237 protein-coding genes, 2 pseudogenes and 2 riboswitches (2 of these 241 only partly in view) are annotated in these 230686 nt (G+C 38.7%); of the genes and pseudogenes, 175 read left to right on the top strand and 64 right to left on the bottom strand.

What is annotated here, in order from left to right; translation table 11 throughout:
* A protein-coding gene (locus AC3CH7_RS02205; RefSeq protein ID WP_036161260.1) for a hypothetical protein crosses the window boundary here: on the bottom strand, nucleotides 1-496 show its 5' portion. Its footprint begins 65 nt before the window's first position; the window shows 496 of its 561 coding nt (coding positions 1-496); the start codon lies at nucleotides 494-496; its stop codon lies off the left edge, out of view.
* Between the two features lie 13 nt (nucleotides 497-509).
* Entirely contained in the window at nucleotides 510-1358 is an 849-nt protein-coding gene (locus AC3CH7_RS02200) for a S8 family peptidase (RefSeq protein ID WP_488381538.1), read from the bottom strand.
* A 71-nt stretch (nucleotides 1359-1429) separates the two neighbouring features.
* On the opposite strand from AC3CH7_RS02200, the gene AC3CH7_RS02195 reads away from it, so the two are divergent.
* Complete coding sequence (locus tag AC3CH7_RS02195; protein WP_036161262.1) at nucleotides 1430-1660, top strand: hypothetical protein; 231 nt, start codon at nucleotides 1430-1432, stop codon at nucleotides 1658-1660.
* A gap of 380 nt (nucleotides 1661-2040) precedes the next feature.
* On the opposite strand, the pseudogene AC3CH7_RS02190 reads toward AC3CH7_RS02195, so the two are convergent.
* From AC3CH7_RS02190 to AC3CH7_RS02170, 5 genes and pseudogenes are all read right to left on the bottom strand, one after another.
* Nucleotides 2041-3164 (bottom strand): annotated as a pseudogene (locus AC3CH7_RS02190) (tyrosine-type recombinase/integrase).
* Between the two features lie 240 nt (nucleotides 3165-3404).
* Complete coding sequence (locus AC3CH7_RS02185) at nucleotides 3405-4151, bottom strand: amino acid ABC transporter ATP-binding protein (RefSeq protein ID WP_012293839.1); 747 nt, start codon at nucleotides 4149-4151, stop codon at nucleotides 3405-3407.
* Nucleotides 4152-4162: 11 nt separating this feature from the next.
* A complete protein-coding gene (locus AC3CH7_RS02180) occupies nucleotides 4163-4819 on the bottom strand; it encodes an amino acid ABC transporter permease (RefSeq protein WP_031419525.1) in 657 nt (218 codons plus the stop codon).
* Between the two features lie 65 nt (nucleotides 4820-4884).
* Nucleotides 4885-5682 (bottom strand): amino acid ABC transporter substrate-binding protein, encoded by a 798-nt coding sequence (locus AC3CH7_RS02175; protein ID WP_036167840.1) that lies wholly within the window; start codon nucleotides 5680-5682, stop codon nucleotides 4885-4887.
* A gap of 251 nt (nucleotides 5683-5933) precedes the next feature.
* A complete protein-coding gene (locus AC3CH7_RS02170; RefSeq protein ID WP_031419527.1) occupies nucleotides 5934-6326 on the bottom strand; it encodes a ribonuclease HI family protein in 393 nt (130 codons plus the stop codon).
* Nucleotides 6327-6516: 190 nt separating this feature from the next.
* Between AC3CH7_RS02170 and AC3CH7_RS02165 the strand changes: the two genes are divergently transcribed.
* Entirely contained in the window at nucleotides 6517-6708 is a 192-nt protein-coding gene (locus AC3CH7_RS02165; protein WP_012293843.1) for a zinc-finger domain-containing protein, read from the top strand.
* 65 nt (nucleotides 6709-6773) lie between these two features.
* Here AC3CH7_RS02165 and AC3CH7_RS02160 read toward each other — a convergent pair whose 3' ends face one another.
* Together AC3CH7_RS02160 and pepF are read right to left on the bottom strand one after the other, a co-directional pair.
* The gene (locus AC3CH7_RS02160) at nucleotides 6774-7757 is read right to left on the bottom strand and encodes an SEC-C domain-containing protein (protein WP_036167843.1); all 984 of its coding nucleotides are present in this window, start codon (nucleotides 7755-7757) and stop codon (nucleotides 6774-6776) included.
* 227 nt (nucleotides 7758-7984) lie between these two features.
* Nucleotides 7985-9802: an oligoendopeptidase F gene (gene pepF / locus AC3CH7_RS02155; RefSeq protein ID WP_036167845.1), complete on the bottom strand. Its 1818-nt coding sequence runs from the start codon at nucleotides 9800-9802 to the stop codon at nucleotides 7985-7987.
* A 234-nt stretch (nucleotides 9803-10036) separates the two neighbouring features.
* Here pepF and AC3CH7_RS02150 point away from each other — a divergent pair, with 234 nt between their 5' ends.
* Both AC3CH7_RS02150 and AC3CH7_RS02145 read left to right on the top strand, forming a co-directional pair.
* A complete protein-coding gene (locus tag AC3CH7_RS02150) occupies nucleotides 10037-10477 on the top strand; it encodes a Dps family protein (RefSeq protein ID WP_012293846.1) in 441 nt (146 codons plus the stop codon).
* Between the two features lie 194 nt (nucleotides 10478-10671).
* Entirely contained in the window at nucleotides 10672-11121 is a 450-nt protein-coding gene (locus AC3CH7_RS02145; protein ID WP_012293847.1) for a general stress protein, read from the top strand.
* Nucleotides 11122-11683: 562 nt separating this feature from the next.
* Here the strand turns inward: AC3CH7_RS02145 and AC3CH7_RS02140 are convergent.
* Nucleotides 11684-12592: a DMT family transporter gene (locus tag AC3CH7_RS02140; protein WP_373561633.1), complete on the bottom strand. Its 909-nt coding sequence runs from the start codon at nucleotides 12590-12592 to the stop codon at nucleotides 11684-11686.
* A 125-nt stretch (nucleotides 12593-12717) separates the two neighbouring features.
* On the opposite strand from AC3CH7_RS02140, the gene AC3CH7_RS02135 reads away from it, so the two are divergent.
* The 5 genes from AC3CH7_RS02135 to AC3CH7_RS02115 all read left to right on the top strand — a co-directional run bounded on the left by AC3CH7_RS02135 (nucleotide 12718) and on the right by AC3CH7_RS02115 (nucleotide 16616).
* The gene (locus AC3CH7_RS02135; RefSeq protein ID WP_031419531.1) at nucleotides 12718-13596 is read left to right on the top strand and encodes a LysR family transcriptional regulator; all 879 of its coding nucleotides are present in this window, start codon (nucleotides 12718-12720) and stop codon (nucleotides 13594-13596) included.
* A gap of 74 nt (nucleotides 13597-13670) precedes the next feature.
* Nucleotides 13671-14345: a phosphopantothenoylcysteine decarboxylase domain-containing protein gene (locus AC3CH7_RS02130; RefSeq protein WP_031419532.1), complete on the top strand. Its 675-nt coding sequence runs from the start codon at nucleotides 13671-13673 to the stop codon at nucleotides 14343-14345.
* A gap of 102 nt (nucleotides 14346-14447) precedes the next feature.
* A complete protein-coding gene (locus tag AC3CH7_RS02125; protein WP_031419533.1) occupies nucleotides 14448-15044 on the top strand; it encodes a TetR/AcrR family transcriptional regulator in 597 nt (198 codons plus the stop codon).
* Nucleotides 15034-16128, top strand: a complete 1095-nt coding sequence (locus tag AC3CH7_RS02120) for a DUF418 domain-containing protein (RefSeq protein ID WP_036170277.1) — start codon at nucleotides 15034-15036, stop codon at nucleotides 16126-16128. The genes AC3CH7_RS02125 and AC3CH7_RS02120 overlap by 11 nt, the downstream gene beginning before the upstream one ends.
* A 167-nt stretch (nucleotides 16129-16295) precedes the next feature.
* A riboswitch (SAM riboswitch) is annotated at nucleotides 16296-16391 on the top strand.
* A gap of 69 nt (nucleotides 16392-16460) precedes the next feature.
* Entirely contained in the window at nucleotides 16461-16616 is a 156-nt protein-coding gene (locus AC3CH7_RS02115) for a YezD family protein (protein WP_012293853.1), read from the top strand.
* 83 nt (nucleotides 16617-16699) lie between these two features.
* On the opposite strand, the gene AC3CH7_RS02110 is transcribed toward AC3CH7_RS02115, so the two are convergent.
* A complete protein-coding gene (locus AC3CH7_RS02110) occupies nucleotides 16700-17185 on the bottom strand; it encodes a flavin reductase family protein (protein ID WP_012293854.1) in 486 nt (161 codons plus the stop codon).
* Nucleotides 17186-17343: 158 nt separating this feature from the next.
* Here AC3CH7_RS02110 and AC3CH7_RS02105 point away from each other — a divergent pair, with 158 nt between their 5' ends.
* Nucleotides 17344-18129, top strand: a complete 786-nt coding sequence (locus AC3CH7_RS02105; RefSeq protein ID WP_031419536.1) for a VOC family protein — start codon at nucleotides 17344-17346, stop codon at nucleotides 18127-18129.
* 104 nt (nucleotides 18130-18233) lie between these two features.
* Here the strand turns inward: AC3CH7_RS02105 and AC3CH7_RS02100 are convergent, their stop codons facing one another.
* Entirely contained in the window at nucleotides 18234-18434 is a 201-nt protein-coding gene (locus tag AC3CH7_RS02100; protein ID WP_004269397.1) for a cold-shock protein, read from the bottom strand.
* A 213-nt stretch (nucleotides 18435-18647) separates the two neighbouring features.
* Here AC3CH7_RS02100 and AC3CH7_RS02095 point away from each other — a divergent pair, with 213 nt between their 5' ends.
* The 19 genes from AC3CH7_RS02095 to AC3CH7_RS02005 all read left to right on the top strand — a co-directional run bounded on the left by AC3CH7_RS02095 (nucleotide 18648) and on the right by AC3CH7_RS02005 (nucleotide 44147).
* On the top strand, nucleotides 18648-20327 hold the full coding sequence (locus tag AC3CH7_RS02095) for a formate--tetrahydrofolate ligase (protein ID WP_031419539.1): 1680 nt from the start codon (nucleotides 18648-18650) through the stop codon (nucleotides 20325-20327).
* Nucleotides 20328-20763: 436 nt separating this feature from the next.
* Nucleotides 20764-22800 (top strand): hydantoinase/oxoprolinase family protein, encoded by a 2037-nt coding sequence (locus AC3CH7_RS02090; RefSeq protein ID WP_036167864.1) that lies wholly within the window; start codon nucleotides 20764-20766, stop codon nucleotides 22798-22800.
* Nucleotides 22801-22803: 3 nt separating this feature from the next.
* Nucleotides 22804-24483, top strand: coding sequence for a hydantoinase B/oxoprolinase family protein (locus tag AC3CH7_RS02085; protein WP_012293860.1), 1680 nt, complete (start codon nucleotides 22804-22806; stop codon nucleotides 24481-24483).
* Between the two features lie 12 nt (nucleotides 24484-24495).
* On the top strand, nucleotides 24496-25248 hold the full coding sequence (locus AC3CH7_RS02080) for an IclR family transcriptional regulator (RefSeq protein ID WP_036167870.1): 753 nt from the start codon (nucleotides 24496-24498) through the stop codon (nucleotides 25246-25248).
* A 22-nt stretch (nucleotides 25249-25270) separates the two neighbouring features.
* The gene (locus AC3CH7_RS02075; RefSeq protein ID WP_036167873.1) at nucleotides 25271-26845 is read left to right on the top strand and encodes an OPT/YSL family transporter; all 1575 of its coding nucleotides are present in this window, start codon (nucleotides 25271-25273) and stop codon (nucleotides 26843-26845) included.
* A 15-nt stretch (nucleotides 26846-26860) separates the two neighbouring features.
* Nucleotides 26861-27904, top strand: a complete 1044-nt coding sequence (locus tag AC3CH7_RS02070; protein WP_031419545.1) for an S-methyl thiohydantoin desulfurase domain-containing protein — start codon at nucleotides 26861-26863, stop codon at nucleotides 27902-27904.
* Nucleotides 27905-28592: 688 nt separating this feature from the next.
* Nucleotides 28593-29207, top strand: coding sequence for an HD domain-containing protein (locus AC3CH7_RS02065; RefSeq protein ID WP_031419547.1), 615 nt, complete (start codon nucleotides 28593-28595; stop codon nucleotides 29205-29207).
* Nucleotides 29208-29926: 719 nt separating this feature from the next.
* Nucleotides 29927-31813, top strand: coding sequence for an ABC-F family ATP-binding cassette domain-containing protein (locus AC3CH7_RS02060; protein WP_488381537.1), 1887 nt, complete (start codon nucleotides 29927-29929; stop codon nucleotides 31811-31813).
* A gap of 12 nt (nucleotides 31814-31825) precedes the next feature.
* Nucleotides 31826-32953 carry a conserved virulence factor C family protein gene (locus AC3CH7_RS02055; protein ID WP_012293866.1) on the top strand — a complete coding sequence of 376 codons (1128 nt, stop codon included), beginning with the start codon at nucleotides 31826-31828 and terminating at the stop codon, nucleotides 32951-32953.
* A gap of 286 nt (nucleotides 32954-33239) precedes the next feature.
* Nucleotides 33240-34472, top strand: a complete 1233-nt coding sequence (locus tag AC3CH7_RS02050; protein WP_332292667.1) for a M20 family metallopeptidase — start codon at nucleotides 33240-33242, stop codon at nucleotides 34470-34472.
* Nucleotides 34469-35557 carry a tartrate dehydrogenase gene (locus AC3CH7_RS02045; protein WP_036215517.1) on the top strand — a complete coding sequence of 363 codons (1089 nt, stop codon included), beginning with the start codon at nucleotides 34469-34471 and terminating at the stop codon, nucleotides 35555-35557. Before AC3CH7_RS02050 ends, AC3CH7_RS02045 begins: the two co-directional genes overlap by 4 nt.
* Nucleotide 35558: 1 nt before the next feature.
* Nucleotides 35559-36305, top strand: coding sequence for an SDR family NAD(P)-dependent oxidoreductase (locus AC3CH7_RS02040; protein ID WP_332292666.1), 747 nt, complete (start codon nucleotides 35559-35561; stop codon nucleotides 36303-36305).
* Between the two features lie 10 nt (nucleotides 36306-36315).
* A complete protein-coding gene (locus AC3CH7_RS02035; RefSeq protein WP_036215521.1) occupies nucleotides 36316-37770 on the top strand; it encodes an aldehyde dehydrogenase family protein in 1455 nt (484 codons plus the stop codon).
* Between the two features lie 15 nt (nucleotides 37771-37785).
* On the top strand, nucleotides 37786-38820 hold the full coding sequence (locus tag AC3CH7_RS02030; protein WP_012293871.1) for an ABC transporter ATP-binding protein: 1035 nt from the start codon (nucleotides 37786-37788) through the stop codon (nucleotides 38818-38820).
* The gene (locus AC3CH7_RS02025; protein ID WP_099805978.1) at nucleotides 38789-39766 is read left to right on the top strand and encodes an ABC transporter ATP-binding protein; all 978 of its coding nucleotides are present in this window, start codon (nucleotides 38789-38791) and stop codon (nucleotides 39764-39766) included. Before AC3CH7_RS02030 ends, AC3CH7_RS02025 begins: the two co-directional genes overlap by 32 nt.
* Before the next feature lie 37 nt (nucleotides 39767-39803).
* On the top strand, nucleotides 39804-40775 hold the full coding sequence (locus tag AC3CH7_RS02020; protein ID WP_012293873.1) for a P1 family peptidase: 972 nt from the start codon (nucleotides 39804-39806) through the stop codon (nucleotides 40773-40775).
* Nucleotides 40776-40792: 17 nt separating this feature from the next.
* Entirely contained in the window at nucleotides 40793-42349 is a 1557-nt protein-coding gene (locus AC3CH7_RS02015; protein ID WP_036161273.1) for an ABC transporter substrate-binding protein, read from the top strand.
* A gap of 16 nt (nucleotides 42350-42365) precedes the next feature.
* Complete coding sequence (locus tag AC3CH7_RS02010; RefSeq protein WP_012293875.1) at nucleotides 42366-43307, top strand: ABC transporter permease; 942 nt, start codon at nucleotides 42366-42368, stop codon at nucleotides 43305-43307.
* A gap of 12 nt (nucleotides 43308-43319) precedes the next feature.
* Nucleotides 43320-44147 (top strand): ABC transporter permease, encoded by an 828-nt coding sequence (locus tag AC3CH7_RS02005; RefSeq protein ID WP_036167890.1) that lies wholly within the window; start codon nucleotides 43320-43322, stop codon nucleotides 44145-44147.
* Here the strand turns inward: AC3CH7_RS02005 and AC3CH7_RS02000 are convergent.
* Nucleotides 44136-45773, bottom strand: a complete 1638-nt coding sequence (locus tag AC3CH7_RS02000) for a PucR family transcriptional regulator (protein WP_099805976.1) — start codon at nucleotides 45771-45773, stop codon at nucleotides 44136-44138. The two genes, AC3CH7_RS02005 and AC3CH7_RS02000, sit on opposite strands and share 12 nt — an antisense overlap.
* Nucleotides 45774-45918: 145 nt before the next feature.
* Between AC3CH7_RS02000 and AC3CH7_RS01995 the strand changes: the two genes are divergently transcribed.
* Nucleotides 45919-47280, top strand: a complete 1362-nt coding sequence (locus tag AC3CH7_RS01995) for an aspartate aminotransferase family protein (protein ID WP_200991113.1) — start codon at nucleotides 45919-45921, stop codon at nucleotides 47278-47280.
* 40 nt (nucleotides 47281-47320) lie between these two features.
* On the opposite strand, the gene AC3CH7_RS01990 is transcribed toward AC3CH7_RS01995, so the two are convergent.
* Nucleotides 47321-47773 (bottom strand): MarR family winged helix-turn-helix transcriptional regulator, encoded by a 453-nt coding sequence (locus tag AC3CH7_RS01990; RefSeq protein WP_012293879.1) that lies wholly within the window; start codon nucleotides 47771-47773, stop codon nucleotides 47321-47323.
* 125 nt (nucleotides 47774-47898) lie between these two features.
* Here AC3CH7_RS01990 and AC3CH7_RS01985 point away from each other — a divergent pair, with 125 nt between their 5' ends.
* Nucleotides 47899-48330, top strand: a complete 432-nt coding sequence (locus AC3CH7_RS01985) for a GNAT family N-acetyltransferase (protein ID WP_031419559.1) — start codon at nucleotides 47899-47901, stop codon at nucleotides 48328-48330.
* Between the two features lie 244 nt (nucleotides 48331-48574).
* On the opposite strand, the gene AC3CH7_RS01980 is transcribed toward AC3CH7_RS01985, so the two are convergent.
* The 6 genes from AC3CH7_RS01980 to AC3CH7_RS01955 all read right to left on the bottom strand — a co-directional run bounded on the left by AC3CH7_RS01980 (nucleotide 48575) and on the right by AC3CH7_RS01955 (nucleotide 54087).
* Entirely contained in the window at nucleotides 48575-48964 is a 390-nt protein-coding gene (locus tag AC3CH7_RS01980; protein ID WP_012293881.1) for an RDD family protein, read from the bottom strand.
* Between the two features lie 75 nt (nucleotides 48965-49039).
* Complete coding sequence (locus AC3CH7_RS01975; RefSeq protein WP_289449207.1) at nucleotides 49040-49990, bottom strand: carbohydrate kinase family protein; 951 nt, start codon at nucleotides 49988-49990, stop codon at nucleotides 49040-49042.
* The gene (locus tag AC3CH7_RS01970) at nucleotides 49990-50874 is read right to left on the bottom strand and encodes a DMT family transporter (protein ID WP_012293883.1); all 885 of its coding nucleotides are present in this window, start codon (nucleotides 50872-50874) and stop codon (nucleotides 49990-49992) included. The genes AC3CH7_RS01975 and AC3CH7_RS01970 overlap by 1 nt, the downstream gene beginning before the upstream one ends.
* Before the next feature lie 84 nt (nucleotides 50875-50958).
* Nucleotides 50959-52209: a glutamate-5-semialdehyde dehydrogenase gene (locus AC3CH7_RS01965; RefSeq protein WP_031419562.1), complete on the bottom strand. Its 1251-nt coding sequence runs from the start codon at nucleotides 52207-52209 to the stop codon at nucleotides 50959-50961.
* Between the two features lie 12 nt (nucleotides 52210-52221).
* A complete protein-coding gene (proB, locus tag AC3CH7_RS01960; protein ID WP_031419564.1) occupies nucleotides 52222-53316 on the bottom strand; it encodes a glutamate 5-kinase in 1095 nt (364 codons plus the stop codon).
* 387 nt (nucleotides 53317-53703) lie between these two features.
* Nucleotides 53704-54087 (bottom strand): hypothetical protein, encoded by a 384-nt coding sequence (locus AC3CH7_RS01955; RefSeq protein WP_012293886.1) that lies wholly within the window; start codon nucleotides 54085-54087, stop codon nucleotides 53704-53706.
* A 558-nt stretch (nucleotides 54088-54645) separates the two neighbouring features.
* Here AC3CH7_RS01955 and AC3CH7_RS01950 point away from each other — a divergent pair.
* Nucleotides 54646-55443, top strand: a complete 798-nt coding sequence (locus AC3CH7_RS01950) for a DUF1835 domain-containing protein (protein WP_197224951.1) — start codon at nucleotides 54646-54648, stop codon at nucleotides 55441-55443.
* A gap of 36 nt (nucleotides 55444-55479) precedes the next feature.
* Here AC3CH7_RS01950 and AC3CH7_RS01945 read toward each other — a convergent pair whose 3' ends face one another.
* Entirely contained in the window at nucleotides 55480-56385 is a 906-nt protein-coding gene (locus AC3CH7_RS01945) for a LysR family transcriptional regulator (RefSeq protein ID WP_031419566.1), read from the bottom strand.
* A 284-nt stretch (nucleotides 56386-56669) separates the two neighbouring features.
* On the opposite strand from AC3CH7_RS01945, the gene AC3CH7_RS01940 reads away from it, so the two are divergent.
* Nucleotides 56670-57422: an alpha/beta hydrolase gene (locus AC3CH7_RS01940; RefSeq protein ID WP_031419567.1), complete on the top strand. Its 753-nt coding sequence runs from the start codon at nucleotides 56670-56672 to the stop codon at nucleotides 57420-57422.
* 166 nt (nucleotides 57423-57588) lie between these two features.
* Nucleotides 57589-58929, top strand: a complete 1341-nt coding sequence (gene brnQ, locus AC3CH7_RS01935; protein WP_488381536.1) for a branched-chain amino acid transport system II carrier protein — start codon at nucleotides 57589-57591, stop codon at nucleotides 58927-58929.
* 52 nt (nucleotides 58930-58981) lie between these two features.
* Here brnQ and AC3CH7_RS01930 read toward each other — a convergent pair whose 3' ends face one another.
* Nucleotides 58982-59740, bottom strand: coding sequence for an SDR family oxidoreductase (locus tag AC3CH7_RS01930; protein WP_031419571.1), 759 nt, complete (start codon nucleotides 59738-59740; stop codon nucleotides 58982-58984).
* A gap of 154 nt (nucleotides 59741-59894) precedes the next feature.
* Between AC3CH7_RS01930 and AC3CH7_RS01925 the strand changes: the two genes are divergently transcribed.
* Nucleotides 59895-60476, top strand: coding sequence for a TetR/AcrR family transcriptional regulator (locus AC3CH7_RS01925; protein ID WP_012293893.1), 582 nt, complete (start codon nucleotides 59895-59897; stop codon nucleotides 60474-60476).
* A gap of 132 nt (nucleotides 60477-60608) precedes the next feature.
* Here the strand turns inward: AC3CH7_RS01925 and AC3CH7_RS01920 are convergent, their stop codons facing one another.
* Nucleotides 60609-61790, bottom strand: a complete 1182-nt coding sequence (locus AC3CH7_RS01920; RefSeq protein WP_099805969.1) for a YhgE/Pip domain-containing protein — start codon at nucleotides 61788-61790, stop codon at nucleotides 60609-60611.
* A gap of 58 nt (nucleotides 61791-61848) precedes the next feature.
* Complete coding sequence (locus AC3CH7_RS01915; RefSeq protein WP_012293895.1) at nucleotides 61849-62448, bottom strand: TetR/AcrR family transcriptional regulator; 600 nt, start codon at nucleotides 62446-62448, stop codon at nucleotides 61849-61851.
* Nucleotides 62449-62614: 166 nt separating this feature from the next.
* Between AC3CH7_RS01915 and AC3CH7_RS01910 the strand changes: the two genes are divergently transcribed.
* The 9 genes from AC3CH7_RS01910 (at nucleotide 62615) to AC3CH7_RS01870 (ending at nucleotide 71319) form a co-directional block, all read left to right on the top strand.
* Nucleotides 62615-62929, top strand: a complete 315-nt coding sequence (locus tag AC3CH7_RS01910) for a PadR family transcriptional regulator (RefSeq protein WP_031419577.1) — start codon at nucleotides 62615-62617, stop codon at nucleotides 62927-62929.
* 1 nt (nucleotide 62930) lies between these two features.
* Complete coding sequence (locus AC3CH7_RS01905; RefSeq protein WP_012293897.1) at nucleotides 62931-63053, top strand: hypothetical protein; 123 nt, start codon at nucleotides 62931-62933, stop codon at nucleotides 63051-63053.
* Nucleotides 63054-63118: 65 nt separating this feature from the next.
* On the top strand, nucleotides 63119-63649 hold the full coding sequence (locus AC3CH7_RS01900; protein ID WP_099805968.1) for a DUF2812 domain-containing protein: 531 nt from the start codon (nucleotides 63119-63121) through the stop codon (nucleotides 63647-63649).
* A gap of 13 nt (nucleotides 63650-63662) precedes the next feature.
* Nucleotides 63663-64568, top strand: coding sequence for an ABC transporter ATP-binding protein (locus tag AC3CH7_RS01895; RefSeq protein WP_036161280.1), 906 nt, complete (start codon nucleotides 63663-63665; stop codon nucleotides 64566-64568).
* Nucleotides 64552-65796 (top strand): ABC transporter permease, encoded by a 1245-nt coding sequence (locus AC3CH7_RS01890; RefSeq protein ID WP_031419581.1) that lies wholly within the window; start codon nucleotides 64552-64554, stop codon nucleotides 65794-65796. Before AC3CH7_RS01895 ends, AC3CH7_RS01890 begins: the two co-directional genes overlap by 17 nt.
* A gap of 220 nt (nucleotides 65797-66016) precedes the next feature.
* Nucleotides 66017-67186: a toxic anion resistance protein gene (locus tag AC3CH7_RS01885; protein ID WP_036161284.1), complete on the top strand. Its 1170-nt coding sequence runs from the start codon at nucleotides 66017-66019 to the stop codon at nucleotides 67184-67186.
* Between the two features lie 188 nt (nucleotides 67187-67374).
* Nucleotides 67375-67920: a hypothetical protein gene (locus tag AC3CH7_RS01880; RefSeq protein WP_012293903.1), complete on the top strand. Its 546-nt coding sequence runs from the start codon at nucleotides 67375-67377 to the stop codon at nucleotides 67918-67920.
* A 128-nt stretch (nucleotides 67921-68048) separates the two neighbouring features.
* On the top strand, nucleotides 68049-68960 hold the full coding sequence (rarD, locus tag AC3CH7_RS01875) for an EamA family transporter RarD (RefSeq protein ID WP_036161285.1): 912 nt from the start codon (nucleotides 68049-68051) through the stop codon (nucleotides 68958-68960).
* A 454-nt stretch (nucleotides 68961-69414) separates the two neighbouring features.
* Nucleotides 69415-71319, top strand: a complete 1905-nt coding sequence (locus tag AC3CH7_RS01870) for an endonuclease MutS2 (protein WP_036167905.1) — start codon at nucleotides 69415-69417, stop codon at nucleotides 71317-71319.
* Nucleotides 71320-71355: 36 nt separating this feature from the next.
* On the opposite strand, the gene AC3CH7_RS01865 is transcribed toward AC3CH7_RS01870, so the two are convergent.
* Complete coding sequence (locus AC3CH7_RS01865; RefSeq protein ID WP_488381535.1) at nucleotides 71356-72609, bottom strand: helix-turn-helix domain-containing protein; 1254 nt, start codon at nucleotides 72607-72609, stop codon at nucleotides 71356-71358.
* Nucleotides 72610-72733: 124 nt separating this feature from the next.
* Here AC3CH7_RS01865 and AC3CH7_RS01860 point away from each other — a divergent pair, with 124 nt between their 5' ends.
* Nucleotides 72734-74029: an MFS transporter gene (locus AC3CH7_RS01860; RefSeq protein WP_197224957.1), complete on the top strand. Its 1296-nt coding sequence runs from the start codon at nucleotides 72734-72736 to the stop codon at nucleotides 74027-74029.
* A gap of 129 nt (nucleotides 74030-74158) precedes the next feature.
* On the opposite strand, the gene AC3CH7_RS01855 is transcribed toward AC3CH7_RS01860, so the two are convergent.
* From AC3CH7_RS01855 to AC3CH7_RS01840, 4 genes are all read right to left on the bottom strand, one after another.
* The gene (locus AC3CH7_RS01855; protein ID WP_488381534.1) at nucleotides 74159-74875 is read right to left on the bottom strand and encodes a LutC/YkgG family protein; all 717 of its coding nucleotides are present in this window, start codon (nucleotides 74873-74875) and stop codon (nucleotides 74159-74161) included.
* Nucleotides 74872-76302, bottom strand: coding sequence for a LutB/LldF family L-lactate oxidation iron-sulfur protein (locus AC3CH7_RS01850; RefSeq protein ID WP_488381533.1), 1431 nt, complete (start codon nucleotides 76300-76302; stop codon nucleotides 74872-74874). The genes AC3CH7_RS01855 and AC3CH7_RS01850 overlap by 4 nt, the downstream gene beginning before the upstream one ends.
* A gap of 14 nt (nucleotides 76303-76316) precedes the next feature.
* A complete protein-coding gene (locus AC3CH7_RS01845) occupies nucleotides 76317-77033 on the bottom strand; it encodes a (Fe-S)-binding protein (protein ID WP_031419591.1) in 717 nt (238 codons plus the stop codon).
* A gap of 142 nt (nucleotides 77034-77175) precedes the next feature.
* On the bottom strand, nucleotides 77176-77907 hold the full coding sequence (locus AC3CH7_RS01840; RefSeq protein WP_269816523.1) for a FadR/GntR family transcriptional regulator: 732 nt from the start codon (nucleotides 77905-77907) through the stop codon (nucleotides 77176-77178).
* A 340-nt stretch (nucleotides 77908-78247) separates the two neighbouring features.
* On the opposite strand from AC3CH7_RS01840, the gene AC3CH7_RS01835 reads away from it, so the two are divergent.
* The 4 genes from AC3CH7_RS01835 (at nucleotide 78248) to AC3CH7_RS01820 (ending at nucleotide 80300) form a co-directional block, all read left to right on the top strand.
* Nucleotides 78248-78958 (top strand): cytochrome c biogenesis CcdA family protein, encoded by a 711-nt coding sequence (locus tag AC3CH7_RS01835; protein WP_031419593.1) that lies wholly within the window; start codon nucleotides 78248-78250, stop codon nucleotides 78956-78958.
* 52 nt (nucleotides 78959-79010) lie between these two features.
* Nucleotides 79011-79379 carry a response regulator gene (locus AC3CH7_RS01830; RefSeq protein WP_257216252.1) on the top strand — a complete coding sequence of 123 codons (369 nt, stop codon included), beginning with the start codon at nucleotides 79011-79013 and terminating at the stop codon, nucleotides 79377-79379.
* A 24-nt stretch (nucleotides 79380-79403) separates the two neighbouring features.
* On the top strand, nucleotides 79404-79898 hold the full coding sequence (locus tag AC3CH7_RS01825) for a CcdC family protein (protein ID WP_031419595.1): 495 nt from the start codon (nucleotides 79404-79406) through the stop codon (nucleotides 79896-79898).
* Between the two features lie 189 nt (nucleotides 79899-80087).
* Nucleotides 80088-80300 carry a hypothetical protein gene (locus tag AC3CH7_RS01820; RefSeq protein WP_488381532.1) on the top strand — a complete coding sequence of 71 codons (213 nt, stop codon included), beginning with the start codon at nucleotides 80088-80090 and terminating at the stop codon, nucleotides 80298-80300.
* 86 nt (nucleotides 80301-80386) lie between these two features.
* Here AC3CH7_RS01820 and AC3CH7_RS01815 read toward each other — a convergent pair whose 3' ends face one another.
* Nucleotides 80387-80815, bottom strand: coding sequence for a DUF2621 domain-containing protein (locus tag AC3CH7_RS01815; RefSeq protein WP_008175629.1), 429 nt, complete (start codon nucleotides 80813-80815; stop codon nucleotides 80387-80389).
* Nucleotides 80816-80936: 121 nt separating this feature from the next.
* Here AC3CH7_RS01815 and AC3CH7_RS01810 point away from each other — a divergent pair, with 121 nt between their 5' ends.
* The 7 genes from AC3CH7_RS01810 (at nucleotide 80937) to AC3CH7_RS01780 (ending at nucleotide 84396) form a co-directional block, all read left to right on the top strand.
* On the top strand, nucleotides 80937-81152 hold the full coding sequence (locus tag AC3CH7_RS01810) for a DUF1659 domain-containing protein (protein WP_031419598.1): 216 nt from the start codon (nucleotides 80937-80939) through the stop codon (nucleotides 81150-81152).
* 14 nt (nucleotides 81153-81166) lie between these two features.
* Complete coding sequence (locus AC3CH7_RS01805; protein WP_012293919.1) at nucleotides 81167-81391, top strand: DUF2922 domain-containing protein; 225 nt, start codon at nucleotides 81167-81169, stop codon at nucleotides 81389-81391.
* A 66-nt stretch (nucleotides 81392-81457) separates the two neighbouring features.
* The gene (locus AC3CH7_RS01800; protein WP_012293920.1) at nucleotides 81458-81580 is read left to right on the top strand and encodes a YvrJ family protein; all 123 of its coding nucleotides are present in this window, start codon (nucleotides 81458-81460) and stop codon (nucleotides 81578-81580) included.
* 104 nt (nucleotides 81581-81684) lie between these two features.
* A complete protein-coding gene (locus AC3CH7_RS01795) occupies nucleotides 81685-82293 on the top strand; it encodes an SCO family protein (protein WP_012293921.1) in 609 nt (202 codons plus the stop codon).
* A 111-nt stretch (nucleotides 82294-82404) separates the two neighbouring features.
* Complete coding sequence (locus AC3CH7_RS01790; protein WP_198694821.1) at nucleotides 82405-82917, top strand: RNA polymerase sigma factor; 513 nt, start codon at nucleotides 82405-82407, stop codon at nucleotides 82915-82917.
* Complete coding sequence (locus AC3CH7_RS01785; RefSeq protein WP_031419603.1) at nucleotides 82910-83797, top strand: hypothetical protein; 888 nt, start codon at nucleotides 82910-82912, stop codon at nucleotides 83795-83797. The genes AC3CH7_RS01790 and AC3CH7_RS01785 overlap by 8 nt, the downstream gene beginning before the upstream one ends.
* 59 nt (nucleotides 83798-83856) lie before the next feature.
* On the top strand, nucleotides 83857-84396 hold the full coding sequence (locus tag AC3CH7_RS01780; protein ID WP_012293922.1) for a DUF1572 family protein: 540 nt from the start codon (nucleotides 83857-83859) through the stop codon (nucleotides 84394-84396).
* Between the two features lie 39 nt (nucleotides 84397-84435).
* On the opposite strand, the gene AC3CH7_RS01775 is transcribed toward AC3CH7_RS01780, so the two are convergent.
* The gene (locus tag AC3CH7_RS01775; protein WP_031419605.1) at nucleotides 84436-84990 is read right to left on the bottom strand and encodes a hypothetical protein; all 555 of its coding nucleotides are present in this window, start codon (nucleotides 84988-84990) and stop codon (nucleotides 84436-84438) included.
* 104 nt (nucleotides 84991-85094) lie between these two features.
* Between AC3CH7_RS01775 and AC3CH7_RS01770 the strand changes: the two genes are divergently transcribed.
* From AC3CH7_RS01770 to AC3CH7_RS01760, 3 genes are all read left to right on the top strand, one after another.
* On the top strand, nucleotides 85095-85916 hold the full coding sequence (locus AC3CH7_RS01770) for a hypothetical protein (protein ID WP_207889821.1): 822 nt from the start codon (nucleotides 85095-85097) through the stop codon (nucleotides 85914-85916).
* A gap of 156 nt (nucleotides 85917-86072) precedes the next feature.
* A complete protein-coding gene (locus AC3CH7_RS01765; protein ID WP_332290642.1) occupies nucleotides 86073-87752 on the top strand; it encodes a methyl-accepting chemotaxis protein in 1680 nt (559 codons plus the stop codon).
* A 363-nt stretch (nucleotides 87753-88115) separates the two neighbouring features.
* Entirely contained in the window at nucleotides 88116-90077 is a 1962-nt protein-coding gene (locus AC3CH7_RS01760; RefSeq protein WP_012293927.1) for a methyl-accepting chemotaxis protein, read from the top strand.
* 43 nt (nucleotides 90078-90120) lie between these two features.
* On the opposite strand, the gene AC3CH7_RS01755 is transcribed toward AC3CH7_RS01760, so the two are convergent.
* Nucleotides 90121-91515, bottom strand: a complete 1395-nt coding sequence (locus AC3CH7_RS01755; RefSeq protein ID WP_012293928.1) for an alanine/glycine:cation symporter family protein — start codon at nucleotides 91513-91515, stop codon at nucleotides 90121-90123.
* 187 nt (nucleotides 91516-91702) lie between these two features.
* Between AC3CH7_RS01755 and AC3CH7_RS01750 the strand changes: the two genes are divergently transcribed.
* The 12 genes from AC3CH7_RS01750 to AC3CH7_RS01695 all read left to right on the top strand — a co-directional run bounded on the left by AC3CH7_RS01750 (nucleotide 91703) and on the right by AC3CH7_RS01695 (nucleotide 103853).
* Nucleotides 91703-92401: an aspartate/glutamate racemase family protein gene (locus tag AC3CH7_RS01750; protein ID WP_036162679.1), complete on the top strand. Its 699-nt coding sequence runs from the start codon at nucleotides 91703-91705 to the stop codon at nucleotides 92399-92401.
* A 1-nt stretch (nucleotide 92402) separates the two neighbouring features.
* Nucleotides 92403-93461, top strand: a complete 1059-nt coding sequence (locus AC3CH7_RS01745; protein WP_488381531.1) for a DmpA family aminopeptidase — start codon at nucleotides 92403-92405, stop codon at nucleotides 93459-93461.
* 468 nt (nucleotides 93462-93929) lie between these two features.
* Nucleotides 93930-94490, top strand: a complete 561-nt coding sequence (locus AC3CH7_RS01740) for a M15 family metallopeptidase (protein ID WP_207889824.1) — start codon at nucleotides 93930-93932, stop codon at nucleotides 94488-94490.
* Nucleotides 94474-95268, top strand: coding sequence for a M55 family metallopeptidase (locus tag AC3CH7_RS01735; RefSeq protein WP_012293932.1), 795 nt, complete (start codon nucleotides 94474-94476; stop codon nucleotides 95266-95268). The genes AC3CH7_RS01740 and AC3CH7_RS01735 overlap by 17 nt, the downstream gene beginning before the upstream one ends.
* A 204-nt stretch (nucleotides 95269-95472) precedes the next feature.
* A complete protein-coding gene (locus AC3CH7_RS01730) occupies nucleotides 95473-97296 on the top strand; it encodes a peptide ABC transporter substrate-binding protein (protein WP_031419616.1) in 1824 nt (607 codons plus the stop codon).
* A gap of 83 nt (nucleotides 97297-97379) precedes the next feature.
* Nucleotides 97380-98324: an ABC transporter permease gene (locus tag AC3CH7_RS01725; protein WP_036161306.1), complete on the top strand. Its 945-nt coding sequence runs from the start codon at nucleotides 97380-97382 to the stop codon at nucleotides 98322-98324.
* The gene (locus tag AC3CH7_RS01720) at nucleotides 98324-99298 is read left to right on the top strand and encodes an ABC transporter permease (RefSeq protein ID WP_012293935.1); all 975 of its coding nucleotides are present in this window, start codon (nucleotides 98324-98326) and stop codon (nucleotides 99296-99298) included. Before AC3CH7_RS01725 ends, AC3CH7_RS01720 begins: the two co-directional genes overlap by 1 nt.
* Nucleotides 99291-100364, top strand: coding sequence for an ABC transporter ATP-binding protein (locus AC3CH7_RS01715; RefSeq protein WP_031419618.1), 1074 nt, complete (start codon nucleotides 99291-99293; stop codon nucleotides 100362-100364). The genes AC3CH7_RS01720 and AC3CH7_RS01715 overlap by 8 nt, the downstream gene beginning before the upstream one ends.
* Nucleotides 100351-101304 carry an ATP-binding cassette domain-containing protein gene (locus AC3CH7_RS01710; protein WP_012293937.1) on the top strand — a complete coding sequence of 318 codons (954 nt, stop codon included), beginning with the start codon at nucleotides 100351-100353 and terminating at the stop codon, nucleotides 101302-101304. The genes AC3CH7_RS01715 and AC3CH7_RS01710 overlap by 14 nt, the downstream gene beginning before the upstream one ends.
* Nucleotides 101301-102233: a S66 peptidase family protein gene (locus AC3CH7_RS01705; protein WP_031419619.1), complete on the top strand. Its 933-nt coding sequence runs from the start codon at nucleotides 101301-101303 to the stop codon at nucleotides 102231-102233. The genes AC3CH7_RS01710 and AC3CH7_RS01705 overlap by 4 nt, the downstream gene beginning before the upstream one ends.
* A 7-nt stretch (nucleotides 102234-102240) precedes the next feature.
* Nucleotides 102241-103026, top strand: a complete 786-nt coding sequence (locus AC3CH7_RS01700; protein ID WP_031419620.1) for a serine hydrolase — start codon at nucleotides 102241-102243, stop codon at nucleotides 103024-103026.
* Nucleotides 103023-103853 carry a C40 family peptidase gene (locus tag AC3CH7_RS01695; RefSeq protein WP_207889825.1) on the top strand — a complete coding sequence of 277 codons (831 nt, stop codon included), beginning with the start codon at nucleotides 103023-103025 and terminating at the stop codon, nucleotides 103851-103853. The genes AC3CH7_RS01700 and AC3CH7_RS01695 overlap by 4 nt, the downstream gene beginning before the upstream one ends.
* Nucleotides 103854-104246: 393 nt before the next feature.
* Here AC3CH7_RS01695 and AC3CH7_RS01690 read toward each other — a convergent pair whose 3' ends face one another.
* The 3 genes from AC3CH7_RS01690 to AC3CH7_RS01680 form a co-directional block, all read right to left on the bottom strand.
* Complete coding sequence (locus AC3CH7_RS01690; protein WP_230591380.1) at nucleotides 104247-104690, bottom strand: hypothetical protein; 444 nt, start codon at nucleotides 104688-104690, stop codon at nucleotides 104247-104249.
* Between the two features lie 107 nt (nucleotides 104691-104797).
* Nucleotides 104798-105583: a glucosaminidase domain-containing protein gene (locus AC3CH7_RS01685; RefSeq protein WP_230584372.1), complete on the bottom strand. Its 786-nt coding sequence runs from the start codon at nucleotides 105581-105583 to the stop codon at nucleotides 104798-104800.
* A gap of 129 nt (nucleotides 105584-105712) precedes the next feature.
* Complete coding sequence (locus tag AC3CH7_RS01680; protein ID WP_207889827.1) at nucleotides 105713-107107, bottom strand: hypothetical protein; 1395 nt, start codon at nucleotides 107105-107107, stop codon at nucleotides 105713-105715.
* A gap of 254 nt (nucleotides 107108-107361) precedes the next feature.
* Here AC3CH7_RS01680 and AC3CH7_RS01675 point away from each other — a divergent pair, with 254 nt between their 5' ends.
* The 9 genes from AC3CH7_RS01675 to AC3CH7_RS01635 all read left to right on the top strand — a co-directional run bounded on the left by AC3CH7_RS01675 (nucleotide 107362) and on the right by AC3CH7_RS01635 (nucleotide 115256).
* Complete coding sequence (locus AC3CH7_RS01675; protein WP_036167953.1) at nucleotides 107362-108315, top strand: ABC transporter ATP-binding protein; 954 nt, start codon at nucleotides 107362-107364, stop codon at nucleotides 108313-108315.
* Nucleotides 108308-109825 carry an ABC transporter permease/substrate-binding protein gene (locus AC3CH7_RS01670; RefSeq protein WP_036167957.1) on the top strand — a complete coding sequence of 506 codons (1518 nt, stop codon included), beginning with the start codon at nucleotides 108308-108310 and terminating at the stop codon, nucleotides 109823-109825. Before AC3CH7_RS01675 ends, AC3CH7_RS01670 begins: the two co-directional genes overlap by 8 nt.
* 136 nt (nucleotides 109826-109961) lie before the next feature.
* Nucleotides 109962-110600 (top strand): DUF2975 domain-containing protein, encoded by a 639-nt coding sequence (locus AC3CH7_RS01665; protein ID WP_036167960.1) that lies wholly within the window; start codon nucleotides 109962-109964, stop codon nucleotides 110598-110600.
* Nucleotides 110601-110611: 11 nt separating this feature from the next.
* Nucleotides 110612-110824, top strand: a complete 213-nt coding sequence (locus AC3CH7_RS01660) for a helix-turn-helix domain-containing protein (protein WP_031419630.1) — start codon at nucleotides 110612-110614, stop codon at nucleotides 110822-110824.
* A 46-nt stretch (nucleotides 110825-110870) separates the two neighbouring features.
* A complete protein-coding gene (locus tag AC3CH7_RS01655) occupies nucleotides 110871-111194 on the top strand; it encodes a DMT family transporter (protein ID WP_012293949.1) in 324 nt (107 codons plus the stop codon).
* A 12-nt stretch (nucleotides 111195-111206) separates the two neighbouring features.
* Nucleotides 111207-111578, top strand: coding sequence for a DMT family transporter (locus AC3CH7_RS01650; RefSeq protein ID WP_012293950.1), 372 nt, complete (start codon nucleotides 111207-111209; stop codon nucleotides 111576-111578).
* Between the two features lie 60 nt (nucleotides 111579-111638).
* Entirely contained in the window at nucleotides 111639-112352 is a 714-nt protein-coding gene (locus AC3CH7_RS01645; protein ID WP_012293951.1) for an HAD family hydrolase, read from the top strand.
* A gap of 158 nt (nucleotides 112353-112510) precedes the next feature.
* Nucleotides 112511-112942 carry a hypothetical protein gene (locus AC3CH7_RS01640; protein ID WP_031419634.1) on the top strand — a complete coding sequence of 144 codons (432 nt, stop codon included), beginning with the start codon at nucleotides 112511-112513 and terminating at the stop codon, nucleotides 112940-112942.
* A 97-nt stretch (nucleotides 112943-113039) separates the two neighbouring features.
* Nucleotides 113040-115256, top strand: a complete 2217-nt coding sequence (locus tag AC3CH7_RS01635; protein WP_488381530.1) for a YheC/YheD family protein — start codon at nucleotides 113040-113042, stop codon at nucleotides 115254-115256.
* 81 nt (nucleotides 115257-115337) lie between these two features.
* Here the strand turns inward: AC3CH7_RS01635 and AC3CH7_RS01630 are convergent, their stop codons facing one another.
* Nucleotides 115338-116549 carry an ATP-grasp domain-containing protein gene (locus AC3CH7_RS01630; RefSeq protein WP_031419637.1) on the bottom strand — a complete coding sequence of 404 codons (1212 nt, stop codon included), beginning with the start codon at nucleotides 116547-116549 and terminating at the stop codon, nucleotides 115338-115340.
* A 140-nt stretch (nucleotides 116550-116689) separates the two neighbouring features.
* On the opposite strand from AC3CH7_RS01630, the gene AC3CH7_RS01625 reads away from it, so the two are divergent.
* Nucleotides 116690-118084 carry a Mur ligase family protein gene (locus AC3CH7_RS01625; protein WP_012293956.1) on the top strand — a complete coding sequence of 465 codons (1395 nt, stop codon included), beginning with the start codon at nucleotides 116690-116692 and terminating at the stop codon, nucleotides 118082-118084.
* Nucleotides 118085-118230: 146 nt separating this feature from the next.
* Nucleotides 118231-119619, top strand: coding sequence for a UDP-N-acetylmuramoyl-tripeptide--D-alanyl-D-alanine ligase (locus AC3CH7_RS01620; protein WP_031419640.1), 1389 nt, complete (start codon nucleotides 118231-118233; stop codon nucleotides 119617-119619).
* Nucleotides 119620-119669: 50 nt separating this feature from the next.
* On the opposite strand, the gene AC3CH7_RS01615 is transcribed toward AC3CH7_RS01620, so the two are convergent.
* Nucleotides 119670-121016: a C40 family peptidase gene (locus tag AC3CH7_RS01615; protein WP_036167966.1), complete on the bottom strand. Its 1347-nt coding sequence runs from the start codon at nucleotides 121014-121016 to the stop codon at nucleotides 119670-119672.
* A gap of 243 nt (nucleotides 121017-121259) precedes the next feature.
* On the bottom strand, nucleotides 121260-121625 hold the full coding sequence (locus tag AC3CH7_RS01610) for a VOC family protein (protein ID WP_289449177.1): 366 nt from the start codon (nucleotides 121623-121625) through the stop codon (nucleotides 121260-121262).
* Between the two features lie 415 nt (nucleotides 121626-122040).
* Nucleotides 122041-122229, top strand: a riboswitch (cobalamin riboswitch).
* Nucleotides 122230-122259: 30 nt separating this feature from the next.
* Here AC3CH7_RS01610 and AC3CH7_RS01605 point away from each other — a divergent pair.
* The 6 genes from AC3CH7_RS01605 (at nucleotide 122260) to AC3CH7_RS01580 (ending at nucleotide 127866) form a co-directional block, all read left to right on the top strand.
* Nucleotides 122260-122382 (top strand): hypothetical protein, encoded by a 123-nt coding sequence (locus tag AC3CH7_RS01605; protein ID WP_258858684.1) that lies wholly within the window; start codon nucleotides 122260-122262, stop codon nucleotides 122380-122382.
* Nucleotides 122383-122445: 63 nt separating this feature from the next.
* Nucleotides 122446-122613: a hypothetical protein gene (locus AC3CH7_RS01600; protein ID WP_012293960.1), complete on the top strand. Its 168-nt coding sequence runs from the start codon at nucleotides 122446-122448 to the stop codon at nucleotides 122611-122613.
* A 713-nt stretch (nucleotides 122614-123326) separates the two neighbouring features.
* On the top strand, nucleotides 123327-124688 hold the full coding sequence (locus tag AC3CH7_RS01595) for a PepSY-associated TM helix domain-containing protein (RefSeq protein WP_488381529.1): 1362 nt from the start codon (nucleotides 123327-123329) through the stop codon (nucleotides 124686-124688).
* A gap of 182 nt (nucleotides 124689-124870) precedes the next feature.
* On the top strand, nucleotides 124871-126349 hold the full coding sequence (locus AC3CH7_RS01590; protein WP_036161316.1) for a sensor histidine kinase: 1479 nt from the start codon (nucleotides 124871-124873) through the stop codon (nucleotides 126347-126349).
* Nucleotides 126327-127013: a response regulator transcription factor gene (locus AC3CH7_RS01585; protein ID WP_012293963.1), complete on the top strand. Its 687-nt coding sequence runs from the start codon at nucleotides 126327-126329 to the stop codon at nucleotides 127011-127013. Before AC3CH7_RS01590 ends, AC3CH7_RS01585 begins: the two co-directional genes overlap by 23 nt.
* 142 nt (nucleotides 127014-127155) lie before the next feature.
* On the top strand, nucleotides 127156-127866 hold the full coding sequence (locus tag AC3CH7_RS01580; protein ID WP_080720007.1) for an ankyrin repeat domain-containing protein: 711 nt from the start codon (nucleotides 127156-127158) through the stop codon (nucleotides 127864-127866).
* Between the two features lie 595 nt (nucleotides 127867-128461).
* Here the strand turns inward: AC3CH7_RS01580 and AC3CH7_RS01575 are convergent.
* The 4 genes from AC3CH7_RS01575 to AC3CH7_RS01560 all read right to left on the bottom strand — a co-directional run bounded on the left by AC3CH7_RS01575 (nucleotide 128462) and on the right by AC3CH7_RS01560 (nucleotide 132168).
* Complete coding sequence (locus AC3CH7_RS01575; protein WP_031419650.1) at nucleotides 128462-129067, bottom strand: response regulator transcription factor; 606 nt, start codon at nucleotides 129065-129067, stop codon at nucleotides 128462-128464.
* On the bottom strand, nucleotides 129064-129690 hold the full coding sequence (locus tag AC3CH7_RS01570; protein WP_418936739.1) for a sensor histidine kinase: 627 nt from the start codon (nucleotides 129688-129690) through the stop codon (nucleotides 129064-129066). The genes AC3CH7_RS01575 and AC3CH7_RS01570 overlap by 4 nt, the downstream gene beginning before the upstream one ends.
* Nucleotides 129691-130170: 480 nt before the next feature.
* Nucleotides 130171-131319: a DUF418 domain-containing protein gene (locus tag AC3CH7_RS01565; RefSeq protein ID WP_031419651.1), complete on the bottom strand. Its 1149-nt coding sequence runs from the start codon at nucleotides 131317-131319 to the stop codon at nucleotides 130171-130173.
* A gap of 141 nt (nucleotides 131320-131460) precedes the next feature.
* Complete coding sequence (locus tag AC3CH7_RS01560) at nucleotides 131461-132168, bottom strand: class I SAM-dependent methyltransferase (RefSeq protein WP_281486590.1); 708 nt, start codon at nucleotides 132166-132168, stop codon at nucleotides 131461-131463.
* A 171-nt stretch (nucleotides 132169-132339) separates the two neighbouring features.
* Here AC3CH7_RS01560 and AC3CH7_RS01555 point away from each other — a divergent pair, with 171 nt between their 5' ends.
* Nucleotides 132340-132582 carry a hypothetical protein gene (locus AC3CH7_RS01555; protein WP_031419654.1) on the top strand — a complete coding sequence of 81 codons (243 nt, stop codon included), beginning with the start codon at nucleotides 132340-132342 and terminating at the stop codon, nucleotides 132580-132582.
* A 52-nt stretch (nucleotides 132583-132634) separates the two neighbouring features.
* Here AC3CH7_RS01555 and AC3CH7_RS01550 read toward each other — a convergent pair whose 3' ends face one another.
* Entirely contained in the window at nucleotides 132635-133684 is a 1050-nt protein-coding gene (locus AC3CH7_RS01550; protein ID WP_012293971.1) for an NAD(P)/FAD-dependent oxidoreductase, read from the bottom strand.
* A 147-nt stretch (nucleotides 133685-133831) separates the two neighbouring features.
* Here AC3CH7_RS01550 and AC3CH7_RS01545 point away from each other — a divergent pair, with 147 nt between their 5' ends.
* The 13 genes from AC3CH7_RS01545 to AC3CH7_RS01485 all read left to right on the top strand — a co-directional run bounded on the left by AC3CH7_RS01545 (nucleotide 133832) and on the right by AC3CH7_RS01485 (nucleotide 145464).
* Nucleotides 133832-134620, top strand: a complete 789-nt coding sequence (locus tag AC3CH7_RS01545; protein ID WP_012293972.1) for an ABC transporter ATP-binding protein — start codon at nucleotides 133832-133834, stop codon at nucleotides 134618-134620.
* A gap of 16 nt (nucleotides 134621-134636) precedes the next feature.
* A complete protein-coding gene (locus AC3CH7_RS01540; RefSeq protein WP_031419655.1) occupies nucleotides 134637-135563 on the top strand; it encodes an iron-hydroxamate ABC transporter substrate-binding protein in 927 nt (308 codons plus the stop codon).
* 23 nt (nucleotides 135564-135586) lie between these two features.
* Nucleotides 135587-136588: a FecCD family ABC transporter permease gene (locus AC3CH7_RS01535; RefSeq protein WP_036166447.1), complete on the top strand. Its 1002-nt coding sequence runs from the start codon at nucleotides 135587-135589 to the stop codon at nucleotides 136586-136588.
* Nucleotides 136581-137588, top strand: a complete 1008-nt coding sequence (locus AC3CH7_RS01530) for a FecCD family ABC transporter permease (RefSeq protein ID WP_031419657.1) — start codon at nucleotides 136581-136583, stop codon at nucleotides 137586-137588. The genes AC3CH7_RS01535 and AC3CH7_RS01530 overlap by 8 nt, the downstream gene beginning before the upstream one ends.
* A 157-nt stretch (nucleotides 137589-137745) precedes the next feature.
* Entirely contained in the window at nucleotides 137746-138687 is a 942-nt protein-coding gene (locus AC3CH7_RS01525; RefSeq protein WP_012293976.1) for a nuclease-related domain-containing protein, read from the top strand.
* 62 nt (nucleotides 138688-138749) lie between these two features.
* Nucleotides 138750-138878, top strand: coding sequence for a hypothetical protein (locus AC3CH7_RS01520; protein WP_258858685.1), 129 nt, complete (start codon nucleotides 138750-138752; stop codon nucleotides 138876-138878).
* 129 nt (nucleotides 138879-139007) lie between these two features.
* Nucleotides 139008-139247 carry a hypothetical protein gene (locus tag AC3CH7_RS01515; RefSeq protein WP_488381528.1) on the top strand — a complete coding sequence of 80 codons (240 nt, stop codon included), beginning with the start codon at nucleotides 139008-139010 and terminating at the stop codon, nucleotides 139245-139247.
* Nucleotides 139248-139499: 252 nt separating this feature from the next.
* Entirely contained in the window at nucleotides 139500-139637 is a 138-nt protein-coding gene (locus AC3CH7_RS01510; RefSeq protein WP_206701629.1) for a hypothetical protein, read from the top strand.
* A gap of 203 nt (nucleotides 139638-139840) precedes the next feature.
* Complete coding sequence (locus AC3CH7_RS01505; RefSeq protein ID WP_036166436.1) at nucleotides 139841-140260, top strand: MarR family winged helix-turn-helix transcriptional regulator; 420 nt, start codon at nucleotides 139841-139843, stop codon at nucleotides 140258-140260.
* Nucleotides 140261-140273: 13 nt separating this feature from the next.
* Nucleotides 140274-141476, top strand: coding sequence for an MFS transporter (locus AC3CH7_RS01500; RefSeq protein ID WP_012293978.1), 1203 nt, complete (start codon nucleotides 140274-140276; stop codon nucleotides 141474-141476).
* A 162-nt stretch (nucleotides 141477-141638) separates the two neighbouring features.
* Nucleotides 141639-142508, top strand: coding sequence for an iron uptake system protein EfeO (gene efeO, locus AC3CH7_RS01495; RefSeq protein WP_012293979.1), 870 nt, complete (start codon nucleotides 141639-141641; stop codon nucleotides 142506-142508).
* A 6-nt stretch (nucleotides 142509-142514) separates the two neighbouring features.
* Entirely contained in the window at nucleotides 142515-143774 is a 1260-nt protein-coding gene (gene efeB / locus AC3CH7_RS01490) for an iron uptake transporter deferrochelatase/peroxidase subunit (protein ID WP_031419662.1), read from the top strand.
* Entirely contained in the window at nucleotides 143749-145464 is a 1716-nt protein-coding gene (locus AC3CH7_RS01485; protein WP_012293981.1) for an FTR1 family iron permease, read from the top strand. The genes efeB and AC3CH7_RS01485 overlap by 26 nt, the downstream gene beginning before the upstream one ends.
* 56 nt (nucleotides 145465-145520) lie before the next feature.
* On the opposite strand, the gene AC3CH7_RS01480 is transcribed toward AC3CH7_RS01485, so the two are convergent.
* A complete protein-coding gene (locus tag AC3CH7_RS01480) occupies nucleotides 145521-146375 on the bottom strand; it encodes a pentapeptide repeat-containing protein (protein ID WP_031419663.1) in 855 nt (284 codons plus the stop codon).
* 176 nt (nucleotides 146376-146551) lie between these two features.
* On the opposite strand from AC3CH7_RS01480, the gene AC3CH7_RS01475 reads away from it, so the two are divergent.
* The 4 genes from AC3CH7_RS01475 to AC3CH7_RS01460 all read left to right on the top strand — a co-directional run bounded on the left by AC3CH7_RS01475 (nucleotide 146552) and on the right by AC3CH7_RS01460 (nucleotide 152175).
* Nucleotides 146552-148132 (top strand): PucR family transcriptional regulator, encoded by a 1581-nt coding sequence (locus AC3CH7_RS01475; protein WP_230584374.1) that lies wholly within the window; start codon nucleotides 146552-146554, stop codon nucleotides 148130-148132.
* A gap of 131 nt (nucleotides 148133-148263) precedes the next feature.
* Nucleotides 148264-149532: a cytosine permease gene (locus tag AC3CH7_RS01470; protein WP_036215616.1), complete on the top strand. Its 1269-nt coding sequence runs from the start codon at nucleotides 148264-148266 to the stop codon at nucleotides 149530-149532.
* Entirely contained in the window at nucleotides 149529-150632 is a 1104-nt protein-coding gene (locus tag AC3CH7_RS01465; RefSeq protein ID WP_012293985.1) for an S-methyl thiohydantoin desulfurase family protein, read from the top strand. The genes AC3CH7_RS01470 and AC3CH7_RS01465 overlap by 4 nt, the downstream gene beginning before the upstream one ends.
* Nucleotides 150625-152175: a hydantoinase/oxoprolinase N-terminal domain-containing protein gene (locus AC3CH7_RS01460; protein WP_488381527.1), complete on the top strand. Its 1551-nt coding sequence runs from the start codon at nucleotides 150625-150627 to the stop codon at nucleotides 152173-152175. Before AC3CH7_RS01465 ends, AC3CH7_RS01460 begins: the two co-directional genes overlap by 8 nt.
* A 198-nt stretch (nucleotides 152176-152373) precedes the next feature.
* Here the strand turns inward: AC3CH7_RS01460 and AC3CH7_RS01455 are convergent.
* Nucleotides 152374-152632 (bottom strand): annotated as a pseudogene (locus AC3CH7_RS01455) (transposase); the annotation flags it as partial.
* Between the two features lie 767 nt (nucleotides 152633-153399).
* Between AC3CH7_RS01455 and AC3CH7_RS01450 the strand changes: the two are divergent.
* From AC3CH7_RS01450 to ptsP, 11 genes are all read left to right on the top strand, one after another.
* Entirely contained in the window at nucleotides 153400-154179 is a 780-nt protein-coding gene (locus AC3CH7_RS01450) for a hypothetical protein (protein ID WP_012293989.1), read from the top strand.
* On the top strand, nucleotides 154176-154532 hold the full coding sequence (locus tag AC3CH7_RS01445; protein WP_012293990.1) for a GntR family transcriptional regulator: 357 nt from the start codon (nucleotides 154176-154178) through the stop codon (nucleotides 154530-154532). Before AC3CH7_RS01450 ends, AC3CH7_RS01445 begins: the two co-directional genes overlap by 4 nt.
* A 9-nt stretch (nucleotides 154533-154541) precedes the next feature.
* Nucleotides 154542-155264, top strand: a complete 723-nt coding sequence (locus tag AC3CH7_RS01440; protein WP_012293991.1) for an ABC transporter ATP-binding protein — start codon at nucleotides 154542-154544, stop codon at nucleotides 155262-155264.
* Between the two features lie 43 nt (nucleotides 155265-155307).
* Nucleotides 155308-156228: an ABC transporter ATP-binding protein gene (locus AC3CH7_RS01435; RefSeq protein ID WP_099805257.1), complete on the top strand. Its 921-nt coding sequence runs from the start codon at nucleotides 155308-155310 to the stop codon at nucleotides 156226-156228.
* Entirely contained in the window at nucleotides 156206-157144 is a 939-nt protein-coding gene (locus tag AC3CH7_RS01430; RefSeq protein ID WP_207889837.1) for an ABC transporter permease, read from the top strand. Before AC3CH7_RS01435 ends, AC3CH7_RS01430 begins: the two co-directional genes overlap by 23 nt.
* Nucleotides 157145-157317: 173 nt before the next feature.
* Nucleotides 157318-159267, top strand: coding sequence for an N-acetylglucosamine-specific PTS transporter subunit IIBC (gene nagE, locus AC3CH7_RS01425; RefSeq protein WP_012293994.1), 1950 nt, complete (start codon nucleotides 157318-157320; stop codon nucleotides 159265-159267).
* A gap of 96 nt (nucleotides 159268-159363) precedes the next feature.
* Complete coding sequence (gene nagA, locus AC3CH7_RS01420; RefSeq protein ID WP_036161330.1) at nucleotides 159364-160515, top strand: N-acetylglucosamine-6-phosphate deacetylase; 1152 nt, start codon at nucleotides 159364-159366, stop codon at nucleotides 160513-160515.
* A 33-nt stretch (nucleotides 160516-160548) separates the two neighbouring features.
* Nucleotides 160549-161259: a sugar isomerase domain-containing protein gene (locus tag AC3CH7_RS01415; protein WP_031419726.1), complete on the top strand. Its 711-nt coding sequence runs from the start codon at nucleotides 160549-160551 to the stop codon at nucleotides 161257-161259.
* Nucleotides 161237-161989 (top strand): glucosamine-6-phosphate deaminase, encoded by a 753-nt coding sequence (locus AC3CH7_RS01410; protein ID WP_180276562.1) that lies wholly within the window; start codon nucleotides 161237-161239, stop codon nucleotides 161987-161989. The genes AC3CH7_RS01415 and AC3CH7_RS01410 overlap by 23 nt, the downstream gene beginning before the upstream one ends.
* Entirely contained in the window at nucleotides 161986-162252 is a 267-nt protein-coding gene (locus AC3CH7_RS01405) for an HPr family phosphocarrier protein (protein ID WP_012293998.1), read from the top strand. The genes AC3CH7_RS01410 and AC3CH7_RS01405 overlap by 4 nt, the downstream gene beginning before the upstream one ends.
* Nucleotides 162249-163961, top strand: a complete 1713-nt coding sequence (ptsP, locus tag AC3CH7_RS01400) for a phosphoenolpyruvate--protein phosphotransferase (RefSeq protein ID WP_281486579.1) — start codon at nucleotides 162249-162251, stop codon at nucleotides 163959-163961. The genes AC3CH7_RS01405 and ptsP overlap by 4 nt, the downstream gene beginning before the upstream one ends.
* 194 nt (nucleotides 163962-164155) lie before the next feature.
* Here the strand turns inward: ptsP and AC3CH7_RS01395 are convergent, their stop codons facing one another.
* Entirely contained in the window at nucleotides 164156-164923 is a 768-nt protein-coding gene (locus AC3CH7_RS01395; RefSeq protein ID WP_012294001.1) for a sporulation protein, read from the bottom strand.
* Between the two features lie 324 nt (nucleotides 164924-165247).
* Here AC3CH7_RS01395 and AC3CH7_RS01390 point away from each other — a divergent pair, with 324 nt between their 5' ends.
* From AC3CH7_RS01390 to AC3CH7_RS01380, 3 genes are all read left to right on the top strand, one after another.
* On the top strand, nucleotides 165248-165979 hold the full coding sequence (locus AC3CH7_RS01390; RefSeq protein WP_488381526.1) for a cytochrome c biogenesis CcdA family protein: 732 nt from the start codon (nucleotides 165248-165250) through the stop codon (nucleotides 165977-165979).
* A 31-nt stretch (nucleotides 165980-166010) separates the two neighbouring features.
* Nucleotides 166011-166721, top strand: a complete 711-nt coding sequence (locus AC3CH7_RS01385; protein WP_488381525.1) for a cytochrome c biogenesis CcdA family protein — start codon at nucleotides 166011-166013, stop codon at nucleotides 166719-166721.
* Nucleotides 166722-166788: 67 nt separating this feature from the next.
* Nucleotides 166789-168270: a multicopper oxidase family protein gene (locus AC3CH7_RS01380; RefSeq protein ID WP_488381524.1), complete on the top strand. Its 1482-nt coding sequence runs from the start codon at nucleotides 166789-166791 to the stop codon at nucleotides 168268-168270.
* A 50-nt stretch (nucleotides 168271-168320) separates the two neighbouring features.
* Here AC3CH7_RS01380 and nhaC read toward each other — a convergent pair whose 3' ends face one another.
* Entirely contained in the window at nucleotides 168321-169703 is a 1383-nt protein-coding gene (gene nhaC, locus AC3CH7_RS01375) for a Na+/H+ antiporter NhaC (protein WP_031419733.1), read from the bottom strand.
* A 539-nt stretch (nucleotides 169704-170242) separates the two neighbouring features.
* Here nhaC and AC3CH7_RS01370 point away from each other — a divergent pair.
* The 6 genes from AC3CH7_RS01370 (at nucleotide 170243) to AC3CH7_RS01345 (ending at nucleotide 175534) form a co-directional block, all read left to right on the top strand.
* The gene (locus tag AC3CH7_RS01370; protein WP_031419734.1) at nucleotides 170243-170863 is read left to right on the top strand and encodes a DUF47 domain-containing protein; all 621 of its coding nucleotides are present in this window, start codon (nucleotides 170243-170245) and stop codon (nucleotides 170861-170863) included.
* A 15-nt stretch (nucleotides 170864-170878) separates the two neighbouring features.
* The gene (locus tag AC3CH7_RS01365; RefSeq protein WP_012294007.1) at nucleotides 170879-171895 is read left to right on the top strand and encodes an inorganic phosphate transporter; all 1017 of its coding nucleotides are present in this window, start codon (nucleotides 170879-170881) and stop codon (nucleotides 171893-171895) included.
* A 194-nt stretch (nucleotides 171896-172089) separates the two neighbouring features.
* Nucleotides 172090-172788 (top strand): response regulator transcription factor, encoded by a 699-nt coding sequence (locus AC3CH7_RS01360; protein WP_031419736.1) that lies wholly within the window; start codon nucleotides 172090-172092, stop codon nucleotides 172786-172788.
* Complete coding sequence (locus tag AC3CH7_RS01355; RefSeq protein WP_207889842.1) at nucleotides 172785-174236, top strand: HAMP domain-containing sensor histidine kinase; 1452 nt, start codon at nucleotides 172785-172787, stop codon at nucleotides 174234-174236. Before AC3CH7_RS01360 ends, AC3CH7_RS01355 begins: the two co-directional genes overlap by 4 nt.
* Nucleotides 174233-175303 carry a LolA family protein gene (locus AC3CH7_RS01350; RefSeq protein ID WP_036166357.1) on the top strand — a complete coding sequence of 357 codons (1071 nt, stop codon included), beginning with the start codon at nucleotides 174233-174235 and terminating at the stop codon, nucleotides 175301-175303. Before AC3CH7_RS01355 ends, AC3CH7_RS01350 begins: the two co-directional genes overlap by 4 nt.
* A 9-nt stretch (nucleotides 175304-175312) precedes the next feature.
* Nucleotides 175313-175534 carry a hypothetical protein gene (locus AC3CH7_RS01345; protein ID WP_012294012.1) on the top strand — a complete coding sequence of 74 codons (222 nt, stop codon included), beginning with the start codon at nucleotides 175313-175315 and terminating at the stop codon, nucleotides 175532-175534.
* A gap of 134 nt (nucleotides 175535-175668) precedes the next feature.
* Here AC3CH7_RS01345 and AC3CH7_RS01340 read toward each other — a convergent pair whose 3' ends face one another.
* Nucleotides 175669-176022, bottom strand: coding sequence for a DUF4260 domain-containing protein (locus AC3CH7_RS01340; RefSeq protein WP_488381523.1), 354 nt, complete (start codon nucleotides 176020-176022; stop codon nucleotides 175669-175671).
* Nucleotides 176009-176449: a MerR family transcriptional regulator gene (locus tag AC3CH7_RS01335; protein ID WP_488381522.1), complete on the bottom strand. Its 441-nt coding sequence runs from the start codon at nucleotides 176447-176449 to the stop codon at nucleotides 176009-176011. The genes AC3CH7_RS01340 and AC3CH7_RS01335 overlap by 14 nt, the downstream gene beginning before the upstream one ends.
* Nucleotides 176450-176901: 452 nt before the next feature.
* Here AC3CH7_RS01335 and AC3CH7_RS01330 point away from each other — a divergent pair, with 452 nt between their 5' ends.
* Nucleotides 176902-178350 (top strand): tetratricopeptide repeat-containing diguanylate cyclase, encoded by a 1449-nt coding sequence (locus AC3CH7_RS01330; protein ID WP_488381521.1) that lies wholly within the window; start codon nucleotides 176902-176904, stop codon nucleotides 178348-178350.
* A 46-nt stretch (nucleotides 178351-178396) separates the two neighbouring features.
* Here AC3CH7_RS01330 and AC3CH7_RS01325 read toward each other — a convergent pair whose 3' ends face one another.
* Complete coding sequence (locus AC3CH7_RS01325) at nucleotides 178397-178951, bottom strand: GNAT family N-acetyltransferase (RefSeq protein WP_012294016.1); 555 nt, start codon at nucleotides 178949-178951, stop codon at nucleotides 178397-178399.
* Between the two features lie 168 nt (nucleotides 178952-179119).
* On the opposite strand from AC3CH7_RS01325, the gene AC3CH7_RS01320 reads away from it, so the two are divergent.
* The 9 genes from AC3CH7_RS01320 to AC3CH7_RS01280 all read left to right on the top strand — a co-directional run bounded on the left by AC3CH7_RS01320 (nucleotide 179120) and on the right by AC3CH7_RS01280 (nucleotide 187352).
* Nucleotides 179120-179590, top strand: coding sequence for a DUF2975 domain-containing protein (locus AC3CH7_RS01320; RefSeq protein ID WP_031419745.1), 471 nt, complete (start codon nucleotides 179120-179122; stop codon nucleotides 179588-179590).
* A gap of 10 nt (nucleotides 179591-179600) precedes the next feature.
* Nucleotides 179601-179813 carry a helix-turn-helix domain-containing protein gene (locus AC3CH7_RS01315; protein ID WP_031419746.1) on the top strand — a complete coding sequence of 71 codons (213 nt, stop codon included), beginning with the start codon at nucleotides 179601-179603 and terminating at the stop codon, nucleotides 179811-179813.
* A gap of 182 nt (nucleotides 179814-179995) precedes the next feature.
* Nucleotides 179996-180649, top strand: coding sequence for a TetR/AcrR family transcriptional regulator (locus tag AC3CH7_RS01310; RefSeq protein ID WP_036166348.1), 654 nt, complete (start codon nucleotides 179996-179998; stop codon nucleotides 180647-180649).
* 37 nt (nucleotides 180650-180686) lie between these two features.
* Nucleotides 180687-183005 carry an ABC transporter permease gene (locus tag AC3CH7_RS01305; protein WP_036166345.1) on the top strand — a complete coding sequence of 773 codons (2319 nt, stop codon included), beginning with the start codon at nucleotides 180687-180689 and terminating at the stop codon, nucleotides 183003-183005.
* Nucleotides 183006-183008: 3 nt separating this feature from the next.
* Nucleotides 183009-183767: an ABC transporter ATP-binding protein gene (locus AC3CH7_RS01300; protein ID WP_031419750.1), complete on the top strand. Its 759-nt coding sequence runs from the start codon at nucleotides 183009-183011 to the stop codon at nucleotides 183765-183767.
* 124 nt (nucleotides 183768-183891) lie between these two features.
* A complete protein-coding gene (locus AC3CH7_RS01295; RefSeq protein WP_012294021.1) occupies nucleotides 183892-184410 on the top strand; it encodes a sigma-70 family RNA polymerase sigma factor in 519 nt (172 codons plus the stop codon).
* Complete coding sequence (locus AC3CH7_RS01290; protein WP_036166342.1) at nucleotides 184397-185059, top strand: TIGR04104 family putative zinc finger protein; 663 nt, start codon at nucleotides 184397-184399, stop codon at nucleotides 185057-185059. Before AC3CH7_RS01295 ends, AC3CH7_RS01290 begins: the two co-directional genes overlap by 14 nt.
* A gap of 148 nt (nucleotides 185060-185207) precedes the next feature.
* Nucleotides 185208-185759, top strand: a complete 552-nt coding sequence (locus AC3CH7_RS01285) for a biotin transporter BioY (RefSeq protein WP_031419755.1) — start codon at nucleotides 185208-185210, stop codon at nucleotides 185757-185759.
* A gap of 18 nt (nucleotides 185760-185777) precedes the next feature.
* Nucleotides 185778-187352 carry an amidohydrolase gene (locus tag AC3CH7_RS01280; RefSeq protein WP_036166336.1) on the top strand — a complete coding sequence of 525 codons (1575 nt, stop codon included), beginning with the start codon at nucleotides 185778-185780 and terminating at the stop codon, nucleotides 187350-187352.
* Nucleotides 187353-187374: 22 nt separating this feature from the next.
* Here the strand turns inward: AC3CH7_RS01280 and AC3CH7_RS01275 are convergent, their stop codons facing one another.
* The gene (locus tag AC3CH7_RS01275) at nucleotides 187375-187584 is read right to left on the bottom strand and encodes a hypothetical protein (RefSeq protein ID WP_012294026.1); all 210 of its coding nucleotides are present in this window, start codon (nucleotides 187582-187584) and stop codon (nucleotides 187375-187377) included.
* A 221-nt stretch (nucleotides 187585-187805) separates the two neighbouring features.
* Between AC3CH7_RS01275 and AC3CH7_RS01270 the strand changes: the two genes are divergently transcribed.
* From AC3CH7_RS01270 to AC3CH7_RS01235, 8 genes are all read left to right on the top strand, one after another.
* Entirely contained in the window at nucleotides 187806-189578 is a 1773-nt protein-coding gene (locus AC3CH7_RS01270) for a glycerophosphoryl diester phosphodiesterase membrane domain-containing protein (protein WP_031419757.1), read from the top strand.
* 116 nt (nucleotides 189579-189694) lie between these two features.
* Nucleotides 189695-190645: a stalk domain-containing protein gene (locus AC3CH7_RS01265; RefSeq protein WP_031419759.1), complete on the top strand. Its 951-nt coding sequence runs from the start codon at nucleotides 189695-189697 to the stop codon at nucleotides 190643-190645.
* 109 nt (nucleotides 190646-190754) lie between these two features.
* Nucleotides 190755-191288 (top strand): cysteine hydrolase family protein, encoded by a 534-nt coding sequence (locus AC3CH7_RS01260; protein ID WP_012294029.1) that lies wholly within the window; start codon nucleotides 190755-190757, stop codon nucleotides 191286-191288.
* A complete protein-coding gene (locus AC3CH7_RS01255) occupies nucleotides 191278-191823 on the top strand; it encodes a GNAT family N-acetyltransferase (protein WP_207889848.1) in 546 nt (181 codons plus the stop codon). The genes AC3CH7_RS01260 and AC3CH7_RS01255 overlap by 11 nt, the downstream gene beginning before the upstream one ends.
* A 22-nt stretch (nucleotides 191824-191845) precedes the next feature.
* A complete protein-coding gene (locus AC3CH7_RS01250; protein ID WP_332290567.1) occupies nucleotides 191846-192727 on the top strand; it encodes a DMT family transporter in 882 nt (293 codons plus the stop codon).
* A gap of 308 nt (nucleotides 192728-193035) precedes the next feature.
* The gene (locus tag AC3CH7_RS01245) at nucleotides 193036-193290 is read left to right on the top strand and encodes a hypothetical protein (RefSeq protein ID WP_488381520.1); all 255 of its coding nucleotides are present in this window, start codon (nucleotides 193036-193038) and stop codon (nucleotides 193288-193290) included.
* A 74-nt stretch (nucleotides 193291-193364) separates the two neighbouring features.
* Nucleotides 193365-193574 (top strand): hypothetical protein, encoded by a 210-nt coding sequence (locus AC3CH7_RS01240; protein WP_031419762.1) that lies wholly within the window; start codon nucleotides 193365-193367, stop codon nucleotides 193572-193574.
* A gap of 90 nt (nucleotides 193575-193664) precedes the next feature.
* Nucleotides 193665-194213 (top strand): GNAT family N-acetyltransferase, encoded by a 549-nt coding sequence (locus AC3CH7_RS01235; protein WP_332290564.1) that lies wholly within the window; start codon nucleotides 193665-193667, stop codon nucleotides 194211-194213.
* A 57-nt stretch (nucleotides 194214-194270) separates the two neighbouring features.
* On the opposite strand, the gene fumC is transcribed toward AC3CH7_RS01235, so the two are convergent.
* Complete coding sequence (gene fumC / locus AC3CH7_RS01230; RefSeq protein ID WP_488381519.1) at nucleotides 194271-195662, bottom strand: class II fumarate hydratase; 1392 nt, start codon at nucleotides 195660-195662, stop codon at nucleotides 194271-194273.
* A gap of 275 nt (nucleotides 195663-195937) precedes the next feature.
* Nucleotides 195938-196153, bottom strand: coding sequence for a hypothetical protein (locus AC3CH7_RS01225; protein ID WP_012294039.1), 216 nt, complete (start codon nucleotides 196151-196153; stop codon nucleotides 195938-195940).
* A gap of 526 nt (nucleotides 196154-196679) precedes the next feature.
* Between AC3CH7_RS01225 and AC3CH7_RS01220 the strand changes: the two genes are divergently transcribed.
* The 5 genes from AC3CH7_RS01220 (at nucleotide 196680) to AC3CH7_RS01200 (ending at nucleotide 201231) form a co-directional block, all read left to right on the top strand.
* A complete protein-coding gene (locus tag AC3CH7_RS01220) occupies nucleotides 196680-197408 on the top strand; it encodes an AAA family ATPase (RefSeq protein WP_012294040.1) in 729 nt (242 codons plus the stop codon).
* Nucleotides 197405-198628 carry a GNAT family N-acetyltransferase gene (locus tag AC3CH7_RS01215; RefSeq protein WP_031419764.1) on the top strand — a complete coding sequence of 408 codons (1224 nt, stop codon included), beginning with the start codon at nucleotides 197405-197407 and terminating at the stop codon, nucleotides 198626-198628. Before AC3CH7_RS01220 ends, AC3CH7_RS01215 begins: the two co-directional genes overlap by 4 nt.
* Before the next feature lie 137 nt (nucleotides 198629-198765).
* On the top strand, nucleotides 198766-198903 hold the full coding sequence (locus tag AC3CH7_RS01210) for a hypothetical protein (protein ID WP_447402839.1): 138 nt from the start codon (nucleotides 198766-198768) through the stop codon (nucleotides 198901-198903).
* Between the two features lie 71 nt (nucleotides 198904-198974).
* Entirely contained in the window at nucleotides 198975-199493 is a 519-nt protein-coding gene (locus tag AC3CH7_RS01205; RefSeq protein ID WP_031419766.1) for a GNAT family N-acetyltransferase, read from the top strand.
* Between the two features lie 526 nt (nucleotides 199494-200019).
* Complete coding sequence (locus AC3CH7_RS01200) at nucleotides 200020-201231, top strand: MFS transporter (RefSeq protein ID WP_447402840.1); 1212 nt, start codon at nucleotides 200020-200022, stop codon at nucleotides 201229-201231.
* A gap of 52 nt (nucleotides 201232-201283) precedes the next feature.
* Here the strand turns inward: AC3CH7_RS01200 and pdxR are convergent, their stop codons facing one another.
* A complete protein-coding gene (gene pdxR / locus AC3CH7_RS01195; RefSeq protein WP_447402841.1) occupies nucleotides 201284-202693 on the bottom strand; it encodes a MocR-like pyridoxine biosynthesis transcription factor PdxR in 1410 nt (469 codons plus the stop codon).
* A gap of 110 nt (nucleotides 202694-202803) precedes the next feature.
* Here pdxR and AC3CH7_RS01190 point away from each other — a divergent pair, with 110 nt between their 5' ends.
* A complete protein-coding gene (locus AC3CH7_RS01190; RefSeq protein WP_036166314.1) occupies nucleotides 202804-203244 on the top strand; it encodes a GNAT family N-acetyltransferase in 441 nt (146 codons plus the stop codon).
* Nucleotides 203245-203344: 100 nt separating this feature from the next.
* Here AC3CH7_RS01190 and AC3CH7_RS01185 read toward each other — a convergent pair whose 3' ends face one another.
* Complete coding sequence (locus AC3CH7_RS01185) at nucleotides 203345-204028, bottom strand: class I SAM-dependent methyltransferase (protein WP_012294047.1); 684 nt, start codon at nucleotides 204026-204028, stop codon at nucleotides 203345-203347.
* A 229-nt stretch (nucleotides 204029-204257) separates the two neighbouring features.
* Between AC3CH7_RS01185 and AC3CH7_RS01180 the strand changes: the two genes are divergently transcribed.
* The 5 genes from AC3CH7_RS01180 to AC3CH7_RS01160 all read left to right on the top strand — a co-directional run bounded on the left by AC3CH7_RS01180 (nucleotide 204258) and on the right by AC3CH7_RS01160 (nucleotide 206587).
* Entirely contained in the window at nucleotides 204258-204857 is a 600-nt protein-coding gene (locus AC3CH7_RS01180; protein ID WP_012294048.1) for a CPBP family intramembrane glutamic endopeptidase, read from the top strand.
* A 71-nt stretch (nucleotides 204858-204928) separates the two neighbouring features.
* The gene (locus AC3CH7_RS01175) at nucleotides 204929-205114 is read left to right on the top strand and encodes a hypothetical protein (protein WP_031419772.1); all 186 of its coding nucleotides are present in this window, start codon (nucleotides 204929-204931) and stop codon (nucleotides 205112-205114) included.
* On the top strand, nucleotides 205107-205274 hold the full coding sequence (locus AC3CH7_RS01170; protein ID WP_008175876.1) for a hypothetical protein: 168 nt from the start codon (nucleotides 205107-205109) through the stop codon (nucleotides 205272-205274). The genes AC3CH7_RS01175 and AC3CH7_RS01170 overlap by 8 nt, the downstream gene beginning before the upstream one ends.
* An 8-nt stretch (nucleotides 205275-205282) precedes the next feature.
* Nucleotides 205283-205915 (top strand): hypothetical protein, encoded by a 633-nt coding sequence (locus AC3CH7_RS01165; RefSeq protein ID WP_012294050.1) that lies wholly within the window; start codon nucleotides 205283-205285, stop codon nucleotides 205913-205915.
* 360 nt (nucleotides 205916-206275) lie between these two features.
* Nucleotides 206276-206587 (top strand): RNHCP domain-containing protein, encoded by a 312-nt coding sequence (locus tag AC3CH7_RS01160; RefSeq protein WP_031419777.1) that lies wholly within the window; start codon nucleotides 206276-206278, stop codon nucleotides 206585-206587.
* A 49-nt stretch (nucleotides 206588-206636) separates the two neighbouring features.
* Here AC3CH7_RS01160 and AC3CH7_RS01155 read toward each other — a convergent pair whose 3' ends face one another.
* The gene (locus AC3CH7_RS01155) at nucleotides 206637-207134 is read right to left on the bottom strand and encodes a DUF1648 domain-containing protein (protein ID WP_447402842.1); all 498 of its coding nucleotides are present in this window, start codon (nucleotides 207132-207134) and stop codon (nucleotides 206637-206639) included.
* A 91-nt stretch (nucleotides 207135-207225) separates the two neighbouring features.
* On the opposite strand from AC3CH7_RS01155, the gene AC3CH7_RS01150 reads away from it, so the two are divergent.
* The 7 genes from AC3CH7_RS01150 (at nucleotide 207226) to AC3CH7_RS01120 (ending at nucleotide 212733) form a co-directional block, all read left to right on the top strand.
* Nucleotides 207226-207966, top strand: coding sequence for a sulfite exporter TauE/SafE family protein (locus tag AC3CH7_RS01150; protein WP_036215674.1), 741 nt, complete (start codon nucleotides 207226-207228; stop codon nucleotides 207964-207966).
* Nucleotides 207967-207969: 3 nt separating this feature from the next.
* Nucleotides 207970-208914, top strand: a complete 945-nt coding sequence (locus AC3CH7_RS01145) for a PD-(D/E)XK nuclease family protein (RefSeq protein ID WP_488381518.1) — start codon at nucleotides 207970-207972, stop codon at nucleotides 208912-208914.
* 45 nt (nucleotides 208915-208959) lie between these two features.
* Entirely contained in the window at nucleotides 208960-209616 is a 657-nt protein-coding gene (locus tag AC3CH7_RS01140) for a hypothetical protein (protein WP_488381517.1), read from the top strand.
* A 583-nt stretch (nucleotides 209617-210199) separates the two neighbouring features.
* Entirely contained in the window at nucleotides 210200-210331 is a 132-nt protein-coding gene (locus AC3CH7_RS01135) for a hypothetical protein (RefSeq protein ID WP_257216143.1), read from the top strand.
* A 119-nt stretch (nucleotides 210332-210450) separates the two neighbouring features.
* Nucleotides 210451-210603 (top strand): hypothetical protein, encoded by a 153-nt coding sequence (locus tag AC3CH7_RS01130; RefSeq protein ID WP_012294057.1) that lies wholly within the window; start codon nucleotides 210451-210453, stop codon nucleotides 210601-210603.
* Nucleotides 210604-210797: 194 nt separating this feature from the next.
* Nucleotides 210798-211976, top strand: a complete 1179-nt coding sequence (locus AC3CH7_RS01125; protein ID WP_488381516.1) for an MFS transporter — start codon at nucleotides 210798-210800, stop codon at nucleotides 211974-211976.
* A gap of 97 nt (nucleotides 211977-212073) precedes the next feature.
* Nucleotides 212074-212733 carry an MBL fold metallo-hydrolase gene (locus AC3CH7_RS01120; RefSeq protein WP_036162693.1) on the top strand — a complete coding sequence of 220 codons (660 nt, stop codon included), beginning with the start codon at nucleotides 212074-212076 and terminating at the stop codon, nucleotides 212731-212733.
* Between the two features lie 38 nt (nucleotides 212734-212771).
* Here the strand turns inward: AC3CH7_RS01120 and AC3CH7_RS01115 are convergent, their stop codons facing one another.
* Both AC3CH7_RS01115 and AC3CH7_RS01110 read right to left on the bottom strand, forming a co-directional pair.
* Nucleotides 212772-213938 carry a Ger(x)C family spore germination protein gene (locus AC3CH7_RS01115; RefSeq protein WP_198696011.1) on the bottom strand — a complete coding sequence of 389 codons (1167 nt, stop codon included), beginning with the start codon at nucleotides 213936-213938 and terminating at the stop codon, nucleotides 212772-212774.
* A 140-nt stretch (nucleotides 213939-214078) separates the two neighbouring features.
* Nucleotides 214079-214324 carry a YkuS family protein gene (locus AC3CH7_RS01110; RefSeq protein WP_012294061.1) on the bottom strand — a complete coding sequence of 82 codons (246 nt, stop codon included), beginning with the start codon at nucleotides 214322-214324 and terminating at the stop codon, nucleotides 214079-214081.
* 326 nt (nucleotides 214325-214650) lie between these two features.
* Here AC3CH7_RS01110 and AC3CH7_RS01105 point away from each other — a divergent pair, with 326 nt between their 5' ends.
* Nucleotides 214651-214842, top strand: coding sequence for a hypothetical protein (locus AC3CH7_RS01105; protein ID WP_012294062.1), 192 nt, complete (start codon nucleotides 214651-214653; stop codon nucleotides 214840-214842).
* Between the two features lie 53 nt (nucleotides 214843-214895).
* Here AC3CH7_RS01105 and AC3CH7_RS01100 read toward each other — a convergent pair whose 3' ends face one another.
* Nucleotides 214896-215471 carry an LOG family protein gene (locus AC3CH7_RS01100; RefSeq protein ID WP_031419819.1) on the bottom strand — a complete coding sequence of 192 codons (576 nt, stop codon included), beginning with the start codon at nucleotides 215469-215471 and terminating at the stop codon, nucleotides 214896-214898.
* A gap of 80 nt (nucleotides 215472-215551) precedes the next feature.
* Between AC3CH7_RS01100 and AC3CH7_RS01095 the strand changes: the two genes are divergently transcribed.
* Nucleotides 215552-215869 carry a MazG nucleotide pyrophosphohydrolase domain-containing protein gene (locus tag AC3CH7_RS01095; RefSeq protein ID WP_012294064.1) on the top strand — a complete coding sequence of 106 codons (318 nt, stop codon included), beginning with the start codon at nucleotides 215552-215554 and terminating at the stop codon, nucleotides 215867-215869.
* Nucleotides 215870-215893: 24 nt separating this feature from the next.
* Nucleotides 215894-216343 carry a GNAT family N-acetyltransferase gene (locus AC3CH7_RS01090; RefSeq protein WP_197149480.1) on the top strand — a complete coding sequence of 150 codons (450 nt, stop codon included), beginning with the start codon at nucleotides 215894-215896 and terminating at the stop codon, nucleotides 216341-216343.
* Between the two features lie 16 nt (nucleotides 216344-216359).
* Here AC3CH7_RS01090 and AC3CH7_RS01085 read toward each other — a convergent pair whose 3' ends face one another.
* Nucleotides 216360-216812 (bottom strand): NUDIX domain-containing protein, encoded by a 453-nt coding sequence (locus AC3CH7_RS01085; protein ID WP_197149470.1) that lies wholly within the window; start codon nucleotides 216810-216812, stop codon nucleotides 216360-216362.
* A 96-nt stretch (nucleotides 216813-216908) separates the two neighbouring features.
* On the opposite strand from AC3CH7_RS01085, the gene AC3CH7_RS01080 reads away from it, so the two are divergent.
* A complete protein-coding gene (locus AC3CH7_RS01080) occupies nucleotides 216909-217406 on the top strand; it encodes a hypothetical protein (protein ID WP_012294067.1) in 498 nt (165 codons plus the stop codon).
* A 68-nt stretch (nucleotides 217407-217474) separates the two neighbouring features.
* Here AC3CH7_RS01080 and AC3CH7_RS01075 read toward each other — a convergent pair whose 3' ends face one another.
* Entirely contained in the window at nucleotides 217475-218647 is a 1173-nt protein-coding gene (locus tag AC3CH7_RS01075) for a multidrug effflux MFS transporter (RefSeq protein WP_481276628.1), read from the bottom strand.
* Between the two features lie 363 nt (nucleotides 218648-219010).
* Here AC3CH7_RS01075 and AC3CH7_RS01070 point away from each other — a divergent pair, with 363 nt between their 5' ends.
* Both AC3CH7_RS01070 and AC3CH7_RS01065 read left to right on the top strand, forming a co-directional pair.
* The gene (locus AC3CH7_RS01070) at nucleotides 219011-219553 is read left to right on the top strand and encodes a GNAT family N-acetyltransferase (protein ID WP_012294069.1); all 543 of its coding nucleotides are present in this window, start codon (nucleotides 219011-219013) and stop codon (nucleotides 219551-219553) included.
* A gap of 220 nt (nucleotides 219554-219773) precedes the next feature.
* Nucleotides 219774-220304, top strand: a complete 531-nt coding sequence (locus AC3CH7_RS01065) for a helicase (RefSeq protein ID WP_481276345.1) — start codon at nucleotides 219774-219776, stop codon at nucleotides 220302-220304.
* 81 nt (nucleotides 220305-220385) lie between these two features.
* Here AC3CH7_RS01065 and AC3CH7_RS01060 read toward each other — a convergent pair whose 3' ends face one another.
* The gene (locus AC3CH7_RS01060) at nucleotides 220386-220781 is read right to left on the bottom strand and encodes a hypothetical protein (RefSeq protein ID WP_012294071.1); all 396 of its coding nucleotides are present in this window, start codon (nucleotides 220779-220781) and stop codon (nucleotides 220386-220388) included.
* A gap of 189 nt (nucleotides 220782-220970) precedes the next feature.
* On the opposite strand from AC3CH7_RS01060, the gene nagZ reads away from it, so the two are divergent.
* Both nagZ and AC3CH7_RS01050 read left to right on the top strand, forming a co-directional pair.
* Complete coding sequence (gene nagZ, locus AC3CH7_RS01055) at nucleotides 220971-222671, top strand: beta-N-acetylhexosaminidase (protein ID WP_481276346.1); 1701 nt, start codon at nucleotides 220971-220973, stop codon at nucleotides 222669-222671.
* A gap of 274 nt (nucleotides 222672-222945) precedes the next feature.
* A complete protein-coding gene (locus tag AC3CH7_RS01050; RefSeq protein ID WP_036166283.1) occupies nucleotides 222946-223131 on the top strand; it encodes a hypothetical protein in 186 nt (61 codons plus the stop codon).
* Nucleotides 223132-223199: 68 nt separating this feature from the next.
* Here the strand turns inward: AC3CH7_RS01050 and AC3CH7_RS01045 are convergent, their stop codons facing one another.
* Nucleotides 223200-225377, bottom strand: a complete 2178-nt coding sequence (locus AC3CH7_RS01045) for a DNA topoisomerase III (RefSeq protein ID WP_036161385.1) — start codon at nucleotides 225375-225377, stop codon at nucleotides 223200-223202.
* A gap of 297 nt (nucleotides 225378-225674) precedes the next feature.
* Between AC3CH7_RS01045 and AC3CH7_RS01040 the strand changes: the two genes are divergently transcribed.
* Both AC3CH7_RS01040 and AC3CH7_RS01035 read left to right on the top strand, forming a co-directional pair.
* Entirely contained in the window at nucleotides 225675-226154 is a 480-nt protein-coding gene (locus tag AC3CH7_RS01040; RefSeq protein ID WP_488381515.1) for an RNA polymerase sigma factor, read from the top strand.
* Nucleotides 226154-226672 (top strand): hypothetical protein, encoded by a 519-nt coding sequence (locus AC3CH7_RS01035; protein WP_012294076.1) that lies wholly within the window; start codon nucleotides 226154-226156, stop codon nucleotides 226670-226672. The genes AC3CH7_RS01040 and AC3CH7_RS01035 overlap by 1 nt, the downstream gene beginning before the upstream one ends.
* Before the next feature lie 277 nt (nucleotides 226673-226949).
* On the opposite strand, the gene AC3CH7_RS01030 is transcribed toward AC3CH7_RS01035, so the two are convergent.
* Entirely contained in the window at nucleotides 226950-227564 is a 615-nt protein-coding gene (locus tag AC3CH7_RS01030) for a TetR/AcrR family transcriptional regulator (protein WP_012294077.1), read from the bottom strand.
* A gap of 357 nt (nucleotides 227565-227921) precedes the next feature.
* On the opposite strand from AC3CH7_RS01030, the gene AC3CH7_RS01025 reads away from it, so the two are divergent.
* The 3 genes from AC3CH7_RS01025 to AC3CH7_RS01015 form a co-directional block, all read left to right on the top strand.
* Entirely contained in the window at nucleotides 227922-228674 is a 753-nt protein-coding gene (locus AC3CH7_RS01025; protein WP_036215700.1) for an SDR family NAD(P)-dependent oxidoreductase, read from the top strand.
* A gap of 531 nt (nucleotides 228675-229205) precedes the next feature.
* Nucleotides 229206-230564 (top strand): aspartate kinase, encoded by a 1359-nt coding sequence (locus tag AC3CH7_RS01020; protein WP_012294079.1) that lies wholly within the window; start codon nucleotides 229206-229208, stop codon nucleotides 230562-230564.
* A 103-nt stretch (nucleotides 230565-230667) separates the two neighbouring features.
* Nucleotides 230668-230686, top strand: the 5' end (the start) of a protein-coding gene (locus AC3CH7_RS01015) for a hypothetical protein (RefSeq protein ID WP_031419837.1). 164 nt of this gene lie beyond the right edge of the window; 19 of the gene's 183 nt are visible here — the first part of the coding sequence; its start codon is at nucleotides 230668-230670; its stop codon lies off the right edge, out of view.

Raw genomic sequence — 230686 nt, 5'->3', positions numbered from 1 at the left:
TTCCTTTAGCTCCTGCTTTGTCCTTTGAATCAATTTCTGGATAACCACCGTTAGCGTAACACTTATCAATTAGGGTCATTTTTTCTTTATGAGAAAAGTAAAGGGCAGAAAAGATAATACCACCAGCAACAATAATTGCACCAACTACTATTGGAACAAACCAAACAATATTTGCGTGACCTAATTCTGTGTCGATTTTTATATCGTCCAAATTGTACCCGTTCTGTATCAAGATTTCATCAATTTCTTCATCGCTTAAATTTTTCAGATAATTTTTAACGTAATTTAATTCTTGATTCTCTAAATATGGATTTAAACTTAAAGCCTCTTCTTCAAATAAAACTATTTCGTGAGTTTTCACTGAATAGTAAGTAGAATTATTTATTGCATCATCTTTTGCTGCTACTTCATTTGCTTTTGAGATAGGAGAAGCGATTGCGCTAAATAATAGTGTCAATATTAGCAATGGTACTAGTTTAAACATTTTTTTGATCATAATAACATTCCTCTCATTTGTTTGTATTTTTGTTAAATATTAGTATATTTATTACTCTACCATTAAAATTAAAAAATTCAACATTATCTTGTAAATAGATTTCTTTTTTGTCTATATTTTTATTTAAATAGATTGATAAAACACCCGTGAAGTTTGCCGAAGCTATTGATGAACCTTCGGTTCTTATATAATTTCCTTTGTTATTTTTAGCTATAACATCGACTCCTGGAGCAAAGAAATCTATTTTCCCTGTAGAAGAAAATCCAAATAACTCCTTATTTTTATCTATAGCAGCTACTGATATTACATTTTTATATTCGGCTGGATAATCGGATATATCACTCATAGTATCTCCACTAGAGGCTACTAGAATAATATTATTTTTGTGGGCTTTATCTATACATTCTTTTAGCTGTTTGTTGTTTGTATTAAAACCTAGGCTCATATTGATCACGTCAGCTTCATATTCTATTGCTTTAGATATTCCGTCACAAACGTTATTTATTGTGGTTTGTCCTTTATTATTAATTACCTGGATATCAAATATCTCTACATTAGTATTAATACCTATTTTTTCATCAATAATAATACTAGCAATTTTTGTTCCATGATCGAATTCGTCATTAGTTTTATTTTCGTTTGTAATAACGTTATAGCTTTTTGTGATAAGATTCTTTGCGAAATGTCTCTTATTTATACCACTATCAAGTATTGCTATTTTTATTTTTTTATCACCGTCTTCTTTAGAGTAATTTCCAACATTCTGAATCTTTAAATTCCAGCTATCCTTGTTTTCATTGTTAGTACAAGCGTTTAAGAAAAATAAACTAATAAAACACATGAGAATTAACCTCGATTTCATAGAAATCCCTTCCTTTATTACAATATTTTGGGTAAAATCTAATTAATTATAGCTTAAAGGGGGAGATTTATGTGAAGAATGTTAATGGGGATTATAATTATATTCAAATTGCCATAATAATTGTTTTTACTTTGTTATTGGTATTTGCAATATTAATTGCTGTAAAAAGTTATTTTAATAACAAAGAAATAGGCTTGCTTTCTTCAGGATGTTTGAAAAATGATGGAGAGTACGAATTAGTAATTACTAATAAGTTAACTCAGAGTTATGAGTTTTCTTGTAATGAGAAAGAGGAACAGTAAAGATTCAATGAGTAGCGCTAACCATTCTTGTTCGTTTTTTGTCGGAGTTGTGTGAGGGGGGAAATACAGGGGAAGTGACAACTATAAATGGCAAATAATTTATTGATGAAGCAGATCATAAGAACCTTTCATAAAGGGTGAGAGCAAGATTTGTTAAATTATACATGTTGCATTAATTTACGTGAATGATGTGCCTGTGATGTACTATGAGAAATCCCTATGTCCTAACCGTCCGTAGAAAAAGGGCAAAATCTACTCAATTGAAGATTAGCCCTTTGTTTTATTTAAATTTTTAGCGACCAAATAAGAAAATAGGTCATCTTTGTTTATACCTTGTTTAATTGAATATTCGGAGGATTTGCTTCATCCAGTTACTCCTTTCAGTCTTTTTTCTTTAGGTTAAATTCGGATTGTGCTTTATTCCAATCTTCCCGAATATCTTCATCCGAGGGATGTAGGTATAGGTTCATTGTCATTTGAATTTGAGAGTGACCTGATCGTTCTTGCACTTGTTTAATGTCCTTTGTTTTCTGATAATAGATGGTAGCGTGTGTATGGCGAAATAGGTGAGGGTGTAGGTTTATCCCTGTCTTCTTTTTTAAACGCTTAAATAAGGATTCTACGTTCCAATATTCCATCGGTTTCCCCACGTCTTTTCCTCTCAATTTTACAAAAACAAAGTTTGTGTCCAAATCTAATTCATCCAGCACTTCATACAAATAATCGTCATATAAATCCATTAAGCACTGGGATACATAAATTTCTCGCTCACCAGTCTTTAACATCGCACCGTTTTCTAATTCTCCACGATCCACTAAACGAATTCGATGTCCCTTGCCATGATCAAAAATGAAATCCTCTATGAAAAGAGCGAGAGCTCCCCCCAATACGCAATCCTGTTTCAAATAACAATTGAATTAAGAATCTATCTCGAATATTAGTAGTTGCTTCTAATACTTGCTGCACTTGTTCTTTTGTGAGTGTATCTACTTTTTTTCGTGGTTCTTTTAATTTCAGTATGTTTCTGATAGAGGGCTTGTCCTTATTTATATGGTGTAAAAAACTCTTGTAATGTGAGTGTCCCCCTGTAAACACTTGCTTCATCAGCTTTTCCATTATGTCATTTTGCACTTCTTCATTACGGTAAAGGTAATCATAAAAGTTTACTATTACTGTAATTGTAAGGTTAATTGTCTTTTCCGTTCGTTTTGCTTTCTCTTGTTGAAGGGGAATAACGTTTAAACTCTGATAAGGGCTTCTTAACCATCCCACAAAATCAACTAAATCTTCTAATCTAATGAACTTATAATCCTTATCTTTTTCCACTAAGTAGTCATAAAAAATGCTTTAAGGAGTAACAATATGTCTTTTGAGTATTAGGGCTTTTTCCTGTCTTATCTAAATACTTTATATATTTCATCACTGGCATTACAGGAAACCCCTCTTGATCCAATAATATGTATCTCCTCTTGTTATTTTCAATGAGAACTTCTTGTACCCTCATAGCACATCTCTCCGAAAAGATATTAACGCTCGGTCTAAAGACCTCACTACGCCTCCCGCTGTGGGCTATATCCTCCACCAAAAAGAACGTATGTTCCTTAATGTTTTATACATACTATACGATATTTTCAATATCTAATTAACAAATCTAATATATAAAAGAAAAGAGGATATATGCTCATATATTGAACATAATATCCTCTTATTAGTTTAGTCTATTTAACTATGTCCGCCCTACTTTTTATTTTAGGTTCTTTTGTAAAAATGCCTTAGTTCGGTCGTTTTGTGGGTTTGTAAAGAAGTTATCGGGGTGGTCAGATTCGATAATTTGTCCATCATCCATAAAGACAACCTTATTGGCTACTTCACGCGCAAAGCCCATTTCATGTGTAACGACAATCATAGTCATTTGGTCTTCAGCTAAGCTTTTCATGACCTTTAATACTTCTCCTGTCAGCTCAGGATCTAAGGCAGATGTTGGCTCGTCAAATAATAAAATTTGAGGGTTCATCATTAAAGCACGGGCAATTGCCACTCGTTGCTTTTGACCACCGGATAAATTAGCTGGATAGGCATTTGCCTTCTCGGAAAGCCCAATTTTTTTCAATAAATCTAGACAACGGCTCGAAATGGCTTCAGCTGATTCTTGTTTTAATAAGCGAGGGGCCATTTCAAGGTTTTGCTGCACTGTTAAGTGGGGGAATAGGTTAAAATGTTGAAAGACCATCCCCATTTTAGCTGTCAGGTTTTTGATTTCCTGTGGCTTGGCATACACGCCGTCCTGCACAAGATAATCACCATCTACTAAAATGCTACCACCATCAATTTCCTCTAAATGAATTAAGCTTCGGAGCATGGTACTTTTACCAGACCCAGAGGGACCGATTACCGCAATGACATCGTTCTTCTCTACAGAAAATGAAATTTGTTTAAGAACCTCGACTTGATTAAAAGATTTTTTTAAGTTGGTTACTGCCATCAATGCCATATAGATCACCTCTATTCAAATTTAAAACGTTTTTCTAGCCATTTAAAGAATACGGTCAAGATCAGCGTCATGATTAAATAAATAGCACCAGCAATAAAGAAAGGTACAATCGTAAAGTCACGATTGACGGCTGTTTGCGCAAAATGTAGTAATTCTGGAACTGCTACAGCATAGAGTAGGGCTGTGTCCTTAATTAGCGTAACAGATTCATTCGATAAAGCTGGTAAGGCTACGCGGAACATTTGTGGCAAAATGACACGTGTTGTGGTTTGCCATTTTGATAAACCGAGTACTTGTGCTGCCTCATATTGTCCTTTATCGATGGCGAGTAGTCCACCACGAAAAATTTCAGCAAAGTAGGCAGCATAATTTAAAATAAAGCCAAGGCACGCGGCTACAAAACGATCCAATACTAAATATTCACCGATTACTGGCAGCATAGGTAGACCAAAGCAAATTAATAATAATTGTAGCAATAGTGGTGTACCACGCATGATATAAATATACGTATGTGCAAGCCAAGAAAGTGGTTTAATGCGACTTTTCACTGCAAGTGTCAATAAAAAGCCAAATGGAATCGATATAAGAATGGCGATGAAAAACAGGATAACGGTCATTTTCGCGCCCTCTAGCATCGGCCATATCATAGTTTGCCAGTAATCTGTCATAGTGATGTCCCTCCAAAGAGAGTAAGAGTTTCGCAGAGGAAACTCTTACAAAAAATATCCTGTCTTTATTTTAATACTTTATCCTCACCGAACCATTTTGTAGAAATATCAGCTGCTGTACCGTCTTCATTCATTTTGTCTAATGCAGCTTGCAATTTTTCCAATAATGCTTCATTCCCTGGTTTTACACCAATACCGTACTGTTCTGGAGCAAGTGTTTCCTCTAATAATTTAAATGTATCAGGCTCTTGTGTCATGTAATATTCTGCTACAACAGCATCAATTACTACGGCATCAACACGTCCTGTCTTTAAGTCTGATAAAGCTAAAACGTTATCCGAGAATTCTGTAATTGTTTTTATCTCTTTGTGGATTGGGTTACCATTTAATGCGTCTGCAGCAGAAGAAAGAGATTGAATGCCTACTTCTGTGCCTGCTAAATCAGTTAATTTTACAATCTTAGAATCTGCTTTAGTCATAACCACTTGAGAGTTTTCGAGATAAGGCTTTGTAAATAATACTTTTTCCTTGCGCTCATCTGTAATGGTATAACCGTTCCAAATTAAATCAATACGTCCGCTGAGTAATTCAGCCTCTTTCGTTTTCCAGTCGATTGGTTGGAATTCAGCTTCTACGCCCATATGCTCAGCTGCCGCGCGTGCTAAATCAATATCAAATCCCACGATTTCATTTTTATCATCGCGAAAGCCCATCGGTGCAAATTTATCGTCAATGCCAATAATGATTTTTTCCTGATCAGCTGAAGATGGGTCTTTCTCTGTTGATTTTTCTTTTGATGTGCCACATGCTGCTAAAACAATGACAGCTGTTAGCATCATCACTAAAGTTATTATACGTTTCATCCTTATTTCCCCCTATATAAAACTATCACTTTCGTTTGCTAAACTACTAATGTGTTAAAGGATATCACCGCGTCTAATGTATGTCAATATCGTTTTGGATTAATCAGAAAATTTTATGCGTATTAGAGCTAATTTTGTATGATCTTTGTAAGAAAATTGACTTCATAAAAACAATGGATTAGGGGATATTAAGTATCTGAATAGAAGGGGAGAAAAGGGACTGTCCATAACAGTCCCTTGGCATGCATTGTTTAATGATTATTGTTTTGGATAGCTTTTCGTGCCAAGGCATCAGCAGCTTTGTTTTGAGAATCAGGCACCCATTTAATAAAAAATAAATCGAAGGTGTTGGAGAGCGATAATGCTTTTTCCAGAAAAGGTTTAAATTCCTCGTTTTTCACATATTCTTTTTCCATAGAGGCGACAACGATTTTAGAATCAGAGCGAACGGAAACAAGCGTAGAGCTAAGCTTTTGTGCTTCCTCAAGGCCACGGACTAAAGCAGTAAATTCAGCAATATGATTATTTGTTTCCCCGATATACTCACTAATTTGTATATGTTGGCCTTCACCTTTAATAAATATACCGATACCGCTTGGGCCAGGGTTACCTGCACTAGCAGCATCTATATAAACCTCTAACATAACATCCCTACTTTACTATTTGACTTCCATATAATTGTACAACAAGGATACGCTGTAAAACATCTATGTGCTAGTAGTGATGGACTTGAAAAAATTGCTGAAGTGGATAAACAAAATAGTTGCTTGTTCAAAATGAACGCTTCATAATAGTAGGAAGTGAATTTTGGACGTGAAAGGAGCGAGAGTTCACATGGATAAAGTGACGGTTATGAAGGATATAGACGAACTGCATGATACGTATTGCGCAGATTGCTTAGTCATTCAGCAATTACGTAAAGAACGTGGTAAACCAGGAGCTCATCGCTTCTGTATTGAAGCCTGTTCAATTGGAGAAAAGCTACAGTTTTTAGGTGAAGAGCTTTTAAAAGTTTACAGTAAATAAGGAATCGTTTGGAAAAAAGCTACATTTATTAGCAATTGCTGATAAATGTAGCTTCTTTTATAGGATTATTTTGTTTCGACATAGCTATTTAAATCTTGGTAATACTTTGTAAGTGAAGAAGCAGAAATATCAAAAGTTGCGGCAATTTCTTTTACCGTCATAGAAAGAGATTCAAAGAGCTCTTTTTCCTGCCCGTAACGGATTGCACCAGCAACAATGGCCGCTTCTTTGCGTGCAGTAGGTTGTCCTTCTATTAAATAGTCCTCTAATAGCTCAAGCATTGGAGCTGTTTCACGATCATTTTGCTCCAAGAATTCTTTTACTTGTGATAGGACTGTGCTTTCAAAATTAGTGAATTCTTCCCCTTTGTAGCCGTTGGAGACCAGTAGCTCCCAGAATGCAAGATGTTCTTCTTTTAAGAATGCTCCAACTTTTTTCTCAGATGCTTCAAAGTTTTTCTTAAACTCTTCAAATACTTTTAGATGATCCTCAGGGAAGAAAATCAATGTAGACACAGCTAAATAATGTGACAATTTCTTCGTTCCATCCGGTAAAATAAAGGCAAAGACATGCATGCCTTCCGGAATTGGTTTATCATTTTCACGACGAATATAAAGCTCTTCATTTGTAAGTAAATGACTTGCTTTAAAATAATTTTCCTCAACAACAGATACCGTACCAATAAATAATGCAGGGTGAGACCAGTCATCAAGTACTTTTACTGTAGAAGGTCTTACTGCTTTTTTCTTCGTTTTCTTTAAATAACTTTTCCAAATCGATGGCTCTTGATGGAAGAAAAAGTCGTCTAAAGCGATGGCTTCAATCAGCTCACGCTGTAGCACGCTCTCTAATTTAGGTTGCCATGTGCCCACATGCTCGATATAAGCACGAACATCTTTACGCTCAGGGTATTCTAAATAAAATGTTTGTAGCACACGCTCTAATTCTTCGATTTGTACTGTTTCCACTGTTACTTGCTGTTTACCTTCACAACATTTTTTATATTTTTTGCCGCTACCGCATGGGCATGGATCATTACGTTTTACCATAATTAGAACACTTCCTTTGACAATTGTTAATCGTATATTGCTAAATAATTTGCGTACTCTTAATAATAACGGTACTTTTGTATGAAGAAAAATGATTGTCTATTTTGAAATATCTAAAAAGTGTGGAGGGACGCCCTAATTCAAGTATATGTATGCACGTTTTCACTTAGAACTAAAAAAAGAAAACGATCTGTACGTTGCAAGAACAGAACCGTTTTCTAGAGCATTTATGATTGTTGGACAGCCTCAATCTCGAGTGTGAGACGTTCTAGCTCGTCTACTAAATGACCGATGTAGGCAATCGTATCTCGAAGTGGTTGATCCGTTGTAATATCTACACCTGCCATTTGTGCCAATTCCACTGGGGATTTTGTTCCACCAGCCTGCAGGACTGCTAACCATTCTTCAACGGCTGCATCACCTTCTTTTAAAATGCGCTGAGATACTTGTGTTGAAATCGTTAAGCCCGCACTATAGGTGTATGGGTAAAGGCCCATATAGTAATGAGGCTGACGCATCCACGTCAGTTCAGCACCTTCCGTAATATCCACTGCATCGCCCCAAAAATCTTCTAGTACAGAACGTTTTAACTGGTTTAAAATATTCGCGTTGACAGATTCACCAGCGTCCACCAATTCATATACTTTACGTTGGTATGCGGCTTCAAGTAAGTGCGTGACGAAGTTATGATAATACGTTTTAGAGACAATATTTGAAATGACCCATCGTTTAAAGCGCACATCTTCATTATGCGTTAATAAATAATTTGCTAGCAGCATTTCATTCATCGTAGATGGTGCTTCAATAAAGTATAGGGAAGGACGACTATTAAAATAGGATTGATGAGCATGCGTATTCGCAAAATGACCTGCATGACCAAGCTCATGAATGAGGGTGAAGACTTCATTCATACGTTCATTCCATGACATTAAAATATAAGGGTGACTACCGTAAGGACTTGAACAGAATGCCCCTGTCGATTTACCTTTATTAGGTGCATAGTCAATCCAGCGTTCCTTGAAGGCTCTGTCCATTAGGTGATTGTAGTCTTCACCCATAATCGCCAATGCTTTATCGACATATTCCTTCGCCTCGTCCATCGATAATTTTGGATCATAGGCAGCATCTAAAGCAATTTTTAAATCTGCAAATGTCATGTGCTCAATACCATTCGCTTTTTGAATTAATTTTGCATATCGACGCATATGGGGGGCAAGTTCTTTAGAAATCAAATCGATTTGGCGATTATAAAGGGAGCGATCGACATCTTGATCGAATAGTAAATAATCAAAGATGGAATCAAATCCTCGAAGATCAGCCATGGTTTTTTCTTGTTGAATATGAGTGTTGTAAACTTGTGCAGTTGTATGTTGATAATCGCTCAACTTGCTGGAAAAAGCTTTAAAGGCAGCACGGCGAACTTCTGTATTGGCTTCAAACTCCCAATCATTTTCATAAAGGACAAAGCTTAATGGATGCTTTTCACCATTTGCTTCAAATTCGCCAAAATTCATATCCACTAATTTTGTCGTATTATACGTTTCGTAAGGTGCATCAAAAGTAGAACTAAAGGCAGCAAGCGCTTTTTCAACTTCTGGATGTAACTGGTGAGGTTTTCGTTTTAATAATTCCTCTAAATAATGTTTGTAAAGAGGGCTTAATGTTGCCGCTTCTTGTAATACTGCTTCATCCAAAGCAAGTAATTCACTTCTTACGAATGATAGGGCGCTACTTATTTTACCGATAGCTGTACTAAATTTTGCAGCACGCATTTGGGCTACATCATCCGTGCGATCTGCTTGTAGGTTTAAGCTCGCATACGTACCAATTGGAACGATACTTTTTTGCAAGTTTTCGAAAGCTGTTAATACATCAATCACCTTTTGCGCATCTGTAATGGTACCTTTATACGTTTGTTCGAAGCTAATTGCTTCTTCAACAAGCTGTGCTAAAGTAGGTTCAAAATCTGCATCATTTTTTAATAAATCAGTTAAATCCCATGTTTCTTCTACTGCAACATCTTTTCTTAATGGTAAAACTTCCATTTATAAACACCCCTTTACATGTAAGTGATTTCATTATAACGAAACTATTTCGGAAAGTGAAATAATTTAATAGAATAGTAGAAATATTCTTAAAGAAAAGTATTTGGTTTTTTCATTCAATTGTATGGGGTATGTTTGAAATACTGTTAGTCGGGAACAATGTGTGTATAGCCAACATTATTTGCAACACATATTAAAGGCTAGAACAATTGATACATTGGAGGAGAACTTATTATGACACAAAACTTAAACAAACAATTAAATAAGCTAGTAGCAACATGGTCTGTGCTTTATACAAAGCTGCACAATTATCATTGGTATGTCACAGGGCATGCATTCTTTACACTACATGCAAAATTTGAAGAATTGTATAATGAAACAACGTTAAATTTAGATGAAATTGCAGAACGTATTCTTTCAAAGGATGGCAAGCCTGTGGCGACATTAAAAGAGCATCTAGAGCTTTCCTATGTAGAGGAAGCAACAGGAAATGAGACGACGGAGGAAATGGTAGCAACGACAATTTCGGATTTCCAAAAGCTCATGAAAGCTCTAAATTCTACTATGGCACTGGCAGCAGAGGAAGGGGACGATCGTACAGAGGATTTACTGAATGCGATGTACCAATCTCTTGAAAAGCATACATGGATGTTAAAAGCCTTCTTAGACAAATAAACGGATTAATAGCATTCCCATACTAGGTGGGGATGCTTTTTTTGTAGGGTTTCTTTCCCTATATGACAAAAAGAGAACTTGTATAAAAGCAGAGTAACAATTATTACAGTTTGGTAACGAAGCGACAAAAGGAGTTTGTTTCCTAATCATCAGGGTAATTATTTAGTAAGCCATACAAATAGGAGGAATTGAACATGAACATGAATATGATGAATGAACAAAATCCAAAAATTGAGGTGGCCCATACAAGGGATGAAATGCTTCATATTTTAGAAACTATGCGAACGGAAGGTTTCCATAAAGAGGATATCCATATTATTGCGAAAGATTCCCAGCAGTTGGAGGATGTGAAATGGGATGATGATGTCCACACACATGAGGCTGGTAACTGGGTGGACCAATTTAAATCTTGGTTTACAGGTGATTCAGCTGTAACAGAAGGCTTAAAACGCTTTAATCTTTCCGAAGGGCAAATAGCTTACTATGCTCATCTTGTAGAGCAGGGGAGTATCGTATTATTTGCAGAACGTGATGATGATTATGATACGCTACAATCACAACACCCGGAAACAGCTGCTGAGCAGGAAGAACGTTTAAGACAAGAGCGCATGAATGAGGCTGAGCAACTTAGAAGATTTTTATAAAGGGAAAACAGAGTGATCTACTCTGTAAGATTAAGTACATGTAATTGTACATTAATTCTTATTTAATAGTATTTTATTTATAATGTTACACATTAAATAAAAAAGCACATTACTAAAAACAAATTTTAGTGATGTGCTTTTTATTTTTATTAACTCTTATTTACAATTACTAAGAAAAATATTAAAGAAGAAAAAAGAACGTACGTTCTCGATGAAGGAGAATAATTTTATTGGTTTGAGTATTGTCCAAGCATGTTAGAAGTAAATATCAGTTACAAAAATTTACTTTTCAACACCCTATGTAGATGGAGTACTTTATGTAGAAGTTGATGGGAACGAAGGGGGGCGACTCCTGCGGGAAAAGCGGGAAAGTCGAGAATCCTGGACTGAGCGAAGCGAGGGAAGCAGCTCGACCCCGCCCGCGGAAAGCGTCCGCCCGTAGTGAAAATCAACGGCTTTACTTTATTTCATTGTAAAAGAAAAAAGACTGTAGGCAAACTCTCAAATTTTTTGAGTTTGTCTACAGTCTGAGAAGAGTGATCATTGTGGATCACTCTGCTTTTTAATGAATGACTTTTTCTGGAGCATCCTTTTTAATAAAGCGTAATACATGGAAATGCTCTAATTGGGCAAATAAATTACCAATTAAAATAAAGCTACCACCAATAACTAGTTTCATTGTCAATCCTTCACCGATGAACATCATCGCAAACATTGCTGCAAATATAGGTTCTAAGGAAAAAATAAGACCTGTATGTGTAGCAGAAGTATACTGTTGTGCAACAGTTTGGCCAACGAAACAAAACGCACTACAAATGATGCCAAGTCCTAAAATAGCCATCCAGGATGTCGTATTATTCGGTAAAGCTGGTGTTTCAAATAATAAGGTTAAGATCAGGGCATAAATACCCGCAAAGCCTAATTGGTAAATGCCGTACGAAATGGACTCCACATTCCGTGTAAATGAACTGTTTAAAAGTAAATAAATAGAATAACATAGCGCAGCGATTGCGACTAACAAATCTCCTTTATGGAAGGAGAAAGAGCCTTGCGCCGTTAACACTGTAATACCTATCATGGTACAAATAATCGCAAAGCTCACGGCTCTGGAAGGTAATTTTTTATCAATGAAGCTACTGAAAATCGGCACTAGTACAACAGTTAGGCTTAAAATAAAGCCTGCATTTGAAACGGAAGTGGATTGTAATCCAAATAAGCTTAATGCGAACACAATGAATAATAAAAATCCTTGGATAGCTGCATATTTTAAAGTCTTACCATCTACTTTTATCATCCGTTTATAAAAAATAAGCCCAGCTACTATAAATGCGATGATACAACGTAAAGCCACCACATTATAAACAGCCAATGTTTCAAGCCCCATGACCATAAAGGTATAAGATAGTCCCCAAAACATTGTGACAATAACCATCAATACATTTGCTTTTCCTTGGATACTCAATATGTTCACCTACCATCTGTGTACTAAAACAGTTTGTATACTAAAAATTACTATATATGTTGTATTGAGATTAGTAAAACGAATGTTTATAATGATTAGGATTAAAAAAATTCATGTATGTAGAGGGAATGCCGATGAGCTTAGTAAAATATGAGATTTTAACAAAGGTAGCAGAAGTCGCAAGCTTTACAAAAGCAGCAGATGCACTAGGATTAACTCAGTCTGCTGTCAGTCATGCCGTATCAAGTTTAGAAAAAGAATTTGGGTTTGCCTTAATACATCGAAGTAGAGCCGGTGTCACCCTAACGAGTGAGGGGCAAACAATGCTAAGGGCAATGCGTCAGGTTTTAGACGCACAGGAATTATTGCAACAAGAGGCAGCTCATATTCATGGAGTGACAAGAGGAAACGTCCGTATTGGCGTTATTTCAAGTATATCTTCTAATTGGATGCCAGAAATTATTAGGATTATGGACAATCAGTTTCCTGGAATACAGGTGGAATTACGCGAGGGAGATTATTACGAAATTGAACAATGGTTACTTAGTGGGGAAATTGAGGCAGGATTTTTAAATGGTCAAAAATCTGAGCAATATCAATATACAGAATTACAGCAGGATCCCTTATTATGTATCGTTTCAGATAAAAGCCCACTATTTAATAAGTCAGAGATAGATATTGTTGATTTGGAAGATATGCCTTTTATTATGACTTCCTATAAAGGGACCAATGATGTCAAAGTGTTGTTGGAACAATATCATGTGAAGCCAAATATTCGCTTTGAACTTTCAGAGGAGGTAGGTATTGTTTCTATGATTTCTCATCAACTAGGAATCAGTATTTTACCACAATTGGTCATTCAAAATTTGCCGCCTACATTAAAAGCAATTCCACTAAAGCAAGGTGCCTACCGTACAATCGGAATTGCCATGAAGCATAATGCATCACCTGTAACAAAGAAATTTGCGGAGATTTTAAGTGCATGGCTGATGGAACAAAAAAGTGCAGTCTGATGGAATCTATTGAAGCCTATCCGTGCATTACGGTAAAATAGTAGGTGTATATATTTTAGAAAATAGGTGAGTGGATGGGGACATTACAAGGTAAAACCGTACTCATTACAAGTGGGGGAACACTTGAAAAATGGGATCGTGTACGAGGGCACACGAATTTATCAAAAGGGACAATGGGCTGTTATTTAGCGGAGGCGGCACTCGCTGCTGGTGCTAATGTAGTATATATGCATGGCTATTTTGCACAGCTTCCAGTGAATCACGATCAAATGAAATTGATTAAATTTGAGGGCATTGACGATTTAGGAGAAAAAGTTCGTCATGCTGTCCAACAAGAACATGTTGATATTGTGATTATGGCTGCTGCTGGCTCCGATTGGGTCATTGATAAAGTGTATGATCAATCGGGCAACTTGATGGAGGAAGCAGGGAAAATGCCTTCCGATGAGCCACCTATTATTCATTTTAAAAAGGCGCCGAAAGTCTTAGGACAAATCAAGGGCTGGCAACCAAATGTGACGTTAGTAGGGTTTAAGCTAGAAGCAACCAATGACGAGGAGTTTTTGTTAGCACGTGCACGACTGCGAATGGAAACAGCCCATGCTCAATTAATGGTAGCCAATAGCTCTCAGTCTTTATATGGCGGGGACGAGCCCCATTGGATTGTACCTGCTGATGGACAGCCAACTAAAGTAATGGGCAAGCAAAAAACAGCCGAAGCTTTAATGCTGTATTTGCAAAATCAATAAATATGAACTGTGTAGAGAAATATTTCTACACAGTTTTTTCTTGTTTAAAAGCGGAGTATCATTTATTATTTACTTAACGGTCGGTAAAAAAGGAGGATTATAATGGGGAATAAAGAACAAACTTTTCAAAAAATCATAGATGTGGCTTATGTGATGTTTGCAACTAAAGGGTTTGAAAAAACAAGTTTAGCAATGATTGCTGCAGAGGTCGGTATATCAAAACCAGCCATTTACTATTATTTTCAATCAAAGGATCAATTAATTTCTTACTTATTTGATGCACTGTATAAAGAAATTCAACAGGATATCGCTGTGAATTATAAGGAGCTTTCTCATACGAATTTCAAGGAGAAATTACTCGAGCTAGGCTATAAGTCTATTGAAGCGCAGGGGAAGGATCCTTATTTTAATAAAATATTTAATCAATATGTACTATTAGCAGCTCGCGATGAAAACTATAAGAAACAATTAGTGGAGCTAGAAACTAGCTTTTTAACAAGCTTTGTTGAAGTCCTACGATATGGCGTGAAGCTAGGGGTGCTAGAGGATACTCCCCATATAGAAGCAAAGGCACAGATGCTAGCCCTGGTTTATGATAATATCGGTAATTTCATGTTAACAGGCAACCAATTGAACTATAGAGCTATTTGGAAGGAGGCAGTACATAGCGTTATCCAAGGGGACAAAAATGATCAATAACAATCGGCGCATTGAAGGTCTTGATTTTGCAAGAGCTCTCGCCATGCTAGGGATGTTCATTGTAAATTTTGGAGTCATAACAGGTTCTACAACGAATGGTTCAGCATGGATGATTACCTTACAAAATCTTTTCGAGGGGCGTGCTTCCGCTGTATTTGTCATGTTAGCAGGAATAGGGATAGCTTTAATGACTCGTCAGGCTAGAGAGACTAAGGACCCACTGCTTCTTCGTCAGAATCGACTTACTTTATGGAAAAGGTCGTTTTTGTTATTTACGATTGGGCTAATATTATATGTGATCGGCTGGACAGGAGATATATTACATTATTATGGCGTGTATATGTTTGTGGCCGCATGTCTGATTGCGCAATCCAAGAAAATGATGATCTTCATCATAGGTGCTATCCTCATCCTTTCACAATGGCTTCAAATTCAATTTAATTACCTTGCTGGTTGGCATCCAACATATGTCTTACTAGAGTATCTTGATTTTTGGACACCAGCAGGATTTATAAGAAATTTGATGTTTAATGGCTATCACCCACTATTCCCCTGGATTTGCTTCTTTCTGATGGGGATGTTAATCGGCACATTAGATTTAACAAATCGTACTATAAGAAAAATCTTACTAGTGACAGGTTTATTGCTAGTCATAATGACTGAGACTTTTTCAACATTATTTATTAAGATAACAACAACCATCCATTTATTAGATGTAGAGAGTGCATTGTATTTATTTGATACGGGACCGATTCCACCAAATATGATGTATGTCCTATCTAATTCGGCTTCGGCTATAGTCCTCATTGTAGGCTCCATCTATCTTGTAGAGACATGTAAAAATAAAGTCATTGAAGCTTTCATCTTAACCGGGCAAATGTCTTTAACCCATTATGTTGGCCATGTTTTTATAGGGATTGGGATACTAATTGTTTGCCAAAAGCTGGAGAATCAAACGCTTGCTTTTTCCATGCTGTATGCCTGCTGTTACTTTTTAGGATGTGTGTTTACTTCTGTTTGGTGGAGAGCTAAACATCATCGCGGTCCACTTGAATCCTTGATGAGGAAATGGAGTTCGAAATAAATTAGTAGATAGCCATCTATTTCTTACTGATTAGGCATAAAATACTTTAGGTATAGGCAGTTTTCTAATCTAAAATACACATTACAAAGTATTCAGCTAGGTTTTCTAATATTTTATATTGACAATCGTATAACAGAATTATAGAATTATTTTCAAGAAACGCAGTACTCTTATCGAGAGAGGTGGAGGGACCTGGCCCAATGAAGCCTCGGCAACCGAAAAAATAGGTGCCAAATCCAACAGATGTATCTGAGAGATAGGAGGGGCTATCAATTAGCTTGATGCATTGGCCTCTTTTGTACAACAAGAATCAGAAAGAAGGGGTGTATCGTATGGCTCAGTCGACAAAGGTAGAAGATAAGAAATTAGAGGCTATTGCAAAGGCCATTCAAAATCTTGAATTTGGTGAAGTGCATATTACGATTCAGGATGGTGTAATTGTTCAAATTAATAGGCTTGAAAAGCAGAGATTTCCACAAAAGAAATAAAGATCATTTCAGATGAACGATGTGAAAAGGCCACCAATAAGCATGGTTTCCGTTGCTTACAAGTGGCCCTTTTTTTATGAGAATTAGCTATAAAAGCTTTTTGGAATCTGACCGATATGACGGCGATGGTAGAGAAGCGGTTCCTTTTGAGAATTTGTAATATCTAGTACTTGCCCAATAAAAATAGTATGATCGCCAGCATCTATCTGTTGAAATGATTTACATTGTAAAATAGCTGCTGTATCATGTAAAATCGGTAGCCCAAATGATGAAGTAGACCATTTTGCCTGAGCAAAGCGATCTGGGACTTTACTTGCAAATAATGTACATAAATGCTCTTGATCACTCGCTAAAATATTAACAGCGAATTTTCCAGCACCCATAAAATAAGGATGGAGCTGAGATTTTTTATCCAGTGACCATAAAATAAGTAGTGGGTCAATGGAAACAGATGCAAAAGAATTGACGGTTAAGCCAATTGGATTCGTTTCATGACATGCTGTAACAACCGTTACACCTGTAGGATAGTTACCTAATGCCAATTTAAAAGCAGCTACATGATCTGTCATTCAAATCACCTCTTTATAGTGAGTAATAAATTAGTTAACGGAGTTAGTAGGGAAATTGCACTTTTTTTCATACCAGCTAGTAACTCCTTTTCTTAAGTAAATATTAAATCAATTACACATCTAGGTAAAGCTAATGGGGGAAAGAAAGGGGAATTGCCATGACTTTATATTTTGATCATCTGGTACATCAAGTAGAATCTCCGGAAAATATAAAGGTTTTCTTCAATAAACGAAATGTCCATACAGTGAACGGTGGTCAACACACGATGTGGGGGACTTACAATACGCTAAGCTACTTTGGCTTAAGCTATATTGAACAAATCGCTATTTATGATCGTGATTTATTTGAGCAAGCGGCCCAGTACCCATATTCCCTACATTATACGTTTAAACGTAATCATGAGCGCCAAGGATTTTCACGAATTGCCTTGCGCACCCAAAATATTGAAGAAGAGGGTCAACGATTGCGTGCATTGGGCTTTGATGTATATGGTCCCGATGCTTGTAGTCGAACAAGACCAGATGGCACGATAATCGAATGGAAGCTATTGCATTTTGGCAGGGCTGACCTTGCATTGGATTTCCCATTCTTAATTGAATGGGCAGATGAAGATGAGAAACGTCTTGCTCAATTAAAAGCTAGTGGCGCGATTGATGAAACGCAAGCTATTACCATGGAATCGATTCAGTTTTATGTCAGGGATGTGGAGAAGACGGTGCAGCTTTGGCAGAAGGTATTACAGCTACCCAAGTTTGTGCAGCATGAGCAGTTTGTGTCTCTACAGCTACCGAATATGCGCTTGGATTTTTATGAGGAAGCGGCAGCATCTAGCATGACGCTCGGGCATTTAAAAGAAGGGCCTATCGGTGTAACATTGAACGATCCACACAGAACCAAGGAAACATTAGTTTGTCCAGGTGCTTTTTATTGGATTAATAGATAAATTAAAAATCCACTTCAATCGTTGAAGTGGATTTTTATGTGTAAACATGTCAAAAAGCGGATTGAACTATTTTTAAATATTTCATCCACCTTCAGTTTCCTAGCTTATAATTTTACAACATTTGATGCTTGCGGGCCGCGATTGCCTTCCACAACATCAAATGAAACCTTTTGACCTTCTTCAAGTGTACGGAAGCCTTCCTCCTGGATGCCCGTAAAATGTACAAATACATCTTCTCCATCATCACATTCAATAAAGCCATAGCCCTTTTCATTATTGAACCACTTTACGATCCCCTGTTGCATAAGCATTCGCCTCCAATGCGCTTGAAAGTAAAATAAAGTTAAAGAAATCGTGCTATCAATGAGAAAATGTGAAAAAATAGCATTTTCTCTTAGAACATACATGAATTGAACAAAAATGTCAATTGATTGTCGGAATGCGAGCATATCTGGCTTTCTTTTTTTTCACAATTAAGACTATAATGGAAATGAACAACATAGAAAGTAGGATGCCAAATGACAACGAAAAATCAACCATTAACAGATTTAGAAATCGCGAGTCAAGCAGTAATCAAACCTATTACGGAAATTGCCCATGCTGCAGGTATTCCAGAGGATGCACTTGAGCAGTATGGCCGCTACAAAGCAAAGATTGACCCATTAAAAATTACAGCTCAAGGTGAGGACGCAAAGGTTGTGTTAGTGTCAGCTATTAGTCCAACCCCAGCAGGTGAAGGAAAGTCAACTGTGACTGTAGGACTAGCTGATGCCCTTCATCAATTAAATAAGAAAGTGATGGTAGCGTTACGTGAACCTTCGCTTGGTCCAGTAATGGGCGTAAAAGGTGGCGCAACTGGTGGGGGCTACGCACAGGTTGTACCAATGGAGGATATTAACTTACACTTCACTGGTGATCTTCATGCGATAACAACAGCCAACAATGCTTTATCTGCATTTATTGATAATCATATCCACCAAGGGAATGTCTTAAACATTGATCCACGACGTATTATTTGGAAACGTGTGATGGATTTGAATGATCGCTCATTACGTAAAGTGATTGTGGGATTAGGTGGACCTGTTCAGGGCATGCCGCGTGAAGATGGCTTTGATATTACGGTTGCCTCGGAAATTATGGCAGTGTTCTGTTTAGCAACAAGTATTGAGGATTTGCGCGAACGCATCGCTAGCATCGTGATTGGCTATACCTTTGAGCGTGAGCCTGTCTTTGTGCGTGATTTACAGGTAGAGGGTGCCTTAACATTATTATTAAAGGATGCCTTTAAGCCAAACTTAGTACAAACATTGGAAGGGACACCAGCAATTATACACGGTGGTCCATTTGCAAATATTGCCCACGGCTGTAACTCCATTATGGCGACACAAACTGCTCGTAAACTAGCGGATATTGTGGTGACGGAAGCGGGCTTCGGCTCTGATTTAGGTGCTGAAAAGTTCATGAATATTAAAGCACGTAAAGCAGGCTTTAAGCCAAGTGCCGTTGTGATTGTAGCAACGATTCGTGCATTAAAAATGCACGGTGGTGTTCCAAAAACATCACTTGTCGGTGAAAATGTGGAAGCACTGCTCCAAGGGATTGAAAATTTAGCTAAACACGTCGACACGGTACGTACATTTGGTGTTGAACCGATTATTGCATTAAATCGTTTCATTACAGACACAGAGGCAGAGCTGGAAGCAGTTCTAAACTGGTGCCAAGAAAACCATGTACGTATTGCCCGAACAAATGTCTGGGAAGAGGGCGGTAAAGGTGGAGTAGCCTTAGCTGAACAAGTACTAGCTGTGTTGGAAGAAGAAAACAACTTCTCACCATTATATGATGTAACAGAATCCATTGAAGAAAAAGTACGCACTATTGTACAAAAGGTATATGGTGGGAAAGATGTCCAATTCACTGACCAAGCTAAAAAACAAATGGCTCAAATCGAAAAATTTGGCTGGGATTCTTTGCCGATTTGCATGGCGAAAACGCAATACTCTTTATCCGATCAACCAAGTTTACTTGGACGTCCTGAAGGCTTTACAGTGACAATTCGTGAGGTGATACCGAAGCTAGGTGCAGGTTTCCTAGTTTGCCTGACAGGCGATATTATGACAATGCCGGGCTTACCAAAAGCTCCTGCTGCGTTACGCATGAATGTCGACAATGACGGACATGCGGTAGGATTGTTCTAATAAAATGTTGAAAGGCTGCCCTTTAAAATAGGGGCAGCTTTTTTTATTGGTTGGCTGATAGGAGCCTAAACATTTTTTATTTCACTACTATTTCTCCCACCAGTGCCACTAAAATAGGCATCTCCCCTTATAGTTGAAAATTGTCTAAACATTCATCATCACTTTTTTAGAAAATTTAAGTTTCTAGTTTAAAAACTAGGATTTCTTTTCATGCCATTACAAACTCGAGAAGCTTCCTTATATAAATGTGTTTGGTAATTTTTATTTATAATTATCTAATATTGGAAAGGAAAAGCGGAATTTTACAACGCTGTGCAATTGTCAAATGAATTTTTATTTAAAAAATACATTGAATTTTCTTTTTATTTTAAATATAATTTACTTAATTCTAATTCGGAACACTGTACCGATTATAGGAACGCGGAGGGATGGAGTCTTGAAAATCGCAACAGATATTGGCGGTACTTTTACCGACCTAGTTTATACAGATGAGAAAGGAAATCTTCATTTTGACAAGGGGCATACGACGCCAGGGCATTTTGAGGATGGTATATTAAACGTATTAGGACGACATGTAACAGAGGATTCTCTCATTGAATCATTTATTCATGGTTCTACTGTTATTATCAATACATTAACAGAGAGAAAAGGGGGCGTAGTTGGATTAATTACAACAAAAGGCTTCCGTGATGTATTAGAAATTGCACGTGGTAACCGACCAGACTTATATAATTTTAAATATACAAAGCCAGCACCTTTTGTAGAGCGTTATTTACGACAAGAAATTGATGAACGCATTGATTTTAAAGGAAATATTATGAAAGCGCTTAATAGGGATGAAGTTGGTAAGATTGTCCGTCAATTTAAGGAGTTAGGTGTAGAGGCAATTGCCATTTCCTTAATTCATGGCTATAAAAATCCCATTCACGAGCAGCAATTAAAAGAAGAAATATTGAACATTTGGCCTGAGGTGTATATTACGCTTTCAAGCGAAACCATTAAAGAATATCGTGAATATGAAAGAACCAATACAACTGTTTTAAATTCATATGTAAAGCCAATTGCTCATGCTTATTTAAAAAGCTTAAAAGAAAAATTAAGTACAATTGGTATTACCGACCATTTGAAAATTATGCAATCAAATGGTGGTACAACAAGCTTTGATAAAGCGATGGAGCTGCCAATCAATCTAGTAGAATCTGGCCCTGTAGCCGGAATGTTTGGAGCTGCAAAATTAGGTGAGCTTCTAAATGAATCCAATATTATCGCCTTTGATGTGGGGGGGACGACAGCGAAATGCTCACTTATTACAGATGGCAAAGTAAATGTTACGACAGATTACTATATTGAAAGAAATGAAAAATTTGCTGGCTATCCCATTAAAACACCAGTTGTAGATATAGTGGAAATCGGCAATGGTGGGGGCTCTATCGCTCGTGTGGACCAGTTCGGTTCCTTAAAGGTTGGTCCAGATTCTGCTGGGGCAAACCCAGGTCCAGTAGCCTATGGGTTAGGTAATACACAGCCAACAATTACAGATGCTAATGTTTATTTGGGAAGATTATCATTAGCAAACTTCGATAATCCAGTTTCTATTGACAAAGTGGAGGAGGCACTTATTGAAGCGATTGCGAAACCGTTTCATGTCTCAGCCGAGGAAGCAGCGCAAGGTATTTTAGATATTGCGAATTCTAATATGTTAAATGCGTTGAAGCTCATTTCCATTCGTAAAGGCTATGACCCAGAAGATTTTACAATGGTTGCCTTTGGTGGTGGTGGTCCACTACATGCTATTAATTTAGCAGAGGAATTAGGCATGAAAAAGGTCATTATCCCTTATGGCTCTTCTGTCTTTTCTGCATTAGGAATGATGATGACAGAATATCGCCAAGACTATATTCAAACAAGTTTAATGGACTTTGATCACGTGCATCTTGCTGACATTCAAGCGAATATTAATCAAGCTATTGAAAGTGCCTATGCAGACGCACCTTTATCGAAAGAGCATTATTATTTCGAAATTAATTATGACTTACGTTATAAAGGCCAAGAGCATGCAGTTAAATTGAACGCATCGAATATCACAATTGATGATAAAGGGCTTCTCCAATTGGCTGAAGCGTTCCATGTAAAACATAAACAAGAATTTTCATTCGATTTACCAACTACTCCAATAGAATTAGTGAATCTACATCTTACCATCTATGGAAAAGATGAGGCTGTTCAATTTAAAGAATTAGATTTCTCTCATATTGATGTGTCAACTTGTATTAAAACAAAACGCAACTTATATGTAAAAGAAAAGGGGTGGGTTGAGGTCAATGTTTATGATCAACAAAAGCTTGCTCCGGGTTATGTCATTACAGGCCCTGCTATCGTTGAAAATCCAACATCTACAGTCGTGATCAATGAAAAGCAATCCATAGAAATTGATAAATATGGAAATTTGATTGTAGAGATGGAGGGAAAATAAATCATGAAAAAAGACGTTTTTGCTGTAGAGATTATTCAGGATTCATTGCTAGCCATAGGGGATGAAATGTTTGTCGCTCTAGCGCGCTCTTCTATGAGTCCCGTAATCTATGAAGTATTAGACTATGCTTGTGGTTTAACAGATGCACAGGGGAACTTAATTAGCCAAGGAAATGGTGTTACAAGCTTTATTGGTATGCTAAGTCCAATGGTGCAGAGAGTAATTGAAAAATTCGATAATGGTCAAAGGTTGCATGAGGGCGATGTCATTATTATTAATGACCCGTATGTAGGGGGAGGCTCGCATTTATCAGATGTTGGCTTAGTGCTTCCCATCTTTTATCAAGGTGAAATTATTGCTTACTCTGCCAATAAAGCACACTGGACAGAGGTAGGGGGCATGGACCCTGGTTCATTTACAAGTAATTCTAATGAAATTTATCAGGAAGGTCTACAACTGCCTGGTGTCAAACTTTATCATAAAGGCGAATTGAACGAAGCCATTTATGAGATTATTTCTACAAATGTTCGTTTACCAGAGCTATCTATCGGCGATATGTTTGCACAAGTGGCCGCCTTAAAAACAGGCGAAAAGCGAATCACAGAGCTTTGTCAAAAGTTTGGTGCTGAATCGGTGAAATTGTCGATTCAAAAATTATTGGACAAAGGAGAAAAAATTGTAGAGCTAGAGCTGCAGCATTTGCCTAAAGGTAAGTTTTATGCAGAGGACTTTATTGAGGGAGATCCATTAAAGGGTGGACCATACCCGATTAAAGTGAAAGTAACGATTAGTGATGAAGAATTTATTTGTGATTTTAGAGGCTCCCACCCAGCGGTAAATGTGCCAGTAAACTGCTCCAAATTTGGTTTAATGGCAAGTGTGCGTGTGATGTTCCTAGCATTACTAGGTGATATAGATGTCATTAATGAGGGAGTCTTTAAACGCTTAACTATTTTAACGGATGAAAATTCCATTGTCTCGGCTAAGCGCCCACATCCTGTATCCATGAACTTTGAGGCACGTATTGGGGCAGCTGATTTAATTTGGAAAGCACTTGCGCCACATTTACCAGAAAGATTATCTGCTGGACATTTACAATCCGTTTGTACATTTATTCTAACAGGTAAAAATCCTGAAAATGATGAGTCCTTCCTTATCGTTGAACCATCTGTTGGTGGTTGGGGAGCATCAAATGATGAAGATGGTCAAAGCGGGCAATATTGTATGGGAGACGGTGAAACCTATAATTTACCTGTTGAAATTGCAGAAACGAAATATGGCATTCAAATTGATGAATATAGCTTAAACTGTGACGGTGCAGGTACAGGCCAATTTAGAGGTGGCTTAGGTGTACGCCGTGTCTATACAATTAATAATGATGGTCAAAAGGTTTCAGTCAACTTAGGGAGACACCAATTCGCTCCATTCGGTTTAAGTGGAGGAGGCGAAGGCTCTCATAACTATTTAATCGTTCATAAAAAGGATGGCTCTACGATTGGACCAGTTGGCGTACTAGCCAATTATGAATTGCAAAAAGGCGATCGTATTGAGCTTGTTACAGCAACAGGTGGTGGCTATGGAAATCCACTTGAAAGAAGTAAAGAGGCTATTGAGCGTGATGTGTTAAATGAATATATTTCGGTAGAAGTAGCGAAAAAGCATTACGGTTATCAAAACGCTTAAAGGGAGAAATATATGACTGTCAAGACATTAAAAAACTCATTAGATATACTAGAGTGTTTTGCGACGACAGAAAATGCATTAGGTGTTCGTGAAATTTCGCGCATGATGAAAATGCCGACAAGTGTCGTACAAAGAGCCATTAATACATTTACAGAAACGGGTTATTTATTACAGGATGAAGGTACAAAAAAGTATAAATTAGGCTACAAAATGTTCCTTTTTTATGATGTGCTCTCACATACAATGGACCCACACTCGACTATTTATGAATTAATGCAAAATCTTGCAAATGAAATAAACGAATCGGTATTTCTCACTTACATGGACAATGAATATGGTGTCACAACAAAAATTGCCGAAAGTAATAAAAATGTAAAGTATGCGGTGTCTTTAGGAACTAAGACACCCCTTTACATCGGTGCTTCCTGTAAAGTCATGTTCGCCTTTTTAGAAGAGGATAGACAGCTTGAATTAATAGCTTTTTTTCAAAACAAGCAATCGAAAGAGGAGCATATGGAATTTTTTGAGACATTAAGGGAAGATCTACAAAGTATACGCCAACAAAAATGGTGTATAACCGTTGGTGAATACAATGAACATGCTTTTGGCATCAGTGTACCGTTATTCAACTATAAAAAAGAAATTATCGCATCTCTTACAATTTCTGGATTAGTATATGATATAGATGATCAAAGGGAGAAATATATGCTTGACCAGTTAGTAAAAGTAGTTCAACAGATACAATCGCATATTTCAAAACTATAACAGCAATAGGGGAGCTGACAGTATGAATAATAAAGTATTACACCCACGGGCTTTGGAGCCTATGACTCTACTCATGATTGTCTTTACATCTGTAGTTGGGGCTATTATCGGGATACAACTGATTACAACTTTAGGGATTTCTGCTAATACGTCTATCGTAGGGGCAATATTTGCGATGATTCTAGGAAGAATCCCAATTGGCAAGCTCATTGCATTTAAATCTGTGCATAGACAAAATATAATCCAAACGGCCATTTCAGCCGCAACATTTAGTGCAGCGAGTAGCTTAATGCTGCCAATTGGTATTCCCTATGTTTTGGGCTATGAAAATTTAGTATTACCTTTGTTTATCGGTGTTATTTTAGCGATGTTTGTGGATGCTTTATTATTATATAAATTTTTTGATACAAAGATTTTCCCAGCAACAGGTACTTGGCCACCAGGGATTGCAACTGCTGAAGCTATTAAAGCGGGCGATAAAGGTGGTAAAAATGCCAAAGTATTAATCGGTGGTGTGTTAATTGGTATTGTGGGGTCTGTTCTTAAAATTCCAATGTCAGCTTTTGGGGTAGCGTTTATTGGCAATATTTGGGCACTAACAATGTTTGGGGTTGGGCTTCTACTAAGAGGCTATTCTGTTCAATTATTTAATGTCGACTTAAATGCTTATTATATTCCGCATGGGGTTATGATTGGTGCTGGGATTGTGGCACTTTTCCAAGTAGCCTTTGCTTTACTAAATAAAAAATCGATTAAAAAGTCAGAAGAGTTAATCTATTCAAAGGATGCAAAAGAAATTCGCCAAGCCTTTGGTATTGGGTTTATTGCTTATTTAGCCATTGCCTTATTAATCGCTGTTTTAGGCGGTATTATCACACATATGTCATTTGGGATGCTAATAGGATTCATCCTCTTTGCCACAATCGCAGCATTTGTCCATGAGCTTATCGTTGGTATTGCGGCCATGCATGCGGGGTGGTTCCCAGCGTTTGCAGTGGCATTTATTACATTGATTGTTGGTATTTTAATAGGCTTCCCTGCACCAGCTCTTGCTTTGTTAGCAGGTTATAGTGCAGCTACAGGGGTTGCATTTGCGGATATGGGCTATGATTTAAAAACTGGTTTTATTCTGCGTGGAAATGGTAGTGATCCGGCACTAGAAAAAGAAGGGCGCAAACAGCAAATGATCGCTGGTATGTTGGCGTTCTCCATTTCTGCTATTGTTGTTTTACTATCCTACAAATCATATTTTGCACAAGATTTAGTAGCTCCTGTTAACCATGTTTATGCGGCAACTATTCAATCTGGGGTTACAGGGGATGTGGCGAAACAACTAATGATTTGGGCAATTCCAGGGGCATTGATCCAATTGATTGGTGGCTCGAAACGACAAATGGGTATTCTTTTTGCTACAGGTTTATTACTGATCAATCCGATTGCTGGATGGGCAGTATTAGCAGGTATCTTACTTCGTGTAATTTTCACGTATGTAACGAAAGGTAAGAGAGAATCTGAAATGACTGTCTTTGCAGCAGGTGTTATTGCTGGGGATGCTTTATATAGCTTCTTCTCTTCTATTCTAAAAATAGGGAAATAGAAAGGGTCATGCTCGATGACAAAAGTATTAACGTATGAGGATGGGATTGCTGCTGTGTATGGAGGAGCAATCCTTGGCGGAGGCGGAGGTGGCCTCTTAGAGGAAGGACTTAAACTGGTGAAGGAAATCTTTGCAGCCGGAGAACCTCAAATAATCGATATAACAGAATTAGATGATGAGGATTTAGTAGCGTGTGTGGCAATGGTAGGCGCACCTTCAGCAGCCGAACAATATATTTCGAACGAACAGCTTTGCTGGAGTTATCGCCAGATGAATGCACATACCAATCATCGTCTAAAAGGCATCATCACAAATGAAAATGGTGCCATCACAACGATTAATGGTTGGTTGCAGTCTGTGTTATTACATGTGCCCGTCGTGGATGCTCCATGTAATGGGCGGGCACATCCAACAGGTATTATGGGATCTCTAAATCTCCATGAACAACAAGACTATCAATCTGTACAATTTTACGCAGGTGGCAAAGATGATTTTGCGGTTCAAGGGTTTGTGGAGGGGCATCTACAAAATACGGCTAAAACAGCCCGACAAGCGTCTATTTTAGCTGGAGGATTAGTAGGCGTAACGAGGAATCCCGTGACCATAGAGTATTTACAGAAACATGGTGCACCGAATGCTATTACAATGGCTATTGAGCTTGGCTATCATTTCCTCAGGGGACAAACCTTTGATGAAAAAATGTCCAATATTTTACAACTGTTGAATGGGGAGCATATTGTTTCGGGCGAGGTAAAAAATTATGTATTAACGAAGGAAAATGGCTTTGATGTAGGGAAATTATCCGTTGGGGATTACCATTTGACTTTCTGGAATGAATATATGACGTTATCGAAAGAAGGGCAGTTACAATCAAAATTTCCAGATCTTATGATGACATTCGATACGGAAAAGATGTTGCCAGTTCCAAGTGCGAGTATAAAAGAAGGAATGCAAGTAGCGGTCATCCATGTGGATCAATCTCATTTAAAATTAAGTTCAACGATGGAAAATCAAGAGTTGTTAAAAGAAATTGATGAGGTCATCAAGGGTGTGATGTAAGAGTTACTTTTAAATAGTAAAATAAATAATAAAAGCTGCCATCATCTACATGACTGTAAGATGGGCAGCTTTTATTTGTCCTTCAGCGGGAAGGTATTACATGTTATCACAATCGTTCCTACTTCCTTTATAGCTTCTTACAATTTTGGTTTACAGAATCTTCATTGTGTTTGTACGACTCATGTATGTGGTTTCATAAACTGGCAGTCATCATCGTGTACGATTTTCATTAAAGGGAGGAGCTACGTTCATACAACTTGAAGAAGGTAACAACCAATAACGAAAAACAATTACACATGGCGTCCATTTAATGATAACCTTTTGGTCGTAAAAACAACTAACTTGTTGTTCACAATTTTCGGCTGTACATAGTGCTATGCGGGTTAAACAAAGAATTTCTAAGGGAAAGTGTTCACTTTTATTTGTTTGATGATTGGTTTTCTTTACTTATGTCATCTTGCAAACATACTATTCAATTGTAAGCCCGCTGAAGTTGATATTCATACTGTCAAACACATAGCTGTTTGTACAAAGCTGAAAAATATGAGGTACAGAACAAATTGTTTGTTCTGCACGTTTATCTTATAATATTCTGAAAAATTAGTCAATTAAAAAGCTATTGATTTTTTATTTTTCGTGAGTGCTATAAATACAGTATAATCGTGTAGGAAGGGAATGAGTTTGAACTATGGATCATTTAATGAGTAAAGTACGAGAAATTTATGAACAGTTTGACGCCAGCCATGATTTTCAGCATATTGAGCGTGTCTATCAAAATGCGCTAGCGATCTTACATACAGAACCAGCAGCCGATGCCGAGGTTGTTAAAATTGCGGTGCTGTTACATGATGTGAGCGACAAAAAGTATACCGATAGTAAGGAACAGGAGGAACAGCTCATTGCAGAGCTCCCTGTTAGCGAAGAAAAAAAGCAACATATTCGAGATTGTATTGCACAAGTATCGTTTAATGGTGGAAATGAGCTAGTGGCTACATCTTTGGAAGCAAAAATCGTTCGTGATGCAGACCGTTTAGATGCGATTGGAGCAATTGGCATCGCACGAACATTTGCCTATGGTGGTGCGAAAGACCGCAAGCTTTATGATAAGGATGAAGAAGCACGCACACATATGTCAGAATCCGAATATCGTCAAAAAAATACGTCATCTGTCACTCACTTTTACGAAAAGCTATTGCTGCTAAAGGATTTAATGGTAACGGAAAAGGGCAAGCAAATGGCACTTGAACGTCATCAATTTATGGAAAGCTTTTTACAGCAATTGCAACACGAAATAGGTCAATAGCATAAAGCACCGCCCTCAATGGAAGGGAGGTGCTTTTATGTGATGTTCGGGTATTTCTTTCGTAGTATTAAAAATAGGAAGAGAATGTTCAGCCCTATAAAAATTAAAAAATAGTTTCCCCTTCAATCCACTGCGTTTGTTCATATTTTTTTCTTTAATGAATACAAATTTTCGATATATAGAAATAAATTAATTACGACAGCAAATTCCATTTAGTTGCTGATAGTGGGGTGGTTGACATAACCATTTTATTGTGATGGAAAGTTTTTTCGATGAAATCTGCAATACTTGCATATTGGGCGATTTCATAGTCAGTAAATCGTAATGAATCGTCCGAACTCTCTTCTATAATTAGGAATCATAACAATAAACTTGGAAATTTTCATCATGTTACTCCTTTATATTAACTTGGAATAGTATGTTACACTACTGTTTTAGACTTCTCAAATGGTAATTTATACTAATATACTACCGCTTTTGTACAACAAATTCATCAAAAGGGGAAAGCTGCTGAACGAGCAGGTCTAGAACAAAAGATCATCAAATTTCCGTGTGTTTACAGGAGAATGGGAACATCATTAGGACAAATTGTTGATAGTTTGTTGTTCTTTGTTTACCTGTCAATTGATGTTATGATGAATAATGGATATCAATAATCGTCTACATAAAAGTAGTGTGGGCATGAACAATACCTAACATGAAAGAGATGGAATAGTGGAATGAGTCATTTAATCGTACAAAATTTAACAAAAACTGTGGGCGATAAAACGCTTTTTGAAAATATTGAATTTACCATTTATGAGGGTGAGCGAGCTGGCTTAATCGGTATTAATGGTACAGGTAAATCGACCCTGCTGTCGATTTTAGCAGAGGATATCGAAGCGGATACTCTCACTATGGATCGCCCCAACAAATACCGTATCGCCTATTTACCACAGGAACCGTCATTTCAATCAGGAGAAACAGTTTTGCAAGCAGTCTTTGCTGGCGATTCACCGGTTTTACAACTGAATCGTCAATATGAGGAAACGGTGGCTGCACTGGCAGTAAATCCAACATCTGAAAGTTTACAAAAGACTTTATTTGGTTTGCAACAGCGTATGGATGAAGAGCAGGCATGGGATGTCAATGCGCTTGCGAAAACAGCCTTAACAAAGCTAGGCATTGAAACATTTGATAAAGAAGTGCTAACGCTTTCTGGCGGACAGCAAAAACGAGTGGCATTGTCTAAAGTATTAATTGAACCAGCAGATCTCTACTTATTAGATGAGCCGACCAACCATTTAGATGTGGAGGCAACGGAGTGGCTTCAAGAGATGGTGCTACGCTTAAAGGGTGCAGTTATTTTTATTACCCATGATCGTTATTTCTTAGATGAATTATCAACACATATTTACGAGCTAGCCGATCAAACTCTGTATAGACACACCGGAAATTATGGTGATTTTTTAGAGGCCCGTGCCATCCGTGAGGAAATGAAGGCGGCATCTGCTCAGAAGGATCGCAACCGTTATCGTTCAGAGTTGAAATGGATTCGTCGCGGTGCAAAGGCGCGCTCTACTAAACAAAAAGCGCGTATCCAACGCTTTGAAAAGTTGGAGGAGAATTTAGAGCGTAAATCAGAGGATGTTTCATTGGAAATGGGACTCGCTACAACCCGTCTTGGGCGCAAAGTACTCGAGGCTGAAAATATTTCGAAAGCATTTGGACAGCAAAAGATTCTGGATAACTTTTCATTTTTACTCCAGCAAGGTGACCGTATTGGCATAATTGGTGCGAATGGCGTAGGGAAATCTACCTTATTAAAGATGCTAGCAGGAGAGCTTACACCAGACCAAGGTGAAATTCTTGTTGGATCAACAGTGAAGCTCGCCCATTTCAAGCAAACTTTACCGAAAATGAATGAAAATGAGCGTATGATTGAATATATACGTGAGGCTTCGAATGATATTACAGATGCAGAGGGTGTACGCTATTCCGCGGCTCAAATGCTAGAGCGATTTTTATTCCCACTACATGCACACGGTACACCAATTGGTAAATTATCAGGTGGTGAGCGCAAGCGCCTTCATTTATTACGTTTATTAATGGAGCAGCCTAATGTTTTATTATTGGACGAGCCAACCAATGATTTAGATATTGAAACATTAGGTGTGCTTGAGGATTTCATTGAGCATTTCCCTGGCGTAGTCATCACGATTTCCCATGACCGTTTTTTCCTAGACCGTATTGCGAAAAAGCTATGGATCTTAGATGGAAAAGGGCAGGTTGAGGAAACACTGGATCTTTATAGTGAGTATTTGGAGAAGCGTGAGCATACTGCAACTGCTAAAGTTGATGCACCGAAAGCTGAAAAGCCGAAGTCTGAAAAACCAAAATCAGACAAGAAAAAGCTATCATTTAAAGAGCAAAAAGAATGGGAAACGATTGCAGACGATATTGAGAAAGCAGAAGCAGCTATTATGGAGACCGAAGAGGGAATCGCTAATGCTGGTTCAGATTTTACAAAACTACAGGAATTAACAGCTAAGCTTGATGAGCTAAATGCACAGTATGAGCATCTGATTGAAAGATGGTCATATTTAGATGAAATTGCTAACGGATAAGGAGCGATAGACATGAAGATTATTACAATTGAACCGACACCAAGTCCAAATTCTATGAAGATTGTTGTTGATACAGAGCTACCGTTCGGGAAAAGCTATAATTTTACAAAGGATAATAAAGATGAAGCGACTGGCGAAGCAGCAGCTATTTTAGCTATTGAGGGGATAAAGGGCGTTTATCATGTAGCTGATTTCTTTGCGGTGGAGCGTAATGCAAAATATGCTTGGGAGGGTATTTTAGCAAGTATCCGTCAAGTATTAGGTGAAGACGTTGAAACGCAAGATGAACCAATGGTAGCTAACGAGTTTTACGGGGAAGTTTATGTCCATGTACAGTTCTATAAGCAAGTACCCCTACAAGTAAAAGTGTTTGATAACCAACGTGAACATCGTATGAGCTGTGGTGATCGTTTTGTCGAGGCTTTTAACCAAATTATTGAATCAGCAGTAGATGAAAACTATATTTTCCAGCGTAAATGGATTGATTATGGTGTGCGGTATGGTGAACTAGAAGAAATCGCAGAAGCGGTCAAAAGGGAAATTGATGTCACATATTCTGCAGAACGATTAGCAGAAATTGTAGCTGCGATTAATAATGATGATGAAAAAGCAATCGTTCCATCCAATAAGCTGAAAATAACAGTGGAACAGTTCCAACAACCAGAATGGGAGAAACGCTTCCAGTTGTTAGACCAAATGGCTGATCCGGAGCTGGATGATTTACCATTGTTAGATTTAGCTTTACAGGATGAGCAAATGTCTATTCGTCGTCTAGCAACTGTATATTTAGGGATGGTCGAAGATGTTACGGTAGTTCCATATTTAGAGAGAGCCCTTCAAGATAAAAGTGCCGCCGTGCGACGTACAGCAGGTGACTGTATGAGCGACCTTGGCTTTGTAGAATTTGAAGGAGCTATGCAGCAAGCCCTACAAGATAAGAACAAATTGGTACGTTGGCGTGCAGCGATGTATTTATATGAGGTGGGTACAGAACAATCATTACCCGTATTAAAAGCGGCTGAAGATGATAAAGAATTCGAAGTAAAGCTACAAGTGAAAATGGCCATTGCCCGTATCGAGCAAGGTGAAGAAGCAAAAGGCTCGGTTTGGAAGCAAATGACCGAATCCCGCCAACAATAATTATGGAAGAAAAAAACCAGCAATTGCTGGTTTTTTTATTTTGGTGTGAGAGCTTTATGCCAAAGAAATGAAGTTGCTCAATATCCTTGATTTTCAAAGGTGTTTACTTTTTAAATTATAAAAAATAACATTAAGTAGAAAAAATGTTGTTTTTTAGCGATTTATGGCTAAACAAAAAGTTAAGGTCATGCTATGAATTATTAACATATTGTCTAGTTTCATAGAGAAGGGTCAATGTTAAAATAATATAAATTCAGAATATTCTATAAAATAGGAGGTCCTTTGCATGACAGTAACTAGTTTAAAAACAACCAAATCGTATGTGCGAGATCGGCAGGCGGTCATCGCGTTAACACAAAAGCTAGTACGAATTGAAAGCGTTTACCGCGAGAATGATCCAAAGGGTAATGAAGAGGAGGTGGCACACGTAGTTGCGGCATATTTACGGGATATTGGCATTGAGACGCATGTAGAGGAGGTTGTGCCTGGCCGGCCGAATGTTATTGGTATTATTGATTCGGGCAAGCCTGGGAAAACATTACTTTTCGAGGGTCATACAGATGTTGTAACGGAAGGAAATCGAGATGCATGGGCATATGATCCGTTTGGAGCAGAGATTGTTGAGGGGCGTATGTATGGCAGGGGAACAAATGATACGAAGGGGAATCTCGCATGTATGATTACTGCCTGTCAATCACTACTACTAGATCAGGAAGAGTTTACAGGCAAGATTATTTTATGTATTCCTTGTGATGAAGAGGGGCTCATGCTGGGCATTAAACATTTTATTAAAAACGGCTGGGCAGACGGAGTAGATGGGGCTATTATTTGTGAGCCACAGGAAAACAATGTATGCATTGCACAGCGTGGGGCAATTCGTTTACAGGTTGATATTTTCGGTAAGATGGCACATGGAGCAATCTCGTGGAGTGGCATTAATCCGAACTGGCGTATGGCACGATTGATTGTAGAGCTGGAGAAACTAGAAAAAGAGGAGCAGGCTCGGTTAGGACGTGACCCAATGCTGAATTGGCCATCTATAACACCAACGATTTTACGTGCGCCTGTTAAAGGAGATGCACAAATCAATGTCATTCCTGATCACTGCATGACGACACTTGATATTCGTACGGTTCCTGCCCAAGACCATGATGAACTACTAGGAAGAATCGAATCCATTATTGAACGATTACAAGCAGATGATCCGGATTTTAACGTGGAACTAACGATTCTTGATAATCGACCTGCTACAGCAACTGCTAAGGAAGATGCTGTTGTACAGGCCATTTACGAGGCAGTAGCAGAGGTGACAGAGAAGGAGCCAAAATATAATGGTGTTCCTGGTGCTACAGATGGTACGTTTCTTCATGTCCATGGGATTCCAATAGTGACTGTTGGTGCAGGAGATCGTGAAATTCCTCATCAAATCAATGAATATGTAGATATTGAAGAATTGGCAGAAACAACTGCCATTTATCGTTTAGCGGCATTAAAATTTTTGGCTGGTGATGTCCAATGACAACGATAAAAATGGCAGTTATACCAGGCGATGGCATTGGAAAGGAAGTCATGCAGGAAGCATTAAAGGTTATAAAATGTGTGCAAGAACGGGATTCATCCTTACAAATGACAACGACGGTTTTTCCGTGGAGCTCTGAATACTATTTAGCGCACGGCTGTATGATGCCAGAGGATGCACTTGATACACTACAAAAATATGATGCGATATTATTTGGAGCAATTGGTGATGCTCGCGTACCAGATGATGTCACGGTATGGGAGCTCATTATGCCGATTCGTAAAAATTTCCAACAGTATGTGAATTTCCGTCCCATTAAATCTTTGCCTGGGATATCCTCACCTCTAGCTGGCGAGAACGAGATTGACTTTGTCATTTTCCGCGAAAATGCTGAGGGCGAATATTCGGATAGTGGTGGTCGACTGTATCTACAGCAGCCACAAGAAATGACGATTCAAAATACAATTATGACGCGTATTGGAATTGAAAAAATTGTTCGTGCAGCCTGTGAATATGCTCAGCAGCAAGGGAAAACCAAGCTGACAAGTGCGACAAAATCTAATGCAATCATACATTCCATGAAATTTTGGGATGAGCATACAAGAAAAACAGTGACACAAATTGCACCAGAATTACAGCTTGAATCCATTTATATCGATGCATTAGTCGCTTATTTTGTCGAACGACCACAGGAATTTGAAGTTGTTGTGGCTTCCAATTTATTTGGCGATATTTTATCTGATTTAGGCTCTGCCATTGTTGGGGGGCTTGGGCTGTCGCCGTCTGCAAACTTAAATCCAGAGAAGAAATTTCCGTCTATGTTTGAGCCTGTGCATGGTTCCGCGCCAGATATAGCCGGCAAGGGTATTGCCAATCCAATAGCTCAAATATGGTCGCTTGCCTTACTTCTTGGACATCAGGGAAGAAAGGATTTAGAACATTTGATTGTCCAAGCTATTAGTAAAGTACTGGAAGAAGGCGTCGTAAAAACGGCTGATATTGGTGGACAAGCAACGACGGCACAAATGGGCGATGCGATTTGTCAGGAAATCAGTCATATGTCTGTAACAGCGGGAGGTGTATAGTATGGCAACTGAGCCAAAGGTGATTGTTGTGACAGGAGCAGGTGGCGGAATGGGACAAGCCATTATTGAAGAGCAGCTTAAGCAGGGTAATCTGGTCATAGGACTTGATTTATCCATAACGGCGCTGTCAAATTTAACCCATGACTCCCTGCAATGCTTTGAAGTTAATGTATTGCAGGAGGAGCGAGTGAATGCCATCTTCCAGGAAATTTTTAATAAGTATGGGAGAATGGATGGACTTGTCAATGCACTAGGGATTGCACAAGCTGCTACGCCCATTGAGCAAGTAACAATGGATGATTGGAATCGCTTAATGGATGTCAATGTAAAAAGCTTATTTATAACAACAAAAGCAGTTGTCCCCTTTATGAAAAAACAGCAAAAGGGTTCTATTGTGACGATTGCTTCAATTTCAGCAGTACGTCCAAGACCTGGCTTACAGGCCTATATTGCGTCAAAAGGTGCAGCGGAAAGCTTTACGAGAGGGCTAGCGGTTGAGCTAGCACCAGACCAAATTCGTGTTAATACGATTCATCCTGGACCTGCTGATACACAAATGCTTGGGCAATTTGCTGCACAAGGGACAGATGTCGAGCAAACCAAGCAAAGTGTGTTTGTGCAATCTGTCCCACTAGGGCGATTGGTGAAGCCTTCTGATATAGCAGGAGCTGTCAGTTATTTATTGTCTGATGCAGCTAGCATGGTCACTGGGACGACCTTACATGTAGATGGTGGTCGTGGATTATAGGAGGGGTACGATGAAAAATATTCCTATGTTGATTAATGGGGAATGGATTTATGGGGATGCAGAAGTATTGCTAGATGTTGAGAATCCTTCAACCGGAGAAATCATTGCGCAAATTAGTAATGCAAGTCAAGCGCATGTAGAAGAAGCGGTGCGATCAGCACGTAGAGCCTTTGAAAGTGATGAATGGCGACAATGGAAGGCTTTTGAACGAGGTCAGTTATTAATTGACTTCGCTCATTATATTCGTCAGCATGCCGAAGAATGGAGTTTACTAGAATGCCGGGACGTAGGAAAACCTTTAACACAAGCAAGGGCAGATATTGAAGCGGCGGCTCGTTATTTTGAATTTTACGGTGGAGCGGCTGATAAAGTGATGGGGGATACGATTCCAATTGAGGATGGACTATTGAATGCAGTAGTACTGGAACCCGTTGGTATTACGGTACATATCGTGCCATGGAACTATCCGGTTCAAATTACAGCACGAAGTGTCGCTGCGGCGATTGCTACAGGCAATGCAGTTATCGTGAAAAGTGCAGAAGATACACCACTTACTACACATGCCATTACGGAATGGCTTGCAGAGAAACTGCCTACAGGAATCTTTCAACATATTACGGGCCTGGGACGTGATGTGGGTCCATATTTAACCTCACATCCTGATATTAATCATATAACCTTTACGGGCTCTGTTCCTACTGGAATTGCAGTGATGAGAGCGGCAGCAGAAAATGTGGTCCCTGTAACATTAGAGCTTGGCGGAAAATCACCCAATATTGTGTTTGCGGATGCCAATATGGAGCAAGCATTAGAGGGCGTTGTAAGGGCTATTATTCAAAATGCAGGGCAAACATGCTCTGCTGGGGCTCGACTACTCATTGAAGAAAGTATAAAAGATACATTTCTCCCACAATTAGTGCAAAAATTTCAAGCGATACAGGTGGGGCCTGGTGAGGCGGACATGGATATGGGGCCATTATTAAATGAACGTCAGTATACAAAAATCACTACATTATTACAGCAAGCTAAAAAAGACGGCTATGTCATCACTGGCGGGGAGCCATTGACGATTAAAGGGTATGAAAATGGCTTCTATGTGCAGCCAACTATACTAGATGGAGTACAGCCGAATGATCCTTTAGCACAGGAAGAAATTTTTGGGCCTGTGTTGACGGTTTTAACATTTGCTTGCGTGGAGGAAGCCATTACTCTAGCCAATAGCACAGAATATGGCTTAGTTGCGGGTGTGTGGTCACAGAATATTGATACAGCTCATTATGTGGCAAGTCGTGTGCAGGCAGGACAAGTATTTATCAATAATTATGGGGCAGCTGGTGGTATACAAATGCCGTTCGGAGGCTATAAAAAAAGTGGCATTGGTCGAGAGAAGGGCTTTGTTGCTCTGCGGAACTATACGCAAATGAAAAATATTGCCATACGCTATGCACCACCTATTCAACGCTAACAGGGAGGGACGCCTATGGAACATGCAAAAGTTAAAGAAGTGCTCTTAGAGGTCAATCAATTATCCATTCGATTCCATTTGAAGAATGGCAAAGAGGCCAAGGTGGTAGATGATGTGAACTTTACCATTCATAAAGGAGAAACGGTTGCATTGGTGGGAGAATCAGGCAGTGGCAAAAGTATTACATCGTTAGCCATTATGCGTTTACTGCCAATCCCTCCTGGGGAAATTACAGCAGGAAGCATCCACTTAAACAGCAAAAATTTATTAGCCTATAAAAATAAAGAGATGAGCCATATTCGTGGCAATGAAATTAGTATGATTTTTCAAGAGCCCATGACCTCCCTAGACCCAGTATTTACTATCGGTAATCAAATGGTAGAGGGCATTCGAAGACATCAAAAGGTTTCAAAAAAAGATGCTTGGCAAAAAGCACTACAATTATTACAGGAAGTGGGGATTGCTAATGCGGAGAAGGTAATCGCTGAATATCCACACCAATTATCGGGGGGGATGCGGCAACGCGTCATGATTGCCATTGCGATGTCTAATAATCCTCAGCTATTAATTGCGGATGAACCGACTACAGCATTGGATGTAACCGTACAGGCACAAATTTTAAAGCTGATGATGAAAATGAAGGAGGAGCATCAATCAGCCATTTTATTTATTACTCATGATATGAGTGTTGTTGCAGAAACAGCGGACCGTGTCATGGTCATGTATGCAGGGCAAATAGTGGAGGAAGCTCCCGTAAGAGAGCTTTTTTTAAATCCCCAGCACCCTTATACGATAGCACTGTTAAAAACAATGCCGAGTCTTGAAACGGAGGTCACAAGGCTGCCATCGATCCCGGGCACTGTGCCCCCAGCATATGCCTTACCAGAAGGTTGTCGGTTTGCACCGCGCTGCTCGCATGCCATGGCGCAATGCCATCAGGATAGTCCGACCATACACCATATTCAAGAGACACATAAAGTGCGCTGTCATTTATTCACAGAGAAGGAGGAGCTGGCACATGACGGAGAAAGAAGTTTTACTGGAAATTAATCATTTAAAAGCTTACTTTCCTGTGAAGCGCAAGTCTATGAAAGAAGAGAAAAAAATGGTCAAAGCGGTCGATGATATTTCCATTGAAATCTACCGAGGAGAGACGCTAGGTATTGTAGGCGAATCTGGATCAGGAAAATCTACATTTGGACGAACGATTTTAAAGCTCGTTGAACCAACAGCTGGGGAAGTATTGTATAAGGGACAACCAATCCAGCATTTAAAAGGGAATAAGCTTCAATCTTATCGCAATCAAATGCAAATGATTTTTCAAGATCCCTTTGCCTCTCTAAATCCTAGAATGCGCATTGGAGCAATTATTGAGGAACCAATGAAATTACAATTAACATTGACGAAGGAACAGCGCAAAGAGCGCGTGAAAGAATTGTTACAAAAGGTTGGACTTCCTGAAGATGCGATGCATAAATTTCCACATGAATTTTCAGGAGGTCAGCGGCAGAGGATTGGGATTGCAAGGGCTCTTGCGATTCGCCCTGAATTCATTATTGCGGATGAGCCAGTATCGGCATTAGATGTGTCTGTGCAATCACAAGTCCTAAACTTAATGATGGATTTACAGGATGAATTTCAGTTAACTTATTTATTTATTTCCCACGATTTAAGTGTTGTGAAGCATATAAGTGACCGTGTGGCGGTGTTGTACTTAGGGCGGGTTGTAGAAATTGGGACGAAGAAGGAGCTATACGCTCATCCATTGCATCCTTATACACAAGCATTGCTATCTGCCATTCCAGTCGTCCATTTTGATGAGCCAAAACAAGAAATACTTTTACAAGGTGAACTACCTAGTCCAATCAATCCACCTGTTGGCTGTGTGTTTCATACACGTTGTCCATATGTTATGGAAAGATGCCAGCACGAGAGGCCTAAGCTTCAGGAGAACAATGCAAATCAGCGCGTCGCTTGCTTTTTATATGATGAATAATCTGAATATTTAATTTATTTTGAATTGAGGTGTTGGTATGTTTGGTAATATTACCGATGTTCCAGGGATCAAGGTAGGGCATCGTGAAAACGAAGAGGGGATTACAGGCTGTACGGCACTATTAATGGAAGGCGGGGCAGTGTGTGGGGTAGATGTTAGAGGGTCTGCACCAGGTACTCGTGAAACGGATGCTTTAGATCCTATTAATGAAATTGATCGTGTGCATGGTATTTGTCTGTCAGGGGGCAGTGCCTTTGGGTTAGATGCTGCCACAGGAGTCATGCGATTTTTAGAGGAGCAAGGAATTGGGGTTGATGCAGGTGTTGCCAAAATTCCAATTGTACCAAGTGCCGTCCTCTTTGATTTATTTATCGGTGATCCTCAAGCTCGACCTACAGCACAAATGGGCTATGAAGCGGCTCAAGCTGCGCAAGTAGGTTCATTTCAAAATGGCAATATTGGCGCGGGCTATGGGGCAACGGTAGGTAAATTAGCAGGACCAGACTTTGCCATGAAGGGTGGACTTGGCAGTGCATCATTTGCGGGTAAGGATGGGCTTATTGCTGGGGCTATTGTGGCTGTTAATGCAGTGGGAGATGTCAAACATCCTCATACACGGCAAATTTTAGCGGGAGCGAGAAATCCTCAAACAGGACAGTGGCTGGATTGCTGTGCCTATCTCGAACAGCATGCACAATCAGAGGCACTTGCTGGCACAAATACAACCATTGGCGTAATAGCGTTGAATGCAAAATTAACAAAGGCAGAAGCAAAAAAGATTGCCCAGCTTACACAAAATGCACTCGCCCGAACGATTTATCCTGTCCATACGATGCTTGATGGCGACACTATTTTTGTGCTAGGTACAGGAGAGCAGACATTTGCGCTAGATTATTTGGGACATTTAGCAACTAAGGTGATGGAGGAAGCTATTCTTGCTGGTATTCAAGCGGCAGATAAATTGGCAGGGGTGGAAAGCTATACAAGCATTCAAAAGATAAGCACTTAGGAGAAGGGGGAACGGCAATGAATTTGAAAAATAGTGGGGTAATACTCTTCATGTTCGTGATGGCATTCATTATAAGTGCATGTTCAAGTGATGGAGCGAAAGTATCGACGAGCTCTAATAGTTCTGATGGCCAAACTACAGCAGATGTACCGCAGGAAATTGTAGTACGTGTAAATGATGATCCGGATTTTTTAGATCCACATAAGGCAACCGCATCCATTTCGTATCAAATGATTATGAATTTATTTGAAGGATTAATGGCACCAGAAACAAATGGTTCTTTAAAAGAAGGACTTGCAGAGAGCTATGAGGTTTCAGAGGACGGTTTAACATATACATTTAAGATTCGCCAAGGAGTGAAATTCCATAATGGTGATGACTTAACGATAGAAGATATTCAATATTCATTTGACCGTTTAATGGGGAAAAACGGTGGTGAAAAAATGTCCAATAACTTTGATAACGTGGCATCAACTGAGGCACCAGATGCCAGCACATTTGTGATTAAGTTAAAGAATCCTAATTCTAACTTCCTGTATTCATTAACGGCAAGACAATCAGCAATTATTCCTAAAAGTAATGATGGGAAGCATAATGAGAATCCAATCGGAACAGGTCCTTTTGCCTTTGTGAAATACGCGCCAGGGACAAATTTAGAACTTAAGAAAAATGAGAACTACTGGCAGGAAGGCTTACCTTATTTGAATAAAGTTACGTTTACCTTCCAATCGGATGATCAAGCAGCGATTATGAGCTTGATGGCAAATGAGGTTGATTTAACAAGTGTGCCATGGCATCGTGTGAGTGAGGTTGAAGGGAGCTACCATTTAACGCATCAAAATAATAACTCATCCTTAATCATTACATTTAATGAAACAAAGGCTCCATTCGATAACGTAAAAGTGAGACAGGCTATGAACTACGCGATTAGTAAATCCGATATTATTGATTCGGTATTTGCGGGCTATGCTGTCCCACTTGGTTCAAATATGAGTCCAGCGATGGGCGATTTCCAAAAAAAGGGCTTAGAAAGCATGTATGAACGCGATATAGAAAAAGCAAAGGCGTTATTGGCAGAGGCTGGTTATCCGGATGGCTTCAAAACAAAAATTACGGTATCTTCACACAATGATATGTATTCGAATATAGCTCAAATTGCAGTTGCGAATTTACAAGAAATTGGTGTTGATGTGGAAATTGAGGTGGTGGAGTGGGGAATTTGGCTAGACCGTGTTTATTTTGGTCGTGACTATCAAATGACAACGATTGATTTAACAGGTCGTGCATCAGCCTACGAGGTTTTAAATGATTATATTTCTACAAATGATAGTGAAAACTTCTTCCTATTTAAAAATGACGAGTATGACAAAATTATGACTGATGTGCTAAAGGAAACAGATCAAACCAAACAAATTGAGTACTACCATCGAGCACAGGAAATTTTAGCTGAGCAGGCTACTGCGGTTTATATTGCTGATTACCAAATTGTTTGGGGTTCTGACAAACAAGTGACGGGGCTGAAGAGCTATCCATTCTGGTTCCATGATATGTCAGAGGTTCAATTTTCAAACTAGGAGAGGATGAGTGCCCATGATGTATATTCTACGTCGAATCATCCTGTTAATAACAACCATCCTGCTTGTATCCATTATTACATTTGGTGTTTTTCAAATATTACCTGGAGATCCGGTTCGAACAATGCTGGGGACAGAAGCGGATCCCACACAAATTGAAAATTTACGATCTGAACTCGGCTTAGATCGTCCTCTTTATGAACAATATGTGGATTGGATGAAGGGCTTATTGACAGGTCAGCTAGGTGATTCCATTCGTTTTTCAATGCCTGTAAAAGATTTATTATTTGATCGACTTCCTGTCACTATGTCGTTGGCAGGGATTACCCTACTCATTGTTTTAGTCATTTCCTTACCTTTAGGGATGTTTGCGGCAAGAAGACAAAATAAAATAAGTGATGTGTCGTTATCTACTGTGACACAAATTGGGATGGCTGTACCATCCTTTTGGCTAGGAATGATGCTTATTCTTTACGTTGGCTTACAGTTTAGCTTCTTTAAAATTAGTGGTTATATACCATGGACACAAAGTGTTGCTGGGGCGCTTAGTACGCTCCTTCTCCCAGCCTTAACCATTGCGATACCACAAATTGCTGTGAACTTCCGCTATGTGCGTACCGCTATTTTAGAGCAGGTTCAGCTCGACTATGTACGGACAATTCGTAGTAAGGGAATGTCTGAACAAAATGTCATGTATAAGCATGTATTGAAAAATTCAATGATTCCGATTTTAACCGTATTTGGCCTAATTATGGCGGAAGTTGTAGCGGGGACGATTATTGTGGAGCAAGTATTTTCTTTGCCTGGTATTGGACAGCTTCTCATAACGGCTATTAGTAACCGTGATTTTCCACTTGTACAGGGGATCGTTATGTATATTACGGTCGCTGTGGTCATGATAAATTTTATTGTCGATATTTTATATTCTGTATTAGATCCTAGAATCCGATTACATTAAGAGGTGGATACAATGAAACAGCTACAACGTTATACTAAAAAACTGAATTTATCCATTGGTCTCCTCGTCATTGTCGGCTTTTTGCTCGTCATGCTGGTCAGCTTTTTTTATACACCACATGATGTCAACGCCATGAACATACCTGAGAAATTGCGTGGACCAGATGGTGCTTATCTTTTTGGGACAGATGAATTCGGGCGTGATATTTTTAGCCGGATTATGAAGGGGACACAAACAGCTTTCGCCGTTGGGCTACTAACTGTAGGAATTGGGACATTGTTTGGTATTACCATAGGAGGAATTGCAGGCTATGTTGGTGGCTGGGTTGATGAACTATTTATGCGAACAATGGACGCTTTAATGGCGTTTCCTGGCATTATATTAGCATTGATGCTAGTAGCGGTATTTGGCCCTGGGATTGTCAATACGGCCGTAGCCTTAGGCATTATCGCCATCCCTGCTATTGCTAGAATTGCACGGAGCGGATTTGTCCAACAACGTGATTCAGAGTATGTATTGGCAGCCAAATTAATTGGTGTCAAGCCTCATAGCATTATGTTTCGTCATATTTTACCTAATATATCGTCGCAAATTATTGTCGCTGCGACTGTCACATTTGCTACTGCAATGTTAGCAGAGGCAGCACTAAGCTATTTAGGGCTTGGTGTTCAGCCACCAAACCCTAGCTGGGGCAGAATGTTAAAAGATTCACAGGCTTATTTAATCGGTGCCCCTTGGTATACGTATGCGCCTGGAGGAGCCATCACGATTCTTGTTCTTGGCTTATATATGCTTAGTAACGCTTTACGTGATTTTATGGACCCACGTTCAAAATCGTAATAAATCAGGTGCTGTTTTCTGCAAAAGTTCATAGGCCTTGACGGCAATTTCAATGTTTAGTCGATGTGGCGCTTGTAAAAAATCAGCACCGAATATACTTTCTAGTCGTTCAATGCGTTTATAGAGCGTTTGACGGACGATAAATAATTGCTCTGCCGTATCATTTTTAGCTCCATTGCAAGCTAAATAAACAGCTAATGTTTGGAACAAATCATGGCCGTTTTTTTGATCCAGTAATAATAATTCTAGCAAGTAATCTTTCACAAATTGTAATAGGGTGGTTTGCTCTTGCTGTAATAATAACCGGAAAACGCCTAAATCCTTATAATAAATGGAGCTAGTCAATTGATGATGCTGCATTTGGATAGACGATTTAGCCTCCTTATAGCCAAGATGGACACTTTCTATTGTTTGATAAACATTGCTTATCCCACAGGTAAGGGTAAGCTGTTCAAAAAATTGAGATGCCTTTCTAGCAACAATTTGTGATATGGCTTGATTGAAGGAATCTCGATTATCCTTCATATAATCTGCAGCTATATAGAAGGCTAAAATAATAATCTCATGCTGTCGTACTGAAACGGTAGGGAAGAATCCTAGCTTCTTTAAGATGGAGCGAACATACATGGCATTTTGTAATTGTATTTCCTGCCACTCTTCCTCTGGCACTGCTTTGGTTTCGTCATGTAGATTGAACACGACGACACGGTAAAATAAATTCCGACTTTCAATCGGTAAATAGCTTTGGTAGTATGGGACATCCACAGGCTGGCCTTGAATTAATGCAAGAATGAACTCATCCTCACGGCTTTGCTGACGTTCCTGAAGCATGCGATTTCTCATTAAAATTTGGGCAATGGACATCGTAGCACGTTCTAAGTTTAATAAGGTGTAATCACTCGGTTTCGGCAGTTCAGAATGCATACATAGATAGCCCCAAACTTGTCCAAGACCATTTACTGGGATAATGACAAAATGGTCCTTGTCAATTGATAAAAGATGTAAGGGCTCTTGTAGTTCTAACTGCTGACAATGTTCTTCCATCATACGTAAGTGTTTTTTAGCTTCGACTGGATAATAAAAGCTTTTTGTATCTTCGGAGACAAATAAAAATAATGCCTCGGTATCTTGATGAAGGACTTGTAAGATTTTTAAAATCCCATTGGGCATTAACGATAATTCCATAAATGTTTTAGAAAGGGTATCGAGCTGTGTAAGTGCCTGTTGGTGTTGGTTAATTATGTACGTATGTAAATCTTGTGTAATATCGATAAAGCGAACTATTTCTTCAAAGACAATGATTGGAAAATGATGCGCATTCGCCATGGCAATCAGCTCCACAGGGACATGATCAAAATAGTCTCCAATTTCAATACAAAGCCCTGCAGCTTCGTTCCGAATAAGGTTTTGTAAGTAAGCAATTTGCGTTTCACGCTCTAACTGTAAACCGACCCCAGTAGTTAAAATGAGTTCACCACCATTAATTAACGTATCAAAATCTTTAATTTCTAAAATATGTGTCCACAGAACTTGTCGTTCAAGGCCATGGTGTCCTGCTATAAGCTTCGCTGATTCAAAATGTTTGCGCTTAAGGACATCACGTACGAGTAGAGGATGTTTGGACATAATTTAGCACCTGCCCTTCGAATGTACAATGTCTAATTTTTATTATGTTTGAGAAGTCAGAAAATTTCAACACGAATGAGTGTATATAGTAAAAATTGACGAAAGGCAAAAAATACATCTAGGATACACGATTGGAGGTCATGAGATGGAAAAGGAACGAAGTGATCAGTTCACCCATACCTTACAGCACAAAGATCGTGAAAACATTTGGCACCATATGTCCATTTATAACGAGCATACTCCAGTCATTATTGAACAAGGGGAAGGAGCATGGATAAAAGACAGTTTAGGCAATCGATTTTTAGATGGCATGTCAGGCTTATGGGCAGTCAATGTGGGTTATGGACGTGAGCGACTTGCTAAGGTCGCTTACGAGCAATTAAAAAAACTATGCTATGCCCCTTTAACACAGAGCCATGAGCCTGCTATTAGATTAGCTGAAAAAATCAACAGCTTACTAGAGGACGACTATATGATGTTTTATTCGAATAGTGGTTGTGATGCAAATGAAATAGCGTTCAAGTTAATACGACAATTCCATCAACAAAACGGGGAAGGGACACGCTATAAAATGATTGCTAGTTATCGAGCCTATCATGCTAGCTCGCTTGGAGCATTAGCCGCTACAGGCCAGGCATTACGTAAATATAAATATGAACCATTAACACCAGGCTTCCTGCACGTTGCCCCACCCGATCCTTATCGTCGTCCTAAAGGTCAATCAATGGAAGTATATAATTTAGCAAGAGCGCGTGACATCGAAGAAAAAATTATTGGGGAGCAAAATGAAACGATTGCCGCTGTTATTATGGAGCCATTCATAACAGGTGGGGGTGTCTTCATTCCACAACAAACATATGTTCAAGAAGTAGAGCGCATTTGTAGAAAGTACGGGGTGTTACTTATTATCGATGAAGTTATTTGTGGTTTCGGGCGAACGGGTAAGCTGTTTGGCCATCAACATTTCGGTATTCGTCCAGATGTTATTACAATGGCTAAAGGACTTACTAGCGCCTATTTACCACTATCAATTACAGCAGTAAGAAAAGATATTTATGATAAATTTAAAGAGATCGACGGCTATAGTCATTGTCGACATATGAATATGTTCGGTGGTAACCCGGCAGCCTGTGCTGTGGCATTAGAAAATATTAAGATCATTGAAGAAGAGGGACTTGTACAGCGTTCAAAAGATTTAGGAATTCAACTACTCCATGACCTACAAGACTTATTAGAGTTACCCTTTGTTGGAGATATTCAAGGGCTAGGGTTGCTCGTTGGTATAGAGCTTGTTGAAGATAAAGCCTCACAAAGACCTGCAAAGGAAGAAAGGGTGGCAAGCATCATTGCTGAGTGTAAAGGGAATGGCTTAATTGTTGGGAAAAATGGCGGTACAGTGGAGGGCTCCAATACTATCATTACGTTAAGTCCACCGCTTTGCTGTACCGATGAAGATCTTGAATTTATGGTAGCTGTTTTAAAAAGAGTATTTGCCGCCCATGTCTAATACGAGGCGATTCCAGAGCAGGGGAATTCAGGAATCGCCTTTAATAGTGTCGCTTCTGCCCTTTTTTTACAGATTCCCAATCAATTTCAATGTTTTGTAGAACTCGCTTGAGTAAATGGTGGATGCTGTCGACTTCATCGCTAGAAAAACCATCAAGTGCTCGTTTATTAGAATACTCGCCTTCCCGTTTTAAAAATGGATAGATGTCTAAGCTTCTATTGGTTGGAAAAAGTAATTTGTTTTTTTTATTTCCTTGATCACTACGTTTTTCAATAAAGCCTTTTGTTTCTAATTTTTGGATGGCCCTAGAAGCAGTTGTGCGATCCACCTTCAATAGCTCTGCCACCTTTTCTTGAATAATGCCAGGATTTTCGCAAATTCGGATAACATATAAATATTGACCCTTCGTTAAATCCAATTCCTTAAATTCTATATTACTAATCGAGTCTAAAGCCCGTGCGATAGCACCTATTTCACGTAAGATTTCTTTCATTTTCGATCCTCCTGAGATTTTTATTGTATTTGCAATAAAAATCGTTCTATACTAATAGTATCATCTTTGGGTGAAAATTGCACCTGGAGAAGAGGATGATGGTAGTGAAACGAGGAGGAGTATTCATGAGCATAAAAAAAGTAACAACTGATGCAGACTTACAATTAGCATTTGATTTTAGACGAAAAGTTTTTATTGAAGAGCAACAAGTACCAGAGGTAGAAGAGTTTGATGAATTTGATTCACTGCAAGCACCATGTGATCATATTCTTGTGTACTATAAGGAGCAGCCAGTGGGAACGGGTAGACTGCGTGTAGTCGAGGGCTATGGTAAACTGGAGCGCATTTGTATAGTAGAAGAGTTCCGTAAATTTGGACTTGGCAAAGAAATTATTATTGGCTTAGAGCAAATTGCCCGAGACAATGGCCTCACAAAAGCTAAATTAAATGCACAATCATATGCAGAGGGTTTTTATGAAAAATTAGGCTATAAGCGTGAAGGGGAAGAGTTTATGGATTGTGGCATTCCCCATATTTTAATGAAGAAATACTGGTAGATGTGCTAGGGATTGAAAAACAGATAGAATTTCCACCTACACTTTATTGAAGTGAGTATGATGTTCAATCAAATAACGATAACGGATTCAGATGCATCAATACTTTGTCATACAATAATACCTCCTCCTGTTGACCTTGGGAGGAGGTATATTAGTGTTATGAATTTTGGATATGTGTTTCAATGATCCATAAAGCTCCGTACGTCATGGGGTTGCAAATCTACAACTAATTTTAGCAATTCGTTTATTTCTCTTTCACAACCGTACCGGCAAAGCTATCATGAGGAAGGCATTGTCCATGCTGTTGCTCAAATGCCTGGCGATTTTTTAAATAGTCAAATGAACTGATTGTATCCCGATAAGCCATACGTTTTAAAATTTGACAGTCTGATAATTCATGACCATCTGCATTTTCCAGTACTAGTCCCGTAGCTTTATAGCCAATGGTTTGTCCACCTTTACGAAGCTGTGCGTACTCTAATGCCCATAACATGACTGTCGGTGTAACGAGTGCATGAACCACCTCATTTTTCACTTTCTTCCGTAGAAAATACTCCACGCCCAATGTGACAGCCGTTGAAATAGCAGTATCCATTAAAAAAGCAGCAGCTCGTTTTTTTGTAATCGATTCCATGCAGGTCCTCCTCCCATTGATTTCTCACCAGTACATACGGAAAATAAGAATAAAAGGTTTCAAATTATTTTAGATTCATTCTAACGGTAGTTCAGGATAGGAGGGAATCGCCCCGTGCTTCATTGTCGTGATTCCTGCATAGCGATTGGCAAAAGAAAGCAGGGATATCGCATACTGTTCACAATAGGCTACCAAATGATCGGCAGATAATTGATGTTGAAGGAATTGACTTAATATCGCCCCAATAAAAGCGTCCCCAGCACCAGTCGTATCAACTGCTTGTACATTCTCAGCATGGACCTTACGTTGACATTTCTTTGTATATAATGTTGCGCCTTCTGCTCCATGAGTAATGATAATGGTCTCCAGATGCCCCTGAAATAATGTGTGCACAGCCGAAAATTCTTCCTCGATGGCTGTTAAAAATAACAGTTCTTCATTCGAAAGCTTTACAATATGGGCTTTTGGTAAAAAAGCTAGAATCGTTTCTCGACAAGCCGTCTCATCCTGCCATAAAGGCAATCGAACATTCGGATCAAAGGAAACGATGCTGCCTGCTTGATGTGCCTGCTCGATAAAAGCTAAATGGGCTGATTTCATTGGACTGTCAACAAGATTAACTGAACAAAAATGAATGATATCTTTGTTAGTTAATAGTTGTGATGGGAGATACTCTTGTTTGTACAATAAATCTGCAGCATGGCGTCGATAAAATTGAAAATCTCGCTCGCCCGTTTTAGAGAGTGCTACAAAAGCAAGGCTAGTTTCTCCCTCAGTAGTTTGTCGAATATATTGTGTGTCCACACCTGCCTGCTGCAAAGTCTTCTTCAGAAAATCACCAAACGCATCCTGACCTATTTGTGTTAGGAGGGCTGCCTGTTGACCAAGCTTGGCACATACTGCTGCGACATTTGCAGGGGCTCCACCAGCATGTTTCGTGAAATGCTCGACTTGTACTAGGTCACCATGCTGCTGTGTTGGCGTAAAATCTATTAGCAATTCACCAATTGTAAAGAGTTTGCCCATTAGGATACCTCCTGTGGTAGCCGTTTTTTCTTCGGGGTATAGATCGTGTAGAAAATCCCGCCGAAGATGAATAAAATGCCCAATGTTTGCATAAAGTTCGGCATAAAATCAAGCAGCAGCATATCGAGTAAAATGGCCACTACAGGGTCGACGAATACTAAAACGGAAACTAGAATAGTAGTAAGACTGCGAATACTATCGAAAAATAAATAATATACAAATCCAGTATGAATAAATCCTGTGCCTAGTATATAGAACCAATTGGTTGTAGTTAAACCTTCAAAGAGTGAGAAATCGATGAAGGGCAGTAGAATCAAAATGCCAACTGTTGTTTGAATATACGTTAAGGCATAGGAGCTAAGCTTTGTAATGGTCTTGCTTGTCAGCATGGTAAGAGCATAAAACACCGCTGACAATAAAGCCCAAACAAATCCTGATTGCATAAATTCAGAGAAAGATACAAAGTTTTGAAGACCCATGATAAAAATACTACCGATAAAACAAGTAATAGTTGCCACAAGTGCTTGGATGGTCATTTTTTCTTTTAAAAAGATAGCGCCTAAAATTAAGACAAAGATAGGGGCTAAATTATAAATAGAAATGGCAATCGAAATAGACATTTCCTCAAAGGCTTTAAATAAAAATACCCAATTTAGTACTAAGAAAACGCCACAAATAATAGTTTGAATTACTTCTTTCTTCTCCCATTTTTCTGTTTTATGTCCACCAGTGACGAGCCACAATCCTCCTAGAAAGAGGGTTGCACAAATACATCTAACAAAGACGAGCTCTGTTGCAGGAACTCCAGTATGAACAGTAAAAAAGCCGATGGAGCCAAAAAGTGCCATTGATACGGTTAGTTTAATGATGGCTGAAATGTTCATACAAAACCTTCTTTCTGTTTTTTAGTAAATGCGAAAAGGAAAGGGGATAATCCCTATCAGCATACTTTTTGCTATAGCATGACATTATTCGCGAATTTGCCCATTGCCATATATAAAATATTTTGTAGAGGTGAGAGCAGGTAATCCCATGGGGCCCCGCGCATGTAGCTTTTGTGTACTAATACCAATTTCTGCGCCATAGCCAAATTCAAAACCATCCGTGAAGCGGGTCGAGGCGTTATGATAAACTGCAGCCGCATCAACATTAGTTAAAAACGTTTCCGCTACCAATAGATCTTCCGTTATAATGGCTTCAGAATGATTTGTCCCATAATGATGAATATGCTCAATGGCCTCGTAAACATTTTCAACTAATTTAACGCTTATTTTTAAATCAAGGAACTCAGTCGCATAGTCTTCCTCAGTAGCTGGGAGCGCTCCAGAAAATGCCTCGCATACTCGCTCATCACCAATAATAGTAACACCTGCTTTATGGAGCGATGATAAAAGTTGCGTGCCATATGTTTTAAACCATACAGGGTGAATTAGTAAGCTTTCCGCAGCATTACAAACAGAAGGACGCTGTGTTTTGGCATTTAAACAAATTTTTTCTGCTTTTATGTAATCTGCCATTTGGTCCACATATATATGACAATTGCCTGCACCTGTTTCTAATACAGGGACAGAAGCCTCTCGGACGACCAAGTCAATAAGAGCCTTGCCGCCTCGAGGTATTAATACATCCAAGTACTCGTTTAGATGAAATAATTCTTTAGCGGTCTCACGGCTCGTATCCTCGATTAATTGGACAGCTTCTGTTGGTAGAGACGTCTTCGCCAATGCACGATGAATACTTGCTACGAGAGCATTATTTGAAAACTTAGCAGATGAGCTCCCTCGTAAAATGACGGCATTTCCTGTTTTTAGGGCAAGTGTCGCGGCATCAACCGTAACATTTGGTCTTGCCTCATAGATCATTCCAATGACACCAAGTGGGACCATGCGCTTTTCGATGTGTAGGCCATTACCTTTATCTATACGTTCGATAACTGTGCCAACTGGGTCCTTGAGAGAGACAAGTAAATGAATGGCATCAGCCATCGCTACTATGCGTTCTTCATTGAGCATGATGCGATCTAATGTAGAAGAGGGCATCCCCTGTTGCTCTCCATTGATAAGGTCTTTTGCATTTTCTTCTAAGATGTCTTGTTGGTCCATCAATAGCTGTTCAGCAATTTTAGTCAGCGCTTCATTTTTCTCACATGTAGTTTTAATATTTAACATATAGCTAGCGGCTTTGGCACATTTTCCCTTTTCTTGAATTTCACTTACCATGTTCAGACCTCCTTATTTAGTTTGAATTTTCAGCCATTTATCCCTGTGAATGACCTCAATCGGGCATTTCGATAATGTATTTGTCCGTTTGCCCATAGCGGACAAAAGTTCTTGTGATGAATACAGCACCTCACCACGTCCTAGTAAACCTTGTTCACAATACACTTCAACTACATCACCATTGTTAAAATCACCTTCAACCTGAAAAACACCAGCAGGTAACAAGCTTTTGCCATTGACCATTAGTGCTTGTTCAGCACCTCTATCTATAAAAATTTTACCAGATATTTCCGCGAGTGCAATCCACTGTTTATGATTCTTTAACACGGCTAGGTCATCATGTCCGACATAAGTTCCATCACCACGCCCTGCTAAAATATCAACAAGCTTTTGAGCGCCATAACCTGTTCCGATAAAAACTTTAACTCCAGCCTGTAAAGCTGTACGGGCAGCCAGTAGCTTCGATGCCATGCCGCCTGTTCCAACCTTTGACCCTGTGCTGTCTGCAAAGTCTAACAAGTCGTCCGTGATGGACGTTAAATAATCAATTCGCTCTGCCTGAGGGTTTTTGCTAGGGTTGGCGTTATATAAGCCATTAATATCTGTTAATATGATGAGTTGATCTGCATGAACAAGTCCACTAACAAGGGCAGACAGCATATCATTGTCGCCAAAGGTTAGCTCACTTATAGAAACGGTATCATTTTCATTAATGATGGGTAGCATCGAGCGCTCAAGCAATTCCTCGAAAGTAGCATAGGCATTTTTATAGCATTCTTTTTTAGAAAAATCAGTGCGCGTCAGTAAAATCTGAGCAGGCAATATATCATAAATACTAAATAATGCACTATACGATTGAATAAGTAAGCTTTGCCCTACAGCTGCTGCTGCCTGTTTGCCCTTTACCGTAACAGGACGAGCCGGGTAGCCAAGCTGTTTAAAGCCTGCTGCTACTGCACCTGATGACACAAGTAATACATCATGTCCTTGTTTTTTCAACTCCGCGATTGCCTGAACATGATCCATTAAACGAACTTTATCGATTTCGCCTTTTGCATTTGTTAAAGAGCTACTCCCAATCTTGACGACAATTCTCTTTTTTTCCACCACACTACCTCCAATTGTCAAAAATAAAAAACCCTTTTCATCCTAAAAAATTAGGACGAAAAGGGTTGCTTTCCGCGGTACCACCTACATTGAATATCGTGCGACATTCCACTTTCCTCATAACGCTAGAGACTGCGCCTAGTTTAGCTAGGACGATAGACGAAGTAGGTTCATTAGTCTTTTCTTGCACAATGTCTTGCAGCCGATGGACATCGTTCTCTGTTCAAGCAGATACTAATTACTGATCTTCGTTCGTTTTCTCATCATAAAGTTTTTCAACTATTGAGTAAAGAATGCACTACTTCCAAAAGCCTGTCAAGATGATGAGGGAAATTACTTGAAAGTTTTGATAAATTGAGAAAAAAAGATAGAAAGGGCATGAATTTTTTATTTAAACCACCAAATGGCGATGAAAAGAGGGAGCATTGCTAGCAACATTACAAAGAAACTCCATAGTACTTGTTTTCCCGAGGACATGTTTTTTGGCTTTATGCTCATTTGTTCATAAAGCTTGTTAATGGCACGTTGTTCTTTCGCATAAAGCATTGCTTGAAATTCCTCGTAATCTTGAATATAGCTAGATGGAGGACGTGGACTAAAGCGTAAATCTCTAATAGAGTCCGTAATATCTATGTCATTCATCCAATAAGTGATTACAGGAGCTAAGCCTGTATTCTGTGTAGCTTTCACCTCAATGTCATGGGACTTCATTTTATAGTACACCTCACCGTGCTCGTCTTCATACAGTGAAACAATATCACTAACTGCCACTAATAATCACCTCTTATTGAATTCATCTATTGTATCATGAGTTTCTTCTATTATAATGGAATAAAGAAGAAAAGTGTTGTTTAAGCGAGCATTAATGGTGAAACGTATGTTCACGAAAAAAATTTAATAAAGTCATAAACTTACAGCTAAAGGCAAGTACGGCATGTAGTATAATGAAAATAGTTTGCTGAAAGTAGTGAAGGAAGGGCATTATTGGAGATTTCCATGATGCAATGAGTCATTTCGATAAAGGAGACCCATTTACCTCGTAATCTTATTTTATATGATATAGAAAAGGGATAGTTTTTTCTTTGCATTGTTACCACAGTCTTCAATTCATCATTTGAACATATTGGGTTTTAAACGCTGATTTTGGGTATAGTATTTTTAGGTACAAGCATTATTAATATTTTTATTGTTTAGTATGATTGCAGGGAAAGTTAGATCCGTCATGATTGGAACGCCTGTGATGGCTAAGCAATTAATATGGTTCAAGGTATCCTCTTTACATTTATCGGGATACAGATTGCCATTAGCATAACAGTAGGAGGAATTCACATGGCTATTTTACATATAACTTTTAGCTTAGCAACCCAGGGTTCCATGAAGCTTGCTATACGCCAACATCTTTTGCAACGTAATGAATCAGTTTTAAGTGTTCATGATGATTTCTCTTTTGGACCTCTTCACAGCTTAGAAGAGCGCATAGTATGGTTAAACACTCATATTTTGAAGGATAATGAAGAACAGCAATTATACGTAGATATGTATGAAAGCTGGAAGAAAAAAATGGCCGAACTGCCATGTGATGTGGATGTTTGGGTTTGGTATAGTCAAAATACACATGAACAGATTGGTCTACGCTATGTTATGAGTGAGTTTATTCATAAATGTAGCATGGTTTATGGGATTGACGTAACAGATGGACTGAAGCAAATTCAACCTCATCTCGATATTCGTCATACAGGAGAGCTTTCCTCAGAAATGCTGATGAAGCTTCGTCCTTACGCAAAACGATTTTCAGTTCAGGAATGTCAACAGCTTGCCAAGGAATGGGAAGACCTTAAAGAGCATTCAAGTCCACTCCGATTGTGGAAAGAGGGTATTGTACATGTCGAGGAAGATGCACTGGATACGCTCATCATTGCCAGTGTGAAGGATTTGCATGTACAATATAATGAAGAATGGCTTTTACTTATGCCTATAATCAGTACTATTAGTGTTGCCTTGGATGATTATATTAGTGATGAATTCATGATGAAACGAATAATGACTATGATTGAGCAAGGCTTCTTGCAGATAGAAGGAGATTTAACGGATTTTCATTCCTGTAGGGTGAAGTATATAGACGTATAATAAAAAGCGGTAGGCTGCATTGGGCAACCTACCGCTTTAGCTTTCCTGAGAGGGAGGAGCCATTTTCTTTTCATAAAAATCAAAGACAAATTGTTGGAATTGGCGTGCAGATGGGGACAAATAACGATTGTCAATCCAGGCCATGCCAATAATACGTTCACAAACCATATCCTCTACATGGATTTTGACGATTTTTTTCGGATTCAAATCCTCATCATCAGGAAGCAATGATACCCCGAGTCCTGCACCCACAAAACCTGCAATGGTAGAAACCTCATCACCTTCATAAGAGATTTTTGGCTTAATGCCCGCAGCATGTAACAAGCGATCAGCTGAGCGGCGGAGGGCATACCCTTTTTTCATAAGCACAAAGTTCTCATGTTCCAATTCTTTCATTTTTATGCTTTTGCGATGGGCAAGAGGATGGTCAATCGGAACCATAATAAATAACTCATCTCGCCATAGCTCCTTCCAGCTAACGGGAGGCTCTGTATCAATCGCTGCTAGTAAGCATAGGTCTAATTCGCCAGCAAGCAATTGCTTTAACTGAGAATGTGAGTAATTTTGTGTGAAATGAAAACGGATATGGGGGTGCTTCTGACGAAAAGCACGAATTAAGTCTGGTACAATACTAGTCCCAAGAGTGTGTAAAAAACCGAGTGACACATCCCCAAGCTCCGGATTATTAAGCTCTTGTAATTCTAATACTGCTTTCTCGTATTCTTTACGCATTCGTTGTACACGATATAAGAAAAGTTCACCATAGCGATTGAGCATTATGGAACGCCCCTGCCTATCAAAAAGCGGGACACCTAGTTCTTCCTCCAGCTTTGAAATTGAACGGCTTAACGCTGGCTGTGAAATTGCCAATGCCTCGGCAGCACGTGTCATATGTTCTAACTTTGCAACGGTTACAAAATATTCTAATTGTTGCCACTCCATTTTTTCACCTCTATTCTCGTAATTTTTAAGTTAACTGCATTATAACGGGAAACAAAGAGGAAGTATAGGTGGCAAAAACTTTTTAAACAGACGTTGCTTTTAATTAGAAGAATGGAAAAGTTAAGTAGCAGAAAGTGTGATAGTACAGGTGTTAAGTTGACATCATTCATGCATGGTAGACATTGATTTGATAAAAACTATAAATTGTACATTATGAATAAAGGGTGTTAAGATAGACACATAAAATACACAATTAATAATTTCCGTGAAGGGGATATCCTAAAATGAAGTTAACAAAGCCACAACCTCTAACAATTGAGGGAGGCAAAAAAGCCGTACTATTATTGCATGGATTCACAGGTAGCACAAAAGATGTGAAAAAGCTAGGAGAATTTTTATCTCAACGAGGTTATACCGTTCATGCACCGATTTATAGTGGGCACGGAGTAGAACCAGAAGCACTATTAGAAACGAAACCAGAAGACTGGTGGAACGATGTTGTAGAAGGATATAACTTCCTTCAAAGTAAAGGCTATGAAGAGATCGCAGTTGTTGGCATTTCACTTGGTGGTGTTTTCTCACTGAAGGTTGCAGAGACATTTCCAGTAAAAGCATGTGTAGCGATGTGTGCACCGATTACACGAGATAACTCAAAAGGCTTATTTACACGTTTGTACCACTATGCTCGTTTATATAAACATTTCGAAAATAAATCAAAAGATCAAATTATTTCAGAATTACATGAATTACGTATTTCTCCAAAAGATTCATTAGATGGTGTAACACGTTTAACGACTGAAACACGAGATGATTTATCAACGATTAAAGCTCCAACATTAGTACTACAAGGGTCATTGGATGATGAGCTTTATCAGGAAAGTGCACCTTTCATTTTAAATACTGTAGAAACTGATGACAAAGAAATCATTTGGTATGAAAATTCAGGTCATATAATTACGTTGGATAAAGAACGTGATAAAGTATATGAAGATGTTTATAAATTTTTAGATCATATTGAGTGGTCAGTTGCAAATTAAGGAGGGGCTGTCAGAGGACAGCTCTTTTTTTTATACTAAGTTTACTATATTCAAAAAAACTATTGTAATTATAATAAATGCTTGATAACATAATTGAATTGTAATGAAAAATCATTCGATTAAAATAATTTGCTATAGTTAAAAACTTCTAAGGAGCACATCAATTATGCAACAAAAAATACCTTTCTCAACCTATGCAGTCATCGGCACTATGTTATTCGGTCTGTATTTTGGAGCAGGGAACCTTATCTTTCCAATCCAATTAGGTCAACTAGCAGGGACCAATTTTTGGCTTGGGTTAATCGGATTTTTAGTCACGGCTATCGGTCTACCATTTTTAGGAATTTTAGCGATTGGCTTATCAGGTAGTAACGGTTTGCGCGATCTAGCGAGCCGTGTTCACCCCATCTTCGGTATTGTCTTTTCACTAGCCCTTTACTTAACAATTGGCCCGTTTTTTGCCATTCCACGTACTGCGACCGTACCATTTGTAGTGGGCTTTGAGCCTTATATTCAAGCACAGCATGTTACATTATTGCTGGCCGTGTTTAGCTTCATTTTTTTCGCCATCGTTTATTATTTTTCGTTAAATCCAGCGAAAATTATGGATTACATTGGTAAATATTTAACACCAGCCTTTTTAATTGTATTATTCATTTTAATTATTACGAGTATCGTAAAGCCAATGGGGGATTTCCAACAACCAATGGGCGATTATATAGATGCTGCCTTTATGACAGGCTTTAAAGAGGGCTATAATACGATGGATGCTTTAGCTTCCCTTGCTTTCGGGATTGTGGTCATTAATGCAATTAAAAGTGCAGGCATTTCCGATCGAAAGGAAATAGCGAAGGCGACATGGACGTCAGGTATATTTGCAATGGCCCTAATGATGCTTATTTATGGCCTGATTACGTATATGGGCGCTTCCAGTATTTCTGCGGTAGGTACCTTTGAGAATGGGGGATTAATTTTTTCCGCAGTGGCAGATCATTATTTCGGTTCGTTCGGTGCTATTTTATTAGCCGTTATCATTGTGCTCGCTTGTTTAAAGACAAGTATCGGCTTAATCACTTCATGTAGTGAATTCTTCCATGAAGTGTTTCCGAAAGTAAGCTATAAATGGTTTGTCTTTTTATTGTGTCTCGTATCCTTTGTCATTGCCAACTTCGGATTAAACAATATTATACAATTCGCCATCCCAGTGCTGATGTTCCTATATCCACTTGCGATTGTTTTAATTTTACTGGCTCTTAGCTCATCGTACTTTCACAATAAGCAAGCGGTGTATGCCATCGCAATGATTTTCACATTTTTCATTAGCGTAATTGACGGCTATAAAGCTTTAGTGGCAAGTATACCTGAAGCACAATTACGTGTATTGGATGCTGTAGAGAAGGCTTATTCATCAATCTTACCATTTTATGATATTGGGTTAGGGTGGATATTGCCAGCAATCATTGGAGCAATACTTGGAGCTCTAATTCCTTCTAAAAAAGTACTATAATAATAAAGAAGCACGCACAGAAAATGATAGCTGTGCGTGCTGTTTTACTATATTAGTAAGCTGTCCAGCCACCATCTACCGCAATAACTTGCCCGTTCACAAAGCTTGCTTCATCAGAGCCAAGGAAAATAGCTAATTGGGCAATTTCCTCAGGTTGACCAGCACGAGGATTAATCGATAAACCAAGTGATTGGCGTGCTGCACCTGTTTGACTCATATTTGTCATGGAAGAGGCGATATTCGTCATAACTGCCCCTGGTGCAATACCATTACAGCGAATATTTTTATCCGCATACATAAAGGCTGTATTTTTAGTTAATCCAACAACGGCATGTTTAGACGCAGTGTAAGCAGCTCCTGCTCGTGCACCATATAAGCCACCAGCGGAAATATTATTGACAAAGACACCATGTCCTTGGGCGAGGAAAATGTCTGTTGCCATACGCATGGAGCGCATCACGGCTGTTGTATTAACCGCAAATACTTTATCCCAACGTTCATCAGAAATTTCCCCGACTGGCTCCATACCATCCATGATACCGGCGTTATTGACTAAAATATCTAATTGACCAAAGTACCTTTTTGTTTCATCAAATAAACGTTGTAAGTCTTCTGTTGATGCGACATTTGTTTGAATGGCAAAAGCTGTACCCCCAGCCGCTTGAATGCCTTCCACCACAGCTTGGGCACCTTCTATATTTAAATCTGAAACGACAACCTTAGCACCCTCTTTTGCATAACCCTCTGCTATAGCTTTCCCCATACCTGAAGCTGCACCTGTGACTATGGCTACTTTACCTTCTAATCTCATCTCAAAGACCTCCTCATACTATTTTTTATAGATATTGAACATCTGTTCATTAAAATCATATAATAAATATGAAAGCGATTTCAATATGCAAAATATCTGGATGTGTTGAGTAATCAACACTTTTGGAAAAACTGTTTACTTAGGAGCTGAAAAAATGTCTACAACAGATTTACGAGTTATTAAAACAAAGCAAGCCTTACACTCAGCTTTATTGACACTGCTTAGTCAAAAGCCATTGGAGCAGATTTCTATTGCGGAAATATGTAGAGAGGCCAAGGTGAATAGGGGGACATTCTATTTGCATTACGAGCAAAAAGAAGGACTCTTTGAAGAATACTTTCAAGAGATTATGGAGGATTTATACCAGTCCTACGAAGAACCTTACCGTGCCGTGACAACATTGGATACACACCAACTAGATCCAGACACAATTCGTATTTTTCACCATATTGAACGCTTTAAAATGTTTTATCGAATTGTGTTTTCCAAAAACGTTCCATTAACGTATTATTACATGCTGTTTGATGGAATTTACTCATTGCTAAAGAGAGATATCACCCTGCATCACGAACATCAAATGACAGCATCGATTTCAATTGATTATTATAGCGCCTACCAAGCAAACGCGATTATCGGACTCATTATCCAATGGTACCGTGGCGACTTTAGCGACAGCGTGACCGTCTTAAATCAGCAGCTAGCTGCCATACTGAAAAATGTTCGAAATGGTGGGTAGAGCAGAAAGAGGTGAATAAAACGCAGAAAGTGATGGATCGAGCATGAAAAGAGGTGGATAAAATGCTCAAAAGGGATAGCCCCCACTCTGTCCATCACCGAAGGAACAGAGCCTAGGGGCTATAAAATACAACTAACTAGAACTCTTAGCAAGTGCGGGTTTTATTGCTACGGTCACTGTAGCGATTGTCAGAGTGACAAGTATGATGATACCTAAGGAGCTACTATTTTGTAGCAAATTATCGGCACTTCCTCCGAAAATAATAGTGTAATAGCCATCGGCACCGTAAGAAGCGGGTAGCATAGCAGCTATTTGCTTGTAACCTTCAGATAGCATGGTTTTTGGAACGAGCACTCCAGAGGTTACTAGTTGGAGGGATAGGGCACAAATATTGAAGACCATGCCGATATTTCCAAAAAGAATGACGAAAACCTGGGCTAGGCAAAGGAAAGCTAGGAACATCACAGATTGGAAGAGATAGATGGATAGAAAGCTTTCATTGCTCGAAATAGTAAATAGATGCATTAAACCGATTGTAAGGAATGGTAAAGTAAGAGCTACTCCAACATTGAGCAGCTGTCGTGCAAAGAACAATTGCCATTTTGAGAGAATACTTTGTACCTTTTGTGCGGCTTGCTGATGTTGCATAATCATCACCATTGCCCCTACAAAGGAGGATATAATGACCATAAGTGGGATAAAGTTTGCTGCAAACCCCTTCACATCATTCGTTTTAAGAATAGTAGCATCGACGGCGTGATCTTTAATTGACATCATGGTTGTATGGACAGATGCGTTTATTTGCTGGGAGGTATTTTGCTCAAAAGGAAGCTGTGCAAATTGTTGGGAAAAAACCTCGATTGCCTGATTTTGTTGTAATGGGTAGAGCATTCGGTTCATTTCTTCTGTTAATTGCTTAGCGACACTATCCATCATGTTTTTGGCCATACTAGCATTGGCCTGATTAATCGAATAGATGATTTCTGCTTTTTCTCCAGTCTGAAGTTGATTCGTAAAATTTGCGGGAATTTGCATAATCATATTAATTTGGCGTTCATTTAGGGCATGCTCTGCTTGCTTCAACGAGGAATATTTTTTTACCGTAAATGGAATGTTGTCCTCCATATCCTTTACAATTTGTTGTCCCATCCCCGTATCTTCCACAACGAAGCCTATCGATAATTCATCAGCTCGCTCATTGACACCGTCATAGGCTGTCATCCAAATTGTAAAGAAAATTAATTGGAAGGCAATCGCAGCAACAATGCCAATATATGTTTCACGAACGCTCAATAAAGTTTGTAAACCTTTCATTGTTAAACTACCCCTTTATAAAGTAAGTACTTACTTGCATTGGAAGGAAAAATTTTTTCTAGGAAACGAGTCCCCTAGAAAAAATAGCAACACTTGTCTGTAATAGTTCTTCGGTTGGTATGTCAGACACCATAGTACCAAGACGTGCACGTGACATAAAATGGCCAAAGTTAAGCGCAATAAGCGATAATGCGGCAGCTTCAAAATCAACCTCTCTTATCTTCCCTCGCTGTTGCATTTCTTGAAAGTACTGGCAGAGTTCCTTTTTGATCAAAAGAGGGATATTTGCAATTTCCTCACTGATTTCAGGAAACTGAATGGACTCCTTAAAGCCAATCATTACCAAATCTTTAATCGACATTAAGAATTCAAAATGCTTTAAAGAAAAGTTTAATAAATCCTTTTCTAATTCCCACGTAACATTTTGATGGATCTCCTGTTGTAAAAGAGGATAATACGAAAATTGTTCAACTATGGCTTTCAAGAGGCCACGCTTATTGCCAAAATGGCGGAAAAGTGTAACTTCATTGACGCCTGCTAATTCAGCAATCGTTTTCGTTGTTGCGGCAGTATAGCCCTTTTCGCTAATCAATTGTAGAGCAGCTTCGATGATTCGTTCTGCGGTTCCCTTTGTTGTCAAACATAAACTTCCTTTCATGCAAGTAATCACTTACATGCTAACACAGTGCATGCTTCTCTGCAACATAATAATCCATTTCAATGAAATAATCGTCAACAAGAATATTGACAACTATATCGACGACTGATATATTTTATTTGTATCGGCTGACGATATATTGGTGGACGATATAAAGGGGGATTGTATGACACAGGAGCATCCGCCGTTAACTGAAGGCGTATATTATATTTTATTAGCTTTATATGAGCCTAGACATGGTTATGGCATTATGCAATTAGTAGAGGAAATGAGCAGTGGGCGAGTACGCTTAGGCGCTGGTACCATTTATGGGGCCATTAAAACTTTGCTAGAACGAGGCTGGATTGAGGCGCTCGACGATGACGGTCGAAAGAAAGAATATGTAATAACAGAAACTGGAGAAAAGGTAGTTGAATACGAAATTTTAAGATTAAGGGAACTTTTTGACAATGGTATCCGTATAACGAGAGGAGCTGAATAATATGCATACATATCGATTAATGATTAATCCATATGCATTTGTCCTATTATTCTCATTCCCATTATATAGGCTTATACGTGTACGCAATCGATTGAAGAAAGAGCTAAATATATTTTCAGATTAGTGGACGTCCATTATTTTCTGGGAAATCAGAAAATAGTGAAAGAACTTCCTATAAGGGGTGAGAGGATGGAAAAAAGAATTTACCGTTTTTTTGTAGATTATGAAAAGGAAGAACGGTGGGTCAATGAAATGGCAGATCGGGGGTGGAATCTTAAAAAAGCAATTGTAGGTTTTTTTGTTTTTGAAAAAGGAACACCACAACAATATATTTATCGAAATGAATTTGTGAATAGGAAATCGAAGGATTATTTTGAGTTTCTAGAGATGATGAATATAGAATGTGTGTACAAATTCGGTGGTTGGGCATATTACCGAAAACCAAAGGCAGAGGGGCCATTTGAATTATTCTCAGATACTACCTCTAAAATTAGCTATATAAAATCGATGAATCGTATTTTTATCGTACTGTTGCTAGTCAATATAGTGGCTGGTCTTTATAATCTTTCGTTAGGAACGTGGGGGCCATCTTTAAAAGTAGTCAACACCAGTGTAGGGTGTTTAAATTTTATCGTATCCATAATGGTGTGTATCTCTATTTTAAAAAATGCAAACCGTAAAAAAAGATTGAAGGAAAATTTACATATATTCGAAGGGTAAGGAGGATGACAACATGACTTTACAGTTACAGCATGTCACGAAGAAGTATAAGGATTTTACGGCTGTAGATGGATTGGATTTTACAATTGAAAAAGGTGAAATCTTTGGTCTAATTGGCCAAAATGGTGCGGGGAAAACAACCACTTTCCGTATGATCTTAGATTTACAGGAGACAACAGCAGGTACAATTACATGGAATGGTCAGCCAGTTAATGCGATTAACCGAGATGTCCTAGGATATTTACCAGAGGAAAGAGGTATTTTCCCAACGATGAAAGTCGAGGAGCAGTTATACTTTTTTGGTGAGTTACGTGGGATGAAAAAGGCGGAGCTGAAAAAGGAAATTGATTTTTGGATTCAACGTTTTGAGCTGGAGGAAAAACGTAAAGATAAGGCTGAAACGCTATCAAAGGGAAACCAGCAAAAAGTACAGCTTATTGCCAGCTTTATCCATAAACCTGAATTTTTAATTTTAGATGAACCGTTTAGTGGATTGGACCCGGTTAATAAAGACTTATTAAAGGATGCCATTCTCCTTTTAAAGGAACAGGGTACAACCATTTTGTTCTCTAGTCACCAAATGGATAATGTTGAGGAACTTTGTGATCACTTATGCCTATTAAAAAGAGGTGTTTCGTTATTCTCTGGTAGTCTACTAGATTTAAAGAAGCAATATGGCAAAACAAAACTGGCCGTAAGAACAGATTGGTCAACCACACAGCTATTGGCGTTAGAAGGCGTCAAGGAAGTACGTGTAGAGAAGGAACAAACCGTTCTTACATTAGTGGATGAAAGCTATGCCCAAAGTATTTTTGAGCAGCTTTCCAATGGGAAGTATATCGAAAAATTCAGCTTGGATTATTTATCATTAGATGAAATCTTTAAAGATAAGGTAGGTGGCAATGTTGTCGAAGTTTAATTTATTAATGAAACAATTATATAAATCAAAAATAAAATCAAAATCCTTTATTTTAATGACATGTTTATATGTACTTGTAATGTCTGTAGCTGTTTTCTGGTCTGAAATTAAAGAGCTTTTTACAGGTGATGATGAAGCACAGCAAATTGCCATTATCAATGATACGTCCGCTGATTTAAGTGGTATCTTTGTTTCCAATGGGGACATGGCTTTTATCCAAGATGAAAAGGATATACCAGCACTTGAAAAAAAGGTAAAGGATGGCAAGCTAGATGCCATTGTGACAATTAAGGATCAAGGCGGTCAGCTACAAGCAGAAATTGCTACGTTTACACCATTGAAATTAAACGATCAATCGACATTGTCATCCTTATTGCAATATGCTGGTCAGCACTATGCGGTTCAGCAATTATCACTATCACCTGAACAGGCAGCACAAATTATGGCCGCACAAACGACGATTTCCACTAAAAACTTAAATGAGGAATCAACGGGTGGGAAAAGTGAAGAAGAAAAGCAATCAGGCTTAGTTGTTTCCTATGCAGTTGGGATTTTAATTTATTTCTTTATTTCTACATTCCTATCTATGATTACGACTGAAATTGCCTCTGAAAAAGGCTCGCGAGCAATGGAAATGCTTTTAGTAAGTGTCAAGCCAACTACTCATTTTAAAGCAAAAATTGCAGGTGTATTATTACTCGCTTTAACACAGATGGGTATTCTTGCAGCAGTATTCCTCATCTATGCTAAACTCGTAAAAGGCGGAATAGTTTGGGATATGGCGGCTGACATTGTCAAAGAGCTGTCAGTTGGTTACGTTATCTATGCCATTGTATTCTTATTGCTAACGGTTATCCTATATCTTATCATTGGCGCATTATTCGGCTCATTAGTATCGAAAGTTGAAGAAGCAGGTCAAGTATTAATGCCGGCCATGATTATTACGATAATCGGCTTCTATGTCATGCTAACAGGGATGGGTAATCCAGATACAATCATCATTAAAATATTCTCTTATATCCCGTTAACATCAGGAATGATTATGCCAATGAGGATAGGTGCTACTGATATCGGGGGTATAGTGCCATTGCTATCTCTAGGTATTTTAATCGCAACGATTATAGTCGTGTACCTATTTAGTTTATCGTTCTATAAACGCAGTGTACTGACATATAGCTCAGGCGGTGTCATTCAAAAAATAAAAACAGTATTAAAGGTAACAACTTAAGTGTTAAGCAGCTACACGATGATGTAGCTGCTTTTGGTCGTTCCATACCAATGATAGAAAACAATGTAAAGGAATTTGCGTAATCAGTCGAATTTTGTTTAGAAAGAAGCTATAATTTAAAAAAGAGCATGAAATTGGTTTTGTCTTTCTATCGTAATGAAACCTTTTTCCAAGGTAATCGTAAGTAAATTGTAGAGATAAATTGCAGGGGGTAAAACGTATGTCTGAATTCAACAATGATCTTTTAAAATCCAAGGACCCATTCGCTTCTGAAAATCCTTTATTACAGCCTAATCCACTTATGCAACAAGAGCCTGAACAAAAGCCGGTACTTGTTTCTGAGCAAGAGCTATCACAAATTGCGCAAAACCAGCTTATGCTAAAGAAAGATCCAGAGGTTCATGCACTTGCTCAACGCATTGATGTTAAAGATCAAATCGCCATGCTAGAGCTTGGTAAGGAAACAGCAAGTGGCATTTCTACTTTTTCAGATAAAATGCTGGCTACTATGAAGTCCAGCAAACTAGAAGAATCGAGTGTCCTATTAAATAATTTGAATAAAATTATGGATAAATTTGATCCTCAAGATTTTTCAGAGGAGAAAAAGGGTGGCTTCATCTCCAAGCTCTTTAATAAAGGAAAAGAGCAATTGGAAAGATTCCTATCTAAATATGACAGCATGAATAAGGAAGTAGATGTGATTTACCGTGAAATTCAAAAATATGAAGGTGAAATGAAGCGTAATACAATTGATCTTGAAAATCTATATGATCAAAATTTAAATTACTTCCAATCTTTAAGTAAATTTGTTGCTGCAATTGAAGTAAAGATAGAAGATGTTCGTTCAACATTACCAGCCCTTGAGCAAAAGGCTCAAACTGGCGATCAATTAGCAGCAATGGAATATGAAACAATGCTACGTGCAGTGGAATTATTAGAGCAACGTCGCTATGATTTAGAAATGGCGCAGCAAGTATCATTCCAATCCGCACCTCAAATACGTTTAATGCAACAAGGTAATAACCATTTAATTGCGAAAATTAACTCAGCCTTTGTGACGACAATCCCTATTTTCAAACAAGGTTTAATTCATGCAGTTACTTTAAAGCGTCAAAAGCTTATTTCCGATTCTATGAGTGAGCTAGATCGTCGTACGAATGAAATGCTCGTGCGTAATGCTGAAAACATTAGTAAAAACAGCGTGAATATTGCACGTGCTGCAGGCAGCCCAAGCATAAAAATTGAAACAATTGAAACAACATGGCAAACGATTATGACTGGTATTCAAGAAACAAAGCAAATTCAAGCTGAAACAGCCAGAAGTCGTGAAGAGGGTCGTAAACGTATTGAACGTTTGCAATTAGAATATGAAAAATTGAAAAAAATGTAATAATGGAAGCTTCTTGTAGAAAACGTTGCAAGAAGCTTTTTTATTTGTATGTGTTATATGTTCTTTGACAAAAAGTAAAATACTGATTATGATAAAATTAAATGAGAATGATTATCAAATAAAAAAGGAAGCGAACAGATGTTATACAAAGCTTTACGATTACATGAAATAATTCGTGGAGGAGTGAAATGATGACCAATAAAATAAGTTCCTCTACATTGTCGTATGAGCCTTTTGAAGATGGAACGCTTGCTCTTAGCGCAGCTGAAACTTTAATGCTTATTCCACAAAGCCGTTATTTAGAGTTATTGCAAAAAGAAAAAGTGTACAGTGCTAGACATACCGATTTAGATAAAAAGCAAAATGGAATAGAACAAGAATGCAAAATATTAAAAAAACAAAATGCAGCACTTACAGAGGACTTGCAAAAATCAAAGCAGCAAAACATAGTCCTTCAAAAAAAAGTAACGGAATATAATTGCGTGGTAGAGGAAATGCAGGTGCTACGACAACAAAATACGGAGCTACTAATTGAATTAAGTAAATATACGTCTTTGTCGAGGGAGTCACTAACAGGACCACTTAAGTCAATGATAAAAAATATGCGAGAGCAGGGGGTTGGCATAAAGGAAATTCATATACGCATCAAACGCCAAATCAATCCAGATATTAGCTATAGTACAGTGCGCAAATATATCTCCGAGCTAGAATCAGAGCAGAAGGATGGACGGTGATAGAAGTAGTTAAGAAATTTGGCATTTACAGTTGCCACTCAAAGCCCTATAATGAGTCTATTCTTTAACTAGTTTAACATTATGTGAGGTCGCTATTGATTTCACTAAGAGTAGGAGCGTTAGTGGCAATGTCAAATGAGAAAAAAGGGGTTTTGGCGGCATTTTTTGCCTATGCCTTTTGGGGTGCCTTTCCTCTCTATTGGAAACTACTTGAACATGTACCAAGTATGGAGATTTTATTATCCCGAGTGATTTGGTCGTTTGTCTTTACTGTACTGGCTGTCATCGTATTTCGAATGCGTAAAGACCTTATAGCGGACTTAAAATATTTATGGTCACATCAAAAGCATTTCTGGCAGCTTGCGGGTGCTTCCTTCGTCATTTCAATGAACTGGTACTTGTATATTTGGGCAGTTACCCATAACCATTTAATTGAAACAAGCTTAGGCTATTATATAAATCCGCTCTTGTCTGTTATTTTTGGAGTGATTTTCTTTAAAGAATCGCTAAGTCGCGCACAATGGGTAGCGACAGGAATTGCCTTTCTGGCCGTTATTATTTTAACGATTAATTATGGCTCTGTGCCATGGGTAGCACTGTTAATTGCGCTATCTTTTGCTATATACGGCGTATTGAAGAAGAAAATTACACTGGATGCTACAAGAGGATTAGCTATTGAAACATTATTGATCCTACCATTTGCCTTAGGCTATTATGTTTATCTATTTTCAACCCATCAAGCTTCGTTTTTACATGTTGACGTAAAAACAGATATTTTGATGATTTTCAGTGGTTTAGTAACAGCTGTACCACTCATCCTATTTGCAAAAGGTGCACAAAATATTCCATTATATTTATTGGGCTTTATCCAATACGTTTCACCAACCATTGTTTTGATTTTGGGTATTGTACTGTACAAAGAGCCATTTAGTCAGACAGAGCTTTTAGCATTTAGCATCATTTGGGCAGCATTATTACTATTCTCAGGTTCCAAGATTATAGAAACGAGAAAAGCCCATCATAAATCAGTAGACTTGTAGAATTTTCTACAAGTCTTTTTTCTTATTTGCACAATATTGAGCCGCACCTTTACAATTTAGTCAGCATATAGTAAGATGATGTCAATAATTAGATAACAATGATATAAAATGAGAGGTGCTTTTTGTGAGTGCGGTAGGTTCTAACTAGGTAAAAAATAAATGAAATAAATGATATGGCGACAGGGGATATATGTCATGAACAGACCCCTTATTTGGTCATGGATTTATTTCAAAACCTATGTAGATACCTACAATACTTTATCAAGCGGTGCATATATGGATGAAACTTCAGAAAATGAGGTTTTATTTGTAGTGCTATGAACACTCGCCTTTTGAAGATAGAGCTGTGGGGATTCCTCACAGCTTTTTTTATTTTGTTTAACACTTCATTGCTATCTAATATTGGGTAGGTATCTTCATGAATGATAAAAATCAGAATGAGGAGCATAAATAAATGAATTTTACTACTCTTGAGAAGTTACAATACCAAGAATTAAAAGATATCGTTAAATCCTATTGTGTAAGTGGGTTGGGGAAACAGTTATTAGATAAATTAATGCCCAGCTCAAACTTAGCAATTGTAAAAACTCGCTTGAATGAAACAACTGAGGCCCGTGTAATCGTAGATGCGGAGGGTCATGTACCATTTTTAGGTGTATCCAATATTGAGCATATCATGACCAAACTGGCAAAAGGGATGATCTTGGACCCCAGTGAGCTCATCAGCATGTCGGACTTTTTAAGAGGCTGTCGTAACATTAAAAAATTCATGTTAGATAAAGAATTTTTTGCGCCAGTTCTTTCATCTTACGCGAATTCAATGGCCGAATTTAAAAATGTGGAGGAAGAAATAAACTTTGCTATAAAAGCTAATCGTGTCGATTCAGCTGCTAGTCGAGAATTAAAGCGGATTCGTCATCATATCGAAACGACAGAGGAAAAAATAAAAGAACGCTTAACAAAATTCCTCAACAACAGTGCCAACAAAACGTATATACAGGAGTTCTTTATTAGTCAAAAGGATGATCGCTATACGATTCCAATTAAGGCTTCCTATAAAAATCATGTACAGGGGACGATAGTGGAAATCTCCTCAAAAGGGGCAACCGTTTTTATGGAGCCAAGTATTGTGGCTAAATTAAATGGAGAATTAGCTACTTTAAAGGCTGAAGAAGCGGTGGAGGAGTATCAGATATTAGCATCTTTATCAGGGCTTTTAATGGATCATCTTCACGCCCTCCATATAAATATGGAGTTGATTAGCCAATATGATATGGTCTTTGCTAAAGCAAAATTTAGTAAACAAATTGGTGGCATGGAGCCACGCTTAAATGATTATGGCTACATTCAAGTAATCAATGGCAGACATCCTTTATTACCAGGAAACGCTGTACCACTTCAATTTACGATAGGGAAAGATTACAGGAGCTTAATTATTACTGGACCAAATGCTGGTGGCAAGACGGTCGTGTTGAAAACAATTGGCTTATTAACATTGGCGACAATGTCAGGCTTTCATATTGTGGCAGATGAGGGTACTGAATTGGCTATATTCGATCATATCTTTGTTGATATAGGTGACAATCAAAGTATGGAAAATGCGTTAAGTACGTTTTCATCCCATATGAAAAATCTCTCCGACATTATGAGAGCATCCAACAATCATACACTATTAATATTGGATGAGATCGGCAGTGGTACTGAGCCGAATGAGGGTGCAGCACTGGCTATTGCGATTTTAGAAGAGTTCTATCAAATGGGCTGTATCACAGTAGCGACAACACATTACGGAGAAATTAAACGATTTTCAGAGATGCACCCAGACTTTATGAATGCGGCTATGCGATTTAATAGTGAAACATTAGAGCCTTTGTATCAGTTAATGATTGGCACGTCTGGAGAGAGTAATGCACTTTGGATTTCTAAAAAAATGAATGTCCGTGCAGAGGTTTTACAACGAGCGCAAGATTATATGAATCATAAGGATTATCAGCTGACTCGTGTGCAGGATAGTAAAATTCGAAAGCCGAAAGTAGAGAAAGCTGGCAGGGCAGCCATCATTGAATTTGCCAAGGGGGACCGAGTGAAATTATTGGATCATGATGATGTCGGGCTTGTTTATCAAGAAATGAATCAGTTCTATAATGTCACTGTGTACTATAAGGGTGAGATGCTAGAAGTTCATGTGAAACGACTTGCATTAGAGCTACCGGCAACCGAACTATACCCTGAAGGATATGATCTTGAGACTTTATTTGTCGACTATCAAGAACGTAAGCTTCAGCATGATATAGAGCGTGGTTCCAAAAAAGCATTGCGCAAAATTCATAAGCAAATAAAAGAAGATCATCAGCAGTAAGAACAAGGGATTGCACGAAGTAGTGCAATCCCTTTACTAGTAGGAATTAGAATCAATTTGTGCCCTAATTGTCATATAGACTTCTTCAATTTTGCGTTTATAAGGTAAATCAACTAAATCCAGTGAATCAGTGTAAGCCATTTTCGCAATGTCGTAGGCGGTTGTAAGTTCCCCGAAATGTGCATAGCAAAGGGCCTTATAGGAAAAGCATTCATTTAAGCCTAAAATATCATATGGATGGCTGACAAAATTAGGTGCTTTTTGAAAATGCTCAAATACAGCTCTAGCCTCCTCATAACGACCGAGTAAATATAGGGACTTTCCTTTTTCCGCATAATAATAGTTTGAATCCAAAATATCTAAATCCACATGCTTCAACTTATTAAAGCTCTCAATTTCGATTAATGCCTGCTCATAATTAAACATGTAATTATTATTATAATGTGCTCGTAAAATAAAGATGAAAGCATCTACTAGTGCGCGCTCAGCAAAAGCCCGATATTGCTCCAGCTTCATAAACATATGCTCTGCTTGTTCAAAGTCATGGTCAATCATCGCGCAATACGCTCCTATACGATACATATCATCAATTTTATAAAACAGCTGATTTTTATGAGCATTCGTAATCGTCTCGTTTATTAATTTTTTCCCTTCTTCATGTTCTCCGATGGCAAGCTGTAAAATGCTTGTATAATACGCCATTAATAAAGCGTCACGAGAATCAAGCTGATAATCCTCTTGTTTGATAATTTCTTGTGCCTGTAAAATACAGGCATAGGCGAGGTCATATTGACGTTTTCCCGCTAATATGGACATTTGCAGGATGAATGTTTTGAACCAATGGCTAAGTAAATTAATTTCTTTAAAGATAGTGCGCGCTTGTAGGAGGGATGTTTCCCATGAAGTTAATCCTGCTTCATACTGTGTGACAGCGTATATATACAATAAACGGCCTGCTTCATAACTATGAGGAAGTCCCTCGACTGATGGCTTGATTAAATCAACAATTTCTTGATAGCGAACTATGTCTCCCCATTTTACCTCTGCAAATAAAATTTCCACCTGCTCTAAAAGTGAACGAATGGATGAGGGTGCTACTTCTTCGAGTAATTCACTAGCCTTGACACCTAACCGTTCAGCAATATAGTCCAGGCTTTCCATAGAGGGCTTGGCCTTTTCATTTTCTATTTGACTTAGCATTCCTTTTGTTAGACGATCACCGGCAAGCGCCTCTAATGTTAATTTTTTTTCTTTCCTTAATTTGCGAATTCGTGCGCCTAGAGAGTTCACTGCCTCGCCTCCTTTTGTTTAATTATATTAAACTTTTTCTTGCGTGAAAAGAGGAAGCTATGGTATATTTTGTTTAATAAAATTAAACTTTTTAATTCAACTAAAAAATGGAGGGGTTTTTAAGATGAATGAAACGGAGAAATTAAGAAAGGCGACCTATCATTTATGGACTTTTACAGCGAGTAAAATGATTGCCATGTTAGGGGCAAATGTCATGGCGTTTGGTTTTAGCCTGTATATATTAGCCATGACAGGGTCAGCCATGAGCTTTGCGACCAATATGATTTGTTCAGTGTTACCTCGTGCTCTCGTAGCACCCTTGGCAGGTTATGTAGCGGATAATTTTTCAAAAAAACGAACGATTTTATTAGCACAGGCAGGAACCATTTTGACCGTAGGGGGATTACTGATTTATACAGAAACGGTAGGGATGTCGGTTTATGCTATTTACATAGCTACAGTCTTTAATACAATATGTTCCGCATTTTCTGGGGTCACGTTTTCATCTGCAATTGCTACACTTGTAAATCCAGAACGTTTACAGCGCGCGATGTCATTTAATCAATTATCAATGTCGGTGGCTGCCATTGGGGGACCAGTCATTGGCGGCATGATGTATGGATTTTTCAATATTGATATATTTTTAATGGTAAATATCGTAGCGTATATCATGGCGTTTTGCTTAGAGGCAACAATGGATTTTAAACTCTATAGTACTAGAGGGGAAGATGTGAAGAAGGAGAAGGTGTGGGAAGGGCTTAAAGGTGGCTTCCATTATATTAAACAACGAAAAGTTATAAAAACAATCATGTGGGTGGCATTATGGATTAATCTATTTTTTTCTGCGATTGCCGTTGGAGGAACATATATTATTATTGAATTGCTGAAAGTAAAATCAACACATTTTGGTTTTATAGAGGCATCAGGAGCAGCAGGTATGCTGATAGCCTCTCTTTATTTTGCAACAAGACCAGAAGTCAAAGCGCCATTACGTTTCTCAAAAATAAGCTTATTACTGTTAGCAGGTAGTCTCGCCTTAGCAATCATTCCGTTAGTCACGAATTTTTCCTATATCGCGATTGTAAGTTTCTACCTAATCATTTACTTTATTTTTGCCATTTTTGAAATGGGGATAAATATGCCAATAGGGGTGTATATGCAAAAAATCATCTCAGAAGAATTCCGCGGACGCGTTTTCGGTCTAATGGAAACAATGGCAATGTCTATGATGCCAATAGGTATGGTTGTTTATGGCGTATTATATGATGCAATACCGGCCACAATCATTTTACCTGTTACGAGTGTCATTATCATTACCATTTCACTTGTGATGCTACGCACTTCCATTTTAAAAGAAGCACATCCAGAGTATTATGAAAAAGAAGGCATAACAAAAAGTGTCCCTCATTCAACAACATAAATGCATGTCTGACTATAGACAAAAGGTATCGTGACGTAAATGCTCGATACCTTTTGTCATTTTTTACTATAGGAGAATTATTAAGTACCTGCCATAGTTGAGATCAAAGGCTTTACTTTATTAATGGGCTTAACGATCCTCAATGACGATATAGGTAGCTTGAATCGGGCCATGTACACCAACGATTAAAATCATTTCGATATCTGCTGAGTTACTAGGACCTGTAATGAAATTAATACAGGAAGGAATTTTCTCTCCGTTGTTGATTTTTTCACGAATCCACCGTGCTGCTTGTGTCATACGAGGCACCATTGTACTTTTTGGGATTAAAATGATCGATTTTTCTGGTAAGAAGCTAATACTTCTTCCTTGATCTCTACTGCTAAAAAGTACAGCCGTCCCAGATTCAGCAAGTGTCATCTCGCTAATAGTAATGCCTATATTGGCTTTTTCAGCATGTAGGATATTTTCCTGTGGTTGCTGTGAATTCCATTCATAGTACTGAATATTAGACTGCGGCCATTTTTCTGTCATTAATTCAGATAGTCCGAATTCTTGAAATCGCTCGTCCCTAGAACTAATGATGGATTGTCCGCCATATTGGTCCACAACAGATTGCAAATCTTGAGAAAGCTTGGCACAATTGGAAATCACAATATTCGTATGAATATTGGCGCATTGTTTCATGAAAATCTCTAGTAATTCGTCTCTCGTGGCATCTTTTAATGTACGATTTTGTGGTTGATACTGCCACGTGGGGCGTGGAAGCGTTGTAATAGGGGAACGCCCTAACTGCTGTGCAATGTTTGCTAAAAAATTCTCTCGATGCTGCATGGTACCAGTCATGATTCCTCATCTCCTTTTGTGCGGTGCTTCATCCAATTTCGGAAACTGTTTTTATTCGGTGCAGGGAAATCCCGTGCTTCAGTCCATGCTTTTAAAGGACCTGGACCTTTAGTAATCGTATGGTCATTCGTGAAGGGAGCCATTGCAGGAGCGGCCATTTTTGTAGCCATCTTATACAAGGTAGGGGAGGATGCTCCTAAGCCAAATGCCTTCATTAGTAGCTTTTCGGAAACGGGTGCTTTGCCTTCATTTTCAACAATGACCTGACGATGTCTATGAATAAGCTGATGTAAAGGTATTTTTACAGGGCAAGCATCCGTACAGGCACCACATAGCGTTGAGGCATAGGGGAGCTCTTTAAAATCATCATAGCCTCCTAATAACGGAGAGAGTACTACACCAACCGGACCCGAGTAGATAGAGCCATACGTATGCCCACCGACATGACGATAAACAGGGCAAGCATTGACACAGGCGGCACAGCGAATGCATTGTAAGATAGGCTGAAATTCGCCACCAAGAATGGCTGAGCGACCATTATCCACTATGACTAAATGGAATTCCTCAGGCCCATCTGTCTCACCCTCTTCTTTAATTCCTGTAAGCGTGGTAATATAGCTTGTCAGCTTTTGCCCTACAGCACTACGTGTTAATAAGCTAACAAGAACCTCCATTTCTTCAAAGGTAGGAACAATTCTTTCCATTCCCATTACAGTGACTTGAGTTTTTGGCAGAGCCGTAACTAAATCAGCATTGCCTTCATTGGTGACTAGCGTAATCGATCCACTTTCAGCAATGGCAAAATTACAGCCTGTTATACCGATATCGGCAGTTAAATATTCATCGCGTAGTTTTTCACGCACATAAAGAGCAAGCTCCTCGGGCTTTTCCGATTGAGTGTAGCTCTGTTTTGCTTTAAACACATCTCGAATTTGCTCTTTGTTTTTATGCAGAGCAGGAGCCACAATATGAGATGGGGGCTCGTGATCGGCAACTTGCAAAATGTATTCACCTAAGTCCGTTTCGATCACTTCACAGCCTAGTTCCTCTAATGCAGCATTAAGGTTTATTTCCTCGGTTACCATCGATTTTGACTTCACAATTTTAGCAGCATTTTTCTGTTTCGCAATATCTTGAATATAGGCTGTTGCTTCTTGTGCAGTTTGAGCAAAGAAAACATGTCCACCTCTTTTGGCAACATTGTCACTTAATTGGTATAGATAATAATCAAGATTTTCTAAAACATGTTTCCGTATTTCCTCTCCATGTGAACGCCATTCCTCCCAATCTCCAAGTTCCTGAGTTTGTTGTAGACGACGTGTTTGAAAGCGGTCCTGAGCTCTGGAAACAGCGCTACGCATAAATTGATTTTCAAGCTCTTTTGTGACACGGTCCTGAAAGCGATTATTACTAGTTTTCATGGCCATGAATGTTCCTCCTTTTATCGGCAATTTAAAACCTCTGCAATGTGCATTACTTTAATTGGCTTTCCTTGGCGATGAATACGACCACCCATATTGATTAAACAGCCAGCATCTGCTCCGATTAAATAATCCGCCCCTGTCTCCTCTACATGGTGGACCTTTTCTTGAACCATTTCGCCAGATATATTGCCCATTTTGACAGAGAATGTGCCACCAAACCCACAGCACCTATCTTTTCCTGGGAGCTCCACATACTGTAAACCATCGACGTTTTGTAATAACTTTATAGGAGCCTCATTCACTCCAAGGAGGCGAGTCATATGGCAGGAAGTATGGTAAGTAGCTTTGCCCTCTAAATGGGCTCCAACATCCTCTATCTTTAATACATGGACAATAAATTCAGTAAACTCATACGTTTTGGCTGCCAATGCCTTTGCTTTTGATGCCCATAGAGGGTCTCCCTTAAAAATCTCTGGATATTCCTTAAACATATAAACACAAGAACCAGAGGGGGAGACGACGTAATCAGCATGCTCGAAGGCAGAAATCATTCTTTTCATCGCATTTTTGGATTCTTTCACATAGCCACTATTATAGGCGGGCTGTCCACAGCAAATTTGTTGCTCAGGAAAATCAATTTCACAGCCAAGTCTTTCTAACACTTCCACAACAGATTTCCCTATATCTCCCTGAAACATATCCACTAGGCAAGTAGCAAAGAGAGTTACTTTCATATGCATCGCTCCTTTTTATAAACAACAGGTCATCAGATGACTTTTGGTTATATGTATCATACTACAAACTTTTCAAAGAAAGAAGATGTTTTGATGGAATTTTCAGAAAAAATAAAACAACCTAGTCGAGAGCTAGGCTGTTTTAAAGCAGGTTGGATTCCGTTGTTTCAAAATATTGTAATAGAACCTTTTCAACATTGCTTAAATGAGAGGTCATCGCCTGTTTGGCCAATTCTTCATTTTGCTGTTGAATAGCAAGGAAGATTTTCATATGTTCCTCATATAGTTGCTCGCTTGTTGTTTTTTTAGAGTACAACCAAATGCGGCGTGTTTCTTTCATTGTATCAATCATCAGCCCAGAAATTTGATCTAGAATGGTAGCAAGTAGGGGGTTTTGGGAGGCAGTTGCAATTGCCACATGAAATTGATAATCCACTTTTTCACCAAGTTCACCATCCCCATGGGCTTGCTTCATATTATCTAAGATTTGAACCATTACTTGAATATCCTGTTCTGTACGGTTGTTTGCGGCACTCGCAGCTGCGCCTACCTCAATGATTTTGCGAACTTCTAATAAACGGGCAATATCAAGTTTATTCGATAACATGGCTGTAGATAATGGAAAATCGAGTCTGTTTGGAGGCACACTCTTTACAAAAGTCCCTGAGCCTTGTTTGATTTCAATCAATCCCATTGCCTTTAAGGCAGAAAGCGCCTCTCGCACAGCGGAACGGCTAACTTGCAATTGTTCAGCAAGCTGTTCAACCGAGTCCAGTCGATCACCCGGCTTTAAAACACCACCTCTTATTTTTTCATGCAAAATTTCGGACACTTCTTCATAGATTTTTTTAGGTTTTATTTTTTTTAATTCCAAGGAGCTACACCTCTTTTTTCAATCAAATGCGCGTTTGTTATGAATATTATACATGAAGATCAGATAATTACTCCTGAATAGTGTATAAAAAACGGTGCATTGGCTAAAAAAATGAGATAGGTAAGCTTATTTAAAAATGTAGAATAATGGCGAATTTTGTTGACAGAAAATCAACAGCGGCGCATAATGCAGAAGTAGCTTATTAAGCTTTTTATATGTTTGGGAGGACTTTTCAGAAATCTCATCATTTTGCCATGAAACGTTCACAATCAGGAAGGGCGCAATTTATCAGTTTTTTTGGTACGATGGTTGCAGTAACTGTAAGGAGCGATCGAAAAATATGGGAACAGATATTAACGTATTTTTAGCTTTTGGTGCAGGGTTTCTAAGTTTTATTTCACCATGTACCCTCCCATTGTATCCAGCATTTTTATCGTACATAACTGGTATGACATTAGATGAGCTAAAATCAGAAAAAGGGATGCTACAAAAGCGTGCCATTTTCCACACACTATTCTTTTTACTAGGATTTTCAATTATTTTTATTATTATCGGACTAAGTGCCTCCTATGCGGCAGAGTTTTTCCTGAATTATCAAACTTTACTACGTCAGGTTGGTGCCATTTTAATCGTAGTATTTGGTTTAATGATTGTTGGATTGCTACAAATTGATTTCCTTATGAAGGATCGGAAGTTTCAATTTAAAAATCGACCATCTGGCTATTTGGGATCTGTTTTAATTGGTATTGCCTTTGCGGCAGGATGGACACCATGTACAGGACCAATTTTAGCTTCTATTATAATGTTGGCTAGTACAAACCCAGGCGCGGGCTTTAGCTATATGTTCGCCTATTATTTAGGGTTCGCAATCCCATTCTTTGTGTTATCGTTCTTTATTTCACGAATGACTTGGATTCGCACACATAGCCAAAAAATCGTGAAAATCGGTGGTTATATCATGATTGCCGTGGGTATCTTGTTATTCTTTGATGGATTAACGTATATTACTCGTATATTACAGCCTATTTTCGGTGGATTTACAGGCTTTTAATTTGTTAAACTAAAGAGGCATACCGTACTTTAACGTGGAGGGAGATGAACATGTGCCTACAGTTTTAGTAGTGGATGATACGCTATTTATGCGTGTTGCAATCAGTAATATGTTTTCAGAATGGGGTTATGACGTAGTAGGTAAGGCAGCAAATGGTAAAGAAGCTGTGGCTATGTATCGAGAGTTACAACCAGATTTAGTAACAATGGATGTAACGATGCCCGTTATGACTGGTATTGCGGCGGTAAAAAAAATTATCCCAGAATTTCCAAATGCAAAAATAATTATGGTAACAGCATTAGGCCAACAAAAGTTAATTGTAGAAGCGATTGAAAGTGGGGCGAAAGATTTTATTACCAAGCCCTTTGAGCCAGAAAGATTAAGAGCCGTCGCTGACCAATTACTTGGTCAAAATTGCTAATTTGACATTAGAGGAGGATCTTTTATGTTGAGCAATATCCCTTCTCACTATTATGTTATTGGGTCGACCATTATGGCCATTCTAATGGGTAGCTTTGTCATGGTTATACGTATGAGAGCTTCCAAAATGCCAACAAATGAGAAGAAAATTATTATTCCGCCCATCGCGATGTCTTCTGGTGCACTCATGTTTTTATTTGAACAATTCCGAGTACCACCGATGCAAATATTAGAAGCAGCCGCTGTAGGAATGGTGTTCTCGACAATTTTAATTGCCACTTCCAAATTTGAAGTGAAAGGTCGAGATATTTATTTAAAACGTTCAAAAGCATTCGTTTTTATATTATTTGGTTTATTAATATTCCGAGTAGTGGCTAAAATGGTTCTAAGCAGCTCCATCGATGTTGGTGAATTAGCAGGCATGTTCTGGATCCTAGCCTTCGCCATGTTAGTACCTTGGCGAATTGCCATGTTAATCCAGTTTAAAAAAATCAAAAAAACGATTCCCCAGCTACACTAGTGCTCAAACTAGTGTAGTTTTTTTATGCTTTAGATTCGGGAGGTGGGGCGAATTTGTTATGCATCGTGGAGGGTGAAACGCTCGAATTGACGGATAGGATTGCAGAAGTGGCGGATAGAACGCTCGAATTGACGGATAGGTTGCAAAAGTGGTGGATAGAACGCTCGAATTGACGGATAGGTTGCAAAAGTGGCGGATAGAACGCCCAAAGTGACGGATAGAACTGCAAAAGAGGTGGATAGAACGCCCAAAGTGACGGATAGAACTGCAAAAGTGGTGGATAGAACGCCCAAAGTGACGGATAGAACTGCAAAAGAGGTGGATAGAACGCTCAAAGTGACGGATAGAACTGCAAAAGTGGTGGATAGAACGCCCAAAGTGACGGATAGAACGCTCGAATAGACGGATAGAACGCCAAATGAGGATGGTCCGCTCAAAGCAGTACCCCTAAAAAACGCAGCACAAGCTTGTGTGCTGCGTAGTTTTCTTTATTCAAATAAATGTTCGTAGGGGGCGATGTCAATTTGCATTTGCTCTAATTTTTTGCGTAAAAATTTGTGATCGCGTTTAGGTGTTGCTTGGATGTAGCCACGAATAATGAGGTCATTGTTAATGGCAGGTGCTTTTTCCTCTAAAGCAAGCTCGCCAATTTTCCCTGCAATCTTCTCCTTTGCTACTTGTCTAAAGAGCTCAGGGACAGGGCTTACAAGCTCATAGAGTAACTCTTTTTCAGCTTGTCCCCATAAATGGATTGTTTTATCTAAATAAAATTCCTGCCAATCTAAATCAGACTTTCCATCCTGCTTTGGGAGTGCTTTTAAAAACTTGCGGAACATGAAAAAGCCGCCAATCGCCATCAATGAAATGAGGACAACCACCCAAAATAAAATAAACCATAAAAACCAACCTTGTAACAAATCGTTCACCTCTTTGCCTTCTCTGACTCTATTATAAAAGCTTCTGAAAAAAAATTCATCCTATAATGTCCCTTTTTTAGCAATTCGTCTTTATATAGTGTATGAAGGGAGGTGACGATGGATGGCGAACGTGAATTTTTTACAAGCTACACTGCGTCTGAAATATGTGGAAGGCTACAATGAGCAAAACGAGCCAACATACACTACTAAATCGTATCGTAATATCGCTAAGACACATAGCGTAGAAGATTTAGTAGCTGTCGCCCAAGCGATGGCCAGTCTCTCATCACAAGCATTAGCCGGTATTGAAAAGCAAGAGACAAGCGAATTATCTTAAGGGGGGATGACAAAATGACACAAGTTTTAGAGTTACAATTTGTTACAGCGGATGGTAAAACATCCATGCTTACGATTGATGCTCCAAAGCCAACAGTAACAGCAGCTGACATTCAACAAGTCATGAAAACTATTATGGCTAAAAATGTATTTTCTGGACAAGCTGGAGCATTGACAGCTATCAAAGGTGCACGCATTGTAGAACGAAAGGTAATAGAATTCGATGTAGCAACAGAATAATGAAAAAATGGTCTTTGCTAAGAGAACTGCAAAGGCCATTTTTACCTAGTGAGAGGGGGCATAGCAATGGAACAGTGGTTAAACATGATATCGGATATTGGTTTTCCGATTTTAGTGTCCTTTTATTTATTACACCGTGTCGAGGTAAAGCTAGATGCGATTCATGAGGCACTTGTTTCCTTAAAATGAAATTAATTTCACAAATATGTACGAAAGCTGTCACCTAGAGGTTCTTGTCAACGCTTACAGCCTAAGTTAGGATGAGGATAGTGTAGGTTAGGGAGAGTGTTAACATGAAACATAAACGAATGGGGCTAGTATTGCTTTTAGCCTGTGTGACTGTGCTAGGTGCCTGCGGGAATTCTAAATTTAAAGCAGATTATAGTTTAGAGATACCTGATTTTGAACATGTCAATCAGCGTGGAGAGACGGTTTCACTTGAAAGTTTAAAAGGCAAGCCATGGATCGGTATGTATATTTTCACGAATTGTGTATCGATTTGCCCACCAATGTCCTTGAATATGGCACAAGTCCAAGAAAAGCTTCAGAAAAAAGGGGTAGAGGATTATAATATCGTCGCCTTTTCTGTAGATCCAGATGTTGATACGCCAGAAGTATTAGCCAACTATATTAGTAAATATAATGTGCCAGATGATTCTAAGTGGAATCTTCTTACAGGGTATTCACAAAAGTATATTGAACAGTTTGCGGTTAAAAATACGAAAATTTTAGTGAAAAATGATCCTAATAGTGATCAAGTTATCCATGGTAATCAATTTTTCCTAGTTGATAAAGAGGGAACAATCGTTAAAATGTATAATGGCTTCGCTGAAAATATTGAAGATGTACCAATTGATACAATAGCTTCTGATATTGAAACATATATTGATGAAAATTTATAAATAGAAAACCGTCTCAAATTTTTGAGACGGTTTTTTTATGTCCTTTAAAATCTGGAAAAATAATCTTTTTCTGGTTGGGAATCGTTTATAGTGTAGAAGGAGGGAATGTATATGTCTAATATAGAAAAATTGGAGCAGCTGATGGCTATACATACGGAGAGTTTGTTTCGTATTGCTTATTACTATACGAAGGATTTACAAATAGCAGAGGATATTGTGCAGGATGTTTTTATTAAATTTTATCATCAAAAACATTATGAGGAACGAGGAGAACTGAAGGCATACCTTGCTCGCATGACGATCAATAAATGCAAGGATTATTTAAAAAGCTGGGCCTATCGAAAAATTAAATTTCAACATAAATTTTTAAAGCAAAAATCCAATTTTGAGGATGCACTTATTCTTCAAGATGAACATGCTTTATTAGATGAAGCTATTTTACGCTTACCCATCAAACCGCGAGAAGCGATAGTTTATTACTACTTAGAAGAAATGACGATTAAAGAAATTGCTGAACTACTGACAATTCCTGAGGGTACGGTAAAGTCTCGTTTGAAGAAGGGGAAGGAGCTACTAAGAGTAGATTTACAACATATTGAATGGGAGGTACTTTACCATGGATAAACATACCATGCAGGTGTTACAGGATGTCACAGCACATAAAGAGGTGATTATTCAAAAGGTTCGACAACATGTTCAGCAAGAGTCGTATCCATCCAAGTCAAAATGGACATATCGTGCATTCACCGTTATGATCACATGTTCTATTTTATTTTTCATTGCTTGGCAAGCAACACAGCCAATGGATCAGGTGACGACAGAGGTAAAAGATGAAGGAAAAAAACTTCTATTCACAGATTTATTTCATACAGAAGTAGAAGGAAAAGATACAACGTACAGTCAGTTTTTTCCGATATCACTTTATTTAAGTCAGGCAAAAAATATTAAATATTATGCACCACTTCAAGGCTTCGAGGCTATGCAATCAGTAGGTACTTTGTTGGGAAATGCAGTCCATCTCACTAAATCCGAAAATCTACCATTTAAACCGAATATTCAGGAAGTATATGCGGTAACATCAAAAATGGATGATGGTAGTCAGCAAACGCAATTCCAATTTAGTTTTAAAGAAAAATCTTACACTGGCGTGGATTTACAATATATTAATTTTACAGTGACAAATGTCGATCGAAATCCCTTAGCAGACTATGTAAAATCTCAAAATATTGAAGATACTGCAGATATTAAGATTTCAAATGTAGCATTAAATTTCATGAATCCTGTGTTATTTCGGGAGATGACACCAAATCAAGGTTTTCCTTATATTTACTATAATTACGACGCAGCTGATAAGAGAATCTATCAAATGACTACAAGAGCCAACGAATACTATTCGTACTACAACGGCTATGTCTATCACATTGGTTACCAACTAAATGGAGATCCACAAGAAATGCAGGAAGAAATGGCAACTATCGTCAAGGAATTTATTCTTGGTAAATAGCTGGTAAAAAGTAAGATTTTCTACTTATAATAATAAAAAAGAGGGGATGGGGATCGACTATGACGATTGCGGAAACGTATTTACAGGTTGTTCAAAAGAGATTTAAAAGTGTGAAAGAGTTAGGCGATAAGGCACTGGATCAATTGGAGGGGGCAGAACTGCACTGGGCGTATAATGAAGAATCCAATAGTATCGCGGTCATTGTTAAACATGTTAGTGGTAATATGATTTCGCGCTGGACTGATTTTTTAACGACAGATGGTGAGAAAACTACACGAAATCGGGATGATGAGTTTATCAATAGTCTTTATACAAAAGAAGCAATTCTCGCGGTCTGGGAAGAGGGCTGGCAAGTATTTTTAGATGCTTTGGCAAGTATTACAGAATCCGATTTGCAGGGACATGTCACAATCAGAGGGGAAAAGCTAGCGGTAATCGATGCGATAGAAAGACAAATGGCTCATTATTCACAGCATATTGGTCAAATTATATATATCGCGAAGCAAGTAAAGGGATCTGACTGGCAAACGTTAAGTATAGCGAGAGGACAGTCGCAAACGTTTAACAAGGCTATGCTTGAAAACATCCACGAAAAATAAGAGAGATCGTAGCAATCTTTTAGTTGCTACGATCTTTTTTTATGATACATAAAGCTTGTACATTGCCGTCTCCGAATCAATGGCTTGAGCTAGTTCATATGCTTCCTGCTGATTTTTATGATGAGAGATGATCTCATAGAAAAAGCGAATAAGAAACATAAGATTTGCGTTACCATCGATATAATCATCTGGTGCTAAATAGGAGTGACAGCCACTTTCTAAAAATGCTGTTGCGAGCTGTTTCCACCCTAATGTACAGCCTGCGGCAATAACCTTTACACCCTGTAGGCGGCTATAAGTTTGTATATCCAATGGACCAAAGTACAAACTCTTTGGTTCATCGTCTTCATACACATCCTCCCCTAACTCAGGCAGACAAAAGCGTCCTTCATCTCCGTGAAAATTCAAAATGAGATAATCCATTTTGCCATGAAGATCAATGCCCGATAAGACATCAATCAAATCATTTGGTCTACCAATCAAATGAAGCGTTACCCTTGCACCAAAGGATTCAAGTGCGGCTCGGATGGCCATTGATTCGAAATCACAATCAGGTCCTACTACTAAATTAACATATAATTCTGGCTTGCTCATTTCCCGTTCCACCTCCATCCTTTAGTATAGATGAAACTTATTGGATGGGTAAACCGTATATTACAATAATTACTATATATGTAAAGAGTAAAGGAGTATAAGCAATGAATCGGGTTGGACATTTACTTACACTAATTCTTGGCATTACGCTTAGCCTCATCACCCTCCTGCTGTTTTTGAACAATGAAAGGCAAAGAGACGAACTAGTAACCCTTCCGCATAGTCATTTTCAAACGATTGAGCAGGCATGGTATATGTCTGGAAATGATGGCAAGGAGCAATATTTATATCCATTAAAGCAAGTGTTCTACCTTAATCGTTATGAGGTGAAAGATACAGAACACCTGCAACAAGCTTTACAGACCAAAAAAGTCCCGACCAGTCGACCAACCGAACCTACCCCAACGAGTGATTTATATATTCGTTTCGATAATGGAAAGGAAATGGCTGTTAAGGTGATGGTGGACGACGAACAATTATTCTTCATGGATCAGAAAACGATGCAGTATTATAAACTACAAACTAAAGAAGTGGTAGATTATTTTCTTTTATTGAATGAAGAAAGCCGAACGCCATGGTTATTATTTATTATGTATACAATTTTATTTTTTAGTCTAGCATATATGCTGGCAAAGCAATTAATAGGAGGTACATCGAAAACTGATCAGAAAAACTTGATGAAAGAAAAGGAGAAGAGACTCGCTTCTGATTTTATTCTTCCTGTCCTCCTACCATTAACGATCACATTTACGATGCAAATATATGGGGCTCAGCATAGCTTATTATTACTAAGTGTCCTGATGCTTACTTCAGGTATTCGTGAATATGTGGAAAAAAGGGGGCTTTTCATGAAAATGGTATTACTTCTCCCACTTTTTTGGTTATATCTACATGGCTTTCAATGGATTAATTCCTATTTAAACTAGCGTAATAGTGGATATTATTGTCAATAGTTTTCAGGTGGAGTTTTCATTATTGTTAAATTTTAGCGATATTTTGTGAGAAAAGGTACATATTTTATAGGATAATAGATTTAGGTAGGATATACTCAATGGTGATTACAGTAGAATTGAGGGAATCATATGAGATTAACTGTGGAACGTAAACTACAAATTGCTTTTGGTATCGTGCTAGCCTTCTTATTAATGATTACAGCCATTGCGATGTATTTCTTAACTAATAATAATAGGACACTAGCTGAAATCGAAGACAATACGGAATTAATCCATCTATATCAAGATATCTCGTTCCAAACTGTGCGTGCAAACGCAGCTATTCGAGGATATATATTATATGGTAAGGAAGAAATGTTAAACAATCATCATGAAATTCGGAATACCTTACATACATCCATTAATCGCCTTCAAGAAATAGGCGCTCGCAATCAAGATTTTGAACAATTTTTACAACAGCTTGATGATTGGGAAAAGGCGATAGATGGACAGATTATTCCGCTTTATAAACGTGGCGAAATAGAACAGGCTCAGCAAGTAGCCTTGCCGATTTTAGGGGAGGGCTCTTTGAAACTTGTAGTCTTTGGAAAGACAATGGCCACTGCACAGCAGGAAGACATGCTAGCACATATAGAGGCGACCAAGCAAAAAGGGGAAAGAAGTGGTATTGAAATATTGATATTGGCGGCAATTTCTCTCCTCATTAGCATCATTATTGCCACTGTATTTGGTAGAAGGATTGCTAAAAATATCCAACAAACGGTCAGTGAAATGGATACATTCTCAGAGGGGAATTTAAACACCCATCTTCAATTCAAAACAAATGATGAATTTGCTCACCTAGCCCAGTCATTCAATACAATGTCAGAAAAGCTTCGTCAGATGATGAAGCAAGTAGGAAATTCCTCTGAACAAGTGGCAGCGACCTCTGAGCAGCTAACGGCAAGTAGTATGGAGGTCACACAGGCAACGGAGGTTGTCACAGAGTCGATTCAAGATATTGCACATGGAATTGAAGAGCAGGATACTTTAACAGGTGATGTACGGAATTTATCGGCCCATATTTTGAAGAAAATGAATGATATTTCCACTAGCATTCAAAATGTTAATGATGCAACCGTCGAAACGAAAAATATGGCGAGTTTAGGTCGTTCTTCTGTCCACGATGCAACGGTACAAATGGATGAAATTTCAGCCAATACGAGTGAATTAAATACGCGTGTCCAGGATTTAGATGATAATTCAGCAGCTATTGTAGCAGCTGTAAATGTCATTAAAAGTATTGCGACGCAGACCAATTTACTTGCTATCAATGCCTCTATTGAAGCGGCACGAAGCGGTGAACATGGGAAAGGGTTTGCCGTTGTCGCTGAGGAAGTACGCAAGCTGGCAGATGAGTCTAATTTTGCAGCAGTGGAAATTGAAAAAGTAGTAGCTCAAATTACTGACAGTACAAGAATAATTGAAGAAGATATGGTCAATAGCAATGATTCGGTGCATGTAGGTCGGGATAAGGTTAATGTGGCAAGAGATAATTTTATACAAATTGATGATGCTATTAATGATGTTCAAGCACAGACGGAGTTAGTTACCGCAGCTATTCGTACCATCCATCAAGATATTGAACAGCTTGTCCAAGAAATTGACTACATAGGTGAGGTATCTATGAAATCAAGCCGTCATGTGCAAAGCGTTGCCGCTTCTTCCCAAGAGCAAAATGCGGCAATGGAGGAAGTAGCGGCGGCTTCCACACATTTAGCGAAAATGGCGATAGATTTACAGGAATCGATACAAACATTTAAATATTAAGCTCAGGATAAAAGAGGGGTCTACTGGTTAAATAAATCATTGGACAACCTCTTTTTATTACCTTTTTATCAGTTCAGCAGTTCCAATTTCTATAAAGTCTAGACCAATAGAAGCCATTTCAGCGTGTAGCTATTGATTAGTAAGTTGTGGGCTAATAGGAAGTTATTCCTGACAATTACAGGGATTTAGAGTATCTGTAAAGACTGAATAATAAAAAAATCATAATTATGTTTGAAAAATAATATTTCATCCGATAAAAGCTATGGGAGAGATGTAAAACAGATACAGAGTGGGAACGGTTGTAGCAAATATCAGGCTGACAAGTGATATTTTTCACTTCAAGAAACAAAAGGAGAATAATATATGAAGAAAATATTTAGCAGTTTTAAGGGCAAGCTTTATACGCTATTTGCGCTAGTATTACTAATTCCTGTTATATCTGTAGGTAGTTTATCTTATTTATCAGCTAAGGATTCCATTGAAGAGGAAATCTTATTTAGCGCCAATGAAAGTGTAGGAATTCTAAATAAGCTAATTGATCAAACGATTACTGATAAGATGAATGACATTCAAGTGTTTAGTAGTGAAATAGATGCACAGCAATTTAAGCAATCTCAAACGTCTATTGAATCAAAGTTTAAACAATATGGACAGCTTAATCCAGACGTTTTAAGTATTTATGTTGGAACAAATGATGGTTCGTTTTCTCAAGTACCCAGATTGAATGATGCGGATTATAATCCATTAGATCGAGATTGGTATAAACAAGCGACGGCTTTAAAAGGTGAAACTTTAATTACTAACCCGTATAAGGATGCGGGAACAGGTGATATGGTTGTCACGGTGGCTAAACAGATTAAGGACCAGTCAGGGGTTGTCGCTATTGATATTAAATTAACAAACCTTCAAAAAATTGCAGATTCCATTCGAATTGGGAAAAATGGTTATCCCTCTATTTTTGGGGAAGACAATCTGGTCATTTCCCATCCTACCCTCGAAGCGGGTGGCAAGATAAAAGAAAGTTTCCTCGATAAAATGTACGAAAGTCCCTCTGGCACCTATGAATACGTCTTTAACGGCGATGATCGTATTTTATTCTATACGACGAATGAAGTAACCAATTGGAAAATCACAGGTACCATCTTTTCCAAGGAAATTGATGAATCGGCTTCATCGATTTTAACTCACACCATTATAGTGCTACTTGCAGCTGTCGTTATTAGTTCTATAATCTTCTACTTCGTGATGAAGGCTGTCATTAAACCAATTAAAGCATTAAAAGATAGCGCCGTTACGATTAGTAAAGGTGATCTGACAGAAACTGTTACGATAACTTCGAATGATGAAATTGGGCAATTAGGAATGGCCTTTAATGATATGCAGGAAAGTTTACGGACGCTTATTCAAAAAATTGAACAAAATGCAGAGGAAGTGGCATCGTCTGCTGAAGAGCTAACAGCTAATGCGAATCAAACAAGTATAGCAACCGAAAAAGTCGCAATTTCGATTCAAGATGTTGCATCAAGTGCAGATGGTCAAACTGTTAGTGCCAATAAAAATGCAGAATCATTACATGAGCTTTCAACAGCTATTCTTCATATTGCTGAAATTTCATCTGCTGTGACGGACCTTTCACAGCATGCGACATTACAGGCAGATGAGGGCGGACAAGCTGTTCAAAATACAAAGGATCAAATGCAGTCTATTCATTTATCTGTTGCTGATTCTAATGCTAAAATTCAAACCTTACATGAACGTTCACAGCAAATTACATCCATTTTAGACGTCATTACAAGCATTGCGGATCAAACTAATTTACTGGCTTTAAATGCCGCTATTGAAGCAGCAAGAGCAGGCGAGCATGGAAAAGGATTTGCAGTTGTAGCAGATGAAGTCCGTAAGCTTGCCGAGCAATCACAGGATTCGGCTAAACAAATTTTTGAATTGATTCGCGGAATTCAACAAGAAACAGAGCAATCTGTAAGTATTATGGCTAAGGTAACGGAGGATGTTCAAAGTGGTTTACATATTTCTGATGAAGCCATTACGAAATTCCAAGTCATTATGACAAGTATGAATGAAATTACGCCAAAAATGGAAGAGGTTTCTTCTGCCTCAGAGCAAATGTCTGCTGGTGTGCAAGAGGTAGCAGCAGTGACGGAAGATTTAGCCTTCTCAGCCAAAGGGAATGCAGCCGCTTCTGAAGATGTTGCAGCCTCAACTGAGGAACAGTTAGCATCAATGGAAGAAATCAATGCCTCGGCACAAGCACTTGCGCATATGGCCGATGAATTAAAACAACTGATTAGTCAGTTCAAATATTAAAAAAACGCCCCTCCATTCATTGCAATGGAGGGGCATTCCTATTTTATCGATCTTCTTCCCAACAATCAGTATTTTTTAATGTCGGAATTGATTTGGCATAAAAGACAGGGTTTTTACCTGCTTTGCGTTGGCCTGTAAAATCATCTAATACAAGGAAGGCAATTTTACCAAGAATCATGATGATAGCAATATTGATGAAAGCCATGAGCCCCATAAATAAATCTGCTAAATTCCATACAAGTTGAACTTGTGCTACAGAGCCGAACATAACCATGACTAGTACTAGAACGCGATACATAACCATCCAACCCTTATGGGCATTTATAAATTCGATATTAGATTCACCATAGTAATAGTTACCGATAATCGAACTGAAAGCAAAGAAGATAATGGAAATGGCAATAAAATAAGGAGCCCAATCCCCAACGTGTACAGCTAGGGAATTTTGCGTCAAAATAATACCATTACTTTCACCTTTATCATATAAGCCAGCTAAAATAATGATAAAGGCTGTTGCTGTACAAATCATAATCGTATCGAAAAAGACACCTAAGCTTTGTACAAGTCCTTGCTTAGCAGGATGTGAGGTATTAGCAGTCGCCGCAGCATTTGGCACACTACCCATCCCAGCTTCATTTGAAAATAAACCACGACGTACCCCTTGCATAATAGCGACTCCAATTGCTCCACCAGCAGCTTCTTGTAGACCAAATGCATGTGTGAAAATTAATTTAAAGACATTCGGTATTTCTGATAAATTTGTCACCACAACAAAAAGCGCTACAAGTAAATAGAAGACGGCCATAACAGGTACAAGGACTTGCGTTACCTTTACAATTCTTTGTACACCACCAAAAATAATTAATGCTGTTAGTGCTACAAGTAAGCCTCCAATGAGCTTTGGACTTATATCAAATGCTTCCCCAACCGAAGTAGCAATTGTGTTAGACTGCACTGCATTAAATATAAATCCAAAACTTAGTGTTAATAGAATACTAAAAATGATACCTAGTTTTCTTTGACCTAACGCTTTTTCCATGTAATAGGCAGGTCCACCTCGGAAAGTATCGCCATCCTTTACTTTATAGACCTGTGCTAAAGTACTTTCAATGAAGGCTGTTGCCATTCCTAAAATAGCAATAATCCACATCCAAAATACTGCACCTGGTCCACCGACACCAATGGCTAAGGCAACACCTGTAATGTTCCCAGTGCCTACACGTGAAGCGGCACTAATCGTAAAGGCTTGGAATGGCGAAACCCCTGAATCTCCCTCCCTTTTTTCGACAATCAGACGAAACATTTCAGGAAAAAGACGAATTTGTACAAATTTTGTACCAAATGAAAAATATAGTCCAGCAGCTAATAATAAGATAATCAGGATATATGTCCATAAAATATTATTTCCACTATCAACAATATTTGAAATCCATTCCATAAGTTATTCCTCCTTTCACAGTACGCTTTAGTCTACACTGTTTTTTTATGAAAAATCAACCTTTCTAATATAATAAATTATAATAAAGTTTTGAGTTTTCCTATAAGAGTGGTAAATTCCGAAAATTCTCTCATTTTTATTCGGCTAATATGTATAATAAATAGAATAAAAGGAGGGAGTTTTGATGATGAAAACAATTGGCTTGATTGGCGGTATGAGCTGGGAATCCTCTGCTGAATATTATAGGTTAGTAAATGAACAGGTCAAACTACAGCTAGGGGGCCTTCATTCTGCTACATGTATTTTGTATAGTGTTGATTTCCAGCAAATTGAGCATTTTCAAGCGAGGGGACAATGGGACAAAGCTGGCATTGTGCTTGCGCAAGCTGCACTGTCACTTGAACGAGCAGGTGCAGATTTTATCGTTATATGTACCAATACGATGCATAAGGTCGTAGAGGTTATGGAGGAGGCCATCACTATCCCCATATTACATATTGCTGATGCCACGGCTCAACAAATAAAAAAGGCTGGACTACAAAAAGTAGCTCTCCTCGGCACTATGTACACAATGGAACAGGAATTTTATAGGTCGAGAGTAGAGGGCTATGGAATAGCGGTTATTGTGCCAGAACGTCATTCACGTATGGAAGTTAACCGGATCATTTATGAGGAATTATGTTTGGGGAGTATCATCCCAAATTCCAAGTCCTATTACATTCAAGTAATTAATGAGCTTGTGGAGGCAGGAGCGCAAGGAGTAATTCTTGGCTGTACCGAAATTGGCCTGCTCATTCAGCAGCAGGATATCCGTGTTCCAGTCTTTGATACAACGATGATTCATGCCCAGGCGGCGGTGTCAATGGCAATTCAGGAGGAAACGTAATATGCAGGGAAAGGTAAGGCAATTCGGCATTGAAGTGGGTGTGTTACCAGCTGGGCAGAAAAACTGTATTACTGATGTTGAAGGGGTACGAGTAGGACATGTCACATTGGATGAGTCGATAGATCATGAAGGAGCTTACGCCTGTACAGGTGTCACAGCTATTTTACCGCACGGGGGGAATTTATTTCAGCACAAAGTTACAGCAGCTAGCCATGTGTTAAATGGTTTTGGCAAAACAACTGGGCTTGTGCAGGTGAATGAGCTAGGTGTGATTGAATCACCAATTATGCTCACAAATACTTTTGGTGTACCAGCCGTTATGCAGGGAGCACTACGTTATATGCTCTACATGAATGAGGATATAGGTCAAACGACTGGCACCATCAATATTGTTGTAGGTGAATGCAATGATAGCTATTTAAATTCCATCCGAGCATGTCCCGTAACACCTGAGCATGCCGTAGAAGCCATTCGTAATGCCTCTCCGAATACAGCACAGGAAGGGGCAATTGGCGCTGGAAAAGGAATGATGTGTTTTGGCTATAAAGGGGGAATTGGCTCCTCTTCTCGAATTGTCAAAGTTGATAAAGAAGAAATTAGCTATACGGTGGGCTGCATGGTGCTCAGTAATTTTGGGCACAGCTCAGAATTTTTAGCTGAACGTTATGCTGCTTCCTCCATCCAATGTGCATCGACCCTAGCGCCAACAGATGGTTCGATTATTATAGTCCTTGCCACCGATGCTCCACTAAGTAGTCGTCAGTTGAAGAGAGTCATTAAACGCTGTGGGATAGGTTTAGGTCGAACAGGCAGTCATTACTCACATGGCAGTGGAGACATTGTGATAGGCTTTACAACTGCACACAACATCCCACATATTTCTGAACAGCTTGTAGAAACAAGAACTCAACTCCGTGAGGATCATCCCGTGATGAATCAGTTATTTGCGGCTGCGGCAGAGGTAACTGAGGAAGCCATTCTCAATTCACTAGCTCAGGCACAAACCACAATTGGTCGCAACGGACATCAAGTAGAAGCCTACTCATTTCAAAAAGCATAGCGAAAAGGTTATTGAGACATAGACAGTGTTTCAATAACCTTTTTTTGCGTAAGTACACTAGATTCAACATTTTTTTAGCATGTGAGGGCCATGAGATGAATAAAATCCTTAAATAGAGGATAAAAGATATTTTTCGACGACATTTTGCTGGATTAGGAATCTTTTTAAGAGAATACCCACTAATTTGTAATAATTGTATTTTTATCTAGTCAATGCTAGAGAGATATGATAACATTCATTTTAAAAAACTGAATAATCTAATAATTAAGGAGGTGTTCTAGTATTGTAAACCTCTTTCAACCAATTGGAACGACTTCAAATGAAAATTCACCTGAGAGGCCATCTGTTATCGAAAGCCAAGAGCCTCTTATCGAGATTACAGGTTTTCATAGAAGAATTTTTGTTGAACCTATTTACTATCAGCAAAAGATTCCTAATAGTTTACGAAGCATTTATGTACGTGAAGGTTTGTTTGAACGCTTGCAGCATGCTTTGACCCTATTACCGGAGGATTTTAGCCTGCTAATCTATGATGGCTATCGCCCATTCCAAGTTCAACAGTATTTATTTAGTTATTTTTTAAAGCAATTGGCCCACATTCTGCCACATGCTACAGAACAAGAATTACTGCAGGCAACTAAAAAGTATGTCGCCTTACCAAGCGCAGAGGCTGCTCATTTAGCACCCCATTTAACAGGAGGTGCTATTGATATAACGCTTGCTGATAGACAAGGGAAAGCTTTGAATCTCGGTACAGCCTTTGATGAAATGAATGAAAAATCAGCTACACGCTATTTTGAACATAACTCAAATGAAAATCCAGAGGCTTGTCAACATCGACGTTTATTATACAACTGTATGACACAAGTAGGCTTTAGTAATTATGCAGAGGAATGGTGGCATTACGATTTTCATAACGTGGCGTGGGCAAGACGAGTTCAAGCTAAAACGGCCTGTTACGGAGCCATTCAGGTAACGATTCAAAATCATGAAATAAAGGAGATTCGATTCAATGAAGGTTTATATTAGCGCCGATATAGAAGGCATTACGGGTACAACTACCTGGAGTGAAACAGAGTTAAATGCACCTGACTATCAATTTTTTCAAAAACAAATGACACAAGAAGTAGAGGCTGCCATTGAAGGGGCGATAGCGGGGGGAGCAACAGAAATACTATTGAAGGATGCACACGATTCAGCACGCAATCTCGATATTTCTAATTTACCTATCAACTGTAAGGTAATCCGTGGCTGGACTTACGATCCGATGTGTATGGTTGCGGGTCTCGATCAAAGCTTTGACCGTGCGATTTTTATTGGCTATCACAGTAAAGGGGGAAGTGCGCGTAATCCGCTTGCCCATACACTTTGCACGTATGCAGATGTCAAAATAAATGGTGAGTATGCGAGTGAATTTTTAATTAATACGTATGCAGCGGCACTACATGGTGTTCCTGTTTCGTTTGTCAGTGGGGATGTTGGCTTGACTGAAGAAATTCAGACCGTCAATGAAAACATTGTGACCTTCGCGACAAAAGAAGGAATCGGGAATGCAACTATTAGTGTCAGCCCGAAGCTAACGCTTATGGAAACCAAAAGACTGGTAGAGTCCTCGATGAAGGTGCCACGTGAGCATATTCAGGTACCATTGCCAGAGCGCTTTATGATAGAAATCATATATCGAGATCATACACGGGCTTATCGTAATTCCTTTTATCCAAATGCCACATTTAAACCACATAATTCTGTAGAATTCAACACGGATGATTTTTATGAAGTACTACGTATTTTGCAATTTTTAACTTGACTGTGAGGATGGGCTTTAACTAAGGAACGTGTGAGCCAATAGGACACGCTGTTGTCATGTTGAATAAGTAGTTTTGGTTGGCATCTATAGAGAGAGGGTCAATAGAGACTGACCTAGCGAATGTTTGAAAAATCCTATTGAGGGTCATGTCATCAGTCCTTCCAATAGGATTTTCATTATAAAAAGAGGACTAGGGGGATGCATGTGAGAAAATATGGGTGGCTTTTCGTTTGTCTGGTCGTATTGTTTTGTGTAGCCTGTAATGATGAATCATCGAGTGAAAAAGCATCAGAATATCGCGTGGTGTATTCAGGGGAAATTAAAACATTAAATTATTTAAAAACGTCTGAAACGAATGAATTTGCGGTGGCGGCGAATATGGTGGATGGTCTCATTGAATATGATAAGTACGGGGTAGTCCAGCCAGGATTAGCGAAGGAATGGTCGGCAAATGAAGATGCCACTGTATGGACCTTTAAATTGCGTGATGACGCCAAATGGGTGACACATGAAGGGAAAGAATATGCGAATGTACTTGCACAGGATTTTGTGGACGGTTTACAATATGTTCTTGATGCCAAAAATGAATCCTCGACAGCCTGGATTGCGACAGTTGTAAAAAATGGAGAGGCATTCTATAACGGTGACATAACGGATTTCAAGCAGGTAGGCATAAAGGCGTTGGATGAACATACAGTAGAATATACTTTAGAAGCATCAACACCTTATTTTCTTTCTATGTTAAACTACGTTTGTTTCTTCCCAGTGAATGGTAAGTTCATTGCAGAAAAAGGGGTGGACTTTGGAACAACACGGGAAAATTTCCTTTATAATGGCGCTTATATTTTAGATAAATTTGAGCCACAAAATGAGCGTGTTCTAGTAAAAAATAATACGTATTGGGATAAAGACAAAGTACTGATTGACCGTATCCGCTACAAATATAATAAAGAAGCAGCAACGGTAGCACCTGAACTGTTTTTACGTGGAGAAATTGATTCCGCAAGTATTCCTACTTCCATTATTGATGAATGGTTTAAGGATGATAAGAAAAAATCTCAAGTTCGTCAAACACAAAATAACTTCTATACCTACTTCTACGCTCTCAACTTTAACCCACAATTTGACGCAGAATATGAACCAGATAACTGGAAGGTCGCCGTCAACAACAAAAATTTCCGAAAATCAATATTTCATGCCCTGGACCGTGTTTCCGCCATGCTAACGATGGAGCCTTATAATCCAGCCGATTTGCTGAGCAACACGATTACCCCAAAAAACTTTGTAGATGTTGAAGGGGTAGATTACACACAATTAACGCCGCTTGCAGCTATTTCCAATGAAGATTCCTTTCATAAAGAACTAGCACTTGAGTTCAAAGAAAAAGCCAAAGCGGCATTAGCGGGAAAAGCTACATTCCCTGTAAAAGTGTTATTGCCATATAATGCTGGTAGTCCAGACTGGGCTAATCGTTCCCAAGTAGTGGAGCAGCAAATTGAAAAATTACTCGGGACAGATTATGTCGACATTATTGTTGAGGCAGGTCCAGCGACAGGCTTTTTATCTGAGGTGCGTCGTCCTGGTAAATTTGCGCTTTTAGAAGCGAACTGGGGTCCAGATTATGCGGATCCATCCACGTATACGGATCCATTTACAGTGGATGGTACTTATAATAAACCTGAATTAGCTGAGGGGTATACAGAAGCCAATGGAAAAACGACGTATCAAAACCTTGTGGATGAAGCAAAAGTAACGATTGATGTGGCAAAACGTTATGAGCTATTTGCAAAGGCAGAGGCCTTTTTAATTGAAGAAGCTTTTGTAATTCCCTATTCCGTTGGTGGTAGTGGCTATGTTGCATCTAAATTAAATCCTTTTGAGGCACAGTATTCACCATTTGGTGTGACTGCTGAGAAATTTAAAGGCCAGCAAGTTTTGGAAAAACCAATGAGTAATGAAGACTTTAAGAAAGCGCTTGCTCAGTGGGAACAAGAGCGTGCTGACGCTTTGGCTAATGCTAAAAAGTAGTAGGGGATCGTAGATGAAAAAGGAGATACCGAAAGGAACAGTCGGCATCTCCTTTAGTCTTTTTGACATAGGAGGATGGCGCGATGTTGCACTATATAGGAAAACGACTCTTACAATCTGTGTTCACCCTTTTTATTATTATTACTATTGTTTTTTCGTTATTACGATTAATGCCAGAGGAAGGATATTTAGGTGCGGCAGCCGATAAAATGTCTCCTGCTCAGCAAGAAATCTATTTAACGAATCTAGGATTACGGGATCCATTGCTTATCCAGCTAGGAAACTTTTACACGAAATTATTACAAGGGGATCTCGGGAAATCGGTGACCTATCGAACGGATGTACCTGTTACAACGATTATTGGGGACAAAATTATATATTCACTACTTTTTGGTTTAGGAGCTGTTGCCCTTTCACTCTTAATTGGTGTGCCGCTAGGTATTATGATGGCTTATCGTAAGGGGCGTTGGCTCGATCGACTTGGGACAGGCTATATTGTTTTTGTCGTAGCTGTACCTGCAGCTGTTTATTATTTAGTGATACAAATGTATATTACAGATCTTTTTCAATTGCCGATGCTCTTTGATGAATATAGACCGATTACATGGATTCTTCCATTAACCTCCATGGCGTTGGCTCCTACAGCCTCCTATGCGATGTGGATGAGACGTTATATGGTGGATGAATTGAACAAGGACTATATTAAACTTGCGAGAGCTAAGGGAGTAAAGGAACGAACATTAATGTTCAAGCATGTTTTACGAAATGCCTTTATCCCAATGGCGCAATATTTACCTGCCACTATTTTGTTCACCATTACGGGCTCTATTTATATAGAATCTTTGTATTCCATCCCAGGGATGGGGGGCTTACTCGTTGATGCGATTCAACGACAGGATAATACGATTGTCCAAGGCTTAGTGCTGGTGTTCTCCTCCCTTGGTATCATCGGACTTATTTTAGGGGATATTGCCATGGCGCTTGTTGATCCTCGGATTAAACTAGGCAAGGGAGGCGGAGTACGCTAATGGGCATGTATACGAATGAAATTCATAATATTTCTAATAAATCACGGGAAACATTGTTTGAATTTGTGGAAGTCGATGCGCGACAAGCAGAAGAAACAGGTCATTCTAATTACTCATATTGGCGTTCCACATGGCAATCCTTTTTGAAAAATCGACTAGCTGTGTTTTTATTAGTTGGCGTGCTTATAATTGTTGGGTTTACGATCCTACAGCCGTATTTACCAGCACAAAAATCACCAACGGAAATTTACCTAGATGAGCAAACTGGGATGCAGGCACGTAATATTTCCCCTAATGCTGAGTTTTGGTTTGGTACAAACTCAATTGGGCAGGATTTATGGTCACGAATTTGGGCGGGGACAAGGACATCCTTATTTATCGGCTGTGTAGTCGCTTTAGTAGAAGCCGTGGTTGGGATTACAGTTGGAACACTATGGGGCTTTTCGCGAAAGCTAGAGGTGCCTATTACACAACTGTATAACGTTGTTGATAATATCCCAACAACCATTGTCCTGATTTTAATGTCTTATATTTTACGACCAAGTATATCAACGATTATTATCGCCATGTGTATAACGGGGTGGGTGGAAATGGCTAGATTTATTCGCAATCAAATTGTTATTTTACGCGACCGTGAATACAACTTAGCCTCTAAATGCTTAGGGACACCGGATTACCGTATCATTTTTAAAAATCTACTACCCTATTTAATTTCTGTCATTATGTTACGGTTGAGTCTAGCTATTCCCTTTGCCATAGGGGCAGAGGTATTTTTAACGTATATTGGCTTAGGGCTGCCAATTAGTGAACCGTCCTTAGGTAATTTAATCAATGAAGGGCGTGTGCTCATGATGTCGCCAGACTTACGATATCAGCTAATTTTTCCGAGTATTGTATTAAGTGTCATTACTATTGCGTTTTATATTATTGGTAATTCCTTTGCAGATGCAGCAGATCCGAAAAACCATGTATAAGGAGATGAAATTAGTGACATCTAAAAAATCACGCCTATTAGTTATCCAAAATTTAGTCATTCAATTCACATTACGTGGTCGTGTATTAACAGCAATTCGAGATATTTCTCTGGATATTTATAAAGGGGAAAGCTTAGCTATTGTTGGTGAATCTGGTTCTGGCAAATCCGTGCTCATGAAGTCCATTATGGGCTTGCTCGACAAAAACGGCAGCATTAAAAAGGGCAGAATCATTTATCGAGCACAGGATCTAGGCCAATTTACGACAGAGCAAGAATGGCTTCGGATACGAGGAAAGGAAATAGCGATGGTGACGCAGGACCCGATGACATCTTTAAATCCGTTAAAAACGATCGGGAAGCAAATTGAGGAATGTGTAGTGTTACATCAAGGCTTGAAGGGGAAGGAGGCTTATGAAGAAACATTAAAATTACTCACAGATGTTGGAATCCATGATGTGAAAAAACGCTATAAGCAATATCCACATGAATTTTCTGGTGGGATGCGTCAACGTATTGTCATTGCGATTGCGATCGCCTGTAAGCCAAATATTTTACTATGTGATGAACCAACAACCGCTTTAGATGTAACCATTCAAGCACAAATTTTGCAGCTATTAAAAAATCTCCAACAGAAGTATGGCTTAACGATTGTCTATATTACGCATGATTTAGGCGTCGTCGCCAAGGTGGCAGACCGTATCGCGGTGATGTATGCGGGTGATGTGATTGAGGTGGGGGAAACCCATGAAATTTTCTTTAATAGTAAGCACCCTTATACATGGGCCCTTATTTCCTCCTTACCGCAGCTCGGCTCCAAGGGAGAAGCGTTGTATTCGATCAAAGGGACGCCGCCCAATCTTTTTCAGGAAATAAAGGGTGATGCCTTTGCGCCGCGCAACGAATATGCGCTGAAAATTGATTTTATCGAGCGCCCACCTTTTTTTCAGGTTAGTGATACGCATTATGCACGAACATGGTTATTAGATCCACTTGCCCCAAAGGTAGAACCTCCTGCTGCCTTACAAGCCTTTTTTGCAGAGGGGAGGCAGTATGCTAGTGAGTGATAAAGAAGTGTTACTAGAAGTGAAAAATTTAACCGTCAATTTTGGCAAGGGGAAAGATACATTTACGGTCATTGATGATGTTAGTTTTCATATTTTTAAAGGCGAAACATTTGGTTTAGTAGGTGAATCAGGTTCAGGGAAAACAACGATTGGGCGGTCTATTATGCGCATCAACGAGGTTACAGAGGGACAAATTTTATATCATGGCAAAACTATTCATGGGAAAATTCCGAAAGATTGGGATTTGGAAATTACCCAGAAAATCCAAATGATTTTTCAGGACCCGATGGCGTCGCTCAATGAACGTGCAAAAGTTGATTATATCGTGTCGGAAGGATTATATCCTTTCAAAAAATATAAAGATGAGGCAGAACGTCAGGAAAAGGTTCGCAAGGCACTATTAAACGTAGGTCTACTTCCAGAATTTTCGAATCGATTTCCTCACGAATTTTCTGGTGGTCAACGCCAACGTATTGGCATTGCTCGTGCATTAGTGATGGAACCAGAATTTATTATCGCTGATGAGCCAATATCTGCCTTAGACGTATCTATTCGGGCACAGGTATTGAATTTATTAGCAAATCTTCAACGGCAAAATCATTTAACCTTTTTATTTATTGCTCATGATCTATCCGTTGTCCGTTTTATCACGGATCGTACGGCCGTCATTTATAAAGGAAAAATTGTCGAGCTAGCCGAAACTGAGCGGCTTTTCATCCATCCACTTCATCCGTATACGAGAGCTTTACTATCAGCTGTACCGGAGCCAAACCCTTATAGGGAACGAGAGAAAGTGGTAGAGATTTATGATCCAACACAACATCGTTATGATGACAGTCCTCCTTCATTTGTGGAAATTGAGGATGGCCATTTTATTTTAGCTAATGAAGAAGAATTAACAGTTTATCGTACTTTATTGAAACGGGAGGTAAATGAATGATTCGTCCAAAGGCTTTGAAAAAAGGTGACACAATTGGTCTACTAAGTGCTTCAGGTGCTACTCCACCGGAAAGATTACAGCCGGCTATAGCGAGTATTGAAAAGCTTGGGTTGAAGGTGGTCGTTGGAGAGACGTGTCACGCGCGACATGGTTATTTAGCGGGCACTGATCATCAGCGGGCGGCGGATGTTCATCGAATGTTTCAGGATCCAACGATTGACGGCATATTTTGTGTTCGTGGTGGCTATGGGGCAACGAAAATTTTACCACTTTTAGATTTTGAGGTAATGAGGGCGAATCCTAAAGTCTTTGCAGGCTATAGTGATGTGACGGCTTTACATATAGCCTTCAACCAGCTAAGTGGCTTTGTTACGTACCATACACCCATGCCTTCGACTGAGTTTATTAGGCAGGAAATGGACGATTATACTTGGCAATCCTTTTGTCAGCACATAATGGCAGAAGAGATGGAGGAGTATGACTTAAAAAATCCTGTAGATCAACCAATGTCTAAACTCGTAGCTGGAAGTGCTACAGGAACACTTATTGGGGGCAATTTAACATTAGTGACAGCATCACTTGGGACACCCTATGAAATTGATACAAAAGGGAAAATTCTATTTTTAGAAGATATTGATGAAAGTGAACAACGAGTTGACCGAATGTTAACGCAATTAAAGCTAGCGGGGAAATTAGATGACGTAGCAGGTATCTTATTAGGAGCATGGACCAATTGCGGACCTGAAAATCCACAAAAGCCAGAACAAAGTTTATCGCTACAAACGATTTTTGAGGAAATTCTAGTGCCTTTTAACAAACCCATTATTTCAGGAATAGCGTGTGGACACTGTTTACCAACGCTGTCACTGCCTTTAGGAAGAACTATTACGATGGATGCAGACAATCATCAGATTCGTGTTGTTAGGTAGGTGTCATATGGAGAAAATAATCCAAGACCTCCTCCATGAAACTCCCTACAAAGTGCACCTCTTTGTAAAAAATCCAAAGAATGAGCAATTCCTATTTAGCCATCAAATAGGGGAGGCATTTTCGAGTGCTAGTATTATTAAAGTGCCGATTCTTCTAGCTGCTTTAGCGTATTTTGAGAAATACAGCATATCCCTTCATTCGTCCTTACCCATATCTCCTGCTGATTGGGTAGATTTTAGTGTAATAAGCGAGCAACGTCTGACGCAAAGCACCGTTTATGAGCTACTAGTATGGATGATTATAACAAGTGACAATACAGCAACAAACGTCCTAATTGATGTAGTAGGAATGGAATTTTTAAATGATTATTTCCGTCAAATAGGCTTACAGGAAACGTTGCTACAGCGAAAAATGATGGATGTCGAGCGCCTTGCAATGGGTTTAGACAACTTTACGTCTGCATGGGACATGGCTCACCTTTTTACACGTATTTATCAACAGGATTTACTAGCACCACCTTACAATAGGCTTGTCATCGATATTTTAAATAGACAACGCGCACATGAAGGCTTAAAGCGCTACCTCGTAGATGATGTAAAGCTAGCCCATAAAACAGGAGGGCTTGACACAGTCGATCATGATGTAGGTATTGTCTACAGTAACTCAATTGATTATCTGATTGGTGTTTTCATAACAAACGTAACGGAAAATGAGTTGGCTCGCCAACTTATTGGTCGTTTTTCAAAAGTGGTTTATGACCATATGATGGAGCAGAGGGAGGAACAGCAATGAAGTCTATCATTAAAGCTATGATTGCCAATTTGCATGTCAAGCCTGATGAAACTTCTGAATTAATAGATGAAGTTTTTTATGGCATGACAGTAGATATTCTGACAGACTGTCATGAGGATTGGGTATATGTCCAAACTGCCTATCGTTATAAAGGATATTGTCAGAAGGCTGATTTGCTGCTGGATGAAGATAAGGTATCGTTATGGCATAGAGAAGCACAGCATATCATTATTCAAAGTTTTGCAGATGTTTTACAGCAGCCTCGTATCCAAAGCACAAAGCTGATGACTCTTGTGAAAGGTTCTAGTATAGGCGTTGTTACGCAAGAGGACGTACCAGAAGAATGGTCTGCTGTACAATTAGTGTCGGGAAAAATAGGCTATGTTCGCACTAAGTGGCTACAGGCAAAGCGATCTCAAACGCAAATAACCGAGCATTCTTTTCGAGAAAACGTGATCGAAACAGCGTTAGGCTATCTAGCTACACCTTATCGCTGGGGTGGCAAATCACCATTAGGAATCGATTGCTCCGGCTTATGTTCAATTGCTTATATGTTAAATGGGGTTACTATTTTTAGGGATGCTAAAATGGTGGAGGGCTTTCCTATTGTGAAAATAGAGAAAGAAAGTAGACAAAAAGGTGATTTGCTCTATTTTCCAGGTCATATAGCTTTATACATGGGCGATAATTTGTATGTTCATTCTTCCCTTGGTGGGAACGAAGTGACCATCAATAGCCTAGATAAACAGCATGCACTCTATCGTCACGATTTAGCGACAACCCTAACAGAAGTAGGTACTTTATTTCCGGAGAAGCCCAAGCTATAGGCTTCTCTTTTTAACTGCCATTAAGCAGCTAGCCAATGGCCAGTATGCTATATTAGAAAAAAATTGAAGGGTAGAAGGGGAGTAGTTGGATTAAGGTTTACACGTCGTCAATCATCGCTAGATATAATTGGACAGATATGAGTTTAAAAGGAAGATGGATGTCCATGTAGAAGGACGGGTTCCAAGAGCGAAAGTAAGAAATCTGTATGTTAAGGAGGAGGGTTCAAGAAATAAAGACAGATGTCCATGGGTTAACGAATGAAGTCCATAACTTAAAGAGAGGGGTTTATACACTTCAGAAGGATACTCAATAGCTAAAGCATCATAGGGGCGTTACATAATAGAATCCGTTATTCACCGACAAATCAATATAGAATGTCTTGCTTTATTAGGTCAAAGCCTATAAAGCTTTTTTTGATGGTCATTATTTCGGAGGGTTTGCCAAAATAAATAAAGGACAAACGCCAAAATATTGATGACAAATAATGCGACTAGCTGCCATAAACCAATTAAAAAAGTGACCATGTATAGATCAAAGGCCGCTTCACCGACAGGCATATGTGGGAAGGGTGTTAATTGACTATAATGCCACACGAAATAACAGGCTAGTGCAGTACCTTGTCCCACATAAATAAAGATCCAATGGATATAAAATGATATTTTTAGTCGCCAGCAACAAAGGAACAGATTCAATACAATTATCAACATTGGGAACAGGACTATTTGAAAAAAGCTTTCAGCTATTTGAGTCATAAATAATAAGTTGTAGCTAAGTTGAATGATTGGCAAAAGTACTAGGTTGATGATGATGAGGCTGAGTAGTTGTGTACGAGTCACTATAGTCCTATCCTTTCCTTGCCGCATTTTTACATAAGGACGTTTGAGAAAAAGATTGGTTTCGCAAAAAAACTCCATGCCCATTTTCTGAGCATGGAGATTATCGTCTAATAGTGATAAATATTTAATTGCATACCAGCTTCGAGTCGATCTGACCTTAGCTGATTCCATTGCTTAATAGAGGTCACGTTGACATTATAGACCTCTGCGATATCTACTATAGAGTCACCATCCGTGACTGTGATCGTTTTTTTATCCTTTACCGGGCTGTCATATTGCTGTAGGTCATATTGAGCGATAAGTGAATTCAATTTTTCATTATATTTTGAATCAGTGGCATAGGAGCCTGTTAAAAACTTCGTCGCATCAGTATAGGATTTGGTGTTACTTTTGAAAACACCTGCATAATATTCCTTGTTCCACGAAACTCCATTTCGCATTAGCTTTACATAGTCCTGCATAGAAGCCTCATAGGAAGGGTATTTACGGAAATCAGCCATAATGGTAGACAGATTACCTGATCCATCATCCTCAGACGTTTCGAGTTTCACGGAATTATTTTGATAGCTGCCTTTCATGCCAAACAGATTATAATTGGGGGCAGAGCCAAGACCACTTTGTCCGCTCTCGCTTTCGAGAATGGCTTGTGCAATCATCACAGAGGCATATAAGTCATTATTGGCACCGAGATTTCGTGCAGTTTCAGCGATTTTGCCGATAAATTCTTCTGCACTTGGGCGATCATCAATGACGACAGGCTCTTCTCTTTCTGTCGTATGAAACAATTGGGTCACCATAAAAAATGAAATACAAATAACCACGACAGCAATCAGAAGTCCTTTAAAAAAATTAACTACGTATTTCATGATAGGCTTGATGTTGGTAGTGACCACATCTCCCTCCCTTCTATTAAAAGTTTAGCTATCTCTTATTATGACAAAGAGTGAAAGAGAAATAAAGAAGTGTGTAAATAAATAGCTTATATCATTAATAGAACGTTGCGAACGTTAAATAGTTCCATGTCATTCCGCTGAATTGTCTATCTTAAAAGTTTGAGACATATATTGTTTAAATCTCTCAAAATATTGTTCGGAAGCCTCCCAGCGTCTAGTATTTAAAAAAGCTATCTCGTGGCGACCAAAATGGTTAGGTGGTTGGTAGTGTCGAGAAACATAGGATGGATTTTCTAATGAATAAAAATAATACGCTTCATCAGGCGTCTTAATTTCAATACGAGCATGAATAAAATCACCATCTTCATCCGTATAGGCCTGACGAAAACTATAATATTTAGAACCGTCCCAGAAACCATCGTCATCCTCGTCAAGCCCTTGAATTTCTGGATGTTGTAAAATTCGTTCTACATATTGTACCTCGATTTTAGGCACATAAAGGGTAGCGACATTTACACAAGTTAATAACATAATCCAGTGATCCTGAATATCCACTAAATTGTCCTGAGGTAAATCCGTAATGTCCCACCATTCATCTCCTTCATCGAATGATTTTCTCAATAGGGAGACGGTTTGATCTTCATTGAGCCAAATAAAATAATGATACTGGGAGGTTTTCATATAAATGCTATCATTCGTCTTGTCTCCGTCATCATCGATATGCGCTCGCTGAACAGTGAAATGCACACCATGTTCCTCAAGGTCAAAATAAGGCTTGTCTCCAGTCATCAAAATACACTTTGTTAGCTTTAGTATATTTTCCACATCGATGTGATGGTCCGTAAAATTTACATGAGTTGCCTTCTTGATGTGGGGGATTTCCTGTAAATTAGTCAGTGCGGAGCGTCCTTCTTTAAGGATACTCACCAATGTGACGAATGAAAATTCAATCTCTTCTTCATCGTCATCCATATCATAAAAAACCTCGTCAATTAACACATCTTGTATACGGATAGGGAGTTCCTGAAAAACGCCATCTCCGTGCCAAATGTTGACGATACATTGCAGTGACTTCTGTCCATGAACGTTAAAGCGATACTCATCGTCTTGAACTAATACGTTTGCCTGAAGATGACCATTGACAATCGTTTCCCCATGATTATAGGAGCCACACAAAATATCCTCTACTGTCAGATGTCCGTGAACATAGATTTCCTGACCACCTACAGCTATATTTTTAGCTGTCAAATTGCCCATTACCATCAGTCCTATTGCACCATCCGTTTCTGCATTGTATAAATGATCTACCGTCAAATGACCATCAATAACAATAATGATCACATTGTCTTGCTGTGGGAAAGGAATGTCCCAATCCAAATCAAGAAAAGGAAGCTTCAAATCTCCCTCATAGTACGCAACAAGGTCGTTCTCACTAAAATCCGTGTAATGGCTTGCCCACCAAGAGTTTTCGGGAAACTTATCAGCCAGTTTGTTAATAGGTATAAATTGAAAGACATTCTTCATAGTTCACTACCTCCCAATTGCCGTTTTTTTTATCTTCTCATAAGACGGAATTAACAGTCAATTTAGTAGATTTATGTGTAATTAGGGATAAAATGCTATGATAAATAGTAAAGAGGTTTTACTACCATTGAGGAGTTGGGAGTGTAGTAAATCAACTAGCCTTCGTACAAATGTTTGGAAGGGCTATTATTTGTGAAATATATAGACGAAATACAAATTTACTATTTTATTCGCGAAATATAAGGAGCTGGCAAATGATAATATTTGATAATGTTTCAAAAATGTATAGTAACGACCATGTGGCTGTCAAAGCCCTCAACGTGGAGATTAAAAAAGGTGAATTCTTCGTTATTATCGGTCCAAGTGGATGTGGTAAAACTACTTTATTGAAGATGATCAACCGATTAATTCCATTGACTGAAGGAACTATTTGGATCAATGGAAAAAGAGTAAGTGATTATAATATTCACGAGTTACGCTGGAGTATCGGCTATGTGTTACAACAAATTGCTCTTTTTCCGCATATGACCATTGAAGAAAATATTGCGATTGTCCCAGAATTAAAAAAATGGAGTAAAACTAAAATTCAAAAGCGTGTGGATGAACTATTGGAATTGGTAGGCCTTGAGCCTGAAAAATATCGTCAGCGCAAGCCAAAGGAGTTATCTGGAGGGGAACAGCAAAGAGTGGGCGTAATTCGTGCATTAGCAGCGGATCCAGAAATTATTTTGATGGACGAACCTTTCAGTGCTTTAGATCCCATCAGTCGTACAAAGTTACAGGATGACCTATTAGATATGCAGCGAAAAATTCAAAAAACCATCGTCTTTGTCTCGCATGATATGCAGGAGGCGCTGAAGCTAGGGGATCGACTATGTGTCATGAAAGATGGAGAAATTGTTCAAATTGGATCTCCTCAGGAAATGGTAGAAAATCCAGTGAATGATTTTGTCCAACAATTTATAGGGGTAAATTCAGTTCACAATAGGTTTGATATTCGGACGGTTATGCAACCAATCGTAAGTGTTAGTGAGCTAGGAGATACGATTACTATCAATGAGTCGATCACAACGATTCTTGAAAAACTGACAGAGCATAACGTTCTTGGCGTGGAAGAAAATGGGGAGATTATGGGTATGGTGACTCGAACAGCTATACTGCAATATGTCGCAAATGATTTCAAGGAAAGAGGTCGAGCACATGACTAATTTCGTGGACATGTTTGAGGAACGAAAGGAACAGCTTCTGGCAGCATTACTCGAGCATATACAAATCTCCTTTATAGCCCTATTTTTTGCCATCATTATTGCCATTCCGCTAGGTATCTATTTAACCAATAAAAAGAAAATAGCAGAAACTATAATTGGTATTAGTGCCGTGCTACAAACGATTCCATCTCTAGCGTTACTTGGGTTATTAATTCCTCTGTTCGGAATTGGCAAAGTTCCAGCCATCATTGCCTTAGTGGTCTATGCACTTTTACCGATTCTACGGAATACTTATACAGGCATCAAGGAAGTGGACCCTTCATTGAAGGAGGCCGCATTGGCAATGGGGATGAACACACCTAAACGTTTATTGAAGGTCGAATTGCCTCTTGCTCTGCCTGTCATCATGGCTGGTATTCGAACCGCTATGGTGTTAATTGTTGGTACAGCCACATTAGCTGCTTTAATTGGAGCCGGTGGTTTAGGGGATATTATTTTACTAGGCATTGATCGTAATAATACCGCACTCATTATTTTAGGGGCTGTGCCTGCAGCAATATTAGCATTAATCTTCGATATTTTACTGAAAAGGCTTGAGTCGCTGTCATTTAGAAAAACAGTAATAGCTGTCAGTCTTGTGAGTATGGTTGCATGGATGATGGTCTTCATGCCGCTTCTAAATGGTAAAGACCAAGATGAAATTGTCATCGCTGGAAAGCTAGGAGCGGAGCCTGAAATTCTCATTAATATGTATAAGTTATTAATAGAGCAGGATACAGACTTAACAGTGCAATTAAAACCAGGACTGGGTAAAACCTCATTTGTATTTAATGCGTTGAAATCTGGCAGCATTGATATATACCCAGAATTTACAGGCACAGCCATCTCAGAATTTTTAAAACAAGAAGCCATCAATAATAATGAGGCAGATGTCTATCGGCAGGCGAAAGATGGAATGCTAAAGCAATTTGATATGGTGATGCTGAGCCCAATGAACTATAACAATACGTATGCGTTAGCAGTATCGGAGGACTTGGCAGAAAGATATCAGCTACAAACTATTTCGGACCTTAAATCGATAGAACAAGCTGTTAAAGCAGGGTTTACATTGGAATTTAATGATCGTGAGGATGGATATGTCGGGATTCAAAAACGCTATGATATTGCGTTTCCCTCCCTTGCAACAATGGAGCCTAAGCTTCGCTACCAAGCGATTGAATCGGGAGATATCAACCTACTCGATGCTTATTCAACGGATAGTGAAATTCGTCAATACAAGCTCCGTGTATTAGAGGATGACCAAGCGCTGTTTCCGCCTTATCAAGGAGCCCCATTATTACGAAAAGAGACGCTGAACCAATATCCAGAGATTGAACAATCCTTAGATAAACTCGCTGATCAAATTACAGACGATGATATGCGGGAAATGAATTATCAAGTGAATGTAGAAGGAAAACTAGCGGCAGAAGTAGCTAATCAGTATCTAGTCAATGCCGGCTTACTGAAATAAACCATCATGACCCTCTAGTAGAAATGTGCTAGAGGGTTTTATTAATATCAATAATAATTTAATGATAAACATTAATTTATTATTGATAGAGATAAAAGGAACAGTATAATAAAATAGAAGAAAGGGGATGCTAAAAATGGAGAAAACAATTCAAAGCAAAGAATTTCAATTGTTGACAAAGGGGCTTCGGATCATCTTTACGGTCATCATGGCTCTCATGATTTTAGGCATGGCGTGCATGGCAGTTATTTTTGTAGGAGCAATGATTGTGTCAGAGGATGCTGTGAATCATTGGTTAGTCAAGACAAGTGTGACAGCTTCCATTCATTTTGAGGGATTGGAAATGCTGTTGTCCAAGCAGACAGTTCAAGATATGTACTACAGGAAAATGGATATCGTGAAATTATTAGTAACTGCTACCATATACATAACTATTCTGTTTTTAATCGTTGTTCAAGTAAGAAATATTTTAAGTAATATAGCAAAAGGGATTATATTTTCACTAGATAATAGTATAAAAATAGAAAGAATTGCGTATTGTGTGATAATCTTGAGCTTGACTGTAAGTGCATTCCGTACATATATCGTCTATCTAATGATGCAACCGTTTAAGCTTGAATCCTTATTGGAAAAGACAGATTTTATTACAGGGATCAGCTATCATTACACAGGCATTAATTGGACATTATTACTATGTGGTTTGGTGATTTGGACCATTGCGCGTATTTTCCGTTATGGTACATTTCTCCAAGATGAATATGATGCAACAGCTTAGGAAGTGAAAATATGACTATAATTATTCGTTTAGATCGGATGCTAGCGGATCGTAAAATGCAACTGAGTGAGCTTGCAGAAAGGGTTGATGTGTCAATTGTCAATCTTTCTAATTTAAAAACAGGTAAGGTAAGAGCTGTTCGTTTCTCTACTTTAAATGCTATCTGTAAGGCTCTGGGCTGTCAGCCGGGAGATATATTAGAATATGTCGAGGATGAAGATTAATCATTGTAGCATTTAAACATAGCAGCAAGAAAGGATTTTCATAAAAATGATGGTTTTCAGTTTTTTATTTATCGCCATTGTAGCAGAAGTTTTTGCAAGCTCTATGCTCAAGCGTACGGAAGGCTTCTCTCGTATTTGGCCATCTCTCGGAGTAGTGGTCGGCTATGGCACGGCCTTTTATTGTTTAGCCTTAACCCTAAAAACAATACCCATTGGCACAGCCTATGCAATATGGGCAGGATTAGGCACAGCACTAACAGCCATCGTGGGTGTTGTACTGTATAAGGAATTATTTAATCGTAAGAAGGTACTAGGGATTCTTTGTATTATTTTAGGTGTCGTGGTACTTAATCTTGCGGGTAGTCATTAGGAGGCTAACGAGATGAAAGGCTATTTATTTTTAACACTCTCGATTATCAGTGAGGTTTTTGCAACAACTATGCTGAAGCTTTCAGATGGATTTACAGTTCTAGGCCCATCTGTGGCGGTGGCACTTGGCTATGGAATATCATTCTACAGCCTATCCCTATGCTTGAAAACTTTGCCACTAAGCCTGGCCTATGCCATTTGGTCAGGTGTCGGCACCGCCTTGACGGTTATTGTAGGTATTGTCATTTGGGACGATATGTTTAACCTCTACTCTGCGCTTGGGATTGCACTCATAATAGGCGGAGTTATTTTGCTAAATGAAGGAAATCGAAATGATAGAGGGGCGGATAGCAAAGTGGAAGTGACGGATAGCATGCCAGAATAGACGGATAGCAGTAGGAAAGTGACGGATAGCATGTGGAAATAGACGGATAGAGTCAGAAAAATGGCGGATAGCAATGCAGGAATTGCAAATGACCGTTTAGGGGAGGAGGATGGGCTAGTGAAGGCGATTATTTTTGATTTTGATGGGACGATTATTGATACAGAAACAGCTTGGTACACAGTTTTTAAGGATGCTTATGCATCTTATGGTGTGGCATTATCGTTAGAGACGTATGCAAAATGCCTTGGTACAAATCTTCAGGATTTTAATCCTTATACCTATCTAGTTACACATCATCAAATGGATTTAGATGAGGAGGCATTTCGAACATCCATTCAAGGAAGGCATGCGGAACTGATGGAGTTGGAAGTGATAAGGCCTGGTATTTTAAATCTTTTGCAGCAAGCAAAGGAAGCGGGTTTAAAAATTGGTCTTGCAAGTAGTTCAAGCCGTTCATGGATTGATCGATTTGTAGATGCATTGGGTATACGAGAGTTTTTTGATTGTTATTGTACCGCTGATACGGTGACAAATGTTAAGCCTGATCCTGAGCTGTATGTGCAGGCACTTGAACAATTAGGTGTAAGTGCTAATGAAGCGATAGCTATGGAGGATTCACCGAATGGAGCACGTGCAGCTTTGGCAGCGGGTCTTCACACGGTAGTGGTTCCCAATACCATCACCAAGCAATTACCGTTTTCTACAGGTCATCATACAATAGATGATTTGGAACAATATGATTTAGAACAGCTACTGGCAAGCCTTGTCAAATAATGATTTGCTTCGAACCTCTAACCACTCATTTCGTTTGGTAGAGGTTTTTTTAGTTTCTTTGTGAAAAAGTCGTCATATTATGTATCGCTACATATTATAACGAGAGGGCAACTTACGGAGACTAGGATACTTATTCAGACTAGGGAGGGGGCTACAATTTGAATAGTGAGAAAAGAAGAAATCATTTTTTATGCGAAGCTTTGTGCGATTTGAAGGATCTTCAGGATATTATGATGGATTTTCATTCTAAATATTTCGGTCAGCTGCTTGTAAAAATAGTTGGGAGTGATACGATTCCGTTTTTTTTAATTACCAATAGTGGCGCACATTTAAGACTAATGGATACGGTAAAGGACTTTGAAACGGAGTTTTTCCGAATAGAGGACGTCGATAAAGATCGATATCGTGGCACGGTGTCTTTGCTACGTGCCTTTGATTATGAGGGGAACGATACCAATTCCCTTGCGGATGTAGTGAGGCTAGAAAAGACAAGTACAGAAAAATCCATTGAGCTTAGTAGTATTTCTGCGATTCAGCTATTAAAGCCAGATATGCTAAAAGGGAAATTTATCATTGAACCTAAATGGTAGCATCCTATTAAACGACTAGAGCTAGAGCATCTGTCTATATGAAAAGGATTAAGAGTGAATGTAATAGAGATAGAATCTAATGAAAGGAAGTTTAGCTATGACGATTATTGGTATGCTGCATCATCGACTTGATCCGACGACAGTTCTCAAGTCATATGCATATGCGGCAGTTGCAAAGGCAGAAGGGGCACAGTTTTTTTACTTTACACCTAAAAGTGTTGATTTTGAAAAACGTAGCATTCGCGCTAAGGTATATGAGAATGGGCAATGGCAGGAAAAAACAATGCCCTTTCCAGATGTTATTTATAATGCGGGAAGTCCAGAGAAGTTATCTGTGTCTAAAGAGATTATTGAGCGCTTAAAAGAAGAAATTCCCTTTACGACCTATTCGATAGGGAATAAATGGAATGTTATGAAACGATTAAAAGAAGCCAAGGAATTTGAACAGTATTTGATTCCTTCTGAAATTGTCAAGAATGCTGATGTATTTCATAACTTCATCCATTATTATAAAAGAGTTGTGTTTAAGCCAATTGATGGACGTAAAGGAAAGGGTATTTATTTTATTACGAAGGCCGGACCCAAGAATTTTGAGGTGAGAAAAGATAGTACGAATACAATCTATTCGAAGCCACAATTAGATGCCTTATTAAAAGAGCAACTTGCGTCTGGTACTTTTATTATGCAGCCTTATATTCAATCCATTACAAAGGCAGGCCAGGTATATGATTTCCGTCTGCATGTACAAAAAAATGGTGAAGGTAAATGGGTGGTGACGACTGTCTACCCTCGGATTGCTCCAAATGGCTCTATCATCCCAAATATAAATAATGGTGGATTCACCAATTATTTAGACCCATTTTTAGAGCAAGAGTTCAAGGAAGAAGCTTACAATATTCGACGAATGCTTGAGCATTTCTCTTTAGCACTGGCGCATCATCTAGATGACATACAAATGGAAAAGTTCGGGGAAGTCATTGATGAAATAGGCATTGACGTCGGTTTAGATCAACAACAAAAAATTTGGATGTATGAGGTAAATTGGCGCCCAGGCTGTCCTCCTGCTTTTTATTTAGAATTAGACGTCGTCATTAATTCTATCCGCTATGCGATGTATCTCGCAAAAAACCATAAACCTGTAAAAAAGAAAATGGTTCAACAGAAAAACAATCAAACGGACGTCAAAAAAGATATTGTTCAACCAAAAAGCAATCAAGTGGAGGCTAAAAAGGACTTACCTATTATTGCCATTACAGGAAGTGCAGGAAAAACAACAACCAAGGCATTTGTCGGTTCGATTTTATCAAAAAAATGGAATGTGTTTGAATCGAAGGATTATTGGAATACGACAGAGCATACAAAAAAGCATAAGGAAGAAATCAATGACTCTCATCAGGCTGTCGTATTAGAATACGGCATGGCGTACCCAGGTATTATTACGAATCACTGTAGCATTATACAGCCGAATATTAGTATTGTGACGAATATTGGTTTGGCCCATGTAGGTAACTTTGATGGGGATGTAAGAGGGGTTGCGAAGGCAAAGTCGGAACTGATTCATGGGATGGACCAACAAGGGCTACTGATATTGAATAAGGATGATGATAATTCAAGATATTTAGAGACACAGCAATTTAAAGGGAAAATGTTAACGGTGGGCATAAAAAGTGATGCAGATTACCGAGCATATGACCTTCAGTATAAGGATATCGGCATGTCCTTTAAAATGAAGCTACATGGTCAAGAAATAGAATTGTATATTCCTATTTTAGGGGAGCATCATGTTTATAATGCCCTTAATGCTGTAGCTGTAGCTGATTATTTAGGGTTTAGTCCATTGGATATCCAGGCAGGGCTCAACTTTAAAAAGCCACCAAGACGATTAACGATTTATAACTTGCGTGATGATATAACGGTCATAGATGATACGGTTCACTCCCATCCACAAGGAGTCCGAGCTGCCATTGATGTATTGACCAATATTGCCAAAAAAAGAAAAGTAGCGATTATTGGACAAATGCGGGAGCTTGGGGTGTTGAGGGAAGAAGAATATCGGAAGGTTGGCGAGTATATTTATAAGGTAGGTATTGATGAATTCATCACTTATGGATTTAGGACTGATGAAATGAGTAATGCCGCAATTGAGATGGGGATGGACCCATCCAAGGTCCACCACTTTATTAATAAAGATGCCTTGCATGCACTGCTAGATAAACTCATACAACCTCATGATACGATTCTCGTAAAGGGAGCTAGTAAAACGAATATGTTTGAGACGGTGAAATATTTGGACCAAACATTGAAAGAAGAATAATCATTACATCACGATAACGGAATGCATATAAAAACCCGAGTAACTGTCCACTGGCAAGCGGCAATTATTCGGGGTTTTTTTTCATACTCTTAAAATAAATTTGATTTCTTTGGCGGCATTTGTTGCATGATTCCGAGCTTCCGATAAGGTTGACCCTTGTGCTATGACATAGGCATAGCGGTGACCCATTGATAAAGGAGGGGTTAAGAATGTACCTTTCCTTGGTTTAACATAAACCTCGACCACTCCCGTTGAATTTGTCGCTCTTGTTCTACCAATTACTTTTTCTAAAATTCCTTTGCTTTCTACAATGACATATTTTGTGTAAACAAATTTTTTATGTCTAGGCTGAAAGTTAGGCTCTTCGCCAAGCAGAAGCTTCAATGTTTCTTCTACTAAACTAAATCCGAGTGCCGCTTGAAGCATGTTGTTCATGGCACCTCCAGAAATCCTTGGGTTAATCTCAATGAGTTTCCAGCCGTTTTTTGTCAATCGGAGTTCCAAATGGAGAGCGCCATTTTCTATATCAAATGCTTTGACAATGGACTGAAGAACTTCCTCAATGCCTGCCTGAATATCTAAAGGGGCTTTCACTAATACGCCATAGCCTGTTATGATAAACCGTTTCCCTTGGGTAATTTCCTGTTCAATAATGCCAATTATATGTGATTGCCGTTGATATACGACCGCCTCTACTAAATATTGAGGGCCTTCCAAATATTCTTCAATCATAATCGTTTCATAGGGATTTTTACTACGCAATGCTTTGAGGTGGTTTTGAAGCTGGTCGACATCCGTTGCTAATAGTACATCTTTGGAACCTGTTGACTTTGGTGATTTCACGATTAATGGAAATGTTAAATTTTTTGCAATAGGCTCATTAGGTTTCATGAGCGAAAATTTTGGTGAGTATGGTTGGTCTTTCAAATGATTTCTAGTCTTTTCTTTATCCTCCATGATTTCAATTGCGGAAGAGGATGTGTAGTTATGACAAAATTCATCACATAACATGGAAGCAATATGAACAAATGGATCAACAAAACTAACGATACTTTTTATCTCTAATCCGGTTTTCCCTAGTTTATCAATTTCCTCTTTCATTCTTTCGATATTCAAAGTATCAATGAGAATCATTCTATGAATATCGGGGTAAGATCGGCGCTGCTGAAGTTGTTTTTCATTATTGGTGAAAAGTATTGTGAAATAGCCTAATCTTTCTGCTGCTCTTGTTGCTTCACGACTAGACCCGGATTTGTTTGTACCGATAAATACAATCGCTTTCAGGTATATCACTCCTTCTATTGGTACTTAGATACTTAATCACCTTTATATATATGCAAAGAAATAGTTTTCTTCTAGTTGTGTATCTTGTCTACATCCAAGCAACTTTTAAGAGGTTACATATACTAGAAAAGAAAGGAGGGAGAAAAAATATGAAGCCTCTTTCGGTGAAAAATTTAGCAGTGATTACGGCGGGCTATATAGTGCAAGGGTCTGAGGACATACTGATACAGCATGGTGCTTATCGATTAAAACAAGTGAAAAAGCCCAATACGGCCCTTTTTACAAGTAAACGTATTGTTAATTGGAAAAGTCTTGAGCCACTTTCTCCTCTTGTAATAGTGACCGACAGAGCATATCGGCCCACAGAGATTCCAACCAAGATTATTATCATACAGGTTGCGAATGTAGATGAGGCCTATTGGAAGTTTGTTCACTTTTATCGCAATCAATTTCATATCCCCATTGTTGCTATTACTGGTACTTCAGGCAAAACAACGACGAAAGAGATGATTAAACATATTCTTTCTGCTGATCGACAAGTGACAGCAACGACATTAAGTAGTAATTCAAGAACGGCATCATTGCAATATTTACTGAATATTGAAGATGACACAGAGGCGGCTGTATTTGAAACAGCTGTTGGCTCACCTGGAGATGTCACGAATGCAGGGAAGTATTTCAAGCCGACCATTGGGATTATTACGAATATCGGTGCCCATCATTTGAATTATTGTAAGACGCTTGAAGGCTATATTCAGGCAAAGGGAGAAATGCTAGATATCATTCAACCTAAAGGAACCCTCATCATAAACGCCGAAGATATGAATACTAAAAAACTAGATATATCTAAGTTTAATGGGCGCTTAGTGAAGGTGGGTATCCATGATTCTTGTCATTTTCGTGCAAGTCATATCCAATATTATCAAAAGGGTATGAACTTTAAGCTGCACCATAATAGAAAAACTTATGATATTTTTGTACCGGGATTTGGTCAACATCAAGTGTACAACGCCCTTGCTGCCATTGCAGCGGCCTATGAAATAGGGGTACCTATTCCAGTTGCAGCCAATCAACTCCAATCTTTCCGTCAATTGAAAAAACAACTACAGCTCTTTGAAGGCATTAATCATTCTATGCTTTTAGATGATACCTGGAGTATTACGACAACTTCCTTAGAGGCGGCTTTAAAAGTGTTGAATGAGCTAGGAGATGGAAAGAAAAAAATTGCTGTTATTGGCACGATTACCGATTTGGGCTCATGGGGCTATATTATACATGAGCAAGCGGGTGAATTAATCCAACGTATTGGTGTGGATGTGCTAATTACTATTGGCGAGCATGCACGGATTATGGCTGATCATGCGGTGAAATTAGGCTTTAACGCTCCAGTTTATACCTATAAAAATAGCACGCTTGTTTATCCATTGTTGCAGAAGATTATAGATGAAAATACGATTGTCCTCATAAAGGGTGATATGTATAGTGAACAGGTTTCGAAATTAGCAACTGAGCTTAAATATAAACCTCCGCCTCCCACAGTTTAGCTCACTTCTTCATGGTTAGGATATTAACTGTGTCACATAGAATACCACTCTAATAAGGTATAGTAATTGATCAGAAAAGTAGCACTCGTGATCAAGAGAATGAATAGGTATGTACAAGATTGATAAAGAAAGGAGGCGTAGTACACTTGCAATCCATTAGTGTGCAAAAAATTAGAGGCGTCTTGCAGGGGAAAATTATCCATGGATCAGATCAATGGTCTGTAAAGCATGCAATTTACTATAATCGACATGATTTAACTCAAAGTCATACACTTATGTTTGTGAGTCGAAGTGATAAAATCAACTGGCAAGAGATTGATAGGAAGGGACCATCCCTTGTCATATCTGATAAACCAGCTACTGAGTTAAAAAATGCGTTAGATAATACAACGGTTTTACACGTCAAAAGCGTGGCGCAGGCCTATTGGACATTTATCGAATATTATCGTGGTCTTTTTCATATTCCGGTTGTGGCATTGACTGGAACCTGTGGTAAAACGACAACAAAAGAGATGCTAAAACATATCGCTAGTAAGCATTGGCAAGTGCAAGCATCTGTAAGTAGTAAAAATGAGCCAAGGCAATCATTACCCTATTTGACGGGCGTGGATGATAAAACACAGGCAGCCATTTTTGAACTAGGCTTGGGGAATACAGGGAACATAAAACACCAATGCATGATTTATCAGCCGACGATCGGCATTATTACGAATATTGGTGTTCACCATCTAGATGGCTGTCTCAATCTTGAAGGTTATATTAAAGCGAAAGCAGAGATTGTAGAGGGTATTCGAGCAGATGGTACACTAATCATTAATGCAGATGATGCTAACATCGAAAAAATATCTTACCAAAAATTTAAAGGGAAAATTATTAAATTTGGTTTACAAGATTCGGCTGATTACAAAGCTTCTGCTATCCAATTTGCTCATACAGGCATGAAATTTGTGCTGGAAGTAGCAGACACTAAATACAATGTATTTGTGCCGGGTTACGGTGAGCATCAAGTATATAATGCGTTAGCCGCCATTGCTGCCTGTAGCGAAATGGGACTTTCTATACGCCAAGCTATTGCAGGTTTAAGATCCTTTAAACAAATGGCGAGGCATTTAGAATTTACGACAGGTCTAGGTGACAGTACCATTATTGATGATACGTGGACCAATAATCCAACTTCTGTCGAGGCAGCCCTGAAAGTGTTAGATACAGTAGGAAAAGAGAAAAAAGTTATTCTTGTGCTAGGGGATATAAAGCGATTAGGAAATTTTGAAGAAAAATATCATCGGGAAATTGGCTCCAAAGTAGCTGAAAGACAGATAGATACATTAATTACGATTGGCAAAAGGGCAGAGGCAATTGCCGACCAAGCGAAAAAAGATGGAACTAAAGCAGAGGTTCATACGTTTAAAGATGTAATAGGTGTTTTAGAAATATTGAAACCAAAGCTTGACGCGGACACCATTGTTCTCATAAAAGGACCGATGTCAAGTAAATCTATGATTGAATTTGCCAACAATCTTAAAAATTTATCTTAAATAAAAAGGGTGTCTCTAATAGTTGAGACACCCTACCATTTAAAGCTTTGTTATTTTAACACACGTCGAGCTGTAACATAGTTCTTTTGCGCCCAAGTGGAGCTTAAATTTTGTTTAACAACATTGTTAGTAGTCATACTAATAAATTGATTATTTCCTAAATAGATGCCTGTTTGCGTGATAGTTGCTCCTCCATCATTCGTTGAGAAGAACAATAAATCACCTTTTTGAAGCTGAGATTTGAGCACTTTTGTACCGACTAAAGCTTGTTTACTCGCTAGTTTATCCTTTAAATCAATGCCATTCTTGTTATATACATAGTACGTAAATCCCGCACTTGTGAAAGTTAGTGCACTCTCATTATACGTATAACCAAATTTTGCTTTGCTAGTTAAACCTGAAGCTGTAGCAATAATCTTATCGGCAGACGTATTCGCTGAAGGTGCACTTACAGAGGGGGTGTTAGAGAAAACCCGCTTAGCTGTAATATAGTGTTCTTTATAGTAATCAACTAATAAAACTCTCGTCATCACACCATCGGAATTTGGGATGATAATACGGTGATCACCGGCATAAATCCCAACAATAGAAGGATTTTTTGAGCCTGCTACACTATTAAAGAATACTAAATCACCCTTTTTCAAGTTTGCACGAGCTACCGTTGATCCTTGGTTCATTAAATCAGTTAACGTTTTTGCACCAAGTGTCACACCGCTTTTACGATAGACGAAATCGACAAATGCTGGGGCTGTAAAGCGTAGGCTCGATTCATTTGTTGAAGAACTAATCGTTGCTTTATTTTTATACGTTAGCGCATTCTCTACAATTTTATCGCCTTTTGTTGCAGGGTTGGCAGATAGAAGGGTAGGTAAAACGCGTCGTGCTGATACATAGTTTTCAGTATAATAAGGTTTACTATTTAAATCTGAGATCACAATATTTTGCTTGGAATCAGCCATGTGAATCATTTTATTGTCACCTATATACATACCTACATGGTCGGGGTCAGTTCCTGTTTTTTTACTCTTAAAGAATAGTAAATCTCCCTTTTGTAATTGGTTACGTGCTACATACGTACCTTGTTGAATCATATAGTTTTCATTATACGTCCCAAGATCTACACCATTTTTCTCGAAGATATACATTAAAAATGAAGCACAAGAAAATTTATAAGGATATGTAGGCTTGTAAACCGTATTGCTATATGTCGCTTGACCCATTAAGCTTTTACCAGTTTGAATCAATTGATTGGCTTTAGCGGCAACTGCCTGAGCGTTGTTTTGTGCATTTGTTGTAGCTGCCTCTACTTGAATTGGCTGCGTCGCTGTTTGGACTAATCCGAATGAGCTAAATCCAATGGTTAATGCAAGTGTTGTAGATAAAAATCGTTTATTCATGTTGTAAATAACCTCCTGAAGCGTTTAGTAGGATTTCTCCTGTATCGTCTTGCCTTGGAAATAATCGTAGCATGAAAATATAGGGCTTCTTGGCGGTAAATGTTGCCAGGGAGGTGTGGGGGAGTGCCTCAACGCCTGCTATAAATGGCTTTATCGAAGGAATTTACAGTTATATTACAAATGTTTCAGTAAACTGTAATATGGGAGGATTTCATCTAAAAAAACTGCCCAAAATAGGGTAGTTTAGGCAATTGCCTGTATGATTTCTACTCGATTACCAAAGGGATCTCGGAATTCAAAACGCTCATAATAGGGGATAGGTACAGAGTCTTCTATTTCGATTTGAAGTTCGGCTAGTTTCTTCTTCCAGTAATCAATATCTTCAACTTGATACGCAATATGAGCCTTGGTCGACAATCGATCAAAGCCATCCTCTGTTCCTACATGTATCTCTTGGTGACCAAGCTGTAACCAAAACCCGCCTCTGCCTTTAAGAGAATCGGGTTTTTCTATTTCTTTCAGACCTAAGACACCGCAATAAAAATCTTTCCCTTGATTCTCTGACCCTTTTGGAATAGTAATTTGCACATGATGTAAAGCAATAATCATAGTTAGACCTCCTGTTTCAAATACTTATAGCTAATTATAGATTAATTTCAAAATAGTTGAAATGAAAGGTCGTGTCTACTCTCAGACTGTAGACAAACGCAAAAAATTTGAGAGTTTGCCAACAGTCTTTTTTCTTTTACAATGAAATAAAGTAAAGCCGTTGATTTCCACTACGGGCGGACGCTTTCTGCGGGCGGGGTCGAGCTGCTTCTCTCGCTTCGCTCAGTCCAGGATCTCGACTTTCCCGCTTTTCCCGCAGGAGTCGCCGCCCTTCGTTCCCATCAACTTCTACATAAAGTCTTACTTATTGCAAGTGAAACCATGAAGAATTCTATAGAAATAGCTGAATGAGTGAATAAACTATAGTTTTTTGAATCTATTAAGATCGTACAAACCTTATGGTATAATAATAAAAACGGAATAATAGGATAGAGGTACAAACCAAATTGGGTTTGTTTAAAAGGGAAGATCGGTGGAAATCCGACGCTGTCCCGCAACTGTAAATGGGAGCACATTTCAAGAGACCACTGTTACGCCTTGTAATGGGAAGGTGAAAGGTGTGAAGAACATAAGCCAGGAGACCTGCCTTTATCTAGTACAGCCAAGAAACCTACGCGGATAGGGGGTGTTGAGTGTGACTAGAGAAATTCTCCTGCATGCTCATAGTACGATGATTGCTAAAAAGATAGCTTCTATGAAGAATAGAAAGCTTATTTCCATATGGCAAACATCGTATTATGTCGTGTATTTGTCATAAAAGACATCTTTCTAATGAGGGAAAGATGTCTTTTTTATGTAAATTATTAAAGGAGTGGTCCACATGAATCCACAAGTTGTTGAGTATTATGAAAGTTTATTTAAATTAGAAATTATGCAAGAGCCAAAGCCTTTAAAGGAGCTTGTTGAACAATATGTTGGGCATGATACAGCACATGAGCAATCTATTTTAGCAGCGTACGCGAATGTGATGAAGGAATTAATTGGATAATCAACGTTTGAGGGCTACTTCTTGATGGGGTAGCCTTTTTGATTGTGCATTTGTTGACAACATTTTTGTGGAAGGCGTAAAATTCAATGGCTTATTAATTTTGCAAGCTATGAAAGCAGCGAGAGCAGTGAATTCGCTTACGTGAATATTTTCCCAGAGGTCATTCGAATACTGGCACGTGGGGTAATGGATGGGCAGGCAGTTATGACAAGCAAAATTGCTTTAGAAAATATCGTAGAAAGGCTTTAAAGCATTAATGAAAAATCGAAGTCCGTGTAAAATTCTTGTGAATTTGAGTTTATAAATCTTTCCTAAATCGTAGCTAAACTTGTGTCCACATTTGTTTGGCTATGATTGTTTCATCTTTAAATAGCATAATACCACTAGGAATACATTTGTTTGTCATAAAACCGCCTTTAGGACTTCATTCATATTTCACTTTTACTTTATATAATAAATTTGATATTTATCTTCATTCAGCAACTGTTTGTACTGAAAGTAGTATCAAATACAGATGGTTCCTCCTTCAAAGGGAGTGATGAATGCTTATTAAGTGTTCAAACGCCTACTGAATCAAGATAATGCCTCAATCGGATATCACAGATTTTGAAGAGGAACTTTCCAGCCAAGCTCCTCTTCAAAATCTGGCCGTAGCCTAACGTCAGCGGCCATTACGGTGAGGCGTATTTGATTAAATAGATTGGAGATTAAAAATGAAAAATCTGCTTTATTCAAGGTTTTGGCGTTTGCATTTTTTCGCAGCCCTTTGTATTACGCCATTACTGCTATCTCTCACATTAAGTGGGATTGGTTATTTGTTTTTTACAGATGTAGAAAATCGTTTATATGATGATTATTTTTTTGGCGATAGCCATAAAGAAGAGGTCTTAACAATTGATGAAGCAGTGGAAAAAGCAGAGGCAGCATTTGCAGGTTACACCACTACAAAAGTGATTATGTTGGAAGAGCCTTATAATACGCGTTTAACTTTATCAAATGGGAATGAACAGAAGTATGTATTTTTAGATGATCATTATCAAATGGTTGGTAGTCAGGATGCCAATTATACATTCTCTAATATTATGAGAAATACCCATAGTTCATTATTTATTGGTGGTACATTTGTCAATTATTTAGTAGAACTAGCGGCATGCTGGACAATCTTTTTACTACTATCCGGACTTTATATGACGTTTAAAGGGGATTTATTGAAAAAGCGCAAATCGGAAAATAAACGACAAAAAAGTAAGAGATACCATGCGCTTGTTGGGACAATCATTACTATTCCCATGGTGATGTTCATTGCTACAGGGCTTTTATGGTCTGCTTTTCAAGGTTCCATATTGGCAAATATAGCGTCAGAAAGTCCAACTTTCGGCTACCCATTATTACAGCAAAAGCCACCAACATCCGATGTGTCTGAAATTCCATGGGCAACGCGTCAATTAGAGGCGCCATCATCTGAGGGAGAACATGCACAGCATCACGGTGGGGGGGCTGTCCGTTATACAAACGACAACCAAATGACCATTGCTAATCTTGAAAAAGAAATAACTACCATGAATATTGCCAAACCTTATTCGATTATTTATCCATCAAACGAAGAAGGCGTATTTACAGTGGCAAAGGCCAGTAATTCAGGTATAACAGGACTTGATGTCAAGCCTACAGACGAGGCAACGATGTATTTTGATCAATATAGCGGCAAGTTTATTGATCAGGTTAACTACGAGGATTATGGTATGCTGGCGAAATTCTTTACATGGGGCATTCCTTTACATGAAGGCCATTTGTTTGGCTGGCCAAATAAGCTGTTAAACTTACTGGTATGTTTAGCCTTTTTAGCAGTAATTGTATGGGGGATTCGCACTTGGATTTTACGTAGGAAAAAAGGTGAGCTATCTGCACCACCACAAATTTCACATAAAATCTCACTTCCTTTCGTAATTTTCCTTATTATTTTAGGAATTATTATGCCATTGTTTGGTGCCTCATTGATTGCGGTAGTGTTGATTGAATATTTCATTTTAGGATGGCAAACCAAAAAGAAACTAAGAGCAGAAGAAACTAAATAAAGATAATGGATACGGCACAACCCAAATGTGTCGTATCTTTTTTTGTTGTTTATTTCATTTGGAGTAAGCCGAATACTATGTTGATGCAGAAAATTATTTATAGATTTTTCAGCGCGATTTTATAAAGTTTTAAGATTTGTATGGTACATTGCTATTAGTTTCAGCTTATTGGGGGAATTTAGATGTCGATTAAAACGAGGTTTTTGCTATCTTATGTAGGCGTTATTATGATTGCCATCACGCTTTTACTTGCAGCGGTTTTTCTTTTTTCCTTTGCCATTACAGGTGATGTTAAAGCAATTGAGCATTTTTACAAAAAGTCTTATGTCCAAAAGCCTTTAACAACGGTAGAGGAAAATGCTTTTTTAGATTTGAAATTATTGGCAAAAAAAAATCCCCAGCAGCTTTTAGATATTGAACAGCTACAAACCATAAATGCTCCTTCCATTGAGATTGTTGTGCGGAAAGACCATCAAATTGTTTATGCAACACAACAAGAGCATCAACAACTATTGCTTCAAAGTTTACCAGGTTTTGAAGCGACCAATATTAATTCACGTGACACAATTATGATTAATCAAGCCTTTTATACGTATGTGAAGTTCGATTTTTATTTCCCAGACAAAACAGAAGGGAGTATCTTTGTATTAAGAGAGGTTAGTTCACATGCGGAGGTAACGCGAGAACTGTTACCCATTCTGTTAGGTATCTTATTTGTCTTATTTATGATGATTATCGGTTTACTCAATTATTTAGTGTCTAGAAGTATCATTAACCCAATCACAGCCTTAAAGGAAGGGGCAGAACGGATTAAATCGGGTGATTTAGATTTTGAAATTACATCCCGTTCTAATGATGAAATTGGTCAGCTTAATCGATCGTTTGAGGAAATGAGAGTTAAACTGAAGGAATCTGTACTAATTCAGCTTCAATATGAAGAAAATCGGAAAGAACTGTTATCGAATATCTCCCACGATTTAAAAACGCCAATGACCTCTATTATTGGCTATGTGGAGGGCATTAAAGATGGTGTAGCGAATACTGAACAGAAAATGGATAAATATTTAACAACTATCTATACGAAAGCCAAGGATATGGACGTGTTAATTGATGAATTATTCTTATTCTCGAAATTAGATTTGAAAAAGGTTCCGTTCCAAATGGAAAGTGTCAATCTTCAACAATATATGCATGATTATGTGGAGGATGCTAGCTTTGACTTTATTGCCAGAGATATTCATTTACAATATATATCAGCAGGCTCTTCGCTTTTTGCTATGGTGGACAGGGATAAGCTAAGACGTGTCTTATCCAACTTATTGAGCAACAGTGAAAAATATATGGATAAACCTTATAAGCAAATTATTATTTCCCTACATGAGCGAGTAGATGATGCCATCATTCAAGTTACAGATAATGGTGCGGGAATTGACCCTACTGCATTACCACATATATTTGATCGTTTTTATCGTGCGGAACCTTCTCGAAATTCTCAAACAGGTGGAAGTGGTCTTGGGTTAGCAATTGCCAAACAAATTGTCCTTGAAATGGGTGGCGATATTTGGGCAAAGAGCGAATTAACAAAGGGAACGAGCATTTTCATTTCATTGAAAAAGGATGAGGAAATGGGGGGAAATCATGAAAAAAATATTATTAATTGAAGATGAAGTGAGCATAGCAGAGCTCCAACGAGATTATTTAGAAATTAATGATTATGTGGTAGATATTCAGCATCATGGCGATGAGGGGCTGAAGCAGGCGCTTCATGGCGATTATGATTTAATTATTTTAGATATTATGCTTCCTGGAATGAATGGCTTTGAAATTTGTAAACAAATTCGAGCAGTGAACAATATCCCCATCTTATTTGTGTCGGCTAAAAAAGAGGATATTGATAAAATTCGAGGTCTCGGGTTAGGGGCAGATGATTATATTACTAAGCCTTTTAGTCCTAGTGAGCTTGTGGCAAGGGTCAAGGCGCATATATCTAGATATGAGCGTTTAGCCTCAAACCAACCAACGAACAATATGATGTCTATACATGGCCTTACGATCGATACATCAGCTCGAAAGGTTTTTGTGAATGGTGAAGAAGTGGCCTTTACGACCAAGGAATTTGATTTGCTTGTGTTTTTTGTTAAACATCCAAATCAAGTATTAAGTAAAGAACAATTATATGAGCGGAACTGGGGCTATGAATCCGCTGCGGATGTTTCCACAGTTACCGTGCATATACGAAAGCTTCGTGAAAAAATTGAACGTGATCCAGCACAGCCAAAGTTTTTAGAAACCGTATGGGGTGCAGGTTACCGCTTAAATGTGTAAGACACCGCCTCGTCGTCTTGACGAGGTTTTTTTAATTGAAAATTTTAGACTTTTTTAAGAAATGGTTAATAGGCAATTTAGCAATGAATTATAAACTATACATAGACTGCTAAAATTAAATAGTGAGGGCGGTGAATAGCCAATGAAAAAAATGCAAGCAGCTATGATCGCTTTATCATTTTTATTGCAGGGATGTGCCTCAAATGATACGGAGACCATAAGGCGTGATAAAGGAGGAAATGAGGAAATGGCAACAGATTTGACGAGTCAATTGTTTCAAGCGGTAGAAAAAAGCGATGTAGAATCGCTAAAAAAAGTTATACATGAAAAAGTGAATATCAATGCACAAGACGCAAGCAATCGAACGGCTTTGATGATGGCTACCTACAATCAGGATGTGGAAGCAGTGAAATTACTCATCGATGCAGGTGCGGATGTGAACATCCAGGATGATATGAAAAACACGCCTTTCTTATATGCGGGTGCGGAAGGCTATTTGGATATATTAAAGCTAACGATTCAAGCAGGTGCCGATTCTACGATTGTAAATCGTTATGGTGGAACGGCATTAATTCCAGCATCTGAGCACGGCTACATTCATGTCATTGAGGAATTATTAACTACCACAAACATCGATGTGAATCATGTCAATAATCTGGGATGGACAGCATTAATGGAAGCGATTGTATTAAATAACGGCAACCCTACACAGCAAACGGCCATTCAAATGTTGATTGATCATGGAGCTGATGTCAATATTCCAGATAAAAATAATATGTCACCTTTACAGCACGCAAAACAGAAAGGATTTAAGGAGATTGAAGAAATCCTTGTTGCAGCAGGAGCAAAATAAACGACTAGACTTTAGCCATCGAGAAGCTTCACTCTTGATGGCTTTTATCTCCTCAAAATCGTGATGCAAGTGGCCAACGCTTTGATATTATTACTTCATTGCGTAATCGCTATGTGACTGTGATAACAAGTGAAGGGGAAGAGTTTGTAGCTAATTATGTGCCTTTCCACAAGCAGCTGTTGGAAAATAAGCTCCTCAATTTAGATTACCTGCAGGTCAAACCTTCCCTTCAAACAAGGTGTTACATACCAAGTGTACTCACATTGGGCAGAAATTGATGTAAAGAGCTTTGTTGCAAAAAAATAGCACCATTTACACTGCAATCTGCTAAGGCTATTAATAGTAATTCATTGGAATTGTAATTAACTAATAATCCTAAAACGGATTTATTAGCTGGCAGAAGTGTGGAACTTCGTGGTAATGGTGGCACATTAAAAGCAGATGTAAATTATACGGTGACACCATTAAATAATTGGGCGATAGCGACAAATGTAGTTCTCCAAGGTAAATAAACAGGTGAATTTGTAATTGAACTATGTAGTATACGTTCTCCTATCAAAAAATCTCGTCACAGAGGTGGCGAGATTTTTCTGATTTATAGCCAGCCTTTATCACTAGCAATTTGAGCGGCCTGCTGTCTTGATTCTACTTGTAGCTTTTGAATAGAGGTTGATAAATAATTACGAATGGTGCCTTTTGTTAAAAATAATTGTTTACTGATTTCGTGAGTGGTTAAGCCTTCTTTCACCAGTTGTAGCACGGCAACTTCTCGCTCATTTAAAGGATTTTGCTCTTTCATAAATAAGGTAGCAGCTAAATCTTTACTGACCACCTTTTCACCTTGCATGATTTTGCGAATAGTAGCAATTAAATAATCAATCGGTTCATCTTTCAGTAAGTAGCCATGTACCTCACAATCCATGGCCTTTTGTAAATAGCCTGGGCGTGCAAATGTAGTGACAATCATCACTTTACAGGGCAAGTTGGCCTCTTTAATTTTTTCTGCAAGCTCTAATCCTGACAGATGGGGCATTTCAATATCTACCAGGCAAACATCGGGTAATTCCTGCTGAATGTAGTCCCATGCTTTTTGACCATCTGAAACTTCAGCTATTACTTCAATATCTGGTTCGAAGGACAAAAGGGATGTTAAGGCACCACGTAACATTTGTTGGTCCTCTGCTAGTAAAACTCGTATCATGTTGAGGGCTCCTTTCCATCTTGAATTGGTATGCTGAATATTACGAGAGTGCCTGTCCTTGTACCCCCTTCAAAAAGGGCATAACCTTGCAGAACACGCATTCTTTCTTTCATCGAGTTCATGCCATTACCCAGCCCCTTCTGTTCCAAACCAATCCCATCATCTTGAATGGCAATGGTAAATTGTCTATTTCGACATTCAATCTCTATGTTGCAGTTTTGAGCCTGACTATGCTTCAGCATATTAGTTGTAGCCTCACGTACACATAAAGCTAACATGGTTTCCTCAACACTTGAAAGAACAATTTTTGGACAATGATTGTTAATAGTGGTCGTAATATTCGCACTTTGTAAGAGCTGCTGGCAGTGTAGTAGCTCTGTTTGTAGAGACACAAAATTCATATCCGAAACGAGCTCTCGTACTTGCTTTAAGGCTATACGTGTTGTAGCTAATATGTCATTTAATTCTTGTTTGACACTGGAAGGATCTCGGTCGATAAGTTTAGTGGTCAATTCCGTTTTGATTTTAATCATCGTCAGGGTGTGACCAATCGTGTCATGAAGATCTCTAGCAATGCGCTGTCTTTCCTCTTGTTGAACAAGCTGGGTATTGACATCTGCCAATTCAATTTGTAGGTTTTTCGACTTTTCTACAAAATAAATGAGAACAGGGAATACTAATTGAATGATCATTAAGGGTATTAGTACTTGTGTGTCAACAAGTGCTAGGGAATTTGCGGTCGCCCACAAAATGATTAAAAACATAGCAGCTATACCAAGAATTCCGCTAGCAATATACCATTTTGATTTTGCCCTCCCTAATAAATCGGCAAAGGTAAATCCGAAGATAAGCATGAAGATATCCTCGTAAATAGCAAGGATGGTAATGAGAAGGAAGCCTACAAGTGAGGCAATTAGTAGCTTCCAATCTCGATTCCATAAAGCCATATAGAAGGCGACTAAGTACAAGGCTAAAATAACGATTTTAGCTGTGAAAGGGAGTACAGAATGCGACCATAATACCATGGCAATTAAAACAATTATGGATACAACATCGATGATTAAATAGTGTTTAACTTGTTCTCTGGGATATATTTTTATGGCTTACACCATCCTCTGTTGCTTATTCTTTGTCAGAGCTTGAATCGTTTTTTTACGAACCCATTCCATCGGGCCAATACGGAACTGGTGCTGCCAAAATGTTGCTAGTACTAGCTGTAGACAAGATAGGGCAACCCACATACTTATAATAAAAAGGCTATTTACATGCCCGCCTAAGCCAAGCCCCCAGCCGTAAAAAATAATAGACGCCAGCACGTTTTGCAGGACATAACAGCTCAATGACATTTTGCCGACATTGGCAAACCGTTGCCAAAGCCAATCTAGCTTCTTATATTCTACCAGTTTACCTAAAATTCCAATATAGCCAATGGATAGAATAGGTGCACATAAATAGCGAACAGGTAAATCAAAAAGTCCCCCAGGTATAAAAATTAGCAGATTCAATGGAATACCAATGAATACACCGATTGTAAAAAGCTTTTGTCGAGCTTGATAACCTTTACTTGTTGGTGAAAAAACCTCGTTGCGCATGAATTTGACCCCAAGGATAAATAAAAAAACATTCATCGGGATAATAAATATAGCTTCCGTTCGATAAAATAAAAAGTTTGTCAGGCGATGCTGTACTTGCGCCAGCCATGTACCATTTTCATAGATGGCTGTGACAGTTTCCATCCCATTTAGGGAAACGCTAGCCCCAAGCAATGTAACGACAAAAATAAAAAGAATGAGGAAGACATGAAAACTACCCAAAAGATAGAAAGCCCATGTCATGACTTTGTCGCCTAATCTAATGAGAATAGCCACGATAAATGCCGTAACGGCGTAGCTCATTAAAATATCATATTCCATGACCAGTGTGTAATGAAGTAGTCCTTCCACCCCTAAGAAGACAATGGTCCAAAGATACACGCCAGGCCAAGTATTTCCTCTACGAAGTGCCTGCTGGTATTTTAACTGTAAACCTACCCCAAACATAATCGTTAATAATCCTAGTAACTTGCCGTTTACAAAAAATAGTACTAACATTCGTAAAAAATCATTGAATGACCACCAACCAGAATAATTACTCGTTGTAATATACGATAAATCACCCAGATAAGCAAAAATCCAAATATTGGTTCCGAGGGTCCCTAAGACAGCGAATCCTCTTAGCATATCGATAAAGGGAAGCCTTTGTTGTGTTTGCATAGTTCCATCACTCTTTCTTTGTTTTTCTTATATTCATGATAAGAAAACAGGAGGATAAAACCTATTCACACGAGTCAAAGAATCGTTATGACAGGTGTCATAACAAAAAAACCAGCAACGCTTTGGATGCTGGCTAGATGGTTATTTTGTACAGATATAGATGCGATAATCTAAAATATTATCGTATTTTTCATTCATCATAATATGCTGATTCAAGACATCATACAATGTGGATTCAATCTCCTTGGAAATGTGGAATTCTGGCTTAGAGGAAATATCCTTATTTTTTTGTATGCGAATATCTTGAAACCCTATCTCTTGAAATAATGCAACCCAATCCTTTTTCGTAAAGAGAGCATCAAACCCGTAAAATTGTTGAATATCGTCTGCCAGCTGTGAGGAAAGAAGCGTAGGGATTGTAAATTCAATAGCAATCAAGCGCCCACCTTGTTTTAATAAACGAAAAATCTCTTGCAATGCACGTTGTTTATGAACAAAGGAAAGAACAGATTCAGCAAGCACAAAGTCAAATGCTCCATTGGGGAGTGATGTTTCCTCAATCGAGCCTTGAATGATATTGACTGGTAAACGTGCTTTTTTCATGCGGTGACGTGCCTTTTCTATCATAATGGGATTAATATCGATACCCGTTACATTTGTTGTATAGTAGGAAGCCAAAAAGGCAGCTGTTTGCCCTGTACCACAGCCAACATCTAAAATATGAGAGGTTGGCAGAATACTCTCATTCTTTAGGATTTCCTTTGATAGATTGATGCCACCAGGATGGGCACCACCAACACCAAATTTTGCTAGGAATTGGAGATAATTAGAGTCTTGAATGAAAACCACCTTCTTTTTCATATAGTATGAAAAGAAAACTAGTATGGTTCCCTTACATATGATGAAAAGCTAGAAATCCTATTTTTAAATAGATAATTTTTGATACTTCTTCATACGTCTAATTCCTTCATAGATGATGCACATATACTAGGGGAGAGCTTTTAGATAGGAGGTGTATAAATGCCACATTTTCAGCCGAATTATAGAAGAGGAGTCTATCCTTCAAACAATATGGGAACTTTTGGTCCTCCATTTCGAGGTAGAGCGATGCAACCTAACTATCCACCCAATCGGCAATTTCAAGGTCCTGGTTTAGGAAGATTGCCAGATCATTTACATGCAATCATGGGGCATGCTGGAACGATTACGAATGGCGTAAATATGTTAAGACAGATGGGGGCACTATTAAGTTTATTCAAATAAAAGAAAGAAGCCCTCTTAAGAATGCTTTCTTTAAGAGGGTTTCTATTGCGAACTAATGGGATGGGACAAGTTCTTTTTCGATAATGGAGCGATTTTTCTCTTTAAATAGTTCATTATGAGAGGACACCATTCCATGGCGATAAGCAGTTGGCTCTAAATAAGTTTTAATAGAGTTGACCGCGTTGGCTGCATCTTGGAATGTCCCAAGCAGCAAATTGATTTTTCCTTCAAATGATAAAATATCTCCTGCCGCAAAAATACCAGGCTGTGCTGTTTCACCAGTTGCTTTGCCTTCAAAATAATAATCATCCTTTTTAGGAATAGAAATGGCTTCATCAAACGTGAGGGACGCTTCACAATTATAGCCATGACTAATGATAACCTCGTCAATTTGACGAGTGTAACTTTCCTTCGTTTTCGAATTTTCACATCTCACTAATTGAATAGCGGTTTTATCATCATTCGCTAAAAGCTTTGTAATCGTCGTATTACATTCAATTAGGACCCCTGCATCAATGGCTTCTTTTACAGTTGCTTCATGCGCTGATAATGTATCTTTACGGTAAACCACTGTCACACTTTTAGCAAGGGGGCTCAGTTCTACAGCCCAATCAATGGCCGCATTGCCACCACCAGAAATAAGGATATCCCTATTCACAAAACGTTTATAGGATTGAACGGTATAGTGTAAATTGGACATTTCATATTTCTCAGCACCTTCCAGTGTTAGTTTCTGAGGGTTTATAATACCGCCACCAACCGCTAATAGAACAGTTTTTGAATAATGCCTTTCTCCAGTTGCCGTATGTACAATAAATAGATGTTCTTGTCGTTCAATAAAATCTACTTTTGTGTTTGTTAGAATAGTAGGGTCAAATGTTTTAGCTTGCTGGATCAATTGTTTAACAAATTTCTCGCCTAAAATAGGGGGCTGGCCTCCTATATCCCAAATAAGCTTTTCAGGATAAAGTAATACTTTTCCACCAAGTTGAGATTGGCTCTCTATTAATTTTGTTTTTAATCCTCGTAAACCACTATAAAAGGCGCTATATAAGCCAGCAGGGCCTCCGCCAATAATTGTCACATCATACACATGTTGCATTTTTATTGCCACATCCTTAATTGATAGTAAAAAAGTAATTGACAAAATCTTATCATAAAACTAGACTAATTTTAGTGATAATGATTATCATTTTTAACAGTGCCTATCATAGCATGGAATGAAGTAAAATGAAAGAGAGGGTCCGAATTGCGTTTAGAAGTTGAATCGATTCGTGTTGGTTATGAGAATAAAACGATTGTGCATGACTTATCGCTACAAATTCCAGATGGCAAAATCACAACCATCATTGGTTCAAATGGCTGCGGAAAGTCTACCTTATTAAAGGCCATTACACGAATTTTAAAGCATGAGAGTGGACAGGTCATTCTGGATGGTCAAAATATTTCCAAGATGAACACGAAGGAATTGGCGAAAGAACTTGCGATTTTACCGCAAAGCCCAGAAAGTGCACATGGTTTAACAGTGGAAGAGCTTGTATCCTACGGTCGATTTCCCTATCAAAAGGGCTTTGGCAATTTATCACAGAAAGATAAAGAGGTCATTGACTGGGCTTTACAAGTGACAAAAACAGAAGAATTCCGCTTGCAATCTGTAGACGCTTTATCAGGTGGACAGCGTCAACGAGTGTGGATTGCCATGTCTTTAGCTCAAGAAACCGACATTATATTTTTAGATGAGCCAACAACCTATTTAGACATGGCACATCAATTAGAGGTTTTAGAGTTACTTTACAAGCTAAATGAAGAACAAGGGCGCACGATTGTTATGGTACTCCATGATTTAAATCAAGCGGCACGTTTTTCTGATTATATTGTGGCGCTGTCACAAGGAGAGCTTGTTAAATTTGGAACTGCGGAGGAAGTCATGGTTCCAGAAGTATTAAAAAAAGTGTTTAATATTGATGCTGTAATTGGCAAAGATCCACGAACGAACAAACCAATGTGCATTACATATAACTTATTACAAACCGTTTAAAGGAGAATGAAAGACAATGAAGAAGTGGTTATTACCAATGTTTATGATGCTCGTACTAGTACTTGCAGCGTGCGGCAATAAAGAAGAGAAAATAGAAAAGGCTGATGAAGGCTCGAAAGAAGCGACTTCTGCAGAAACAATTACTTATCAATCTGAAGCAGGACCTATTGAAGTACCAGCAAACCCTAAACGTGTAGTCGTGTTATCTTCATTTGTAGGGGATTTATTACAGCTTGATGTTGATGTTGTCGGTGTAGATGCATGGGCAGCGAAAAATCCGAACTTTGAAGATGCTATTAAAGATGCAGTAGTTGTAGAAAATACAGATATCGAAAAAATTCTTGAGCTAGAGCCAGACTTAATCATTGGTTTAAATGGTATTGAAAATGCTGATAAATTATCAGAAATCGCTCCAACTGTATTATTTACGTATGGGAAAGTAGACTATTTACAGCAATTTATTGAAATCGGTAAAGTGGTCAATAAAGAAAAAGAAGCAACGGCATGGGTAGAAGATTTTAAAGTACGTGCAGCGGAATCTGGTAAAAAAATTAAAGAAAAAATCGGGGAAGATGCAACTGTAACAGTCGCAGAAAACTTTAATAAACAATTTTATATTTATGGCGATAACTGGGGACGCGGAACAGAGATTTTATATCAAGAAATGGGCTTAAAAATGCCTGAGAAAGTTAAAGAAACAGCTTTAGAGCCAGGCTACTATGCTATTTCTCAAGAAGTTTTAGGGGATTATGCAGGGGACTATGTGATCTTCAGTATGTTCCAAGACCAAGATAATTCATTTACAGACGCAGCATGGTTTAAAGACTTAGAAGCAGTGAAAAATGGTCATTTATTTGAAGTGAATGCAAATGCCTTTTATTTCAATGACCCGATTACATTAGAACATCAACTGAAGTTCTTTGAAGAGAAATTTTTACAATAATTAGTAGAGAGTAGCGAAGGCAAATGACAAAGTTTCGACAGTTACCATTTTGGCTTCAGGTATTGCTTGCATTGCTCGTATTAATCGGCACAGCTTGTATCTCGCTGTGCTTAGGTGCAGCGAATACGAGCATTCAAGATGTCTATCAAGCAATTGTCGGACAAAGTGGTGGTAAGCATTACACGATTTTACGTGAAATTCGATTTCCTCGTATCATTGCTGCTATTTTTGTTGGCAGTGCACTCGCAGTTGCGGGAGCGATTATGCAGGGGGTTACACGCAATCCATTAGCGGATCCAGGGCTACTTGGTTTAACAGCAGGGGCAAATGCGGCCCTTGCTTTAACGATGGCATTTATCCCGAAATTCTCTTATTATACGTTAATTTTAGCCTGCTTTATTGGAGCTGGAATTGGTATGATAATCGTTTATGGGATCGGTGCTTCTACTAAGAAAGGTTTCTCACCATTGAGACTTGTTTTAGCTGGTGCAGCAGTTACTGCATTATTACAGGCGATTGCTGAAGGCACAGGCATTTTATTTCAAATTTCCAAGGATGTTTCGATGTGGACGAGTGGCGGATTCATTGGCACGACATGGCAGGCGTTATTGATTGTTCCTGTCATTGTCATAGGTCTCCTATTGTCATTTGCTTTTAGTCGACAATTAACGATTTTAAGTTTAAATGAAGAAGTTGCGGTAGGAGTTGGACAAAACACAACATTGATTAAAGGTATTATGATGTTTGCTGTCGTTATTTTAGCAGGCTCTGCCGTAGCTCTTGTTGGGAATCTAGCATTTGTTGGCTTAATGGTACCTCATATTGTTCGCGCATTTGTAGGAACGGATTATCGTTTTGTCTTACCGATGAGCGCAATTATTGGCGGCTGGTTTATGGTGACGGCTGATTTTGCAGGTCGCATGATTAATGCACCATTTGAAACGCCAGTTGTAGCGATTGTTTCGATTCTTGGTCTACCATTCTTCCTACTATTAGTAAGGAAGGGAGGACGCCAATTTGTTTAAAGAAGGTCGCAAAAAACAACGAAAATGGCTTTTTACTTGGCTTGTCGTCACGTTATTCATTTTTGTTCTAGGCATTTCTTTAGGACCAGCCTCAGTTTCGTTTGATCGCATTCTACCAACCTTGTTAGGCAACGGTAGTTTTAAAGAATCCTTCGTATTATTCTCAGTTCGCTTACCAAGAATGTTGGTATTAGCAGCGGCAGGGATGGCGTTAGCTTTAGCAGGTGCGGTCCTACAAGGGGTTACACGCAATGATTTAGCAGATCCAGGGATCATTGGTATTAATGCGGGAGCAGGTGTCGGGATTACAGTCTTTTACTTACTTGTAAATGGCGATCTCCCACATTTTGCTTATATATTGCCAGTTGTAGGGTTTTGTAGTGCTCTTTTTACTGCCCTTTGCATTTACTTTTTCTCTTATCAACGCCATAAAGGGGTGCAACCTGTTCAATTGATTTTAATTGGGGTAGGGGTAGCCTCTGCTTTATCTGGGGTTATGATGGTATTAATCTCCTCAGCAGAGCGTAGTGATGTGCAATTCATTGCCCAATGGCTTGCAGGTAGCGTTTGGGGTACGGATTGGCCATTTTTCTGGGCTTTAGTGCCCTGGCTTGTGCTTGGGATTCCGTACATTTTCTATAAATCCAATGTCTTAAATGTCTTGGCGATGACGGAGCAAACAGCCGTAGGTCTTGGGATGAATATCGGGCGCGAGCGGTTACGCTTATTAATCGTCGCTGTGGCACTAGCAGCAGCAGCAGTTTCTGTAACAGGTGGTATTGCCTTTATAGGGTTGATGGCACCTCATATTGCCAAACAGCTTGTCGGACCACGCTACCAATTCTTTTTACCATTGACTTTATGCATTGGCGCAAGTTTATTAATGCTGTCCGATACGATTGGCCGCGTTGCCATTGCTACTGCAACAGTGCCAGCGGGAATTATTGTGGCCTTTATTGGCGCACCTTACTTTTTATATTTATTACGGAAAAGTGTATAGAAAAGTGATAGCACGAGTAAATGGATGCTCGAAAGCAAAGGCTTTTGAACTACTGAAATGAAAGAAAGATTTATTTTACTAAATGTATATGGCAAGTTTTTAGGAACCTCATTTGTTGAGGTTCTTTTTTTATATAATCAAGACAGGAGGTGAATAAATGATTCTATTAGCACGTCGAATATCGGAAACACAGAAGACACTAGAAGCCATTGTTCGAAGACTCTCAAACTCTCACCAGGAGTACTCGAATTATGATGAAAACTTAAGACGTTTAAAGGCTGGACACGCAGGCGAACAGCGTGTAGATGCAGAGTGGCTTGAGATAGACCTTCCTACCCCCTATTATTTTCTCCATGATTTTCAAACGATGAATAACTTCGGTTCTACTCACCAAATGGACACCATTTTTCTATGTCCACACTTTTTACTGATTGTAGAAATCAAAAATATAACAGGCGTTCTCTCATATGATACCTCCTTTGCACAATTGACACGGATGACCTCAGAAGGCAAGGTAGAGGGAATGACTGATCCATTTCTTCAACTTGAACGACATGTAGGATGGATGAAAAAACTGTTACATCAAGAAAAATTTCAATTGCCTGTTTTGCATGCAGTCGTGCTTGCAACAAAAAATGGAATTTTATCAGAAGGTTTTCATGGACAGCCAATATTTCATGTAACCGGATTACGTACACATTTACAAAAATGGTTCGACCTGCATCAACCAGTAGAGAATGAAAACCTCTTTCGATTTGCTATGCACCTCATGTCCCTGCATAGCACAATAAAAAGAGAGGTGAAGGTACCTCTTGAGGAGATGGTAAAGGGGGTTCTATGTCCCCATTGTGCGAATGGTCAGCCAATGAACTACCATTATAAAAAATGGCATTGCCCTCGCTGTAAATGGGTCGACCAGGATGCATTGAAAAAAGCCCTCGAAGATTATCGATTATTAGTAGGTCCAAAGCTCACCAATAAAAGCTTCCGCGAATTCTTTGCCATCGATTCCCCAAACGTCGCCTACAAGCTACTACAGCAGCTCCCATTAAAAGCAGACGGAATAAAGAAACATAGACAGTATTGGATCATGGAATAGAAACGAACTACAATTCAGCCAGACTGAGTTGTAGTTTTTTTGTGGGGAGATAGTGAGGCAAAGTGAGCGGAACATCAAGAGTGACGGATAGAGTGAGGGAATCGCAAAGAGTGACGGATAGAGGGAAAGAAGTGACGGATAGAGGGAGGAAAGTGACGGATAGAAAAGGAAAAGTGACGGATAGAGAGTGAAAAGTGATGGATACGCATGAAGAAGGCGCGGGTAGAGAGGCGAAAATGAGGGAATCGCAAAGAGTGACGGATAGAGGGAGGAAAGTGACGGATAAAACGGAAAAAGTGACGGATAGAGAGTGAAAAGTGATGGATACGCATGAAGAAGGCGCGGGTGGGGAGGCGAAAATGAGGGAGTCGCAAAGAGTGACGGATAGAGTGAGGAAAGTGACGGATAGAAAAGGAAAAGTGACGGATAGAGAGCGAAAAGTGATGGATGCGCATGAAGAAGGCGCGGGTGGAGAGGCGAAAATGAGGGAATCGCAAAGAGTGACGGATAGAGAGAGGAAAGTGACGGATAGAACGGAAAAAGTGACGGATAGAGAGTGAAAAGTGATGGATACGCATGAAGAAGGCGCGGGTGGGGAGGCGAAAATGAGGGAGTCGCAAAGAGTGACGGATAGAGAGAGGAAAGTGACGGATAGAAAAGGAAAAGTGACGGATAGAGAGTGAAAAGTGATGGATACGCATGAAGAAGGCGCGGGTGGAGAGGCGAAAATAAGGGAATCGCAAAGAGTGACGGATAGAGGGAGGAAAGTGACGGATAGAACGGAAAAAGTGACGGATAGAGAGTGAAAAGTGATGGATACGCATGAGGAAGGCGCGGGTGGAGAGGCGAAAATAAGGGAATCGCAAGAAGTGACGGATACTCCTGCTCGCTTTCTACTCCTTGTCCACCTTTCTCTTCTCCATTACAGCCGACTAATAAAATTGACATAAATACCATGCCTGAAATTATACCCTTTTTCATTATTTCTCCTTCTCCTTCCAAAGAAATTCACCACTTAATCAAGTGCTATATAAAAATAACAAATGCACCCAAATTACCCTTATTTTATAGATGTGATATCCCGACTAGACAAATAGAGATTTTAGGTTTATAGTTAGCTAGGCTAACTAATATAAAAGGAAGAAGTGATCTCGTGACAATTGAGCAGGAGTTTTTTAATCAGTATCGTTTAATGTATAGGCCTTTTATTAATAAGCTAAATGTGCAACTTGAACCGTATCAGTTATATAGCTCACAGTGGGCAGTTCTTCGTTTATTAAAGGATAAGGGTCCGCATTCCTTTGTTGATATCGCGAATTTTATGTCTATTGAGAAGCCGAGTGTGACGAAGCTTGTACATAAGCTTGTGGAGCTAGGCTATGTGGAAACGATGGTGGGTAAGGATAAGCGAGAAAAGCTTGTGTATTTATCGTCGTATGGGGAGGAGCTTGTGCAGGAGATTAAAGCTCACTTGAAGCCATTTTTTGAGCATGCACTGGCAGGTGTACCTCAGCGAGATATTGAAATTGCGACACAGGTTTTTGAAAGAATTTGTATGAATATTAATCAATAGGAGAGCGAGTAACGTGGAAGTAACAGCAAGAAAGAAACTATGGACAAAGGACTTTTTAATTGTCTCTCTCATAAATTTTACCATTACGTTAATCTTTTATTTATTAATGGTTACGATTGCTGCTTATGCAGTGGAACATTTTAATGCGTCTACAAGTACAGCCGGTCTTGTATCGAGTATTTTTATTATTGGAACATTATTAGGGCGTCTTGGAACGGGCCGTATTATTGGGGATTGGGGAAGCAAGAAAACATTATTCTGCGGATTACTTTTATTTATGTTGTCAACGATGTCCTATTTTATAGCAGGAAATTTACCGTTACTTATGCTGAATCGTTTAATACAAGGGATTGCCCTTGGAGTAGCGAGTACAGCGACGGGGACGATTATTGCACAGATTTTACCACCTGAGCGACGCGGGGAAGGGATTGGTTATTATAGCTTAAGTGCGATTTTGGCTACAGCTATTGGACCTTTTGTCGGTATTTTATTAACACAGCTATTTGAGGATTATCGCATGATTTTTGCTGTTGATTCCGTTTTAGCTATTATCTGCTTTTTCATGTATTTTATCGTAACAGTCCCAGATGCGCCGAAGAAGACAGTGGATGCAGCTGTGAAGGCTGGCTTTAAGATGACGAATTTCATTGAATTGCGTGCTGTACCGATTGCCTTTGTTGCACTGGTAATTGGTTTTGCGTATTCGGGTGTTATGTCCTTTATGACGTTTTATGCGAAGGAGCTTGATTTAGTATCAGCAGGCAGTTACTTTTTCATCATCTATGCTATTGTCATTTTAGCTACACGCCCATTTACTGGGAAATTACTAGATACACGAGGTGCTAATATTATTATTTATCCATGTTTGGTGATTTTTGCTATTGGTATGTATGCATTTAGTTCAGCGTCAACAACCATTGCTTTTTTAATTGCTGCAGCATGTATAGGTATTGGCTATGGTAACTTCAACTCTGTTGCACAGGCTGTTGCTATTAAGGTAACGCCGAATGAACGTTTAGGACTTGCGACATCTACTTACTTTATTTTTTATGATTTAGGATTGGGTGTCGGGCCTTATTTCTTAGGATTATTTGTGCCTTCAGCGGGCTACAGTGCCATATTCTTTGCGATGGTCTTTGTCATTTTATTATCCATTGTGCTTTATTATTTCTTACATGGTAAATATGAAAAAATGAAACAAGTAAAAATTTTGTAGATTAGAATCATTATATTGTGGAAAAAACGTCTTTTTTCTAGTTGTTTATAAAAAACAACTTAAAAATGACGTTTTTTTCTTTTTAAAAAAAATTATCTTGCATTAGAGGATGATAATCATTATCATCACAATATAAAACAAAATCGGGAGTAGGTACGAAGTATGAAAAACAAATCATTATTGTCTGTATTAGTAGCAGGAGGCATTCTAATGGCAGGCTGTGGTAATACAGAAGATACAAAAAAAGAAGATAAGCCAGAAACAGAGCAATCAGATAAAGCTGCACAAGAGGTTGATTTATCTTCTGAACTAGCAGCCTATCAACAATTTGCATTAGAGCAAATGGATCAATTTTTACTAGAAACAGAGAAATTTGTCAATCTTGTTAAGGCTGGAGATATTGAAGGAGCAAAAGCTGCGTATGCACCAGCACGTATGTATTTTGAGCGTTCTGAACCCATTGCAGAAAGCTTTGGCGACCTAGATCCACGTATTGATGGTCGTTTAGCTGATATACAGGAAGAAGGAAAAGGTGAAGAAGAATGGTCAGGCTATCATAAGCTTGAGTATGCGCTTTGGGAAGAAAATACAACAAAGGGCTATGAGGTAGTGGCTGATCAGCTTCTGGCAGATGCGAAGGAATTACATGCCCTCGTACAAACAGTTGAAGTGACTCCTGATTTAATGATAACGGGTGCAGTTGATTTATTAAATGAAGTGTCAACATCTAAAATTACAGGTGAGGAAGAAATTTACTCCCATACAGACCTGTATGATTTTAAAGCGAACATTGAAGGTGCTGAAAAAATCTTTGAAATTTTACGTTCAAAATTAGAAGCGAAAGATTCAAAATTAGTCACAGCGCTTGATGAAAAATTCAAAGCGGTGGACGATTTATTAGCACAGCATGCCACTGCCGATGGTGGTTATATTTCCTACGAGGAATTAACAGAGGACAACACAAAAGCGCTTGCGGCAGCGGTGAATCAGCTTGGAGAACCATTAAGTCAAATGGGAATCATTTTGGAGTGAACATAAATGACAGCATCAAATGAAGAAAAATGGATGAATAAAAAAATCTCTAGACGTGATATGTTGAAACTGACAGGCATTGGGGTGGCAGGTGTTGCCATTGGTGCCTCTGGTTTAGGTGGTGTAATGAAAGCAATGGGCTATGATGTTTTTGAGCCTGTGGCTGACAGTACTACGGCAAGCAATAAGGTCAATTTCTACGGCACCCATCAGTCAGGTATTGTAACACCTGTACAAACGAATATTTATTTTGCTTCTTTAAATGTGTTAGTGACATCGAAGAAGGAACTGCAAGAGTTATTCCAGCAATGGACACCTCTTGTTGTGCGTTTAATGAATGGTGAATTAATGGCTGATATTTCATCGAATACGAGAGTACCGACTGGTGATACCGGTGAGGCAGAGGGCTTAGATGCTGCCAATTTATCAATTACTATTGGTGTGGGTGCTTCCTTATTCGATAAGCTTGGTATGCAGCATTTAAAGCCAGCGGAGTTAAAGGATTTACCACATTTCCCAAAAGATCAGCTACAGAAAGAATATACAGGTGGTGATTTGTGTATTCAGGCCTGTGCAGATGATCCACAGGTGGCATTCCATGCGGTCCGTAATTTAGTGCGTGCAGCATCTGGGAAAGTGGAGATTAAATGGTCACAGTCAGGCTTTAACTCGTTCCCAGCAGGTGGTGGGACCCCCCGAAATCTTTTTGCATTCAAGGACGGCACAGTGAATCCATCCATTACAGATGAAAAGGATTTAAAAAAAGTTGTTTGGGTGGATAAAGGTTGGCTAAAAGGCGGCTCTTATTTAGTTGCACGTAAAGTTCAAATGCATCTTGAAACATGGGATCGTACATCTTTAAAAGATCAAGAAGCTACATTTGGTCGTTACCGTGATAGTGGGGCACCGATGGGTAAAACTAAGGAATTTGATGATTTTGATGTAGAGGCGAAGGATGATAAAGGGAATTATATTATGCCTGATACATCACATGTTCATTTGGCCCGTAAAGCAGGAGCTCGTATTTTGCGGAGATCGTATTCCTATGCATCTGGTGTGATGTCGAATACAGGCACTCATGATGCAGGGCTTATCTTTATTTCATTTCAAAAGGACCCTGCCCAATTTACAACGATTCAAAATAGCTTGGGACGTATGGATAAAATGAATGAGTATATTACCCATCGAGGCAGTGCAGTGTTTGCTTGCTTCCCTGGTGTACAAAAGGGGAGTTATTTAGGTGAAGCACTTTTTAACGCGCTGTAGTATCGTTATTGCTTTATTTCTGACTTTAGCTTTACCTGTGCAAGCTGCGCAATCCTATAGTCATTTATATATTGCAATTAGTGATGCATTAATGAATACAAAGCAGGATAAAGAGACAGAGGCTAAACAGGCTCTTGAACAGTTTGCCACAGATTGGGCTAAGGTTTCTTCAGAACAAAAAGAGGCGAAAGCTAAGGTTGATGACATCCTTGCCCAAGCAACAGAGGCCACATCAAAGGATGACCGATTAGAGGCGCTGTCTGCCCTGTCGAATGCTTTACGAGCCCTAGAAAAACTGGAAAATCCAGTAGATGAGGCTGCACAGCGAGCGGAGTTTGGGCAAAAGATGAAGCCGATTTTGGCAGACTTTGAAAAAGCTTTAGCTAGTGAGGATGCTCAGGCAATTGACGAAGCTTATAAGGATTTTAATCTCAAGTGGAACAAAAGTGAGCGCCCCGTACGTGAGCAAAGTATTGCCATGTATGGACAAATCGAAACACAGATGGCATTTCTACGAATCTCTATTTCTGCTGAAGAGCCTGATATCGCGTTAATGAAAACTCAATTTGCAGATTTACAACAAACGATTACAGATTTTGTAGCGGGTAAAGAAACAGCAGAAGCGGTAGAAGGTGACTATTCATTAGCTACATTAATTGCTTATATTGATGAGGCGATGGACTTTGTAGATGACGGTGATTATAAGGCAGCCTCTAATAAGGTTCGAGAATTTATCATGATTTGGCCACGTGTTGAAATAGAAATCTCAACTCGTAATGGTAGTCTTTATACTAAAATTGAAAGTGATATGCCTATTATCGCAAGTGATTTATTAAAATCCTCTGTCGATCAAGAAGCAATTACAAAAAAATTAAATACATTCCGTACAGAAATCGAATTGATTCAAGGAGATTCGGATTATACGCTTTGGGATGCAGCGTTAATTTTATTACGAGAAGGGCTAGAGGCTTTACTCATTATATTAGCTCTTGTATCGTTTCTTAATAAGTCAGGGCAAAAGAAAATGCGGAAATGGATTTATATTGGAGCATTTGTGGGTGTTTTGTTATCAGCCGTTGCCGCAGTTCTTATGTCAACAATTTTAAACTCGGCTACAATTGATACGAATCGTGAATTAATGGAAGGCTATGTAGGCTTACTGGCCGCTGCGATGATGATTGGTGTAGGTATATGGCTGCATAGTAAATCAAGTGTGGTCAGTTGGAATCGCTATATTTCGAAGCAAATGGGCAATGCTATTTCCAGTGGCTCTATTTTTGCCATGGCAGCGATTAGCTTCTTATCTGTTTTCCGAGAAGGGGCAGAAACGCTTGTTTTTTACGCGGGTATTGCACCGAAAATGGCGACTTCTCAGTTTATCCTTGGGATTGTAGTTGCACTCATTATCCTTGCCTTGCTTGCCATTGTGTTGTTTAAGGCAAGTGGGAAAATTCCTATTCATAAATTCTTTGCCGTAGCAACATGGCTCATTTATGTATTAGCCTTTAAGATTATCGGTGTCAGTCTGCATACATTACAGCTGACTAATAAGATTTCTACAACAATTGTCGATGGCTTACCTGTCATAAGCATGATAGGTTTCTATCCAACCGTGGAAACAATGATTGGCCAAGCCATATTATTAATTTTAATCGTGGCAACCATCATTTATAAAAAGAAGCAAGCCTGAACGTCTTTCACAAACGCTTATGGCCTTAAGGGATGTCTCGATGGAGGCATCCTTTTTTACTGCCAGTGTGCTGGACGTTTAATATAAGAAGGTAGTTTGGTAGTGTTATCACCCTGTGCGGCGTTGATTTGCATTTGTGTTAAAAATAAACTTGTCGATAGATCAGCACCACGTAAATTGGTATCACGCAGATCGGCCCCAATGAAATCTACCCCTTGTAAATTGGCTCCTTGTAAATTGGCAGCAATTAAATAGCCACCTCTTAAATCAGTAGCTCGCAAATCTTTACCCTGAAAATTTTTACCTATCCAATCAACGCCGCGCTGATTCAATTTGAGAGAAGCTTTCCCCTTTACAAGATGTTGTCGCATTTGTTCGCTAGTTTTTAAAAGAAGAGCATTTACTGGCATACGAATAGCCATCATGTCCAGTGCCAATAAACCATTAGCGTCAAGTTCCGCTGCCTGCTGTAGCTGTTCTAATTGAACGAGGAGCTGTTCATGGAGCATACTGTCAATTTGATAGGATAGAGCTTCCGCTACATAAGCAATCATTTCATATAGCTGCTCCATAATTGGAAACACTTGAAACATTTTGTCAGCAAGTTCTCGTGATTGGCGCCAATCTTGCCCTTTAAATGTCACTTGGGAAACGTGCTGACCGGCACCTAAGCAATCAAATACAGTACAGCCTTTATAGCCGCTCATCCTTAGCTTGCTATGAATTTGACAGCTATAGTCCTCTGTTAAATTGGAGCATGGCTTGCCTGCTGGTTTATGCATGGCAAAATCACTGGAAGCGACTATATTTAATGCTGTACAACATAATCCAAAGCAGCTTGGGCAATCTGCCTGTAAGCTTTCTCGAATTGTCATGCCAAACGATGTGTCTCTAATTGTTCGATTAGACATCCTTTTTTTCCCTCTCTTCCCTCATGAACTTTGCTATTATTTTAGCACGGGCATATTAGGTTATGAAATATGCAGATAACCATATTTTGAAAGACAGGTGTGATTATGTTATTCTTCTTCACAAGACGTTGTATAGAAAATTTAGAAAAGTAGTGGTGGTTGAACATGGGGTAACGGTGAAAGATTTATTGCAATTGCCTTCCTTTCGCGGGGCAGAGGTTTTAACAGGTCGAGATAATCTGCATCGCACGGTCTCTTCTTTATCTGTTTTAGAAGTATCGAATGTTGATTTTTATTCGAAAATTATTAATCGTGTGCAAGAGGAATGGTATGCAGAAGAGCTGGTGATTAGCTCCTTTTATTCCATTCGAGATAGTGTGGAACAGCAATGTGAGACAATTCAGCATTTACACGATTTAGGAGAGCTGGGCCTTATCTTATATTATGTGGGTATTGTGTTGCCACATATACCAGAGGAAGTGCTTGCCTTAGCCGAATCTCAAGGGTTTATAATTATCTGTATGCCCAAAAATGATTATTCTCTCCGTTATAATGAAGTTATTTATGAAGTTATGGAAGCGATTGTTAGTAATCAGGGTGTTAATGACCATTTCGTTAAAGAAACCTTAGAGAAGGTATCCTTATTGCCTGAGCATTTAAGAAGTGTGGAAATTACATTGAAAATGCTATCAGATCGCTTGAAAGCCAATATTCTGCTAACCAATAGTCATTTGGATATTATCAATCAAGTCATGTGGCCAAGAAATTCATCATTAGATGTGGTCTACGCTATCCATGAATGCTCACAATCACAAGTTTTTCGTGAAACAGGTAAATTTGAGTTAAAACAAAGTGACATCTCATGTGTGATTGACTATAAAAGAGTGCATCAAAAAAATGGGGAGCCTCTCTTTTTATTCCTTATAAAGGAAAATACCGATTTACCTGCCAAGACAATTGAAAAGGTGAGTGAGGTTGTCCAAGTCGCCATTAATTTATGGGGAGACAAGCATGATGAGGTCAGCGAATATGCCCTGGTCAAAGCAATCATCAATGATGAAAGTGAAAAAATGAGAAGATTAGCCAATCTCCTGCATATTGATGTTTCTGCTATTCAAATGATGTGGTTAGTATATATGCATGATTTAGCGGATGAAAAAAAGGTTCGAGATGAGCTAGAAGAGCAGTTGTCTAAATATTATCAAACAAGAGTCATTCAATGTATTGACCACTGTATGATTGTGCTACTCGGAAATTGCTTGTACAAGCACCATGAGTTTGAAATTACTGTCGAATTTAATGAAACTACCAATTATGCTGGACAAATCGTAGAAATCGTCTATGCACCCAAAATGAAAAACACGAAGGCCGTTCGTCAGATGTATCAGTTAGTCAATCAGGTAGGGGATAAAGCCCACACGATATACCCCATGCGAAAATTATTTACGGCAGCTGAGGTTCGTTCCATGAAACGAGCTATTGCTGTAAGTAAGCAAGGGGAAGAAATGATTGAGGAATATTTATCGGTCATTGAACCCATCTTACATGATCATGATACATTACAGACATTGATTACCTTTTTATTAGATGCAAATGCAAGTATGGAGCGCTGTGCGGAACTACTTTATATTCATAAAAATACGGTGAAATATCGTATCAAAAAAATTAGCGAGCTGATTGGCACAGATGTAACTATTTACGCCGAATTTTATGATGTGTATATGGCTTGCATGCTCTATCGATTAATTAATGATTAAAATAATCTGAAATTTTGTTATTTTGAACAAAATTTCAGATTATTTTTTTTATTTAGGCAAAAGACTCCCTTCTATGCTTTCTTTATAATTAAAAACATTCATCCATCAACTAAGTATAAGGAGGGAGTCGCTTGAGAAATGACAACAATGTTCAATCATGGTATAGCTTAGGGATTATTTGGGGTGGTGCCATGATATGTATTCCTAGTTTATTGGTAGGAAATACACTCATTACAAGTATGAGCTTATCGAAGGCACTGGCTGTAGCATTTGTAGGCTACGCAATCGTCGTCTTCATTATGGTATTACAAGGAATGCAAAGTAGTGATTTAGGTAGGCCGACTGTCCATGTCGCTGGGCAAGTGTTTGGGAAAAAAGGCTCTCGTACGATTTTATCTATTATCCTAGCAATTGCTTGCTTAGGGTGGTTTGGTATTCAGGCTAATGTTTGTGGGGTTGCCTTAGCGAATTTGCTAGCCATCTATCACTTGAATATATCGGTTCCTCTAGCATCGTTCATAAGTGGTATGGTCATGGTGGTCTCTGCTATATATGGCATGAAGGTATTACGTATATTAAGCTATATTGCTGTCCCATTATTAGTCATTATTTGTGTATATGGTTTAGTCCAAACATTAACAGGGGAGCAGCTTGAGTTCATTCGTGCTTATGAGCCACAAGGAAATATGAGTTTTATGGATGGTTTAGCAGTGACCATTGGTTCATTCGCATTAGGGGCAGTCATAGCGGGTGATTATTCGCAATATTCCAAAAAACGTTCGGATGTTTTCAAGGCCGCTACGTTAGGAATTATTCCTGCTGGAGTGTTAATGATTGGCGTAGGAGCTATTTTAACAATTGCTTATCAAACAAGTGACATTACCGCAGTCTTTTTGCATATTGCTACACCATTTATCGGCGGGGTTGGCTTAATTTTAGCCACTTGGAAAACCAATTTGGTCAATGCAATTTCAGGCGGTATTGCCTTAATTAATGTATTTGACGTAGCAAAAAACAAAGAGAGAATGGCGATTTTTGTTGCTGGGACAATCGGTACGATTTTAGCAGTCGTAGGGATTTTAAATTACTTCACACCGATTATGTCCATTCTATCCGCGATGATTCCACCTGTTGCAGGTGTCATGATTGCTTCTTATTGGGTTATCCATAAAGGACATAAAGATAGCTGGGCTGAGGTAGAAGGCGTTAATCGCTTAGGGGTGTTTTCTTGGCTAGTAGGGGCAGTGATTGCCTGTATGCCCGTTGTATTCTCTTTCGTTCCTGGATTGCCGACATTACCTAATCAACCGATGATCGGCATTATTATTTCATTTCTTATTTATTATATTGGGTATCGTGTATCCGTACAAAAAACTGCCATATTGGAGGAACATAGATGAGATATTTAGATCAAGCGGCTATTGAACATATAGCTATAGGTGCAGCATTTTTAGGAACAGGTGGTGGCGGAGATCCGTATATTGGGAAATTAATGGCGCTTTCTGCCATTGAAAAAAATGGTCCTGTTAGGCTGTATTCCGTGGAGGAAATTGAAGATGAGGATTTTTTCATTCCCGCAGCTATGATGGGAGCACCATCAGTTTTAGTCGAGAAATTTCCTCGTGGTGATGAGTTTGTAAAAGTTTTCCAAAAGCTTGCGCAGTATTTAGGGAAAGATAAAATTGCCGGTACATACCCGATGGAAGCGGGTGGGGTCAATTCAATGATTCCAATTGTGGTGGCTGCACAGCTAGGTTTACCTTTGATTGATTGCGATGGTATGGGGCGGGCATTCCCAGAGCTGCAAATGGTGACGTTTAACTTAGATGGTATTTCCGCAACGCCTATGGCCATCACAGATGAAAAAGGCAATATCGGCATTTTTGAAACGATTGATAATAAATGGACAGAGCGTATCGCCCGCGCCGCTACTGTTGAAATGGGCGCTAGCTCTTTGGTGAGCCTGTATCCAACAACTGGTGCTCAACTAAAGAAAAGTGGTGTGCATCATATTGTGACACTTTCTGAAAAAATCGGTGAAATTATTGCCTCTAAAGATCAAGAGGTGAACGATAAGCTTGCAAGCCTTTTAAAGCTCATTGCAGGGTACGAGCTATTTCAAGGGAAAATTGTCGATGTAATTCGCGAAACGAAGGGTGGCTTTAACTTAGGGAAAATGCTTCTAGAAGGAATTGATGGCTATAAAGAGGGTCAGATGAAGGTTCATTTCCAAAATGAAAATTTACTGGCAGAAAAGAACGATCAAGTTGTTGCGATGACACCAGATCTGATTTGTTTAGTCGATTTTGAAACCTTGTTGCCTGTGACGACAGAAAGTTTAAAATATGGCAAACGTGTGCGCGTAATTGGTTTACCATCACATGAAAAATGGCGCACAGCAAAAGGGATAGAAACTGCAGGACCAAAATACTTTGGCTATAATTATGATTTCGTGCCAATTGAAGAATTGGTGAAAAAGGGGGTAGCTGAACATGTATAAAATTGGAATTGACGTAGGTGGAACCAATACAGATGCTATTCTTTTAGATTATAATAGTCAGCTAATTTATAGTGTGAAGTCACCGACAAGTTTAGATATTAAATCAGGTATTGAACAATCATTGCAGCAATTATTACAAGGTGCAAACATTGATAAAACGAAAATTACACATGCCATGCTAGGGACAACACAATGTACCAATGCCATTGTTGAGCGTAAAAAGCTAGCAAGGGTTGGTGTTATTCGACTAGGTTATCCAGCTACAGCCTCGGTGCTACCTTATACAGCTTGGCCTTCCGATATGATTGATAAATTATCAGGGAATTATGCAATCGCACATGGAGGCTATGAATACGATGGCCAGCTATTGAGTGCGCTTAATCACGCAGAGATTACAAAGCTCTTAGAAGAGTGGCGTGACCAGGTAGAATCAATTGCCATTGTAGGTGTCTTTTCATCTATTAAAAATGATCAAGAATTGCAGGTTCGTGACTGGATTCGAGCGATCTATGGGGAAGATTTCCCGGTTTCTTGCTCATCACTAATTGGCTCTGTAGGCTTAATTGAACGTGAAAATGCAACGATTTTAAATGCCGCTTTATGCAAGGTCATTGAGACGACAACACAGGGCTTTATTCAGGCACTTCAAGCGGAGGGTATTTTCAATGTAGACGTGTACCTATGTCAGAATGACGGAACATTAATGTCCATCGACTATGCAAAGCAATTCCCAATCTTGACGATTGCTTGTGGGCCTACTAATAGTATAAGAGGGGCTTCGTATTTATCACAAATTCAAAATACAATGGTATTAGATGTAGGTGGTACGACTTCGGATATTGGCGTGTTACAAGATGGATTCCCCCGAGAATCTTCAGTCGCAGTGGAGGTAGGGGACATCCGCACCAACTTTAGAATGCCTGACATTATTTCAGTCGGGCTAGGTGGTGGTAGTATCGTTCGAGTGAAGGAAAATAAAATTACCGTTGGCCCCGATAGTGTCGGTTATAAAATTAGTGAAGAGGCATTAGTATTTGGTGGGTCAACTATGACAACCACAGATATTGCCGTCCGTTTAGGTCTTGCAGAAGTAGGAGATCGAAATTTAGTGGCACATATTGATGAAGCATTCGCTAAAGCCGTTCAAGAAGAAATTTCTTCATTACTAGAACAAGCCATTGATAAAATGAAAACATCATCAGAGGATGTATCGCTTGTTTTAGTGGGCGGTGGTAGTATTATTGTGCCAAAAAAAATTCAAGGTGTTTCTACTATTGTTAAATCAGAGTTTGGCGGTGTGGCAAATGCGATTGGAGCATCCATTGCACAAATTAGTGGGCAATACGAGCAAATTTATATTTATTCTAAAGAACCTCGGGAGGAATCTTTAGAGGATGCACAAAATAAAGCAGTAAAACAAGCTGTATTAGCAGGTGCCCTTGCGGAAACAATCGAATTGGTTGAAGTGGAAGAAACACCATTAGCGTATCATCCAGAAAACGCAACAAGATTAAAAGTAAAAGTAGTAGGCAAAATGGTGTAGCGATGAAAAGAAGAGTCGTAAAAAGGGCTCTTCTCAGACTGTAGACAAAAGTCATCGAGAAATGTATTCTCGATGGCTTTTGTCATTTTTCTTTCTCTTTCATTTTCAATATTTGGTAAATCATTGCTGTATCCAACATACTCTTCGAGCATAGATGCTCTCTTAAGCTGTCTGCCACGTCCAAGTAGCTAGTTTCTTTAAATTCATGGCAGCAAAAGTAAGCATCGCCTGCATAGACCGAATACCAAAAACGTACTGAATAAACGTCATTTTAAAGAGAACAACAGGATCAATCTAGGACGCCCATTAGGTGAATAGAGCTGTTCGACTAAAGGATAGATAAATGAAAAATCAATAGCAGCCCCTAGTTTTCGCACTAAATAATCGTTGGGAACTAATGGATCAATCGTTAACATTTCTAATTGTTCTCGTTCATTGGATTGTTCTTCGTCATCATCGTTTACTTTTTAACACCCTATGTAGATAAAGTAAGTACTTTATGTAGAAGTTGATGGGAACGAAGGGCGGCGACTCCTGCGGGAAAAGCGGGAAAGTCGAGATCCTGGACTGAGCGAGGCGAGGGAAGCAGCTCGACCCCGCCCGCGGAAAGCGTCCGCCGGTAGTGGAAATCAACGACTTTACTTTATTTCATTGTAAAAGAAAAAAGACTGTAGGCAAACTCTCAAATTTTTTGAGTTTGTCTACAGTCTGAGAAGAGTCCTAAAAAGGGCTCTTCTTTTTTTTACTTCATGATAGTGGAATCAATAGCACTCTTCGGACTAATCTGTACGTCCTAATTTCTCCTTTTTGGTTTGTCTTTTAAGTTTTTCATTCATCATTTTCTTGTTAAGAATGCTTACTCTACCAACCATTAGCAATCTCATATCCTCTACAATATATTGGGCTAACTTCGGATATGTCATCTCCTTCAATACCGAGTCGGAATTTTTGCCCTTGAATGCCCCCTCTATTTGTAAACTCAATATAGTAGTAAAATAGCACCATTTTTTCCATTTTGGTTCCGCCTTTTGTTGTCTTTGTGTCCTCGCAATGTATTCTGTTTTAGACTTTATTGATAGCTGAAGAGAGCTCATGCTATACAAGTTAAATGTTTCATTTTAATCAAACGAGGCTCTCATTTCCTTTTTCTTGTATTTGGTACTTGAAAATAAAGAAGTCATAGTGTAATATCTGACTAGTACACTATGACACGAGGTGTTGAGCATGAAAAGTTTTGTAGGACTTTTAAAAAAAGAATGGGTACTTTACCGCTCATGGTTTTTAATGGGGATATTTGCGGGAATTATGTTTTCTTGGATCGTTCCCTATGGATTACATCAATTTGTTGATCTCTTCCCTAAAGAAAATCAGCTAGCATTTGCCTTTACGCTTCTTGTCCTTTTTGTAGGTGGATTTTATTCTGTTTTACAATTTTTAGCGAGTATGCGTTTGGATATTAAAGCTAAGGAAAGCTGGCTCCATTCCACTAGTTCCATCACAAAGCTAGTAGGAGCCAAGATGGTCTGTTCGCTCATAGGCTATGCGCTTTTTAATACGCTCTTTGTGGGTATTGCCATCTTTAATATAAAAGAAGAGTTTATCGCAAATATTGGACAAATCGTATTCGTTTTAATAGGAATTGTGATTGCGTTAACTATTTTCCAATTTATGTTATTTGTTTTACTGTTGTTCTTTTTAGCTTTTTACTTGCAATTGAAGCATGTGATTGGGCGTTTTTCCATTGTATTGACGATGGTTGCTTTTGGACTTACCACATCGGCTTGGGTACGAATAACGGAGAGTCAGTTTTATGACACGGTTTTCCACCGTGGCGCCATTTCGTTAAGCAAATTAGAACCGTTTTTACCCAAAGTAAAAGCAACGACAACGATGGAATGGAGGCTGGGCTCTATTTATGTTGTTGAAGAAGTAGCTTCTATTTTACTCATCGTACTGCTTTTTTTAACGGCATCCAAGTGGCTTGAAAAGGTGGTATTACGATGACGATGGATTTTTCACGTGATAAACCAATTTATAGTCAGCTTGTCGATCGGATATGCGGGGACATTTTAAAGGGGCAGATATTGCTTGGAGATCGACTGCCCTCTGTAAGGGAATATGCAGTCGAAACGGGTGTCAATGTTAATACGGTGCAACGAGTCTATAAGGAGTTAGAGGCAATGAATATAACGGAAACCAAACGAGGACAGGGTACTTTTATTACGACTAATGAGGAACGCATCGAAGGATTACGAGATGATATGAAAAATAAGTTAGCCGAAAGTTTTTTAACATCTATCGAGGCGTTGGGATTTTCCAAAGAAGAAATGCTCGTTGTATTAAAAAATAAAGCATGAGGTGAAGGAATGTTACAGCTATTAAATGTGTCTTTTCAGTATAAGAATAAGCCCATTTTACAGGATTTATCCTTTTCCTTTCCTATTGGACAGATCATTGGGCTCGTTGGGGAAAATGGTAGTGGTAAATCTACACTTCTCAAAGTTTTAGCTGGCTTATTACGCTCCTCAACTGGTGAAGTGGTATTGAATGGTCAACCAATTACTCGACGAAGTGCGGATCAAATTGCTTATTTACCAGATACTGATTTGTTTTTTGATTATTATACGGGGGAACAGCTCTTTCAGCACTACGCTTCTCAATTTGAAGACTTTTCCTATGATAAGGCATGTATAGTAGCTGAATTTTTACAGGTGGATAAAAATAAGAAGCTACGTCAATTATCAAAAGGGAATCGTGGACGTATGAAAATGGCTGCTACACTGGGCCGAGAAGTTCCTTATTATTTAATGGATGAACCATTTGCTGGGCTAGACCCCATTGTGCGAGAGCAGCTCATTAAAGGTTTAATTCAATTTACGGACATTGAAAATCAAACGATTTTGCTGTCTACGCATGAATTATATGAGGTTGAACCTATTTTAGATCAAATTATTTTATTAAAAGCTGGCTCTATCACAGCTTATGAAGACGTAGAGACATTGCGTGATGTGACCAATAAAGATGCGGTTCAATGGATGAAAGGTTTTTATGGTCATTCTTCCAATGATAACGATCGCCAACACTTTTAACGATAAAGGCTCAGGCGTAACTAAAAAGAAAGGGTGAATAAATATGACAGAACCAATTGTTCAATTGCAAAATCTATCGAAAACCATTCGTGGAAAGCAATTAATACAACAATTAAACATTGATTTATATCCAGGACAAATTACAGGTTTTTTAGGACCCAATGGGGCAGGGAAAACAACAACGATTCGTATGATGACGGGCCTTATGCATCCAACAGAGGGCAAGGTCATCATTGATGGACTATCGCTACAGGAGCATTATGAGGAAGCGATTAGCAAGGTTGGTGTGATTGTCGAAAATCCAGAAATGTATAAATTTATGTCGGGCTATAAAAATTTATTGCATTTTGCACGTATGCATAAAAATGTTTCAAAGGAACGAATCATGGAGGTCGTTAAACAGGTTGGTCTAGAAAATCGTATCCATGAAAAGGTTGCAACGTATTCTCTTGGTATGCGTCAACGACTAGGGCTTGCTCAGGCGCTATTACATCGACCAAAATTTCTAATATTAGATGAACCAACGAATGGTTTAGACCCAGCTGGTATTCGCGAATTCCGTATGTACCTTCGCAAAATTGCGGCAGAAGATAACGTGTCGGTTTTTGTATCCAGTCACTTATTATCTGAAATTGAGCTAATGTGTGATCGAGTGGCCGTCATTCAAAATGGGAAGCTAATCGACATTCGTGAAATTCATAATGAAAGCACGTCGTTTTACTATGTGGAAGCACAGCCACAAGAGCAGGTTTCTGCCCATCTGGCACAACATGATTACAAGTTTGAGGCAATGAAACAAGGCTATGTAATTGAATTGAAGAAAGAGGATGTTCCTGCATTGACATTAGGGCTTGTGCAAGCAGGTATGCAACTATTTGCCGTACAGCCACATCAGAAAACATTAGAGGATCAATTCTTAGAAATGACTGGAGGCGGACAAATTGCTGAAGCTAATTCAAAATGAATGGATGAAATTATGGCATAAAAAAGGGACGTGGGCAATGGTCGCTATGCTTGTCCTTGTCATTCTAGTTCCTGGCGGCATCATGAAATATTATGAGGGTAAATCATCAGATGAGGGAACATGGCAGGAGATAGAGCAGCAGTCTATCCAAAATAATAAGGCAATGCTGGCAGAGGAGGACATATCCGAGGAAGACAAAGCATTTTTTGAAGAGCGAATTGCTATTTCGGAGTACCGATTAGCCCATGATGCGCCGAGTCAAGAAGATAGCAGCCTTGCAAGCTTTATGTCCTTTACAAGCAATATGCTAACACTTGTCACTTTATTTACGGTGATTACTGCCGCAAGTATTGTCTCCAGCGAATTTTCAACAGGTACTATTAAAATGCTGTTGACTCGTCCTATGTCCCGTGCGAGGGTGTTAACGTCTAAATTATTGACAACCTTCTTATTCGGTTTGTTTTTAGTTGCTGTAAATGTAGTTGTGAGTGCAATTGTAGGTTTAGTATTATTTGGTGTAGGCTCAGGTGTGGAATTAGAGATTGTTAATGGTCAGGTGGCTGAAAAGGCAGTATGGAATGATTTAGCCTACCATTATCTATTATCTGGCGGTGATTTTGTTATGTCTACATTATTTGCCTTTTTAGTTGGTTCAGTATTCCGTTCGAGCTCATTAGCAATCGGCTTAACGATGTTCCTGTCATTTACAGGTGGCATGATCATTATGTTCTTAAGTAGATACGACATTGTCAAATACATTTGGCTAACACATGCAGATTTAACTCAGTATGAAAAAGATATGTTAATGGTTCCAGATATGACAATGCCTTTCTCGCTAACTGTATTAGCTATTTATGCTGTAATTTTCCTAGTGATTAGTTATACATCCTTTATGAAACGAGACGTTACTGCATAATTTAAAGAAGAACTGTGCCCTAATGCTTTATTAGGGTACGGTTTTTTTACATCAAGAATTATTAAAAAAGTATTTATTTTTTTTCAAATTGCGCCTATAATAATAGCAACTTAATGAAAACGCTTTTTTTTCATAAAAGTGGTCTAGACAACTATACCAAAGGGGGATAAAGAATGTTTGCTTTCTTACAAAAAATCGGTAAGTCACTTATGTTTCCAATCGCGACATTACCGGCAGCAGCCTTGCTTTTGCGTTTAGGTTCTGGGGATATGCTTGGAGCAGTGCCGAATGAAGCCATTCAGTACATTGCTAGTATTATGGCCGCTTCTGGGAATGCTATACTAGGCAATTTACCTATTATTTTTGCGATTGGTATTGCGATGGGGTTAGCACATGATAGCAGTGGGGGAGCAGCTCTTGCAGGTGCGATTGCTCACCTCGTATTAGTAGCCGTTTTAGGGACGGTTAATGAAGAATTAAATATGGGTGTGTTTGGTGGTATTATTGCCGGTATTACGGCAGGCTTACTGTATAACAAATATTATAATGTGAAATTTCCAGAATGGTTATCATTCTTTGGTGGACGGCGGTTTGTACCAATTATCACGTCCATCACTATGGCGATTTTAGGGAGCATTTTAGCCATTGCTTGGGGACCAATTCAGGGCGGTATTGATGCTGTCGGCAATTGGATGATCGGTGCAGGATCACTTGGCGTTGGGATGTATGGTTTCTTCAACCGTCTATTAATACCAGTTGGTCTTCACCATGTAATCAATACGGTTATTTGGTTTGATTTCGGTGAATTTACGAATGCCGCGGGTGAAATTGTGAAAGGGGATATCCATCGTTTCTTAGCAGGCGATCCAACAGCTGGACATTTCCAAGCTGGTTTCTTCCCAATAATGATGTTCGGTTTACCAGCAGCTTGTCTTGCGATGTATTTCACAGCGAAAAAAGAAAAACGACCGATTGTGGGTGGAATGTTCGTATCTATCGCTTTAACAGCCTTTTTAACAGGTGTGACGGAGCCGATTGAATTTTCATTCATGTTCTTATCACCTGTTCTTTATGGTATCCATGCAGTATTAACAGGTATTTCCCTTGCAGTTGCCTATATGGTTGGGTTCCGTGATGGCTTTGGATTCTCAGCAGGGTTAATTGACTACTTGCTAAACTTAGGTTTGGCCGATAAACCATTAATGCTTCTACCATTAGGTTTAGGCTTTGGGGCCATATATTTTGTCGTCTTTTATTTCTTGATTAAAAAACTGGACTTAAAGACACCAGGACGTGAAGATGATGAGGAAGAGGATGGGGAATCAAATTCAGCTATTTCCGATGATATTGATGTACGTGCCTACTACACAATTGAAGCATTAGGTGGTAAAGAGAATATTCAGCAAGTGGATTACTGCACGACTCGTTTACGTATGTCCGTACAGGATGCCAGTGTCGTGGATGAGAAAACATTGAAGCAAACAGGTGCGCGAGGTGTTATGCGTATTAGTAAAACCAATGTACAAGTAATTATTGGAACATCTGTTGAGTTTTTAGCGGAGGCTATGAAAGAACGTCTGCAAAAAGGCAACCCAGCACCTGCTAATGTCCAGTTGCTGACGGAACAGCCTGTAGCGACAGCAGAAGTAAAAAGTGACGCAACAACAACTTTCCATGATTTTGAAATGCCAATGACAGGGGATTTATTACCGTTATCAGAAGTACCGGATGAAGCATTCTCTGCTGGCCTGATGGGTCCTGGTTTTGGGATTCGTCCAACAGATGGAACTGTTTATGCACCGTTTGACGGTCAAGTGGTGATGATTTTCCCAACGAAGCATGCGATCGGTTTAAAATCTGAAACTGGTGTAGAATTATTAATTCATGTCGGTTTAGATACTGTAACACTGAATGGTGAGGGCTTTGACATGCTTGTATCAGATGGTCAAACAATTAAACGTGGAGAGGCATTATTAAAAGCAGACATCACAAAAATAAAGGAACAAGTGCCTTCCATTATTACCCCTGTCGTTTTCACTAGCCTAATGGGGCAAGAGATTACGTTAGAAAAATCAAGTTTCCAAAGAGCAGGCGCTACCAATATTATTTCATTGAAAAAGTAACAAGTCATGGGGCTGTGTGCAGAGGGAACATAGGCAATCATATTGCAAATGGATACCTTTTCAACAGCCCTTGTTCAAGAAGAGGAGATGTTTTTCTTGAGTTTAATAATTCGGAACATCACAGTGGTCAATGCGAGTGGTCGAGATGAACAGATGGATGTGTGGATGAAGGACGGCAAAATTGCTCAGATTGCCCAGCATATTCACGCGCAGGGCGTTGATCAATTAGAGGGTTCAGGAAAGTTTTTATTGCCAGGATTTATTGACATGCATATTCACGGGTCTGCCCAAATGGATACGATGGATGCATCTGATGAAGGGTTACATATCATGGCCCAATCACTATTAAAAGAGGGTACAACCAGCTTTTTAGCCACTACGATGACGCAAAGCTTTGACAAAATCGAACGGGCCATCGTCAATGTGGCACAATTTCAGCCAAAGTCAGATGAAGCGGAAGTACTTGGTCTGCATATTGAGGGACCTTTCGTATCGAAGCAGCGTGCAGGAGCTCAGCCACTTGATTATATTGTCCAGCCAGATATGGAAGTCATTAAAAAATGGCAAGCATTAAGTGGTCAAAAAATTAAACAAATTACGCTGGCACCGGAGGAACCTAATGGAATGGCAGCTGTCCAAAGCCTTTCTGAAAGTGGCGTTATTGTATCAATTGGTCATTCCGACGCTACATTTGAGCAAATGCAGGAAGCTGTTCAATTAGGTGCATCACAGGGGACTCATTTATACAATCAAATGCGTCCATTCCATCATCGTGATCCAGGTGTGGTTGGTGGTGTTTTGCTAGTAGATGCCATAAAGGCTGAACTAATTGTTGATTTTATTCATATGCATGAAGGAGCTGTGGAAATGGCTTATCGCTTGAAGGGGGCAGACGGCATTATTTTAATAACGGATGCGATGCGAGCGAAGGGTATGCCCTACGGTGAATATGATTTAGGTGGTCAATTGGTGCATGTGACAGAATCAGGCGCACATTTATCGAACGGTTCACTGGCAGGCAGTATTTTAACAATGGATCAAGCAGTACGAAATATGCGTCAGATTACCAACTGTACATTGGAGGAGCTTGTGAAAATGTCCAGCTATAATGCTGCCCAGCAATTAAAATTAACGAACAAAGGGCAGCTTACAGAAGGGTATGATGCGGATGCAGTGATTGTAGATGAACACTTGCTGCTCCATCAAACGATTAAAGCTGGCCGGATCAGGGTGCAGACAAACAATTAGGAAGAAATGTTTGAAATGAAAAGGTGATAGATGATGAATACCTATTTTCAACAAGTCAATCGCTATTTAACAATGGTGGCACAACAAGAAAGTGAACAAATTAACCGTGTAGCTCAGTTAATCGTTAAACGTCTAGTACAGGGAGGCATTATCCAGTTATTTGGTTCAGGTCATTCCATGTTATTAGCACAAGAATGTTATTTCAGGGCTGGTGGCTTAGTTCCAGTCAAACCGATACACATTGAATCCTTAATGCTACATCAGGGAGCCCGGCAATCTTCACAAAATGAAAAGAAGCAAGCATTTTTAGCTCCCTATAAGGATGAGCTACAGTTTGATGACAAAGATGTTTGTATCATCATTTCAACCTCTGCCAACAATCCAGTACCAATTGATATGGCGATTTACGCAAAAGAAGCAGGTGCGCATACGATATCACTACAATCATTGGCCTATCAACAGCAGCCATCACGCCATCCCTCAGGTCAACGTTTAGAGGATATCGTGGATGATGTTTTAAATACGCATGTACCACTAGGGGATGGGGTTTTAACAGTTGATGAGTTCCAATATGGACCTGTATCTACCGTATTAGGGGCAGCGCTACTAAATGCTCTATGCGCTCAAATCATTGAAATTCTGCATGAACAAGGCGCCAGCTTACCCGTGTTTGCTAGCAGTAACTTAGGGAACACCAATAATGATGAGCTCATTGATCAATATGGTCAGCGTATTCATTTTTAAGACCTTAGGAAAAGGAGGATATGTGGTGAACATAGAAAGATTTAATTCAAAAGAAGATTTATATGCACGAGCCGTTGCCATCATTGCGGCTGCTAAAAATAATGGGTCCACAACGTTCGGGCTAGCTACTGGTGGAACGATGGAACCGTTGTATGCTAAAATCTGTAAAACAGATATTGATTTTTCGAATTGCATCAGCTTTAATTTGGATGAATATGTAGGGCTTGAAGCTAACCATGAGCAAAGCTATGCCTATTACATGCATCAGCATTTATTTCACGAAAAACCATTCCAAGCTTCTTATTTACCAAATGGCTTAGCGACGAATCCTTTAGAGGAAGCAGCTCGCTATGAAGCGCTATTACAACAACATTCCTTAGACTTTCAATTGCTTGGTATCGGACAAAATGGCCATATTGGCTTCAATGAACCAGGTACACCATTTGAGTCCTTGACACATCTTGTAACATTGGAAGAATCGACTCGTCAAGCCAATGCTCGCTTCTTTTCATCGATTAATGAAGTGCCCACGCAAGCGTTCACTATGGGGATTCAATCTATTATGCGTGCAAAATGCATTTTGTTAATTGCAGTGGGAGAAACTAAGCGTGAAGTATTAGAGCGTGTGCTGGCCTCTGATTATACAGAGGAAATTCCAGCAAGTGCTTTAACCAAACATCCAAATGTCATCATTTTAACAGATTTACAAGTAGAGGAGAATAAATCATGAAAACACAACAATTTACAGTAATCGATCCGTTAGGAATTCATGCACGTCCAGCAAGCCAGCTTGTGGCAAAAGCTACACCATTCGCTTCCGCAATTGAAGTGCGTACTGAAGAAAAAGCAGCGAATTTAAAATCAATTCTTGGCGTAATGGGATTAGCTTTAAAGCAAGGTTCTCAATTTACACTATATGTAGAGGGGGAAGACGAAGATCAAGCATTTGAGGCATTAGCAACATTACTGACAGAAATGGGGCTTGCACAATGACACATCTCGCTGGTATTGCCGCTTCAGACGGCATTGCCATTGCTAAAGCGTATCGGTTTGTACAGCCGAATTTAACATTTAGCCAAACAACGGTTCAAGATGTTCAGGCGGAGCAGCAACGTTTAGCCGCTGCCCTTGCCAAAACGGAGCAAGAGCTAGAGGCCATCAAACAGCAAACATTAAAAAAATTCAGTGCCGAGGAAGCAGCCATCTTTGAAGCGCATTTATTAGTGGTGAAGGACCCAGAATTAATTGGGCCTATCAATCAAAAAATAGCTGATGAAGGAGTCAATGCAGAATTTGCCTTACATGAAGTTTCATCAATGTTTGTGGCGTTATTTGAAAGTATGGATGATGAATACATGAGTGCACGTGCTTCAGATATTAAAGATGTGACCAACCGCATTTTAGCACATTTACTCGGTGTACATATTCCTAACCCAAGTAGTATTAGTGAACAGGTGATTATTGTAGCTAATGATTTGACTCCTTCAGAGACAGCTCAATTGGATCGTAACTTTGTCCTAGGCTTTATTACGGATATTGGGGGGCGCACCTCTCATTCAGCCATTATGGCACGTTCATTAGAGATTCCAGCAGTAGTTGGAACTGGTGTAGCAACGACTACGATTCAAGATGGAGATATATTAATCGTGGATGGTTTATCCGGTCAAGTGTTTGTCAATCCAACGGCTGATGTGATTGTTAGCTATCAAGAAAAAGCCCAAAGCTATCATACTCAACAAGCGGAATGGGCAACCTTAGTAAACGAACAAACGGTGTCCAAAGACGGTGTACATGTAGAGCTAGCCGCTAATATTGGCTCTCCAGGCGATTTGGAGGGCGTATTGCGCCATGGGGCTGAAGGAATTGGCCTATATCGTACAGAGTTTTTATATATGGGCAGAGAAAACCTGCCATCTGAGGATGAGCAATTTACGGCTTATCAAACGGTTCTTGAGGGAATGCAGGGGAAGCCAGTAGTCATTCGCACACTAGATATTGGTGGAGACAAACATTTGCCCTATCTACCGCTACAGGAGGAAATGAATCCATTCCTTGGTCATCGTGCCATTCGTCTATGCTTAGAGCAACAGGAATTATTCCGTACGCAATTGCGCGCTCTACTGCGAGCATCTGTATATGGAAACCTCAAAATTATGTTCCCGATGATAGCGACTATTCAAGAGTTCCGTGATGCCAAAGCGATTTTGTTAGAAGAGCAAGAAAAGCTAAAAGCAGCGGGGGAGGAAGTAAGTGCTGACATTGAAATTGGTATGATGGTTGAAATTCCTGCTACAGCAGTGATGGCTGATGTTTTTGCGAAGGAAGTGGACTTTTTCTCCATTGGAACGAATGATTTAATTCAATATACAATGGCTGCAGATCGTATGAATGAAAAAGTATCTTATTTATATCAGCCTTATAATCCAGCTATTTTACGCTTGATTCAAATGGTCATTCATGCCGCCCATCAAGAACAGAAATGGGTAGGGATGTGCGGAGAGATGGCAGGCGACGAGCTAGCAGTTCCTTTATTGCTTGGCTTAGGCTTAGATGAATTTTCAATGAGCGCAACATCCATTTTGAAAACACGCTCTTTATTGAAGCGTCTGTCTGTTAAGGACATGCAAGCTTTAGCGACTGAGGCGTTACAAGTAGCAACAGCTGAAGAGGTTATGGAAAAAGTAAAGCAAGCGGTGAAATAACTTTTCTATTAGCTACACGTAGTAAATGGTTCAGGCTGTAGATGAGCTCAAAAAAATGTTGAGTTGTCTACAGTCTTTTTTCTTTTTCACAGCAAAACCCGATTTTTTTGCCATGACATAAAATCATCTCCTCCATACGTGTGCTTGGAGATAAAAAAGTAGTTGAAGTGCTCTTCAACTACTTTTTATTGAATTTATATATGCTTTGAAATAAGTTGTTGAAGCTTTTCTGGAAGCGTCGGTAGATCATGCATCGTAATCGTTGTTCGAACGTAGCTTTCATCCATCTCTAGAGCCTCTGCGAAGAAGCTTCCAATCCCTCTTACTTTGCGGTCAATTTGTAATAGAATTTCTGCAGAGTGATTGGACTGCGAGAGGAAAACTATTTCAAGTTCATCTAGATGTCCTCTAAAGGAACCTGTTGGTACAAATTCAAACTCCTGTACAAATGGATAATATCCACGGAAGCGTGCTGGGGCTTGTTCACATTCTGCTTCTCGTAAACGAAAACCTAATTGCCCTATAGCGTCAAGTATATGTGATGCGAGGCTTGTTGGCTCTACACGAATATAATCTTTATCACTTGGGTCTACGGCATTTTTAATATCAAGTCCAGTTTGAATCCAAACTTGCGTTTTGCCCGCACTAATGGGTGTTTCAAAGGGCAGTGTCAATGAAATGGGAATGACCTTCTCTTCACTAGCTGCTAGTGTAAAAGGCTCTGTCACTTTGACTTTTTGTAGAGTGGCCACCTCTGTATGTTTATGATCATTGGACTCTCGTATATATGTCGTATTTATAGATAAATAGATAGAATCCACTTGTTGTTCAACTTGACCACCACGCACGATGATTTCACCTCGCATGACTTCTCCAGCTCGATAAGTATCCTTTTCCAACCTTGTATCAACTGTTGCTGAACCTATTCCAAAACTTGCTAGTGCTTTATGAAAAAAAGACATTCTTACATTCCTCCTACTGACATTGTTAGATATACATACGCACAGTTTGAAAAAAGGTTTCAAGACTCATAAATTTTTCGCCATACTCATTGGAAATCGAAAGAGGGATGGCGATAGCACGAGCAATGAAACCATATCTAGTATCGCTCTCCCGGTGTGGATTCGTATGATAGCGTCTACCAACAAAAAGACATACTTTGATCACATCATAGTTTTCTCAAAACGGTGTGTTCGATTTCTGCACCGTTTATTCATATTTAACCTTTATACTAGTTTTGGCTAGTTTTTAAAGCTGAAATGATGAACAGATAGAGGGTGTTTCAATTGTATAGTTTTTTGTCAGCGATTAGTCAATTTATGAGTGAGCCAATCAACCAATTTTTAAATGCCTATGAGCATTCAGCTTGGGCTATGGCGCTTCTTTTAGGTCTCATAGGGGCACTAGCTCCCTGCCAAATAACCGGTAATATGAGTGCGGTTACATTTTATGGAAATAGGACGCTTCAAATGAAAAATAATTGGCAGGATATTCTGTTTTTTATTTTTGGAAAAGTAGTTGTTTTTAGCGGACTTGGTTTTTTAGCATGGTTATTTGGACAATCGTTTGAAACTAAAATGACATTGTATTTCCCCATTTTTCGTCAGGCCATTGGACCAATTATGATACTGACAGGGCTCGTTTTATTAGGTTTATTAAAGCTAAAATTTTTAAATCGCCTGTCGAATCTTATTCCTCCTGTTATGAAAGGGGGCAAATTAGGCTCCTTTTTAATGGGGGCTAGTTTCTCTATTGCCTTTTGTCCAACCATGTTTGTGCTGTTTTTTGTATGGCTAATGCCCATTGTGACAGGCACTTCCTATGGGTTTATCTTACCGAGTATTTTTGGGGTTGCCACTTCTGTACCACTACTCATCATGCTTCTCTTCATTTATCTTTTCGATGCTAAGCGTCTCATTTTACGAACAAGCATGAAGATGGGGAGAGTTATTCAATTAATGGCAGGCATATTGTTACTATTACTAGGTATAATGGACACCATTACATATTGGGGATAACTTAACTTGTAAGATGTAAGGAGCGAACAAAATGAATCCAGATATGAATCTTTTTTTAGCCTTTGGCGCAGGGTTTTTAAACTTTATTTCGCCTTGCACCTTACCGCTCTATCCAGCTTTTATTTCTTATATTACAGGAATGTCATTGGATGAGCTTCAGGGAGACAATAAAAAATTAAGAACGATTGGTATGTTGCATACACTATTCTTTTTAATTGGATTTTCTGTGATTTTTATTTTCTTAGGCTATGGCTCATCTGTTGTGGGGTGGTTTTTCTTCCAGTACCAAGATGTTTTGCGACAGGTTGGGGCTATATTAATTGTGCTGTTTGGTTTAATTATTATAGGTGCTTTATCCCCGAAATTTTTAATGCAAGAAAAACGTCTTTCCTTTAAAAATCGTCCCACAGGCTATTTGGGCTCTTTTTTTATTGGTCTTGCCTTTGCAGCGGGCTGGACGCCCTGTACAGGCCCAATTACGGGGGCAGTTTTTATGATGGCTTCCCAGCATCCAGGGATGGGTATGTTTTACATGATCGCCTATGTGTTAGGGTTCGCCATCCCATTTTTCCTTCTATCACAATTTGTCACGAAATTCGCATGGATACGAAAGTATAGTCACATGATCACAAAAGTGGGTGGCTATTTTATGATTGTGCTGGGCATTATTCTATTTTTCGATGGTTTAACAAGAATCATCATTTGGCTAAGCTCCTTGTTCGATGGTTTTTCAGGATTTTAACGACCTTCATCATTTCTCCATACTTCTTTGTTACATTCGTTTTGTTGTAACAAAAGGAGGAAAATAGATGAAATCTAAAGTATGGTTTTCATTACTGACGCTATTGATTTTACTAATAGGCGGGTGTAGTACTAGTAAAACAGCTGACGAATTATCTACTAAACCAATGAACAAGGCTCATGAGGGAATGGATAGGACAAATGGTCATATGAGTCATACAAATCCCTTACAGCTTGCACCTTCTACAGGAGAAAATGAGTTGGTCATCCCACCTTTACTAGAACCAGATGGAGATAATCCAGCTCACTATTCAATTGTCGCACAAGAAGGGACAACAGAGTTTTATCAAGGGGTTCAAACAGAAACCTATGGCTATAACGGGTCCTTTTTAGGGCCGGTGATACGGATTCAATCGGGACAAACTGTGCAATTTTCAACAACAAATGAAATGAGCAAAGAGACAACATTTCATTGGCATGGTTTAGAAATACCAGGTGAGGGGGATGGTGGCCCTCATGAACGAATAGAACCTGGTCAATCGAAGCAGCTGACTTTTAATATCCGCCAGCAAGCAGCTACTTTATGGTTTCATCCTCACCCAGAAGGACAGACGGCTGAGCAGGTATATAAAGGTTTGGCAGGACTGATTTACGTGGAGGATGAACATTCACAGCGTTTAGGATTACCTCATGAATATGGCGTGAATGATATTCCGTTAATCTTTCAGGACCGCCAGTTTGATGATCAACAGCAATTGAACTACCAGCAATTCAAAAATAATGATGGGACAATTGGTGATACATTACTCATCAATGGTACGCTCAATCCGAAGCTTCATGTCCGCCAAGAGCCTGTTCGACTTCGATTAGTGAACGGCTCCAATGCTCGGAATTTCACTTTTAAGCTTAGTACAAATGAGAATTTTCAACAAATCGCCACAGATGGAGGATTTTTAAATAGCCCTGTTCCACTAAATAAACTGACCTTAACACCAGGTGAACGTGCTGAAATTATCATCGATTTTTCCAAGCTACGTACTTCCAATGATTTATCATTGATAAATGAAGAAGGTGTAGTCCTGTTACCGTTTACGATCACAAATGAACGCACTACTCCACAGAAGATGCAGGATGTATTTAATCAATTCTCTACAACTAGTGAAGAACAACAATTACCTGTATCTAAACGTATAGAGCTATTTGGTATGGGGACGATGGTAACGATTAATGGCAAGCAATTTGATAAGAATAGAATTGATTTTGTTCAACAGCAGGGAGTGACAGAAATTTGGGAAATTTACAATAAACCTGATATGATGGGAGGCATGACCCATCCGTTTCATATACACGGCACGCAATTTAAAATTGTATCCATTAATGGTCAGGCGCCACCGCCCAATGAACAGGGCTGGAAGGATACGGTGTCCATTGAACCAGGTGAGTCAGTTAAATTAGCAGTGAAGTTTCAAGATAAGGGCATCTATATGTTCCATTGTCATTTATTGGAGCATGAAGATAATGGTATGATGGGACAAGTAAAGGTAGAATAGAAATTTTTGGTGGATAAAAAGGTAGCTGATTTTTAATCAGCTACCTTTTGTTATTGCTCAAGCTTTGTTAATGTTTTGCCACTCCAGCCAAAAATAACGGTTAGAATCGGGCCGAGTAAACAGAAGAAGGTGAAAGGTAGATAATCCAGTGTGGAAATTCCAAGGACACTTGTGATGAAAATACCACAGACACTCCAAGGGACAAGTGGATTGACAACCGTTCCAGCATCCTCCATGACACGAGATAGGTTCTTAGGAGCTAGGCCAACCTTCGCAAATTGAGCTTTAAATGCTTCACCAGTTAACAGGATAGATAAATACTGCTCACCGATTAATGTATTGATGCCAATGCCAGTAATCGCCGCGCCTGTAATAACTGAGCCAGCACTTTTTAATAAGCTTTCAACCTTGGCTAAAATACTTTGTATGATACCAAGTGTGAACAAGAGGCCACCCATTGTTAAGGCCAGTAGTACAAGTGCAATTGTAAATAGCATGCTATTCATGCCACCGCGTGTCAGTAAGGCATCTACATCCTTATTACCAGAGTGAGAGACATAGCCATCAAATAAAATTTTGAAGACGTCTGAAGCAGGTAGGGGGTCCAGTGTATAAGATAGACCCACTCCAAGAATTGAGACAACCGCTAATGTAATAACGGCAGGAGCTTTATAGAATGTCATAATAACAAGGACAACTATTGGCAATAATGTATACCAATGAATAAGTCCTGTAGACAGCAATCCTTCTTTAAATTGCTCAACCGTATCAAAAGATGTTGCTTCACCTGTTGGCGATAAAATGGCGTATAGTACGAATGAAATCAGGAAAGCAGGGATTGTTGTCCAGCCCATATTTTTAATATGTTCAAATAGATCTACACCGACTGTTCCTGAAGCAAGATTGGTTGTATCGGATAAGGGTGACATTTTATCACCAAAAAAGGCGCCAGAAACAATTGCACCAGCAGTTATTGTTAACGAAATGTCCATGGCACCTGCGATACCCATAAATGCCACACCGACAGTTGCCACGGTTGTTAACGAACTACCAACAGAAATACCTACAATGCTACAAATTAAAAAAACGATGGCAAAGAAAAAGTTGGGTGAAACGGTTAAAAAACCATAGTAGATGAGCGTTGGGATTGTTCCACCCATAATCCAGCTCGAAATTAAAATACCAATAAAGAAGAAAATGAAAACAGCGCCCAATCCAGCACTAGCACCAGCAATCATCCCACCTTCTAAATCGCGAAAGGAAACTCTTTTTAACAATCCATAGGCTAGTAAAAGTGAAATAACCAGAAATATTGGGATATGGGGTGTTGCTTTTAAATACCCAATACTAAAAGCCATTGTGGCAATAATTAAAAGTATAACGAAGCTTGCCTCAATAAATCGAGGGTTGCTTTTAGCTTCAATTCGAAACATATGTAACCTCCTACTAAATACTTCTTCGCTTCAATGCGGTGAAGCCCAAAAGTATTATAGCACGCTAATATTTTTTGTCAATTGACAGAAAATTGAAGAATTCCTTTAAGTTATACAAAATTGTTGTTTTTTATTTTATGTATAAGCAACAACGAGGACGAGCATAACAAATAGGAAAGGTTACATGTTTCGACATTCTTTAGGTAAAAAATAACAGAGGAATATTTATTTAGAATGTAAATCTTGTTTACAATTCCTTAACATTTCAAGTGGTAAACAAATAGAAGGGAAAAAGTAAATTTCAAGTATTTTTATAAAAATAACAGAAAAAATGCTCATATTTAAAGAAAAATAGTGATTTTTATTATTTGATTTCCAACGTTTTCAACTTGGAAACTGCCCTGAAAATAAATGTGGCAAATTTTATATTACAGTTTTGTAAAATCAACACGTAAGTGTTTAAAATTTTGTAGAATTGTGTAAATGTTTTGTTATGATGGTTCAGATATTGATAATTTTTATTTTACAGGAGGAACAAGATGTTCAACTCAAACAAGCAAGATCCTTTTTTTCAGTCCTTATTAAAAATCGCTAAAAATGTGAATGAGGGAATTTATTATGCTCATAATGCCCATATTCAAGATATAGATGCGTTAAAAGAAATTGCCGATACAATGAAAGAATATGAAACAAGCGGCGATAAATTAATTCATGAGCTCATCGTTATGCTTAATAAATCATTTATGACACCAATTGAGCGAGAAGATATTTTAGCTTTAGCGAATAAATTGGATGATGTGATTGATGGAATGGAAGGCTGTATTGCCCACTTCAATATGTACAATTTAACGGAAGTAACGGAGCCAATGCGTCAATTCCTAACATATATTTCGAAGAGTACAGATGAAATGGTACAAGCCATGGAGCTATTAAATAATAAAAAGCTTGTTGAGATGCGTAAACATGCTATTCAAATTAAAGATAACGAACGTGAATGTGATGAAATCTTCCGTTCCTCAATGAAGCAGTTATTTATTCAAGAAAAAGATCCAATGCGCCTCATTGTTTTCAAGGATATTTATGAGCAATTCGAGGATATTGCTGATAGCTGCCAAACAGTGGCAAACACAATTGAAACAATAATTATGCGTAACGCATAAGATGGAGTGTAACAAATGGATACAATATTACTCATTACCATATTAGTCGTTATATTTGCATTAGTATTCGACTTTATAAATGGCTTCCATGATACAGCGAATGCTATTGCAACATCTGTATCAACCCGTGCGTTAAAACCACGTACAGCGGTTTACATGGCTGCAGTTATGAACTTCGTCGGAGCCATTACATTTGTTGGAGTAGCAAAAGCCTTAACAAAAGACATTGTGGACCCGTTTAGCTTAAATGCTTTTGATGGCGATATCACGGGTTCTGTCGTTATTTTAGCAGCTCTATTATCTGCTATCACATGGAATTTACTTACATGGTATTTTGGAATTCCGTCAAGTTCTTCCCATACATTAATTGGGTCAGTAGCAGGTGCCGCTATTGCAGCAGCAGGATTCAATATTTTGAACTATGCAGGGTTTATTAAAATTTTACAAGCACTGATTTTCTCACCATTATTAGCATTTGCCGCTGGTTTCCTAATGATGACCCTATTGAAGGTCATCTTTAAAGATATGAATTTATACCGTACAAATAAAGGCTTCCGTACCATGCAAATCGGGACAGCTGCCCTACAATCATTTACACATGGAACGAACGATGCGCAAAAAGCAATGGGGATTATAACACTTGCTTTAATCGCAGGAGGATTACACACAGGTGACGATATCCCTTTCTGGGTGCGCTTTGCAGCAGCTACAGCAATGGGTCTTGGTACCTCAGTAGGTGGATATAAAATCATCAAAACGGTGGGCGGTAAAATTATGAAGATTCGCCCAGTGAATGGCGTCGCAGCCGACTTAGCATCGGCTTCCATTATCTTTGGTGCGACATTAATTCACTTACCGGTATCCACAACACATGTTATTTCTTCATCTATCATGGGTGTAGGAACAGCACATCGTGTCAAAGGCGTTAAATGGGGAATGGCCCGTAAAATCGTAACAACTTGGGTCATCACTATGCCAATCTCTGCAGTAATGGCAGCATTAATTTACTATATTTTAAGTTTATTTTTCTAGTTTGACGAGGAGAATGCACAACGACTGTGCATTCTTTTTTTGTTTTGGGAAGAAGGATAGCTCCGCATAGTAGAAATGGACAATCCTAATCATTTGTGCAAAATAAGAATTCGTTCTAAGTTAATTATAAAGAAAGTGTAAAGTTCAGGGAAAATCACTTTTTCCGTAGTAAGGTTTAAGCAGGAGGAGAACTGATGAAGGTAAAGTTATTACTGATTGAGGATGATGCTGCAATTGGTCGCATTGTCAAAGATACGCTGGAGCAAGAGGGCTATCAAGTGACGTGGGCAACTACGGGTCTTGAAGGGCTGGAAGATTTTCAGAAGCAACCATTTGATTTAGTGTTAGTTGACTGGATGCTACCAGAAATGGATGGTCTTACGGTTTGTCAAAATATACGCTGGGAAAGTGATGTCCCCATCCTCATGATGAGTGCTCGTAAGGAAGAAGCGGATAAAGTGGAGGGCTTGCAAGGAGCGGATGATTATATCGCGAAACCGTTTAGTTTGGAGGAATTAAAGGCTCGTGTGGCATCGCATCTTAGACGCTGGAGACGCTATAACAAGCAAGACGAAGTAGAAGAGCAAACTGCCTATGCAAATGGATTAATCATTGATTGGAAACGGGAAATAGTGAGCATTAATGAGCAAGAAATCGCATTAACCCAAAAAGAATTTGCTCTTGTCAAGCTACTAGCAAAAAATCCGAGTCAAACCTTTACGAAGAAGGAACTGTATCAGTATATTTGGCAGCAGGCAACGTTAGAGGACACTCATACTGTTACAGTACATATTAAGGCACTAAGAGAAAAGCTAAAAGATTCAGTGAAACATCCATATTTTATTCAAACTGTATGGGGCAAGGGTTATCGTTTTATTGGTGAACCGCTATGAAAATAAAATCTTGGTTACTTATCACTTTTTTTATTGTTATGGTGTTGCCCATATCTGGTGCTTATAGTCTGTATGTGTGGATAAATGCTTATTATCAAGATAAAAATGTTGCGGAATACTTTGACAAGTGGACAGAGCTAAATCAGGTAAAAGCAATCGTTGACAATCCAGCACTATATCAAAAACAGGCAAATTTAGAAGAAATAGAAGAGCTGACCAATGAGCAGTTGGCGATTACACTTTACACGAAATCTGGTTTTGTCTTATATTCCTCTAACCCGTTAAAATCGGGCTATGTATGGAAGGAGCGCATGTTTAAAGGTTTATATGAGTTACAACAATCATACAACGCCTTTACCTACAAGGAACCAGTATATCGCAATGGGGACTTGTTAGGCATCTATGAAATTCAATTAATAAGAACTGATTGGGTGAAAGGCGTGGAGAAGCGTTCATGGCTTGTCATTACAGGCTCTATCTTGCTGTTTCTAGTGATTTATATAGGGGTCATTTTGTTGCTTAATCGAAAACTTAATCGACCATTACGAGAATTGATGCATCAAATGCGGAATTTTGCCAAAGGTGAGCATATAGAATCTAATTTAAGTACAAGGAAAGATGAGATTGGTTCACTCGCTCAAACATTTGTGGCGATGCAACATGAAATTGAAAAGACCCGAGCTTCCTTAAAAGTAGAACAACAGCAAAAGGAAATGATGATTGCAAGTATCTCCCACGATTTAAAAACGCCTCTTACGGCTATTCAAGCCTATGCGGAATCCTTACTAAACAATGGCTTATCACAACAGCAGCAAGCAGACTATCAGCGGGTTATCATCACGAAGGCTGATCGAATGAAGCATATGCTAGAAGATTTATTAATGTTTACATTACTCCAATCTACGAGCTATGAATTAGAGCTGGTAGACGTAGATGGGGAAGAATTTTTTGAGATGGCTTTGTCAGACTATGAACCGTTATGTGAGGAACAGGGGTTTACATTAGAAGTGTTCTGTGATGTAGATGGGCTATATGCTGTGCATCCTAAACAACTTCAACGTGTAATTGATAATTTATTGAGCAATGCTTGGCGCTATGGTGAGATCGGCACATCTATTGGTTTAGCAGCGGTTAAAGCTGGAAGTGTTCCGGAATGGGGGTTTGATTTCCTTAAGCCAGCTTTGACGAAGCAAGAGGGTATGTATATGATTGTGCAAAATAGCGGGCAGGGCTTGCCACAAAAGGACATTGTAAAATTATTCGAGCCCATGTATCAAGCGGACCATGCCAGATCAAAGGCTGGAGAACGAGGCACGGGACTTGGCTTAAATATTACGAAACAAATTATTGAAAAACATGGTGGTACGGTAGAGCTGCTTTCTCGTGAGAACATTGGAACAGCTGTTGTCTGCTGGCTTCCACCTAATAAAGGAGTAGACGAACTATGAGTTGGAAAAATTCATGCCGAGCAGCAGGCTTAATCGCTGTCATGACATTTAGTTTAGTAGGCTGTAATACCGAGGCATCGTATTCACCCCAGGAAATTATTGAGCAGACGCTCCAAGAATCGAAGCAACCGCTTACCTATTATGGCGAATATACGTTAGATATGGGAGAGCTAGGGGGCAAAGCTCAGGTAAAAGAATGGGTCAAGGATAAGTATAGACGTATAGAAATGAAAGGTGACAATGGTGAACATGTCATCACGGTCAAAACTGACTCTGAGCTGATAAGCTATGATGTCACGGAACATACAGCCTTTAAAATGGCGTATCCACAAGGCGAACTTGACGGGCTACGATCGCCTAGGGAAGAGGTACAGCTTGTTTTTAATTTGGTTAAAGATACACATGAGATTAAGATAGCAGGCGAAGAGAAGGTCGCTGGAAGAGACACATATAAAATTGTAGCAAAAACTACAAAAACCGAATCACTATTTGGGGATATAGAAGCATGGATTGACAAAAAAACATGGCTGATGTTAAAAATGAAGTCAGATAATGCAGGTAATCAAATAATCACAGAATACTCAAAAATAAATGTTGATGAAAAAATAGATGATCAACAATTTATACTTGATCTACCAGAGGATGTAACGATCCAAGAAATTAGCGGTGAAGATACTTCAGCATTAATTTCATGGGACGAAGCAAAGCAACAACTAGGAAAGTTTTTAATGGTTCCGCAAGAAAATGCCCTTTCTATAGATAAAATTTCAATGGTTAAAGGATTAGAGGATCGACCAGAATATTCCTTTGACTTTGGATTAGATGGGCAGCCAGCGTTTTTCATCACTATTTTTAAAGCGGATGAGAGTATGAGTGAAATTGGTCCCATCTTAAATGAAAAAGAGATGGATATTCGAGGACAAAAAGGAACGGTTATGGATGATAAAAATTTCCGTTCGATTGCTTGGCAAGAAAACGGCTATCAATATAGTATCGTTGGCGAAAATCCAGAGTTAACGATTGAGGATCTTATAAGCTATGCACAACAAATGGAAATTGTACAATGAGGTGATGCTATGAAAAGAGCACATGGGATGAAATGTCTTGCATTGTTTTTATTTACAACTATTTTTTTATACGGGGTAGGGGATACCTATCAGGTGTCTTGGCTACAATTTCATTTTACGGGTCGATACGATGAAGTAGGCTTTTATTTCAGCTTTACTTCACTTATTCCGATATTGATTGGATTATTGATGGTAGGGCTATATGAATCACTTTTAAAACGATTAATATAAAAAGTGAAAGGCAGGATCTCAGATGAGGATCCTGCTTTTTATAGTAGGAGTACGCTATTGTTTTATCGTTGACCACCTTTTTTATGGTTTTGCTCAACCATTGATATTCCTTTATTCAGGCTTCTTCTTATTCATTAAGCAATCTGCTGTAAATGTGTTTTCGTAAAGGCTTCCTCATATTTTAAACCGTAACCGAGTGCTCGATCTAAGAAAATATGTGCTAGCCAAATCAAGGCAGCCATCAGAAGTATTGGCGTAGATAGCGTAAAGCCGATTACGAGAAGTACGGCCGGTATGACAAAGCTATGTCCAATATTATAGAAAAGGGCCCCGATTTTTGAATTGATCATATATCCGAGCATCGTGATATCAGGTAAAAGTAAAAATATCATAAATGATAGCCATGAAAAATCTAAGTGCCCATAAAAAAAGATAGTCATGATCAAGGCGATGACATATTCTAGAGAGAGAATTTTACGTAGTTTCATTGTGACCACGACCTTCCTGTAAGTTTTGGTACATATCTTCCATTAGTAAGTTAATTTTTTCTTGGTTGTTCTGAAATTGTCCGTCAGCCATTAATGCTTTGGTTAGCTGTAAGGAATGTAGTGCGTGCTGATAAAAGTACATGAGCTGTTCAATATGGGCAATCTTTGCAGAAAATAGCTGTACGGTTGTTTCATTACATTCCGTGGATATAGGTTTCTGTTCGAGTGTCAGTAAAAAATTAATTTCTTGTAAGCTAAAGCCAAGCTGGCGTAGGACGAGAATAAATTTCATGGTCTGTTCACATGTGCCATCATACACACGGTAGCCATTGTTTAACTTCTGCGGATGTAAAAGTCCCTCTTTTTCGTAATAGCGGACTGTATCGATGGATAATCCAAACTTCTCAGCAAATTGTTTAATTTTCATAAAAGCACCTCCTACAATCATCCTAACATTGGAGTAAGCTCCAAGGTCAATACACTTTAAGAAAAAATTTGATACGGTTAGGGGGAGGGGGGCGTATTAAAATATAGAAGGGCTATTGGAGGTTTACTTTATCTCCAAAAGAGAGGAAGTGGAGAAGTTAAATTTACCTCTGCAAAGGCCAAGAAATTAAAAGAATTATTGGGTATTGAAGAATCATAACAAGTCTCTGTGAAAGAGGCTTGTTTTTTGGTTGCGAGAAAATTATAGTGAAAGTACCATGTTAAATTTACCAGTAAAATATAAAAATAGTAACATAGGAAAATATACACAATCACTCATTTGTCTAGTATTAATTGCTTAATTTTGTAAAAACAAATGAGTCCAAAGAATTGTAATATTTTATTCGTGCAGGTAGTATTAAAGATGTAAGGGTGAAAATAAGGGGGAGCGGTATGAACGTACAAGAATTTGAAGAATTATGGATTACGCTCAATGAATTATATAACGCGGATCGTTTTTTAGAATATATAGAAATAAGTAGTGCCGCAGTCGAAAGTGCCATTAAGCTTGGAATGTATGATAAGGCCATCCTTCTATTACGTTATAGCTGTGCCAGTTATTTTCAAACTGGTGATTTACAGCTATCGATTAGTGTACTTGAACAATATCGAGAGCTGACTTTTCAACATGGTAATGATATTGATCTTATTCAATATTATAATATAGCTGCCATTTATTGGGGGACTTTTGGTCACTTAAAGAAATCTGAAGAGCTGATGTTAAAGGGATTAAAAATTGCTGAATCTATTCAACATGTGGAGAGCCTGGGGAAAATTTATAATAATCTAAGCGATTTGGAAATATCAATGGGCAATTATCGCACAGCCAAGGAATTCGCCTTAAAAAGTCTTTATTACTCAAATGCGTTTGAAGTGCAGCATAAAGAACCTTATACAGGAATTATGTATCCAAAAACAAACCTAGCAGTAGCACTTATATGGCTGGAAGAGTTTGATGAGGCTAATGTACTATTACAAGAATTATTAGCAACAATTCATAACCCACCCTATTCAAAAGTACAATTAGAGGTCTTCAATGCATATGCTGTTCTTTGTGAACGACAAGGACGCGTAAGTGAGGCTATTGATTTATATCAAAAGACTAAACATTATGCTTTGCAAAACAATGACCTGTCCTTGCTCCAAATCATCTATAATTCATTAGTGAAGCTAATTGAGGATCAAGGGAATAAAATTGTTTTATGTGCTGTTCAGAAGGAATATATTAATATTTTGTTAGAAATCCAACGTGAAAATTACTCTCATGTATTATTTGAAATGGAGTACAATGATCATAAAAAGCAATTTGAAAAAAATGCTTATTTTGATCCGCTAACGAATATTTACAATCGACGTTATTTTGATGAAAATGCCAAAAGGATGCTCGAAAAAGCAGCTGAAAGCAATCAGCAACTAGCGTTGATGATGGTGGATTTAGACCATTTTAAAGAAATCAATGATATGAATGGCCATTTATTTGGAGACGATGCGCTAACGAATACTGCTAAAACATTACAAGATTATTTTCAACCCTTTGAAGCTATCGTTGCTCGCTTTGGGGGAGACGAGTTTATCATTCTCAGTCAAGTAAAAGAGGGGGAAACGGTGCAAACATTGGCCGACAACCTCTATCAAACCTTAACGGCTTTGTCACTCACGGTAAATGGCGAAACGATTCAATTGGAATTTAGTATCGGAGTTAGTACGAATCATTTTGGCAAAATCAAGAAAGTGGAAGAGCTGATTCAGCATGCGGATGAAGCACTTTACAAGTCAAAGCGTAATGGACGTAACCAAATTACACACTATAACCATTATTGTGATGTGGGAAATGGTATTTAAAGAGAAAGAGGCATGACTTTATAGTAGGTGCCTCTTTTAAATACGTTTACAAGCTGCTGTCAGGATTAATAATGCCGTAAAATACGATATCTTCAAAAGTACCATTTTTAAAAACATGAGATTTTAACGTTCCCTCATAGCACATGCCACACTTCTCCATGATTTTGCCAGAGGCGGGATTAGATAGAAAATACTGCGCGAAGACACGATGATACTGTTTTTCTTTAAAGGCAAATTCAATGATGGCACGAGCAGCTTCTGTTCCATAGCCATTCCCCCAATACGGTTCCCCAATCCAATAAGCCATTTCTCCATTTCGATGCTGTTGTCGATTGGATAGCCCGATAGCCCCATATAAATGTCCGCTTTGTTTGTCCGTTATAGCAAATTCATATAGTTTCTCTTGTTCAAAATTTTGTAGATGGTTGGAAATCCATGACAAAGCACAATCTAACGTATAAGGATAGGGCAAATTTAACGTGCTCTTGTAAAGGGCAAAATTGTTACATAACAAACTTACTTCAGGTGCATCAGCCTCTGTAAAAAGTCGGAGCATGAGACGCTCTGTTTCGATTGTTTTGTCTGTTGCTTGGTAAAACATTGAATTACCCCCTTCAAAAATGGTAAAACAGATTATAACACAATTAAATAGAAGGAATAAACTACATAATGGAAATTAATGATTTCTTGAAATTAGATAAAAATTTATTGAAAAACGATAAATGTTATGGTAAATTGAACAAGATAATAAATAAAAGAGGTGCGTAATATGAAACGAGAAACGCTCTTTTTAAAGATCGCTGTTTTTCTAATGGGATTGCCGGTTTTTGCTTTATGTATATGGGTGGTGCCACGTGTTGCTTTAGATACAGCTCAGCATTCTCCAATCTTAACCATTGTTGCATTACTTGGCGTCTATGCAACGGCAATTGCTTATTTTGTTGCTCTATATACAACAATCAAGCTGCTAAGCTATATTGATCAAAACATTGCTTTTTCAGAGCTGTCAGTGAAAGCTTTAATTAATATTAAATATTGTGCAATTATCATTAGTAGTGTTTACGTGGTGGGCATGCCACTGATATACTATGCTGCAGAAGTAGACGATGCCCCTGGTCTTATACTTATTGGAATGGTTATTATTTGTGCTTCTTTTGTGGTTGCAGTTTTTGCTGCTGTTCTTCAAAAGCTACTAGAAAATGCCATCGATATCAAATCAGAAAATGATTTAACGGTTTGAGGTGAATACTATGGCGATGATTATCAATATTGATGTCATGTTGGCGAAACGGAAAATGAGTGTAACTGAACTTTCAGAGAAGGTTGGCATCACGATGGCGAATCTTTCTATTTTGAAAAATGGCAAAGCGAAAGCAATTCGCTTTTCAACATTAGAGGCGATTTGTGAGGCGTTAGAATGTCAGCCTGGGGATATTTTAGAATATAAACGGAACGAAGGATAAAGACTGTAGTTCAAAGCCGTCGAGAGAATAACTCTCGATGGCTTTTGTCATTTTTTCACACGAGTCATCCGTATTTACTTAGAATAAAAAAATGTAGTAAATATTGCCAATAGAATATAGTTATGCTACGATAAAGCTAAGATAAATCGACAGTCAGTCGGTCTATTGAGAGGAGTGTTTGGATGAGGGAAATGAAAAAAGCAGAGGAACGGAGAAATGAAATTTTAGATGCAGCAGATGAGCTGTTTACGCAGAAGGGGTTCGATGGCACTAGCACCAATAATATTCTTGAAAAAGTTGGGATTGCCCGCGGTACGCTATATTACCATTTTAAATCCAAGGAAGATATTATGGATGCCCTCATCGAACGATATACCGAAACCATGTTAACGAAAGCAAGGGCAGTTGCAGTGGACAACAGTATTGCGGTGAATGAGCGCATATTAAGGGTTGTGATGGCATTAAATATGCAGAATGAAAATGAAAATGGTCAGGAAATTATGGACCACATTCATAAGCCGCAAAATGCATTAATGCATCGAAAAATACAGCAGGTAGTCATGAATCAAGTGCCGCCATTATTGACGGATATCATCCGTGAGGGTATTGAGCAAGGGATTTATCATACACCGTACCCATACGAATGTATGGAGATGATTGTCGCTTATACAAATACCGTCTTCGATGATGACTTGGTATTGTTGTCAGATGAAGAGCGGGCCGCTCGTATCCCAGCATTTATCTTCAATGTGGAGCGAATGCTTGGCGTGGAAAGCGGTAGTTTGTTGTACATGATGAAAATGTTTAGTCATGCAGGGCAAGGCGAGACGAAATAAATGGATGAGGGTCTTAATACTGACAAAGGGGTGACCTATGTATTTCAAAATTGTACGGAATGATATAGCGAATAGTAAGGTGATTACATGTTTGACAACATTATTTGTGGCAGGTGCGGCTATGCTTGTTACGCTTTCGGCCGTTCTTATTGTTCATTTATCCACTTCCATTGATACATTATTAAAGCAAGCGGAAACATCTCATTTTCTTCAAATGCATTCGGGTACTATCGATCAAGAGCGTCTCATTCATTTTGCGGAGCGCAATGAGCAGGTGGATGAATTTCAGATAAATGAATTTCTCAATGTAGATGGTGCCAAGATAAACATTGCAGGCAACACACTTGCACAAAATGTACAGGACAATGGGTTTACCACCCAAAGTGAGAAGTTTGATTTTTTACTAGACCTTGATGGCCGTGTGATTGAAGTGGAAAAAGGAGATATTTACGTACCTGTAGGCTATATGAGGGACGGCACAGCCAAGCTTGGTGATACAGTAATGATACATAATAAGCCATTTACAGTTGCAGGTTTTTTAAGGGATTCACAAATGAATTCTATGCTAGCGTCGTCTAAACGATTTCTCGTTAGTGAAGAGGACTATGCAGCCATTAAGGCAGCTGGCACTATTGAATATTTAATAGAGTTTCGTTTGAAAGATTTGGCTGATTTGAGAAGCTTTGAAGAGGCCTATCAACGTGCAGATTTAGAAGCGAACGGACCTACGATTACGTGGCCGCTCTTTAAAATGCTAAATGCCCTATCAGATGGTTTGATGATCGCTGTTATTTTATTAATCAGCGTGCTAGTGGTGGTCATTGCATTGATGTGTATCCGTTTTACATTGCTAACTAAAATGGAAGAGGATTATCGTGAAATTGGTGTAATGAAGGCAATTGGTTTACGGGTTGCCGATATACAGAAAATGTATCTTGCAAAATACGGTGTGATAGCGGCCTTGGGCTGTGTACTTGGCTTTACCTTTTCATTTATGGTAAGGGATATTCTTTTAGCAAATATCCGTCTTTATATGGGGGATACAGCCAATACGGCACTTATCTGGCTGTTCACTATTATAGGTCTTGTGCTAGTATTTGCTTCCATTCTGATTTATGTACAATTTGTTTTGAAACAGTTTCGCAAGCTTTCGGCTGTTCAGGCTATCCGATTTGGAGCGGTGCAAAGTAAAGCAAGACATGCGAGGTGGCTAAAAATTAGCACCAATAAAAGGCTTCCTATCAATCTCTTTTTGGGCGTGAAGGATGTACTATCCCGTAAAAGATTATATGCCACGATGCTTACTGTCTTACTATTAGCAACATTTATCATTATTGTACCTCAAAATTTATACAATACCATTTCCTCCAAAAAATTTATCACGTATATGGGGATTGGCAATAGTGACATCCGCATAGATATCCCACAAGGGGACCAACATATTCAGCATGTAACAGCTGTGCTCGAAACGCTAGAGCGTGATAAAGATATTACGAATTATAAGGTTCTGACGACAAAAAAATTTACAACAATGACAGATGACGGAGTGGAAGAGAGTCTAAAAATAGAGTTGGGCGACCATACCGTTTTCCCAGTAGAATATGCGCAAGGTAGGGCGCCGGTAGCCCAGGATGAAATGGCCCTTTCTGTTCTTAATGCGGAGGAGCTTCACAAAAAAGTGGGTGATACTATTATCCTTATCGTCCAAGGTGAAATGAAAAGTTTAACAGTGAGTGGCATTTATTCAGATATTACCAATGGTGGGAAAACAGCGAAGGCAGCATTCTTAGATGATTCTACAGATAGTATGTGGAACGTATTTTATGGAACGTTGTCTAATCAATCGGAAGTCGAAAAAAAGGTTACGGAGTATGCAGATAGATTTCATTTTGCCAAGGTTTCAGGCATCGAGGAATATATTTATCAAACATTCGGAACGACCATCAGTGCTATTAAGAAAGTTTCAAGTGTAGCACTTGTAGGAGCTCTCCTTATGTGTGTGCTGATGACAGTGTTGTTTATGAAAATGCTTATCGCAAAGGATCGATCTCCCATTGCTATCTTGAAATCGATGGGCTTTACAAACGTAGATATTTCCATACAATATGCGGCACGTTCAGTTGTTGTCTTGATGCTGGCCATTACTGTGGGGACAGTTCTCGCTAACACATTAGGAGAATTCCTGACATCCACGATCATTGCATCATTCGGTGCAGCTTCATTTAATTTTATCATTAATCCACTATCTGCCTATGTTTTTTGCCCGTTAGCTCTCCTAAGTGTCGTACTCCTAGCAACACTTATTGGTACTTTTAAGGCGGGACAGTTAAAAATAATGGATCATATAAAGGAGTAGAATATGAAAAAGCTTTTGAGTGGTGAACAAATAGCCAAGTCATTTCAGGTCGGAACTGAACGACATGAGGTTTTAAAGTCTATATCTATTGATGTATATGAAGGCGAGTTCGTTTCAATTATGGGCCCTTCTGGTTGCGGTAAATCAACCTTACTATACGCTCTTAGTGGGATGGACAGCATTGATCAAGGACTGGTTTCTTTTGATGGAGTCGATGTAACAACACTCCATGACAAGGAGCTAGCTGAGCTTCGTCGAACGAGGATGGGTTTTGTGTTTCAGCAGCCAACCTTTCTTAAAAGTTTAAATATCCTTGATAATATATTGTTACCAGCAGTACGTGATCAGCGAAAGAATATCGTAGCTTTAACGGAAAAAGCACAGAGCATCATGAAAAAAGTAGGGATTGAGGACTTAGCAACGCGTGATATTACGCAAGTTTCAGGTGGCCAGCTTCAGCGGGCAGGCATTTGTCGAGCTTTAATTAGTAGTCCATCGATGATTTTTGGTGATGAACCAACAGGCGCATTAAATTCAACGACTGCCCAGGAAATTATGGATATTCTAGCCTCCATCAATCAAGAAGGTACAACGGTTATGCTTGTGACACATGATCCGAAAATTGCTGCACGAACCGAGCGTATTCTCTTTATGAGTGATGGTTCTATTATCAGTGAATTGCGTTTACCACGATTCAAGGGTATTGATTTGGATGATAGAATGGCAAAAGTTGCAACCACGATGCGAGAAATGGGTATTTAATAGATGAATTCAAAAAATCCGCAATGACTTGGAGTAGCTATTGCGGATTTTTTTATTTTTTTTAGAAAAAATGAATCGCTTTAGCAATGGCGTCCGTCAGTAGTATAGAAAGTAGGTGAGAGCAATGATGGATATTGAACAAGTAATCGAGGAGCATGGAGATTACTTACTAAAAGTAGCCTATTTATACGTGAAGAATAAGGCAACAGCGGAAGATATTGTGCAGGATGTGTTCATAGCCTTTTACCAGAAGCAGGGACAGTTCCGGCAGCAAGCATCATTGCGTACATATTTAGTAAAAATGACAGTAAACCGGAGCCATGATTATTTACGGAGCTGGAAAAGTAAACGACTGACATTATTTGAAAAGATTATGGGTCGTACAACGGCAATAACGCCGGAGGTAGAAATGCTCGAGAAGTCTGTTAAAAAAGAGCTGACAGAGGCGTTATTTACGTTATCAGTAGCCTATCGTGAGGTTTTAGTTTTGTATTATTTTGAGGAGATGACAACTGTGGAAATTGCACAGCTTGTACGATGTCCGGAAGCGACAATTCGTACAAGGTTACAACGAGCGCGTAAACAGCTGGCAACAGCAATGGGAGACTTTGATTGGGAGGTGCTACGTCATGAATCAATTTAAAGAAGGGTTATTAAAGGAACTACAAGATGTGAAATTCTCTCAGAAACGTAAACAACTAATCGCAGAAAAGGCTCGACGAAAGGAAAAACATCAAGTAGGTCATCAATGGACGTATCGTATCGTACTGGCAACCTTTACGGTATTGGTCATTGGTTTTAGTTATCTTTTAACAGAGCAAAAGGAACAGCATTCCACAGGTCACCAAGCAGCAACTATTCAGTCGGATGCCTGGAGCTGGTGGTCACTATTCAATTCGGATTATGTGCGAGGAATGTTGTTGTTGGGCTTTTTTGTCGGTGCCGCTTTTATTGTCAAGCGTGTATTAATAAAAAAAGGATACGGTCTTCCTATTTGTATTGAATGCGGGGAGAGCTGGTCTGCAAAAGGCGCGCGCAAATTGTATCGCAAAAATGGAGAAATTGTGTGTTCTCATTGTGGCCAAAAACAGTATCGCACGAAAAAATCTATGCAATTAGGGGGGATGCTTTCTATGCCAATACCACTAATCATTTTGTTGCAACATGTGTTCCATAATTACTACATCGGTTTTATTTTCTTCCTAGTAGGGGTGATTATTTTTCTTTATCAAATCGTACCATATGTATTTAAGCTACAAGATAAGGATTCTATGAATGAACCTTTATGGTAATCATCATATCGAAGGGGAAATTGCGAAGTTCATCTAGCAATTTCTTTTTTATACTAAAATACATTGACAACCGTTTTCATTTGCATTATCTTTGTGTTAACTTATTTTTTATTATTAGTTAACGTATAGCAAAGGGAGGCTTTTTACATTGAAAAAAGGAAGTACATATCAATATGTGTTGGCGGCATTTGGGGCAGCGATTATTGCTGTTTTGGCACAGGTGACTATTCCACTACCTCTAATTCCAATTACAGGACAAACTTTAGCAGTTGGCATCGTCGTCACTATTTTAGGGACAAGATTAGGGACATTATCTGTTCTTTTATATATGTTGTTAGGGGCAGCTGGTTTACCTGTGTTTAGTGGGATGTCTGGGGGTCTAGGAATTTTGGTTGGGCCGACAGGGGGATATATTGTAGGATTCCTTGCCACAGCGATTATTATGGGCTTATACTTAGATAAATTTGGTATTTCATTTACCCAAGCGATTATTGCAAATATCATAGGGATGATTATTACGTTATCATTTGGTACAGTTTGGTTAAAAATTGTAGCAGACTATACGTGGACAGCTGCCTTTATGGGCGGTGTGGCACCATTTATCGTAGTAGGAATCGTTAAAGCGGTGCTTGCAGCATGGATAGGTGTCATTGTCCGTCGCCGCTTAGAAAGAGCACATTTAATTGAAGCAATAGCGTAGGACATAGGGGGAATTGTTTTGGCAACATTATGGACAGGTGGAAAGATTTACACGATGGCTCAGGTTGATGAAACAGTAGAAGCAGTCCTTGAAGAAGATGGGAAAATTGTGGCGACAGGCTCTGTAGAGAGCTTGTCGCCACTAGCTACTTCTACTCGACATTTACAAGGCAATGTGATGTATCCAGGTTTTGTGGATAGTCATTTACATATTATTGGTTACGGGGAAAAACTGAAGCATATTGATGTATCGGCGATAACGAGTAAAGAGGCGTTACTAGCAAAGCTTCAAGAGCGTATGTCCAAGGCAGCGTCCAATGAATGGGTCATAGCGATTGGATTAAATGAAAACCAATTTGAAGAGCCCATTTTTCCTACTTTAGCGGAGCTGGATGCGCTTGGTGAAGCTTATTTAATCATAAAACGTAGCTGTCACCATTTAATTTTAGCTAATTCTAAGGCACTTGCATTTGCAGGGATTACCAATGCTACGCCTTCACCAGAGGGGGGAATCATTGAAAAAATAGATGGTCAGCTCACGGGCGTATTAAAGGATGCGGCGTTATATTTAGTGGTTAATCATATGCCCCATATTACACCTGCGTATATTGAGGATGCCTTGGTAAAAGCTGTGGCCTCATTACAAGCATATGGTTTAGTGGGTGGTCATTCGGAGGATTTAAGCTATTACGGGCCGCCAAACCAACCCATTCAAGCTTACCGTAAAATAGTGGAATCACAGCATTCATTCAAGGTTCATTTATTGCAGCATCATACGGTTTTTGAGGAGATGGAAAAATTAGATACTACATCCTCACCTTTTTTGGAGTTTGGTGCTATGAAAATCTTTATTGATGGAGCCTTTGGAGGAAGAACCGCAGCGCTACGTCAACCATACAGCGATGACCCACATAATACAGGAATGCTTATACATACGACAGAGCAATTAACGAAGTATGTTCAGTTGGCTCGTCAATCTGGACAAACTGTCGCTGTCCATGCAATCGGTGATTTAGCCATCGAACTGATTGTAGATATTTTTGCGGCATATCCACCACAGGCCGGTCAGCTTGATCGTGTGATCCATTGTAGCTTGGTCGATGATGACATTTTAACTAAATTAGCTAAATTGCCTGTTGCTATCGATATGCAGCCGCAATTTGTTCAGGGAGAATATGACGCTGAGCTATCGAAGCTTGGTGAGGAGCGCGTTCAAGGTTTACACCCTTTAAAGTCACTTCTTGACCATGGGCTTGTCGTTGCTGGTGGTAGTGACGCACCGATTGAAGTACCGAATCCATTAATGGGAATCTATGCGGCTGTCACAAGGTGCAATGTGGGAGAAAAACATGATGGCTACAATCCTAAGGAGAAAATTTCTCGTTTTGAAGCAGTCCATTTGTATACAGGAGGAGCGGCTGAAATAATTGGTCAGCAGCACACTCGTGGTAAAATCGCAGCAGGCTATTCAGCTGATTTTACGATTTTAAAAGAGGATATTTTCACTGTGGATATAGAGCAACTACCTCAAATTGACGTATTTTGTACCGTGGTAGATGGGAAGATTGTATATGAAAATCGCTGCGAAGGGTAACCTTGCAGCGATTTTTTTGAAGCTATTTTCTATTTACAATATGATGTATTTGTTGTTCTAAGGTTGTCACACGTTTTGTTAAGTCCTCTACTTGCTGTTGCATGGTTGGTGGAGGAGGCACAGGAATCGTTGCTTTCATTTTTTTGATCATACGAATCATCCCGAAAAAGATTGCTAAAAACAGGCCTAAAAGAACCGTTGTACTAATCATATCGCCAATGTCGAATTTCATGTTTGCGCTCCTTTCTCTACAGGGTATCTAGTTATATACAGGATGGCTTCGAGAAAAGTTTCAAGAAAATGGAGAACGTCACGATAAATACACAAATATTTTTTCTACAAGTTGCATAGGATACTTGAACAAATTGCTATTTTATTGCTTTGAGTACTGTGTCATGGCGGTCAAAACATACGTTAGAAGAGAGCGATTTTAACTGTAACAGGGGTGATTATGTGCACAAGGCAGGACAAGTAATGCGACAGGCTGTTAATAATATTTATATTTATCGATTAGACTATGTACAGGTTTTCGCATTAATTAGAGTCTTTCAGTTTTTATTAATGATCCCTGTAAGTACTATGCTGTTAAAGCTCATGCTACGAGTAACAGGATATACACATATAACCGAGCAAAATTGGCAAAGCTTTATGGCACATCCTTTTGTCATAATGATGATTTGTCTATTAATCTTGTTGTTCTTATTATTTGTTTATTATGAAATGGGCTTTCTATTTTTAATGGCCTTTCATCAACAAAGAGGAATGCGCTATCGATTTTTTTCTTTATGGCAGCAGCTAAATCGGAAGGTTGTTTATTTTTTTAGTGTCCAAGTCCTATTTTTAATCGTCTATCTTGCTCTATTAATGCCACTTGCTTCTTTTATGCTACCACTCACCTTAACCCAATCCATCTCACTTCCACATTTTTTAACAGAAGAAATCATGAGTAGTCGAACTGGTAGATTAGCATATGCAGCAGTGGCAAGTATTTTAGTAATGATCGGTATTCGGAGTATTTTAACGTTACCTATCTTTACAATCCAGCCAAAGATTTCTATTTTACGTTCTTTCAAGCAAAGCTGGCGATTTTCCAAAAAAGGTTTATTGGAGCTTTTAGCCCTATTGGTTATGCTTTTAACAGGTCATCTATTCGTCATGCTCAGTATAACAGTAATTAGCACACTTCCACTTTATTTTATGGAGCGCTTATTACCAAGTGCCGCATTGATAACAGCAGGGGTAACGCTCGCCTTTCTAGAAATGGTGTTTGTGGTGCTCTTTAGTTTATTACAGGCCATGTTTTCACAAGTTATGGTTGCCATCACCTACAATACACCTATCCTAGGGAAAATCAACAGGTCTGCTAAACAAAGAAAACGACGCTATAAACCTTTACTGCTCATTAGCCTTGTTGTTTTTGTTGTCTTAAGTATGATGAATATTAATTCGTTAGAGAAAAGCGTCTATGCACCCGATACTAAAATTATTGCCCATCGAGGCTATGTGGCGGGCAATGTGGAAAATACGATTAGCGGGCTAGTGAGCGCAGCAAATGCCGGAGCAGACCTCATTGAAATTGATATTCAGCAAACAGTGGATGGCGAATTTGTTGTATTCCATGATCGTACTTTGAGGCGATTGGCAGGGAAAAATGGAGTCATTGCTAATATGACCTTACGTGAATTAAAAACATTAACGATTCATCAAAATGGCTATAGCGATAAAATTGCTTCTTTAGAGGACTGTATCGAAATTGCTAAAGCTTTAGACGTCGCGTTACTAATTGAGTTAAAGGTACATGGCAAGGAAACGGAAGATGTGTTGCCCAAATTAGTAGAAAAGCTACGAAAATACAAAGTACTGGATTCGTATTATGTGCAATCTGTAGATGGGCAGAAAATGACTCAATTAAAAAAAATAGTGCCGAATTTAAGAGTGGGTATTGTCTATGCACTTAATATCGGCCCAATGGAAGAAAGTGTGGATTTCATTGCCTTAGAGGAGTCATGGGTAACTGAGCAGCTTATTGAAGAGCTGAAGCAAAACCCGATGGATTTATTTGTTTGGACGCTGAATGATGACCGTTCCTTACAAACCTTTATCGAGAAAAATGTGAGCGGCGTCATTACCGATCATCCTGATGTTGCCCGCGATTTAAGGACAAAGCAAAGCGAACATCAATATTTCTTACAACGGATCCTTAACCGATTGAAATTTATATTTTAAGTATGGAATGCGATACCTGCCCAACGGCTTTTAAAAAAATCTGGCCATATTGTAACCTTTTTCATATGAACACGACTACTTCTATGAATTCGTGAAATAAAGGAGATGCTTTTTATATGAAAATGACGAAAGTCGTACCATTTGCTATGACAGCACTATTAGTAGGGAGCGCGATGGGCGTTCCAACTGCATCAGCGAGCGAGGCTGAGACTGTAGTACCTGTTTCAGAAACTATTGAACAACAAGCTCAGCCAGTTTTTATTAAAGTAACTGGGAAAGTTGAAAATGTAGAGGTCCGTGAGAACGCAACCTACTATACAGTAGTAGAAGGTGAACAGACGAATATAGTGGTTGTCGATAAAGATTCATTCGTGTTCGACAACATGGGAAAAGAAGTGAAGCTTCAAAAAGGGGATAAGGTGTCAGCTTACTCTTATGCGAAAAAGCCTATGCTTGCTATTTATCCACCACAATATAACCCAGAGGTTATTATTGTAGAAAAAGATAATATGGGCAGTGTGGAAGTCGATTACTTCGATAAAAACTTAATCGATACGGACAATTACTTGAAATTAAACGTTGGAGAAGACACAAAAATTGAAAGTGCTTCTGGAAAAAAACTAAAAGCTAGTGATTTAGAAGAACAGCACTTAGTTGTGTTCTACACAATCGCAACAATGAGTATTCCTGCTCAAACACCACCTTCAAAGGTTATCGTGTTGGATACTATTGAGAAGGAAGAGCCAGTTGAGGTGGACCCAGTGCCAACGCCTGAACCAACACCAGATCACGCTGCCATTGAAGAGATTATGCAAAAAGATTTTTATGAGGTAGAAGGGACGAAAATGGTTCCTTTACGATTAATTGTAGAAAAGCTTGGCTTTGACGTAGAAGTAACGCCTAAAGGTGCCATCATTTCTAAAGGTGCTGTTTCCTACACAATTACTCGTGGCCAAAAAGAATATGGCTACAATAAAGCGCTTCGCCAATTTGACGTAGCACCTGCTTTATTAGAAAATGGTAAAACATATGTATCTGTAGAGTTCGTCAAAGAATTAATGAAATAAAGAGGATGAAGTATCTAGCAAATCGCTAGGTACTTCTTTTTTTGTATTTTCTTCCCATGAAAAATTCAGTACAATAATTAAGAAAAAGTCGCCAATAAAGGAGAAACCTATGAAACAAGCTCTTATCATTATCGATATACAAGAAGCCTTCTTTTTAGACAACGAACAAAATCTATGGAATGACGAAACGATCATCAAGCATATTAATTCGTTAATCGCATGGGCACGCCACAATGAGGCACCTGTTATTTTTATTCAGCATACAGACGCCGAGGATGTGGATTTCGCTTATGGTCAGCCTGGGTGGGAGCTATACCACGGTCTTCATCGACAAGCGGAGGATAAGGTAATTCAAAAACCAACATGGGATGCCTTTTATCGAACTGAGCTTGCCGAATACTTGCAGGAGCAGCATATTGAGCAATTAATTTTTGCTGGTGCACAAACTGAGTTTTGCCTTGATACAACGATTCGTAGTGCTTTCAGTCATGGCTATCATCACAATATTTTAGTGAAGGAAGCCCACAGTACATTAGCTAATGATATTCTTGAAGCACCTCAAATTATTCAGCATCATGAATGTATCTGGCACAATCGATTTGTGCGAATTCAACCAGTTGCGGGGTTCCAGCATGTGGATTAATAAGAGAGACTATCCCTGTAAAGAATGGTCCTACACGGTTCGCTGTGCCGAATGGGATGATGCACAAGCCTTGTCAGACCTACGTTTACAATTAGATGGTGAAACGGAATACTTTGACCGAACACAAGGGGAGGGATTCATTGACCGAGCAGGATTCGAGCAGCTCATCTCTAATGACCTAGCAAGCCCCAAAAATCTATGTTTAGTAGCGGTCGTTGATGATCAACTTGTAGGGTACTCAAGATGTGAGGGTTCTACATTCATAAGGCTTGCCCATAAGGTTATTTTTGGCGTAGGCGTTAGGAAGGATTTTTGGGGGTACGGCATTGGAAAAGCCCTGCTGCAAGTATCTATCGACTGGGCAGATGCAAATGGTATTCAGAAAATGGCACTAGAAGTGTTAGAATCTAATGACAAGGCCGTTCAGCTCTATCAAAAATGTGGCTTTGAAGTGGAAGGTATGCTAAAAAATGATAAGCGCCTTTCTGATGGACAATACTATCACACTATCCTGATGGGCAGATGGAAGGCATAGGGAAGTTGAAGGAATTTACAGTATGACAAATTTTATGTATCTATTTTGTTTAATCGTATGGGGTCTAAATTTTATTGCCGTAAAAATACAGGGGACCCCCGTTAGTTTAGAATTATCATTAACCTATCGTTTAGTCATAACAGCTCTATTATTTTTAATACTTGCTTGGTTGATGAAACCACAAGGCAAACCACAGAAGCAGGATGTCCCCTTTATCATTGTTTTTGGTGTTTGTAATTTTGCATTCAGTTATTTATGTTTGTATTACGCAACGATGCTCAGTTCAGCAGCCATTGTCACGTTAATTTTTTCATTTAAAGTGATATTAACGCCCATTGCTTTACGAATTTTTTTGAAAGAACCTTTGCACCGCCGTGTACTTCTTGGTGGTATTTTAGGCGTCATAGGAGTGGGTGTATTAATCTACCCAACTTTACATAGTTTTTCAGGGTTAGCTGATTTCAAAGGGATTTTTATTGCTTTTTTAGGGACACTACTGACAGCAATCGGTGATGCTAGCTCTGCCAGAAATGCGAAGCGCCACATTGACCCGGTTTATGCCAATGCGATTGGCTTTGCCGTTGGGAGTTTGGTCATGTGTGGAATTGTCTGGATGGCAGGACAAAAAATAATGATTCCAACATCCATAACCTATTTATCAGCATTGCTGTATTTAACGGTAATCGCCTCGTTTCTCGCCTGGCTATTTTATTTAAAGCTAGTCGAAAGGATTGGAGGAGCGAAGAGTGGCTATATGGTCGCCTTATTTCCTGTCATAGGCGGCATTGCCTCTGTCCTGATTGGTGAATCTACAGTAAGCATCTATTTGATCGTGGGCTGTCTATCCAGTTGTATCGGAGCGGCGATTGCCTTAGGTTTTAAAATTAAGCCTATTTTACGATGAACGAAAACCCTTATCCTTTCATAAACTAGATAAGAACGTTTGAAAAGGGTGAGGGAGTTGGCATTCGTTCCGAGAAGCACAGAAAAAGATCAGGATCATTGGGATATCGATCGTTGGGAAAATGATGGTGGCAGTAGTTTAGGGGGGAAAGGGAGGCAAATTTGTCTCCCTACAAATAGTTGAAACCTTTTTCATCTCTGTTCGTATGAATTAGTAGAGACAGATTTGATTTGAAAAGGGAGAATTGAAATTTTTGAGCTATTGAACAAAACGATTACTTTTGATTATTTATGTGATTGTCATTGCGGATGCGTATTACTCAACATTGTATATGGAACCCAAAACACCACCGCAACATCAAACAATCAAAGCGACAGCTATTACCATTAACATACTACGGTAGCAAGCCTAACAAAAAGAAACGGACAACCCGTCGTTTAAAGCCGATGATCATGCAGCCATTCCAAGGGAAAAGGAATGACAAAATGGTCATGTCGATAAATAGTTTAGACGTTCGTCCACCAGTACTTATTTTTTTACGATATCAACAGCTTCGTTGCTGACGCCCTGTCCACTGACAGGGTATTTTTTATGAGGTGCATCAGTGTGGCATGAACCAAGGGAGAGGGAGATGCGTATGACGAAAGTCTATGTGATGACCATGACGAAAGGGAATGATGAGCAGGATTACGAGCAATGGGTGAACGAAAAAATATTTGAGAAAAAATCAGACCTAAAAGAGTATTTAAACAAAGAAGGCTATTTGAAGAAATCTACATATCAATATATGAAAATAGAGGCAGAATCTATAGTTGTTGCTGACATTCAAAAAATTAAACTTAAATAACAATCGTGTTTACTAAAAAATAAATAAAGCAATCTTTGCTCTTTTCATATAAAATATGGAAGATATAACATACTTGAAAGAGGTGGCCACATGTTCCCTACTTTAAATACGGATCGATTAGTGTTACGAGAAATTACAGAAAAGGACGCGCAAGCTATTTTAAATTGCTTTTCTAACCCTGACGTATTACGTCATTACGGTCAAAATCCATTAACTAGTTTAGAGCAAGTTAAACAAATCATTAATCGTTTTTCAAAAAACTATGAGGAACAACAAGGCATTAAATGGGGGATAGAACTGAAGGGGCGAGAAGGCCTAATAGGTACTATTGGATTTCAAGAATGGGCAACAGAGCATAAGAGAGCTGAGATAAGCTATGCCCTTTTCCCTGACAGTTGGGGAAAAGGCTATGCACAAGAGGCGCTGAACAAAGTCATTTCATTTGGCTTTCAAGAGATGGAGTTATTACGTATAGGAGCCATTGTTTTCACAGAAAATGATGCTTCCAACAAGCTATTAACAAAAGTAGGCTTTGAAAAAGAAGGCTTATTAAAGAAATATATGCATCAAAATAATGTGCCATATGATACGTATGTTTATTCTCTAATCAATATGAAAAATCATAGTCTAGAATCGTGAAAAATAAAAGGATTGGGAAAATGACCCCAATCCTTTAACCATATACTTATTCTTACATTATTTTACGTTCGGGTAAATCATTGTAGCGGGGTCAACATATTCATCGAACTGCTCTTCTGTTAGCAGACCACTTGCAATAGCTGCTGCTTTTAACGTAGTGCCTTCTTTGTGAGCTTTTTTCGCAATTTTTGCTGCGCTTTCATAGCCGATATATGGATTTAATGCTGTTACAAGCATTAATGAGTTTTGTAAGTTATGATCGAGTACTTCTTTATTCGGCTCAATGCCAATTGCACAATGGTCATTAAATGATTTCATTGTATCTGCTAATAGGCGAGTTGATTGTAAGAAGTTATAAATGATGACTGGCTTAAAGACGTTTAGTTCAAAATTCCCTTGAGATGCTGCGAAAGCAATCGTCGCGTCATTTCCTACTACTTGTGTGACTACCATTGTCATCGCTTCACTTTGTGTAGGATTTACTTTACCAGGCATAATGGAAGAGCCTGGCTCATTTTCTGGGATCGTAATTTCACCAATCCCTGAGCGTGGCCCACTTGCAAGCCAACGAACGTCATTGGCAATTTTCATTAAATCAGTTGCTAAAGCTTTGAGAGCGCCATGTACAACAACGGCTTCATCATGGCTTGTTAATGCATGGAATTTATTTGCAGCAGAGGCGAATGTTTTGCCTGTTAGCTCACTGATTTCCGCCGCAACACGATCACCAAATTCTGGATGTGCATTGATCCCAGTACCAACCGCTGTTCCACCAATCGCAAGCTCTTTCATATAGTCTATATTTTGAATAATCATATGCTCGGATTTCTCTAGCATAGCTGCCCAGCCGCTAATTTCCTGACCCAATGTAAGAGGTGTGGCATCCTGTAAATGTGTACGACCAATTTTAATAATATCTTTAAATTGAGTGGCTTTGTCTTCCAAAGTTGATTTTAATAATCGTAGTCGTGGTAATAAATAATCTTCCACTTTTAAAACTGCCGCAATATGCAATGCAGTTGGAAATGTATCATTCGAGCTTTGTGATTTATTGACATCATCGTTCGGATGAATGCGATCTGCCTCACCAGCATCCTGTAAAAGTTGGTTCGCGCGGTGTGCAATCACCTCATTAACGTTCATGTTTGATTGTGTACCACTGCCAGTTTGCCAAACAACTAGTGGGAATTGATCATCCCATTGTCCATTTAAAACTTCATCTGCTGCCTGAACGATTACATTCGCTTTAAGATCTGAAAGCTTGCCTAGTTTATTGTTCGCGATTGCAGCACTTTTCTTTAAAATAGCCATCGCCTGCACAAGCTCAATAGGCATTTGTTCCGTGCCAATTTGGAAATTTTCTTTACTGCGCTGTGTTTGCGCACCCCAAATTTTATCAGCAGGTACTTTGATTTCTCCCATAGTGTCTTTTTCAATACGATAATCCATGTCAAAACAGCTCCTTTATTATGTAAAATTCCTCCAATATACAGATAAAAACGGATACTCTTAGTCTGATGTAAGAATATCCGTTTGATACATGCTTATTCAAAAAAGAGGGGGATTCTGAAATAAGCAATTTGGAGAAAAGAAATAATCTATTGATAATGATAATTGTTATCAATTAAAATGTCAACAAATTTGTTTGGAGAAATAATAGGGTGAGAATAATTCGCAATAGTACTATGGTTATTCCCGAATTTAGAGGAAATAAACGTTATAGATTATCTCTTTTTCTTACCTAAATCTTTAAGTGGCTGCTTTTTAGGAACTTTCTCAAAAATAATTTTCACATGATAATGGTGGTCGTCAATTTGAAGCACCTCAGTTACCTTTGCCTTTCGTCCTTTAATACGAATATCCTCTTCGATGGCAGGGAGTTTGACGAGCAATTGGCTTAATACGGACGTTTTATTTTCATAATAATGAGTGACAAACATTGTTCTTCTCCTTCTAACATTTGATTGTTACTCAATTTATGAGGGGAGCCTAGTTTCTAGAACTTTTATAGATGGAATAGGTGCACGGAGAAAATTTGTTACTCAAACAGCATATAAAGGACCATGGCCTGCAAAAATGCTGATGATCTTGGGTATAATCATAGAACTCCGTTGAATATTGCTGGGAAATTACATTCTTCGCAATTGAAAAATTTCTTTCATACCGAGAATCACGCTGCCACTTAATTTTATAAAAATCAAAAATATGACATAATTTCACGGAATGAAATTGCAACTTTCGACATATTTCTTATTTATTTCTCGGGAAATATCTCTTACATAATGGCGGTGTTGAGTGGGACTACGAGCGCTCAATTTTGCACTATTCCTGCTGTGAACTTTCATTGAAAAAATAATGACTTTATGATGTGATTGACTATTCTTAATTCTTTTTTATCAAAGAGGTAGTGCGATAACGTTTCAGTAGAGACATTGTTCGTTATAATAAGAGGAAGGAGGAAATAAAATGTATTTAAAATCATGTAAAGTGCTACAGGACACGATTCCTAATAAACAAATGTATCCTTTTAATATCCCGAGCTTGCAGGATTTACAGGAGTTGGAGTTTCCAACTAATGTGACCTTCTTTGTTGGGGAAAATGGCTCGGGTAAATCAACCTTACTGGAAGCCATTGCAGATCGTTGCGATTTTAATACGGCAGGTGGTGGCCGCCAAAATCTGTATGAAGTACATAAGGCAGAATCTTCACTGGGTGAGTATATCCGTTTGTCGTGGATGCCGAAAATTTCAAATGGTTTTTTTCTTCGATCCGAAACATTTTATCAATTTGCCAGTCATATTGATTTGATAGAAGATCCAAGGAGATATAACGCTTTTGGTGGAAAATCTCTACATCACCAATCCCATGGTGAATCCTTTCTGGCATTATTTATGAATCGTTTTAAGGGTAAAGCGATTTATTTATTGGATGAGCCCGAGGCAGCATTGTCTCCAACAAGGCAATTAAGTTTGTTGAAAATTATGAAGGATCTAGAGCATGAGGCACAATTTATTATTGCCACACATTCACCGATTTTACTGGGCTATCCTAATGCAACGATTTATAGCTTTGACAATGATGAAATTGAAACAATCCGTTATGAGGATTCCATTCATTACATTGTCACCAAACGGTTTTTAGATGCACCGCAAACTATTTTTAGTGAGTTATTTGATGAGGAGAGGGAATCATGAATCAACGAAAAGGCTTAGTCATGCGAGAAATTCGATTGGATGAAATGGCACAATCTATTGACTTATTAAATTATGTCTTTCAAATGTCCATGTCTATTCATAAGGACCGTCGTTTTGTGAATGCGAAAAGTAGACAATTTAATGAGGGACATGCCATCGGATGGTTTGATGGCTCGCATTTAGTATCGCAAATTTTAAGTTTGCCTTTTGAAGTCAATGTCCATGGGAAGATTTATGAAATGGGGGGGATTACAGCAGTTGGCACCTACCCAGAGTATTCGGGCCATGGCTTGATGGAGAGCTTGATTATTGAAAGCCTACAAAGTATGCGCAACGAGGGACAATGTATATCCTATTTATTTCCATATTCAATTCCCTATTACCGAAAAAAGGGATGGGAAATTATGAGTGACATTGTAGAGTTCCAAGTGAAGGATACACAGCTCCCGCATTATGCCGGACTCAATGGGAAAATTCGACGTGTCGATCCAAAGCATCAGGATGTAGTGGATATCTACGCCCGATATGCCGAAAAAACACATGGGGTAATGGTGCGAAATAGCATTGCGTGGAATGAGAAGTTTCAGGAGGATTTCTGGGAAGAGAAATTCATTGACAGTGATGTTAACCTGCAGGCTGCCGTCTACTACGATGAAGGAGATGTGGCGCAGGGCTATATGTTCTATCGTATTATGGAGGAAAATTATTATATTGATGAAATCGTCTATTTACAGGAAGAAGCACGTAAAGGGTTATGGAATTTTGTCTCTGCCCATAGCTCCATGATTTATAATGTCTATGGGAAAACGACAGGTAATGAAGCCGTAGCATTTCTATTAGAGGATAGTGAGATTATTCAAAAGGTCTCTCCTTATTTTATGGCGAGAATTGTGGATGTTAAAGAGTTTTTATTACGCTATCCATTTGTCAGTCAAGACTTTGAACTTCAGCTAGCCGTAACAGATCGGATTGTAGCTTGGAATAATGGTACCTTCATCATCAAAATGGTGGATGGTAAGCTGTCTGTCCAAAAGGTGAGTGAGACATTAAATGAAAATGCTGTCCATTTAACGGTGCAAACCTTGGCCACGATGCTGCTAGGCTATAAACGACCAAGCTATTTAGAAAAAATCGAACGGTTACAGGGACGTAAAGAGGAAATTGCCTTACTGGAGGACATATTACCCGTAGGCATACCGACCTTCATTGATTATTTCTAGGCACATGAAACAGCATATTGAGCTGAACTACTTCTCACAATAGTTCAGCTTTTATTTGTCATAATGTTACTGCATAGTTGAACAAGGTTGTACCTTTAAATACATAGACATTCATGGATATAGTGAGGGGGATAGAAATGGATTTAATAGTCGGAATAGCTATTGTACTCATTGTGTTTTTCTCTTCTAGCCTAATTGAAAAAAGGTTGAAGTCCATTGAAAAACAAAACAATCGTGTCATCGTAATACTGGAAGAAATAAGAGATAAAAAATAAAGGCATTTGCCAATAGGGGGATTTTACTTCAAGTAAAGGGTAGAGTCCTATTGGAATGGAGTTTTTATTATATGGATCTATATATTGAACGATTACAAGTGGCAGATGCCGAAAGTTTGTATAAATTTGAACTTGAAAACAGAAAATTTTTCGAAGAAATGGTACCTACTCGTGGAGAAGAATACTATAACCCTGAGATTTTTAAAAAAAGACACGAAGCTTTACTTGAAGAACAAGCTCAGGGAGGGTCATATTTCTATTTAATTAAAAATGAAGATAGTTCTATTCTAGGAAGAATAAATTTAGTGGATATTGATAGATTTCATAAAATCGGTCATCTCGGTTATAGGGTGGGGCAAGAACATACTGGAAAAGGAATTGCTAATCAAGCATTACAAAAATTAATTGAAACAATAGCTGATGAGGATATAAAACAAATTAAGGCGGAAACAACAACAAATAACATAGCTTCTCAAAGAGTTTTAGAAAAAAATGGTTTTGAGAAAATAACGACTAGTAGTGAGAGTTTCGAAATGAATGGTCAGAAATTAAATTTCATCTATTATGCTTTAACTATTTCGCCTTGTTAAACTAACAGATGAAGAGTATTGAGCTGTTTAGACAGCTCCCAGACTGTAGACAAAATCCATCGAGTAGCTCACTCTCCATGGATTTTGTCATTTTTCTTTCTCTTTCATTTCTAATATTGGTAAATTATTGCTGATTTCACTATACTCCTCAAGGGAAGCAGCTAGACCCCGACCGCGGATATCGTCTGCCCGTAGTAGAAATCAACGACTTTACTTTGTCTCATGTAAAATAAAAAAGACTGTAGACAGCTCTTTTTTATTTATTGTACAAATGGAGCAATTGAGTTGAAGAAGGATTGGTTATTGAATGAACTTAAAATGTGGTAATAATTTACTATGAATGTGTAATAGTTAAAGAAACAATGCTATAATTCATTTAAATATGTATGGAAGATCAAAAAACTTGTGATAAATCGATATCCCCCAGATTTATCCGCTAGATGATAGGAGTCAAATTTCAATGAATAGTCCAATCTAATATTCCCCTATTTAGCCAAAATCAGATTGAAATATCGGGGGATATAAAATGAAATTGAATAGAAATTTTTCTTTATTACTTTTAGGTCAGTCACTCGCTAATATAGGCGATGTATTATATATAGTCAGTGTTATAAGTACAATTTTTTTGTTAACAGGCTCTGCCATTGCAGCATCGTTTGTGCCATTTACAATTGCCTCTTCTATGTTTATATCTAGTCTGCTGACACCTCTTTTGGTGGAGAAACTAAATCTTAAATGGTTACTAGCTGGGTCACAAATTGCAAAAACGATTTTACTCTTTATTCTAGGGTTTATGGTAATGGGTTTATCAGCAGCTAATTATTATTTTATCTTTTTCATAATAGGAATGATTGCTTTTCTTGATGGATGTGCTAACCCAATCAGGCAGACATTGACTCCATACTATGTTAAACCTGAAAAGCTACTTCAAGCTAATGGAATTTCGGAAACGATTACGCAGGTCATCCAAGCAGGTATGTGGTTCGTAGGAAGTTCCTTGTTAATTATTATGAGCGCTCAACAACTGATTTGGTTAGTTGGATGTTTATTTGTCACGGCAAGCGTATTACTTTGTCTGCTAGAAAGTGTAAACAATCATCCATCAACCGAAATAAAGGGGAAACTTGAAAAGATTAAAGAGGGTTGGCAAACTTTATCTAATACGCCAGTTTTAAAAAGGATTGCTTGGATAGAATTTTTAGAAACAATTGCAGCAACAGTTTGGATAGCTGCTATTTTATATGTGTTTGTCAGCGATGCTTTGAACGTTGATGAAAAATGGTGGGGATTTATCAATGGAGCCAACTTTTTAGGGTTGATTTTAGGAAGTGCCTATTGTATTAAATTTTCTTCTGTGGTGGAAGAGAAAATAGGAGCCTATATTTTTGTCGGTTCCTTTGCAAGCTTCATATTTACAATGTTATTTAGCATAAACAGCATTCCAATGATTTCCTTACTTTTATCACTTTGTGTAGGGCTTTTTGGACAAATTAAACAAATTCCTCAACAAACAGTGATACAAACCAGTGTGTCAAAAGAACAGTTATCAACGGTTTATACTTCATTAGGTGCTATCGGGACTGGGATTTTCGGCATTGGCTCTCTTGTTATGGGGGTAATAGCAGATTTAGTAGGAATTAGACTGGTTTTTGTCATTTCGGGGCTATTACTTGCGATAGTCAGTGTAATCGCTCACAAAAATAAGCAACTGTTTGTTAGAAATGTTTTAAAACAATAAAATGAAAGAAGAAGTTGGACCATCATATTTTTGATGGTCCTTTTTATGAAACTCATTGTACGAAAAAGGTGTTATTTTGAAGGGGTGACCATGCTTTTTTTAGTAGTTGAACGCCTAATTTAATTTCTTCCATTGATAACTTACTGAAGCCTAGTTGTAGCATCGGTTCTATACTTGCTTGCTGGAGAAAAAACGGACTGGTTGGATAAACTCTTACACCGTGGGACTCTGCTTGTTGGATGAGCTGTTGTTCAGAAAGTGAAGTCTTTATTTTCACTAATACATAGAGGCCCGATTGTTCGCCTAAAATAGTGATTTGCTCTCCGAATTGTTGTTGTAGCTCCTGCACAAGGCAATGCATTTTTTGTTTATAGGTTAGACGCATTCTTTTAATATGGCGTGTCCATTCGCCTTGCGCCATAAATTGGGCCATGGTGCGTTGATGAAGGGTGGATGCGTTTTGTTCAAAATGAGCAAATTTCCTTTTGTAAGGCTGCACGAGGGCATTAGGTAACACCATATAGCTTATTCGTATGCCTGGTAAAAAGGATTTCGAGAATGTACCCAAATAAATTACCCGAGATGGGTCGATGGAGGAAAGGGCAGGGAATGGCTGTTGTGTATAGCGAAATTCTCCATCATAATCATCCTCAAGAATATAGCCATTCACTTTTTGTGCCCATTGTATCAGTGCTTGCCGTTGTTGAATGTTCATCGAGACACCATAGGGGAAATGGTGTGAAGGTGTGACATACAAGAGACGTGAAAGACAATTTGTTAAGACATCAAGCTGTGCACCTGCTTCGAACACAGGTAAGGTCTCAATGTCAAAGTTATGTAATTGAAATGCCTCCCGAGCCCCATCATAGCCTGGGTCCTCCAGCAGTATGCTAGGGAAATTTTCCTTCAGTAAAAATGCAAGATACAGAAGCATCTGCTGTGTACTACTTCCAATAATGATATTTTCATGATTGGTATAGAGCCCTCTTGCCTGTAGTAAATACTGGACAAGCTGTTCTTTTAGTATAGGCTCTCCAAACAGTGCCCCATATTGATAACAGGCTGGCTCCTGTAAAACCTGATTGGCGATTTGACGCCAGGCCTTGATGGGAAAGTGTTGTTGATCGACAGCCCCAGCTAGGAAATTCACAAGTAATGCCGAAGTATCCTTTATTGGCTTCGATTGAATAGGCTGTGGTTGCTCTTGTAAGAAAACTTGCTCCAACGCATTCACAAAGTACCCTTTCCGACCTTCACCTCGAATATACCCCTCAGCTACAAGCTGATCGTAGGCCGTTAATGTCGTATTGCGACTCACCTGCAAAGTTTCTGCTAGCTTCCGAATAGAAGGCAGGGTATCATTCTTTTCCAATGTGCCTTCCATAATGAGGGTTTTCAGTTGCTGATAGATTTGTTTATATTTGGCTTCTTTGTCCGTTAATAAAAAGATGAAATCGTCCATAATGCACCTCATCGACATGTTGAAATGTTTGAAACTGTCTCTTTTGAAATGTCAGATAATCTACTACCATCATACTAGAATGACCAATAAATTGAAATGGGGAGTAGAATATGAATATTTGTACTGTATCACAGACAACAATTAGGGATGTGGTCCCGTTATTTAATGCTTATCGTGAGTTTTATGGACAACCGACTGATTTAAAGCAAGCCGAACAGTTTATCCAAGAACGTGTAGAAAAGGAGCAATCCACTATTTTTCTCGCATACTTGAATGGGGAACCAGTAGGTTTTGCGCAGCTATTTCCTACCTTTTCATCCGTAGCTATGAAAAGGGCATTTATTTTAAATGATTTATTTGTGGCAGTGCATGCTAGAAAAAAAGGGGTGGCCAAAGCATTAATCGAACAATGCTACATCTATTGCCAGCAGGAGAACGCTCGTTACTTGATGCTCGAAACAGCAAAGGACAATGTTAATGCCCAAAAGCTCTATGAAAAAGTAGGGATGACCACAGATGATCATGTGTATTACTACAGTATGTATTGGTGAAAAGCGGCGCTATAGTTTTTAAAAGTCATTGTTTGTATGAAATCTACTAATCACCTGGTGAAAGCCCCCACCAATTGAGCTAAATGGCGGGGGCTTTCGGTTAGGCATGACTCATCCAGCCTGCAAAAAGACCAGAAGTGAAAAAGCGAGTAACCTGCTTAAATCCAGCCTCTTTCAGTAATTCCTGCATGTCTTGATCGGATAGGAAAGAGATATTCATAATGACTTTCCCCATATCTTCGACCTTAGCTTTTTTGTATCCTGCGTCTAAAAAGAAGCTTTGCCAGATTTTAATGCGATCTTGCAGTTCGTCACTATTTCGATCTCCATAAGCACATGCGAGGATAAAAGGTTTCCCGGGCTTTAATTGCGCATGAATGTTGTGTAATAAGTTAAGTTTTTGCTGTCGATTTTCGATAAAATGCAGCACAAGGATGCAGCTAGCAGCATCATAGGTTAATGGAGAGGGGGGCAAGGTATCGATGGTTCCTTGAAGAAGCTGAACTCGGCTTTCTATAGATAATTGCTGTGCCTTATACTGAGCAATTTGTAGCATCTCTTCAGACGGGTCAATACCTGTAAAAGTCCAGTTTGGATTAGAGGGTCCCCATGCGGATAGCTCATTACCGCCCCCAGCTCCTACAACTAGCAGGGATGAGTCTTGCTCACCTAAATGAGCTCGGAAATAGGCTTGTGTCATGGCGAATAAAGTGTCATAAGCTGGTACAGAGATACGAGTACTTTGTTCATAGATGCGAGCCTTCTCTAATAGATGTATATTCATAGTTATTACCTCCAATACTATTACATACATTAAAGACCTTAATAGTCTGTAATTGAGTATATATGAAATTTTACCAAAGCACAACAAAGAAATCTCACCCGATTATAATTAAAGTGAAACGATGAATAATTAATATTTAAGATTAATAATTTAATGATTATCATTAAATTATTATTGAATTTAATAGCTCTTTCTTCTACACTTAACGTAATGAATAGGGGGAGAAAATATGATTAATGCTATTGTGCAAGTGTTGTTATTTTCAGTCATACCGTTTGTTTGGTGGAGTTTTTCAGCAAAAAAGGAACAACCCTTTCTTGAATGGTTAGGGTTGCATAGGCCTATTATTGTCGATAAGGGGAAATATGCCATATTTTATATACTTTCTATTGTAATAGTAGTGATGCCTAATTTCGCTCTCGTCTTTTTTTATATGGATGGTTCCATATTAGCGTCCAATCAATTTGCTGGCCTTGGCTTAGCGGGGCTCATACCCGCTCTTCTATATGCTATGATTCAAACCGGCTTATCAGAGGAGCTATTGTTCCGTGGTTTTTTATTGAAAAGGCTGGCAAAATCCTTTGGTTTCCAAGTCGGAAATTTGCTACAAAGCCTCGTTTTTGGGTGTATTCATGGGGCTCTGTTGTGGACGGTATTACCATTTCCAATCATCTTGTTAGTTGTACTATCTACAGGGCTTGCAGGCTATGTAATGGGATGGATGAATGAGCGAGTTGGCGGAGGTTCCATTGTGACAAGCTGGAGTATTCATAGTTTGACTAATTTAATGACTGCTTGCTTATCATTGTTTCAAATTCTATCTTTTTGACTTATTTGCATTTCTTTGACGTCACTTGCATAATAGGGCAGAGAAGATTTTTCGTGAAGGGAAGTGCAAACATGACAGAATGGCCAAAGGGAGTAGCCAAGCCTGCAATTCGTGCATTACAAGCAGCAGGCTATACACAATTGAAACAGCTGGAAAACGTTGAGCTTTCCACTTTAGCTCATTTACATGGAATGGGTCCAAAAGCGCTTGCCGCGATTGAGGCGGCATTAGAGGAAAGTAGGGAGCCGCGTGAATAAGCTAACATTATTTTTATTGGCAATGGTGGTCTATTATATAGTCGTTGTTTTCCTCATCAGTAAGCTTTTTATCATTCCTATCATGAAAGTAATGGCACTTGTCTTCTTTATAGGAGCGGGTTTCATCTTTTCACGTAAGATGCGCAGGAAGCTGCAGTAGGAGGCATTATGAAAATTGTTCAATTAACAGTCATTTATTTAGCCATTATTTTGCTGGCAATGGGGCTATCTTTATCAGGGGTGCGGCTATCCTTTTCCCTCGGTATAATTGCTTTGTTCGTGGTAGCTATTATTTATCGTCATGTACATATTTTATATCGAACAAACAATATGGAACTTGTAGATAAATGGGTGAAGCGCCGTCAGAAAGAACCAATATTTGCGGCTCTCTATGCATCCGCTTATGAAACGGTAGACGAACAGATTCGTGCTATGGATGTCATCATCCACCATTATAAGCAGCCAGCTATCAAAAACAATTACCTATTTACGAAAGCGATTATGGAAAAAAATCTTGGAGCGGCAAAGGCTGCTGCCCAGCAAATTAACAAGGAGCCATTGTCAAGCTACGCCCTTTGCTATATTGCAGCCATGGAAGGTCGAACGGCAGCTATGAGAAGTGACAAGCTGACACAGCCTTGGATGCAACCTGCTGTAGAGGCAGTTTACGCCCATAGCCAAAACAATAAAGAATTGTTCCGCCAATGGGCTGATGCTAGCATCGAACAAGCGCGTGGTGTACAAAAGTATGGTTTAATACATAATTTTAGACAAATGGAAAGAGAATTGGATGGTGAATAACTATTTGGTATACTAAATAAAACATGAAACGTATGAGGAGTCGATCATTTGAAGGTAAATAGATATCCTACAATTGTTCATAAGGGGACGAATGCCTAAGTTAGTGATGATCAATGAGCACCGACTAGTGGAAGGTGGAGAGGTCCGTCTTACAGTGGTTGATACAATAGTCTAAAGTCAATCGTGGTTCGGATAAAGAGATGAAAAATGTTCTTTTGAAGGTGGAACTAGAAGTAATCGTTTTGTAGAGCGAAACGGTGAATGGGTTAAATCATGATCAAAGCCTAATACTATTAATTTAGAAAAACAAAACGGAACCCTTTCTCCAAAGATGAAAAAATCGTCTTGGAGGAAGAACAATTGAGTAGAAAAACTGAAAATACAGCATTTCATTGTGAGCAGTGTGGGCTGGACGTGATCCCATTAAACAATGGTAGTTTCCGCAATCATTGCCCACATTGTTTATATTCTAAGCACCTAGATATTATACCTGGTGATAGAGCCAATCCATGTAAAGGGTTAATGCAACCGATTACTATTGATTATTCATCTAAAAAAGGTTATCAAATTGTACATCAATGTAAAAAATGTGGTCACCTGTCACGTAATAAAGTTGCCATCGATTGCATACAAGAGGATCAGCTTATTTTATTTATGCAATCCATAGAGTAGTTTCATGTTTGGAAGACGTATTAAAGAGCCACTCTTTAATACGTCTTTTTTAATGCTTTTTATTCAATAAAATGCCTCGTACGATTCCCATACTGAAAATACCACAGAGCAAGAAAAGAAAGAGATACGCATGCCATTGCTGTAAAATACGATCGTGCCCAAGTGCGATCGTAAGGTCATTGAAAAGGGAGTACGTAAAGTACAATAAAATACTATTTTTTATGAGACAAAATGTCATGATGCCATTTTGACGCTGACTATGGGACAGCGGCGGTTTATTTTTACGCATCACAGGATAGGCTGCTTTCATCTCTAAATAGTGCAAAAGTAAAAATAGCATAAGTGCAATAAAAGGTAAATAAAATATGGCGATTTTTGGTCCGAATTGTGCGTGGTCACTCGTAAAGCTTTGTAAAACTGGAATCGTTGCAGGAAGCTTTTGATATTGAATCAGTGTAGCTGTGAAGCCAGCTAAAAAAATGATGGCCACGACGATCGTTAGCTGGTGACAAAAGCGTGGTGTTGGTGTTTTTTGTTGTGTTTGCATCCTTGCCCTCATTTCCATCCTCATTCAAAATTACAATCTGTTATACTGTATCATAGAATGATTGCTTTTGTGAGAGAGAAAGAAGGATATGATGGAATACTTGTTATTTTTATTCATTGGAATCATTGGGAATGTCATTGGTACATTAGTGGGTGGCGGTGGTTTAATCACCTTACCAACGATGATGTTAATGGGGGTGCCAGTTCATTCTGCCATTGGCGCCAATAAAGTGTCCAATATGGTAAGTGCTTTTTCGAGCTTTTATACGATCTATAAACGAAAAGAATTAGCATGGTCAGAAATGCAGCCAGTCTTATTAGTATCGTTAATCGGTGGAACATTGGGTGGACTTTTTGCTTCGTTTATGAGTAGCCAAGCATTGACGTTTATTGCCATCGTTTTACTAGGCTTTGCGTTAATGATGTCCTTTATGGGTGGGGCTGATTTTGGCCATAAAGAACTCTTTAAGATGAATCGAAAAAATGGTCCAATCCTTCTTGGAGTTGGTTTTTATGATGGTATGTTTGGGCCTGGCAGTAGTACACTAGCCCTTTATACATATGCTCATGAGAAAATTTCTTATATTAAAGCAGTTGGACTCTCAAGGGTAGGTGTATTCGCCATGTGCTCAGGAGCAGCAATTACTTATATTGCTACGGGAAAAATTGAATGGCCACTTACATTGATTTTAATGGTAGGCTCTACGATTGGTGCGCAAATAGGCATTGTTTTAGCGAGAAAGGTGAAAGCAAATCAAGTAAAACTCCTACTCCGTATTGTAACCATTGTGTTGATCGTACAGCTTGTTTATGATTTTATACAGCAGTTATAGGAGGTGATTGTCCTGTTTGAAATTACACCATATCCTACCTTTTCGTGGTCACTGTCACGCCATAAAACGCTAACAAGCTGTGCCCGTAAATATGGCTATGAATATTATTTTTCTCATAACGGGTGGCTGAGCTACAATGTGGAGCCTTATCATCAACTTGTTTATCGTTTGAAAAAGCTGCAGCCCATGCCTATTTTATTTGGGCAAATTGTTCACCGTTTTATTGAGCAGGCTATTAATGATTATTTACAAACTAGACAGCCCCCCACATTAGAGGAGCTGATTCATGGAGCTAGAGGACAGCTGAATGCGGCATTTATAGATTCTACTCGCCATCTTGAATCTTGGAGGCACAAGCCAAATAAATATTATATGATGCAGGAAATATACTATTCTGGCAAACTTTCTTCTGACCTAGTACAGGATTATAAAGAACGAATCCAGCTTGTCTTTGAGCATTTTTTGATAAGTGAAACATTTCAACAAATTACATCACAAAGAGGCTCTTTACGAATTGGAGAACCAGAACAATTTCGCTCGATGAAAATCAACGATATCCAAGTGTTTGTTGTAATGGATTTTCATTACTTTAATGAACTAACAGATAAATGGGTTATCGTGGACTGGAAGACGGGGGGAGAGTCAGATGATGATCGTCAGCAATTAGCCCTCTATGCCTATTATGTGCAGCAAAAATATCGGGTGCCGCTTGAGCAAATCGAGGTCTATAATGAATATTTACTAACGGGAAAACGGAAAAAATATAGCTTCACCGATATTGATATGGAAAATATTTTACATACATTTCAGTATAGTGTGTTAGAAATGAAAAAGTATCAAGCCGATATTTTTTCCAACGAGCCTGTAGACCTTGTGGATTTTGATCAAACACAAGAAAAATGGCATTGTCGTGGATGCAATTTTAGAGAATTATGTGCGCAAAAGTAGAAATGGAGCATCGCCTATTTTCATTTGTACAAGAGGAGGGGGAAAATGATAAGAAATAAAAAGGCGCTTGTTACTTCCATTATCCTTTTAGGAATTTGTATGTGTTTATTTTTCCCATTTCCTAATTATCAAATGCTGAATGCTCGAATTTCTTTTATGTCGTTTCCTATCCTCAAAGATGAGGGCTATGTGTTGCTTGGTATACTTGGTTCAGTTCTCTTTATCCTTGCTGTGATTTTATTGGTCAAAGGTATAAAAAAATTCCATCTGCTTTCGATTGGTGTAGTGCTAATCACCTTTACCTTTTTCCCTTTACTTCTGATAACCATCTATCAAGAGACTTTCGCTAGCGGCATCATGGCGATTTCCTATACAGAGAATGGCGAATGCCAATTTGATGTAGTTAGCCAACATATATTACAGGGAGAATGTCATCTTGAATTACAAAATCGAAGTAATGAAGCGGTGTCATTTGAGCTAGAGTTTTTAGATGATCATTTAACGGAAAAAGGACAGCGTATGGAGTCGCTCATGAATGTAGCTGGTCCTTATTTTATGACGATTGAGCCTAACCGTAAAAAGTCCATTCATATAAAGGAATTCCTTGATGTATCTGAAGTGCCAAACCATTTTATTCAAGGTGGAGGTTCGTCGTATATACATGTTAAAATTATCGACGGGAAGACTGCACGAATTTTATAAGAAAGTGTTGTTAAAACAGTTGAAGTGTAGGTAGTAGCTTAGGAGTTGCATGTGCAGCTCTTTTTTATTTAACTTCTGAGCGGTTTAGTTGAATAAGAAATGAAATGATTTATGTTAAAATAATGGAAGAAAAAACCATGATGGGGTGAAGTAATGGTGTTTAGAAAATATTTGAGTATGTTTTCATTGTTATTATTTTCTTTGTTCATTCTTTTTGCTTTTATTACCCCCATTGTAGTGAATGGAACCTCTGAAATTGGGGACATTGTGGTCATCTCCTTAATATTAGCTTCATTTCTAGCCGCTCTTTTTAGCCAAAAAGGGAAGTTGAAAATAGTGGCTTTAATTGTTTCCTTGATGCCAGTCCTTTTACTAGTAGGATACCTTTTACTTCCTAGTAGATTGTAAATCAGGCTGCTCTTTTTTATTTAAATGAAAGAACTAGGGATAAAGTTGTCTATATTTTTTTGAGTATGACTCTCTTTTGAAAGGAAATGGCTAGTATAAAAACGAGTTATGAATCATATATAAGAAAAGTAGGCAATAGTATGTTCATTTTTTAAAATCATAAGGGGGGATGAATATGGCTAAACAACTAACCATGTTTGAACTTTTGATAACTCCTATGAAAAAAAATCCAGATGATCGTATGAAAAGTGTTGAAAAGCAAAACGTAGTGGCTCCACGTAAGGTGGGGTATATTGTGCACAGATAAGTTCCTAGGTTGTACGAAGTGGCGCTAAATGATTGTGATGGCGGAAAACTGAATTTGCATTTTTAATTATTTTGTATTAGATTATAATGTATTGATATTTCGAAAGGAGGCAAAAAGTGATGGATACTATTTTTAGAATGGCTGCAATGGAAGTAAAGACATTTTTACAATTAGCTGATGTCAATTCAACGGGACCAGTCTGTCTTTTTTTAGCGAAACTTCATATAGAATTCAGCAACCGGAAGCTTTTTGCCCTTGTATTTAATAGATAAAGTTTTTTTAAAATACTCTATGCATTTCCTGACGCCGGTTTTCTGGCGTCTTTTTGCGTTTTAAAAAAAATAATTGACCAAAAAATTTTTGAAAGGGTGAGACTATTGCTGAAAAAGTTAAGGCAATTTAGGAATGTTTCAGTGTGCCAAGCGCTTCTAATTTAAAAGATTAATTAGAAGCGAGGAATTTTAAAATGAATAAACAAACTATTTTTACTTCAGCATTTCTTTTATTATTTATGAGTAACTTTTTAACTTTTATAGGATTTGAAATGTTACTACCTATTCTACCTGCCTATTTGATGAGCTTACATGCTTCTCCCTTTCAGGTAGGGTTAGTGACTACAGTATTTACAATAGGCGCTATTATTATTCGACCTTTTGTAGGCTATTATTTAGTCGATAACAATAGAAAAGGTTTAGCTATGGGGGCAGGCATAACGCTAATGATTATTACAATCATTTATCCCTTTATGAACACGATTTGGCTCATTCTACTGTTACGGTTTTTCCATGGAGCCACATGGGGAGTGTCGACTACTGCAAATAGTACAATGGCGGTGGATTTAATTCCTAAAACTAGATTAGGTGAAGGGATAGGCTATTTTTCTATTTCGACAACCGTAGGAGCTATTATTGCCCCTAGCTTAGGCATTCTACTCTATCATTCTTTTTCTTTCAGTATATTAATCTATTCTTCTTGCATGCTTTGCCTTTTGGCAGTGATAGCACTTCAATTTGTTTATTCGGCTGAACCGGTTAAGCATGAGAAACAGCCATTTCAATTTATGGAAGCAATTTTTGAGAAAGAAGTATGGTTTCAAGCATTATTGACTGTTATGACGACGCTTGGCTTTGGTGCAATTATTACCTTCCTAGTGCTATACGGCGAACAAAGAGGATTAGATCATATTTTTTTATTTTTCCTTATCAATGCAATTGTTTCCACCTTACTACGTCCCTTTACAGGAAAATGGTTTGATAAAACGGGGCCATGGTCTATTATCATTGTGTCAGCAGTAGTAGGGTTTTTATCATTGATGGTGTTGTCTTACGCGACTAATAGTTGGTTGCTTATTATCGCAGCCATCCTGTTCGGAGCAGGCTATGGAACAGTTATGCCTTGTTTACAAACATGGACTGTTCAAAAAGTCAGTGAGGCAAAAAGTGGTGCGGCTAATGCAACATTTCTTTCTAGTTTTGATAGTGGAGTTGGCATTAGTGCCTTTATATTAGGGCTTTTAGCTGAATGGATGAGTGTAGAGATGATTTTCCGTCTTGTTAGTCTAAGCTTTCTACTTGTTGCTCTGTTCGTTTATATAGATGCTAAGAGAACGAGAAAAAATAATCACATACAGACTACAAAATTTTAAAGTCCATGATGGGGTTGGCAGGAAATTTTAGTCTGAAAGCAGAAACTAAATAGAGGATCACATTATCTCTTCATGTTTGGCAAAGGGGGCGAATGCTATAGAAATATCGAAAGGCGTAAAGGTACTGGAACTGAATTATCAAGGATTCATGATTCATCCTACGCTTTTGTGGGATCAAGATATGGCTGTTTTAATAGACGCAGGTTTTCCTGGACAAATGGAAGAATTGCGAGAGGCTATGGCACAGGTTGGTGTTTCATTGAACCAGCTAAGGGCGGTCATTCTCACGCATCAGGATGTGGATCATATTGGTTGCCTGCCGGATTTAATAGATACATGTGCACAGGAAATACGAATATACGCGCATGCACTAGAGCAACCTTATATTCAAGGGAAACTACCCTTATTAAAAGATGCACATTTAGAGAATCCTCCTAAGGGGCGAGTGGATAAGACTTTAAGTGATGGTGAGGAACTGCCGTTTTGTGGAGGTATTCAAATCATCCATACACCTGGGCATACGCCGGGACATATTAGCCTTTATTTGACACAAAGCAAAACGTTAATTGCCGGAGACTCGCTATACAGTGTTGATGGCAATATTGTGGGTATCCATGAGCCATCCGTATTAGATTTGGCGGAAGCTCAGGAGTCTTTAAAAAAATACCTAGACCTCGAAATTGAGACGGTTGTTTGCTATCACGGGGGCATAAGTAGAGGAGCGGTCCTTGATCAGCTTCATCAAGTGCTATCATAAACAAGAGACCACTCCAATTATTGGGTGGTCTCTTATTGTTATTCGGTAAGAGTTTCTTCAAACGATTTTCGCCCGGGGCTTACTTTGTTGATATGAATATCGATTTTACTGATGGAATCCTTGGTTAAAGGGATTTTGCCATCCTTCTGTATTTTTTTCCATACCTTCACATTGTCACGATAGAGATATTCTGACAAACGAAAGACGTCTGCATCCAAGTTTAAGCCTTCCTCAAAAGTAGCCATAATTTCCTTTTTGACTTCTTTTTCCACCTTTTTCCTGATTTGACTCGGTGTCACTTTCCCTTTAAAGCCATTCAAAATGGTGTTAAATTTTAAATACACTTCAAATTTCACTTGATTGTTTCGAACAATCGGTTTGACATTGACATCTAATTTTTTAATATCAACGGTTAAGTAGTCACGTTCCTCACTATTGTCTAATTTTATCGTAATTTCCCCTTGCTTCGTTGCATTATTCATCCATTCTATTCCTCGAGCTGTATTGCCTTTAATAAAACCCTTGAAACCGTTCTTTGAAAGAATGCCCACACCTGCAAAAACGGTTTCAGTTCGGGATTCCTTTGCCGTTTCCCAGTCTTGATTGATGGAAATGAATGGGACTTTCATTTCATGATTTGGCTCATTTAACCCAATGACTAGCTGTCTCAAGTTAACAGGCTCTACAAACGACTCTTGTTTTGAAGTATTTTTAGGATTACTCAATTTGGTAGAAGTAGGCGATTTTTCAAGAATAGGAGATGCTAATAATACTTCCTCGATAGGGTCTTGTGTACAATAGACCCAAATATGGTATCTTGTTTCTCGAAAGCGTAAAAAAGTGTCGATAATGGGAATGGCATGTTCACTTTCCATTGCTTTTTCCGAGAAAAGGAGAAAGGTCATATGTCCCCAAAAAACTTCTTGGTCCATTGAACGATACAATTTATAAATGGCTTCTTCGATAGTTTTTCCTGTAGCTTTACCGACTTCAGTTGGTGCTGCTTGTGGGTTCGATTGTTCGATTTTTGCTACGTTGGCGAAGTTCATAAGTTGGATGTACGCTATATATTCATTATCCTTATAATCAACACCAACACCTTGCACATAATACATCCGTTGGGGTTCTGTTACATCCCAACAGCCTGACATGAGTAGTGTGGTCGTAAGCATTAAAATAACAAGCAATATATTTTTTTGGCTCATATGTCTCCCTACTTTTTAAAGTTCCTATTATTTATTTTGTACAACTAATAGGTGTATTATAAGTAGAGATTATAAGTATGTAAGGAAAAAACCAAATAAGAAAGTGCTGCTCGCGATGTTTACGCGACAGCACTTCATCATTAATGGAAATATTTTTCGACACGCTGAACGACATCGTTAGCTGAAAGCCCATTCGCATCAATGACAGGACCCTTTATAATTGGATCACTAATCCCCATGACGTCTCGGTCCTGACCAGTAATGATGCAGGCATCACATTTTTTAGCATCCTCTTCATTTCGAAGCTGGATGACTTCATAGCCTTTCGCTTTTAAAGCATCTTCAATATTGGATAAAGACTCTTCAACACCAATAATTCTAGACATAATTTGTCCACCTCCTATAAGTAATGTGCCATTACATGTAGCGCATTATTCATATTATTTTTTTGAACGTGGATCATGACTGTTAAAGTGACAAACTATGATGATGAGAAATCTCCTCTTCATCATGGTTGCTAATGGTTTGTCTGTTAAAAATTCATTATCTTTCAGATTATGCTTGGCTGGAAATGCAAATTCTGATTGAGCCTACACAACTTTTTTTAAAAGTACAAACTAAAGGATACATGGTACTTCCTCCTGTTACATGAACCCTATACTGAGGAATATAGTTACTACATAGTGAACATACATACAAAGGTGGTGAACAGATGGGCATTGCAGAAGTATTGACCATTGTTTTTGTCCTATTAAAGGTAACGGATATTATTACTTGGTCATGGTGGCTTGTTTTATTACCGACCATACTATCATTTAGTGTATATGTAATCATCATGGTGGTGAAGCTCATTATGGTATTGGTAGCTGTATTCGTGGTGAAAAAGCGAGATGCGACGAGATAAAAAAAGGGTGGTAAGCATAGTCGAATAAAAGGATGACTACCCTTACCACCTGATTATTTGCTTAGCTCGTAGGTTTTTATAGCGGGAGGAACAAAATTTTGACATTGATCTAAAAGCGCTGTAGCTTCTGCCTCAACAATTAAGGCTTCCCGATATTGGGCCTTTAAAAATTGTTCCTGTTGCATATGATCAAAAAATGAGATTAATAAATCGAAATACTGTTCAATATTGAAAATGGCGCAAGGTTTTTGAATGAGGCCGATTTGATTCCAAGTAAACACTTCAAAAAATTCCTCTAGTGTACCAGGACCACCAGGCAGGGCGATAAAGCCATCTGCTAGTTCCATCATTTTACTTTTGCGTTCATGCATGGTGTTGACAACAATCAGCTCTGTTAACTGCTGATGAGCAATTTCACGCTCCTCTAACAAGGTAGGAATCACACCAATAACCTTTCCACCTTCCTGTAGCACGGTATTGGCCACTGTTGCCATAATGCCGACGCTTGCCCCACCATAAATAAGGGTAATTTGACGTTTGGCTAACTCTTTCCCTAGCTGAATTGCACCTTCACGATAGGCGTCTAAAGCGCCGATACTAGATCCGCAAAATACTGCGATACTTTTCATTGTTGACTCCTCCATATCTGATGAGATTCTTTTATAGTATAATTTAATTTGAATAGGAAAGAAATGGAGGGGGAACGAAAATGGAGTTAAATGAGTTTCAACATTGGGTAAAGGACTACTATGAAAGCCGCGGGTGGTCAGAGCTTAACATATTTACACGAATTGGCTTTTTAGCTGAAGAAACTGGTGAGGTAGCTAGAGCAATACGAGCATTAGAAATTGGCCGAGATCGACCAGATGAAATTACACCAACCTATGAGGAAAATAAGCAAGAGCTCATTGAGGAGCTAGGCGATGTAATAGGGAATATTATTGTCATTGCCAATCAATATGATATACCACTTGAGGAAATTTTTGTCGCGCATCAGGATAAACTATTGAAACGTTATCAGGATTAGGAGGAACTTCATTTCGATACGCATATTTCTATTTTATATGAACCGTATGATGATTTTACGAATTTTTTACATGATAAAATTCGTAGCTTTAATAATGAGCATTCTCCATATCATCGGGAAAGTAGACAGAAGGGAGCGGTTCGTCCTCTCCATTTGATCGTAACGGATCAACAACAGCAATGGGTCGGTGGTTTGACCGCTGAAGTTTATTGGGGATGGCTGGAAATACATAAATGTTGGTTTCAAGAAGCGTATCGGGGAAAAGGCTTGGGCAGTAAGCTGCTAGCACAGGTAGAAATAGCCGCACAGGAAATGGGTGCTAAGAAGGCTTTGCTTACAACCTATTCGTTCCAAGCTCGTACGTTTTATGAGGAAAGAGGCTATCAAGTAGTGGGGGAAATAAAAGATTATCCGCCTGGCAGTAGCTACTATACAATGGTCAAAACATTTAATGCTAAAGAAGGCTGTCTCTAAAAATAGGCAGCCTTTTCTAATTGATGTCACCTAAATAAATAGTGGTTTGTAGCCCTTGCTCATATCGCTGAAGCTGTGGAATTAATAATTTGGGATATAGTGGGAACTCGTGGAGCCTTGCCACTGAGACCCATTCTGTCCCAATTTGGTGACTATCTGGATTAGTGGGTTGGGGCAATTGCTCATGGAGCTGACATAGAAAATAATATTCTACTTGATGAACATCCGCGTCAAAGGCAGCATGCTCATGATTTTTCCCAATATATTCGCGGATAAAAAGAAGCTCTCCAATATGCACAGATGCGCCTATTTCTTCAAGGCATTCTCGTTGGAGAGTCGCATGAAATGTTTCACCATGCTCTTGTCCACCTCCAGGACAAAGATAAAAATGTTCCTCCGAAATTTTATTTTTGATCAGCAAGATGTCACCATCAACGAGGATGATGGCTTTGACAGAATTTCTTATCATAGGAACCTCCCTAGCTTGGTTAATTTTTTATGTCTATGACTAAAACGTTCCATGAATGTCTACCTTAATAAAAAGGGGAGATGAAGCGTGTATTCAATGTCCAATTTTAAAATACTTGTTGAAAAACAGACTGAGATTGATACAATTTATCAAAATTGTGATGATTTAATCCAATCAACGGTCACGCCAAAACTAGATGCTGAGGTTGATCAGTTTTTACAGCTCGTTGAACAACATCTAACAGAGCAAGGCTTTAACATTACGAAAACTTCTACAGGCCTCATCGCCCATTTTCAAAAGGCGGTCATTAATATCGATAAACATTCAAAGCATCTGGAACAATGCTTTTTTATTAATTTAAATAGCTACGCAGAGGATCAGGTATCAATTGTGTTAGATATTTCACCTATTATGCTACCTAAAATCTCGAATCAGCTTGACGGCTATACGGATATTATTGAGCAAATGACAGATAAGTTAAAGCAAGCCAAAAGTCTTGAGAAAGCCTGTATGAATCCAAAATTCCTTTATAAGACTCAAAGCAATAAGGTGTTTCAATCCGCACAAGAAGTTGTGGATCACTATTTTCAATAAAAAAGAAGCCACCCTGTAAAACAGGGTGGCATTTTTGTTTTAGTAGATAAGATGCCCGCTAACATCCATTATCGAATATATTTTTTTGCACTTAACCACATCATGGTCGTTAATCCCAAGAAATAAAGTGGCATCGTCAGCAAGGATTCATTGTGAAGCAAACTCATACCATATGTGATCATACTGACAAGCAAGTAATAGCCGAGACTAAAGATGGCGCCTGCTGTTCCAATGACGTCCTGAAAGTTTACTAATGCTAGACTTAAACAGTTAGGAAGAGCAATGCCCGAGCCTAACAGCAAGATAAAAACTGTACCCATAATGCCTATGGCTAGCATACTTGTAGGCAATGGCAAAGTACAGACAATTATTAAGAGGAAAGCCCCTATCAACATCACCGAACAACCTATATGAATAATTTGTTGAGGTAAACGTGTGGTGATAAGTCGCTTAGAAATCATAGCCCCTATAATCGAGGCCAATGCTACGATGATGCCAAGAAAACCATAGAGACCCGGCGTCATCTGAAAGTAATCAATGAAAATAAAAGGTGCCTCCGCATAATAGCTAAATAGCACACCGTTAATGCCCCCAATGACCAAACCGTAGACAAGAACGGTCGGGGAAGCGAAAATGCGTTTGACGACAGGCCAAATCGCTATTCTTTGCCTAGCAGTTGGTTGCGTCGTTTCAGGTAACCTAACAAAGGCATAGATGAACAACCATATACTCATGACCACTAGGACAAAAAATACTGCCCGGAAGCCAAGGGCTTGATCCACCCAGCCCCCAATCAATGGTCCTACCGCAGGAGTAAACGCAATGACTGCGGAAATTTGTGCAAACATTGCATGTCGTTTATGACCGGCTACACTTTCTCGCAAAATGGTTTGCGTAATAATAGAGCCAGTAGCAGCACCGAATGCTTGAATAAAACGACTTACAATGAGAAAGGAGATTGTGTCCGCAAAAAAACATAATGCGCTCCCGATTCCATAAAAAATTAAACCGCCTAACATGGCAGGTCTTCGGCCAATAATATCAGAAATCCATCCCCAGCTAAAAACACCGAATGCAAATCCAATAAAATAGATGCTTAAGGTTAATTGGACAGAACTATTGGATACACCAAGTGCATCTGCAATGTCCGGTAGAGATGGTGTATAAATGGTTTCACTAATTTGTGGGAACGCCACAAGAACAATCATTAACAATAAAGATGGTACAGCCTGTTTTTTCAACATATTGCCCTCCTACAAGCAAATTCTACTCTGTTAGTGACAAGTAGAAAGCGTAGCTAGGGAACCGGCGGGACCATTATTAGAATACGTTCATAAGATAGCATGTTGAAATCACCTTTATATGCTTAATGTAGGAGTGCATAGTCAGCTTTCTATTATAAGCTATTTTATAAATTTTATATAGTAATATTTGTTATTTCTATTAAAATTTAAGAGAAATGACTTGTGCAAAAAATGGGAATTTCATAAGATGGAATAAATATATTTTTTGTAATAGGTGATAGTATGTATCGATCATGGTGTATGAGAAGTCGCCTTTATGCTTGAGATTAAAGGATATAGAAGTGGGAAGGGGGAAGAAGGATGTTTCCAAAGTTAGAAACAGATCGACTAAAATTAAGAAAACTGACGCAGGCTGATGTACCTGCCATTTTTCATTGCCTTTCCAATGTGGAGGTAACACGCTATTATGGGCAGGAACCTTTTATTGAAAAACAGCAGGCTGAACAGTTAATCAAGCTTTTTGACAAAAACTATGAGGAAAAGAGAGGCATACGGTGGGGTATTGAGCGTAAAGAAACTGGCGAAGTCATGGGTACGATTGGTTATCATTTATGGTCTGCTCCACACAAACGAGCGGAAATCGGCTATGAAATCCATCCAGATTACTGGCGACAGGGATATATAAAAGAAGCCATTCAGCAAGTAATCGCCTATGGCTTTGAACACATGAATTTACAGCGGATTGGGGCTGTTGTGTATTTAGAAAATGAAGCATCCAATCAGTTACTGCTGAAGCTAGGTTTTCAGCAAGAGGGAATTCTAAGAGACTATATGGTGCAAAATGAAAAAGCATATGATACGTTTATCTATTCTTTATTAAAAAAAGAAGTAGCCACTAGGTAGATTGATTTGTTTCCATAAATTGAATAACAATTCTTAACAATTAGGCGCAATTCTGCAACAAGAATTGTGCTTTTAATCATGACAAGAGCCGTATTCTTAGACTATATGTGAAAGATACCGTGAACAAATGTACGTAAGCGAACGGCAGAGGAAAAAGATTTGAATGTCGTTATTTTCATTAAATGTATAATGTGGTGCTTATTAATAAGGAGTGATACAATTGAAAATTTATCCTGATTGCCCTGTTATTGATAAGTCAATAGAGGTTGGTGGACTAACGAAATGGCAGCTAATTCAAAAGTTACAAGAGCATTCTATCTCGATGAATCATTACGGAGAGAAATTATTATCTGATGATAAATTTATTACTTCTGAAAGAAAGTATAGCCTAAAAATTGTTGAACTTGCTGTTAGAAATCTTGGTTTTCCTGATGGAGCCACGATGCCTCAGCTTATTGAACAAGCAAACAAACTTGGCTTGGATTTATGTCCTCTTGAGGTCGGACCTTACGTAAGACTTGCATATTTAGACCAACCTGAAAGTAAATCAGGGAATCCTCAACAACAAAATCGAGCGCCTTCTGGGTCCATCACAATTGCCTCAGAAATCGTAAGTGATGAGGAGGATTTTCCTAAAGGATTTTACATTAGAAAAATAGATGGAGTACTTTGGCTACGTGGATATCTTGCTGACGACTTGCATGTTTGGAATCCTGATGATCTATTTATCTTTCGTAATCATTCAGAATAATTCAATGTTGGCAATTAAAAATCAAGATGAGGAAATAACAGAAATCCCCCTCACTGTTTTAATGATGAGGGGGGATGTTAATTATTTAACTAATGCTAGCAAAAACTGATCGCGATCCGATTCATCCTGCATTTTACTATCCACTAACATTGCACCTGATTGAACATTTGTCCTATCATTGTCAACAAGGAATTGCACATTGACCTTTGCAACCTTATTATTAACGGAGCAATCTCCTTTGAACTCGACTACATCCTGTCTTTTTTGTGTTTCAAAATAAACCCAATAGGGATTTTCGCAGGCAGCAGCAAAGCCATTTTCTAAAGTTTTTGTACTATTTTCATAAGTATAGTTTTTTACATATGTAATATATTCATTGTCAGTAATATCCTTTTGTGGACCATAGAAGTACCAAAATACCCCTAAAATGCCGATTGGTACAATCCACAATATATTCCTTTTACTCAATTTCCCCATACCTTGCCTCCCCCTTTATGAGAATATTTTAACATTTTCCTTCGTATTTTTGCTAGCTTACGATAATATTTTCTAAAGTGTGAATCGTTTCTGTTGATTTCACATGCTTTGTATTCATTCATTAGATATGATAACGTTAGCTGGTAGAATGATTTATGATTCTTAGGGTTGGATTGAGGAGGTTTTTTCATGCATAAAAGAAGACGTGGCTTGCTCCTATTTCTTGTGCTGATTTTAATGGGTTTGCTCTTTTTTATCGGTATGAAGATGCGACCAGCCACACAAACGACTAGAAATTCGGAGTCACCCCCAATCCAGGAGCATAGCGATCATGCAACTGAGGGCGGCGATACCGGAAATCTTGACGTAGTCATTCAGGATATTGTCAACCTAGCAGGAGAAGGAAAAGTACCTGATGTGCCATTTGTCGCAGGGGAGTCAGATAGCCGTACGGTTCATCAGCAATGGGGGGACCCTCAGCAAGTAACGGAGTCCGCTAATGGACAATACGAGGATTTTCTTCAACAAGAGATAACGATTGGCTTTCAAAGTACAAAAGCTTTCGATATCCGTTCATTTAAAGCAGATATAAGGAATATTCATTTAGCAGATATTAAAAATAAATTGGGCGAGCCTGATGAGGTCCGCTATTATCAGGACACAAAGACCAATCAAATTATTTTAGTGTATCAGGTTAACGACCACTATCAACTAAAGTGGATTTTGCCAAAGCCGACTGACGGTGATGCCAATCCTGCTGTTCATCACATCTCTGTCTATACAGCAATAACGGATGATATAGCAGAGACAATCAACCAGATGACATTGGATGAAAAGCTGGGTCAAATGATGTTTGCCGGTGTTTCGGGCACATCACTTCAGCAAGAGACAACGAGTTTAATTCGTGATTACAAGGTTGGAGGATTGATTCTTTATGCCAATAATCTTGAAACACCACAGCAAACAGTCTCACTGATGAATGATCTAATGGCAGCGAACGGGACTAATCGACTACCATTATTTTTGGGAACTGACCAAGAAGGGGGCAAAGTAGTCAGATTACCAGGGCCGTTAAAAAATTTCCCAACAAACCAAAAGATTGGGCAAATCAATCAATCACAATTCTCCTATGAGATTGGTCAATTATTAGGGGAACAATTAAAGGCATTTGGCTTCAATCTAGACTTCGCCCCTGTAATGGATGTGAACAGCAATCCGAACAACCCGATTATTGGTGATCGTTCGTTCTCTAATAAGCCTGATATCGTTAGTCAATTAGGAATTCAGACTATGCAGGGGTTAGAAAGTCAGCAGGTAATTCCAGTCATTAAGCATTTCCCTGGTCATGGTGATACATCAGTAGATTCTCACTTAGAGCTACCCAAAGTGTCGAAAAGTCTAGACGATTTAACTAAGCTAGAGCTTATTCCATTTAAAGCGGCGATTGATAAAGGCGTTGATGTGGTTATGGTCGGTCATATTTTATTACCTAAAATCGATCAACAATACCCTTCATCGATGTCAAAGGAAATTATTACTGGGATTTTAAGAAATCAGCTTGGCTTTGATGGGGTTGTAATGACTGACGATATGACGATGAAGGCCATTACGAATCATTTTAATATTGGGCAAGCTGCTGTAGATTCTGTGAAGGCGGGTAATGATATTATTTTAATTGCCCATGAATTCGCCAATGTCACAGCGGCCATAGATGCATTGAAGGCAGCCGTAAAGAACGGGGAAATCACAGAGCAGCAAATTAATGACAGTGTCCGTAGAATCATTCAGCTGAAAGAAAAATATCAGCTTGTGAATCAGCCAGTATCAGCAGTTGATCTTAATAAGCTCAATGCACATATGGACCAAGTATTAAATACGTATTTGAAATAAGAGGGAAAGGGACATACATATCGATATGTATGTTCTTTTTTTGAAGGGTAGAAGAGGATGAGCGCATGGATCAGGTATTTACATTAGCTAGTCAATTGACGAACCACACCTTGATAGTGTAACTATTAAGGTGTTTTTAGTTTGGTGGCGGATAGAAGTGTTTATAACTTAATGAATATGTAAGGAATGAGTAAGAAAAAAGTGATGACTGATAGATACAATGAAACTAGATTAAAACAAATAGTTTGATGAGAAGATAAGGAGGCAATAGGAAATGGGCATGATGATTGGGATTATTACAGGTGCAATAATAGGGGGTGTTTTATTAATCATCAGCTTCATTTTATTTTGGATAGGCAAGAGAAAACAGGAAGAAAACCGATATGCGCTATGGATGATGCTTGCAGGTTTATTAGCATTAATAACCTCTGGAAGCAATGCTTTAACATATTTCTTTTGAGGTAGTGGGAAAGAAAGGGCGATATAAATATATCGCCCTTTGAAGTGCCTTCCCGCCTAAATGCTCTATTATTGAGGAAATTTAAAATGTACCCTATGTTCTTGTTTATCCCAAATAAGATGCGCATTGAAGGTTTTTTGTCCCTTCTTAAACCCTTTTATCATGTCTGTTTCACCAGTGGCTAGTAGCTTTCTTACATTCGTCTGTGAAATGGTTTTACTAAGAATTTTCTTGGACACAGAAAATTTACAGTTTGCAGCTTTATAGTTTGAACAACCGTAAAAAGTTCCATGATCTATAATAGAGCCATTACAAAGAATACATTTTCCGACAACGGTTTTTTCTTTTTTATATTTCTTTTGATAAGGATTATTGGCACTGATTTTTTCGACTTCCTTTTGATCGAATGTCCATGCTTTTTCGCGTTCATGTGCATCGGTAATCAATTTATAGGTAAGCTTTTTTACTTGCTCCATAAATGCTTGGGGAGAAGCATGTCCTTCACCAATTTCAGCTAGTCGCTGCTCCCATTTTGCCGTCATGGAGGGTGATGTTAATAGGCTGTTTTCACCGAGCGCTTCAATTAATAGCATACCTTTAGACGTAGCAAATACTTGATTTTTCTTTATTTCAATGTACTGTCGATCTTTGAGTGTACCAATAATACCCGCTCGTGTTGCTTCAGTCCCTAAACCTTCTGTTTTAGACAAAACCTTTTCTAATTCCGCATCATCAAGATGTTTACCAGCTGTTTTCATCAATGTAATTAAATGACCTTCTGAATATCTATTAGGTGGCTGTGTTGCCCCTTGTTTAACGCTAGCTTGAGCCACAGTTCCTAGCTCATTTTCATGAAGCAGGGGAAGCATTTCTTCCTCTTCTTGAGATGAACTATCTTTAGTTGGATAAATGACTTTACGCCAGCCCTCCTCGATTTGCTCCTTCCCCTTCGATATGAACTCTGCTCGTTTATCGACAAGCGAATGAATGGTGGTGTAAGCAAAAATGGCATGGTTATAATGTGCTGCAATGACTTGTCTAGCTACTAAATCGTAAATCTTCTCTTCTTCCATGCTTAGCTTACTAAGATTAGGCATCTGTTCTGTCACAATGATTGCATGGTGGTCCGTAACCTTTTTCTCATTTACATATCTTTTGTTATGCATAATGGAGTTTATTGGGGGAGGCAGAAGGTTTTTATATTTATCCATTTTGCTCAAATTGTTTAATATAGTTGGTAGTGTTTTGGCTTCTTCGCTTGTTAAAAACTGTGAATCAGATCTTGGGTATGAAACTAAACCTTTTACATAAAGCTTTTGTAAAATATCAAGAGTTTTTTGTGGTGAAAACTTATAAGCCTTATTTGCTGTAGCCTGTAACCCTGACAAATTAAATAAAAGAGGCGGTGCGTATTCCTTTGTCTCTTTAATTATTTTTGTGATGTCTACATTTTTATGTAGACAGAAATTAGCGATGGCTATCGCTTGTTTTTCTTCCAATACTCTTGACATATTATTTTTGTGCCATTTTGCTTTTAGCATCTTACCTGCAAAATGAAAGACTGCTTCGACTTCCCAAAAAGGCTCTGATTTAAAATTCGCGATTTCATGTTCTCTATGAACAATTAATGCAAGGGTTGGGGTTTGTACTCTGCCAATGGAAAAGACATCTTTGACACCGTTTTTCTTAAGTAGAACCGTATATAATCTCGACGTATTAATACCAATTAGCCAATCTGCACAGGAACGACTTAAAGCTTCGTAATAAATATCCTTCGTTTGTGCTTCAGGTAGTAAATTAGAGAAGCCATTTTTTACCGAGTTTTCGGTTAAGGATGATATCCATAATCGCTTCATCGGTTTGTTTACACCGCATACCCTTAAAATGGTACGAATAATTAATTCCCCTTCACGACCCGCATCTCCACCGATAATAATTTCCTGAATGTCTGCTCTTTTAACTAGATTTTTGATGATAGTAAATTGTTTATACTTAGATTTAGAGACTTTATATTCAAATCGATCGGGGATAATGGGTAATGTTTCCAACTTCCACTTTTTCCATGTAGAATCATATTCTTCGGGTGTTTTTAATTCACATAGATGCCCAATTGCCCATGTGATAATTGCTCCATTTGGGAAATATGAGTTGGCTTTGACTTCAAAATATCCTGTCTTTTTAGTAAAAGAAAAGGGAGCAGCTAACTTGGCAGCTTGGTCTGGTTTTTCTGCAATTACTATTTTCATCTATCATTCTCCTGTTAATAATCATTCCAACTCTTGTCATATCATTATAAATTAATATTCAGTATAACTGTTAGAACAAGCATTTTGTCGGTCTTTTTGATAGTTATCATACAATTCTTATGAAGTCAGTGGTTACAACTTCATAAAAAATACATGTGATCTTAAGGAGGGAATTAGTTTACTCTTCTTTTTCATTTAGGACAGCCTCCAATCATCCATGATAATAAAAGTATAATCCACTGCACGAATTTTAAAAGATGAATCGTATTATGAAAAGAAGGGGGCTCGATAGGAAATATGAAAAAGTTTGCGGGCTTATGTGTTCAAGAGGTTGTTCAAACATATAGTGACACCTTAATCCGAATTGCTGTGCATCAGACAAAAAATATGTCTGAGGCAGAGGACATTGTTCAAGACGTTTTTATGACTCTTATGAAACAGAGAAAGCCCTTTGATCATGAAGATCATTTAAAAGCTTGGCTCATCAAAGTAACTTTTAATAAATGTAAGGATTACTTTAAGTCTTCCCGTGTGACGAAGACAGTGCCGATTACTGAAGAAATGTCCTTTATCGCCAAAGAGGAGCAGATGGTTCTTACGGAGATTTTTGAGCTTAGTCCAGAAGAGAGAGTCATTGTTTATTTACATTATTATGAAGGCTATACAACTGTAGAAATCGCTAATCTATTAGGAATGAATGGCAACACGATTGGCTCCAAGCTACGAAGGGCACGAATGAAATTGAAAACAATACTAGAAGAAGGGACTAAGGTCTGATGAATGCTTATAAAAATGTGCTGAAGCAAATTCATGCTTCCGATGAATTTAAGATAAAGATGCAAAACGAGATGATGGAATTTGAGCAAAAAGAAAAGAGGGCATTTATGAAAAAAGTACGAATTAGTGTGGGAAGTTTAGTTGCCTGTGCAGTAATTGCTGTAGCTGCTCCTTTAGTAAATGTAAACAATGATACTGCACTTGATTTAACGGAAAGAATTGTAGTGGATCATGCAGCTCCTGCGGCAAAAGCAGTCGTCAATATTGAAGGAAAAATCACAGAAGTCGGAAAGGATGGACTGAGCTTTACGTTGGATAACGGCATGGAAGTTGTGGTCACAGATGAGACGAAATTGGGGATAGATGGTCCCACCGCACCCCCAAAGGAAGAACAATTTTTTGAGCCAACATTTAGAGTAGGGAATCTAATAGGCGGTTTCACGGAAGATACGACGACAGACCCAGTAAACGCGGCTGTCATTTATACGAACTGGAATTTTGACAATCCTATACGCTGAGGTACAGCTAAAATACCCCCTTTAGAAATAGAACTAAAGGGGTTGCTATCATTCCTGTTTCAATGAATATTTGTATACAAACTACATCGAAAGGAATAGCAGTTTTGTCAGAACTTTTACATCTATTTTCTAAAAAAGTGGAGGGAATGATCGGGTGGGAAAGTTAAGGGATGGCTGTTACTACGGCTGTGGTGCAACCGTGACCATCCAGTATAATTGGTCAGTTATTGTACATATCAATTAACCTTAAAAGCTGGCATATCATAAATGCCAGCTTTTAAGGTTGCTGAAAGGGGTTATCCAAGTAGGGTCCCTTAATGGTAATACGCATTAACTGAGTGGCCATAAATTTTGGCGTATAGGGCATATCATTTTCTAACCACCAGACGATTACTTCAAGGAAGGCGGCAGCATAAAAACGGATAGCCATCTCACGCGGTACGGTTAATTTTTGATCATCAGGCTCCATCAATTGAATGCCACTTGATACAAAATCGATAATTATCTTTTTTAAGCCTGCCGAAAAATAAGGGATATCTTTTTCTGTGAGGTAGACTTTGTAAAGCTTACTATTCAGCGCAATTTGTTCAAACAAATGCATAAAGGTCTCATGCGGCTGATCATAATGAGGCAATAAATCGAAATCTTTCTTCTCTTCAACCGTTGGGTGAATACTACCTACTAATTCATGTAGGATTTCCTCAGAGCTTTGATACAGTAAGTCTAATTTGTCACGATAATGTAAATAAAAGGTGGCCCGGTTCAAGGTGGCCCGTTGGGTAATATCTTGCACAGTAATCTTCTCATAGCCTTGTTCATCAATTAATTCCACTAGCGCATCTCTTAATAGCTGGCGTGTTCTAATCACGCGAGGGTCCATTTTTTTCGACATTTTCAAGCTCCTTGTATTAAATTTATCGTTTATACAACACGAAAGACTTCCATGTTGTTAATGCATCAATTATCGCTCTTGTGTAGTTTGCCCTTTTTGAACAGACAGTTATAATTATATTAACGACACCGTGTCGATAATACAACTAGTTGTTAACATGTTCATGAATTATACATTTATCTGATTCAGCCATTTAGTAGCAAACGCACGGAAAAGATATGCTTGTTGCACTTTTTTAAGGGTGTCCAAACACCTGCTGAATCGAAATGAAGACTTCTTGCTTATGTCAAGGATTGGAAAAATCTTGGGGCATTTTCACAGTGGGAATGGATTGATAAAGGAAAGGAAGTTTTATAGATGGGACGTTTAAATGGGAAAGTAGCTATTATTACAGGAGCAGCGATGGGTATGGGAGCTTCTGAAGCAAAACTATTTGCACAAGAAGGAGCAAAGGTTATTGCGACAGATGTGCAAATCGAGCCGTTGAATAACTTGGTCAAAGAAATTAAAGAAAATGGTGGAGAGATTATTGCTCTTTCACATAATGTAACTTCTGAGGACGAGTGGAAGGCTGTTATTGCAGAGGCGGTGAAGGTATATGGTAAAGTCGATGTACTAGTCAACAATGCAGGAATTTCATCACCAAAAACGATCGCCAACATGGAAATGGACGAATGGAATAAAGTGATGGACATTAATTTGAATGGCTGTGTCATTGGTATGAAATATGTGATTCCAGAAATGCAAAAGGCTGGTGGCGGTTCTATCGTCAATATTTCTTCCATTGGTGGAATCGTCGGAATGGCAGGGACAAGCCCTTATACTGCAGCAAAAGGAGCACTTCGAGTGTTATCTAAATCAGCTGCAGTCGAGTATGGGAAAGATCATATTCGTGTAAATTCTGTTCATCCTGGCATTATCGTTACGCCTATGACAGCGCCAACGATGGAGGAAGGCGGCGCATTGCCTTTCTATAAAACCTATACACAACTGCCATACTTTGGTGCACCTGAGGATGTAGCCTACGGTGTGGTCTTCCTTGCCTCTGACGAATCGCGCTTTATGACAGGTGCAGAACTAGTCATTGATGGTGGCTGGACTGCGATTTAAATGAATAGCTAGGAAAAACTAGGTTTCACTAAAAATATGTGATCCTAGTTTTTTTTGTATGGATGGGGGAGATATAAAAGATATTCCCTTGTTCAAGCTTAGTCATGAAGGAATTTTACATATCCGCAAAAAAGTGAACAAGCCATCTTCTAGGTCAATAGGAAGATGATAAACCACTTATAACCTCCTACTCAAAACCCTCCTTTCGCCTGCAAATTAGCACAAACAACGAGGATACTTGTGCATATCATAGTGGGGAGTAAGCGTTTTCCTCATTATATAGAAGAAAGTCAAAACGGTAAATTTCACGAATCTGTGAACGTCACGAAAAAAAATTCATAAAAACCTTAACTATTTCATACGAAATCCGTATAATAAATCAAACAGTACGAAAATTGTCCATATTTCTCAGTAAATTGCGCGAATTTTTTAAATTGTATTGACGTAGGAATTGATAATTTGTACACTGTGTACAGTCAATTGTTTTTTGGAGGAATACAATTAATTTGAAAAAGTTAGGATTTGATAGATATGATCGTGTGTAAATTTGGTGGAACATCTGTAGCAAACGCAGAACAAATTCAAAAAGTGGCAAACATTGTGAAATCTAATTCGGCACGTAAAATCGTTGCCGTTTCAGCACCAGGCAAACGATCTGGTGACGATATAAAAGTAACCGATCTATTAATACAATTAGCAACTGCCGCGTTACAACATGAAGATACCGAAGACAAATTGCAAATTGTAGTCGATCGTTTTCGAGCAATTGCAGATGGCTTAGGGCTAGATGATGCCATTTGTGACGTGATTGCGGAAGATTTACGTGAACGTGTACAAGGTGACAAAACGAACGTGGAATTATTCATCGATAGCATTAAAGCAGCTGGTGAAGATAATAACGCTAAGCTTATTGCCGCTTATTTTAATGCCATTGGAATGCCCGCACGCTATGTAAGTCCTAAGGATGGTTTAGTGGTCAATGATTTGCCAGAAAGAACATTTGCTTTACCCGAAGCGTATGCTAATTTAGCGCCTTTAAAAGACACAAAAGAAATTATTGTGTTCCCAGGGTTCTTCGGTTACACTAAAGCGGGCGTATTGCGAACATTTGACCGCGGAGGCTCTGATATTACTGGCTCCATTTTAGCAGCAGCTGTTGAAGCGGAGTTATATGAAAACTTTACGGATGTGGATTGTGTGTTCTCTGCGAATCCGAAGGTTGTCAATGATCCAGTGGAAATTAAAGAAATTACGTATCGCGAAATGCGCGAATTATCATATGCAGGCTTTTCAGTGTTCCATGATGAAGCATTAATGCCTGTCTACAAGATTGGGGTGCCCGTTAACATAAAAAATACAAATAATCCATCAGCCCCAGGTACTCGTATCGTACCAAGTCGTCCTGCAACAGGTCGTCCCGTTACAGGTATCTCGGCAGACAGTGGTTTTTCAACTTTATATGTTTCTAAATATTTGATGAATCGTGAAGTAGGCTTTGGACGAAAGCTACTACAAATTTTAGAAGATGAGAATATTTCTTATGAACACACACCTTCTGGCTTAGACGATATTTCAGTCATTATGCGTTCGAATCAGATATCACCAGATAATGAAGAGCGTATTATTAGTCGAGTGAAAGAAGAGCTACATGCTGAGTATGTAGAAATGCGTCATGGTTTTTCGATGATTGTGATTGTTGGCGAAGGCATGCGCCATAATACAGGGTTAGCTGCCCGTGCAGCTACTGCGATTTCAAGAACTGGTGCAAACATTGAAATGATCAATCAAGGCTCTTCTGAAGTAAGTCTCGTTTTTGGTGTACTTCAGGAATATGAAAACCGCATTTTACAGGCGTTATACGAAGAATTTTTTGCCCATGCGAAAGCTTAATGACACAATTATCACTAATCCAAGGATTCTTACTTGGATTAGTGTTTTCTTTTTGCTAAGAATACGGTAAAATCGAGGGCGTACATAGTTGGGAGGGTTTTTCGTGAAGAATTTAACGATTG

It is taken from the genome of Lysinibacillus sp. F12 (genome assembly GCF_057773605.1).
The sequence above is the reverse complement of the archived record's forward strand: the minus strand, read 5'-3'. Positions and strand labels throughout refer to the sequence as shown.

What these genes read in the sequence shown, in the direction of transcription:
- AC3CH7_RS01225 (WP_012294039.1), bottom strand. Translation starts at nt 196,153, where the DNA reads ATGTTTGTCACTCATTATTATGAAAATAAAACGTCCGTATTAAGCCAA.
- AC3CH7_RS01660 (WP_031419630.1), top strand. Translation starts at nt 110,612, where the DNA reads ATGACTATAATTATTCGTTTAGATCGGATGCTAGCGGATCGTAAAATG.
- AC3CH7_RS01025 (WP_036215700.1), top strand. Translation starts at nt 227,922, where the DNA reads ATGGGACGTTTAAATGGGAAAGTAGCTATTATTACAGGAGCAGCGATG.
- AC3CH7_RS01755 (WP_012293928.1), bottom strand. Translation starts at nt 91,515, where the DNA reads ATGGAATGGATTTCAAATATTGTTGATAGTGGAAATAATATTTTATGG.
- ptsP (WP_281486579.1), top strand. Translation starts at nt 162,249, where the DNA reads ATGACACATCTCGCTGGTATTGCCGCTTCAGACGGCATTGCCATTGCT.
- AC3CH7_RS02135 (WP_031419531.1), top strand. Translation starts at nt 12,718, where the DNA reads ATGAGCTTAGTAAAATATGAGATTTTAACAAAGGTAGCAGAAGTCGCA.
- AC3CH7_RS02145 (WP_012293847.1), top strand. Translation starts at nt 10,672, where the DNA reads ATGAACATGAATATGATGAATGAACAAAATCCAAAAATTGAGGTGGCC.
- AC3CH7_RS01720 (WP_012293935.1), top strand. Translation starts at nt 98,324, where the DNA reads ATGGGCATGTATACGAATGAAATTCATAATATTTCTAATAAATCACGG.
- AC3CH7_RS02010 (WP_012293875.1), top strand. Translation starts at nt 42,366, where the DNA reads ATGATGTATATTCTACGTCGAATCATCCTGTTAATAACAACCATCCTG.
- AC3CH7_RS01385 (WP_488381525.1), top strand. Translation starts at nt 166,011, where the DNA reads ATGAATCCAGATATGAATCTTTTTTTAGCCTTTGGCGCAGGGTTTTTA.
- AC3CH7_RS01480 (WP_031419663.1), bottom strand. Translation starts at nt 146,375, where the DNA reads ATGTCTAATCGAACAATTAGAGACACATCGTTTGGCATGACAATTCGA.
- AC3CH7_RS01250 (WP_332290567.1), top strand. Translation starts at nt 191,846, where the DNA reads ATGACAAATTTTATGTATCTATTTTGTTTAATCGTATGGGGTCTAAAT.
- AC3CH7_RS01140 (WP_488381517.1), top strand. Translation starts at nt 208,960, where the DNA reads ATGATAAGAAATAAAAAGGCGCTTGTTACTTCCATTATCCTTTTAGGA.
- AC3CH7_RS01360 (WP_031419736.1), top strand. Translation starts at nt 172,090, where the DNA reads ATGAAGGTAAAGTTATTACTGATTGAGGATGATGCTGCAATTGGTCGC.
- AC3CH7_RS01980 (WP_012293881.1), bottom strand. Translation starts at nt 48,964, where the DNA reads ATGGAATCGATTACAAAAAAACGAGCTGCTGCTTTTTTAATGGATACT.
- AC3CH7_RS01180 (WP_012294048.1), top strand. Translation starts at nt 204,258, where the DNA reads ATGATTAATGCTATTGTGCAAGTGTTGTTATTTTCAGTCATACCGTTT.
- AC3CH7_RS01925 (WP_012293893.1), top strand. Translation starts at nt 59,895, where the DNA reads ATGTCTACAACAGATTTACGAGTTATTAAAACAAAGCAAGCCTTACAC.
- AC3CH7_RS01995 (WP_200991113.1), top strand. Translation starts at nt 45,919, where the DNA reads ATGGAAAAGGAACGAAGTGATCAGTTCACCCATACCTTACAGCACAAA.
- AC3CH7_RS01165 (WP_012294050.1), top strand. Translation starts at nt 205,283, where the DNA reads ATGAAAATTGTTCAATTAACAGTCATTTATTTAGCCATTATTTTGCTG.
- AC3CH7_RS01215 (WP_031419764.1), top strand. Translation starts at nt 197,405, where the DNA reads ATGAATCAACGAAAAGGCTTAGTCATGCGAGAAATTCGATTGGATGAA.
- AC3CH7_RS01265 (WP_031419759.1), top strand. Translation starts at nt 189,695, where the DNA reads ATGAAAATGACGAAAGTCGTACCATTTGCTATGACAGCACTATTAGTA.
- AC3CH7_RS02065 (WP_031419547.1), top strand. Translation starts at nt 28,593, where the DNA reads ATGGATCATTTAATGAGTAAAGTACGAGAAATTTATGAACAGTTTGAC.
- AC3CH7_RS01810 (WP_031419598.1), top strand. Translation starts at nt 80,937, where the DNA reads ATGGCGAACGTGAATTTTTTACAAGCTACACTGCGTCTGAAATATGTG.
- AC3CH7_RS01705 (WP_031419619.1), top strand. Translation starts at nt 101,301, where the DNA reads ATGATTCGTCCAAAGGCTTTGAAAAAAGGTGACACAATTGGTCTACTA.
- AC3CH7_RS01540 (WP_031419655.1), top strand. Translation starts at nt 134,637, where the DNA reads ATGAAGAAGTGGTTATTACCAATGTTTATGATGCTCGTACTAGTACTT.
- AC3CH7_RS01655 (WP_012293949.1), top strand. Translation starts at nt 110,871, where the DNA reads ATGATGGTTTTCAGTTTTTTATTTATCGCCATTGTAGCAGAAGTTTTT.
- AC3CH7_RS01855 (WP_488381534.1), bottom strand. Translation starts at nt 74,875, where the DNA reads ATGACTGGTACCATGCAGCATCGAGAGAATTTTTTAGCAAACATTGCA.
- AC3CH7_RS02110 (WP_012293854.1), bottom strand. Translation starts at nt 17,185, where the DNA reads ATGACAGATCATGTAGCTGCTTTTAAATTGGCATTAGGTAACTATCCT.
- AC3CH7_RS01310 (WP_036166348.1), top strand. Translation starts at nt 179,996, where the DNA reads ATGAGGGAAATGAAAAAAGCAGAGGAACGGAGAAATGAAATTTTAGAT.
- AC3CH7_RS02200 (WP_488381538.1), bottom strand. Translation starts at nt 1,358, where the DNA reads ATGAAATCGAGGTTAATTCTCATGTGTTTTATTAGTTTATTTTTCTTA.
- AC3CH7_RS01445 (WP_012293990.1), top strand. Translation starts at nt 154,176, where the DNA reads ATGACGATGGATTTTTCACGTGATAAACCAATTTATAGTCAGCTTGTC.
- AC3CH7_RS01035 (WP_012294076.1), top strand. Translation starts at nt 226,154, where the DNA reads ATGAATGCTTATAAAAATGTGCTGAAGCAAATTCATGCTTCCGATGAA.
- nagE (WP_012293994.1), top strand. Translation starts at nt 157,318, where the DNA reads ATGTTTGCTTTCTTACAAAAAATCGGTAAGTCACTTATGTTTCCAATC.
- AC3CH7_RS01320 (WP_031419745.1), top strand. Translation starts at nt 179,120, where the DNA reads ATGAAACGAGAAACGCTCTTTTTAAAGATCGCTGTTTTTCTAATGGGA.
- AC3CH7_RS01920 (WP_099805969.1), bottom strand. Translation starts at nt 61,790, where the DNA reads ATGAAAGGTTTACAAACTTTATTGAGCGTTCGTGAAACATATATTGGC.
- AC3CH7_RS01465 (WP_012293985.1), top strand. Translation starts at nt 149,529, where the DNA reads ATGAGATATTTAGATCAAGCGGCTATTGAACATATAGCTATAGGTGCA.
- AC3CH7_RS01220 (WP_012294040.1), top strand. Translation starts at nt 196,680, where the DNA reads ATGTATTTAAAATCATGTAAAGTGCTACAGGACACGATTCCTAATAAA.
- AC3CH7_RS02170 (WP_031419527.1), bottom strand. Translation starts at nt 6,326, where the DNA reads ATGTTAGAGGTTTATATAGATGCTGCTAGTGCAGGTAACCCTGGCCCA.
- AC3CH7_RS01710 (WP_012293937.1), top strand. Translation starts at nt 100,351, where the DNA reads ATGCTAGTGAGTGATAAAGAAGTGTTACTAGAAGTGAAAAATTTAACC.
- AC3CH7_RS02185 (WP_012293839.1), bottom strand. Translation starts at nt 4,151, where the DNA reads ATGGCATTGATGGCAGTAACCAACTTAAAAAAATCTTTTAATCAAGTC.
- AC3CH7_RS01565 (WP_031419651.1), bottom strand. Translation starts at nt 131,319, where the DNA reads ATGCAAACACAACAAAGGCTTCCCTTTATCGATATGCTAAGAGGATTC.
- AC3CH7_RS01825 (WP_031419595.1), top strand. Translation starts at nt 79,404, where the DNA reads ATGTTGAGCAATATCCCTTCTCACTATTATGTTATTGGGTCGACCATT.
- AC3CH7_RS01975 (WP_289449207.1), bottom strand. Translation starts at nt 49,990, where the DNA reads ATGGGCAAACTCTTTACAATTGGTGAATTGCTAATAGATTTTACGCCA.
- AC3CH7_RS01795 (WP_012293921.1), top strand. Translation starts at nt 81,685, where the DNA reads ATGAAACATAAACGAATGGGGCTAGTATTGCTTTTAGCCTGTGTGACT.
- AC3CH7_RS01770 (WP_207889821.1), top strand. Translation starts at nt 85,095, where the DNA reads ATGAATCGGGTTGGACATTTACTTACACTAATTCTTGGCATTACGCTT.
- AC3CH7_RS01325 (WP_012294016.1), bottom strand. Translation starts at nt 178,951, where the DNA reads ATGTTTTACCAAGCAACAGACAAAACAATCGAAACAGAGCGTCTCATG.
- AC3CH7_RS02045 (WP_036215517.1), top strand. Translation starts at nt 34,469, where the DNA reads ATGACAACGATAAAAATGGCAGTTATACCAGGCGATGGCATTGGAAAG.
- AC3CH7_RS01735 (WP_012293932.1), top strand. Translation starts at nt 94,474, where the DNA reads ATGAAGGTTTATATTAGCGCCGATATAGAAGGCATTACGGGTACAACT.
- AC3CH7_RS01680 (WP_207889827.1), bottom strand. Translation starts at nt 107,107, where the DNA reads ATGAAGAATGTCTTTCAATTTATACCTATTAACAAACTGGCTGATAAG.
- AC3CH7_RS01800 (WP_012293920.1), top strand. Translation starts at nt 81,458, where the DNA reads ATGGAACAGTGGTTAAACATGATATCGGATATTGGTTTTCCGATTTTA.
- AC3CH7_RS01700 (WP_031419620.1), top strand. Translation starts at nt 102,241, where the DNA reads ATGGAGAAAATAATCCAAGACCTCCTCCATGAAACTCCCTACAAAGTG.
- brnQ (WP_488381536.1), top strand. Translation starts at nt 57,589, where the DNA reads ATGCAACAAAAAATACCTTTCTCAACCTATGCAGTCATCGGCACTATG.
- AC3CH7_RS01210 (WP_447402839.1), top strand. Translation starts at nt 198,766, where the DNA reads ATGGATTTAATAGTCGGAATAGCTATTGTACTCATTGTGTTTTTCTCT.
- AC3CH7_RS01030 (WP_012294077.1), bottom strand. Translation starts at nt 227,564, where the DNA reads ATGTCGAAAAAAATGGACCCTCGCGTGATTAGAACACGCCAGCTATTA.
- AC3CH7_RS01595 (WP_488381529.1), top strand. Translation starts at nt 123,327, where the DNA reads ATGAAAAATCTGCTTTATTCAAGGTTTTGGCGTTTGCATTTTTTCGCA.
- AC3CH7_RS01155 (WP_447402842.1), bottom strand. Translation starts at nt 207,134, where the DNA reads ATGCAAACACAACAAAAAACACCAACACCACGCTTTTGTCACCAGCTA.
- AC3CH7_RS02015 (WP_036161273.1), top strand. Translation starts at nt 40,793, where the DNA reads ATGAATTTGAAAAATAGTGGGGTAATACTCTTCATGTTCGTGATGGCA.
- AC3CH7_RS01750 (WP_036162679.1), top strand. Translation starts at nt 91,703, where the DNA reads ATGAAAACAATTGGCTTGATTGGCGGTATGAGCTGGGAATCCTCTGCT.
- AC3CH7_RS01965 (WP_031419562.1), bottom strand. Translation starts at nt 52,209, where the DNA reads ATGGTAAGTGAAATTCAAGAAAAGGGAAAATGTGCCAAAGCCGCTAGC.
- AC3CH7_RS01515 (WP_488381528.1), top strand. Translation starts at nt 139,008, where the DNA reads ATGGATACGCATGAAGAAGGCGCGGGTGGGGAGGCGAAAATGAGGGAG.
- AC3CH7_RS01990 (WP_012293879.1), bottom strand. Translation starts at nt 47,773, where the DNA reads ATGAAAGAAATCTTACGTGAAATAGGTGCTATCGCACGGGCTTTAGAC.
- AC3CH7_RS02160 (WP_036167843.1), bottom strand. Translation starts at nt 7,757, where the DNA reads ATGGTAAAACGTAATGATCCATGCCCATGCGGTAGCGGCAAAAAATAT.
- AC3CH7_RS01835 (WP_031419593.1), top strand. Translation starts at nt 78,248, where the DNA reads ATGGGAACAGATATTAACGTATTTTTAGCTTTTGGTGCAGGGTTTCTA.
- AC3CH7_RS01040 (WP_488381515.1), top strand. Translation starts at nt 225,675, where the DNA reads ATGAAAAAGTTTGCGGGCTTATGTGTTCAAGAGGTTGTTCAAACATAT.
- AC3CH7_RS01675 (WP_036167953.1), top strand. Translation starts at nt 107,362, where the DNA reads ATGATAATATTTGATAATGTTTCAAAAATGTATAGTAACGACCATGTG.
- AC3CH7_RS02180 (WP_031419525.1), bottom strand. Translation starts at nt 4,819, where the DNA reads ATGACAGATTACTGGCAAACTATGATATGGCCGATGCTAGAGGGCGCG.
- AC3CH7_RS01255 (WP_207889848.1), top strand. Translation starts at nt 191,278, where the DNA reads ATGTGGATTAATAAGAGAGACTATCCCTGTAAAGAATGGTCCTACACG.
- AC3CH7_RS01245 (WP_488381520.1), top strand. Translation starts at nt 193,036, where the DNA reads ATGCGTATTACTCAACATTGTATATGGAACCCAAAACACCACCGCAAC.
- AC3CH7_RS01885 (WP_036161284.1), top strand. Translation starts at nt 66,017, where the DNA reads ATGTCTGAATTCAACAATGATCTTTTAAAATCCAAGGACCCATTCGCT.
- fumC (WP_488381519.1), bottom strand. Translation starts at nt 195,662, where the DNA reads ATGGATTATCGTATTGAAAAAGACACTATGGGAGAAATCAAAGTACCT.
- AC3CH7_RS01130 (WP_012294057.1), top strand. Translation starts at nt 210,451, where the DNA reads ATGGATACTATTTTTAGAATGGCTGCAATGGAAGTAAAGACATTTTTA.
- AC3CH7_RS01350 (WP_036166357.1), top strand. Translation starts at nt 174,233, where the DNA reads ATGAGTTGGAAAAATTCATGCCGAGCAGCAGGCTTAATCGCTGTCATG.
- AC3CH7_RS01365 (WP_012294007.1), top strand. Translation starts at nt 170,879, where the DNA reads ATGGATACAATATTACTCATTACCATATTAGTCGTTATATTTGCATTA.
- AC3CH7_RS01580 (WP_080720007.1), top strand. Translation starts at nt 127,156, where the DNA reads ATGAAAAAAATGCAAGCAGCTATGATCGCTTTATCATTTTTATTGCAG.
- AC3CH7_RS01715 (WP_031419618.1), top strand. Translation starts at nt 99,291, where the DNA reads ATGTATAAGGAGATGAAATTAGTGACATCTAAAAAATCACGCCTATTA.
- AC3CH7_RS01780 (WP_012293922.1), top strand. Translation starts at nt 83,857, where the DNA reads ATGACGATTGCGGAAACGTATTTACAGGTTGTTCAAAAGAGATTTAAA.
- AC3CH7_RS01940 (WP_031419567.1), top strand. Translation starts at nt 56,670, where the DNA reads ATGAAGTTAACAAAGCCACAACCTCTAACAATTGAGGGAGGCAAAAAA.
- AC3CH7_RS02050 (WP_332292667.1), top strand. Translation starts at nt 33,240, where the DNA reads ATGACAGTAACTAGTTTAAAAACAACCAAATCGTATGTGCGAGATCGG.
- AC3CH7_RS01395 (WP_012294001.1), bottom strand. Translation starts at nt 164,923, where the DNA reads ATGTCTTTTTTTCATAAAGCACTAGCAAGTTTTGGAATAGGTTCAGCA.
- AC3CH7_RS02000 (WP_099805976.1), bottom strand. Translation starts at nt 45,773, where the DNA reads ATGTCCAAACATCCTCTACTCGTACGTGATGTCCTTAAGCGCAAACAT.
- AC3CH7_RS01555 (WP_031419654.1), top strand. Translation starts at nt 132,340, where the DNA reads ATGCCACATTTTCAGCCGAATTATAGAAGAGGAGTCTATCCTTCAAAC.
- AC3CH7_RS01725 (WP_036161306.1), top strand. Translation starts at nt 97,380, where the DNA reads ATGTTGCACTATATAGGAAAACGACTCTTACAATCTGTGTTCACCCTT.
- AC3CH7_RS01050 (WP_036166283.1), top strand. Translation starts at nt 222,946, where the DNA reads ATGGGCATGATGATTGGGATTATTACAGGTGCAATAATAGGGGGTGTT.
- AC3CH7_RS02060 (WP_488381537.1), top strand. Translation starts at nt 29,927, where the DNA reads ATGAGTCATTTAATCGTACAAAATTTAACAAAAACTGTGGGCGATAAA.
- AC3CH7_RS01970 (WP_012293883.1), bottom strand. Translation starts at nt 50,874, where the DNA reads ATGAACATTTCAGCCATCATTAAACTAACCGTATCAATGGCACTTTTT.
- AC3CH7_RS01590 (WP_036161316.1), top strand. Translation starts at nt 124,871, where the DNA reads ATGTCGATTAAAACGAGGTTTTTGCTATCTTATGTAGGCGTTATTATG.
- AC3CH7_RS01345 (WP_012294012.1), top strand. Translation starts at nt 175,313, where the DNA reads ATGAAAAGAGCACATGGGATGAAATGTCTTGCATTGTTTTTATTTACA.
- AC3CH7_RS02125 (WP_031419533.1), top strand. Translation starts at nt 14,448, where the DNA reads ATGGGGAATAAAGAACAAACTTTTCAAAAAATCATAGATGTGGCTTAT.
- AC3CH7_RS02105 (WP_031419536.1), top strand. Translation starts at nt 17,344, where the DNA reads ATGACTTTATATTTTGATCATCTGGTACATCAAGTAGAATCTCCGGAA.
- AC3CH7_RS01895 (WP_036161280.1), top strand. Translation starts at nt 63,663, where the DNA reads ATGACTTTACAGTTACAGCATGTCACGAAGAAGTATAAGGATTTTACG.
- AC3CH7_RS01415 (WP_031419726.1), top strand. Translation starts at nt 160,549, where the DNA reads ATGAATACCTATTTTCAACAAGTCAATCGCTATTTAACAATGGTGGCA.
- AC3CH7_RS01020 (WP_012294079.1), top strand. Translation starts at nt 229,206, where the DNA reads ATGATCGTGTGTAAATTTGGTGGAACATCTGTAGCAAACGCAGAACAA.
- AC3CH7_RS02070 (WP_031419545.1), top strand. Translation starts at nt 26,861, where the DNA reads ATGACAAAAGTATTAACGTATGAGGATGGGATTGCTGCTGTGTATGGA.
- rarD (WP_036161285.1), top strand. Translation starts at nt 68,049, where the DNA reads ATGTCAAATGAGAAAAAAGGGGTTTTGGCGGCATTTTTTGCCTATGCC.
- efeO (WP_012293979.1), top strand. Translation starts at nt 141,639, where the DNA reads ATGAAAAACAAATCATTATTGTCTGTATTAGTAGCAGGAGGCATTCTA.
- AC3CH7_RS01615 (WP_036167966.1), bottom strand. Translation starts at nt 121,016, where the DNA reads ATGAATAAACGATTTTTATCTACAACACTTGCATTAACCATTGGATTT.
- AC3CH7_RS01335 (WP_488381522.1), bottom strand. Translation starts at nt 176,449, where the DNA reads ATGAAAATTAAACAATTTGCTGAGAAGTTTGGATTATCCATCGATACA.
- AC3CH7_RS02020 (WP_012293873.1), top strand. Translation starts at nt 39,804, where the DNA reads ATGTTTGGTAATATTACCGATGTTCCAGGGATCAAGGTAGGGCATCGT.
- AC3CH7_RS02130 (WP_031419532.1), top strand. Translation starts at nt 13,671, where the DNA reads ATGGGGACATTACAAGGTAAAACCGTACTCATTACAAGTGGGGGAACA.
- AC3CH7_RS01190 (WP_036166314.1), top strand. Translation starts at nt 202,804, where the DNA reads ATGAATATTTGTACTGTATCACAGACAACAATTAGGGATGTGGTCCCG.
- AC3CH7_RS01985 (WP_031419559.1), top strand. Translation starts at nt 47,899, where the DNA reads ATGAGCATAAAAAAAGTAACAACTGATGCAGACTTACAATTAGCATTT.
- AC3CH7_RS02150 (WP_012293846.1), top strand. Translation starts at nt 10,037, where the DNA reads ATGACACAAAACTTAAACAAACAATTAAATAAGCTAGTAGCAACATGG.
- AC3CH7_RS02025 (WP_099805978.1), top strand. Translation starts at nt 38,789, where the DNA reads ATGACGGAGAAAGAAGTTTTACTGGAAATTAATCATTTAAAAGCTTAC.
- AC3CH7_RS01070 (WP_012294069.1), top strand. Translation starts at nt 219,011, where the DNA reads ATGTTTCCAAAGTTAGAAACAGATCGACTAAAATTAAGAAAACTGACG.
- AC3CH7_RS02175 (WP_036167840.1), bottom strand. Translation starts at nt 5,682, where the DNA reads ATGAAACGTATAATAACTTTAGTGATGATGCTAACAGCTGTCATTGTT.
- AC3CH7_RS01625 (WP_012293956.1), top strand. Translation starts at nt 116,690, where the DNA reads ATGAAGCCTCTTTCGGTGAAAAATTTAGCAGTGATTACGGCGGGCTAT.
- AC3CH7_RS02030 (WP_012293871.1), top strand. Translation starts at nt 37,786, where the DNA reads ATGGAACATGCAAAAGTTAAAGAAGTGCTCTTAGAGGTCAATCAATTA.
- AC3CH7_RS01670 (WP_036167957.1), top strand. Translation starts at nt 108,308, where the DNA reads ATGACTAATTTCGTGGACATGTTTGAGGAACGAAAGGAACAGCTTCTG.
- pepF (WP_036167845.1), bottom strand. Translation starts at nt 9,802, where the DNA reads ATGGAAGTTTTACCATTAAGAAAAGATGTTGCAGTAGAAGAAACATGG.
- AC3CH7_RS01575 (WP_031419650.1), bottom strand. Translation starts at nt 129,067, where the DNA reads ATGATACGAGTTTTACTAGCAGAGGACCAACAAATGTTACGTGGTGCC.
- AC3CH7_RS01880 (WP_012293903.1), top strand. Translation starts at nt 67,375, where the DNA reads ATGATGACCAATAAAATAAGTTCCTCTACATTGTCGTATGAGCCTTTT.
- AC3CH7_RS01930 (WP_031419571.1), bottom strand. Translation starts at nt 59,740, where the DNA reads ATGAGATTAGAAGGTAAAGTAGCCATAGTCACAGGTGCAGCTTCAGGT.
- AC3CH7_RS01290 (WP_036166342.1), top strand. Translation starts at nt 184,397, where the DNA reads ATGAATCAATTTAAAGAAGGGTTATTAAAGGAACTACAAGATGTGAAA.
- AC3CH7_RS01525 (WP_012293976.1), top strand. Translation starts at nt 137,746, where the DNA reads ATGATTCTATTAGCACGTCGAATATCGGAAACACAGAAGACACTAGAA.
- AC3CH7_RS01950 (WP_197224951.1), top strand. Translation starts at nt 54,646, where the DNA reads ATGGCTATTTTACATATAACTTTTAGCTTAGCAACCCAGGGTTCCATG.
- AC3CH7_RS02165 (WP_012293843.1), top strand. Translation starts at nt 6,517, where the DNA reads ATGGATAAAGTGACGGTTATGAAGGATATAGACGAACTGCATGATACG.
- AC3CH7_RS01860 (WP_197224957.1), top strand. Translation starts at nt 72,734, where the DNA reads ATGAATGAAACGGAGAAATTAAGAAAGGCGACCTATCATTTATGGACT.
- AC3CH7_RS01095 (WP_012294064.1), top strand. Translation starts at nt 215,552, where the DNA reads ATGGAGTTAAATGAGTTTCAACATTGGGTAAAGGACTACTATGAAAGC.
- AC3CH7_RS01550 (WP_012293971.1), bottom strand. Translation starts at nt 133,684, where the DNA reads ATGCAACATGTGTATGATGTGACAATTATTGGCGGAGGCCCTGCTGGC.
- nagZ (WP_481276346.1), top strand. Translation starts at nt 220,971, where the DNA reads ATGCATAAAAGAAGACGTGGCTTGCTCCTATTTCTTGTGCTGATTTTA.
- AC3CH7_RS01915 (WP_012293895.1), bottom strand. Translation starts at nt 62,448, where the DNA reads ATGAAAGGAAGTTTATGTTTGACAACAAAGGGAACCGCAGAACGAATC.
- AC3CH7_RS01370 (WP_031419734.1), top strand. Translation starts at nt 170,243, where the DNA reads ATGTTCAACTCAAACAAGCAAGATCCTTTTTTTCAGTCCTTATTAAAA.
- AC3CH7_RS02120 (WP_036170277.1), top strand. Translation starts at nt 15,034, where the DNA reads ATGATCAATAACAATCGGCGCATTGAAGGTCTTGATTTTGCAAGAGCT.
- AC3CH7_RS01175 (WP_031419772.1), top strand. Translation starts at nt 204,929, where the DNA reads ATGACAGAATGGCCAAAGGGAGTAGCCAAGCCTGCAATTCGTGCATTA.
- nhaC (WP_031419733.1), bottom strand. Translation starts at nt 169,703, where the DNA reads ATGTTTCGAATTGAAGCTAAAAGCAACCCTCGATTTATTGAGGCAAGC.
- AC3CH7_RS01110 (WP_012294061.1), bottom strand. Translation starts at nt 214,324, where the DNA reads ATGTCTAGAATTATTGGTGTTGAAGAGTCTTTATCCAATATTGAAGAT.
- AC3CH7_RS01845 (WP_031419591.1), bottom strand. Translation starts at nt 77,033, where the DNA reads ATGAAAGTAACTCTCTTTGCTACTTGCCTAGTGGATATGTTTCAGGGA.
- AC3CH7_RS01600 (WP_012293960.1), top strand. Translation starts at nt 122,446, where the DNA reads ATGAATCCACAAGTTGTTGAGTATTATGAAAGTTTATTTAAATTAGAA.
- AC3CH7_RS01850 (WP_488381533.1), bottom strand. Translation starts at nt 76,302, where the DNA reads ATGGCCATGAAAACTAGTAATAATCGCTTTCAGGACCGTGTCACAAAA.
- AC3CH7_RS01410 (WP_180276562.1), top strand. Translation starts at nt 161,237, where the DNA reads ATGGTCAGCGTATTCATTTTTAAGACCTTAGGAAAAGGAGGATATGTG.
- AC3CH7_RS01440 (WP_012293991.1), top strand. Translation starts at nt 154,542, where the DNA reads ATGTTACAGCTATTAAATGTGTCTTTTCAGTATAAGAATAAGCCCATT.
- AC3CH7_RS01585 (WP_012293963.1), top strand. Translation starts at nt 126,327, where the DNA reads ATGAAAAAAATATTATTAATTGAAGATGAAGTGAGCATAGCAGAGCTC.
- AC3CH7_RS02055 (WP_012293866.1), top strand. Translation starts at nt 31,826, where the DNA reads ATGAAGATTATTACAATTGAACCGACACCAAGTCCAAATTCTATGAAG.
- AC3CH7_RS01305 (WP_036166345.1), top strand. Translation starts at nt 180,687, where the DNA reads ATGTATTTCAAAATTGTACGGAATGATATAGCGAATAGTAAGGTGATT.
- AC3CH7_RS01665 (WP_036167960.1), top strand. Translation starts at nt 109,962, where the DNA reads ATGGAGAAAACAATTCAAAGCAAAGAATTTCAATTGTTGACAAAGGGG.
- AC3CH7_RS01765 (WP_332290642.1), top strand. Translation starts at nt 86,073, where the DNA reads ATGAGATTAACTGTGGAACGTAAACTACAAATTGCTTTTGGTATCGTG.
- AC3CH7_RS01205 (WP_031419766.1), top strand. Translation starts at nt 198,975, where the DNA reads ATGGATCTATATATTGAACGATTACAAGTGGCAGATGCCGAAAGTTTG.
- AC3CH7_RS01870 (WP_036167905.1), top strand. Translation starts at nt 69,415, where the DNA reads ATGAATTTTACTACTCTTGAGAAGTTACAATACCAAGAATTAAAAGAT.
- AC3CH7_RS01135 (WP_257216143.1), top strand. Translation starts at nt 210,200, where the DNA reads ATGGCTAAACAACTAACCATGTTTGAACTTTTGATAACTCCTATGAAA.
- AC3CH7_RS01125 (WP_488381516.1), top strand. Translation starts at nt 210,798, where the DNA reads ATGAATAAACAAACTATTTTTACTTCAGCATTTCTTTTATTATTTATG.
- AC3CH7_RS01315 (WP_031419746.1), top strand. Translation starts at nt 179,601, where the DNA reads ATGGCGATGATTATCAATATTGATGTCATGTTGGCGAAACGGAAAATG.
- AC3CH7_RS01405 (WP_012293998.1), top strand. Translation starts at nt 161,986, where the DNA reads ATGAAAACACAACAATTTACAGTAATCGATCCGTTAGGAATTCATGCA.
- AC3CH7_RS01355 (WP_207889842.1), top strand. Translation starts at nt 172,785, where the DNA reads ATGAAAATAAAATCTTGGTTACTTATCACTTTTTTTATTGTTATGGTG.
- AC3CH7_RS01760 (WP_012293927.1), top strand. Translation starts at nt 88,116, where the DNA reads ATGAAGAAAATATTTAGCAGTTTTAAGGGCAAGCTTTATACGCTATTT.
- AC3CH7_RS02085 (WP_012293860.1), top strand. Translation starts at nt 22,804, where the DNA reads ATGAAAAAAGACGTTTTTGCTGTAGAGATTATTCAGGATTCATTGCTA.
- AC3CH7_RS01450 (WP_012293989.1), top strand. Translation starts at nt 153,400, where the DNA reads ATGAAAAGTTTTGTAGGACTTTTAAAAAAAGAATGGGTACTTTACCGC.
- AC3CH7_RS01045 (WP_036161385.1), bottom strand. Translation starts at nt 225,377, where the DNA reads ATGAAAATAGTAATTGCAGAAAAACCAGACCAAGCTGCCAAGTTAGCT.
- AC3CH7_RS01295 (WP_012294021.1), top strand. Translation starts at nt 183,892, where the DNA reads ATGATGGATATTGAACAAGTAATCGAGGAGCATGGAGATTACTTACTA.
- AC3CH7_RS01790 (WP_198694821.1), top strand. Translation starts at nt 82,405, where the DNA reads ATGTCTAATATAGAAAAATTGGAGCAGCTGATGGCTATACATACGGAG.
- AC3CH7_RS01185 (WP_012294047.1), bottom strand. Translation starts at nt 204,028, where the DNA reads ATGAATATACATCTATTAGAGAAGGCTCGCATCTATGAACAAAGTACT.
- AC3CH7_RS01900 (WP_099805968.1), top strand. Translation starts at nt 63,119, where the DNA reads ATGGAAAAAAGAATTTACCGTTTTTTTGTAGATTATGAAAAGGAAGAA.
- AC3CH7_RS01200 (WP_447402840.1), top strand. Translation starts at nt 200,020, where the DNA reads ATGAAATTGAATAGAAATTTTTCTTTATTACTTTTAGGTCAGTCACTC.
- AC3CH7_RS01085 (WP_197149470.1), bottom strand. Translation starts at nt 216,812, where the DNA reads ATGATAAGAAATTCTGTCAAAGCCATCATCCTCGTTGATGGTGACATC.
- AC3CH7_RS01905 (WP_012293897.1), top strand. Translation starts at nt 62,931, where the DNA reads ATGCATACATATCGATTAATGATTAATCCATATGCATTTGTCCTATTA.
- AC3CH7_RS01610 (WP_289449177.1), bottom strand. Translation starts at nt 121,625, where the DNA reads ATGATTATTGCTTTACATCATGTGCAAATTACTATTCCAAAAGGGTCA.
- AC3CH7_RS01105 (WP_012294062.1), top strand. Translation starts at nt 214,651, where the DNA reads ATGGGCATTGCAGAAGTATTGACCATTGTTTTTGTCCTATTAAAGGTA.
- AC3CH7_RS01775 (WP_031419605.1), bottom strand. Translation starts at nt 84,990, where the DNA reads ATGAGCAAGCCAGAATTATATGTTAATTTAGTAGTAGGACCTGATTGT.
- AC3CH7_RS02115 (WP_012293853.1), top strand. Translation starts at nt 16,461, where the DNA reads ATGGCTCAGTCGACAAAGGTAGAAGATAAGAAATTAGAGGCTATTGCA.
- AC3CH7_RS01650 (WP_012293950.1), top strand. Translation starts at nt 111,207, where the DNA reads ATGAAAGGCTATTTATTTTTAACACTCTCGATTATCAGTGAGGTTTTT.
- efeB (WP_031419662.1), top strand. Translation starts at nt 142,515, where the DNA reads ATGACAGCATCAAATGAAGAAAAATGGATGAATAAAAAAATCTCTAGA.
- AC3CH7_RS01100 (WP_031419819.1), bottom strand. Translation starts at nt 215,471, where the DNA reads ATGAAAAGTATCGCAGTATTTTGCGGATCTAGTATCGGCGCTTTAGAC.
- AC3CH7_RS01240 (WP_031419762.1), top strand. Translation starts at nt 193,365, where the DNA reads ATGACGAAAGTCTATGTGATGACCATGACGAAAGGGAATGATGAGCAG.
- pdxR (WP_447402841.1), bottom strand. Translation starts at nt 202,693, where the DNA reads ATGGACGATTTCATCTTTTTATTAACGGACAAAGAAGCCAAATATAAA.
- AC3CH7_RS01745 (WP_488381531.1), top strand. Translation starts at nt 92,403, where the DNA reads ATGCAGGGAAAGGTAAGGCAATTCGGCATTGAAGTGGGTGTGTTACCA.
- AC3CH7_RS01080 (WP_012294067.1), top strand. Translation starts at nt 216,909, where the DNA reads ATGTCCAATTTTAAAATACTTGTTGAAAAACAGACTGAGATTGATACA.
- AC3CH7_RS02100 (WP_004269397.1), bottom strand. Translation starts at nt 18,434, where the DNA reads ATGCAACAGGGGATCGTAAAGTGGTTCAATAATGAAAAGGGCTATGGC.
- AC3CH7_RS01535 (WP_036166447.1), top strand. Translation starts at nt 135,587, where the DNA reads ATGACAAAGTTTCGACAGTTACCATTTTGGCTTCAGGTATTGCTTGCA.
- AC3CH7_RS01275 (WP_012294026.1), bottom strand. Translation starts at nt 187,584, where the DNA reads ATGAAATTCGACATTGGCGATATGATTAGTACAACGGTTCTTTTAGGC.
- AC3CH7_RS01235 (WP_332290564.1), top strand. Translation starts at nt 193,665, where the DNA reads ATGTTCCCTACTTTAAATACGGATCGATTAGTGTTACGAGAAATTACA.
- AC3CH7_RS01460 (WP_488381527.1), top strand. Translation starts at nt 150,625, where the DNA reads ATGTATAAAATTGGAATTGACGTAGGTGGAACCAATACAGATGCTATT.
- AC3CH7_RS02075 (WP_036167873.1), top strand. Translation starts at nt 25,271, where the DNA reads ATGAATAATAAAGTATTACACCCACGGGCTTTGGAGCCTATGACTCTA.
- AC3CH7_RS01510 (WP_206701629.1), top strand. Translation starts at nt 139,500, where the DNA reads ATGGATACGCATGAGGAAGGCGCGGGTGGAGAGGCGAAAATAAGGGAA.
- AC3CH7_RS01380 (WP_488381524.1), top strand. Translation starts at nt 166,789, where the DNA reads ATGAAATCTAAAGTATGGTTTTCATTACTGACGCTATTGATTTTACTA.
- AC3CH7_RS02080 (WP_036167870.1), top strand. Translation starts at nt 24,496, where the DNA reads ATGACTGTCAAGACATTAAAAAACTCATTAGATATACTAGAGTGTTTT.
- AC3CH7_RS01435 (WP_099805257.1), top strand. Translation starts at nt 155,308, where the DNA reads ATGACAGAACCAATTGTTCAATTGCAAAATCTATCGAAAACCATTCGT.
- AC3CH7_RS01945 (WP_031419566.1), bottom strand. Translation starts at nt 56,385, where the DNA reads ATGGAGTGGCAACAATTAGAATATTTTGTAACCGTTGCAAAGTTAGAA.
- AC3CH7_RS01805 (WP_012293919.1), top strand. Translation starts at nt 81,167, where the DNA reads ATGACACAAGTTTTAGAGTTACAATTTGTTACAGCGGATGGTAAAACA.
- AC3CH7_RS01330 (WP_488381521.1), top strand. Translation starts at nt 176,902, where the DNA reads ATGAACGTACAAGAATTTGAAGAATTATGGATTACGCTCAATGAATTA.
- AC3CH7_RS01645 (WP_012293951.1), top strand. Translation starts at nt 111,639, where the DNA reads ATGGCGGATAGCAATGCAGGAATTGCAAATGACCGTTTAGGGGAGGAG.
- AC3CH7_RS01060 (WP_012294071.1), bottom strand. Translation starts at nt 220,781, where the DNA reads ATGGGGAAATTGAGTAAAAGGAATATATTGTGGATTGTACCAATCGGC.
- AC3CH7_RS01150 (WP_036215674.1), top strand. Translation starts at nt 207,226, where the DNA reads ATGGAATACTTGTTATTTTTATTCATTGGAATCATTGGGAATGTCATT.
- AC3CH7_RS01115 (WP_198696011.1), bottom strand. Translation starts at nt 213,938, where the DNA reads ATGAGCCAAAAAAATATATTGCTTGTTATTTTAATGCTTACGACCACA.
- AC3CH7_RS01635 (WP_488381530.1), top strand. Translation starts at nt 113,040, where the DNA reads ATGACGATTATTGGTATGCTGCATCATCGACTTGATCCGACGACAGTT.
- AC3CH7_RS02035 (WP_036215521.1), top strand. Translation starts at nt 36,316, where the DNA reads ATGAAAAATATTCCTATGTTGATTAATGGGGAATGGATTTATGGGGAT.
- AC3CH7_RS01260 (WP_012294029.1), top strand. Translation starts at nt 190,755, where the DNA reads ATGAAACAAGCTCTTATCATTATCGATATACAAGAAGCCTTCTTTTTA.
- AC3CH7_RS01695 (WP_207889825.1), top strand. Translation starts at nt 103,023, where the DNA reads ATGAAGTCTATCATTAAAGCTATGATTGCCAATTTGCATGTCAAGCCT.
- AC3CH7_RS01785 (WP_031419603.1), top strand. Translation starts at nt 82,910, where the DNA reads ATGGATAAACATACCATGCAGGTGTTACAGGATGTCACAGCACATAAA.
- AC3CH7_RS01340 (WP_488381523.1), bottom strand. Translation starts at nt 176,022, where the DNA reads ATGAAACTACGTAAAATTCTCTCTCTAGAATATGTCATCGCCTTGATC.
- AC3CH7_RS01890 (WP_031419581.1), top strand. Translation starts at nt 64,552, where the DNA reads ATGTTGTCGAAGTTTAATTTATTAATGAAACAATTATATAAATCAAAA.
- AC3CH7_RS02040 (WP_332292666.1), top strand. Translation starts at nt 35,559, where the DNA reads ATGGCAACTGAGCCAAAGGTGATTGTTGTGACAGGAGCAGGTGGCGGA.
- AC3CH7_RS02095 (WP_031419539.1), top strand. Translation starts at nt 18,648, where the DNA reads ATGACAACGAAAAATCAACCATTAACAGATTTAGAAATCGCGAGTCAA.
- AC3CH7_RS01910 (WP_031419577.1), top strand. Translation starts at nt 62,615, where the DNA reads ATGACACAGGAGCATCCGCCGTTAACTGAAGGCGTATATTATATTTTA.
- AC3CH7_RS01300 (WP_031419750.1), top strand. Translation starts at nt 183,009, where the DNA reads ATGAAAAAGCTTTTGAGTGGTGAACAAATAGCCAAGTCATTTCAGGTC.
- AC3CH7_RS02005 (WP_036167890.1), top strand. Translation starts at nt 43,320, where the DNA reads ATGAAACAGCTACAACGTTATACTAAAAAACTGAATTTATCCATTGGT.